219 protein-coding genes, 2 tRNA genes and 2 pseudogenes (1 of these 223 only partly in view) are annotated in these 224,511 nt (G+C 66.9%); 100 read left to right on the top strand and 123 right to left on the bottom strand.

The features are described from left to right. Positions 1-535, bottom strand: the start of a protein-coding gene (gene nadA, locus ASF31_RS01095; protein ID WP_055753331.1) for a quinolinate synthase NadA. Its footprint begins 545 nt before the window's first position; 535 of the gene's 1,080 nt are visible here — the first part of the coding sequence; the start codon lies at positions 533-535; its stop codon lies beyond the left edge, outside the window. A 202-nt stretch (positions 536-737) separates the two neighbouring features. On the opposite strand from nadA, the gene ilvA reads away from it, so the two are divergent. Together ilvA and ASF31_RS01085 are read left to right on the top strand one after the other, a co-directional pair. Then, the gene (ilvA, locus tag ASF31_RS01090) at positions 738-2,252 is read left to right on the top strand and encodes a threonine ammonia-lyase, biosynthetic (protein WP_055752921.1); all 1,515 of its coding nucleotides are present in this window, start codon (positions 738-740) and stop codon (positions 2,250-2,252) included. Positions 2,253-2,321: 69 nt separating this feature from the next. Next, a complete protein-coding gene (locus ASF31_RS01085; protein ID WP_055752920.1) occupies positions 2,322-4,529 on the top strand; it encodes a methyl-accepting chemotaxis protein in 2,208 nt (735 codons plus the stop codon). 40 nt (positions 4,530-4,569) lie between these two features. Here the strand turns inward: ASF31_RS01085 and ASF31_RS01080 are convergent, their stop codons facing one another. Further along, positions 4,570-4,968 carry a host attachment protein gene (locus ASF31_RS01080; RefSeq protein WP_017504716.1) on the bottom strand — a complete coding sequence of 133 codons (399 nt, stop codon included), beginning with the start codon at positions 4,966-4,968 and terminating at the stop codon, positions 4,570-4,572. 109 nt (positions 4,969-5,077) lie between these two features. On the opposite strand from ASF31_RS01080, the gene ASF31_RS01075 reads away from it, so the two are divergent. Next, a complete protein-coding gene (locus ASF31_RS01075; RefSeq protein WP_055752919.1) occupies positions 5,078-5,788 on the top strand; it encodes a LamG-like jellyroll fold domain-containing protein in 711 nt (236 codons plus the stop codon). Here ASF31_RS01075 and ASF31_RS01070 read toward each other — a convergent pair. From ASF31_RS01070 to ASF31_RS01045, 6 genes are all read right to left on the bottom strand, one after another. Then, positions 5,785-6,312, bottom strand: a complete 528-nt coding sequence (locus ASF31_RS01070; protein ID WP_055752918.1) for a methylated-DNA--[protein]-cysteine S-methyltransferase — start codon at positions 6,310-6,312, stop codon at positions 5,785-5,787. The two genes, ASF31_RS01075 and ASF31_RS01070, sit on opposite strands and share 4 nt — an antisense overlap. Further along, a complete protein-coding gene (locus tag ASF31_RS01065) occupies positions 6,296-7,387 on the bottom strand; it encodes a bifunctional transcriptional activator/DNA repair enzyme AdaA (RefSeq protein WP_055752917.1) in 1,092 nt (363 codons plus the stop codon). The genes ASF31_RS01070 and ASF31_RS01065 overlap by 17 nt, the downstream gene beginning before the upstream one ends. A gap of 58 nt (positions 7,388-7,445) precedes the next feature. Continuing rightward, positions 7,446-7,655 (bottom strand): helix-turn-helix transcriptional regulator, encoded by a 210-nt coding sequence (locus ASF31_RS01060; RefSeq protein WP_017504712.1) that lies wholly within the window; start codon positions 7,653-7,655, stop codon positions 7,446-7,448. Then, positions 7,648-8,349: a hypothetical protein gene (locus ASF31_RS01055; protein ID WP_055752916.1), complete on the bottom strand. Its 702-nt coding sequence runs from the start codon at positions 8,347-8,349 to the stop codon at positions 7,648-7,650. Before ASF31_RS01055 ends, ASF31_RS01060 begins: the two co-directional genes overlap by 8 nt. Before the next feature lie 72 nt (positions 8,350-8,421). Beyond that, a complete protein-coding gene (locus ASF31_RS01050; protein ID WP_055752915.1) occupies positions 8,422-9,534 on the bottom strand; it encodes a hypothetical protein in 1,113 nt (370 codons plus the stop codon). A 26-nt stretch (positions 9,535-9,560) separates the two neighbouring features. Next, the gene (locus tag ASF31_RS01045) at positions 9,561-9,893 is read right to left on the bottom strand and encodes a PadR family transcriptional regulator (RefSeq protein WP_200918547.1); all 333 of its coding nucleotides are present in this window, start codon (positions 9,891-9,893) and stop codon (positions 9,561-9,563) included. A 224-nt stretch (positions 9,894-10,117) separates the two neighbouring features. On the opposite strand from ASF31_RS01045, the gene ASF31_RS01040 reads away from it, so the two are divergent. After that, on the top strand, positions 10,118-13,420 hold the full coding sequence (locus tag ASF31_RS01040) for a class I SAM-dependent DNA methyltransferase (RefSeq protein ID WP_369814626.1): 3,303 nt from the start codon (positions 10,118-10,120) through the stop codon (positions 13,418-13,420). 189 nt (positions 13,421-13,609) lie between these two features. Beyond that, positions 13,610-15,838, top strand: coding sequence for an excinuclease ABC subunit UvrB (uvrB, locus tag ASF31_RS01035; RefSeq protein ID WP_235551233.1), 2,229 nt, complete (start codon positions 13,610-13,612; stop codon positions 15,836-15,838). Positions 15,839-15,894: 56 nt separating this feature from the next. On the opposite strand, the gene ASF31_RS01030 is transcribed toward uvrB, so the two are convergent. Beyond that, positions 15,895-17,817: a hypothetical protein gene (locus tag ASF31_RS01030; RefSeq protein ID WP_055752912.1), complete on the bottom strand. Its 1,923-nt coding sequence runs from the start codon at positions 17,815-17,817 to the stop codon at positions 15,895-15,897. Positions 17,818-17,933: 116 nt separating this feature from the next. Then, positions 17,934-18,686, bottom strand: coding sequence for a hypothetical protein (locus ASF31_RS01025; protein WP_055752911.1), 753 nt, complete (start codon positions 18,684-18,686; stop codon positions 17,934-17,936). A 324-nt stretch (positions 18,687-19,010) separates the two neighbouring features. On the opposite strand from ASF31_RS01025, the gene ASF31_RS01020 reads away from it, so the two are divergent. Both ASF31_RS01020 and ASF31_RS01015 read left to right on the top strand, forming a co-directional pair. Next, on the top strand, positions 19,011-19,430 hold the full coding sequence (locus ASF31_RS01020; RefSeq protein ID WP_055752910.1) for a hypothetical protein: 420 nt from the start codon (positions 19,011-19,013) through the stop codon (positions 19,428-19,430). Positions 19,431-19,703: 273 nt separating this feature from the next. Continuing rightward, the gene (locus ASF31_RS01015; protein WP_369814621.1) at positions 19,704-21,200 is read left to right on the top strand and encodes a DEAD/DEAH box helicase; all 1,497 of its coding nucleotides are present in this window, start codon (positions 19,704-19,706) and stop codon (positions 21,198-21,200) included. Between the two features lie 95 nt (positions 21,201-21,295). On the opposite strand, the gene ASF31_RS01010 is transcribed toward ASF31_RS01015, so the two are convergent. Beyond that, the gene (locus ASF31_RS01010; protein ID WP_055753330.1) at positions 21,296-22,645 is read right to left on the bottom strand and encodes an OmpP1/FadL family transporter; all 1,350 of its coding nucleotides are present in this window, start codon (positions 22,643-22,645) and stop codon (positions 21,296-21,298) included. A gap of 162 nt (positions 22,646-22,807) precedes the next feature. Next, entirely contained in the window at positions 22,808-23,575 is a 768-nt protein-coding gene (locus ASF31_RS01005) for a molybdopterin-binding protein (RefSeq protein ID WP_055752908.1), read from the bottom strand. Between the two features lie 97 nt (positions 23,576-23,672). Between ASF31_RS01005 and map the strand changes: the two genes are divergently transcribed. The 7 genes from map (at position 23,673) to ASF31_RS00970 (ending at position 27,894) form a co-directional block, all read left to right on the top strand. Then, complete coding sequence (gene map / locus ASF31_RS01000; RefSeq protein ID WP_017504701.1) at positions 23,673-24,491, top strand: type I methionyl aminopeptidase; 819 nt, start codon at positions 23,673-23,675, stop codon at positions 24,489-24,491. A gap of 52 nt (positions 24,492-24,543) precedes the next feature. Continuing rightward, complete coding sequence (gene radC, locus ASF31_RS00995) at positions 24,544-25,281, top strand: DNA repair protein RadC (protein WP_055752907.1); 738 nt, start codon at positions 24,544-24,546, stop codon at positions 25,279-25,281. After that, positions 25,278-25,802, top strand: a complete 525-nt coding sequence (locus ASF31_RS00990) for a GNAT family N-acetyltransferase (RefSeq protein WP_082464943.1) — start codon at positions 25,278-25,280, stop codon at positions 25,800-25,802. Before radC ends, ASF31_RS00990 begins: the two co-directional genes overlap by 4 nt. A gap of 56 nt (positions 25,803-25,858) precedes the next feature. Continuing rightward, entirely contained in the window at positions 25,859-26,101 is a 243-nt protein-coding gene (locus ASF31_RS00985; protein WP_055752906.1) for a BolA family protein, read from the top strand. A gap of 5 nt (positions 26,102-26,106) precedes the next feature. Beyond that, on the top strand, positions 26,107-27,009 hold the full coding sequence (locus tag ASF31_RS00980) for an aldo/keto reductase (protein ID WP_055752905.1): 903 nt from the start codon (positions 26,107-26,109) through the stop codon (positions 27,007-27,009). A gap of 91 nt (positions 27,010-27,100) precedes the next feature. Beyond that, positions 27,101-27,454 (top strand): Grx4 family monothiol glutaredoxin, encoded by a 354-nt coding sequence (grxD, locus tag ASF31_RS00975; protein ID WP_017504696.1) that lies wholly within the window; start codon positions 27,101-27,103, stop codon positions 27,452-27,454. Continuing rightward, complete coding sequence (locus tag ASF31_RS00970) at positions 27,454-27,894, top strand: thioesterase family protein (protein WP_055752904.1); 441 nt, start codon at positions 27,454-27,456, stop codon at positions 27,892-27,894. The genes grxD and ASF31_RS00970 overlap by 1 nt, the downstream gene beginning before the upstream one ends. On the opposite strand, the gene ASF31_RS00965 is transcribed toward ASF31_RS00970, so the two are convergent. After that, positions 27,878-28,288: a hypothetical protein gene (locus tag ASF31_RS00965; protein WP_055752903.1), complete on the bottom strand. Its 411-nt coding sequence runs from the start codon at positions 28,286-28,288 to the stop codon at positions 27,878-27,880. The genes ASF31_RS00970 and ASF31_RS00965 overlap by 17 nt on opposite strands. Before the next feature lie 282 nt (positions 28,289-28,570). Here ASF31_RS00965 and ASF31_RS00960 point away from each other — a divergent pair, with 282 nt between their 5' ends. Further along, complete coding sequence (locus tag ASF31_RS00960; RefSeq protein ID WP_055752902.1) at positions 28,571-29,677, top strand: NADH:flavin oxidoreductase/NADH oxidase; 1,107 nt, start codon at positions 28,571-28,573, stop codon at positions 29,675-29,677. 7 nt (positions 29,678-29,684) lie between these two features. On the opposite strand, the gene ASF31_RS00955 is transcribed toward ASF31_RS00960, so the two are convergent. The 3 genes from ASF31_RS00955 to rpsD all read right to left on the bottom strand — a co-directional run bounded on the left by ASF31_RS00955 (position 29,685) and on the right by rpsD (position 33,304). Beyond that, positions 29,685-32,036: a bifunctional diguanylate cyclase/phosphodiesterase gene (locus ASF31_RS00955; RefSeq protein WP_055752901.1), complete on the bottom strand. Its 2,352-nt coding sequence runs from the start codon at positions 32,034-32,036 to the stop codon at positions 29,685-29,687. 95 nt (positions 32,037-32,131) lie between these two features. Continuing rightward, on the bottom strand, positions 32,132-32,512 hold the full coding sequence (locus tag ASF31_RS00950; RefSeq protein WP_082464942.1) for a hypothetical protein: 381 nt from the start codon (positions 32,510-32,512) through the stop codon (positions 32,132-32,134). 174 nt (positions 32,513-32,686) lie between these two features. Beyond that, the gene (gene rpsD / locus ASF31_RS00945; RefSeq protein WP_055752900.1) at positions 32,687-33,304 is read right to left on the bottom strand and encodes a 30S ribosomal protein S4; all 618 of its coding nucleotides are present in this window, start codon (positions 33,302-33,304) and stop codon (positions 32,687-32,689) included. Positions 33,305-33,554: 250 nt separating this feature from the next. Between rpsD and ASF31_RS00940 the strand changes: the two genes are divergently transcribed. After that, complete coding sequence (locus ASF31_RS00940) at positions 33,555-33,776, top strand: hypothetical protein (protein WP_055752899.1); 222 nt, start codon at positions 33,555-33,557, stop codon at positions 33,774-33,776. 43 nt (positions 33,777-33,819) lie between these two features. On the opposite strand, the gene ASF31_RS00935 is transcribed toward ASF31_RS00940, so the two are convergent. From ASF31_RS00935 to fghA, 5 genes are all read right to left on the bottom strand, one after another. Beyond that, the gene (locus ASF31_RS00935; RefSeq protein ID WP_055752898.1) at positions 33,820-34,758 is read right to left on the bottom strand and encodes an MBL fold metallo-hydrolase; all 939 of its coding nucleotides are present in this window, start codon (positions 34,756-34,758) and stop codon (positions 33,820-33,822) included. Positions 34,759-34,852: 94 nt separating this feature from the next. Beyond that, positions 34,853-35,464 (bottom strand): superoxide dismutase, encoded by a 612-nt coding sequence (locus tag ASF31_RS00930; protein WP_017504687.1) that lies wholly within the window; start codon positions 35,462-35,464, stop codon positions 34,853-34,855. Positions 35,465-35,571: 107 nt separating this feature from the next. Continuing rightward, a complete protein-coding gene (locus tag ASF31_RS00925; protein WP_039244260.1) occupies positions 35,572-35,796 on the bottom strand; it encodes a hypothetical protein in 225 nt (74 codons plus the stop codon). Positions 35,797-35,811: 15 nt separating this feature from the next. Next, complete coding sequence (locus ASF31_RS00920) at positions 35,812-36,771, bottom strand: DUF4350 domain-containing protein (RefSeq protein ID WP_055752897.1); 960 nt, start codon at positions 36,769-36,771, stop codon at positions 35,812-35,814. A gap of 7 nt (positions 36,772-36,778) precedes the next feature. After that, positions 36,779-37,618 carry an S-formylglutathione hydrolase gene (gene fghA / locus ASF31_RS00915; RefSeq protein ID WP_055752896.1) on the bottom strand — a complete coding sequence of 280 codons (840 nt, stop codon included), beginning with the start codon at positions 37,616-37,618 and terminating at the stop codon, positions 36,779-36,781. 86 nt (positions 37,619-37,704) lie between these two features. On the opposite strand from fghA, the gene ASF31_RS00910 reads away from it, so the two are divergent. Further along, on the top strand, positions 37,705-38,391 hold the full coding sequence (locus ASF31_RS00910) for a glutathione S-transferase family protein (protein WP_055752895.1): 687 nt from the start codon (positions 37,705-37,707) through the stop codon (positions 38,389-38,391). A gap of 5 nt (positions 38,392-38,396) precedes the next feature. Here ASF31_RS00910 and ASF31_RS00905 read toward each other — a convergent pair whose 3' ends face one another. Both ASF31_RS00905 and ASF31_RS00900 read right to left on the bottom strand, forming a co-directional pair. After that, complete coding sequence (locus ASF31_RS00905; protein ID WP_055752894.1) at positions 38,397-38,780, bottom strand: VOC family protein; 384 nt, start codon at positions 38,778-38,780, stop codon at positions 38,397-38,399. 61 nt (positions 38,781-38,841) lie between these two features. Continuing rightward, complete coding sequence (locus ASF31_RS00900; protein ID WP_055752893.1) at positions 38,842-39,948, bottom strand: S-(hydroxymethyl)glutathione dehydrogenase/class III alcohol dehydrogenase; 1,107 nt, start codon at positions 39,946-39,948, stop codon at positions 38,842-38,844. Between the two features lie 63 nt (positions 39,949-40,011). Here ASF31_RS00900 and ASF31_RS00895 point away from each other — a divergent pair, with 63 nt between their 5' ends. Further along, positions 40,012-40,722 (top strand): NAD-dependent deacylase, encoded by a 711-nt coding sequence (locus ASF31_RS00895; RefSeq protein ID WP_055752892.1) that lies wholly within the window; start codon positions 40,012-40,014, stop codon positions 40,720-40,722. A 61-nt stretch (positions 40,723-40,783) separates the two neighbouring features. Here ASF31_RS00895 and ASF31_RS00890 read toward each other — a convergent pair whose 3' ends face one another. Continuing rightward, positions 40,784-41,335 (bottom strand): OmpA family protein, encoded by a 552-nt coding sequence (locus ASF31_RS00890; protein WP_039244254.1) that lies wholly within the window; start codon positions 41,333-41,335, stop codon positions 40,784-40,786. A gap of 376 nt (positions 41,336-41,711) precedes the next feature. Here ASF31_RS00890 and ASF31_RS00885 point away from each other — a divergent pair, with 376 nt between their 5' ends. After that, positions 41,712-42,548 (top strand): hypothetical protein, encoded by an 837-nt coding sequence (locus ASF31_RS00885; RefSeq protein WP_156355812.1) that lies wholly within the window; start codon positions 41,712-41,714, stop codon positions 42,546-42,548. A 199-nt stretch (positions 42,549-42,747) separates the two neighbouring features. On the opposite strand, the gene ASF31_RS00880 is transcribed toward ASF31_RS00885, so the two are convergent. The 4 genes from ASF31_RS00880 to ASF31_RS00865 form a co-directional block, all read right to left on the bottom strand. Then, on the bottom strand, positions 42,748-43,071 hold the full coding sequence (locus ASF31_RS00880; RefSeq protein ID WP_055752890.1) for a YnfA family protein: 324 nt from the start codon (positions 43,069-43,071) through the stop codon (positions 42,748-42,750). Next, positions 43,068-43,859, bottom strand: a complete 792-nt coding sequence (locus tag ASF31_RS00875; RefSeq protein ID WP_055752889.1) for an RNA methyltransferase — start codon at positions 43,857-43,859, stop codon at positions 43,068-43,070. Before ASF31_RS00875 ends, ASF31_RS00880 begins: the two co-directional genes overlap by 4 nt. A gap of 224 nt (positions 43,860-44,083) precedes the next feature. Continuing rightward, complete coding sequence (locus ASF31_RS00870) at positions 44,084-45,103, bottom strand: hypothetical protein (protein WP_055752888.1); 1,020 nt, start codon at positions 45,101-45,103, stop codon at positions 44,084-44,086. Between the two features lie 65 nt (positions 45,104-45,168). Beyond that, positions 45,169-47,022 carry a monovalent cation:proton antiporter-2 (CPA2) family protein gene (locus ASF31_RS00865; RefSeq protein ID WP_055752887.1) on the bottom strand — a complete coding sequence of 618 codons (1,854 nt, stop codon included), beginning with the start codon at positions 47,020-47,022 and terminating at the stop codon, positions 45,169-45,171. A 165-nt stretch (positions 47,023-47,187) separates the two neighbouring features. On the opposite strand from ASF31_RS00865, the gene ASF31_RS00860 reads away from it, so the two are divergent. From ASF31_RS00860 to ASF31_RS00845, 4 genes are all read left to right on the top strand, one after another. Continuing rightward, positions 47,188-49,026 carry a VWA domain-containing protein gene (locus tag ASF31_RS00860; protein WP_055752886.1) on the top strand — a complete coding sequence of 613 codons (1,839 nt, stop codon included), beginning with the start codon at positions 47,188-47,190 and terminating at the stop codon, positions 49,024-49,026. Positions 49,027-49,087: 61 nt separating this feature from the next. Further along, positions 49,088-49,495 carry a CBS domain-containing protein gene (locus ASF31_RS00855; RefSeq protein ID WP_055752885.1) on the top strand — a complete coding sequence of 136 codons (408 nt, stop codon included), beginning with the start codon at positions 49,088-49,090 and terminating at the stop codon, positions 49,493-49,495. A gap of 77 nt (positions 49,496-49,572) precedes the next feature. After that, complete coding sequence (locus ASF31_RS00850) at positions 49,573-50,142, top strand: hypothetical protein (protein ID WP_055752884.1); 570 nt, start codon at positions 49,573-49,575, stop codon at positions 50,140-50,142. A gap of 90 nt (positions 50,143-50,232) precedes the next feature. Beyond that, positions 50,233-52,617, top strand: a complete 2,385-nt coding sequence (locus ASF31_RS00845) for an ATP-binding protein (protein WP_055753327.1) — start codon at positions 50,233-50,235, stop codon at positions 52,615-52,617. A gap of 34 nt (positions 52,618-52,651) precedes the next feature. Here the strand turns inward: ASF31_RS00845 and ASF31_RS14355 are convergent, their stop codons facing one another. The 6 genes from ASF31_RS14355 to ASF31_RS00815 form a co-directional block, all read right to left on the bottom strand. Continuing rightward, positions 52,652-54,217 (bottom strand): hypothetical protein, encoded by a 1,566-nt coding sequence (locus ASF31_RS14355; RefSeq protein ID WP_235551232.1) that lies wholly within the window; start codon positions 54,215-54,217, stop codon positions 52,652-52,654. 204 nt (positions 54,218-54,421) lie between these two features. After that, on the bottom strand, positions 54,422-55,606 hold the full coding sequence (locus ASF31_RS00835; protein ID WP_055752882.1) for an acetyl-CoA C-acyltransferase: 1,185 nt from the start codon (positions 55,604-55,606) through the stop codon (positions 54,422-54,424). Between the two features lie 46 nt (positions 55,607-55,652). Next, a complete protein-coding gene (locus ASF31_RS14175; protein ID WP_082464940.1) occupies positions 55,653-56,624 on the bottom strand; it encodes a flavin reductase family protein in 972 nt (323 codons plus the stop codon). Positions 56,625-56,705: 81 nt separating this feature from the next. Then, positions 56,706-57,332, bottom strand: coding sequence for a DUF1190 domain-containing protein (locus ASF31_RS00825; protein ID WP_200918518.1), 627 nt, complete (start codon positions 57,330-57,332; stop codon positions 56,706-56,708). A gap of 5 nt (positions 57,333-57,337) precedes the next feature. Next, the gene (locus ASF31_RS00820; protein WP_055752880.1) at positions 57,338-57,751 is read right to left on the bottom strand and encodes a DUF350 domain-containing protein; all 414 of its coding nucleotides are present in this window, start codon (positions 57,749-57,751) and stop codon (positions 57,338-57,340) included. A 26-nt stretch (positions 57,752-57,777) separates the two neighbouring features. Continuing rightward, the gene (locus ASF31_RS00815; RefSeq protein WP_055752879.1) at positions 57,778-58,425 is read right to left on the bottom strand and encodes a YjfK family protein; all 648 of its coding nucleotides are present in this window, start codon (positions 58,423-58,425) and stop codon (positions 57,778-57,780) included. A gap of 138 nt (positions 58,426-58,563) precedes the next feature. Between ASF31_RS00815 and ASF31_RS00810 the strand changes: the two genes are divergently transcribed. The 13 genes from ASF31_RS00810 to ASF31_RS00750 all read left to right on the top strand — a co-directional run bounded on the left by ASF31_RS00810 (position 58,564) and on the right by ASF31_RS00750 (position 74,935). Then, positions 58,564-59,244, top strand: a complete 681-nt coding sequence (locus tag ASF31_RS00810; RefSeq protein ID WP_055752878.1) for a DUF2170 family protein — start codon at positions 58,564-58,566, stop codon at positions 59,242-59,244. 16 nt (positions 59,245-59,260) lie between these two features. After that, positions 59,261-60,001: a PspA/IM30 family protein gene (locus tag ASF31_RS00805; protein WP_055752877.1), complete on the top strand. Its 741-nt coding sequence runs from the start codon at positions 59,261-59,263 to the stop codon at positions 59,999-60,001. A 3-nt stretch (positions 60,002-60,004) separates the two neighbouring features. Continuing rightward, positions 60,005-61,171, top strand: a complete 1,167-nt coding sequence (locus ASF31_RS00800; protein WP_055752876.1) for a glutathionylspermidine synthase family protein — start codon at positions 60,005-60,007, stop codon at positions 61,169-61,171. 71 nt (positions 61,172-61,242) lie between these two features. After that, positions 61,243-62,121, top strand: coding sequence for a hypothetical protein (locus ASF31_RS00795; protein WP_055752875.1), 879 nt, complete (start codon positions 61,243-61,245; stop codon positions 62,119-62,121). 282 nt (positions 62,122-62,403) lie between these two features. Beyond that, positions 62,404-64,032 (top strand): family 43 glycosylhydrolase, encoded by a 1,629-nt coding sequence (locus ASF31_RS00790; RefSeq protein WP_055752874.1) that lies wholly within the window; start codon positions 62,404-62,406, stop codon positions 64,030-64,032. A gap of 183 nt (positions 64,033-64,215) precedes the next feature. Continuing rightward, positions 64,216-67,638 carry a TonB-dependent receptor domain-containing protein gene (locus tag ASF31_RS00785; protein WP_055752873.1) on the top strand — a complete coding sequence of 1,141 codons (3,423 nt, stop codon included), beginning with the start codon at positions 64,216-64,218 and terminating at the stop codon, positions 67,636-67,638. A 103-nt stretch (positions 67,639-67,741) separates the two neighbouring features. Next, positions 67,742-68,821, top strand: coding sequence for a pectate lyase (gene pelA, locus ASF31_RS00780; RefSeq protein ID WP_055752872.1), 1,080 nt, complete (start codon positions 67,742-67,744; stop codon positions 68,819-68,821). A gap of 115 nt (positions 68,822-68,936) precedes the next feature. Then, entirely contained in the window at positions 68,937-69,569 is a 633-nt protein-coding gene (locus ASF31_RS00775) for a DUF4129 domain-containing protein (protein ID WP_055752871.1), read from the top strand. Next, the gene (locus tag ASF31_RS00770; protein ID WP_055752870.1) at positions 69,566-70,792 is read left to right on the top strand and encodes a DUF4350 domain-containing protein; all 1,227 of its coding nucleotides are present in this window, start codon (positions 69,566-69,568) and stop codon (positions 70,790-70,792) included. The genes ASF31_RS00775 and ASF31_RS00770 overlap by 4 nt, the downstream gene beginning before the upstream one ends. Continuing rightward, positions 70,779-71,735, top strand: coding sequence for a MoxR family ATPase (locus tag ASF31_RS00765; protein WP_055752869.1), 957 nt, complete (start codon positions 70,779-70,781; stop codon positions 71,733-71,735). Before ASF31_RS00770 ends, ASF31_RS00765 begins: the two co-directional genes overlap by 14 nt. Next, a complete protein-coding gene (locus ASF31_RS00760) occupies positions 71,732-73,048 on the top strand; it encodes a DUF58 domain-containing protein (protein WP_055752868.1) in 1,317 nt (438 codons plus the stop codon). The genes ASF31_RS00765 and ASF31_RS00760 overlap by 4 nt, the downstream gene beginning before the upstream one ends. Continuing rightward, positions 73,045-74,067: a stage II sporulation protein M gene (locus tag ASF31_RS00755; RefSeq protein ID WP_055752867.1), complete on the top strand. Its 1,023-nt coding sequence runs from the start codon at positions 73,045-73,047 to the stop codon at positions 74,065-74,067. Before ASF31_RS00760 ends, ASF31_RS00755 begins: the two co-directional genes overlap by 4 nt. Further along, on the top strand, positions 74,057-74,935 hold the full coding sequence (locus ASF31_RS00750; RefSeq protein WP_055752866.1) for an RDD family protein: 879 nt from the start codon (positions 74,057-74,059) through the stop codon (positions 74,933-74,935). Before ASF31_RS00755 ends, ASF31_RS00750 begins: the two co-directional genes overlap by 11 nt. Before the next feature lie 12 nt (positions 74,936-74,947). On the opposite strand, the gene ASF31_RS00745 is transcribed toward ASF31_RS00750, so the two are convergent. Continuing rightward, positions 74,948-75,724, bottom strand: a complete 777-nt coding sequence (locus tag ASF31_RS00745; protein ID WP_156355809.1) for a hypothetical protein — start codon at positions 75,722-75,724, stop codon at positions 74,948-74,950. A 361-nt stretch (positions 75,725-76,085) separates the two neighbouring features. On the opposite strand from ASF31_RS00745, the gene ASF31_RS00740 reads away from it, so the two are divergent. The 6 genes from ASF31_RS00740 to ASF31_RS00715 all read left to right on the top strand — a co-directional run bounded on the left by ASF31_RS00740 (position 76,086) and on the right by ASF31_RS00715 (position 83,519). Continuing rightward, positions 76,086-76,427, top strand: a complete 342-nt coding sequence (locus tag ASF31_RS00740; RefSeq protein ID WP_055752864.1) for a hypothetical protein — start codon at positions 76,086-76,088, stop codon at positions 76,425-76,427. A 105-nt stretch (positions 76,428-76,532) separates the two neighbouring features. Beyond that, positions 76,533-77,684, top strand: coding sequence for an efflux RND transporter periplasmic adaptor subunit (locus tag ASF31_RS00735; protein ID WP_235551207.1), 1,152 nt, complete (start codon positions 76,533-76,535; stop codon positions 77,682-77,684). A 2-nt stretch (positions 77,685-77,686) separates the two neighbouring features. Next, positions 77,687-80,860: an efflux RND transporter permease subunit gene (locus ASF31_RS00730; protein WP_055752863.1), complete on the top strand. Its 3,174-nt coding sequence runs from the start codon at positions 77,687-77,689 to the stop codon at positions 80,858-80,860. 152 nt (positions 80,861-81,012) lie between these two features. Continuing rightward, positions 81,013-82,044 carry a tRNA dihydrouridine(20/20a) synthase DusA gene (gene dusA / locus ASF31_RS00725; protein WP_156355808.1) on the top strand — a complete coding sequence of 344 codons (1,032 nt, stop codon included), beginning with the start codon at positions 81,013-81,015 and terminating at the stop codon, positions 82,042-82,044. 62 nt (positions 82,045-82,106) lie between these two features. Beyond that, positions 82,107-82,775 (top strand): hypothetical protein, encoded by a 669-nt coding sequence (locus ASF31_RS00720; protein WP_055752861.1) that lies wholly within the window; start codon positions 82,107-82,109, stop codon positions 82,773-82,775. 237 nt (positions 82,776-83,012) lie between these two features. After that, complete coding sequence (locus ASF31_RS00715) at positions 83,013-83,519, top strand: 3D domain-containing protein (protein WP_235551205.1); 507 nt, start codon at positions 83,013-83,015, stop codon at positions 83,517-83,519. 74 nt (positions 83,520-83,593) lie between these two features. On the opposite strand, the gene ASF31_RS00710 is transcribed toward ASF31_RS00715, so the two are convergent. The 3 genes from ASF31_RS00710 to ASF31_RS00700 form a co-directional block, all read right to left on the bottom strand. Beyond that, positions 83,594-84,484: a hypothetical protein gene (locus ASF31_RS00710; RefSeq protein WP_055752859.1), complete on the bottom strand. Its 891-nt coding sequence runs from the start codon at positions 84,482-84,484 to the stop codon at positions 83,594-83,596. A gap of 82 nt (positions 84,485-84,566) precedes the next feature. Continuing rightward, positions 84,567-84,890, bottom strand: a complete 324-nt coding sequence (locus ASF31_RS00705) for an Mpo1-like protein (protein WP_026108600.1) — start codon at positions 84,888-84,890, stop codon at positions 84,567-84,569. 46 nt (positions 84,891-84,936) lie between these two features. Then, the gene (locus ASF31_RS00700) at positions 84,937-86,835 is read right to left on the bottom strand and encodes a DEAD/DEAH box helicase (RefSeq protein ID WP_055752858.1); all 1,899 of its coding nucleotides are present in this window, start codon (positions 86,833-86,835) and stop codon (positions 84,937-84,939) included. Between the two features lie 206 nt (positions 86,836-87,041). Between ASF31_RS00700 and ASF31_RS00695 the strand changes: the two genes are divergently transcribed. Next, positions 87,042-87,266 (top strand): flagellar basal body rod C-terminal domain-containing protein, encoded by a 225-nt coding sequence (locus ASF31_RS00695; protein ID WP_055752857.1) that lies wholly within the window; start codon positions 87,042-87,044, stop codon positions 87,264-87,266. Positions 87,267-87,270: 4 nt separating this feature from the next. Here the strand turns inward: ASF31_RS00695 and ASF31_RS00690 are convergent, their stop codons facing one another. Then, positions 87,271-87,954, bottom strand: coding sequence for a helix-turn-helix domain-containing protein (locus ASF31_RS00690; RefSeq protein ID WP_055752856.1), 684 nt, complete (start codon positions 87,952-87,954; stop codon positions 87,271-87,273). 58 nt (positions 87,955-88,012) lie between these two features. Between ASF31_RS00690 and ASF31_RS00685 the strand changes: the two genes are divergently transcribed. From ASF31_RS00685 to ASF31_RS00665, 5 genes are all read left to right on the top strand, one after another. After that, entirely contained in the window at positions 88,013-88,456 is a 444-nt protein-coding gene (locus ASF31_RS00685) for a VOC family protein (RefSeq protein ID WP_055752855.1), read from the top strand. Beyond that, a complete protein-coding gene (locus ASF31_RS00680; RefSeq protein ID WP_055752854.1) occupies positions 88,456-88,917 on the top strand; it encodes an SRPBCC family protein in 462 nt (153 codons plus the stop codon). The genes ASF31_RS00685 and ASF31_RS00680 overlap by 1 nt, the downstream gene beginning before the upstream one ends. Then, on the top strand, positions 88,914-89,396 hold the full coding sequence (locus tag ASF31_RS00675) for a VOC family protein (protein WP_055752853.1): 483 nt from the start codon (positions 88,914-88,916) through the stop codon (positions 89,394-89,396). The genes ASF31_RS00680 and ASF31_RS00675 overlap by 4 nt, the downstream gene beginning before the upstream one ends. A gap of 22 nt (positions 89,397-89,418) precedes the next feature. Beyond that, positions 89,419-89,772, top strand: coding sequence for a DUF1428 domain-containing protein (locus ASF31_RS00670; protein WP_055752852.1), 354 nt, complete (start codon positions 89,419-89,421; stop codon positions 89,770-89,772). Between the two features lie 67 nt (positions 89,773-89,839). After that, positions 89,840-90,706: a Ku protein gene (locus ASF31_RS00665; protein ID WP_055752851.1), complete on the top strand. Its 867-nt coding sequence runs from the start codon at positions 89,840-89,842 to the stop codon at positions 90,704-90,706. Here ASF31_RS00665 and ligD read toward each other — a convergent pair. The 5 genes from ligD to dnaG form a co-directional block, all read right to left on the bottom strand. Next, entirely contained in the window at positions 90,703-93,264 is a 2,562-nt protein-coding gene (gene ligD / locus ASF31_RS00660; protein ID WP_055752850.1) for a DNA ligase D, read from the bottom strand. The genes ASF31_RS00665 and ligD overlap by 4 nt on opposite strands. 34 nt (positions 93,265-93,298) lie before the next feature. After that, positions 93,299-94,042 (bottom strand): extensin family protein, encoded by a 744-nt coding sequence (locus ASF31_RS00655; protein ID WP_055752849.1) that lies wholly within the window; start codon positions 94,040-94,042, stop codon positions 93,299-93,301. 56 nt (positions 94,043-94,098) lie between these two features. Then, positions 94,099-94,278 carry a DUF2256 domain-containing protein gene (locus ASF31_RS00650; RefSeq protein WP_055752848.1) on the bottom strand — a complete coding sequence of 60 codons (180 nt, stop codon included), beginning with the start codon at positions 94,276-94,278 and terminating at the stop codon, positions 94,099-94,101. A gap of 50 nt (positions 94,279-94,328) precedes the next feature. Further along, the gene (gene rpoD / locus ASF31_RS00645) at positions 94,329-96,275 is read right to left on the bottom strand and encodes an RNA polymerase sigma factor RpoD (RefSeq protein ID WP_055752847.1); all 1,947 of its coding nucleotides are present in this window, start codon (positions 96,273-96,275) and stop codon (positions 94,329-94,331) included. Positions 96,276-96,349: 74 nt separating this feature from the next. Then, positions 96,350-98,209, bottom strand: a complete 1,860-nt coding sequence (dnaG, locus tag ASF31_RS00640) for a DNA primase (RefSeq protein ID WP_055752846.1) — start codon at positions 98,207-98,209, stop codon at positions 96,350-96,352. Positions 98,210-98,319: 110 nt separating this feature from the next. Here dnaG and ASF31_RS14675 point away from each other — a divergent pair, with 110 nt between their 5' ends. Both ASF31_RS14675 and ASF31_RS14670 read left to right on the top strand, forming a co-directional pair. Then, positions 98,320-98,973: a hypothetical protein gene (locus tag ASF31_RS14675; RefSeq protein ID WP_055752845.1), complete on the top strand. Its 654-nt coding sequence runs from the start codon at positions 98,320-98,322 to the stop codon at positions 98,971-98,973. Continuing rightward, positions 98,868-99,245 (top strand): winged helix-turn-helix domain-containing protein, encoded by a 378-nt coding sequence (locus tag ASF31_RS14670; RefSeq protein ID WP_369814625.1) that lies wholly within the window; start codon positions 98,868-98,870, stop codon positions 99,243-99,245. Before ASF31_RS14675 ends, ASF31_RS14670 begins: the two co-directional genes overlap by 106 nt. A 222-nt stretch (positions 99,246-99,467) precedes the next feature. On the opposite strand, the gene ASF31_RS00625 is transcribed toward ASF31_RS14670, so the two are convergent. After that, complete coding sequence (locus ASF31_RS00625; protein WP_055752843.1) at positions 99,468-100,304, bottom strand: LD-carboxypeptidase; 837 nt, start codon at positions 100,302-100,304, stop codon at positions 99,468-99,470. A 69-nt stretch (positions 100,305-100,373) separates the two neighbouring features. Here ASF31_RS00625 and murC point away from each other — a divergent pair, with 69 nt between their 5' ends. After that, positions 100,374-101,771: a UDP-N-acetylmuramate--L-alanine ligase gene (gene murC, locus ASF31_RS00620; protein ID WP_055752842.1), complete on the top strand. Its 1,398-nt coding sequence runs from the start codon at positions 100,374-100,376 to the stop codon at positions 101,769-101,771. Positions 101,772-101,790: 19 nt separating this feature from the next. Here the strand turns inward: murC and ASF31_RS00615 are convergent, their stop codons facing one another. From ASF31_RS00615 to ASF31_RS00560, 12 genes are all read right to left on the bottom strand, one after another. Further along, on the bottom strand, positions 101,791-103,155 hold the full coding sequence (locus tag ASF31_RS00615; RefSeq protein ID WP_055752841.1) for a sulfite reductase subunit alpha: 1,365 nt from the start codon (positions 103,153-103,155) through the stop codon (positions 101,791-101,793). After that, entirely contained in the window at positions 103,152-104,258 is a 1,107-nt protein-coding gene (locus ASF31_RS00610; protein WP_082464939.1) for an FAD:protein FMN transferase, read from the bottom strand. The genes ASF31_RS00615 and ASF31_RS00610 overlap by 4 nt, the downstream gene beginning before the upstream one ends. A 10-nt stretch (positions 104,259-104,268) precedes the next feature. Further along, entirely contained in the window at positions 104,269-105,069 is an 801-nt protein-coding gene (locus ASF31_RS00605) for a DUF4198 domain-containing protein (protein ID WP_055753323.1), read from the bottom strand. Positions 105,070-105,080: 11 nt separating this feature from the next. After that, entirely contained in the window at positions 105,081-105,593 is a 513-nt protein-coding gene (locus ASF31_RS00600) for a DUF2271 domain-containing protein (protein WP_055752840.1), read from the bottom strand. Between the two features lie 11 nt (positions 105,594-105,604). Next, on the bottom strand, positions 105,605-106,282 hold the full coding sequence (locus tag ASF31_RS00595) for a PepSY-associated TM helix domain-containing protein (protein ID WP_082464937.1): 678 nt from the start codon (positions 106,280-106,282) through the stop codon (positions 105,605-105,607). Between the two features lie 67 nt (positions 106,283-106,349). Next, a complete protein-coding gene (locus ASF31_RS00590; protein ID WP_055752839.1) occupies positions 106,350-107,036 on the bottom strand; it encodes a Fe2+-dependent dioxygenase in 687 nt (228 codons plus the stop codon). A 75-nt stretch (positions 107,037-107,111) separates the two neighbouring features. Next, positions 107,112-109,472: a TonB-dependent siderophore receptor gene (locus tag ASF31_RS00585; RefSeq protein ID WP_055752838.1), complete on the bottom strand. Its 2,361-nt coding sequence runs from the start codon at positions 109,470-109,472 to the stop codon at positions 107,112-107,114. 95 nt (positions 109,473-109,567) lie between these two features. Beyond that, positions 109,568-110,353: a hypothetical protein gene (locus ASF31_RS00580; RefSeq protein ID WP_055752837.1), complete on the bottom strand. Its 786-nt coding sequence runs from the start codon at positions 110,351-110,353 to the stop codon at positions 109,568-109,570. Between the two features lie 61 nt (positions 110,354-110,414). Further along, on the bottom strand, positions 110,415-111,257 hold the full coding sequence (locus ASF31_RS00575) for a transglutaminase family protein (RefSeq protein WP_055752836.1): 843 nt from the start codon (positions 111,255-111,257) through the stop codon (positions 110,415-110,417). A gap of 2 nt (positions 111,258-111,259) precedes the next feature. After that, entirely contained in the window at positions 111,260-112,198 is a 939-nt protein-coding gene (locus ASF31_RS00570) for an alpha-E domain-containing protein (RefSeq protein WP_039244207.1), read from the bottom strand. Beyond that, complete coding sequence (locus ASF31_RS00565) at positions 112,198-113,619, bottom strand: circularly permuted type 2 ATP-grasp protein (RefSeq protein WP_055752835.1); 1,422 nt, start codon at positions 113,617-113,619, stop codon at positions 112,198-112,200. The genes ASF31_RS00570 and ASF31_RS00565 overlap by 1 nt, the downstream gene beginning before the upstream one ends. Positions 113,620-113,846: 227 nt before the next feature. Then, positions 113,847-115,055 carry an NAD(P)/FAD-dependent oxidoreductase gene (locus tag ASF31_RS00560; RefSeq protein WP_055752834.1) on the bottom strand — a complete coding sequence of 403 codons (1,209 nt, stop codon included), beginning with the start codon at positions 115,053-115,055 and terminating at the stop codon, positions 113,847-113,849. A gap of 150 nt (positions 115,056-115,205) precedes the next feature. On the opposite strand from ASF31_RS00560, the gene ASF31_RS00555 reads away from it, so the two are divergent. The 13 genes from ASF31_RS00555 to ASF31_RS00495 all read left to right on the top strand — a co-directional run bounded on the left by ASF31_RS00555 (position 115,206) and on the right by ASF31_RS00495 (position 127,343). Continuing rightward, positions 115,206-115,496, top strand: a complete 291-nt coding sequence (locus tag ASF31_RS00555; RefSeq protein WP_017504407.1) for a YerC/YecD family TrpR-related protein — start codon at positions 115,206-115,208, stop codon at positions 115,494-115,496. A gap of 10 nt (positions 115,497-115,506) precedes the next feature. Further along, on the top strand, positions 115,507-116,388 hold the full coding sequence (gene hisG, locus ASF31_RS00550) for an ATP phosphoribosyltransferase (RefSeq protein WP_055752833.1): 882 nt from the start codon (positions 115,507-115,509) through the stop codon (positions 116,386-116,388). Further along, entirely contained in the window at positions 116,388-117,695 is a 1,308-nt protein-coding gene (gene hisD, locus ASF31_RS00545) for a histidinol dehydrogenase (protein ID WP_055752832.1), read from the top strand. Before hisG ends, hisD begins: the two co-directional genes overlap by 1 nt. Continuing rightward, a complete protein-coding gene (hisB, locus tag ASF31_RS00540) occupies positions 117,692-119,116 on the top strand; it encodes an imidazoleglycerol-phosphate dehydratase HisB (RefSeq protein WP_055752831.1) in 1,425 nt (474 codons plus the stop codon). The genes hisD and hisB overlap by 4 nt, the downstream gene beginning before the upstream one ends. After that, complete coding sequence (gene hisH, locus ASF31_RS00535; RefSeq protein WP_055752830.1) at positions 119,113-119,715, top strand: imidazole glycerol phosphate synthase subunit HisH; 603 nt, start codon at positions 119,113-119,115, stop codon at positions 119,713-119,715. The genes hisB and hisH overlap by 4 nt, the downstream gene beginning before the upstream one ends. Beyond that, positions 119,709-120,446, top strand: coding sequence for a 1-(5-phosphoribosyl)-5-[(5-phosphoribosylamino)methylideneamino]imidazole-4-carboxamide isomerase (gene hisA / locus ASF31_RS00530; RefSeq protein ID WP_055752829.1), 738 nt, complete (start codon positions 119,709-119,711; stop codon positions 120,444-120,446). The genes hisH and hisA overlap by 7 nt, the downstream gene beginning before the upstream one ends. Continuing rightward, complete coding sequence (hisF, locus tag ASF31_RS00525) at positions 120,443-121,210, top strand: imidazole glycerol phosphate synthase subunit HisF (protein WP_055752828.1); 768 nt, start codon at positions 120,443-120,445, stop codon at positions 121,208-121,210. Before hisA ends, hisF begins: the two co-directional genes overlap by 4 nt. Next, complete coding sequence (gene hisIE / locus ASF31_RS00520; RefSeq protein WP_055752827.1) at positions 121,207-121,830, top strand: bifunctional phosphoribosyl-AMP cyclohydrolase/phosphoribosyl-ATP diphosphatase HisIE; 624 nt, start codon at positions 121,207-121,209, stop codon at positions 121,828-121,830. Before hisF ends, hisIE begins: the two co-directional genes overlap by 4 nt. A 48-nt stretch (positions 121,831-121,878) precedes the next feature. Continuing rightward, positions 121,879-123,351, top strand: coding sequence for a glucose-6-phosphate dehydrogenase (zwf, locus tag ASF31_RS00515; RefSeq protein ID WP_055752826.1), 1,473 nt, complete (start codon positions 121,879-121,881; stop codon positions 123,349-123,351). Then, a complete protein-coding gene (gene pgl, locus ASF31_RS00510; RefSeq protein ID WP_055752825.1) occupies positions 123,344-124,054 on the top strand; it encodes a 6-phosphogluconolactonase in 711 nt (236 codons plus the stop codon). The genes zwf and pgl overlap by 8 nt, the downstream gene beginning before the upstream one ends. A gap of 1 nt (position 124,055) precedes the next feature. Further along, entirely contained in the window at positions 124,056-125,945 is a 1,890-nt protein-coding gene (gene edd / locus ASF31_RS00505; protein WP_055752824.1) for a phosphogluconate dehydratase, read from the top strand. 30 nt (positions 125,946-125,975) lie between these two features. Then, entirely contained in the window at positions 125,976-126,947 is a 972-nt protein-coding gene (glk, locus tag ASF31_RS00500; RefSeq protein WP_055752823.1) for a glucokinase, read from the top strand. Positions 126,948-127,037: 90 nt separating this feature from the next. Beyond that, positions 127,038-127,343, top strand: a complete 306-nt coding sequence (locus ASF31_RS00495) for a hypothetical protein (RefSeq protein ID WP_055752822.1) — start codon at positions 127,038-127,040, stop codon at positions 127,341-127,343. A gap of 80 nt (positions 127,344-127,423) precedes the next feature. On the opposite strand, the gene ASF31_RS00490 is transcribed toward ASF31_RS00495, so the two are convergent. Together ASF31_RS00490 and hmgA are read right to left on the bottom strand one after the other, a co-directional pair. Beyond that, positions 127,424-127,786 carry a hypothetical protein gene (locus ASF31_RS00490; protein ID WP_055752821.1) on the bottom strand — a complete coding sequence of 121 codons (363 nt, stop codon included), beginning with the start codon at positions 127,784-127,786 and terminating at the stop codon, positions 127,424-127,426. Beyond that, complete coding sequence (hmgA, locus tag ASF31_RS00485; protein ID WP_174086548.1) at positions 127,783-129,078, bottom strand: homogentisate 1,2-dioxygenase; 1,296 nt, start codon at positions 129,076-129,078, stop codon at positions 127,783-127,785. The genes ASF31_RS00490 and hmgA overlap by 4 nt, the downstream gene beginning before the upstream one ends. Before the next feature lie 114 nt (positions 129,079-129,192). On the opposite strand from hmgA, the gene ASF31_RS00480 reads away from it, so the two are divergent. Beyond that, complete coding sequence (locus tag ASF31_RS00480; RefSeq protein WP_045811869.1) at positions 129,193-129,696, top strand: hypothetical protein; 504 nt, start codon at positions 129,193-129,195, stop codon at positions 129,694-129,696. On the opposite strand, the gene ASF31_RS00475 is transcribed toward ASF31_RS00480, so the two are convergent. After that, on the bottom strand, positions 129,693-129,950 hold the full coding sequence (locus tag ASF31_RS00475) for an Lrp/AsnC ligand binding domain-containing protein (RefSeq protein ID WP_039244189.1): 258 nt from the start codon (positions 129,948-129,950) through the stop codon (positions 129,693-129,695). The genes ASF31_RS00480 and ASF31_RS00475 overlap by 4 nt on opposite strands. On the opposite strand from ASF31_RS00475, the gene ASF31_RS00470 reads away from it, so the two are divergent. Continuing rightward, the gene (locus ASF31_RS00470) at positions 129,925-130,803 is read left to right on the top strand and encodes an alpha/beta hydrolase (protein ID WP_235551204.1); all 879 of its coding nucleotides are present in this window, start codon (positions 129,925-129,927) and stop codon (positions 130,801-130,803) included. The genes ASF31_RS00475 and ASF31_RS00470 overlap by 26 nt on opposite strands. 101 nt (positions 130,804-130,904) lie before the next feature. On the opposite strand, the gene ASF31_RS00465 is transcribed toward ASF31_RS00470, so the two are convergent. Next, on the bottom strand, positions 130,905-131,261 hold the full coding sequence (locus ASF31_RS00465; RefSeq protein ID WP_055752819.1) for a hypothetical protein: 357 nt from the start codon (positions 131,259-131,261) through the stop codon (positions 130,905-130,907). Positions 131,262-131,409: 148 nt separating this feature from the next. Here ASF31_RS00465 and ASF31_RS00460 point away from each other — a divergent pair, with 148 nt between their 5' ends. Then, positions 131,410-132,090 (top strand): bifunctional 4-hydroxy-2-oxoglutarate aldolase/2-dehydro-3-deoxy-phosphogluconate aldolase, encoded by a 681-nt coding sequence (locus tag ASF31_RS00460; RefSeq protein ID WP_055752818.1) that lies wholly within the window; start codon positions 131,410-131,412, stop codon positions 132,088-132,090. 14 nt (positions 132,091-132,104) lie between these two features. On the opposite strand, the gene ASF31_RS00455 is transcribed toward ASF31_RS00460, so the two are convergent. The 13 genes from ASF31_RS00455 to ASF31_RS00395 form a co-directional block, all read right to left on the bottom strand. Further along, positions 132,105-132,617 carry a periplasmic heavy metal sensor gene (locus ASF31_RS00455; RefSeq protein ID WP_055752817.1) on the bottom strand — a complete coding sequence of 171 codons (513 nt, stop codon included), beginning with the start codon at positions 132,615-132,617 and terminating at the stop codon, positions 132,105-132,107. Next, a complete protein-coding gene (locus tag ASF31_RS00450; RefSeq protein ID WP_055752816.1) occupies positions 132,614-133,015 on the bottom strand; it encodes a hypothetical protein in 402 nt (133 codons plus the stop codon). Before ASF31_RS00450 ends, ASF31_RS00455 begins: the two co-directional genes overlap by 4 nt. Further along, positions 133,012-133,584 carry an RNA polymerase sigma factor gene (locus ASF31_RS00445; protein WP_055752815.1) on the bottom strand — a complete coding sequence of 191 codons (573 nt, stop codon included), beginning with the start codon at positions 133,582-133,584 and terminating at the stop codon, positions 133,012-133,014. The genes ASF31_RS00450 and ASF31_RS00445 overlap by 4 nt, the downstream gene beginning before the upstream one ends. 65 nt (positions 133,585-133,649) lie before the next feature. Beyond that, positions 133,650-134,282 (bottom strand): EF-hand domain-containing protein, encoded by a 633-nt coding sequence (locus tag ASF31_RS00440; protein ID WP_200918517.1) that lies wholly within the window; start codon positions 134,280-134,282, stop codon positions 133,650-133,652. A 47-nt stretch (positions 134,283-134,329) separates the two neighbouring features. Beyond that, on the bottom strand, positions 134,330-137,254 hold the full coding sequence (locus tag ASF31_RS00435; RefSeq protein WP_055752813.1) for a bifunctional [glutamine synthetase] adenylyltransferase/[glutamine synthetase]-adenylyl-L-tyrosine phosphorylase: 2,925 nt from the start codon (positions 137,252-137,254) through the stop codon (positions 134,330-134,332). Positions 137,255-137,258: 4 nt separating this feature from the next. Beyond that, positions 137,259-138,686 (bottom strand): ATP-binding protein, encoded by a 1,428-nt coding sequence (locus ASF31_RS00430; RefSeq protein ID WP_055752812.1) that lies wholly within the window; start codon positions 138,684-138,686, stop codon positions 137,259-137,261. A gap of 140 nt (positions 138,687-138,826) precedes the next feature. Further along, on the bottom strand, positions 138,827-139,498 hold the full coding sequence (locus tag ASF31_RS00425; protein ID WP_017504381.1) for a response regulator transcription factor: 672 nt from the start codon (positions 139,496-139,498) through the stop codon (positions 138,827-138,829). Between the two features lie 85 nt (positions 139,499-139,583). After that, on the bottom strand, positions 139,584-141,119 hold the full coding sequence (locus ASF31_RS00420; protein WP_055752811.1) for a Do family serine endopeptidase: 1,536 nt from the start codon (positions 141,117-141,119) through the stop codon (positions 139,584-139,586). 108 nt (positions 141,120-141,227) lie between these two features. Next, positions 141,228-141,734: a cytochrome c-type biogenesis protein gene (locus tag ASF31_RS00415; protein WP_055752810.1), complete on the bottom strand. Its 507-nt coding sequence runs from the start codon at positions 141,732-141,734 to the stop codon at positions 141,228-141,230. Further along, the gene (locus ASF31_RS00410) at positions 141,731-143,719 is read right to left on the bottom strand and encodes a heme lyase CcmF/NrfE family subunit (protein WP_055752809.1); all 1,989 of its coding nucleotides are present in this window, start codon (positions 143,717-143,719) and stop codon (positions 141,731-141,733) included. The genes ASF31_RS00415 and ASF31_RS00410 overlap by 4 nt, the downstream gene beginning before the upstream one ends. Next, positions 143,716-144,222 carry a cytochrome c maturation protein CcmE gene (gene ccmE, locus ASF31_RS00405; protein ID WP_055752808.1) on the bottom strand — a complete coding sequence of 169 codons (507 nt, stop codon included), beginning with the start codon at positions 144,220-144,222 and terminating at the stop codon, positions 143,716-143,718. Before ccmE ends, ASF31_RS00410 begins: the two co-directional genes overlap by 4 nt. A gap of 70 nt (positions 144,223-144,292) precedes the next feature. Further along, complete coding sequence (gene ccmI, locus ASF31_RS00400; RefSeq protein ID WP_055752807.1) at positions 144,293-145,111, bottom strand: c-type cytochrome biogenesis protein CcmI; 819 nt, start codon at positions 145,109-145,111, stop codon at positions 144,293-144,295. Positions 145,112-145,155: 44 nt separating this feature from the next. Beyond that, positions 145,156-146,511, bottom strand: coding sequence for a hypothetical protein (locus tag ASF31_RS00395; RefSeq protein ID WP_055752806.1), 1,356 nt, complete (start codon positions 146,509-146,511; stop codon positions 145,156-145,158). 164 nt (positions 146,512-146,675) lie between these two features. Here ASF31_RS00395 and ASF31_RS00390 point away from each other — a divergent pair, with 164 nt between their 5' ends. Genes ASF31_RS00390 through ASF31_RS00370 form a run of 5 tightly spaced genes read left to right on the top strand, consistent with a single transcriptional unit; the run spans position 146,676 to position 151,314 of the window. Then, the gene (locus ASF31_RS00390; RefSeq protein WP_055752805.1) at positions 146,676-147,608 is read left to right on the top strand and encodes an ABC transporter ATP-binding protein; all 933 of its coding nucleotides are present in this window, start codon (positions 146,676-146,678) and stop codon (positions 147,606-147,608) included. Further along, positions 147,605-148,372, top strand: coding sequence for an ABC transporter permease (locus ASF31_RS00385; RefSeq protein ID WP_055752804.1), 768 nt, complete (start codon positions 147,605-147,607; stop codon positions 148,370-148,372). The genes ASF31_RS00390 and ASF31_RS00385 overlap by 4 nt, the downstream gene beginning before the upstream one ends. Positions 148,373-148,414: 42 nt before the next feature. Beyond that, positions 148,415-149,476: a hypothetical protein gene (locus ASF31_RS00380; protein ID WP_055752803.1), complete on the top strand. Its 1,062-nt coding sequence runs from the start codon at positions 148,415-148,417 to the stop codon at positions 149,474-149,476. Between the two features lie 60 nt (positions 149,477-149,536). Further along, positions 149,537-150,967 carry a metalloprotease TldD gene (tldD, locus tag ASF31_RS00375; RefSeq protein WP_055752802.1) on the top strand — a complete coding sequence of 477 codons (1,431 nt, stop codon included), beginning with the start codon at positions 149,537-149,539 and terminating at the stop codon, positions 150,965-150,967. A 59-nt stretch (positions 150,968-151,026) separates the two neighbouring features. After that, entirely contained in the window at positions 151,027-151,314 is a 288-nt protein-coding gene (locus tag ASF31_RS00370; RefSeq protein ID WP_045809440.1) for a hypothetical protein, read from the top strand. Positions 151,315-151,317: 3 nt separating this feature from the next. On the opposite strand, the gene ASF31_RS00365 is transcribed toward ASF31_RS00370, so the two are convergent. Continuing rightward, the gene (locus ASF31_RS00365) at positions 151,318-152,229 is read right to left on the bottom strand and encodes a TraB/GumN family protein (RefSeq protein WP_055752801.1); all 912 of its coding nucleotides are present in this window, start codon (positions 152,227-152,229) and stop codon (positions 151,318-151,320) included. Between the two features lie 187 nt (positions 152,230-152,416). Between ASF31_RS00365 and ASF31_RS00360 the strand changes: the two genes are divergently transcribed. Beyond that, on the top strand, positions 152,417-154,486 hold the full coding sequence (locus tag ASF31_RS00360; protein ID WP_055752800.1) for a TonB-dependent siderophore receptor: 2,070 nt from the start codon (positions 152,417-152,419) through the stop codon (positions 154,484-154,486). Between the two features lie 70 nt (positions 154,487-154,556). Here ASF31_RS00360 and ASF31_RS00355 read toward each other — a convergent pair whose 3' ends face one another. After that, positions 154,557-156,491, bottom strand: coding sequence for a peptide MFS transporter (locus ASF31_RS00355; protein WP_055752799.1), 1,935 nt, complete (start codon positions 156,489-156,491; stop codon positions 154,557-154,559). Between the two features lie 282 nt (positions 156,492-156,773). On the opposite strand from ASF31_RS00355, the gene ASF31_RS00350 reads away from it, so the two are divergent. Beyond that, positions 156,774-157,925 carry a hypothetical protein gene (locus ASF31_RS00350; RefSeq protein ID WP_055752798.1) on the top strand — a complete coding sequence of 384 codons (1,152 nt, stop codon included), beginning with the start codon at positions 156,774-156,776 and terminating at the stop codon, positions 157,923-157,925. Here the strand turns inward: ASF31_RS00350 and mscL are convergent, their stop codons facing one another. The 6 genes from mscL to aroA form a co-directional block, all read right to left on the bottom strand. Continuing rightward, the gene (gene mscL / locus ASF31_RS00345; RefSeq protein ID WP_055752797.1) at positions 157,926-158,348 is read right to left on the bottom strand and encodes a large-conductance mechanosensitive channel protein MscL; all 423 of its coding nucleotides are present in this window, start codon (positions 158,346-158,348) and stop codon (positions 157,926-157,928) included. Positions 158,349-158,370: 22 nt separating this feature from the next. Continuing rightward, positions 158,371-158,661, bottom strand: coding sequence for an integration host factor subunit beta (locus ASF31_RS00340; RefSeq protein ID WP_039244165.1), 291 nt, complete (start codon positions 158,659-158,661; stop codon positions 158,371-158,373). A 270-nt stretch (positions 158,662-158,931) separates the two neighbouring features. Beyond that, positions 158,932-160,635 (bottom strand): 30S ribosomal protein S1, encoded by a 1,704-nt coding sequence (rpsA, locus tag ASF31_RS00335; protein WP_055752796.1) that lies wholly within the window; start codon positions 160,633-160,635, stop codon positions 158,932-158,934. Between the two features lie 198 nt (positions 160,636-160,833). Next, positions 160,834-161,478, bottom strand: a complete 645-nt coding sequence (gene cmk, locus ASF31_RS00330; RefSeq protein WP_055752795.1) for a (d)CMP kinase — start codon at positions 161,476-161,478, stop codon at positions 160,834-160,836. 186 nt (positions 161,479-161,664) lie between these two features. Next, complete coding sequence (locus ASF31_RS00325) at positions 161,665-161,934, bottom strand: hypothetical protein (protein ID WP_055752794.1); 270 nt, start codon at positions 161,932-161,934, stop codon at positions 161,665-161,667. After that, positions 161,931-163,253, bottom strand: a complete 1,323-nt coding sequence (aroA, locus tag ASF31_RS00320) for a 3-phosphoshikimate 1-carboxyvinyltransferase (RefSeq protein ID WP_369814624.1) — start codon at positions 163,251-163,253, stop codon at positions 161,931-161,933. The genes ASF31_RS00325 and aroA overlap by 4 nt, the downstream gene beginning before the upstream one ends. Before the next feature lie 122 nt (positions 163,254-163,375). Between aroA and ASF31_RS00315 the strand changes: the two genes are divergently transcribed. Continuing rightward, positions 163,376-163,837, top strand: coding sequence for a TIGR02300 family protein (locus ASF31_RS00315; protein WP_055752793.1), 462 nt, complete (start codon positions 163,376-163,378; stop codon positions 163,835-163,837). A gap of 290 nt (positions 163,838-164,127) precedes the next feature. Next, positions 164,128-164,203: transfer RNA gene (locus ASF31_RS00310), tRNA-Ala, on the top strand. A 165-nt stretch (positions 164,204-164,368) separates the two neighbouring features. Here the strand turns inward: ASF31_RS00310 and ASF31_RS00305 are convergent. Continuing rightward, positions 164,369-164,692: a hypothetical protein gene (locus ASF31_RS00305; RefSeq protein WP_055752792.1), complete on the bottom strand. Its 324-nt coding sequence runs from the start codon at positions 164,690-164,692 to the stop codon at positions 164,369-164,371. Positions 164,693-164,772: 80 nt separating this feature from the next. Further along, positions 164,773-165,849: a ribosome small subunit-dependent GTPase A gene (gene rsgA, locus ASF31_RS00300; RefSeq protein WP_055752791.1), complete on the bottom strand. Its 1,077-nt coding sequence runs from the start codon at positions 165,847-165,849 to the stop codon at positions 164,773-164,775. Positions 165,850-166,026: 177 nt separating this feature from the next. On the opposite strand from rsgA, the gene ASF31_RS00295 reads away from it, so the two are divergent. Next, positions 166,027-166,278 (top strand): DUF2171 domain-containing protein, encoded by a 252-nt coding sequence (locus ASF31_RS00295; protein WP_055752790.1) that lies wholly within the window; start codon positions 166,027-166,029, stop codon positions 166,276-166,278. Between the two features lie 18 nt (positions 166,279-166,296). Here ASF31_RS00295 and ASF31_RS00290 read toward each other — a convergent pair whose 3' ends face one another. Further along, the gene (locus tag ASF31_RS00290) at positions 166,297-166,950 is read right to left on the bottom strand and encodes a DUF1345 domain-containing protein (RefSeq protein ID WP_055753319.1); all 654 of its coding nucleotides are present in this window, start codon (positions 166,948-166,950) and stop codon (positions 166,297-166,299) included. A 148-nt stretch (positions 166,951-167,098) separates the two neighbouring features. Here ASF31_RS00290 and ASF31_RS14350 point away from each other — a divergent pair, with 148 nt between their 5' ends. Together ASF31_RS14350 and ASF31_RS00285 are read left to right on the top strand one after the other, a co-directional pair. Beyond that, positions 167,099-167,242, top strand: coding sequence for a hypothetical protein (locus ASF31_RS14350; RefSeq protein WP_153925618.1), 144 nt, complete (start codon positions 167,099-167,101; stop codon positions 167,240-167,242). Positions 167,243-167,431: 189 nt separating this feature from the next. Further along, the gene (locus ASF31_RS00285) at positions 167,432-168,094 is read left to right on the top strand and encodes a DNA polymerase III subunit epsilon (protein ID WP_235551203.1); all 663 of its coding nucleotides are present in this window, start codon (positions 167,432-167,434) and stop codon (positions 168,092-168,094) included. 53 nt (positions 168,095-168,147) lie between these two features. On the opposite strand, the gene ASF31_RS00280 is transcribed toward ASF31_RS00285, so the two are convergent. Both ASF31_RS00280 and cpdR read right to left on the bottom strand, forming a co-directional pair. Next, a tRNA-Val gene (locus ASF31_RS00280) sits at positions 168,148-168,222 on the bottom strand. Between the two features lie 136 nt (positions 168,223-168,358). After that, on the bottom strand, positions 168,359-168,715 hold the full coding sequence (gene cpdR, locus ASF31_RS00275) for a cell cycle two-component system response regulator CpdR (RefSeq protein ID WP_017506825.1): 357 nt from the start codon (positions 168,713-168,715) through the stop codon (positions 168,359-168,361). 112 nt (positions 168,716-168,827) lie between these two features. On the opposite strand from cpdR, the gene ASF31_RS00270 reads away from it, so the two are divergent. Together ASF31_RS00270 and ASF31_RS00265 are read left to right on the top strand one after the other, a co-directional pair. Then, positions 168,828-169,652 (top strand): N-formylglutamate amidohydrolase, encoded by an 825-nt coding sequence (locus tag ASF31_RS00270; protein WP_055752788.1) that lies wholly within the window; start codon positions 168,828-168,830, stop codon positions 169,650-169,652. Between the two features lie 367 nt (positions 169,653-170,019). Beyond that, entirely contained in the window at positions 170,020-170,625 is a 606-nt protein-coding gene (locus ASF31_RS00265) for a DUF6624 domain-containing protein (protein ID WP_055752787.1), read from the top strand. Positions 170,626-170,629: 4 nt separating this feature from the next. On the opposite strand, the gene ASF31_RS00260 is transcribed toward ASF31_RS00265, so the two are convergent. Together ASF31_RS00260 and ASF31_RS00255 are read right to left on the bottom strand one after the other, a co-directional pair. Further along, positions 170,630-173,113, bottom strand: coding sequence for a prolyl oligopeptidase family serine peptidase (locus ASF31_RS00260; RefSeq protein ID WP_055752786.1), 2,484 nt, complete (start codon positions 173,111-173,113; stop codon positions 170,630-170,632). 100 nt (positions 173,114-173,213) lie between these two features. After that, positions 173,214-174,473 carry a hypothetical protein gene (locus ASF31_RS00255; protein WP_055753318.1) on the bottom strand — a complete coding sequence of 420 codons (1,260 nt, stop codon included), beginning with the start codon at positions 174,471-174,473 and terminating at the stop codon, positions 173,214-173,216. Between the two features lie 204 nt (positions 174,474-174,677). Between ASF31_RS00255 and ASF31_RS14665 the strand changes: the two are divergent. Beyond that, a pseudogene (locus ASF31_RS14665) lies at positions 174,678-174,818 on the top strand (hypothetical protein); the annotation flags it as partial. Positions 174,819-175,259: 441 nt separating this feature from the next. Beyond that, a complete protein-coding gene (locus tag ASF31_RS14660) occupies positions 175,260-175,589 on the top strand; it encodes a hypothetical protein (RefSeq protein ID WP_235551239.1) in 330 nt (109 codons plus the stop codon). Here ASF31_RS14660 and ASF31_RS00245 read toward each other — a convergent pair. Next, positions 175,583-176,431 carry a ribokinase gene (locus ASF31_RS00245; protein WP_055752784.1) on the bottom strand — a complete coding sequence of 283 codons (849 nt, stop codon included), beginning with the start codon at positions 176,429-176,431 and terminating at the stop codon, positions 175,583-175,585. The two genes, ASF31_RS14660 and ASF31_RS00245, sit on opposite strands and share 7 nt — an antisense overlap. Continuing rightward, entirely contained in the window at positions 176,428-177,381 is a 954-nt protein-coding gene (locus tag ASF31_RS00240) for a nucleoside hydrolase (RefSeq protein WP_055752783.1), read from the bottom strand. The genes ASF31_RS00245 and ASF31_RS00240 overlap by 4 nt, the downstream gene beginning before the upstream one ends. A gap of 127 nt (positions 177,382-177,508) precedes the next feature. Here ASF31_RS00240 and ASF31_RS00235 point away from each other — a divergent pair, with 127 nt between their 5' ends. Further along, positions 177,509-178,540 (top strand): UbiA family prenyltransferase, encoded by a 1,032-nt coding sequence (locus ASF31_RS00235; protein ID WP_055752782.1) that lies wholly within the window; start codon positions 177,509-177,511, stop codon positions 178,538-178,540. Positions 178,541-178,563: 23 nt separating this feature from the next. Further along, a complete protein-coding gene (locus ASF31_RS00230) occupies positions 178,564-179,400 on the top strand; it encodes a DUF3298 and DUF4163 domain-containing protein (RefSeq protein WP_055753317.1) in 837 nt (278 codons plus the stop codon). Between the two features lie 39 nt (positions 179,401-179,439). Here ASF31_RS00230 and ASF31_RS00225 read toward each other — a convergent pair whose 3' ends face one another. The 3 genes from ASF31_RS00225 to ASF31_RS00215 are packed head-to-tail and all read right to left on the bottom strand — an operon-like array spanning position 179,440 to position 181,028. After that, positions 179,440-180,387 carry an alpha/beta fold hydrolase gene (locus ASF31_RS00225; RefSeq protein WP_055752781.1) on the bottom strand — a complete coding sequence of 316 codons (948 nt, stop codon included), beginning with the start codon at positions 180,385-180,387 and terminating at the stop codon, positions 179,440-179,442. A gap of 36 nt (positions 180,388-180,423) precedes the next feature. After that, complete coding sequence (locus tag ASF31_RS00220) at positions 180,424-180,624, bottom strand: helix-turn-helix transcriptional regulator (RefSeq protein WP_039244155.1); 201 nt, start codon at positions 180,622-180,624, stop codon at positions 180,424-180,426. After that, positions 180,621-181,028, bottom strand: a complete 408-nt coding sequence (locus ASF31_RS00215) for a hypothetical protein (RefSeq protein ID WP_055752780.1) — start codon at positions 181,026-181,028, stop codon at positions 180,621-180,623. The genes ASF31_RS00220 and ASF31_RS00215 overlap by 4 nt, the downstream gene beginning before the upstream one ends. Before the next feature lie 127 nt (positions 181,029-181,155). On the opposite strand from ASF31_RS00215, the gene ASF31_RS00210 reads away from it, so the two are divergent. Next, positions 181,156-182,130, top strand: a complete 975-nt coding sequence (locus tag ASF31_RS00210) for a fatty acid desaturase family protein (RefSeq protein WP_055752779.1) — start codon at positions 181,156-181,158, stop codon at positions 182,128-182,130. After that, positions 182,127-182,777: a methyltransferase gene (locus ASF31_RS00205; protein ID WP_055752778.1), complete on the top strand. Its 651-nt coding sequence runs from the start codon at positions 182,127-182,129 to the stop codon at positions 182,775-182,777. Before ASF31_RS00210 ends, ASF31_RS00205 begins: the two co-directional genes overlap by 4 nt. Here ASF31_RS00205 and ASF31_RS00200 read toward each other — a convergent pair. Beyond that, the gene (locus ASF31_RS00200) at positions 182,774-183,340 is read right to left on the bottom strand and encodes a type 1 glutamine amidotransferase domain-containing protein (RefSeq protein ID WP_055752777.1); all 567 of its coding nucleotides are present in this window, start codon (positions 183,338-183,340) and stop codon (positions 182,774-182,776) included. The two genes, ASF31_RS00205 and ASF31_RS00200, sit on opposite strands and share 4 nt — an antisense overlap. Before the next feature lie 106 nt (positions 183,341-183,446). Between ASF31_RS00200 and ASF31_RS00195 the strand changes: the two genes are divergently transcribed. From ASF31_RS00195 to pgm, 3 genes are all read left to right on the top strand, one after another. Then, the gene (locus tag ASF31_RS00195; protein WP_055752776.1) at positions 183,447-183,836 is read left to right on the top strand and encodes a hypothetical protein; all 390 of its coding nucleotides are present in this window, start codon (positions 183,447-183,449) and stop codon (positions 183,834-183,836) included. A gap of 78 nt (positions 183,837-183,914) precedes the next feature. Further along, positions 183,915-184,763, top strand: coding sequence for a neutral zinc metallopeptidase (locus ASF31_RS00190; protein ID WP_055752775.1), 849 nt, complete (start codon positions 183,915-183,917; stop codon positions 184,761-184,763). Between the two features lie 36 nt (positions 184,764-184,799). Then, complete coding sequence (gene pgm / locus ASF31_RS00185; RefSeq protein WP_055752774.1) at positions 184,800-186,437, top strand: phosphoglucomutase (alpha-D-glucose-1,6-bisphosphate-dependent); 1,638 nt, start codon at positions 184,800-184,802, stop codon at positions 186,435-186,437. A 13-nt stretch (positions 186,438-186,450) separates the two neighbouring features. Here the strand turns inward: pgm and ASF31_RS00180 are convergent, their stop codons facing one another. Both ASF31_RS00180 and ASF31_RS00175 read right to left on the bottom strand, forming a co-directional pair. Continuing rightward, positions 186,451-187,116 carry a DsbA family oxidoreductase gene (locus ASF31_RS00180; protein WP_055752773.1) on the bottom strand — a complete coding sequence of 222 codons (666 nt, stop codon included), beginning with the start codon at positions 187,114-187,116 and terminating at the stop codon, positions 186,451-186,453. 66 nt (positions 187,117-187,182) lie between these two features. Then, complete coding sequence (locus tag ASF31_RS00175) at positions 187,183-188,040, bottom strand: DUF1206 domain-containing protein (protein WP_055752772.1); 858 nt, start codon at positions 188,038-188,040, stop codon at positions 187,183-187,185. A 128-nt stretch (positions 188,041-188,168) separates the two neighbouring features. Here ASF31_RS00175 and ASF31_RS00170 point away from each other — a divergent pair, with 128 nt between their 5' ends. Both ASF31_RS00170 and ASF31_RS00165 read left to right on the top strand, forming a co-directional pair. Further along, on the top strand, positions 188,169-188,351 hold the full coding sequence (locus ASF31_RS00170; RefSeq protein WP_055752771.1) for a hypothetical protein: 183 nt from the start codon (positions 188,169-188,171) through the stop codon (positions 188,349-188,351). A gap of 137 nt (positions 188,352-188,488) precedes the next feature. Next, positions 188,489-189,175, top strand: a complete 687-nt coding sequence (locus tag ASF31_RS00165) for a Crp/Fnr family transcriptional regulator (RefSeq protein ID WP_162233925.1) — start codon at positions 188,489-188,491, stop codon at positions 189,173-189,175. Here ASF31_RS00165 and ASF31_RS00160 read toward each other — a convergent pair. From ASF31_RS00160 to ASF31_RS00150, 3 genes are read right to left on the bottom strand one after another with little or no spacing between them, the layout of a single operon-like run. Continuing rightward, on the bottom strand, positions 189,172-190,629 hold the full coding sequence (locus ASF31_RS00160) for a sensor histidine kinase (protein ID WP_082464935.1): 1,458 nt from the start codon (positions 190,627-190,629) through the stop codon (positions 189,172-189,174). The two genes, ASF31_RS00165 and ASF31_RS00160, sit on opposite strands and share 4 nt — an antisense overlap. Beyond that, the gene (locus ASF31_RS00155) at positions 190,626-191,306 is read right to left on the bottom strand and encodes a response regulator transcription factor (protein WP_017505887.1); all 681 of its coding nucleotides are present in this window, start codon (positions 191,304-191,306) and stop codon (positions 190,626-190,628) included. Before ASF31_RS00155 ends, ASF31_RS00160 begins: the two co-directional genes overlap by 4 nt. Next, positions 191,306-191,641, bottom strand: coding sequence for a hypothetical protein (locus ASF31_RS00150; RefSeq protein WP_055752769.1), 336 nt, complete (start codon positions 191,639-191,641; stop codon positions 191,306-191,308). Before ASF31_RS00150 ends, ASF31_RS00155 begins: the two co-directional genes overlap by 1 nt. A 228-nt stretch (positions 191,642-191,869) precedes the next feature. Here ASF31_RS00150 and ASF31_RS00145 point away from each other — a divergent pair, with 228 nt between their 5' ends. The 3 genes from ASF31_RS00145 to ASF31_RS00135 all read left to right on the top strand — a co-directional run bounded on the left by ASF31_RS00145 (position 191,870) and on the right by ASF31_RS00135 (position 194,575). Then, positions 191,870-192,232, top strand: a complete 363-nt coding sequence (locus tag ASF31_RS00145) for a hypothetical protein (protein WP_055752768.1) — start codon at positions 191,870-191,872, stop codon at positions 192,230-192,232. 136 nt (positions 192,233-192,368) lie between these two features. Then, positions 192,369-194,009: a serine hydrolase gene (locus ASF31_RS00140; protein ID WP_055752767.1), complete on the top strand. Its 1,641-nt coding sequence runs from the start codon at positions 192,369-192,371 to the stop codon at positions 194,007-194,009. Between the two features lie 89 nt (positions 194,010-194,098). Further along, on the top strand, positions 194,099-194,575 hold the full coding sequence (locus ASF31_RS00135; protein ID WP_055752766.1) for a hypothetical protein: 477 nt from the start codon (positions 194,099-194,101) through the stop codon (positions 194,573-194,575). On the opposite strand, the gene ASF31_RS00130 is transcribed toward ASF31_RS00135, so the two are convergent. From ASF31_RS00130 to ASF31_RS00115, 4 genes are all read right to left on the bottom strand, one after another. After that, positions 194,572-195,324, bottom strand: a complete 753-nt coding sequence (locus ASF31_RS00130; protein ID WP_200918515.1) for a DUF4893 domain-containing protein — start codon at positions 195,322-195,324, stop codon at positions 194,572-194,574. The genes ASF31_RS00135 and ASF31_RS00130 overlap by 4 nt on opposite strands. Before the next feature lie 60 nt (positions 195,325-195,384). Then, the gene (locus ASF31_RS00125) at positions 195,385-196,059 is read right to left on the bottom strand and encodes a DUF4893 domain-containing protein (protein ID WP_055752764.1); all 675 of its coding nucleotides are present in this window, start codon (positions 196,057-196,059) and stop codon (positions 195,385-195,387) included. A 39-nt stretch (positions 196,060-196,098) separates the two neighbouring features. Continuing rightward, a complete protein-coding gene (locus ASF31_RS00120) occupies positions 196,099-197,397 on the bottom strand; it encodes a hybrid sensor histidine kinase/response regulator (protein ID WP_055752763.1) in 1,299 nt (432 codons plus the stop codon). Positions 197,398-197,468: 71 nt separating this feature from the next. Further along, positions 197,469-198,488, bottom strand: a complete 1,020-nt coding sequence (locus tag ASF31_RS00115; protein ID WP_055752762.1) for a DUF4167 domain-containing protein — start codon at positions 198,486-198,488, stop codon at positions 197,469-197,471. 353 nt (positions 198,489-198,841) lie between these two features. On the opposite strand from ASF31_RS00115, the gene ASF31_RS00110 reads away from it, so the two are divergent. Both ASF31_RS00110 and ASF31_RS00105 read left to right on the top strand, forming a co-directional pair. Then, a complete protein-coding gene (locus tag ASF31_RS00110) occupies positions 198,842-200,071 on the top strand; it encodes an NAD-dependent epimerase/dehydratase family protein (protein ID WP_055752761.1) in 1,230 nt (409 codons plus the stop codon). Between the two features lie 8 nt (positions 200,072-200,079). Then, positions 200,080-200,973, top strand: a complete 894-nt coding sequence (locus ASF31_RS00105) for an NAD(P)-dependent oxidoreductase (RefSeq protein WP_055752760.1) — start codon at positions 200,080-200,082, stop codon at positions 200,971-200,973. Between the two features lie 58 nt (positions 200,974-201,031). Here ASF31_RS00105 and ASF31_RS00100 read toward each other — a convergent pair whose 3' ends face one another. The 7 genes from ASF31_RS00100 to ASF31_RS00070 all read right to left on the bottom strand — a co-directional run bounded on the left by ASF31_RS00100 (position 201,032) and on the right by ASF31_RS00070 (position 208,617). Beyond that, positions 201,032-201,643, bottom strand: a complete 612-nt coding sequence (locus tag ASF31_RS00100) for a DUF1134 domain-containing protein (protein WP_017506335.1) — start codon at positions 201,641-201,643, stop codon at positions 201,032-201,034. A gap of 124 nt (positions 201,644-201,767) precedes the next feature. Next, complete coding sequence (locus tag ASF31_RS00095; protein ID WP_055752759.1) at positions 201,768-203,108, bottom strand: APC family permease; 1,341 nt, start codon at positions 203,106-203,108, stop codon at positions 201,768-201,770. 44 nt (positions 203,109-203,152) lie between these two features. Next, a complete protein-coding gene (gene pheT, locus ASF31_RS00090) occupies positions 203,153-205,576 on the bottom strand; it encodes a phenylalanine--tRNA ligase subunit beta (protein WP_055752758.1) in 2,424 nt (807 codons plus the stop codon). After that, entirely contained in the window at positions 205,573-205,968 is a 396-nt protein-coding gene (locus ASF31_RS00085) for a hypothetical protein (RefSeq protein WP_055752757.1), read from the bottom strand. The genes pheT and ASF31_RS00085 overlap by 4 nt, the downstream gene beginning before the upstream one ends. Then, a complete protein-coding gene (locus ASF31_RS00080) occupies positions 205,965-206,378 on the bottom strand; it encodes a hypothetical protein (RefSeq protein ID WP_055752756.1) in 414 nt (137 codons plus the stop codon). Before ASF31_RS00080 ends, ASF31_RS00085 begins: the two co-directional genes overlap by 4 nt. A 12-nt stretch (positions 206,379-206,390) precedes the next feature. Then, entirely contained in the window at positions 206,391-207,467 is a 1,077-nt protein-coding gene (pheS, locus tag ASF31_RS00075) for a phenylalanine--tRNA ligase subunit alpha (RefSeq protein ID WP_055752755.1), read from the bottom strand. Between the two features lie 175 nt (positions 207,468-207,642). Continuing rightward, positions 207,643-208,617, bottom strand: coding sequence for a polysaccharide deacetylase family protein (locus tag ASF31_RS00070; RefSeq protein ID WP_055752754.1), 975 nt, complete (start codon positions 208,615-208,617; stop codon positions 207,643-207,645). 168 nt (positions 208,618-208,785) lie between these two features. Between ASF31_RS00070 and ASF31_RS00065 the strand changes: the two genes are divergently transcribed. Then, on the top strand, positions 208,786-210,381 hold the full coding sequence (locus tag ASF31_RS00065; protein ID WP_055752753.1) for an ATP-binding protein: 1,596 nt from the start codon (positions 208,786-208,788) through the stop codon (positions 210,379-210,381). Positions 210,382-210,472: 91 nt separating this feature from the next. On the opposite strand, the gene rplT is transcribed toward ASF31_RS00065, so the two are convergent. The 6 genes from rplT to ASF31_RS00035 form a co-directional block, all read right to left on the bottom strand. Next, positions 210,473-210,826, bottom strand: a complete 354-nt coding sequence (rplT, locus tag ASF31_RS00060; RefSeq protein ID WP_017506327.1) for a 50S ribosomal protein L20 — start codon at positions 210,824-210,826, stop codon at positions 210,473-210,475. A gap of 55 nt (positions 210,827-210,881) precedes the next feature. Next, positions 210,882-211,079, bottom strand: a complete 198-nt coding sequence (gene rpmI, locus ASF31_RS00055; protein ID WP_003166435.1) for a 50S ribosomal protein L35 — start codon at positions 211,077-211,079, stop codon at positions 210,882-210,884. A 162-nt stretch (positions 211,080-211,241) separates the two neighbouring features. Further along, a complete protein-coding gene (locus tag ASF31_RS00050) occupies positions 211,242-212,528 on the bottom strand; it encodes an MFS transporter (protein WP_055752752.1) in 1,287 nt (428 codons plus the stop codon). Positions 212,529-212,555: 27 nt separating this feature from the next. After that, positions 212,556-214,538 carry a S9 family peptidase gene (locus ASF31_RS00045; RefSeq protein ID WP_200918514.1) on the bottom strand — a complete coding sequence of 661 codons (1,983 nt, stop codon included), beginning with the start codon at positions 214,536-214,538 and terminating at the stop codon, positions 212,556-212,558. 123 nt (positions 214,539-214,661) lie between these two features. Next, on the bottom strand, positions 214,662-215,183 hold the full coding sequence (gene infC / locus ASF31_RS00040; protein ID WP_055752751.1) for a translation initiation factor IF-3: 522 nt from the start codon (positions 215,181-215,183) through the stop codon (positions 214,662-214,664). A gap of 125 nt (positions 215,184-215,308) precedes the next feature. Further along, positions 215,309-216,271: a glycosyltransferase family 9 protein gene (locus tag ASF31_RS00035; RefSeq protein ID WP_055752750.1), complete on the bottom strand. Its 963-nt coding sequence runs from the start codon at positions 216,269-216,271 to the stop codon at positions 215,309-215,311. A gap of 71 nt (positions 216,272-216,342) precedes the next feature. Here ASF31_RS00035 and ASF31_RS00030 point away from each other — a divergent pair, with 71 nt between their 5' ends. Continuing rightward, positions 216,343-217,083 (top strand): alpha/beta fold hydrolase, encoded by a 741-nt coding sequence (locus ASF31_RS00030; RefSeq protein ID WP_055752749.1) that lies wholly within the window; start codon positions 216,343-216,345, stop codon positions 217,081-217,083. Position 217,084: 1 nt separating this feature from the next. On the opposite strand, the gene aguB is transcribed toward ASF31_RS00030, so the two are convergent. The 4 genes from aguB to ASF31_RS00010 form a co-directional block, all read right to left on the bottom strand. Further along, complete coding sequence (aguB, locus tag ASF31_RS00025) at positions 217,085-217,948, bottom strand: N-carbamoylputrescine amidase (RefSeq protein ID WP_055752748.1); 864 nt, start codon at positions 217,946-217,948, stop codon at positions 217,085-217,087. Further along, a complete protein-coding gene (locus ASF31_RS00020; RefSeq protein ID WP_082464933.1) occupies positions 217,945-218,964 on the bottom strand; it encodes an agmatine deiminase family protein in 1,020 nt (339 codons plus the stop codon). The genes aguB and ASF31_RS00020 overlap by 4 nt, the downstream gene beginning before the upstream one ends. 132 nt (positions 218,965-219,096) lie before the next feature. Further along, positions 219,097-221,688: a TonB-dependent receptor gene (locus tag ASF31_RS00015; RefSeq protein ID WP_055752747.1), complete on the bottom strand. Its 2,592-nt coding sequence runs from the start codon at positions 221,686-221,688 to the stop codon at positions 219,097-219,099. 170 nt (positions 221,689-221,858) lie between these two features. Further along, the gene (locus tag ASF31_RS00010; RefSeq protein WP_082464932.1) at positions 221,859-222,947 is read right to left on the bottom strand and encodes a capsular biosynthesis protein; all 1,089 of its coding nucleotides are present in this window, start codon (positions 222,945-222,947) and stop codon (positions 221,859-221,861) included. Between the two features lie 146 nt (positions 222,948-223,093). Here ASF31_RS00010 and ASF31_RS14655 point away from each other — a divergent pair, with 146 nt between their 5' ends. Then, the gene (locus tag ASF31_RS14655; protein ID WP_156355807.1) at positions 223,094-223,366 is read left to right on the top strand and encodes a hypothetical protein; all 273 of its coding nucleotides are present in this window, start codon (positions 223,094-223,096) and stop codon (positions 223,364-223,366) included. 141 nt (positions 223,367-223,507) lie between these two features. Here ASF31_RS14655 and ASF31_RS14895 read toward each other — a convergent pair whose 3' ends face one another. Together ASF31_RS14895 and ASF31_RS14890 are read right to left on the bottom strand one after the other, a co-directional pair. Beyond that, positions 223,508-223,639, bottom strand: coding sequence for a hypothetical protein (locus tag ASF31_RS14895; protein WP_369814623.1), 132 nt, complete (start codon positions 223,637-223,639; stop codon positions 223,508-223,510). Between the two features lie 251 nt (positions 223,640-223,890). Then, positions 223,891-224,436: pseudogene (locus tag ASF31_RS14890) on the bottom strand (outer membrane protein); the annotation flags it as partial. Positions 224,437-224,511 lie beyond the last annotated feature (75 nt).

The following is a 224,511-nucleotide window of genomic DNA, read 5'->3' as shown; positions in this document are numbered from 1 at the left end:
CCACGCCCCATTCCTTCGCCGCCCACTCCACCACCTGAACAGCGTTGGCGGACGTGCAGCAGATGTCGGTCTCGGCCTTCACATCGGCGGTGGTGTTCACATAGGTCACGACCGGCAGACCGGGGTAGCGCTGCTTGATCAGCCGCACATCCGCCCCGGTGATCGATGAAGCCAGCGAGCACCCGGCGCGCAGGTCGGGGATAAGCACGGTCTTCTCGGGCGACAGGATCTTGGACGTCTCGGCCATGAAGTGGACGCCCGCCTGGACGATCACCTTGGCGTCCGACCGCGCGGCCTCCTTGGCCAGGCCCAGGCTGTCGCCGACATAGTCGCCGACCCCGTGGAAGATCTCGGGCGTCATATAGTTGTGGGCCAGGATTACGGCGTCGCGCTCGCGCTTCAGCCGGTTGATCTCGCTGATCAGGCGCGCCTGTTCGGGCCACTCCAAAGGCGTGACGTGGTCCTTGACCTTGGCCCACACCCCGGCGGTTTCCCGCGCCAGCTCTTTCGTCAGACCAAAGGCGCCGTCAGCCATGATCATCTCCATACCCTTATGCTCACATTTAGCATAAGCAGGCGCAATGTAGGCCTATGCGGGCGCTGTGCAAGAGGAAATGCATGCCGCCTCCTATCCGCCACCGAAGACAAAGATTTGCAAAAACCGTTCCCATTTCGGCGAATATCGCCTAGACGGCAGCCCACTTCTTTGCTTCCAAGCGCCTATCCGCAGCATTTCCATGCAGGACACCATCCGCCGCATCCTCACCGCCCGCGTCTATGACGTGGCGGAGGAAACGCCCCTCGACCCGCTGCGCCGCCTGTCGGCCCGGCTCGACCGGCCCGTCCTGCTGAAGCGCGAGGACTTGCAGCCGGTCTTTTCGTTCAAGATCCGCGGCGCCTACAACAAGATCGTCGGCCTGTCGGAGGACGAACTGTCCAGGGGCGTCATCTGCGCCTCGGCCGGCAATCACGCGCAAGGGGTGGCTCTGGCGGCCGCACGTCGCGACATTCCCGCCACCATCGTCATGCCCACCACCACCCCCGGCATAAAGGTCGCGGCCGTCCGCGCTTTGGGCGGCGAGGTGGTCCTGCACGGCGACAGTTTCGACGAGGCCTATGCCCACGCCCGCCACCTGGAAAGCCAGACCGGCGCGGCGTTCATCCATCCCTTCGACGACCCCGATGTCATCGCGGGCCAGGGCACGGTGGGCCTCGAGATCGCCCGTCAGCACGCCGACCCGATCGAAGCCATCTTCGTGCCCATCGGCGGCGGGGGCCTGGCCGCCGGGGTCGCCGCCATCGTCAAATTCCTACGACCCGAGACCCGGATCATCGGCGTCGAGCCGGTGGATGCCCCGACGATGAAGTCCGCCATCGACGCCGGCGAGGTGGTGACCCTGAACGAGGTCGGCCTGTTCGCCGACGGCGTCGCCGTGCGTCGAGCCGGGACCGAGACCTTTCGGCTGTGCAAGGATCTGCTGGACGAGATCGTGTTGGTGGACACCGACGCCATCTGCGCCGCGATCAAGGACATCTTCGACGACAGCCGCGCCATCGCCGAGCCCTCGGGCGCCGTGGCATTGGCGGGGCTGAAGGCTTGGGCCGCCGCCCACCCCGGAAGCGGCAGTCTGATCGCCATCAACTCGGGCGCCAATCTGAACTTCGACCGGTTGCGCCACGTCGCCGAACGGGCCGAGATCGGAGAGGGCGCCGAGGCGCTGCTGGCCGTGGCGATGAAGGACGACCGCGACGACTACCGTCGATTCCTGGACAGTCTGGACGGTCGTTCGGTCACCGAGTTCAACTATCGCTGGTCCGGCGACGGGCAGGCGCAAATCTTCGTCGGCGTGGCCCTGCGAAACGGTCCGCACGAGCGCGACGACCTGATCGCGGCCCTGCGTTCGGGCGGCTACGCCGTCGAGGACATGAGCGACAATGAGACCGCCAAGCTGCATGTCCGCTACATGGTCGGCGGCCGCACTGTCGGCCTGCTCCACGAACGCATCCTGCGCTTCCAGTTCCCCGAACGCCCCGGCGCCTTCCTGCGGTTCCTGAACAGCCTCCAGCCCGCCTGGGCCCTGACGCTGTTTCACTATCGCAACCACGGCGACGACGTCGGCCGGGTGCTGGCGGGCATCAGCGTACCGCCCCGGGAACAGGGCCAACTGACCGCCGCCCTGGCCGATCTGGGCTACCCTTACGTCGATGAGACCGCCAATCCGGCGTGCCGGCTGTTTCTGGACGGCGCATGACTACGTAGCGCCGCCTTAACGGGGTGTTTGGGGAACGGGGCGCATAAGCGCGGGCCTACGGAGCCCGTCATGTCTGCGTTCAATCGCCTGTCCATCGCCCTGAAGCTCGCCGTCGTGGCGGGGCTCGCCATCGGCGCCTTGATGATCGTCGCGGCCATCGGCGTGACGGCCTATTCCGGCGCGATCGTCCGCGACATGGCGGGCCGGTACGCCGAAAGCGCTGCGCAAGAGGCCTCGCAAGAAATCCGCAACGAGATCGTCTCGGCGGGCACGGGCGCCAAAACCCTGGCGGCAACCCTGGGCGCCGCACGACAGACGGGCCTGACCGACCGCGCCGCTTATATGGCCCTGGTCAAGCCGAACGCCGAAGCGACCGATCAGGTCATGGGCGCCTGGTTCATGGCCGCCCCTGACGCCGTCGGCGCCGACGCCGCCCACATTGGTGATGCGGCGACCAGTTCGAACGTCAACGGACGACTTTCAGTCTATTGGGTGCGCCGCGACGGCCAGATTTCCCTGGAACCTGAGGCAGACGGCTCGGACTTCGAACAGGCCTATTACACCGAGCCGATGGCCAGCGGCGCGCCGGTCGTGGTCGAACCGTACGAAGAGAACATTGGCGGCGGCAAGGTCGCGATGACCTCGGTCGCCTATCCGGTGCACGCCAACGGCCGCATCATCGGCGTCGCGGGCCTGGATATCACCTTGGCCAACCTGTCGCAGCGTCTGGCGGCGATGAAACCGCTGGGCACAGGCCGCGTGACCTTGGTGTCGAACAAGGGCGTCTGGGTCGCCCATCCGGACGCCGCAGTGCGAGGTCAAGCCTATGCGGACGCTGGCGCGGACATCGTGCGCAACGTCATCGCCAAACGCCAAGCCCAGGCGGTCGAGGGCGTCAGCGTGAACGGCGAGCCGGTTCGACGTCTGGTCCAGCCCGTGATCCTGCCCGGCCAAAAGGCGACCTGGGCCGTCGTGCTGGACATCCCCGTCAAGACGATCGAGGGCCCGGCGCGGCAGTTGGCCTTGATGCTTCTGGTCGGCGGCGTTCTGATCATCGCCGCCATCATCGTCGCCCTTCTGATCACCAGTGACCGTCTGATCCGACGCCCACTGGCGCGTCTGACGGCCGATGTGCAGACCATGAGCGATGGACGCTATGACATCCCCGTGGCCGGCGCGGACAAGGCCGACGAACTGGGCCAGATTGCGCGGGCGCTCGAAGGGTTCAGGATCGAGCTTGCGGACGGTCTGACCCGTCGCGACCAGCAACAGCGCGAACGTGCGGCCGCCGAGACAGATCGTCGCCGGCACGCCGAAGAGACCGAGCTTTTCGCCGCCTCGCAAACCCGCGCCGTCGAGACTTTGGGCGAAGGTCTGTCGCGCCTCGCCGCCGGCGAACTGGCTTGGCGGATGCCGGAGGCGGGCTTCACCGCCGACACGCGTCGCATCCCGGAAGATTACAACGCCGCCCTGCATCAACTGCACACGACGATGACTGGCATCTGGACCACGGCCCAGTCGATGCGCGGCGGATGTCAGGACATCGCAGCCGCCGCCGACAGCCTGTCGCGCCGCACCGAGCAGCAGGCCGCCGGTCTGGAGCAGACCGCCGCCGCGCTGGACGAGCTGACGCAGACGGTGCGCAGCAGCGCCGAAAACGCCGAGCGCGCCCGAGACATCACTCAGGCCGCTCAGGCGGCGGCCGATAAGGGCGAGGCCGTCGTGCAGGACGCAATCGGCGCCATGTCGCAGATCGAGCAATCCTCGACCCAGATCAACCGGATCGTCGGCGTCATCGACGAGATCGCCTTCCAGACCAGCCTGCTGGCCCTGAACGCCGGCGTCGAGGCCGCCCGGGCCGGGGAAGCCGGACGCGGTTTCGCCGTCGTCGCATCCGAGGTGCGGGGCCTGGCCGAACGGTCAGCCAGCGCCGCAAAAGAGATCAAGGCGCTGATCGCCCTGTCGCAAAGCAATGTGCAGCGCGGATCCGACCAGGTGTCGTTGACGCGCGATAGCCTCAGCGCCATCGCTGTCCAAGTGGCGGAGGCTAACGCCCTGGTTCGCTCCATCGCCGCCGCGACGCGCGAACAGTCGGTCGGCATCGGCGAGATCAATATGGCGATCAATCAGATGGACCAGTTCACGCAGCAGAACGCCGCCATGGTCGAGGAATCCACAGCCGCCAGCCACGCCCTGACGAACGAGGCCGGCGAACTGGAGGGTCTGATCAGCCGCTTCGACCTGGGTCAGGCGGCGCAGTCGAGACGCGCCGCCTGATCAAGCGACGGGCGCCACATTAGAGCCCGTCTGACAATCTTCACGCCTTGTCGATGGCGGCGGCGATCTGATCGCTGGAATGGCCGGTCAGATCCTTGGCGATCTCGCCGACCAGCTTGGCTTGAAGGTCCTTGTGCCAATGCTTGCGCAGTTCGCCGAGCGTCTTGGGCGCTGCGATCACGAGCAGTTCGTCGATCTTATTGGTGACCGACCATTTGTTCAGCACCTCGGCGACGCCCATGGCGAAACCGTCCTCGGCCTGGGTGTCATTGTCGGGGTTGGCTTCATTGGATCGGCGGCCGGCCGAACCCGAAACCCGATCCGCGATGGCCGGGGTTTCCAGCGGCGTCAGCTTGATGTCCGAAGCGTTCGTATTCTTGAACAGGGCCAGCTTCTCGCCATCGACCACCGCCACCAGCGCGCCATTGGAAAGTTTCATCGTCGATACTCCAGTCTGTAGGGATCGAGACAACGAACCGGGACGCAGGCCGTTGCCTCGCGCCGCCGATCCCATAGTGTCGCGCGACAAAACCGCCGGGAGATGAACCATGCCTGACGTCCTGCCGCTGGACCGCCGCCGCCTGATGGCCCTGGGCGCATCGGGCGCCGCGGCTGCGATCCTGCCGGGGTGCGCGACCATGACGGCTGCGTCGCCGCGCCAGTCGATTTGGACCTTCGATCGCCTCACCGACATCGGGGGGATCGAAACCCGCGTCGAGGGCGCGCCGAGCCTGATCGACAGTCCGTTTGGCCGAGCGGTTCAGTTCGACGGCGTGGACGACGCCCTGTTCATCAATCAGCATCCGCTGGCCGGGGCCGAAACCTTCACCTTCGAGGCCCTGTTCCGACCCGACGGCGGCGCCTTCGAACAGCGCTGGTTTCATCTCGCCGAAGAGGCGCCGGTCGATCAGCCGCCGTCGCAGACGCGCTTCCTGTTCGAGATCCGCGTGGTTCAGGACCGTTGGTACCTGGACGCCTTCACGCGCGGCCCCGGTTACAACCACACCCTGATCTTTCCCGAGCGGCTCCATCCGTGCGGACAGTGGTTCCACGTCGCGCAAACCTTCGACGGCGTCCTGTACCGGGCCTATGTCGACGGCGTTCTGCAGGGCGAACACCCGGTGCCGTTCACGCCGCAAGGGCCAGGCCGCGCCTCGGTCGGCTGCCGCATCAACCGCGTGAACTACTTCAAGGGCGCGGTGCGTCAGGCCCGCTTCACCCACGCCGCCCTGCCGCCCGAACGGTTCACGCGGGGCTAAAGCAGCCGGCCGCCCGCTTCATGCGCCAACAGCCAGCGTTTGCGCTCAAGCCCGCCAGCATAGCCGGTCAACGTTCCATTCGCTCCGATCACGCGGTGGCAGGGCACGATGACGCCGACCGGATTGGCGCCGTTGGCCAGGCCTACGGCGCGGACGGCCTTTGGCGCGCCGATGGCCGCAGCGAGCTGACCATAGGTGCGGATCTCGCCGGTCGGGATGTCGCGCAAGGCCTTCCACACTGCGCGTTGGAAATCCGTGCCGCCGGTGCGGACCGCAATGGCGTCGAAGGCGGTAAGTTCGCCGCCGAACCAGGCCTCGACCGCCCGACGGACCGGCTCCGGAGCGCGGCCTTCGGTCAGCACGACCTCACCGTAGTGTCGGCGCAACAACAGGCGCAGACGGGCTTCGTAGTCGTGGAAGTCCAAGGCCCGCACCGCGCCGTCGGCGTCGGTGACGACCAGCATCTCGCCTACAGGGGACGGTATGCGATCCAGGGTCAGATGCATGTCAGGCTGCTTGATCATCTCGCCGCTCCTCGCTCAGGGCCCAGTAGAGTGCGCCATAGGCCCGCCACGGCCGCCACCGCTCGGCGCGCGCCAGCAGCGCGGCGTCCGTCGTCGCCAGCCGGTCGCTGGGTGCATCCTCGCCAGTGTCAATCCAATCGCCCGCAAGTCTCAACCCCGGCCCGGCCGTGATTGCGGCGCGCAGAACGGGGTCGGCCGACAGGTCGCGCGTGATCGCCTCGGGGTCGGCGGCGAGGTCGAACACGCGTCGCACCCGCGCCAGCACGCCCGGCAAGGCTTTCAGATTGTCGATCCCCGCCTCGACCGCCGCCTTGCCCGGCTGAGCGGGGCGCACCGTCACCGCACCGTCCGTGCCATCCACGTCGGGGCGCAGCCGCCGGGTCCAGGCGCCGTTGACCACTGCTTCGCCCGCGACGCCGCGAGTCGCCAAGGTCGTCATCATGGCGTCCCAGTCATAGGGCGGGCGATAGGACAGACCGATCTTGATCACCCCGCCCGCTTCGGCCTCGACCTTGCGGTGCCGCAGCTCGGACGGCGCGCGGCCGTACAGGGCCTGAAACGTCTCGTTGAAGCGTCGCACGCTGCCGAAGCCGGAAGCCATCGCCACCTCGGCCATCGACAGGTCGGTCTCGTGGATCAGCTGTTTGGCCAGGAGGACGCGCCGTGTCTGGGCCACGCTGACCGGGGCGGCGCCCAGATGCTGGCGGAACAGGCGGCGCAGCTGCCGCTCCCCCATGCCCAGACGTGTCGCCAGGGCCTCCGCATTTCCGGTATCCAGCGCCCCCGCCTCGATCAGGGCCAAGGCGCGGCTGACAGTGTTCGACGTGCCGCGCCAGGCGCCCATTTCCGGCGCCGTCTCGGGCCTGCACCGCAGACAGGCCCGCAAGCCCGCCGCCTCGGCCGCTGCGGCGCTGGGGTGAAAGGCCACATTCTCGCGCTTCGGCGTCCGCGCCGGGCAGACGGGCCGACAGTAGATGCCCGTCGAGGTCACGCCGGTGAAGAAACGCCCGTCGAAACGGGCGTCCCGCGCCACGACGGCGCGCCAGCAGGCCTTCTGATCCAACAGCTGATCCATGCCCGCAGGATGCGCCGCCCGCCCGACGATGTCTCGCGGTTTTCGGACATGTATCGGATCAGTCTCTCAGGAAGAACAAGGCCTCCACCGTCGTGTCCAGGGCCCGCGCCAGTTCCAGGGCCAGCACGGTCGAGGGCACGAAGACGCCGTTCTCGACCGTGTTGATGGTCTTGCGCGAGACGCTGGCCTTGTCGGCCAGCCCCTGCTGCGTCAGGCCTGCGGCGGTGCGCGCCTCCTTCAGCCGCGAGCCGAGCCTGGGATCACCCATCGCGACCGGCCTCGCGATCCAGCCAGGCGAACCGCAGGCCCGCCGACGCCCCGCCCAGCGCCAGGACATAGGGCAGAGCCAGCACGCCATAGTCCGCGCGCCACAGGCCCAGACCCAGCGCTACGGTCACCCCGCCCATCAGCACGACGAAGGCCAGGATCATTGATCGCGCCCGTAGAACCTGCGTCAGCTCGTCTTCCATCAAGCGGCGGTTCTTCTGCGCGTTCCAATCCCAGCCCATGACGAGCACAGGGATCAGCCAGCCGTACAGTACCGGCAGCAAGATCTGCACATAGGCGCCGAGGTTGTGGTCGCCGCCCAGGACCCTCTGCATGGCGAGATGCGCCTGAGCCATGAACAGCAGCAGCACCAACGGATAGAGGACCAGCTGTTGCGTGCGCCCCCGCTGCAGCTTTTCGCGGCGGGCGCCGTCACGGCTTTCCGCCACATCGATCGGCTGACCGGGGCGGCCGCACCAGGCCATCATGGCGCCGATGAGCATCAGCCCGAAGCCGAAGCCGGCCGCCACGCCCGCCGTCGTCGCCTGGTCGCCTTCTGTTCCATGCATGAGCGCGAAACCCGCTCCGCCAGCCATGGCGGCGGCGCCGATGACGAGCATGGCGACGCCGCCCCACCAGTATCGACGCCGGCTCGATTGCACCCGCAGAACCGCAGCGTTTTCGTCCTTGTTCACGACTTCCTCCTGAAGTAACCTTGAGGTGACATATCACCTATAGGTTACACGCCGTCAAGAGGGAATGTCGCCTTATCGACCGACGACCAGTCGCGCCGCCGCGCGGATGACCCGCACCACCTCTGCGGCGAAGGCCCAGACGACCACGACCATCAGGATCGTCGCCACCCCGCCGACATCGTCGCCGGAGCGGCCGATGAGAACCCGAATCCGATCCACGAAATCGGTGACGCTGCCGACCCAGATCAGCGGCGACAGCGCCGACCAGAACCAGACCCACAGCAGGCCCCAGGCGGCGGCGATCCCGAAAGCCAGGTCGCCCAGCGCCGTGACCCGCACATTGCCGCCCGACGCCGCTCGCATCAGATCGAAGCCGATACGGCAGGCGGCGAACAGGGCGACCGGCCAATAGGCGACCCGCACCATGTCGGCCAGAATGCGCCCGTAATCGACGCCGTCGACGACACCGGCCAGTTCCTCCGGCCGGATCGGCGCCACCTGCAACAGGCCCGTCCACCACAACAGCACCACGGTCCAGCCGATGGCGCTGGCCACCGCACGCGCCACGGGCGACATCTCGGCGCTCTTGCGCACGGCGCGGCCCGACTTGGCCTGACCCGCATTCCGGCCCGACCAGTCGCCGTTCGCCAGCTTCTGTCCCCACTGTTCAGCGTCGAAATCGCCACCCAGCTCGAACAGGCCCAGATCCTTGACGCGCCATTTGGCGATGAAGTCCGGCTTCTTAGACTGACGCTCCAGCACGAAGCCGACGGCGGTGAGCAGGCCGACAACCGTGATCGCACCGCTGATCAGACTGGCGATCCCCTGCCCGATCGCCTGGCCCACATAGACGTCGCCGACCAGAACCCGCACCGCCAGGCCGATCAGGGTGACGGCCGCCATGACCGTCAGCCCGACCTTCAGCCCGAACATCCACCACGGATAAAGCTCAGGCCCGATCAGCGCCTGCGGTCCTGGGCGATAACGCGCCGCTACGCTCAGCGGGTGACCGACTTCGCGCAGCAGGCCCTCGACCTCGTCGTCGGTGGGCGCCCGGCCCAGATGCGCCTCCAGCGCCTCCAGACGCCCCATGATCTCGTCGCGCAACTCGGCGACGATGTCGTCGCGGTTGTCCTTCCGCAGCTGAGCCGCCACGGCCTTCAGATAACGTTCGACCAGGTCCATGCCGGTCTCTCCCTCTTTCCCGATGTTCACAGCATCTTCTCCAGCGAGGCCGACAGGCCGCGCCATTCCACGGCGAGCCGTTCCAGCATCGCCTCCCCCCGCGGCGACAGGCGGTAGAACCGCTTCTTGCGCCGCTCCTCCTCGCGCCATTCGCTGTCCAGCAGCCCCTGGCTCTCCAGCCGGCGCAGTAGCGGATAGAGGGTGCTCTCCTCCATCTCGACCCCAACCTCGCCCAGGGCGACCCGCAGCGAATAGCCGTATTGCTCGCGCCTGAGACTGGCCAGTACGGCGAGGATCAACGACCCTCGCCGCAGCTCCAGCCGCAGACTCTCGAACAGCAACGCCTCGTCGTTCTCGATCACTCGCCACCTCCGTTACGTCACATAGTGTGTGATACACAGTGTATGCGGCATACTGTGTGAGAGAGTCAAGCTAATACAACTTCACCCACCGACTTGCAGTTTCTATTTATGCGTGTGTTCTGTATTTTCGCTCGCGCGGAGGATGCATGCACCTGGAAGAGTTCATCGCTTTTTGGGCGAACAGCGAAGGCGGCGCAGAGCGCTCAAACACTGCGCCGTAAATCCTCGGCCTGCTGCAAGCCCTTGACCTCCCCCCACCCGATCCGGCAGGCGCCACGACGCTGCACAACGATTACGTGTTTGAACGCGCAGTCCGCCCGAGCTTTGAAATGGGCCATCCGAAACGCATCGATCTTTATAAACGCGGCTGCTTCGTGCTGGAGGCCAAACAATCACGCCTGTCCGAAACATCCAAACTGCTGCCGTTCGGAGATGCGCCCGCCTTGACCCCGCTGGCGTATGGGCCAGGCTGGGACACACTGATCCGCAATGCCCGCGCCCAAGCCTTCGCCTATGTGTCCATGTTGCCGGCCGATCATGTCGCGCCGCCTTTCGTCATCATCTGTGACCTGGCGCATTCCTTCGAGATTTGGTCCGACTTTTCGGGCACCGGCCGAGGTTATGCGCCCTTTCCCGACCGGCTGCGCCATCGCTTCACCCACGCCGATCTCGCCAAGCCTGAAATCCAGGCCCGGCTGCGCGCGATCTGGACGGACCCGCACAGTCTGGACCCCGCGCGGATTTCGGCGGCGGTCACCCGCGAGATCGCCGACGAACTGAGCATTATCTCGCGTCGGCTGGAGCGCCAGGGGGTGTCCGCTCAAGATGCAGCCCATTTCCTGATGCGATGCATCTTCACAATCTTCGCCGCCGACGTCGATCTGATCCCCAAGCCGAAGCTGATCGAACTGCTGGAAGATTGCGTCCGGTCCCCGGCGCGGTTCGCACCGATGATGGAAGACATGTGGGTCCGCTTCGACAAGAAGAACCGGTCGGAGCGCTTCTATTCGGGCTTCGGCGACTACCTGCCCCATATTAATGGCAACCTCTTCGCGGACTGGCGCGCCTTTCCGCTCGGAGCGCCGGAAATCCGCCGGCTGATCCTGGCCGCGTCCAAAAGCTGGAGAGACGTGGAACCCGCCATCTTCGGCAGTCTGCTCGAACACGCACTGGAGCCCATCGAACGGCGCAGACTGGGCGCGCACTACACGCCCCGCCGCTTCGTCGAACATATGGTCGAACTGACGCTGATGGAAGTCTTGCGCGCGGATTGGTCAAAGGTTCAGCAAAGCGTCGAAATGGCCTGCGACGAAGGCGACCTGAGTGGCGCCGTCCGATTGTTGAAGAGCTTTCATTCAAGCCTGTGCAAAACGCGCGTGCTGGATCCGGCCTGCGGCACCGGCAACTTCCTTTATGTCGCGCTGGAACAGATGAAGAAGTTGGAGGGCGAGGTTCTTCAGACGCTGCTGGACCTGGGCCAATCGGATACGTTGGGCTTGGATACGGTGGACCCACGTCAGTTCCTGGGCCTGGAGTTGAACCCGCGCGCAGCCGCAATCGCCGATGTCGTCCTGTGGATCGGCTTCTTGCAACAGCATTATCGCAACCACACCGGCCACCCCTCCGAACCCATTTTGAGGGCGCACGGCAATATCCGCTGCATAGACGCAGCGCTCGACTGGGACGGCGCGCCGGATGTGGTGACAGGCTATCGCGACGGGGTGGCGGTTCAGTTGTGGCCGAACCCAAGACCGGCCACATGGCCGCAGGCGGAGTTCATCCTCGGCAACCCGCCCTTCATCGGCGGCAAGGATCTGCGCTCGAGACTGGATCCGGGCTATGCGGAAGCTTTGTGGGCGGCGCATCCGCGCATGAACGAGAGCGCGGATCTGGTGATGTACTGGTGGGATCAGGCCGCAGACATCCTGACGCGACCTGGAACCATGCTGCGTCGCTTCGGCTTCGTGACGACCAATTCGATCACCCAGGTGTTCCAACGCCGCACTATAGAACGTTGGCTTGATGGTCCTCGGCCGATCAGCCTGATCCAGGCCGTGCCCGATCATCCTTGGACCAAGGCCAGTAGAGATAGCGCCGCCGTCCGCATCGCCATGACGGTGGTCCAGGCCGGTCGCCACGACGGAAGGGTGCTCACACGCGTGTCGGAATCGGCGCTCGACACCGACGAGCCCGTCATCGAACTGACTGCCAGTTATGGCCGCATCAACTCCGATCTGACCGTCGGCGCCGACGTCACCAAGGCCCTGGCGCTCAAGGCGTCAGCCGGTATCTGCTCGCCGGGCGTCAAACTGCACGGCGCCGGCTTCATCATCAGTCACGATCAGGCGCATCGCCTGGGCCTGGGCAAGAGGCCGGGAATTGAACGCCACATACGGCCGTATCGCAACGGGCGCGACCTGACCGGCAAGTCCCGCAACGCCCGGGTGCTGGATTTCTTCGGCCTTACGGCCGACGACCTTCGCCTGCGCTTTCCCGAAGCCTACCAGCATCTGGCGGAAACGGTTCGCGAAGATCGTCGAACTCAGATGGAGAAATCGCCGACGACGGATTCGCGGGCCTACTGCGAAAAATGGTGGCTTTTCGGCAAGCCGCGGCCCGACCAACGTGACGCTCTAGCCAATCTTCCACGCTATATCGCCACGGTCGAAACGGCCAAGCACCGGATTTTCCAATTTTTGGACGCCGATATCCTGGCGGACAACATGCTCGTCTGCATCGCGGACAAAGATGCGGCGACCTTGGCTGTTCTGTCGAGTTCGGCCCATTTGGCTTGGTGCGCTGCAAGCGGCGGCGTCCTTGAGGACCGCCCGCGCTACACCAAGTCTCGCTGTTTCGACCCCTTCCCCTTTCCGCTGATGGATGACGCCATACGCAGTCGGTTGAGGGCGGCAGGCGAAGCGCTCGATGGTCACCGACGCGCCGTCTTGGCCGACAACCCAGACCTGACCCTGACGGCACTCTACAACTGCCTTGAGCAGGTCAAAGGCGGAGCGCCGCTAGACGCCAAGGCTAAGGCGATCAAGCAGTGCGGCCTCGTCATTATCCTGCGCGACCTGCACGACGCCATCGATCGATTGACGGCCCGCGCCTATGGATGGCCCGAGGGACTTTCGGCCGAGGCGGTGGTTGTGCGTTTGGTCGCCCTGAACCAAGCCCGCGCTCAAGAGGAAGCGACCGGTCGGATCCATTGGCTGCGACCGGATTATCAACAGCGGCAGGCCGGCGCGGCTGCGCCCCAGAATCGCAGCCTGATCTTGATCGACAGCGCCCCCGCACTTGCAGCCAAGCGTCCCGCCTTTCCCACGGATCGCTACGCCCAGCCCCTGGCGGTGCAGGCTCTGTTGCGCGCCGATGGCCCGATCGCGCCGCCCGAACTGGCGCGACGCTTCAGCGGCGGCGTTCGACTGGAACCGCGGATTAGCCGGGTGTTGGCCACCCTTCACCGCTATGGCCACGCCGAACGGCTGCCGGACGGTCGGTGGGCGGCGGCGCGGGCCGCCTGACGGCAACCGTCCGCCCACCGGCGCGCTATGGCGAGAGACATCCTCACGCACTAAGTTCTGTTCATGAACCGTTCTTCGACGCCGAAGCCCGCCGCCGCCAAGCCGGCCAAGCCCGTTCACGTGCCCAACCCGGGGGTGCAGGAAGCGTCGGCCGCCTTTATCCGCGACACGGGCCAGAAGGGTGGCAAGATGCCTATGTTCGCCCCCATCGCCGGGCCGCGCCTGACGCCGGAGGAGCCGGTCGCCGCGCCCGCCGACTGGGTGCCGCACCGCCCCTCGCACGAGGGCAAAAAGAAAGGGGGCCGCTTCCGGCTGGAGACCAAATACACCCCCGCCGGCGACCAACCCGCCGCCATCGCCGAACTGGTGGCCCAGGCCCAGGCCGGGGACCGCGACCAGGTGCTGCTGGGCGTCACCGGCTCGGGCAAGACCTTCACCATGGCCAAGGTGATCGAGGAAACCCAGCGCCCTGCCCTGATCCTGGCCCCGAACAAGACGCTGGCGGCCCAGCTCTATTCCGAGTTCAAGTCATTTTTCCCGGACAACGCCGTCGAATACTTCGTAAGTTACTACGACTACTACCAGCCGGAGGCTTATGTTCCTCGGACTGACACCTACATTGAAAAGGACTCGTCGATCAATGAGCAGATCGACCGGATGCGACACTCTGCAACGCGGGCTATACTAGAACGCGAAGACGTCATTGTTGTGGCGTCGGTGTCCTGCATCTACGGCATCGGGTCGGTTGAGACCTATACGGCGATGACGTTCACGCTGAAGGTGGGGGATCAGATCGACGAGGCGAAGCTGCGGGCCGATCTGATCGCGTTGCAGTACAAGCGCAACGACCTGAACTTCGACCGGGGCATGTTCAGGAAGCGCGGGGACGTGATCGAGATCTTCCCCGTCCACCTTGAGGACCGCGCCTGGCGCATCAGCCTGTTCGGGGACGAGCTGGAGGCGATCCAGGAGTTCGATCCGCTGACCGGCAAGAAGACCGCCGACCTGACCGAGATCACCGTCTACGCCGCCAGCCACTATGTGACGCCGCGCCCGACGCTGAACCAGGCGACCAGCGGCATCAAGGCCGAGCTGAAGGAGACGCTGGACTGGATGATCGAGAACGGCAAGCTGCTGGAGGCCCAGCGGCTTGAACAACGCACCCGTTTCGACCTGGAGATGATGGAGGCCACCGGCAGCTGCGCCGGCATCGAGAACTATAGCCGCTGGCTGACCGGCCGCGCCCCCGGCGAGCCCCCACCCACCTTCTTCGAATACATCCCCGACAACGCCCTGCTGTTCGTGGACGAGAGCCACGTCACCATCGGCCAGATCAACGGCATGTTCCGCGGCGACTACCGCCGCAAATCCACCCTCGCCGAATACGGCTTCCGCCTGCCCTCCTGCATCGACAACCGCCCGCTGAAGTTCGAGGAATGGGAGGCCATGCGCCCCCAGACGGTCCACGTCAGCGCCACACCCGGCCCGTGGGAGATGGAACAGGCGGGCGGCGTCTTCGTCGAACAGGTCATCCGCCCCACCGGCCTGATCGACCCGCCGGTCGAGATCCGCCCGGTCAGCGGCAAGACCCGCAACCAGGTCGACGACGTCATCGACGAGGTCAAGGCGACGACGGCCAAGGGCTACCGCAGCCTGGTCACCACCCTGACCAAGAAGATGGCCGAGGACCTGACCGAATATATGCACGAACAGGGGGTGCGCGTCCGCTACATGCACTCCGACGTGGACACGCTGGAGCGGATCGAGATCCTGCGCGACCTGCGTCTGGGCACGTTCGACTGTCTGATCGGCATCAACCTGCTGCGCGAGGGGCTGGACATCCCCGAGTGCGGCCTGGTCGCCATCCTGGACGCGGACAAGGAGGGCTTCCTGCGCTCCGAGACCTCATTGATCCAGACCATCGGCCGCGCCGCGCGCAACGTGGACGGCCGCGTCATCCTGTACGCCGACCGCATGACCGGCAGTATGGAGCGCGCCATCGCCGAGACCGACCGCCGCCGCGAACGCCAGGTCGCCTACAACACCGAACACGGCATCACGCCCGAGAGCGTCAAGCGCGACATCAAGGAGATCATGGCCAGCCCCTATGAGTCGCGCGAGATGGACCGGATCACCCGGCCGGGCGTGGCCGAGGCCTCCAAACCCTTCGTCGGCACCAACTTCCAGGCCGCCCTGCGCGACCTGGAAGGCCGCATGCGCGAGGCCGCCTCCAACCTGGAGTTCGAGGAAGCCGGCCGCCTGCGCGACGAGATCAAGCGCATGAAGCTGATGGACCTGGAATTCGCCAACGAAGCCCTGACCGGCGCGGGGGAAGAGGTCGACAAGTCCGCGCCCAAGCGGTGGCGGGCCGACGCGGCGGCGGAAGCGCAGGAGCGGTTCAGGAAGGGGCGGCTGTAGGGCAGCATAAGAAGTGCCGCCACAAGATCAAAAGTTAGCTAGAGGGCAAAGGGAAACTAGCCCACCGCTTGTTCAATCTCTGCTGACAGCTCATCCCACTGGCTGAACACCGTCATGCATATCAGTCGATATATGAACCAACACGCGTACACGGCATCTACTGAGTAAGCTGCCGCCGAACCGACCTTTCCATGAGCCACATCGTGCCTTAACGCGGGCCCGCCCTCGAAGAGAAATATGTGATCAACCTCATTTATCACATCTTCTCCAAAAATACTGACCACTTTGTCTCTATATTTTTCCATGATCACAGACAGCGTTGGGTCCTTTTGCACCAAATCACTTTCGATCTTGGATGGATCATTCCCAGTTACTTTAAGAACATGCCGAAAGCAGTTTTCGAGCTGTGGAACCAACAAATAAGTCGCGCTCATGAAGTCGCCCTGCATAAAGCGCGCGAAACCCAACGTCATAATGGCCCGATGTCCGGGCGGCACAAGCCAACTCCGCCTGACTATGGCCTCGAAATGACGTTGGGATAGTGGATGGTGGGAGCCAATGTACCGCCGGGCAGGCTCGATTTTTCCTTGAACCACCAAACTTCGGTGCAGGCTCTCGTTTCCAGCAATCTTGCTCTTGATCCATTCATCGCCGGGATCACCGTGCAGTTCAGGCGTGGGGGTGTACGATACGACACGTCCTTCGGCATCCAATCTTGAGCCTCCAAACATGGAGGAAAGAGGAAAGTCTCTCAAATGCTGGAGAGCTTCCGACCGGAGTTCTTCCACAGTCCTTGATCGACTTAGATCCCCAAACTGACCGAGAACTTGGGAGAGCGTCAATCCTTCAACTTGGTGAAGCGTATAATCCACCAACTCGGTTATGTCGGTCTTGTGGGAGACGGGAACCATCTCTTCCAGCGCTTTAGGCTGTAGCTCTCTAAGACGTTTTTCGAGCTCCGTTATGCGTTCCCTTGATCCGCGAATGCGTCTGAACTCCGCGATCGCATTCATTAAAACGTGCGCGGCCAGCATCCCCGACCCCGTAGCGGTTTCAGCTTCTCGAACGCTCTCCTCGGCAGCAAGTCGGCGCGCTTCGTTGGCCTCGACTTTACGCTCGGCTTCGTCGTGTGCCTCTGCGATCATGAAATACAGGTTCCGCATCTCATCGGAACTTGCGTCGGCTTGACGGACCTTAAGAGCCACCTCAAGCCGCGTGACGACGTCTGCTGGCTCCAGCACGCCATAGTTGAAGGCGAGCTTCACAGCGCGAAGGAATGACCCGCTCGCCTTTTCCACACCGATCTGATCTTCAGTAGCATCGACCAATCGAAGTGCAGCCGCTGCGATTGCAGGGGACAGAGGGTCCCTTCGCTTCTTCGTCGCCGCCGCGATTTGAAGTCCGCGAGCCAGATTCTGATTCGCTTCAAACATCCTAGAATGCAGCAGATCAAACCTTGGCTTTGCTTCATTCTGGACAAGCAAATCCATCATCTCGATGTACCCACTGATGGCCAATTCGGCCGCAGCGAGCTTTCGAGTGTTCAACCAAACGATGTCGGCAAGGCGGGTCCGAAGCGCCAAGTTTGTCACTCTTGGAAGAATCTCCAAAAATGCTTCGCTTTGTGCGCCAGCATAATCCTCTGGGATGGCGGTTCGACTTCCATCCGAGAGAACCATCATTGGCCCATATGCCCCGCCACGCTCCTCCGGTTTGAAATGCAAATCGCAGATGCTGGACAGCGCGAAATACACGCGCCGCTCCTGCTCGCTCTTTGAATCAGTGGCGTCGGACAGCCGCGCGCGAAACCGAGTTGCTAGATGGTGGCATTCGACCATGCCTAGGTCAGAGATCACATCTTCAAATGGGACCGCAGCCAAATCGTCCTTAGTCACGTCGCCGGGTCGCGGCGGACGCTCGTCCTCTACGGCTGAGCCTTTAACCCCAAGAGCTTCGTTGCCTGTTTCATTCATGAGCATCAACCTAGAGGTGTGGGAAGATTTGTCTATGCCCGAGCATGCCATCCTTTACCGTACCTAACTCTATGTTTATTCATGACTTTCTTGTTCCTGCCGCAAACAGGAAAGATCAGACCTCACAACTCATCCAGCGTCTTCTCCCACTCCTCCATCGTCACGATCCCGCGCCATGTGCCCAGGTAGAGGTCGATCCCTTTGGAGATGCGGCGGTCCTGTTCGCGCTCGATGACGGGGTCGAGGCCGGCTTCGCGCAGTTGAGTCTCCAGGGAGGCGATGCGGCGGTCCAGCTGGACGCGGCGGGCCAGTTGAGCCTCGCTCCATTCATCGTTGGCGCGGTCCAGCTTCTCCTTGGCTTTCCAATACTGGCCGCGCAGCTCCCAGTCGCTATTGTCGCTGGTGTTCATGGCGAAGCGGCGCTGGGCCTCCGCCTGATTGGTCAGGATGTCGAAAACCAGTTGCAGGGGCGCGGTCTTGAGCGTGAGGCGGGAGGCGCGGCCGGGGCCGTCGCGGTCGGCCAGTTTGCGATAGGTCTCGGCCAAAGCCGCCAGGGCGCGGGCCTGGGCGAAGTCCTGGGCGTGGAGGGCGCGGCCCGAGGCCTGGGCGGCGGCGCGGGCCAGGGCGGAGGGATCGTGTGGATCGTCAGGCGAGAGGTCGGCGGCGTCCTGAAGCGACAGGGGATTGGGCGCGGGCGGCGGCGTCTCGGTGCGCGGGTGGCGCGACCAGCCCTCCTTGGTGGCGCGGGCGCGCAGGGCGGCCTCGGTGACGTCGTGGCGGGCGGCGACGGTTTTGGCGTCGAGGCCGGAGAGATAGTCCTGTCGGACCTGGGTCCAGACCTCGGGCGGTTTGATCTTGTATCGGCGTTTTTCCATGCGGACAGTATGGGTCGGTCTCTACCTCAGGCCGGAAGACGGGCGATTTTCGAGGCTAGAGACCTGATTTTCCACATCTCGACATGTCAGGTAGGGCGCGCCAGCCATCCTAAATGGGTGCGTGGTCTGGCTTGCGTCCGATGATGACGCAGGGGCGTGCGACGACCCTTTCCCCATGAGCAAGGGCATACATCGCAAGATCCGGCCGGACGCCGTCTGGGCCGAGGTTCGCAAGGCGTGGGAGGACGGCGAGACCGCGCGCTCGGTCGCCGCACGCTATGACGTGGGGGTGCACGCCCTGTGGAAGCGGCGCGAGGCGGAGGGGTGGAAACGGCCCGATCCGGCGCAGGCCGGCCGATCGAGCCGGCGGAAGGCTGGGACCGTCATATCCAGGCGCGGCGCGACGCCTTTTGCGCCCAGCTAGAGGATGCGCGGGCGCTGGCGGAATGTCTGGCGGCGGCGATGCGGGACGAGCGGCTGACCAGCGCGCCGCACTGGCATATTCCGTGGCTGTATCACTGGCGGGCGACGCATCTGGGGCCGGAGGCGACCGCGCGGGACCGGGCGCGGGCGGTCGAGACGGGACAGCCGTGGGCGGAGCGGTTCTGGGACGAGGACGGCAGGCTGAAGCCGCTGGCCTGGCTGGATCTGGAGATGGCGCGGCTGCATCCCGAGGACTGGCGCGCGGCCATCGGCCTGCCTGACGGACTGCCCGAGGCGGCGACGCGATACGCGCCCGGATAGGGCCGGCAGTTGACTTATCGGCGATAAGCGCCCATTTGCGCGGCGTCGCACAATCGCGATCTCCGGCGTCTCCAGCGCGTGTGGGTCCCCTTCGGACCTGTCTGTAGAAGCCGCCGGCCCCTCATATCCATTCGCTGCCCGGACACGCGGGGCGGCGCCCGATCCACCCCGCAGGCCTCCTCCCCGAGGCCCCGTCGGGACTGGCGGTGCGCGGCCCGACGGCGTCATGCCATGGCTGATAGCGCCCTGCCGCTACGCGAAAGATAGACTGCTGTGAGCACCACATTCGAATCCATGGGCCTGAACAAGGCCCTGCTGCAGGCCCTGGCCTCGACCGGCTACACCACGCCGACCCCGATCCAGGAAAAGGCCATCCCCGACGTCATGGCCGGCAAGGACCTGTTGGGCATCGCCCAGACCGGCACCGGCAAGACCGCCGCCTTCGCCCTGCCGATCCTGCATCGCCTGGCCGAAAACCGCATCGCCCCCAAGCCCCGCACGACCCGCGTGCTGGTCCTGAGCCCCACGCGTGAACTGGCGACCCAGATCGGGGACAGCTTCAAGGCCTACGGCGCGCACCTGGGCTTCCGGGTCGCGGTGATCTTCGGCGGCGTGAAATACGGCGGTCAGGAGCGGGCCCTGCAACAGGGTCTGGACATCCTGGTCGCCGCGCCCGGCCGCCTGCTGGACCACATCCAGCAGAAGAACCTGGACCTGTCCTCGACCGAGATCTTCGTGCTGGACGAGGCCGACCAGATGCTGGACCTGGGCTTCATCAAGCCGATCCGCCAGATCGTCTCCAAGATCCCGGCCAAGCGCCAGAACCTGTTCTTCTCGGCGACCATGCCGTCGGAGATCGGCAAGCTGGCGGGCGAACTGCTGAAGGATCCGGTCAAGGTCCAGGTCACGCCGCAGTCGACCACGGTGCAGCGCATCAGCCAGTCGGTCGTCTATATCGAACAGGGCCGTAAGCGCGCCCTGCTGACCGAGATGTTCAGCGATCCCGAATACACGCGCTGCCTGGTCTTCACCAAGACCAAGCACGGCGCCGACAAGGTCGCGGCCTATCTGGAAGCCGGCGGCGTCGAGGCCGGGGCCATCCACGGCAACAAGAGCCAGCCCCAGCGTGAACGCACCCTGGAAGCCTTCAAGAAGGGCAAGCTGCGCGTCCTGGTCGCCACCGACATCGCCGCGCGCGGCATCGACGTGGACGGCGTCTCGCACGTCGTGAACTTCGAACTGCCGCACGTGCCGGAAAGCTACGTCCACCGCATCGGCCGCACGGCGCGGGCGGGCAAGGACGGCACCGCCGTCAGCTTCGTCGCCGGCGACGAGATGAAGCTGCTGCGCGACATCGAGAAGGTCACGCGCCAGAAGATCCCGGCCATCGACCGTCGTAACGACAAGGCCCTGGGCCAGCTGGACGCCACCATCATGGCCACCGGCGTCGGCAAGAAGGCGACCATGCCGGAACGCGAAGGCGGCGAGCGCAACGAGGGCGGCCAGGGACGGGGCGGTCGCGGCCGTCGCGCGCCACACCGCGAGGGCGTGCGTCCGGAAGGCGGCGGCCAGCCGCACCGCCAGCGTCGCAACCGCCCGGGCGAAACCCCGGCGGCCCCGCGTCCCGAGCGCGCCTACAACCCCCTGGCCGGCGAGCGCGTCCCGTCGATCAACGACAACGTCAAACCGGCGGAAGGCGAAATGAAGCGCCGCCCCCGTCGCCGTCCGTCCAACGGCGGCAAGGGCTACGGCGGCGCCGCCAAGGGCTGATCCAGATCCTCCCCCGCTGCGCGGGGGAGGAATAAAAAAACGGCGGCTCCTTTGCGGGAGCCGCCGTTCTCATGTCAGCCGGGGCTGAGCGGAACTCAGAAGTTCCAGGTCGCGCCCAGCGAGAAGCCGACGCCCGAGCCTTGCGCTTCGCCGCGCAGGTTCGAGATGACCAGGCCGTTGCCATAGACGTCGCGGGTGTCGTTGATCGTCGCGGTGTCGATGTCGATGTAGGTCACGGCGCCGTCGAAGGTCATCGAACCGATCGTCTTGGACAGACCGGCGGCGTAGAGCCAGCGGTCGCCGTCCGGGATACGGGCGGTGCGGTGATCGTCCGGCGTCGGGGTCGGGTCGTAACCCAAGCCGGCGCGGAAGGTCATCGACGGATCGATCTTGTAGTCGAAGCCGATCGCGCCGGTGGTGACGTCGTCATAGTCCTGAACGATGGTCGAGCCGCCGCCGGTGTAGGCGACGCGGATGGCGTCGAACTCGCTCCAGCCGATCTGGTTGACCTGGGCGTTCAGGGTCAGGCGATCGTTGACGGCGTAGCGGGCCGAGACGGTGGCGTACCAAGGCGTGGTGAAGGAGGCGCCGCCATCGGTCGAGACGTTGGCGCCGGCCAGGACGCCGGTCAGGCCCGAGATGTTTACCGAACCTTCCAGCTCGTGTTCGATCTTGGAGCGGTAAGACAGACCCAGGTCCAGCTTGCCGAAGTGCATCTGGGCGCCGGCGTTCCATCCGTAATCCCAGCCGTCGCCTTCCAGTTGGTTGCGGCCATCGGTCGACGGCGAGACGACATAGGCGGGCGACAGGACGGCCGGGATCGGCGCGTTCGGCAGGGCCGACGACAGGGTCGCCTTAGCGTATTGGGCGTCGAAACCGGCGCCGATGTCCAGCCAGTCGGTGACCGTCATGGCGGCGACCAGGCTGACGTTGGCCGAGCGCAGTTCCGACGTCAGGGCATCGTAACGCGCGAAGTCGGTCGGCTCATATTTGGTGGTGAAGTTGTAGGGCGCCTGGACGGCCAGACCGACGTTGAAGCGGTCGCCGATCGGCATGGAGACGGCGAAGTTCGGCACGATGCCGCTTTCGACCACGTCGTGGACGTGCGGGTCGCCGTTGACGGGAGCCGAGCGGCTGACGATGCCGACGCCCGGAACCGGAACGTTGTAGGTCAGGCTCGAACCGGTGTTGTCGACGTCGGAGTCCAGGATCAGGCCGTGGGCGCCGAGGTAGACTTCGCGCTGGGTTCCGGCGATGGCGGCGGGATTCCACCACAGCGACTGGACGCCCTTGTCGGCGCCGACGCCGGCGTTGGCGCGACCCTGGCCGCGGGTCGATTGTTCCTGGACATAGAAGGAGCCCGCCATGGCCGGGGCGGCGACGCCGGCCAGCAGGGCGGTCGTCAGGGCGATCCCGCCCACGCGGGCGAAGTTCCTGGAGGTCATTTCATACACCTAAGTAAGCGCCGGCCGCATTACGCGCGGTCGATCAGGGGAGGAGCCCTCTCAGCGTTCGCGGCGCGAAAGCGTTGCGGGCAAGGCCCCCATCGGACCGGAAACAGGCGAAACCGTGGCGCCTGAGCCGCACACGATCACGGCTTTGCGAGGTTACGCAGCGGCAACATCGATGCCCAGATTACGCAGTTCTGCGATCAAATCATGCGCCGCCGCACGGACCTGATCGGCGTTGCGGCCACGAATAACCAGATGGGTTCCGATCTCGCCGACGCTGCCATGGCCGAACGGATAGCTGCCGAAGGACAGGTCGCGACGCTGGTTGGCCGCCGCCCGCAGCACATCGGCCACCGCCCCCTCGCCCACGCCGCTGACCTTCAAGGTCTGGGCATGAACGATCGCGCCGGTGCGCAGGCGCGGGGCCACATCCTCCAGCATCGCCTGCATGATCTTGGGCACGCCGGCCATGACGAAGACATTGCCGATCTGGAAGCCGGGCGCGTCCGTGACCGGATTGGCGATCAGAACGCCGCCTTCGGGGATGCGCGCCATGCGACGACGCGCGGCGTTAAAATCGTCGCCATAGCGGCGCGACAGGATCGCCAGCGCGTCCGGATGTTCAGGCAGGGCCACGCCGAAGGCGGCCGCCACGGCGTCGGCGGTGATGTCGTCATGGGTCGGACCGATGCCGCCGGTGGTGAAGACATAGTCCCAGCGTGAGCGGAGGGCGTCCAGCGCCTCGACGATCCGGCCGTGATCGTCGCTGACGGCCCGCGCCTCCATCAGGTCGATCCCCAACGCCGCCAGAAACCGGGCGATGGTGTTGGTGTTGGTGTCCTGGGTTCGGCCCGACAGGATTTCGTCGCCGATGACCAAGACGGCGGCGGTCGGGCCGGAACGGTCGGTGTCAGCGTCGGTCATGCGGGAATCCGGGGGCAGGCTTGAGGTTTCATGCTATAACGCCCATCTGCGGCGAACGGATTGCGCCGTATCCCGCCTTTTGCAGACCGATCGCCCCATGTACGAAACGCCCGAACTCGAAACCGACGTCCTGGTCCGCTCCAGCGCCATCCGCATCCATGAGGCGGAAGACTTCGAGGGCATGCGCAAGGCCGGCCGTCTGGTCGCCGAGGCGCTGGACATGATCGCGGCGCATGTGAAGCCGGGCGTCCTGACCAGCACGATCGACGATCTGGTGCGCGAGTTCACCCTGGACAACGGCGGCCTGCCCGCCTGCCTGGGCTACAAGGGTTACGAGAAGACCGTCTGCACCTCGATCAACCACGTCGTTTGCCACGGCATTCCCGGCGACCGGGTGCTGAAGGACGGCGACATCGTCAACATCGACCACACCGTCATCGTCGACGGCTGGCACGGCGATTCCAGCCGCATGTATGCGGTGGGCGAGATCAATGCGCGGGCCAAGAAGCTGATCGACGTGACCTATCAGTCGCTGGATCTGGGCCTGGAACAGGTCAAGCCGGGCAATACGTTCGGCGACATCGGCTATGCGATCCAGAAGTTCGTCGAGGCCCAGCGCATGAGCGTGGTGCGCGACTTCTGCGGCCACGGCATCGGCCGCGTCTTCCACGACAGCCCCAATGTCCTTCACTACGGCCGTCGTGGCGAGGGCGCGGTGCTGAAACCCGGCATGTTCTTCACCGTCGAGCCGATGGTGAACCTGGGCAAACCGCACGTGAAGGTGCTGTCCGACGGCTGGACCGCCGTGACGCGCGACAAGTCCCTTTCGGCCCAGTGCGAGCACACCATCGGGGTGACGGAAGACGGACTGGAAATCTTTACGGCGTCGCCGGCGGGTTTGTTCCGACCGAACTGAACCCTTGATCCCTAGTCGCAATACGCACAGGTTGCGTTGAGCGGGAGGGATCATGCTCGACGACAAGGCGTCCGAAGTCGGCGACAAGCCCAAGCCGCGCCACAGCGGTCATCGCGACCGGCTGCGTGAGCGGGCGGCGAAGGGGGGCCTGGGCGCCCTGCCCGACTATGAGTTGCTGGAGCTGCTGTTGTTTCGCAGCGTGCCGTACAAGGACACCAAGCCGCTGGCCAAGGATCTGGTAGCGCGGTTCGGAGGCTTGGAGGGGATCGGGGCGGCCAGCCATGAGGCGATCGAGGATCAGGTGGCGCGGTCGATGGGATACGCCGTCGGCAAGCCGACGCGGGCGGTGGCGCTGGACCTTCAGCTGATCTTCGACGTGACGCGGCGGATCGCGAAGGAGCCGACGGCGAAACGGCCGGTGATCTCGTCGTGGACGGCGCTCCTGGCCTATGTCCGCGTCGCCTTGCAGCACGAGCCGCGCGAGCAGTTCCGGGTGCTGTATCTGGACAAGAAGAACCAGCTGATTCTGGACGAGGTGCAGAACCGCGGCACGGTCGATCATGCGCCCGTCTATCCGCGCGAGGTCGTGCGGCGCGCGCTGGAGCTGTCGGCCAGCGCCCTGATCTTGGTGCACAATCATCCGTCGGGCGATCCCACCCCCAGCCGCGCCGACATCGAGATCACGAAACAGGTTGTGCAGGCCGGCCGCGCCCTTAACGTCGAGGTTCACGACCATCTGGTCGTCGGCCGCGACGGGGTGGCCAGCTTCAAGCAACTGGGCCTGATGTGAACGACAGAATTCTGACGACCGAGCGACTGGTGATGAGCCCCGTCTCGACCGACGATTTCGACGATCTGCTGACGCTGTGGTCCGATGAAGATTTCACGCGCCACATCATGGGCCGGGCGCTGGGGCGAGAAGAGGTCTGGTTCCGGCTGCTGCGCGATCTCGGCCATTGGGCGGCGATGGGCCATGGCAACTGGACGATCCGGCTGCGGGACGACGGCGCCTATCTGGGCAGCGTCGGGGTGTTCGACTATCGCCGCGAGATGGAGCCGCCGTTCGATGCGCCAGAGCTGGGCTGGGGCGTGGCGCCGGAGTTTCAGGGACGGGGCTATGCGGCCGAGGCCCTGACGGCGGCGCTGGCCTGGACCGACCGGAGGCTGGAGGGGCGAACCGTCTGCATGATCTCGCCCGAGAACCTGGCCTCGCTGAAGCTGGCGGCGCGGGTCGGTTATCGCCCCTATGCGCGCGCGATCTACAAGGATCATGCGGTACAGTTGTTCGAACGGCAGCGCCGCACGCCGTAGGTCGGCATTAAGGATTAGCGGGCAAACTGGCGTCCAACGAAGTGTGAGTGCCCGTCATGCCCATGTCCGTGGAAACGCTGCGCCAGCATCTGGTCGAAGCCTTCGCCGACGCCGAGATCGAGATCGAGGATCTGGCGGGCGACGGCGACCACTATCGCGCGCGGATCGTGTCGAGCGCCTTCGCCGGCCTGCCGCGCGTGCGTCAGCACCAGATGGTCTATGCCGCGCTGAAGGGCCAGATGGGCGGCGAACTGCACGCCCTGGCGCTTGAGACCTCCGCGCCGGCCAAGGAGGGCTGAAGGCCATGCGCTATCGCCCCTTCGGCGTCTCCGGCGCCGCCATCTCCAACCTGACGCTGAGTTTCGGCGCCGACGTGCTGAAGCGCGGGCGCGAGGCCGGGCTGGACCTGCTGTATTCGGCGCTGGAGGCCGGGGTGAACAGCTATCGGCTGGAGACCGCCGACCCGGTGGCGGCCGAGGTGCTGGGCGAGGCCCTGTCGCATGTGGATCGCAAGCTCGTCTACGTCAGCCTGACGCTGGGCGCCGGCGACGGCCGCGACCAGCAGCGCGACTTTTCGGCCCAGGGGATGACGGCGGCCATTGATCGGGTGCTGCACTTCTCGGGCCTGGGGTGGATCGACGTGGCGGTGCTGCACGAGCCGGGCGAGACCGAACTGGCGCAATCGTCTCTCAGCGCGCTGAAGGCCATGCGCACCACCGGACGGATCAAGCTTTTGGGCATCGCCGGCGGCGGCGACGTGATGGACGCCTATGTGTCGACAGGGGCGTTCGACGCCCTGCTGACGCCATTCGACATCAACGCCGACTGGAAGATCCGAAACCGCATCCGCTCGGCGCGCGAGCAGGACATGGCGGTCTTCGCCTATGACTTCTACGCCGACCGGCGCGCGCGGGCGCCCGATGCGCCGATCTTCAAAAAGGGTCTGTTCGGCTTCGGCAAGGACAAGCGTCCCGTCGATACGCCCAAGAAGGACGCCTTCGGCTTCCTGTACCGCACCCAGAACTGGACGGCCGAGGCGATCTGCCTGTCCTACGTGCTGACCGACCCGTCGGTATCCAGCGTGATCGTCAATCCGACCGACACCGATCGGCTGGCGACACTGGCCGCCGCGCCCGAGCGGGACATGCCGCCGGGCCTGGCCGCGCAGATCGAGATGGCGCGCGTCGTGGCCAATCAGGCGGCCTGACCGTACTTCCCGGCTGTGCAGAACGTCGCGGACGCCTTGACCGCGCCCGTTTGGCTCCCTAGCTGACGGGCTTCACGAAAGGCCCGTATCCGTGACCGACACCGCCCAAGCCGCCGATCCCGTCCACGCCTTCATCGGCGAAACCGTCGCCCAGAACGACGTGGTTTTGTTCATGAAGGGCACGCCGGACCAGCCGCGCTGCGGCTTCTCGTCCCTCGCGGTGCAGATCCTGGACCATGTCGGCGCCGGCTTCGTGGGCGTGGACGTGCTGCAGGACGAAGCCCTGCGCGAAGGCATCAAGAGCTTCACCGACTGGCCCACCATTCCGCAGCTCTATGTGAAGGGCGAGTTCGTGGGCGGATCGGACATCATCCGCGAGATGTTCCAAGCCGGCGAACTTCAGGCCCTTATGGTCGAGAAGGGCGTGCCGCTCGGCGAGGCCTGATGGCCAGGAAGACCCTCACGCCGCGCGAGGACCGCGAGGTCTTCGTCGTGCCGCTGGACGTGCGGCCCGAGCACATCGACGCCAACGGCCACGTCAACAACGTCGTCTATGTCGGCTGGCTGCAGGATGCGGGCACGGCCCACTGGAACGCGCGCTTTGACGAGGCGACGCGGTCGAAATGGTCGTGGGTCGCGACCCGGCACGAGATCGACTATCTGCGCGGCATCGAGCCCCGCGCAGAGGGCGTGGTCGCCCGCACTTGGGTCGGCGATCCGCAGGGACCGCGCTTCACCCGCTATGTACGGATCGAGGACGCCCAGGGCCGCGTCTGCGCCCAGGGCGTCACCGAATGGGTGCTGGTGGACGCTGCGACCCTGAGACCGCAGCGCATTCCGCCAGACATGCTGGTCGTGTTCGAGACGCCTACTTCAGCGCATTGAGTATGCGGGCGGGCGTGCCGGGCTCCAGGCCCAGGTCGGCATAGGTCCAGCGCAGCTCGACGCCGTCCGGGACCAGGGCCTTGCACAGGTCCTGTTTGGTGCGGCGAAGCGTGATCTCGGCCGGCGAGCCGTCCGACACCGACACCTCGAAATCCGACGCCTGGGTGCAGCCGTTGGAATCGACGCGCGCGACCAAGGCGCCGTCGGCGAACCGGGCTTCGCGGATGGCCTCGGCCGGCGGGGCGTCGTCGCGGCGTAGGTTCACCGAGACATTCTCGCCCGCGTCGCTGTCATAGATGACGCAGGCCGACAGCAGCGGCGCGACCAGGGCCGCGACCGCCAGACCCTTGATCATCTGGCCCTTTATCATCGGGCCCTTGACCAGGCTGCGCATCACTGGCCCGAGGCCGGCGCGGTGATGACGCGCGTGGTCGGCTTTTCGGTCGAGACGATGATGCAGCCCGACAGCAGCGGGGCGGCGATGGCGGTGGCGAGAGCGAGACGAAGCATTGGTGTGTTCCCCAGTTGAAGCTTGACCCTTTTGTGCCGCGCGGGCCGGGCGCGCACACGTGAATAATCGGAAAGCTGGGTGAACAATCGGAAAGGATCGGGGTTGAACGTGACCGCAACCGCCATAGCTACAGTCCCCCCTCTCCTGCCCCACGGATCGTCCTTCATGAGCCAGCTGTTCTCGCCCCGCGCCGTCGGCCCCCTGACGCTGAAGAACCGCGTCGCCATCGCGCCGATGTGCCAGTATTCGGCCATCGACGGCGTGCCTCAGCCCTGGCACGTGCAGCATCTGGGACGACTGGCGATCTCCGGCGCTGGACTGGTCATCGTCGAGGCGACGGGGGTCGAGGCGGCGGGACGGATCACGCCGGACGACACCGGCCTGTGGAACGACGCCCAGGAAGAGGCCTTCGCCCGGATCATCCGCGACATCCGCACCTACAGCGACACCCCGATCGGCATCCAACTGGCCCACGCCGGACGCAAGGCTTCGACCAGCGCGCCGTGGAAAGGTGGCGGCGCCCTGACGGCCGAAGACGGCGCGTGGGAAACCTTCAGCGCCTCGGCCGAACCGTTCAAGGATGACTGGCACACGCCGACCGCCATGACCCCGGCCGACATGGACCGCGTGGTCGCCGCCTTCGAGGACGCGGCGAGGCGGGCGGACCGGGCCGGGTTCGATCTGGTCGAACTGCACGCCGCCCACGGCTATCTGCTGACCCAGTTCCTGTCGCCGGTGTCCAACCACCGCACCGACGAGTTCGGCGGATCGTACGAGAACCGGGCGCGATTCCCGCTGCGGGTCGCCCAGGCCCTGCGCGACGCCTGGCCCCGGACCAAGGCGCTTGGCGTACGCTTCAACGGCTCGGACTGGGTCGAGGGCGGCATCGCCCTGGACGAGGTGACGGCCCTTGGTCAGGCGCTGCACGACATGGGCTACGACTATCTGCACCTGACGTCGGGCGGGAACGTCGCGCAGGCGCAAATCCCGGGCGGTGAGCCGGGCTATCAGCTGCGGTTCGCCCAGGCCGTGAAGGCGGCGACGCCTCAGGCCAATGTCATGGCCGTCGGCATGATCTTCGATCCGCAGCAGGCCGAGGACATCGTGGCGTCCGGTCAGGCGGACTTCATAGCCATTGCACGCGCGGCGCTGGACGACCCGCACTGGGCGCACCATGCAGCCGTAGCCCTGGGCGAGGACGAAGGCCTGCCGGTCCAGTATCGCGGCGCCGGCAAGGGCGTTTGGCCGGCATACGGCAAGGCCGACGTTTAAGGCCTGATCAGGCGGCCTTTTCCATCGACGGATCGACGGCCCATAGAACGCGTGCAGCGGCTTGAACCTCTGCATCGGCCGTCTTTTGCGGGCGGCCGAGCAGATAGCCCTGGACCTCGTCGCAGCCCTGGTCGCGCAGGAAGGCCAGCTGCTCCAGCGTCTCGACGCCCTCGGCCAGGACGGGGATATGCAGGCTCTCGCCCAGGGCCAGGACGGCGCGAATGATGGCGGCCGATTGAGGTCCGCCGTCCAGTTCGGACATGAAGGAGCGATCCAGCTTGATCTTGTCGAACGGGAAGGCGCGCAGGGTCGACAGCGACGAATAGCCGGTGCCGAAGTCGTCCATGGCGATCGAGACGCCCAGCAGCTTCAGCTGGCGCAGGACGTGGGTCGTGCGCTCCATGTCGGTGATCATGGCCGTCTCGGTGATCTCCAGCTCCAGCCGCGACGGCGACAGGCCGGTCTCGACCAAGACCTGATGCACCAGGCGCGGCAGGTCGATGTGGCCCAGTTGGACCGGCGACAGGTTGACGGCGATTTTGTGCGGTTCGGTCCAGCTGGCGGCCTCGGCGCAGGCGGTGCGCAGCACCCATTCGCCGATCGGCAGAATCAGGCCGTTCTCTTCGGCCAGAGGGATGAAGTCGGCCGGCGAGATGAATGTCCCATCCGGCTGGATCCAGCGCAGCAGGACCTCGTAACCCGTGATGTCGCCGGTATCGACGGCGGCCTGAAGCTGCCAGTTCAGGCTGAACTGGCCCTGATCCAGGGCCTCGCGCATCTGTTGGGCCATGCGACGTCGATTGCGGACCGCCTCGTCCATCTCCTCCTCGTAGAAGCAGACGTCGGTCCCTAGCGAGGCCTTGGCCCGGTACATGGCCAGGTCTGCGTCATTGATCAGGGCGGACGGGTCGTGGGCGTCGTCAGGCCAGATCGCGATGCCGGTGCTGAGACCGCAGGCGACCTCGGCATGGTCGAGCACGACCGGGGCGGTGACGGCGTCGCGCAGGCGCGCGACCAGATCCAGGGCGTCGTCCTTGTGCTGGATCGGCACGACGGCGACGAACTCGTCCCCGCCCAGGCGGGCGATGAACTCGTCGTGGCGCAGGCAGGCGCGCATCCGTTCGGCGATCTGGATCAGCAGCTGGTCGCCGGCGGCATGGCCGTGAACGTCGTTCACCTCCTTGAACCGGTCCAGATCCATGGCCAGCAGGGCCACCTTGTTCGGAACGGTCAGGTCGGCGGTCTGGCGCGTCAGCCATTCCAGGAAGGACGAGCGGTTGGGCAGGCCGGTCAGGCCGTCGTTGCGCGCCAGATGGGCGATGCGACGCTCCTGCGCCTGACGCATGCGCAGATCGCGCACGGCGTAGATCATGACGTGATCCATACCGCAGTCGCGGCGCACGGCGATCTCGACGGGGATGTCCGCCCCGCCTTCGGCGACCAGTTTGGACTGGCTCAGGCCGTTTACTGTCAGATCGGCAACGCCGGCGATCCAGCGCGACAGCGGCTCGCCGACCAAGGCCTGATGCTGGACGCCCGCCAGATCCGCGAAGGCGGCGTTGGCGGCCAGGATGACGCCGTCCTGTTCGACCACCATGCCATCGACGCTGCCCTCGATCAGGTGATCCAGGCGCGCCTTGGCCTGCAGACGGGACTGGACGTCCAGGGCGTGGCTGGCGACGCCGGTGCCCAGCATCATCAATCCGACGGCGGAGACGGCGAAGGCCAAGACCAGATTGGTGGATCCGACAGCGCCCATATCGACCAGCGCGCCGACCGGCACGATCGTCATGGCGGCCATGCCGGTGAAGTGCAGGGCCACGATGCCCAGGACCATCAGCACGACCGGGACGACCTTGCCGGACTGCCGGGCGCGATTGAACGCCAGGGCGCCCAAGACGACCGCCCCCGCAACTGAAGCGGCGACATAGGGGGCCGACCAGTGGATGACGGCGTCGGTCGCAAAGGCCGCCATGCCGGTATAGTGCATGGCCACCACGGTCAGGCCGAACAGCACGCCGCCGATCTCGGCCGAGGCCGGCATCCGGCGCGAGGCCACCCAGAGCGCCAGCGCGCTGCCGGCGATGGCGACGCCCAGGGACAGGCCGGTCAGCACGGGGCCATAGCTGATGGTGACGCCGGGCTCATAGGCGATCATCGCCACGAAATGGGTGCACCAGATCGTCGCCCCGGTCGCCACCGCGCCCATGAAGGCCCAGGCCAGACGCGTGCCCTTTTCGGCGGCGCGCAGGCGGCGATACAGGCGGAAGGTGATGATCGAACCGATCAGGCACAGGCCGGCGGCCAACGCGACGAGCCAAAGATTGTGGTCGTCGGTCAGGCAGGTGAAGAAGCGCATGAAGCTACAGACCTTGGGGGGACGGTCTGTCGTCGTAACGGACGTTGCTTAATCAGACGCGCTCGAACAGGCTTAACGAAACGCTACAGCCGTTTTCAGGAGCGAGGCATCTGATAGGGGTTGTTGACGCTGACGGGCGAGCCGGGCGTCAGGCCCAGTTCCTCGAACGACCACTTCAGCTCGACGCCCTGGACCAAGTCCTGCTTGCACTTGTCCTCGTCGATGCGGCGCAGGGTGATGACGGCGCTGCCGCCCTGCAGGCTGACGATCGGGATCAGGTCTTCCTTGGCCGTGCAGCCGTTCGAACTGACCCAGAAGACGGCCTGGTCCTTGGTGAAAGCGGCGGCGTGGATCGGCTCCAGCGCGCCGGGCATGCCCGCGGTGGAGACGGTGGGCTCGCCGCGGCTGGCGCAGGCGGCCAGGCCCGCCGATGCGGCGGCGATCAAAGCCAAGCGTTTCATGATGGAGTCGCGCAACTGACGACCTCCCCTGCCTCAAAGCCTGAACCGGCCGAGAATGCGCCTGTTCGCCCTTGGAGGGAACAGGATAAAAAACGAAAGGCCCCGGACGAATCCGAGGCCCTCCAAACTCAAATCCAGAAGCGGCTCAAGTAGGCCGAAGGCCGATAGCCGCTCTGAAGAAAACTCCGCTTACGAAGCGTAGTATTCGACGACCAGGTTCGGTTCCATCTTCACGGCGTACGGCACGTCCGACAGTTCCGGCACGCGGACGTAGCGAACCGAGAACGAGCGGTCCGACAGTTCCAGGTAATCCGGCACGTCGCGTTCCGACGACTGCTGGGCTTCGAGCACCAGAGCCATGTTGCGCGACTTTTCCTTCACGGTGACGACGTCTTCCGGCTTCACGCGGTAGGAGGCGATGTCGACCTTCTTGCCGTTGACCAGGACGTGGCCGTGGCTGACGAACTGGCGGGCGGCCCAGACGGTCGGGACGAATTTGGCGCGGTAGACGATGGCGTCCAGGCGCGATTCCAGCAGACCGATCAGGTTTTCCGAGGTGTTGCCCTTGCGACGGGCGGCCTCGTCATAGGTCTTGGCGAACTGCTTCTCGGTGATGTTGCCGTAGTAGCCCTTCAGCTTCTGCTTGGCCTTCAGTTGCAGACCGAAGTCCGAAACCTTGGACTTGCGACGCTGGCCGTGCTGGCCGGGACCGTAAGAACGCTTGTTGACCGGCGACTTGGCGCGGCCCCACAGGTTCTCACCCATGGCCCGGTCGATCTTGTACTTGGCGCTGTGGCGCTTGGACATTCTATTCTCTTTTCGACGATACGGCCCGGCATCCCCTGGATTGGGAATGCGATCTCAACGGCGGTCCACGCATCTTCCGTCATTCATCCCGGCCCCGCCGAAGCGGACCCGTGGAAGGCGGCGCTTATGGCCAGCGAGGGCGGCGGAGTCAAGCACAGCGGGCCGTTAAGCACGATGGAATGGAACGATCGCGTCGCCGCACCCTTCCTTCGATGCAACCAATCCACGCATGAGGACAAGGAGGAGTGGAATGCAGCCTGAACCCAAAAGCTTTCAGACCGGCCTGTCCGACGAGGCCATGCAGACGCTGAAGACGCAGCTGGTCGACCTGGTCGAGCCTTTGAGCGACCACCAACTGCTCGATCTCGCCGACGGCATCCACGAGATGCTGCGACAGCGCCGAATGGTTCGCCAGCACCATGCCGAGCGCATGAACGAACGCACCCGGCATGGCGTGGATCTTCGCATCTAGTCCGTCGCAGCCTAATCCTTTGCGGCCCTAATCCTTTGCGGCCCTAATCCTTTGCGGATTGGGCCTCGGAGATGAACATGGCGCGGCCCTCGCGGGTCGCGACCTTGCCCAGGCCCGGGAATGGGAAGTGATAGGCGTAGATGTGGGCGCCGGAGTTGCGCAGCGCCGTCACCTCGTCCAGCCGCGCCTTCAGGCCTGCCGCTTGATCGTCGTCATAGCCGACCTTCCAGTCCGGATGTTCGACCGACAGGATCCAATGATGCATCAGGTCGCCGGTGTAGAGCAGCTGGTTCTGGCCGTCGGCGATCAGATAGGCGACGTGGCCCGGCGTATGGCCGGCCGTGTCCTGGGACTGGACGCCCGGCGCGACCTCGCCGCCCGGCTCGAAGGCCTGGACCTTGGGGGTGATGATCCGCACCAGATCGGCCAGTTCGGGATTGGCGCGGACAGACGCCCATTCCGCCTGCGACATGCGGATCGCCGCATTGGGGAAGGCCAGTCCGCCGTTGCGGATCAGGCCGCCGACGTGGTCCGGGTGGCCGTGCGAGATCAGCGCGTCGGTGATCGAGCTCGGGTCGACACCCGCCTTTTGCAGGCTGTCCATCAACTGGCCCTTGCCCTCGCCCAGGCCCGTGTCGAACAGCATCGTGCGGGCGCCGTTCCTGACCAGAAGCGGATGGATTTCCAGCATGATCGGATCAGCCGGCTGTCCGGCGGCGGTCAGCGGCGCGGCGACCGCCGGCGGCGTCAGGCCGACGCCGAAGGTCTGGTTGTCGTTCTTGACCGGGTTCTCGCCGTCGAACAGGGCGATGGCGTCCAGCGCGCCGATCTTGAAGCGATAGACCGGCTTCTCGGCTGGGGCCGCGACGGTCTGGGTGGGGTTGGGCGGCGCGGGATCGCCGGGCTTCTGCGCGTTCTCTTGAGGGTTACAGGCCGCCAGCATCAGGACCGCCAAAGCAGCCCCCGTCATCATCATCCGCATCGCTTCGATCTCCGTTTGCGATGACGCAATCGAAAACGCCCGCCGGAGGTTCCGGCGGGCGTCGTCATCTCTCGATCTCTGGGCTGGACCGGCCTTATTTGGCGGCGGCGTAGAGTTCGTTGACCTTGTTCCAGTTCACCACCGTCCAGAACGACTTCAGATAGTCGGCGCGGCGGTTCTGGTATTTCAGATAGTAGGCGTGCTCCCACACATCGGCGCCCAGGATGACCTCGCCGCGCTCGTCCACGACGTCCATCAGCGGATTGTCCTGGTTCGGGGTCGAGGTGATCTTCAGCTTGCCGTTCTGCACGATCAGCCAAGCCCAGCCCGAACCGAACTGCGCGGCGCCGGCGGCGTTGAAGTCTTCCTTGAACTTGTCCATGCCGCCCAGATCGGCGTCGATGGCGGCCTTCAGCTCGGCCGAGGGCTCACCCGCCTGATCGGCCGGGGCCAGCAGTTCCCAGAACAGGCTGTGGTTCCAGTGACCGCCGCCGTTGTTGCGCACGGCCTTGGGCGCGGTGGAGATGCTGGTGAAGATTTCCTCCAGCGACTTGCCCTTCAGGTTTTCGTCGGCGTCGACGGCCTTGTTCAGGTTGTCGACATAGGTCTGGTGGTGCTTGTCGTGGTGGAAGGTCATCGTCTCCTTGTCGATGGCCGGCTCCAGCGCGTCATAGGCGTAGGGCAGCGGGGGCAGGGTGAAGGCCATGGGAGGTTCCTCTCGCGACAAGTTTCCGATGCGCCTCATCTAGGCGCCCGTTCATGAAACCCAAGCGACAGAGCCTGGATTTGTTCCGACTTATCGACCCGTAACGGTCAAGCTGGCAAGTTCGCCTTCAGGCAATCGCGAACAGCGCGCTTCACATCGCCCGGCGCATTGGGCTCGTCCACGCCCTCGGCCGCAAAGACGGCGCGCACGGCGGCGTCCAGCCCCTTGGGCAGCGCCTCGATCACCCGCTTCTGCCCCTTGGCGTGCAGGCAATAGCCCACCTCGCGGCACAGGGCGGAAAACATGGGTTCGTAGGGATCAGAAGCGCTCATGTCGGCCCTGTAGCATCAGGGGAGCAGACGCGACAGCCAGTGCATAAGGTTCAGGACGAACTGTTGATCGTCATGACCGGCCGTATTCAGCCCCATGCGAACAGGCTCGCTATCCGCCTGGTCAGGAAAGCGCACGATCTGGGCCGTGAGCATCCCCGCCTCTCCCAGCACGACCGCCCGCCCCGCGCCAAGGCGCAAAGCCAGACCTTGGGCGGATAAGGCGGGCCGCGACAGCTCGGCAAGGACGACGGCTGGATCTTGGCCAGTCCGAAGCCGCGTTCGGATCGTTTGCAAGGCTCCGAGATCAGGAGCCTCTCGCGCATCTGCGCTCATTGCAAGCAACACGGTTGCGTCGGCCGGCCCCGACAGCGACTGCCCGGTGAAGCTCTTGACGACCGTCAAGCGCTCGCTTTGGTCGCGGCCTTCGATGATCGGATGATCCGCGAGCGCCGGGCGCGGAAAGAGCAGATTGGCCGTAACGTCGCCGCCCACGGGCTGGAAGGCGTAACCCGTGCCCATCGCCACCCCGAACTTGGCAGCCAGGGCTTCGGCGGCGGAACCATGGGGCGCGTGATCGGCGGCCAGAAGCAACGCACCGCCCTGCTCCACCCATCGGCGGATCGCCTCGATCTCGTCGTCGTCGAAAGCCGAGGCGCGCGAGCCGTCCGCCGGTCGCGCCGGATTGGCGATGACCAACACCACCACGCCATCAAGCGCGCCGGGCGCATCGAGACGCCCCCGACTGGCTTCGATCCGATATCCATCAGCCCGCATCAACGCGGCGAAGGCGGCATAACGACCTTCGATCGTCTGCTCGCTGCCGTGGCCCTGATCGACAAGCACGACAGGCCCATCCGTCACATAGGCGGGCGACGCCACCTTTGGTCGCCAATCCAGATCGCCGACCTGCTCCTGTGCCAAGGCTGGGCCCGCCAGCAGCAGCACTGCGACAGCGATCCAAACCCGGCGTCCCATTTGGCGCCTAGACTTTCAAACGTTCGGCGTGAAAGGCGACGTGGTCGGCGATGAAGCTGGCCATGAAGAAGTAGGAGTGGTCGTAGCCCGGCTGCATCCGCAGGGTGATCTTCTGGCCGGCGGCGTCGGCGGCGGCTTGGAGCAGCTCGGGCTTCAGCTGCTCGGCCAGGAAGCTGTCGGCGTCGCCTTGGTCGATCAGGATGTCGTCATAGACGCCGCGCGCCGCGCCGGCGGTGATCAGCTTGGCGGCGTCGTAGCGGTCCCACGTCGCACGGTCGTCGCCCAGATAGGCGGTGAAGGCCTTTTCGCCCCAGGCGCATCGTGTGGGCGAGCAGATCGGCGCGAAGGCGGAGACCGAACGAAACAGGTCGGGGTGGTTCAGCGCCAGCGTCAGGGCGCCGTGGCCGCCCATCGAATGGCCGCTGATCGAGCGGACGCCCGTGGTCGCAAACTCGGCGTCGATCAGGGCGATCAGTTCCTCGGTGACATAGGTCTCCATGCGGAAATGCGGCGCCCAGGGCGCCTGCGTCGCATCCAGATAGAAGCCCGCGCCCTGGCCCAGGTCATAGGCGGGATCGTCGGCGACGCCCTCTCCGCGCGGGCTGGTGTCGGGCGCCACGATGATGACGCCGTGTTCGGCGGCGGCCTGGTAGGCCCCCGCCTTGGTGGTGAAATTATCCTCGGTGCAGGTCAGGCCCGACAGCCAGATCAGCACCGGGAAAGGCCCCTCGCCCGCCGGCGTGAAGACCGACAGCGTCATCGGCGTGCCGGTCGCTGTGCTGTCGTGCTTCAGATAGCGCAGGGTTCCGCCGTGGACGGCGTGGGTCTTGATGGTCTGCAAGGTCATGACATCTGGCTAGTGCAACCTGCCGATGTCCGCAATGCGCGAAGCTCGTGATAGGGTCGGCGCGCGACCGACCATGAGGACAGCCGATGATCACCGTCACCGCCTTCAAATGGGTTCCGCCCTTCGCCGCCGGACAAGTTCGGGATCACCGCGTGCGATGGATCCTGAACGAGGCGGGCTGGGCCTACGAAATTCGGTTGCTGGATGCAGTCGACCAGAAGTCGGCGGAACACCGCGCGCTTCAACCCTTTGGTCAGGTGCCGACGCTGGAAGAAGACGGCCGCCCGCCGATGTTCGAAAGCGGTGCCATCGTCTGGGACATCGCTGAACGGGCGGGAGTGTTAATCCCACCCGATCCGGTGAAGCGAGCGCAGGTTCTGACCTGGTATTTCGCCGCCTTGAACAGTGTCGAAGGCGCGCTGAACAATGTCGCCGAGGCTGAGTTCTTCCTGCCTGACGAAGCGGCCAAGGCGGTGCGGCGGGCGCAGGTTCTGCCTTTCGCCGAAAAGCGATTGTCCGCGCTTCAACTCGCGCTGGGCGACCGGCGGTGGCTGGTCGGCGAAACGTTCACGGTCGCCGACCTGATGATGAGTTCGGTGCTGAAAATCGCCGCGTCTCTGGACCTGCTCAAAGCCTATCCGGCGCTACAGGCCTATTTCGACCGCTGCCTGAACCGCCCGGCCTATCGGAAGGCCGTCGCGGACCAGTGTGCGACCATCGCCGCCCATGGTCCGCGCGACATGCGATACCGCGAGGCCCAAGCCGCCGGCTGACGCCTTCAGCCCTGCCTGTGCATGGCGCAGATCTTGTTGCCGGACGGATCGCGCAGATAGGCCAGGATCATGGGGCCGAAGGGGCCCTTGCGTTCGCCGGGCGGGTCCTCGATGGCGCGACCGCCGGCCGCGACGCCCGCGTCATGGAAGGCCTGGACCATCTCGGCCGTCTTGGCGTGAAAGCCGATGGTGCCGCCGTTGGCGTGGCAGGCCGGCTCGCCGTCGATCGGCGCGCCGATCGCAAAGGCGCCCATGCGGGTGCGCCACCAGTAGCGCCCCTTGGGATCCGGCCCTTGGCCCGGCTCGATGCCCAGGGCGCCAAGCGCGGCGTCGTAGAACCGGCGCGACGCCTCGATGTCGTTGGCGCCGACGGTGACGTGGGTGAACATGGTCAGACCTCCCTCTCTCGGTCCGTTTTCTTAAACAACGAACCTGGCGACGCGCAAGGCGTCAGAACACCACGACCGAGCGGATGCTCTTGCCCTCGTGCATTAGGTCGAAGGCCTTGTTGATGTCGTCCAGGGCGAAGGTGTGGGTAATCATCGGGTCGATCTCGATCTTGCCGTCCATGTACCAGTCGACGATCTTGGGCGTGTCGGTGCGGCCGCGCGCACCGCCGAAGGCCGATCCGCGCCAGACGCGACCGGTGACCAGCTGGAACGGGCGGGTGGCGATCTCCTTGCCGGATTCGGCGACGCCGATGACGACGCTCTCGCCCCAGCCGCGGTGGCAGGCCTCAAGCGCCTGGCGCATGACGACGGTGTTGCCGGTGCAGTCGAAGGTGTAGTCCGCGCCGCCGTCGGTCAGCTGGACCAGATGGGCCACGACGTCGGAAACCTCCTTCGGATTGACGAAATGGGTCATGCCGAAGCGACGGCCCCATTCTTCCTTGTCGCCGTTGATATCCACGCCGACGATCATGTCGGCCCCGACCATCTTCAACCCCTGGATGACGTTCAGGCCGATGCCGCCCAGGCCGAAGACGACGCAGTTGGCGCCGGGCTCGACCTTGGCCGTGTTGACCACGGCGCCGACGCCGGTGGTCACGCCGCAACCGACGTAGCAGGCCTTGTCGAAGGGCGCGTCCTTGCGGATCTTGGCCACCGCGATCTCGGGCAGGACGGTGTAGTTCGAGAAGGTCGAGCAGCCCATATAGTGGGCGATCGCCTGACCCTTATAGCTGAAGCGGCTGGTGCCGTCGGGCATGACGCCCTTGCCCTGGGTGCCGCGAATGGCGGTGCACAGGTTGGTCTTGCGCGACAGGCACGACTTACACTGGCGGCATTCCGGCGTGTACAGCGGGATGACGTGATCGCCGACCGCGACCGAGGTCACGCCCGGCCCCACCTCGACCACCACGCCCGCGCCCTCGTGGCCCAGGATCGAGGGGAAGACGCCCTCGGAGTCCAGCCCGTCCAGCGTATAGGCGTCGGTGTGGCAGATGCCGGTGGCCTTGATCTCGATCAGCACCTCGCCCGCGCGGGGCCCCTCCAGATCGACCTCGACGATCTCCAACGGACGTTTGGCCTCGAAGGCGACGGCGGCGCGGGTTTTCATGGCGGAGGCTCCTGAACGATTCCCTCCTCTTCTAGGGCAGGCGCAGGATGGTATGAAGCCGTCATGTCACACACAAACCTCGTCGTCCTGACCGGGGCCGGGATATCGGCCGAGAGCGGCGTGCCGACCTTTCGGGCGTCGGACGGGCTGTGGTGCGGGCATCGGGTCGAGGATGTGGCGACGCCCGAAGGCTATGCGGTCGATCCGGCGCTGGTGCAGGACTTCTATAATCAGCGGCGGCGACAGTTGGCCGAGGTGCGGCCCAATGCGGCGCACCGGGCGCTGGCGGACTTGGCGACACGGTGGGAAGGCGACTTCCTGCTTGTGACGCAGAACGTCGATGATCTGCACGACCGGGCGCATGAAGAGACGCCGCCAGCCGCCGGGTTTGAGTTGATCCATATGCACGGCGAACTGCTAAAAGGCCGCTGCACCCGGTCGGGCGTGGTGATGGACTGGGCCGGGGACATGGCGGCGGACGAAGCCTCGCCGCATCATCCCGAAGGCGTCATGCGGCCGCACATCGTCTGGTTCGGGGAGATGCCGCTTCAGATGGAGCGGATCGAGCGGGCGCTGGAGGCCTGCGACCTGTTCGTGTCCATCGGCACGTCGGGCGCGGTCTATCCGGCAGCGGGGTTCGTGCAGGCGGCGCGGTATGCCGGAGCGCGGACGGTGGAGATCAATCTGGAGCCCACGTCGGGGGCGCGCCTGTTCGACGAAGGCGTTTACGGGCCGGCGACGCAGGCCGTGCCGGCCTTCTTCAGCACGCTGTAGAAACGAAAACGGCGGCCGCTGCGAAGGCGGCCGCCGTTCCGGCGTTTGAGGTCGAGGCGGCTTAGGCCAGGACGACGATGGTTACGCGGCGGTTCTGCGAACGGCCCTCGGGCGTGTCGTTCGAGGCCACCGGCTGTTCCTGGCCATAGGAGATGGTGGCCATGCGGTTCAGGGCGACGCCCTGGCGGTTCAGGAAGCGACGCACGGCCTCGGCGCGTTGCTCGCCCAGCTGGTCGTTATGCTCGGGCGTGCCGGTCGAGTCGGTGTAGCCCTGGATTTCCAGATAGACGTTCTTGTTCTCGCCCTGCAGACGCTGGGCGAACTGGGCCAGGCGCTGCTCGGCCTCGGGCGACAGGGCCGCCGCGTCGGTGGGGAATTTCACGGAATCGTCCGACAGCACGACCTGATAGAGGAACTTGCCCTCGGCCAGTTTGTGCGCGTCGTTGGCGCGTTGCAGGGCCTGGCCTGCGGTGCCTTCGACGGTGGTCACGCGGTTGTCGACGACTTCGACCTGATCACGCACGAAACGATGGCTGGCGCAGCCGCTGGCCGCAAAGCCGAGGGCGATGAGGGCGCCGCCGACGACCGCCGTCCTGAGTTTCGATCTGCTCAAGTTCTGTCTCCTTCTTGCCGGGAGCGCCACACCCAGTTCATGCGCAAGATGAAAATGGCGTATGAGACAAGGCGGAGTAATGACGCGCTTTGGGCGGCATCATGTCAGCTTGACTATAAGAAAACGGAATATTCGCGTTATTCTTGCACGAGGATGGAACCATCGCTCCAGTGAAGACGTTGCGCCGCCGACGGCTGATGCCGGAGGGCGGACACGCTCATCTATCGCCGCCCTGCGCCGTCGCGCGGTTGTAGTCACGACGACGCCACTTTCCTGACGCGACCGAATGTTTTCAACGGGGCCTGTCGGTTTTTTACAGGCGTTTTGTCCCGATGACCATGCGGCGGCGTGTTCAACTCCCATCACGGATCGGCGATTGAGCGCGGCGCGCACACGGCGCTGGGTGCTGGCGGCGACGCCGATCCTGGCCGCGCATCTGGGGCTGGCGCTGCTGATGCACGGCCAGGCGGAGCCGATCGTCGAGGTGCCGCAGACGCCGCCGATGATGGTCGAACTGGTCGAGCCGCCCCCGCGGCCTCCGCCGCCGCCCGCGCGCGTGATCGCGCCCGATCTCTCGCCAAAGCCCGACGCGCCGGCCGCCGCCGCCCAGGCGGCTGCGCCGCCCAAGCCCGCGCCCCAGCGGCGACCGTCGGCCGTGGCGGCGGCGCGACCGCGATTGGTGGTGAGCAAACGCCCGCCCGACGTCGAACCCCTGCCTGCCGCGCCCGCCCCGCCGGGTCCGCCCCTGCCCCTGCTGGGCGCGACCCAGATCGCCGGCGCCATGACGGTCGGCGCAGGTCCGGGCGGCGGCGGCGGAACGGGCGTCGGCGGCTCGGGCGGCTCGGGCGGGACTGGCGCCGGTTCAGGCTCGGGCGGAGGATCGTGCGACATGGTGCGCTGGGTTCAGGACGCGGTGCGCGACGACCAGGCCGTGCGCCGCGCCGTCATCGCCGCGTCCCAGGACATGGATGCGAACGGACGCGCCATCCTGGTCTGGAACGGCGACTGGCTGCAAAGCCGCAACCAGGCGGGCAAGGGTCTGGCGGGCGTGCGCCAGGCCATCGCCCTGGAAGTCGCCTTCGCCCCGGCCGAGTGCAAGAGCCAGCGCATGACGGGCCTGGCCGTGCTGAAGCTGGAAGACCGCCCCGGCGGCGCGCAGCTCGCGTTGGGCAAGGGCAGCTGGCGCTGGTCGGACCTGCTGGGCGCGGGCTGACGCGCCATCGTCGATTCAGACGGTCGCATCGGAAAAACACCGTCTAATTCGTCTGATCTCGGCCTCCCCGACCGTGCGATGCATCCGCTGCGGGCGAACCGAGACAGGATCGCACGGCCTGAGGGCGCGGGCAGGAAGATGACGCTGACGCGAGACAAAAGTTTGAAATGTCTGCGATTGTGTCTCTCAGTTCAGCTGGCTAGGCCCTCGGGCCGAATAGAATGAGCCCGGCGCCGACCAGGCAGACAAGGCCGCCCAGGATGTCCCAGCGATCCGGCGGGGTCTTCTCGACCAGCGCCATCCAGATCAGGGAGGCGCAGATATAGACGCCGCCGTAGGCCGCGAAGGCGCGGCCCGCCGCGTCGCTGGGGACCAGGGTCAGGAGCCAGGCGAAGGCGATCAGGCAGGCGACGCCGGGCGCCAGCCACAGGGGTGAACGATCCAGCTTCAGCCAGGCCCAGAAAGCGAAACAGCCGCCGATCTCCGCCAGGGCCGCCAGCGGATAGATCAGCCAGGCTTTCACTTGGGCATGTCCGTCTTGGCCTTCGCCGCGCGTTCGGCCGCCAGCTTGGCCAGCACGCGGCCGCGGCCGCGCGACAGGGCGTGGATGGCGCCGCGCATGGTGGCGACCTCTTGTTCGGAGAAGGCGGCGCGGCCCAGCATGACGCGCAGGTTCTGGCTCATCGAGCGCTTCTTCTCGGGCGGATAGAAGAAGCCGCCGTTTTCCAGCTCTTCCTCCAGATGCTCGTACATGCCGACCAGCAGGTCGTTCGACGCCGGCGGTTCGCTGTCGCGAAAGCGCGGCGGCGGGGCATCCAGGATCAGCGTGCGCCATTCATAGGCGTTGATCGCCACGGCCTGAGCCAAGTTCAGCGAGTGGTGCTTCGGGTCGATCGGAATGGTGACGATGCCGGCGCACAGGGCGATGTCGGTCGTCTCCAGCCCGGCGCGCTCGCCGCCGAACAAGAGGCCCGTCTTCAGGCCGGAGGCGGTGTCGTCATAGAGGACGCGACTGGCCTCGCGCGGCGTGCGCACGGGCTGGCGCGTCTCGCGCGGGCGGGCGGTGGTGGCGAAGACGGTGTTCAGGTCGGCGATGGCCTCGGCGACACTGTCGAACACCCGCACCCCGTCCAAGACCCAGTCGGCGCCCGAGGCCGTGGCCCAGGCCCGCTCCTGGGGCCAGCCGTCGCGGGGGCTGACCAGGCGCAGGTCCGACAGGCCGAAGTTGGCCATCACCCGCGCCACGGCGCCGATGTTCTCGGCCATCTGCGACTTGTCGAGGATGACGGCGGGAGGAGGAAGGTCGGACATGGGCGCTGCTTAACGCCTCAGCCCACGCGCGGAAAGCACCCCCTCTTCTTTCGTCATCCTCCGGCAAGTCGCTTGCGGCGCAGACCGGGGGACCCAGCGGCGCCGAAGGCGATGCGTCCGACGCACGATGCATGAGATCGAGCCCGCGACAGGTTCGCGCTTACGCGCGCCGCTAGGTCTCCCGATCTCGCTACGCTCGTCGGAGGATGACGAAAGTAGGGGCCTTAGTCCTCGCCCACCATGGCGATCCAGGGGTCGGCGGTTCCGGCCTCGACCTCGGCGACCTTGACGGCGGGCCAGCCGATGGAGGCGCTGCCCGAGGCGGTCCAGGCGGAGACGATGAAGTCGCGCAGTTCACCGGCGCCCGCCGCCAGACGTTCGTTGACGAAGGCCGCGCCGCGCGGATCGGCGTCACGGAAGCCGCCGGCCTTTTCCAGACGATAGAATGGGATCACCGTGCCCAGGGTCGTGGTCAGATAGGAGACCGTGCGCGCCTTGACGTCGAAACCGTCCAGTTTGGCGGCGGGCATGGCGGCCTCCACGGCATCCAGTCGGGCGACGCGGTTGGTGAACTCGCCCTCGAACACGGCGTGGGTCTGGCGCGAGTTGGTGAAGCCTTCCGGGTTCGGGAAGTCGCCCCAGCCGTTGTAGTGAATGCTGGTGTGATGGGGTTGCGAACCGTCGCCGACGTAGTGGCCCATGACGCCGATGTCGCGCAGGATCAGGGCCTCGCGGCGGATGCGGTCGGCGCGATACCAGGCCTGACGCTCCATATTGGTCTCGCGCTGCTCGGCGGCGTTCAGCACGCGCCAATAGGCGAAGTCGCGGCCCAGCTGCTGCCAGGCGTCCATCATGGCGTAGGGCAGATAGCCGGCGTCGTTGACGTCCAGACCGGCCTTGGTCAGGGCGGCGTCATATTCGGACTTAAGGCGCGGCAGATCGTTGAGGCTCATGCCGCGCTGGTCGTAGACGCGACCCTGGTCGTCCAGATCGACGAAGTGGGCGGTGTCGCGCTCGCGGTCGTGCGGCTGGCCGGCGCCCTTCCAGCGGTCGGGCTCGCGCGCCAGTTCGCCCACGTCTGCGATGGCGGCGGGGGTGCGCAGGAAGGCCGGAAGTTCGTCCGGCAGGGCCCGCATCGCCGCCACGCCGATCAGGCGGTGGCCGGTGTTGCCCCAGGCCGTGACGGTGACGGCCGGCGCGGCGACCGCAATGAGGGCCAGGGCGGCGATGGCGAGACGTTTCATGAGGCGACCTCGGAAAGACGGGAAGGCCTCGCTCTAGCGCATCGTCACGCCCGCCTCCACCCGCCTCAGACGTCGGCCGTTTCGCGGGGCGACGGCGGCCCCTGTTCGTCCTCGTTCAGCAGACGGCCTTCGCGGCGCGGCTTGATGTAGGGGGCGGGCTGGGGCGTCGGCATATTGCCGCGCATCAGCTGGCGGCCGGCCTTGAGCCCGCCGGTCAGCTGCAGGTCCAGCCGGGCCTCGTCGCGACGGCGCACGTCGCCGATGGTCTCGGCCGCCTCATGCTCGTCCAGCCCCAGTTCGACCAGCGCGCGCTCGCCGAACTTGAGCGCCGACTCAAAGGTCTCTCGGATCTGATAGTCCACCCCGGCCTGGATCAGGCGCATCGAATGCCCTCGGTCGAAGGCGCGGGCCATGATCCGGGTGGTCGGGAACTCCGACTTGACCAGTTCGACGATGCGGTCGGCAGCCTCGGGCTTATCGACGCAGACCAGGACCATCTCGGCCTCCTCCGCGCCTGACGCGCGCAGGGTGTGCAGCTGGGTGCCGTCGCCGTAATAGACCTTGAACCCGAACTGGGAGGCGGCCTGGATCATCTCCACGTCGTTCTCGATGATCGACACATCGACGTCGCGGGCCAGCAGGGGTTGGGACACGACCTGGGCGAAACGGCCGAAGCCGATGATCAGCACCTGGCCGCGCAGGTCCTTAGCGAAATCCACGCCCTCGGCGCTTTCGGCGTCCTGGACCGGCTTGGGCGACAGACGCGCGATCAGCAGCGAGGTCAGGGGCGTCAGGGCCATCGACAGGATGACCACCGCCGACATCATCGCCCCGATGCGGGCGTCGAACAGGCCGGCGGCGACGGCGGCGCCGTACAGGACGAAGGCGAACTCGCCGCCTTGCGCGAACAGGCCGGCGCGCTCGACCGCCTCGTGGTGGGTGGCCTTGAACAGGCGCGCGACGGCATAGATGCCCACGCCCTTGACCAGCATGAAGGCGACGACCCCGCCCAGCACCAGACGCCAGTCGGCGACGACCACCGACACGTCCAGCGACATGCCGACGCTGAGGAAGAACAGGCCCAGCAGGATGGCGCGGAACGGCTCGACGTCCGCCTCCAGCTGATGGCGGAAGGTGGACTCCGACAGCAGGACCCCGGCCAGGAAGGCGCCCATGGCCATGGACAGGCCGCCCAGCGACATGGCCCAGGCGGCGCCGACCACGACCAGCAGTGCGGCGGCCGTCATCACCTCGCGCCCGCCGTATTGGGCCAGCAGGCGGAAGACCGGATTGACCAGATATTTGCCGGCCAGCAGCACCCCGCCGACCGCCGCGACCGCGAAGCCGACGGTCTGCCACAGGGGCGGCGCCTGTTCGTTGGCCACGCCCAGCACCGAGGCCAGGACGGCGACGATGGCCAGGAGCGGCACGATGGCCAGGTCTTCGAGCAGCAGGATGGAGACCGCGCGCTGGCCCGGCCCGCCCGCGATTTCGCCACGCTCTTCCAGCATCTGCATGATGACGGCGGTGGACGACAGGACAAAGCCCATGGCGCCGACGAAGGCGACAGGTGCTGAGAAGCCCGCCAGCATGGCCGTCAGGGTCAGGATCAGGCCGCAGAACAGCACCTGGGCCGCGCCGAGGCCGAAGATTTCCTTGCGCAGTCCCCACAGACGTTTGGGCCGCATCTCCAGCCCGATGATGAACAGGAAGATGACCACGCCGAACTCGGCGACGTGCAGGATGGTCTCGGGCTCGCGGAACAGCTTCAGACCGAAGGGACCGATGGCGAGGCCCGCCGCCAGATAGCCCAGCACCGATCCCAGGCCGATGCGTTTGAACACCGGCACGGCGAGCACGCCCGCGGCCAGCAGAGCGGCCGCCGCGCCCAGATCCAGTCCCGTCGTCGCCTCAGCCATCGCATTCCCCCAAGCTTGGCCTCTATTGTGGAGGTCCTGATCGGCGATTGCGAGAGGACACGAAAGACACGCTGAAAGATCGTCGTGCGTCGAGCGGGTTCTGTCGCCACAGTTTCGCCCCAGGACGACCCGCGACTGGCGTCAAGACAACAACCGGAGGAAGCCATGCCACGCATCATCAGGATGGCGGCGCTGTCCGTTCTGAGCCTGTCGTTCGCTGCGCCGCCGGTCGCCGTGCCGAGCGTCGCCCTGGCCAAGCCGCTGGATGGCGAACCGACGCCGGCGGCGTGCCGGCCTCTCGGTTTTGAGCTGGGATCGCCTCAGCCAGTCGCCGCACCGCCGGCGCCGCGCACCGGTCCGCCGACCCCGCCGGTGAGGATCACGCCGACACGCAAGGAGGATCGCGTCCCCTACGGCGCGCCACCGCCTCCGCCTCCGCCTCCGCCGCCTCCATCGCCCGCCCCCGCGCCGTCATCGATGGCGCCGCAAGATATTGTCGTCACAGGCTCCCGGATCACGCGATCACCAGGCGCCCCGACGTCGCCCGGCATGATGACGCCGCCCCCTGCCGACACCGAACGCTATCCGGATGCGACGCCCAATCCAGTGAAGCGGACCAGCGATCAGCCGGTCTCAACCTTCTCCATCGACGTGGACACGGCGTCCTATTCGAACGTGAAGCGCTTCATCGACGAGGGTCGTGCGCCGCCCAAGGATGCGGTGCGGGTGGAGGAGCTGATCAACGCCTTCGACTATGATTATGCCCGGCCGACCAGCCAGACCCGGCCCTTCGCCATCACGACGGCGGTCGCGGCCTCGCCCTGGGCTGACGGGCGTCAAATCGTGCACATCGGCCTGCAAGGTTACGAACTGCCGGCGGGCGAGCAGCGGCCGCTCAACCTGACCTTCCTGGTCGATGTCTCCGGCTCGATGGGCAGCCCCGACAAGCTGGATCTGGCCAAGAAGGCGATGAACCTGGCCATCGACCGGCTGAGGCCGCAGGACACCTTGGCCGTCACCTATTACGCGGAAGGCGCCGGCACGACCTTGCAGCCCACCAAGGGCGACGAGAAGCTGAAGATGCGCTGCGCCGTCGCCAGCCTGAAGGCTTCGGGCGGCACGGCCGGGGCGACCGGCATGACCAATGCCTATGACCAGGCCCAGGCGAACTTCGCCCGCGACAAGGTCAACCGCATCCTGATGTTCACCGACGGCGACTTCAACGTCGGCGTGACCGACGACAAGCGGCTGGAGGACTATGTCGCCGAAAAGCGCGGGACCGGCATCTATCTGTCGGTCTATGGCTTCGGGCGCGGCAACTATCAGGATGCGCGGATGCAGACCATCGCCCAGGCGGGCAATGGGGTTGCGGCCTATGTCGGGGACCTGAGTGATGCGCGCCGGCTGTTCGGGCCGGCCTTCGACAAGGGCGCCTTCCCCATCGCCGACGACGTCAAGATCCAGGTCGAGTTCAATCCCGCGCGCGTCGCCGAATGGCGGCTGATCGGCTATGAGACCCGGCTGTTGAACGAGGAAGACTTCAACAACGACCAAGTCGATGCGGGCGAGGTCGGATCCGGCGCCAGCGTCACGGCCCTGTATGAGATCACCCCCGTCGGCGGCCATACGCAGATCCCCGATCGGCGCTATCCCGATAACCGTATCGGGGTCGGCGGCGGCGATCCGAACGGCGAGATCGGCTTTATCCAGGTGCGCTACAAACAGCCGGGCCAGAGCCGCTCGGACCTGATCCAGCAGCCGCTGACCAACCGCGCGGGCGGGCCGGTCAGCGCCCAGCCGCCCGAGGCCACGCGCTGGGCCATCGCGGTCGCCGGGTTCGGTCAGAAGCTGCGGGGCGATCCATGGATGACGGCCGACTATGGCTGGGACCGGATCATCGATCAGGCGCAAGGGGCCAGGGGCCAAGACCCCTATGGCGACCGGGCAGAGTTCGTCCAGCTGGTGCGGGCGGCCCACGGCCTTCCTCCGATGCGGACGCCCTGACCGGAACCGCCACGCTCGCGGCGGGTTTTTGAGCGCAACGCTTCAACCAAGGAAACTCGCCATGAAGATCCGCGACGTGATGACCAAAGACGTGCATCTGGCCCGGCCCGCCGACACCATCCAGGACGTGGCCAGCCGCATGGCCAAGGGCGGCTTCGGCTTTGTGCCCGTGGCGGACGGCGATCAGCTGATCGGCACCATCACCGACCGCGACATCGTGGTGCGCGCCCTGGCGACGGGCGCCGCCTCGAGCGCCTCGGTGGTGGAGTTCATCACCCGCGATCCGCAGACGGTGCTGGACACCGACGACCTGAAGGTCGTGCTGGACCTGATGGGCGCCAAGCAGATCCGCCGCGCCCCGGTCGTGGACAAGCATGGCCGCGTGGTCGGCGTCGTGTCGCTGGGCGACCTGTCGACCCGCGTGAAAGAGAAGTACGCCGGCGAGACGCTGGAAAGCATCTCGCGTTAAGACCTGCGTAACCGCGCCCCGACACCGGGCGTCAAGGATCGTCGTTCATGCTGTTCCTTCGAATATCGGAGGGTGGCATGGCGCGCGCGCAGTTCCAGAAGGGTCAGAAGGTCTGGGTCGAGTGCGTCGGCGCCTGGGCCTTTATCGAACAGGTCCAGCCCGTCTGGGCCAAGGGGTTCGAAGAGCCCGTGCGCGTCACCTATGACGTCGGTCTGGGGCGCGAGTTCACCGCCAACGAACTGTTGCTGGCGACCGATGATCCGGCCTCGGACCAGGGCTTGGGCGAGTGGCGGCTGCTGCGCGCGCGCAACAAGTGGCAGCTGCCCGAGGATTGCCTCCATCACCCCCACCCCGGCACCTATCCGGTCGTCGTCACCGATCGGGCGGACTGGGGCGGTTGGCGCGTGCCGGGCGCCGAATACGACCGTGATCCGCAGCAAATCGAGTTTCAGGCCCGCCTGATCGCCGCCGCGCCCCAACTGATGCGCCTGGCCCAGGATCTGGTGGATCTGGTCGCCGAGACGCCGGACGATGCGCCGCCGGCCGTCCTGACCCTGGCCCGACAGGCGCGCGATGTGCTGCATGGGGTGACGCGGGTGCTGGAGCCCGCGCCCGACCGCCTGCTGTCGCCGGTCGCCGCCGCTTAAAAACCCGTTAAAAGCGCGCGCCGAGCCTCGACACGAATCCGCGACGCAGCCTAGATTCCCGCAACGAAATGTTTGTCGGAGGATCGGGGCTTGCGGGACGAGGAGCGGCGGGAAAATCGGTCGGGGCGTCGCGCCTCCGACCGCGCCGCCGGCGCGCCCGCCTGGTTGCGGATCGCCGTCCTGGTCCTGGCGCTGATCGCGGCCGCCTATGCCTTGATGGCGTCGCGCGAGTTCAGCCGGCCGACCCGCGAAATCAGCCGCCTGGAAGCTGAAAATCTGAAGCTGAACGCCGAACTGGTCGCCAGCCAGACCGCGGTGCTGATCCAGTCGGCCGATGCGGGCCTGGCCGCGGGCCGCTCCGCCATAGCCGCCAACCGCGCGCCCATAGAGGTCGTCGAAGCCGCGCAGGCCGCCGCGCCCAAGGTCGCCTTCACCCTGGTCGGTCCCGGCGAGACCGTGCAGGCCGCCAAGGGCGAAGGGTCGGTCGTCGTCGGCCAGGCCAATGCCGACGGTCTGAGGCTGGAGGCGCGGATCGCGCCGGTCCTGCCGAAAGGCGGCGAGACGCGGATCGTGTCGGCGGGCGGCGTGGTGCTGGCTTCCGCACGCGCCGCCGAGATCGGCCAACCCATCCGCACCCTGATCGGCATCGATGCCTCGGCCTTGGTCGACCAGGCCGAACCGCGCGCCCTGACGCTGGGGGGCCAGGCCGGCCTCGCTTCGGCCGCTCAGGCCCGCGCGGGTGGTCCGTACGCGGTCGCGATCTCGGAAGGGACGACCGCCTCCTTCTTCGACGACGCCTGGGTGGTGCTCGCGCCGCTGCTGCTGGGGGTCGGGGTCGTGGTCCTGTTCGCCCTCTATGGCCTGCGCCAGACGCGCCAGCACCGCGAACGGGTGGCCACCGAAAAGCGGTTCCGCATCGCCGTCGAAGCCGCGCGGTGCGGGGTGTGGGAGTGGGATCTGGCCAAGGGCGAGGTGTCGCTGTCAGACTATATGGCCGCCCTGCTGGGCTTCTCGCGCGGCGGTGTGACCGACGCCGAGGATGTGATCGGCCGCGTCCATCCGCGCTTTCAGGAAGATTTCCGCCACGCCCTGCGCCAGGCGGCGGCCTACGGCGCCTTTGAGATCACCTTCCCGGTGGCGGGACCGGACGGGCGGGCGCGGTGGATCGACGCGCGGGGCCAGGCGCGCGGCGAGCGCGGCGACATGGGCTTTTCCGCCATCCTGGGCGTGGCGCTGGACATCACCGAGGCCCGCCGCGCCCGCGCCGCCGCCCAGGCCGCCGAAAGCCGGCTGCGCGACGGGGTGGAGAGCATCTCCGAGGCCTTTGTCCTGTTCGATCGTCAGGGCCGGCTGATCCTGTGGAACCAGGCGTTCGAGGACGCCTTCAACTTCGATCACGGCGTGGTGCGGCGCGGCGCCATGAAGGACGAGCTGAACCGGATCGCCGGCTTGGCCATCAAGGCCGAGCATCGTCCGGCCAGCGGTCGTGCGGGCCTGCGCGAAGTCGAGCTGAACGACGGGCGCTGGCTGCAACTGTCCGAGCGGTTCACCTCCGAAGGCGGCTCGGTCGTCACCGCCGCCGACATCACCGCGATCAAACGCCAGGAGGCCGAGCGCCGCCGCGCCGCCGACGATCTGCGGGCCACCGTCGACCAGCTGGAATCCAGCCAGGAAAAGCTGTCGCTGCTGGCGCGCAAATACGAGGTCGCCATGACCCGGGCCGAGGCCGCCAACCAGGCCAAGTCCGAGTTCCTGGCCAATATGAGCCACGAGCTGCGCACACCGTTGAACGCCATCAACGGCTTCTCCGAGATCATGGCCAGCGAGCTGTTCGGGCCGCTGAACGAGAAATACAAGGGATACGCCGGCGACATCCTGAAGTCGGGCCAGCACCTGCTCAGCCTGATCAATGACGTCTTGGACATGGCCAAGATCGAGGCCGGCAAGATGACCCTGCACTATGAGCCGGTGTCCTTGCGCGAGGTGTGCGAGGACGCGGTGCGGCTGATGCGCGGCAAGGTGCAGGAAGCAGGCCTGAAGATCGCGGTCGAGGCCGGCGACCTGCCCGACATCGAGGCCGATCAACGCGGCGTCAAACAGGTGATGCTGAACCTGATTTCCAACGCCGTGAAGTTCACGCCCGAGGGCGGCTCCATCGTCGTGTCGCTGAAACCCTTCGTGGGCGCCGAGGGCGAGGACCGCGTCCGCGTCGCCTGCGCCGACACCGGCATCGGCATCGCGCCCGAAGACCTGGTGCGCCTGGCCCGCCCGTTCGAACAGGTCGAGGGCCAGCATTCCAAGACCACCCAGGGCACCGGCCTGGGCCTGGCCCTGACCAAGTCCCTGATCGAGATGCACGGCGGCCAGCTGAGCATGGAAAGCCAGCCGGGCGTCGGCACGGTCGTCAGCTTCGACCTGCCGGTCAAACGCCCCGACCAGACGGTGCAGCCGATCCGCGCGGCGTTCGCGGCTTAGCAGGGCCTCGCCATCAAGACCGACCGCTGACCCTCTACCAAACCCAATCGGGCGGGGCGATCAGGTGCAGCGAAGCGGCCAATCCGAGGTCAATGATCGGTAGGGTTGGAGACGGAGCATCGGCAAGAGCGAATGCAGCAGGCGTGCTTTCCATCGGGCTAGCGGCGGACGCCGGTTGAGGGTAGCAGACGATCCGCGTCAGATCGATCGTGCGGTCATCGAACCTCAGGATTTCGATCCCCGACAGGGTATCGTAGCCGTCCAGACCGCTGACCACATACTCGCCTTCAGGCGTCATCATGATCTTGTAGTCCGACGCGGCGCCGGAAAAGACGGCCTCATCCCAGCCGGCTCCGCCATCGAGACGATCGTTACCGTTTCCGCCGATCAGGATGTCGTTCCCGTCCATCCCCATAAGAAAATCCTTGCCGTCATGCCCCAGCAGACGATCGCTCGCCCTCGAGCCTGTCAGCACATCGGCGCTTGCCGAGCCTTCCAGAATGTTTGGAACGGCTGTCAACCTAGCCTGGAAGACATCATAAAAATTGATCGAGTCGCCGACATAACGCGCATAGGTCACCACGACATCGCCGTTCGCCAGGACAAGCAGGCCCGGCGGCTCTCCCGGCGTCTGACCACTACGCACCGTTACCGTATTTCCGTTTCGCGTGCCGTCCTCGAAGAACGAGGCTAAAGCGATGACGCCCCGGCCAGAAGCAAACTGGTCCCAGGCGACGGTGAAACCGCCGTCGGGCGTTGCCACGACGGAGTGCGAAAGCGATGAGCCTGTCGTATTCTGCTGTACAAGGAAGGGTTCGCCGAACACTTGTCCAGAGGCGGTCATAATCTGTCCGTGTAGACCATCGGCTTGACCCCAGACCAAGACGAACTTGCCGTCGGTCAAGCGAACGATCTCGGTCGTTGTCAGCCCAACGGGCTGCGTCAGATGCAGCGTTTCCCCAACCCGAGCGCCGAAGTTGTCATAGGTTTGCACGGCAATGGTCGTGACGCCGGCGTTTGTGGCGCGCCATACGGCGATGAAACCCGCATCGGCTGTCGCGACATTTGACTGACCAGCAAACTGGTCCCGGTCCATGATCCATGCCGGACCGCGAGGCTGACCCGATGCATCATAAAGGCGCGCCGAGACGTCGGTGAACGGATACTCGCTCGACTGGGTCCAAGTCACGACAAAGCCGCCATCAGGCATGGCCGCGATCTGATGTGTAGAGCCGCCCGGGCTGACCTGTGTTTCACCGCCGGTCCGAGCGCCTGACGCATCGAAGGTTTGGGTAAAGAGCCCCCGGCTTCCGGCGACGCCAGGAATGGTGTCATCCCACACGACGGCGAAACCGCCAGATTCGAGGACGGCGACCTGCGGATTGCGTTGCGAATATACGGTGGTGGTATTCACAAGAATCGGACCGCCTATGCGGACGCCGGCCTCGTCATACCGCTGCAAATAGACGCCATATCCTCTGTCTTCGACCCCAGACCCGGACCAAACCGTGACGTAGCCGCCGCCGGGTAAAGCCCTGCTGTGGGTCTCGGACTGGCGACCTTCGGTATAGTCGTGGACGGGAACTTCGGGCGTAAGCACCAAGGGCATTGGATAAGGATTCCAGCGACAGTCCTTTTTTGAACTACAGGGATGAGGCGTCCCGCACAATCGGACCGGTTGTGTCCCACGCTAGGCGACACGGTCAGTTGCCATGCCGCCACAAGATCCAAAACAGACCTACAGAGCGCCCACCGTCTGTGCCGACACTTCCAATGTTCAATCCGCGAAGGAATGTGTAGTTGCTTAGACCAACTCCACGCCCATCGCCGTGGCTTCGCCGCCGCCGATGCAGAGGGCGGCCATGCCGCGGGTTTTGCCGTGGGCTTTCAGGGCGGACAGCAGGGTGGTCAGGACGCGTGCTCCTGAAGCCCCAAGCGGGTGGCCCAGGGCGCAGGCGCCGCCGTTGACGTTGATCTTGTTGTGGGGAATGCCGAGTTCCTGCATGGCGATCATCGGCACGATGGCGAAGGCCTCGTTGACCTCCCAAAGATCGACGTCGTCGGCGCTCCAGCCCGCCTTCTTCAGCGCCTTTTGCAGGGCGAAGACGGGGGCGGTGGTGAACAGGTGCGGCTCATGGGCGTGGGCGGCCTGGCTGACGACGCGGGCGACCGGCGTCAGGCCCAGGGCCTGGGCCGTCGACTGGCGCATCATGACCAGGGCGGCGGCGCCGTCCGAGATCGAGGCGGCCGAGGCGGCGGTGATGGTGCCGTCCTTGCCGAAGGCGGGCTTCAGATTGGGAATCTTGGAGGGGTCGGACTTGGTCGGCTGTTCATCGCGGTCGACGGTGACGGGACCCTTGCGGGTCTTGACCTCGACCGAGGCGATCTCGGCGTCGAAGGCGCCTGATTCCTGGGCGCGCTTGGCCCGGCCGGCGCTTTCGATGGCGTAGGCGTCCTGCTGTTCGCGGGTGAACTGATAGTCCTTGGCCGTGTCCTCGGCGAACTGGCCCATCAGCTTGCCGGGGGTGTAGGCGTCCTCCAGCCCGTCCAGATACATGCTGTCGGAAATGACGTCGTGGCCGATGCGCGCGCCGCCCCGGTGCTTTTGCATCAGATACGGGGCGTTGGTCATGGACTCCATGCCGCCCGCCACGATCACGTCGGCCGAACCGGCGGCCAGCGCATCGTGCGCCATCATCGCCGCCTGCATGCCCGAGCCGCACATCTTGTTGATGGTGGTCGCCTCGGTCGAGACGGGCAGGCCTGCGCCCATGCCCGCCTGACGCGCCGGCGCCTGGCCCAGGCCCGCAGGCAGGACGCAGCCCATGATGATCTGCTCGACCTTCTGCGGATCAAGGCCGGCGCGGTCCAGCGCCGCCTTGACCGCGACGGCGCCCAGGTCAGTGGACTTGGCGTCGGACAGCGCGCCCTGGAAACCGCCCATCGGGGTGCGGGCGTAGGAGACGATGACGACGGGATCGGCGGACATGGTGCGGCTTCCTCTATTTCGGGCGAGAGATAGCGATCCCGGCCGGTCAGGAAAAGTGCAGCCGCCGATACTTGCCCCGGAAATACAGCAGCGGATCGCGACGCGGCTCGAACCGGGCGCGCTTGACCCGGCCGATAATGACCAGGTGATCGCCGGCCTCGACGATCTGTTCGGTTCCGCATTCGAAACTGGCCAGGGCGCCCGACAGGATGGGCGCGCCGGTGTCCCAGGTCTCCCACGCGACGTCCTGGAAGCGGTCGGCCTGGGACCGGGCGAAGACGCCGGAGGTCGGCTGCTGGCCGATATGCAGGACGTTGATGGCGAAATGTTCGGCCTGGCGGAAGCGGTCGACATTGGTGGACGAGCGGGCCAGGCAGAACAGGATCAGCGGCGGGTCCAGCGACACCGAGGAGAAGGAGTTGGCGGTCAGGCCGACAGGCTGTCCGGCCTCGTCCAGGGTCGTGACCACCGTGACCCCGGTGGCGAAACAGCCCAGGGCGTCGCGGAGGGTGCGGGGATCGGAGCCGGCCTGATAATGCAGGGCGTCGCGCGGGGCGTGGCGTTCGAGGAAGCCCAGAAGGGCGGCGTTCTCGGCCTCGACCGCGTCCGGCGCCTCGGCGCGCGCGATCGTCTGGATCGGAACGCCGGCCAACTGTGTCGCAAGCTCGGGCGAGACAGCCCCCTGCCGTTCGGCGACGACAACCAGACAGCTGGCCAGGGCCGCTCCGGTGACGGCGAGCGCAGGCGCGACCGCGTCCAGAGCCGTGTCGGAACAGACGATGGCCGGGCGAGAGGGGAGTTCGGTCAGCAGTCGACGCAGGGCGGCGGAGCTGTCATCCGCCTCGTCGAAGTGGGCGGTCAGCATGACGTTGCGGCCGGCCTCGACCAGCGCGCGCACCGACCGGCGCCAGTCGCCGGACAGACGCTCGGGCGCGCCGATCAGCAGGACGATGGGATCCTCGGGGTCGCCCCAGCTTTCGACGTCCAGGCCTCCGTTCGGGGGCGGCGATGCGGTCATGAGGCGAGGCGGTCCGGTCTGTCGTGAAGCGTGAGAGCGATCCCTATTAGGGGAAGACCGGCGCCCGGCGCCAGAACTGTATCAGCCGCCGTAGCCCCGGCCGCCGCCGCCGAAGCCGCCGCGCGAGACGACGGTGGTGCGGCTCTGCACCCGCGTCGGGGCCTGACGAGCGACGTCACCATGCTCGCGCGCGTTGGTCAGGGTCTTGCCGGTGCGATAGTCGCGGTAGGCGTAGCCGCCGCCATAGCCGTTCGACAGCCGCCCCTCGCGGTCGCGGTACAGCGGTCCGCCGCCGCGATAGCCGCCGCCGTTCAGCATCTGGCCGACGATGAAGCCGGTCAGCAGCGGGGTGAAGAAGGAGCCGCCGTTGTTGTTCGGCTGGCATTGCGACGGTCCCCACTGACCCTCGCACTCCTCGCGCGTGGCGTAGCGCGGCGCGGTCTTGGCGGCCTCTTGCTGAGCCTTGGTCAGGGCGGCGTCGCATTCGTTGTCAGGAATGTCGTTGGCGGCCTTGCACTCGTCCAACGACTGATAGGCCAGGGTCGGCTCGGGCTCGGGCGCCGGCACGCGCTGGGGCGAACCGCAGGCGGCCAGCGAGAAGCTGGCGGTCGCCATCAGGCTGCTGACGTGCAGGACGCGCGAGCGCTTCAGCCGGCGCATGGTGTCGGTTTTGGCCAGGTTTTGGGGCAGGTCCTTGGGATCGGTCATGGCGGTCACGACGTCATGCAGGCGGCGTTGAGCAGGCCGACGCAGATGGAGATGGAGGCCAGATAGACGGCCGCGGCGATCTCGCCCGCCTCGATGCGGACGACCAGATTGCGGAAGGCCATTCGGCTGATGGCGACGAAGGCGACGATCTGGATCACGCCGGCCAGAAGGGCCCAGGCTGCGAACTCCATCAGGCTGACGGTGTGCGACAGGGCCGAGGCCAGAGGCAGGACATAGCCGATCAGGGCGCCCCCGAGAGCAATGGCGGCGGCCGTGTTCCCCTCACGGATCAGCGTATGTTCGTGATACGGCGTGACCCACTGGTAGATCAGTTTGAAGGCCAGGGTGAAGGCACCCGCCATGGCGAAGGCGATCAGGAAGGCGATCGCCCCCTGCTGAAAAATGAACCAGTCGAACATAGGTCTTGCCCCCTCGGATTGCGCGCTCAGGCGCGGAACTCGGCCATTTCCAGCGGAATGCCGATCATGATTTCGTGCGTCGTGTCGCCGCCCTCGGGCTGCTGCTCAAGCGCCAGCATCAGCTCGCGCCCGCCGCCCAGCTCGCGCGCATACAGCATGCAGGTCTGGAAGATCTTGGCATAGGGCGTGGTCGCGGCGCGGTCGTCCCAGATCGTCTCCCACAGGGTGACGGGCGGCTGGATGGCGTCGCTCTCGGCGAACCAGAAGCGGGGATAGTCGGGCAGTTCTTCGGCCGCGCCGTGAAAGACCGGCGCCGACAGGCGGTCGCGCCAGATGCGGCGTTCACGCTCGCCCGGCGGGTAGGCCGAGGTCCAGGGCACAAACAGGCTGAAGTCGTAGGATTCCAGCCCGGCCTCGTCATCGCTCATGGCCTGAAGCATGACGTGATCGTCGGTGTAGAAGCGATGGACGAACTGACCGCTGTCCAGGCTGACCAGCCCCTGCGCCGAGATGTCCAGCACATCGCGATCCAGGGTGAAATGGGTCTCGTCGCCCACCCGGCGCCAGGCCAGCGGGTCCAGCGACACGGTGCGGCCGACGGTGATGTTGCGCACGGTCGCCAGCCGATTGGCGGGCGCAGCCTTCTCCGACGATCCGAAAAGCTTCTTGAACATGGGCGACTATCTAGGCCCGATGCGCGCCGACGGCGAGCGAACAGAGGCAATGCGACCGAATGAGGCGGTTCATGGCGCGACATTCCGTCCGATCTTGCGTCAAGTCAAGCGTTCATGTTACGCGTTTCATGTAACGATATGCCGAACGACTCATCGCCCCCTTCCGCCGCCAACGACCGCATCCGTGCGTGGCGACAGGCGCGTCGTGAGGCGGGCCTGGTCAAGCTGGAGCTTTGGGTGCCGGCCGCCGCTCGCGACGACGTCAAGGCGGCCGTGCGCGCCATCGTCACCGACTCAACACGCGGGCCGCAGCTTGCGGGGCGCCCGCGCCGCCCCACTTCCGATTCCATCACCCCTGGAGACGACCATCAAATGGACGCCGTGATCGAGACCCCCTGGACTGTGCCTGCCATCAAGGCGGCGCTGGACGGCTCAACCCTGCTGCGTGACGGCGAAATGACCCTGCGAGTGGTCGAGGGCGCCGAGCCGGTGCTGCTGGCGACCATGCACGAATACGGCGACCTGCCGGTCTATCTGAGCGTCGGCGGCGCCCAGATCGTCTGCTCGGTCCTGCTGTGGCCCGTCGCCGAGCAAAAGGATCGCCACGCCTTCAACGAGTTTCTGCTGAAGGCCCAGCGCGTGGTGCCCCTGTCCAACTTCGCCATCACCAATGTCGGTGGCGAAGACGTGTATGAGCTGATGGGCGAACTCTCTTGCAAGACGACGCTTCAGACCATCCTGATCGAACTGCGCACCCTGGCCGAGAATGCGATCGACGCCACCGAACTGCGTGAAACCTTCGGCGCCGACGCCGCCTGATCCCGGAAGACCGACCATGTCCATGCTCAGAAAACTGTCCGCCCTGTTCCGCGGCTCGGCCCACGATGCGGCCCAGGGCGTCGTCGACGCCAATGCACTGAAGATCCTCGATCAGGAAATCCGCGACGCCGACAACGCCCAGGGCAAGGCCCGCGATGACCTGGCCGGCCTGGTGGCGCGCCGCCGCATGGCCGAAAACGAACTTGCATCGTTCAGGGACCAGATCGCCAAATACGAAAGCTCGGCCCGCACCGCCCTGGGTCAGGGCAAGACCGATCTGGCGCGCGAAGTCGCCGGCCGCATCGCCGAGCTGGAGGTCGAGATCACCAGCCGCGGTCCGCTGATCGAGGACATGAAGACGGCCGAGACGCGCCTGCGCACGGCCATCGCCTCGACCGACCAGAAGATCGAGACGCTTCGTCGCGAGATCGACATCGTCAAGGTCAACGATTCCGTCCAGAAGGCCCAGACGTCGGTCGCCCTGAACTCGGCCGGCGCCCAGTCGCGCATCGGCTCGGCGGCGGACAGTCTGCAACGCATCAAACAGCGCCAGGCGATCCAGGAAGAGAAGCTGAACGCCAGCCAGGCGCTGGAGGATCGTCGCACCGGCGCGGATCTGGACGCCAAGCTGCGCGAGGCCGGCATCCTGCCCGGTCACTCCTCGGCCGACGACGTCCTGGCCCGCCTGAGCCAGCCGGAGGTGACCGTGGTCACGCCGCGCATCGGCCAATCGACCCCCGACAAAGACCCGGCCTGATCCATGGAGCGTCTGCGCTTCGATCCCCGCACCGACTGGGACGCCAAGGCTGAGGAACTCGGCTTCACCTGGCGCCACACCGACGGCAGGCCCTATTGGGACGAGACGGCGGCCTATGCCTTTTCGTTGGCCGAGATCGAGGATGGGATCGAGGCGCCGACCGAGGAACTGCACGGCCTGTGCCTGGATCTGGTCAACGAGGCCGTCCAGTCCGAGCGGCTGATGGAACAGCTCGATATCCCGGAGGCCATGCGGGACTATGTGGCCGACAGCTGGAAGCGGGGCGACCCGTCCCTCTACGGCCGGTTCGACTTCGCCTATGACGGCACGGGGCCGGCCAAGCTGTATGAATACAACGCCGACACCCCGACCAGCATCTATGAGACGGCGGTGTTTCAGTGGCTGTGGCTGGAGGATCAGATCAAGGCCGGCGCCCTGCCCGCCGATGCGGATCAGTTCAACAGCCTGCACGAAAAGCTGGTCGACCGCTTCCGCGCCATCTTTCCGAACGGCGGCTTCGTGCATTTCGCCTCGGACGCCGATTTCGTCGAGGATCGTCAGACGGTGCGCTTCCTGGAAGACCTGGCCCAGCAGGCCGGGTTGGAGCCCCAGTTCGTCGCCATCGACCAGATCGGGCTGAACGCCGACGGCCGGTTCGTGGACCACGAGAACTGGATCATCCAGGCGATGTTCAAGCTCTATCCGTGGGAGCAGATGCTGCGCGACGACTACGCCGCGCCCCTGCCGACGGCGGACGTGACCGTGCTGGAGCCGGCGTGGAAGAGCATCCTGTCCAACAAGGCCATCCTGCCGCTGTTGTGGGAGCGGCATGCGGGCCACCCCAACCTGCTGGAAAGCTATTTCGAGGGTGATCCGGCCGAGGCGGCGCTGGGCTCGTCCTATGTGCGCAAGCCGTTGTTCTCGCGCGAGGGCGACAATGTCGAACTGATCGACCAGGGCGTCAGCGCCGCAGAGGTGGTGGACGGCGGCTATGGCGAGGGGCGCTATATCCGCCAGGCGCTGTGCGATCCGCCCCTGTTCGACGGCAATCATGTGATCGTCGGGTCGTGGGTGGTGGGAACCGAACCGGCGGGCATCAGCCTGCGCGAGGACACGGGCCGCATCACCAGGAACACCTCGCGCTTCGTGCCGCACTTCATCCGCGACTGAGGCGCAGGCAGGCAACCAAGCCAGACGACCATCGTTTTGTCGGCTGACATCAACCGACAAGAAGCCTCCCCATGCGCAACGTCCGCCTCGCCCTGATCGCCACTACCGCCCTGACCCTCGCGGGCGGCGCGGCAGTCGCCCAGACGCAATATCCTTCGACGACCCAGGATCGGCTGGGTGCAGTCGTGGGCGCCCTGTTCGGCGATCGTCTGGGCCTGTCGGCCATGGATCAGGCCTGGCTGCGCGGCGGCCGTCCGTTGCGTGACGGCCAGAGCCAGTTCTCGACCCGCGTGGACGCCAGCGTGCGCGCCGGCGGCGTCTCCGCCTCGGCGGCCACGCGCCTGCGCGCCGACTATTCGGCGCTGGTCGATCTGGAGAACCGATACGCCGTCGGCGGCATCTCGGCCCAGGAACGCGCGGATCTGAACGCCCGCTACACCGCCCTGACCCAGACGCTCGAAGCCGGCGCCTCGGGCTATGCCGACATGGACACTGTCGCCCAGGGCCGTGCGGAGTTCGACACCCGCGTCAACGCCGCCGTGACCGCGCGCCGCATCACCCGCACCGAGGCGACGCGCCTGAAATCCGACTATCAGGCCCTGATCCAACTGGAGAGCCGCTACAGCGCTGACGGCTCCATCAGCGCGAGCGAGCGCGCCGATCTGGACGCGCGTCTGGACGCCCTGGACCTGCGGGTCGGCGACGGCCCGGCCGGACAGACGCCGTCCGCCAACCTGCCCGCCCGCACCCGTCTCGCGAACCTGGAAACCGCCCTGACCGCCGCCGAACGCTCGGGCGCCGTCAGCCGCACCGAGGCCGCCGACATCCGCGTCGAGGCCGGCGACCTCGCACGCCTGGACGCCGCCTATAGCCGCACCAGCCCCTCGTCCGACGACACGGCCTACATGAGCCGCCGCATCGGCGAACTGGAACTGCGCGCGCGTCGCTAAGCCGAACACAAGGACATCCCGCGCGATCCGGCGCGGGATGTCCTTAAGCGTCAAGCGTCCGACGAACCTCCAATTGCCGTGAGCGTTGCCACGGCCTCTTCAAAGGCGTCGCTTCGAAACCCTCTAGTCAGAACGACCTTTCCATGTCTATCTAGTGAAAATGTCTACCGGTGTCATAGCCGGAAGCCGTCATCAGAGCGGCAGACAGAGGAGACACGTCAGGTCGGAGCGCGGCGGATTTCAACCGGCGTTTTCCAGCCTTGATTGGAGGGAGGACGCGCCATGAAAACCATCGACCGTCGCGCCGCCTTGACCGGCCTGTTGGGCGGTGTCGCCGCCTCTGCCCTGCCGGTGCGTTCAGCCTTCGCCCAGACCAACGAGCAGGCTGCGCCGCTCGGTCGGGAATGGGCGTCGATGAAATGGCGTCGCGGCATCGAGGGCCAGCGGATGGCCGATCTGGGCAACGGCACCTTCCTCAATCCCATCATGTCGGGCGACCACCCCGATCCGTCGATCCTAAAGGACGGCGCCGACTACTATATGACCTTCTCGTCGTTCGAGTCGGTGCCGGGCATCCACATCTGGCATTCGCGCGACCTGGTGAATTGGCAGCCGGTGGTCGCGGCCTTGACGACGAACATCGGCTCGGTCTGGGCGCCGGAACTGATCAAGCACGACGGCAGGTTCTACTGCTACATCCCCGCGCGGTTCCCGGAATACCGCTCCAACTACGTCATCTGGGCGGACAAGATCGAAGGCCCGTGGAGCGAACCCATCGACCTGAAGATCCCGGCCAACATCGACCCCGGCCACGTCGTCGGCGAGGACGGCAAACGCTATCTGTTCCTGAACGGCGGCGACCGGGTGAAACTGACCGACGATGGCTTGGCGACCGACGGCCCGGTCGAACGGGGCGTCTACAAGGCCTGGCGTTATCCCGAAGACTGGATCGTCGAAGGCTTCGCCCAGGAAGGGCCGAAGCTGCTGAGGCGCGGCGACTATTTCTACATGATCACCGCCATCGGCGGCACGGCCGGCCCGCCCACCGGCCACATGGTCATCGCCGCGCGGTCCAAGTCGATCAACGGCCCGTGGGAAGACTGTCCGCACAATCCCATCGTCCGCACCGCTTCGGGCGCCGAGAAATGGTGGTCGCGCGGCCACGCCACCCTGGTCGAGGGCCCGACCGACGGCGACTGGTGGATGGTCTATCACGGCTATGAGAACGCCTATTGGAGCCTGGGCCGCCAGACCCTGCTGGACCCCATCGAATGGACCGACGACGGCTGGTTCCGCGCGAAGGGCGGCGACCTGTCCCAGCCCATCGCCAAGCCCCGGGGCGGCGAGGCCGTGCCGCACGGCATGGCCCTGTCGGACGATTTCTCGACCGACAAGTTCGGCATCCAGTGGAGCTTCTACGACCCGCAGCCGAACGAGAAGGATCGCCTGCGTCGCGAGAACGGCGTGCTGCACATGAAGGCCAAGGGCAAGGCGCCGGTCGACTGTTCGCCCCTGACCTTCGTCCAGGGCGAACAGGCCTATCAGATCGAATGCGAGGTCGAGATCGACCCCGGTGCGGTGGCGGGCCTGATCCTGTTCTACGACCGCGCCCTGTATGCAGGCCTGGGTTTCGACGCGACCCGCTATGTCACCCACCAGTACGGCATCGAGCGCGGGCGTCCGGCCAATCCGCACGGCCGGCGCATGTTCATCCGCCTGACCAACGCCTATCAGAACGTCTATTTCGACACCTCGAGCGACGGCGTGACCTGGCAGCGGTTTGACCGGGGCATGGAGGTCTCGGGCTATAATCAAAATGTTCGCGGCGGCTTCATGATGTTGCGGCCCGGCATCTACGCGGCCGGCGACGGCGAGGCGCGGTTCAAGAACTTCACGTTCAAGGCGCTGTGATGCGCCTCGAATGTTTGGGTATGGCGAAACACGGTTTTTCGTTTTATGACACCGGTGACATTGATGCTTAGGGCGCGTCGATCTCATCACGAGATTTTGGAGTTCCTCGGCGTTCGAGGGACAGGGGACTGTCGGCATCCGGCCCGCAAAGAGGTCTGGAGCACGACGAAACGGAGGAAGCGGATGAGAACTCAACCCACGGGATATTTGCGCGCGGCGGCCTCGCCGGTCGCGCTCGTCATGGGGGCCATGCTGTTCGCCGCCCCGGTTCAGGCCCAGGTCCAGCCGCAGGAGACTCCCAGCGAAGACGCCACCGAAGTGGGCGAGATTGTCGTCACCGGCATCCGCGCCTCGCTGGCCAGCGCCCTGACCGAAAAGCGCCGGTCCAACACCATCGTCGACGTCATCAACGCCGAGGACATCGCCGACTTCCCGGACGCCAATCTGGCGGAGTCGCTGCAGCGGATCCCGGGCGTGTCGATCGACCGCGAGAACGGCGAAGGCAATTCGATCTCGGTGCGCGGCCTCGGCGGCGACTTCACCCGCGTGCGTTTGAACGGGCTGGAGACCCTGTCCACCTCGGGCGCCAGCAACGCCGACGGCGCCCTGCGTCGCGACCGGGGCTTCCAGTTCAACACCTTCGCGTCCGAGCTGTTCAACTCGCTGAAGGTTCAGAAGTCCGCCGACGCCCAGACGGACGAGGGTTCGCTGGGCGCCACGGTCGATCTGATCTCGGGACGTCCGTTCGACTTCAAGGAACGCCGCCTGGCCCTGACGCTTCAGGACGCCTATTACGAGAACGGCGGCACTCACAATCCGCGCCTCGCCTTGCTGGCGTCCGATCGCTGGACCAGCAAGATCGGGGAGTTCGGGCTTCTGGGCTCGGTCGCCTATAACGAGCGCACGCAGGCCATCGACAGCTACTCGCGTCAGGTCGGCTCATTCGACTACACCTATCGCGGCGCGACCTTCAATAACGTGGGGACCAACGCTGCAGGCGATCACCAGGGCTTCGCCCTGCCCATCGGCACCAATCCGGCGACCGCCCTGCCCCGCGTCACCAATCCGGAGGCGCGCAATCTGCTGATCGGCTCGAACCCGGCCGCCTACAATCTGATCAACGGCGGCGCGACGCGCGGCTCGCTGGTGCGCATTCCGGCTCTGGCGACGCTGAACCACCGCGACGTGGAGCAGGACCGGCTGGGGGTGACCCTGTCGGGTCAGTGGCGTCCGACCGAGCGGACCACGATCAACTTCGACAATCTGTATTCGAAGATGACGCAGATTTCGACCAACTATCAGATCGGCCCGGTGGGCCTGAACCGCAACAACACCAACGGCAACCGCACCACCACGGCGTTCAGCTATCAGACCTATCCGACGACCAGCGCGACCAACAACTCCTACGCCAACCGTCGCGCCGCCTACGCCAACTGCGCCACCCAGGCCGCGACCGAGTTCCGCGACGCGATCGACTGCGGCCAGTCGCTGTATGGCTCCACCCCGATCTTCACCACGGCGCCCGGCGCGACCAACCAGAATCTGGCCGCCGGAACGGGCAGCTTCAATCCCAACAACCTGGACGTCTACGACTACTACAACCAGCCGGGATCGGTCGGTTACGTCGCGCACCCCCAGTATCTGGCCATGCGGGGCGCGTTCATAGGCCGGCCGTCGGTGCGGTTGATCGATGCGGGGTTGAGCGAGACGGGCGCCAACGCCAACTATCTGGTGCTGGGCAATGTCGATTTCCGCTCGGCGGTCGATCAGGGCGGCTACACCACCGAATTCCGTCAGAACTCGATCAACATCGAGCACGAGTTCAGCGACACCTTCCGCATGTCGCTGCTGGTCGGCGATTCCAAGTCGACCAATGAGAACACCGGCCTGCTGGTCGACTTCATCCGGCTCGATTCGGGCCAGGGCGTCGCGGGCAATGACTACTTCGTCTATGACGACCGCGAAGGCGGCGATATGCCGATCATGAAGTTCGGCTTCGACGTGGCCAATCCGAACAGCTGGGACTTCGTGAAGGGCTATTCAGCCATTCGCAACTACCGGACCATCACCGAGAACGGCTACCGTACCGCCAAGGCCGACTTCGTCTGGGATCTGAACGACGACTTCACGTTCAAGTTCGGCATCGGCAAGCGCAAGTTCGACTTCTACTACACCCGCTACGAGCGGCTGATCAGCGACACGATGAACCCGTCGCTGCTGGAGGGCGTGCGCTCCGGACTGGCGGCCGCCACGACCGTCGGCCAGATGGGACAGCTGGTCAGCTGGGGCGACGGGCTGAACGTGCCCGAAGGCACGCCGACCAGCTTCTTCGCGCCCAATCTGGAAGCCTTCAAGAACCGCTTCGGCTTCGACTGCGACTGTATCAACGCCTGGGGCGACTGGCGTCTGTCGGACCTGCGCAACGGCGGGGTCAACACCTTCTGGGTCGATGAGGACAGCCTGTCCTACTATGGCCAGATGGACTTCCGCGTGCCGCTGTTCATGGGCGAACTGCGCGGCAACGCCGGACTGCGTCGCGCCGAGACCAAGATCGATTCCCGCGGACGCTCGCCCAGCGGCCGTCCGGTCGAGAACGACAACCAGTACAACGACACCCTGCCGTCGATGAACCTGGTGTGGGAGCTGAACGACAAGCTGATGCTGCGTTTTGCGGCGGCCAAGGTCATGGCCCGCCCGCAGATGACGGCTCTGCAGCCCGGCGTCACGGCCTTCACCGTTCCGGTCGGCATCGGCGCGGACCCGGCCCAGTTCGACGGATCCAATGCGGCAATCACCCTGGGCAACACCAAGCTGAAGCCGTTCCGGGCGTCCAACCTGGACTTCAACGTCGAATGGTATTTCGCCCGCGACGCCATCCTGTCGGTCGCGGTGTTCCACAAGGAGATCGAAAGCTTCCCGCAGGTGGTGCTGCGCGAAGGCAAGCTGAGCGAGATCTTCGACGCCGAACAGATCGCCAATCTGCGCGCCGCCTATGACGGCCTGACCGATGTCGCCTCCGACAGCCGCCGGGCCTACATCGACCAGGACCTGCCCTTCCAGGTGCGTCAGTACAATGATGCGCCGGGCGGCAAGCTGGACGGGTTCGAGATCGCCTATCAGCAGAACTTCACCTTCCTGCCCGCGCCGTTCGACGGCTTCGGTATCCAGGCCAACTACACCCAGATCGAATCCGAGCTGGAATACATCCTGGACCCGGCCCGCAACCTGACCGGCACGGCGCCCTTCTTGGGGGCCTCGCCCAAGTCGTTCAACGCCACGATCTTCTATGAGGTCGAGAAGTGGAGCGCGCGTGTCTCGTCGGCCTATCGCGCCGCCTATCAGACGACCTATCCGCTGGCGTCGGGCGGGTGCGATCCGGGCGTGTGCGACTCGCCGCTGATAAACGACTTCATCGGCTCGGAAGAGACGCTGAACGTGGACGCGTCCTTCACCTACAAGCTGACGGACAACGTCACCTTCACCGCCGAAGCGCTGAACCTCACCAATCAGACCGACACCCGCTGGGCCTATCAGGCCGATCCGGTGGTCAACAACTATGGCTCGACCGGCCGCCAGTACTTCGTCGGCGCGCGGTTCGTGTTCTGATGACGACAATCAACAGCTGACTTCTCCCGGGACGCTGTCCCTTTAAGGGGACGCCGCGAAACATCGGCGTCCCCTTCTTCTTGCCGACCCCGAAAGGCTCTCGATGAAGCATACGGCCCTCATCCTCGGCGTCCTGGCGATCGCGGCCGGCGTCACGTCAGCGCCGGCGTCAGCGCAAGAAACCGTCGCCGCCTCGCCCGCCGCCGCCTGGAACAGCGCCGCCCTGCGCCGTCCGGCCGACTGGTATGGATCGGCCGAAGCGTATCGACTGGCCGCGATCATAATTCAGCATCAATCGGCCGAAGGCGGTTGGCCCAAGAACACCGACCTGTTCGCCCCGCCCCGCCCCGATGCGGACGCCGCGCTGACCAACACGATCGACAATGGCGGCACGACCCAGCCGCTGGCCTTTCTGGCGCGGACGATCACGTCCGGGGACGCCGAAAGCCGCGCCGCCTTCGACCGGGGTCTCGACTATCTGCTGGCGGCGCAACAGCCGAACGGCGGCTGGGCCCAGTTCTATCCGCTGCGCGGCGGCTATCACGACCAGATCACCTATAACGACGACGCCATGGTCCATGTGCTCGAGCTGTTGCGCGATGTGGGCGATGGCGCGGCGCCCTATGGCTTCGTCGACGAAGCGCGGCGCGAGCGGGCGCGTCAGGCCGTGGCGCGCGGGGTCGAGACCCTGCTGAAGACCCAGGTGCGGCGCGACGGCGTCCTGACCGGCTGGTGCGCCCAACACGACGCCCGGACCCTGGCCCCCGCCTGGGCGCGCCGGTTCGAGCCCCCGTCGCTGTCGGGCCAGGAAAGCGTCGGCATCGTGCGCTTCCTGATGCGCCTGCCCGACCCCAGCCTCGAGGTCGTCGCCGCCGTGGACGGCGCCGTCGCCTGGCTGGAGAGCGCCGCGCTTGCCGACACCACCGAGGTCTTCGTCACCGACGCCCAAGGCCGCCGCGACCGCATCCTCGCCCCAAAGCCCGGCACGCGCATCTGGGCCCGATTCTACGATCTGGAAGACGGCCGCCCCATCTACATCGGGCGCGACTCCATCATCCGGCGCGACCTGATGCAGATCGAGCACGAACGCCGCAACGGCTATCGCTACGTCGGCGAATGGCCCGAAACCCTGCTTACCCGCGACTATCCGGCCTGGCAGGCGAAGCTGCACGACCGCGCCTGATTTCACTCTGGTCGGATGAGAAAAATAGCAAGGGACGTATCAGACAGGCGCCTGTGGTTGACTCGATCTGACGGGGCGGTATGGCTTGGCTGTTGGGTAGGGGTGCGTTTTCGAAATGCAGGATCGGGCTTCGCCCACAGATGAAGCCCTGGCCACGGCACATGCTCGCCTGCTGAAGGATGGTTCGCTCCAGTTCGATCGGGTCGGTTTCGAGCGCCCCGACATCAAGCCGCCCGGCTGGTTGCACTGGATCGGCGACGCGCTTCATTTCATCGCGCCTGTTTTGAAATGGGTCTTCTGGATCGGTTTGCTGATAGTCGCCGGCTTGATCCTGTACGCCATCGTGAGGGAAGTCCTTCGGATGCGCGCCCCGCCGGCGAAACCGAAGAAACCCAGGATCGTAGCGGAGGCGCAGTGGCGTCCGGAGGCGCAGGCCGCGCGCGATCTGCTGGCCGACGCCGACGCCTTGGCCGCACGCGGCCTGTATGCCGACGCCGCCCACCTGCTTCTGTTGCGCAGCGTTCAGGACATCGAACAGCGCCAGCCGCGCGCCGTTCGGATTTCCCTGACCACCCGCGAGATCGCCCGATTGAAGGCCCTGCCGGACGCCGCGCGACCCGCTTTCGACCTGATCGGCCGGATGGTGGAGCGCAGCCTGTTCGGCGGAGCACCCGTCGGCGCTCAGGATTTCGCCGACTGCCGGCAGGCCTATGAGGCCTTCGCCCTGCCCGAGGGCTGGCGCGCATGAGCCGGTCCGAAGGCGCGGCAAGCGGCGGGTTCTCGCCGGTCACCATGATCGTGTTGCTGCTGGTGGGCGTGGTTGCGCTGGCGGGGCTCGGCGTCCTGTCGGCCTATGCGCCGGAACTCAAATCCGGCAACGACGGCGGCGGCCATGCCCTGTCGCGGTCGTCCACCGGTTTCGGCGGTCTGCCGACCCTTCTGCGTGGCCTGGGTGTGCCGGTTGTGATGAACCGGGGGACGCTTTCCGAAACGTCGGACGAAAGCCTGCTGATCCTAACGCCGTCGATCCAGACCAAACCCGAACAGATCGACGACATCGAGCATTACGGCGCGACGTTGATCGTCCTGCCCAAATGGACCTCCATACCGGATGCCGACCATGCCGGCTGGGTGAAGACTGTGGGCGTGCAACCGACCCAGAGCGTGGTGGCGTCTCTGCCGAAAGATTTGCGCAGCGGCCTGAAACTGACCGAGCGCAAAGGCGGCGCGACCGTCGCCTTGCGCCGTCCCGATGGCGCGTCGTTCGGACGGCCGGTCCGGATCGAGGCGCTGCGCACCCTGGAGGGCCCCGACTGGATCCCGGTCGTCGTCGACGATCAGGGCCGCGCCGTCCTGGCGATGCATCGAGAACTGCGCACCTATGTCCTGGCCGATCCCGACCTGATCGACACGGCTGGGCTGAAGACCCTTGATGGCGCGAAGACCGCCGTCGCCCTGATCGACATCGTGCGCGCCGATGAGGCGCCCGTGATGTTCGACCTGACGCTCCACGGCTTCCAGCGCACCCGCAACATGTTGCGGCTGATGCTGGAACCGCCGCTGTTGGGCATGACCCTGGTGCTGGTCGCGCTCGCCGTCTTCGCCGGTTTCCAGGCCGCCGTTCGCTTCGGCCCGGCGCGCGAGAGGAGCCGTGTCATCGCGCTTGGCAAGCGGGGCCTGGCGGACAACACCGCCGGTCTCGTTCGCCTGGCGCGGCGCGAACACCGGATGGCCGCGCCCTACGCCCTTCTGGTGCGCGCCACAGTCGCCCGCGCCATCGGGCCGCCGCGCAATCTGGACGAGGGGGCGCTGGACGCCTTCCTCGACCGTGTCGGCCGAACCACCGGCGCGACCGAAACCTACACCGCCCTGGCTGAACAGGCCCGGGCCGCCAAGTCGCCGGCCGACCTGATGCGGGTCGCCGGCGCCCTTCATCGCTGGAACCAGGAGCTGACCCGTGGACGTCAATGAGGTGAAGACGATCGCCGAGCGCATCCGCGCCGAGATCGCCAAGGCCGTGGTCGGTCAGGAAGAGGCCGTCGATATGCTGCTGACGACCCTGTTCGCCGGCGGCCATGTTCTGCTGGAAGGTCCGCCCGGCACGGCCAAAACCCTGCTGGCCCAGACGTTCGCGCGCACGGTTGGTCTCGACTACGGCCGCATTCAGTTCACGCCCGACCTGATGCCCGGCGACATCATCGGATCGAACCTGTTCAACTTCCAGACGTCCAGCTTCACCCTGACGCGCGGGCCGATCTTCTGCGAACTGCTGCTGGCGGACGAGATCAACCGCACCCCGCCCAAGACCCAGGCCGCCCTGCTGGAAGCCATGCAGGAGCGTCACATCACAATCGACGGCGAGGCCCACGCCCTTAGCCGACGGTTCACCGTCGTCGCCACCCAGAACCCCATAGAGCAGCAGGGCACCTACCCCCTGCCCGAGGCCCAACTGGATCGTTTCCTGTTCAAACAGGTGCTCGACTATCCCAGCCTGGAGCAGGAGCGCGCCATCGTCGCCGCCCACGGTTCGCGCACCGGCCTGATGGACCCGATCGCGCTGGGGGTCGAGGTCGTCGCCGACGCGGCCGTCATCGATGCGGCAGTGAACACGGTCGCGGACGTGCGCCTGACGGACGAGGTGATCGGCTACATCACCGGCCTGGTGCGGGCGACACGGACATCCGCCGATGTGGAGACCGGCGCGTCCCCGCGTGCGGGGGCCATGCTGGCGGTCGCGGCGCGGGCGCGGGCGGCGCTGGACGGCCGCGACTACGTCATTCCCGACGATGTGAAGGCCCTGGCCATCCCAGCCCTGCGTCACCGCCTTGTCTTGTCGCCTGCGGCCGAGATCGAGGGACGGCGCGTCGAACAGGTGCTGGCCGGCCTGGTGGATCAGGTGGCGGCGCCCCGGTGATCTACCCCACCCGACGCGCGGTGACGGCGATGGCGGCGGGCGTTCCCGTCGCCCTGCTGGCCGGCGTCCTGACGCCTGCGGGCTGGCTGGCCGGGCCGGTCTGGATCGCAGGAGTCCTGCTGCTCGTCGCCTTCGACGCGTTGCGCGGCGGCTCGCGCTCCCGGCTGGAACTGGACCAGCCTCGGCCGGTGCGCGCGGCCGTCGGGCGGTCCGACCGGGCCGAACTCACAGTGCGTTTCGACGCCGGAGGCCCGGCCCCGAAGACCGTCGAGGCCGCCCTGTCCGGCGACGCCCGGCTGGGGCTGGACGAGGCGTCGCGCCGTGCGACGGTGTCGGATCGCGCCGCTGTCCTGGCCTTTCCCTTCACGCCCAACCGGCGGGGCGCAGCCGACCTGAAGGCCTTGTGGGTCCGCTGGCATGGACCGATGGGCCTGGCCTGGAAGCAGAAAACCTTCGCCCTCGATTTGGCGGCGCCGGTCCTGACCGACCTGCAATGGGTCCGCGATCAGGCCGTTCGCCTGTTCGCCCGCGACGCCCTGTTCGGCGCCAAGACCCAGCTGGAGATCGGCGAGGGCTCGGAGTTTCAGGCCCTGCGCGACTTTCAGGCCGGGATGGATCGCCGGTCCATCGACTGGAAACAGTCGGCCCGCCACGCGGCCCTGCTGGCCAAGGAGTTTCGCACCGAGCGAAACCACAATGTCATCATGGCGCTGGACTGCGGGCGGGCGGCCAGCGAACCGGTCGGCGGAATGCCGCGCATCGACCGCTTTATTCATGCGGCGCTGCTGCTGTCCTACGCCTGCCTGAGATCGGGCGACCGGACGGGCGTCTTCGCCTTCGATTCCCAGCCGCGCGTGGCCACCGGCGCCGTGGGTGGTCTGGACGCGTTTCGCACCCTTCAGGCCGTCGTCGGCCGCATCGACTATTCGACGCACGAGACCAACTATACCTTGGCCCTGGCGACCCTGTCGGGCCGGCTCCAGCGCCGCTCGCTGATCGTCGTCTTCACCGACTTCACCGACACCACGGCCGCCGAGCTTATGATCGAGTCGCTGGGGCGGCTGCTGCGCCGTCATCTGGTCCTGTTCGTCGTCCTGCGCGACGATGAGCTGGAAGGCCTGACCGCCGTCGAACCCCAGGCCCCCGAGGATGTCTCTCGCGCCGTCGTCGCCGGAACCCTGCTGCGTGAACGCGAGACGGTGATCGGACGGTTGCGGCGCATGGGGGCGCATATCGTCGATGCCCCAGCCGATCGCGTCGGGATCGAGGTCGTCAACGCCTATCTGGACCTGAAACGGAGGGATCTGCTGTGACCGACGTGCCTCCCTCCGGGCTGCTGAAGAGCCAGCGCTTCCGCCAGGCGCGCGAGGACGACTGGCGCCGCCTGGAGCGGCTGATGGACAAGGCCGAGAAGGGCTCCGCGTCCAAACTGACCGACGCCGAGATCCTGGCGGTTCCGGTCCTGTATCGTTCGACCCTGTCGGCCCTGTCGGTGGCGCGCGAGACCTCGCTGGACCAGGGGCTGATCGAGTATCTGGAGACCCTGTCGGCGCGGGCCTATTTCTTCGTCTATGGCTCGCGGGCGACGATTCAGGATCGGCTGGTCGCCTTCTTCCGCACCGACTGGCCCGCCGCCGTGCGCGGACTGTGGCGCGAGACCCTTGTGTCGGCGGCCCTGATGCTGCTGGGCGCCTTGGTCGGCGCCTGGCTGGTGATGCACGAGCCGGAATGGTTCTACGCTTTCGTTCCGGCAGATCTCAGCGGCGGGCGCGATCCCGCCGCCTCAGCCGAGACCCTGCGCGCCACCCTGGACGGCGCGGACGGGGCGCAAGGCCTGTCGGCCTTCGCCGCCTATCTGTTCACCCACAACGCCCAGGTCGCCCTGCTGGCCTTTGCGCTCGGGTTCGCCCTGTGCCTGCCGACGGGCCTGCTGATCCTCTACAATGGCGCGACCCTGGGGGCCTTTTTCGCCCTGTTCGCCAGTCGGGGGCTGGGGTTCGAGCTGGGCGGCTGGCTGCTGATCCACGGCGTGACCGAACTGTTCGCCGTCATCCTGGCGGGTGCGGCAGGCCTGCGGATCGGCTGGGCCGTCGCCTTCCCCGGTCAAAGACGACGGCTGGACGCGGCCGTGGAGGCCGGGCGCACTGCGGGCATCGCCATGGGCGGCGTGGTGGTGATGCTGATGTTCGCGGGGCTGCTGGAAGGGTTCGGCCGCCAGCTGATCGTCGACACCGGCTTGCGTTACGCGGTCGCGGCGGCGACCGCCCTGATCTGGGGTCTGTATTTCTATGCGCCCCGCCCCGCCGTCGCGGAGTCCATTCATGTCCGCTAATCACATCGCGCCCCGCACCGAGCGCGCCTTCGTCACGCCCGAGGGCGTGGACCTGCGGTTGAACATCGGCGATGCGGGTCAGAGGGCCGGCGCCTTTCTGCTCGACGCGGCCGTCATCATCGGCGTGCTGATCGTCTTCACCATCGCCTCGGCCTTCGCCTTCGGCGCCAGCGCCAGCGTCGCCGGCGTGACGGGGGCCGAAATGGTCGCTGTCATCTGGCTGATCGTCTTCTTCCTGCTGCGGAACTTCTATTTCACGGCCTTCGAGCTGTCGGCGGCGGCCGCCACGCCGGGCAAGCGGATCATGGGACTGCGCGTCGCCTCGCGCGACGGCGGACGGCTGAAGGCCGAGGCCGTCTTCGCCCGCAACGCCATGCGCGAACTGGAGGTTTTCCTGCCCCTGTCCATCCTGGTCGCCCGCAGCCAGGAGGGCGGCGTCGACGGCTGGATGTATCTGCTGGCCTTCGTCTGGGCGGCGATCTTCGTCTTCTTCCCCCTGTTCAACAAGGATCGGCTGCGCATCGGCGACCTGATCGGGGGCACCTGGGTCGTGCGCGCGCCGCGTCGCAAGCTGATCCGCGACATGGCCGAAGACGGGGCGACGCGGATGGCCGCCTACGCCTTCACCCCGGCGCAGCTCGACGCCTATGGCGCCAAGGAACTGCATGTTCTGGAGACCCTGCTTCGACAGGGCGACCGCAAGACCTTTCGAGACGTCGCCGACCGCATCGCCAAAAAGATCGGCTGGACGCGTGGCCCGTACGATACGGATCGGGACTTCCTCAGCGCCTATTATGCCGCCCTGCGTGGCCGTCTGGAGCAGAAGCTGCTTATGGGTGTCAGACGCCGCGACAAGCACGACGTCTGACGGATCGCGCGATCAATCGAAGATCGAGGCCAGTTCCTCAGAGCCGACGCCTTCCTTAGCTGAGCGCAACTCGTGATAAAGCGCCGCCACGCCGGCCGATGCGACGACCCCGGACAAGATGTTGACGATGGGCTCGGTGATCAGATTGACAGCCAAGTTGGGCGTGCCCCCGGTCAGGGTTCCCCCGGTCGCCAGACTAAGACCGCCGATCGCCGCGCCGATGATCCACGACAGAATCACATAGATCACAAGCAGGCCGAAAACCTGCCAGCGATAGCCCTTGGTCAGTTCGCGGCTGCGCTGCAGGCTGGCGAACACGCCGCGCTTTTCGACCACCACGGACGGAGCGCCGACCGACCACATGACCGACAAGATGATGCCCGGCACGATCAACAACAGAAAGCCCAGCATCATCCCGATGGAGGCGACGATCGCCAGGCCCAACAGCGGCAGGAAGTTCTGAACCCCGACGTTGAAGGCGTCGCCAAACGCGGTCGTTTTGCCGTTGAAGCCGTTCACGGCCGCCTTCACCACCATGCCCTGCAAAAGATACAGGCCGACGAAGTTCAACACCACGCCTACCATCATCATCAAGACGCCCGGTCCGAAATCTTCGTTCAACATCGCGCTTTGGCCAAAGGCCGACAGAATGCTGGGCGCGCCGACCAGAAGCGCCGCCGCGCCGAAGAAGACGGCGGCGTTCTGCTTGATCGCGCCGAAGGTCCGCTGGATCACACGACCAAGGTCGAACACCCCGCTGCCTGCGCCGCCAGTGATCGCGGGGGTCACCCTCGGTGGCCGCATGGCGATGATCTGCTGTGCGCGTCCTTCGGTCTCGGCGATGAAATCGACTCGCTGACTGCGCTCGACAACTGAAGGCGGCTGAACGTCCTCCTTCGTGAACGAATAGCGCTCGCCGTCGTCGCCGAGGATCAAACCGAATCCGGTCGCCTCGTCGAACGTTTGAACCTCACCCCGCAAACCTGCCTCCCCTGCTGATGCGTCGCACGGTTGTAGAAGCTGCACCGCAGCCTCGCCAGTGCATTACAGAGGTGAGCCCGCGCGTCGAACCTCAAGCCATCGCTTGTCCGAGGAAGCCGACCATCTGTAGCGAGGACTTTTCTGGACGAGGGTGTTAGGAAGGCCGCGGATGACCAAAGCGCTGCGGGAAATGGTGCGTCGACTTGGCTTCGTCAGTGCTCTGCTGCTGACGGTCGCCTTCGCCATGCCTGCGTTTGAAAGCCATGCCTGCGCGGCAGAAGGCTCAGGCGGCGTCCAGGTGGTCGAGACGGTCGGCGGCGCTGATGGTCAATGTCCTGACTGCGGCCCGGCGTGCGCCAACGGCTGCTGTCATGCGCCCCATTCCGCCATGTCCAGCGACCTGGCGACGCCGCGTTTCATCGCAGTCTTCGGCCAGCCTCAGGCGTGGAGCGACAGCGTCGCTTGCCCGCTCGGGCGGCCTGACGGTCCCGAGCGCCCACCGAGAGCCTGATCCTCGGCCGGACCTGGCGTCCGGCCCTTCCTGAGCCCTGCGCGTGGCGAAGACGTCGCGCGTCCTGAACTCTGGGCCCGGCCGTGCGCCAGGCGAGGATCGATCATGATTTCGAAGACATACTGGCTGATGACCGGCGCCGCCGTGGTCATCGCATTAGGCGCGGGCTTTGGCGCCGCCCGCATTCTGGACCGACCGCCAACCGAAGCCGAACACGCCGAGGCGGGCGACGCCGAAGACGAAGCTGGCGAAGCGGCCTTCGTCGCCCTGACGCCGCAGGAGGCGGCTCAAGCCGGGGTGTCGGTCGTCGCCGTGCAGCGCGGCGGCGGCGCCGAGCTGAAGCTGCCGGGCCGCGTCGCCTTTGCGCCCGGCGCCGAGGCTGCGGTGGATGCGCCGTTGGGCGGCGCCGTGGTGCGCGTCCACGTCGGTCTGGGCGATCGCGTGGCGGCCGGTTCGCCGCTAATCACCGTGCGCAGTCCGGACGGCGCCGCCTCAAGGGCGGACGCCGACGCGGCGGGCGCGACGGTCCAGGCCGCGCGCGCCGCCGAACGGCGCGATCGCACCCTGTTCGAACAGGGCTGGGTGTCACAGGCGCGCTTGGACGTCACCGCCGCCGAGACCCGCCGTGCGGAGGCGCAACACCGCGCCGCCCGCGCTCGTGTCGGCGCATTCGGCGGGCCCGGAGCGGACGGTCTGACGGTGGTGCGCAGCCCCATCGCGGGCGTCGTCACTCGTCTGAGCGCGTCGCCGGGTCAGGTGCTGCACGAAGAGGCCTTGCAGGTCGCCGCCGTCGCCGATCCCGGCCGTGTCGAACTGGTGTTCGAGGCGCCACCCGCCGCCGCTGCGATTCTGAAGGTCGGCGACAGGCTGGAAAGCACGGTCGCCGGATCGCGCGTCATGTCCGGCGTCGTCGTCGCCATCGCCCCGGCCAATGCGAACGGGGTCGTCGTGGTTCGCGCGCGGCCCGCTGGCGAGACGCCCCCGGCGGGATCGGTCGTCTCCGCCCGCGTTTCGGCCGGCGCGGGCTCAGGAACGCCTGTCGTGCCGATCGACGCGGTCCAGACCATAGAGGGCGCGCCGTCCGTCTTCGTTCAAGAGGACGGCGGGTTCCGTGCGCGCCCGGTCGTAACCGGACGAACCTCGGACGGTCGGATCGAGATCGTGTCCGGCTTGACCGGGACCGAGCGTATCGCCGGCGTCGGCACCTTCCTGCTCAAGGCCGAACTGGCCAAGGGCGAAGCCGAGCACGGACATTGATCATGCTGAACCGGATCATCGACGCCTCCGTGCGTTTCCGCTGGCTGGTCGTGGGACTGGCCGTCGTCCTGGCCATCCTGGGCGGGCGCGAACTGCTGCATCTGCCCATCGACGCCGTGCCCGACATCACCAATCGCCAGGTGCAGATCACGACGGTGGCGCCGGCGCTGGGCCCTGAGGAGGTCGAACGCCAGGTCACCTTCCCGCTGGAGACGGCGCTGGCGGGGCTGCCGGGCCTGACCGAGACCCGCTCCCTGTCGCGCCATGGCTTCTCGCAGATCACCGCCGTCTTCACTGATGCGACCGACATCTATTTCGCCCGCAATCTGGTCAATGAACGACTGCAGGCCGCGCGCGAAGATTTGCCAGGGGGGCTTTCTCCCTCGATGGGTCCGGTCGTGACCGGCCTGGGCGAAGTCTATATCTGGACGCTGGAACTGACCGGCCCTGCGGCGCGGACCGGGGCGGTCTATGTCACGCCCGAGGGCGAACGCCTCGTCACTGACCAGGAGAAGGCCACCTATCTGCGCACGGTTCAGGACTGGCTCGTCGCGCCCCAGCTGAAGACCGTGCCCGGCGTCGCCGGCGTCGCCGGCGTCGATGTGCTGGGCGGCTATGTGAAGGAATATGCGGTCCACCCCGACCCCAGCCGACTGGCCGCCTATGGCGTCGGACTGGTGCAACTGGTCGAGGCGTTGGAGCACGCCAACCGCATCGCTGGGGCCGGATACGTCAACCGTGCGGGCGAGGCCTATATCGTACGCGCCGACGCTCGGCTGAAGAACCTGAACGACCTCGCCCAGACGCCGATCCTGAACCGGGGCGGCCAGGTGATCCGAGTGTCCGACGTGGCCACGGTCGAGATCGGCCGCGCGCCCCGTTTGGGATCCGCCAGCGCCGACGGCCGCGAGACGGTGGTCGGCACGGCCCTGATGCTTCAGGGGGAGAACTCGCGAGAGGTGGCGCACCGCGTCGGCGAACGGCTGAAGGCCATTGCGCCCAGCCTGCCGCCCGGCGTGGTCCTCAAGCCCGAACTGGACCGTACCGAACTGGTCGAGGCGACCATCCGCACGGTGGAGCACAATCTGTTGCTCGGCGCCCTGCTGGTCGTCGCCGTGCTGTTCTTCGCCCTGGGCAACGTTCGGGCGGCGATCATCACCGCCCTGGTGATTCCGCTGAGCTTCCTGTTCGCCGCCTCGGCGATGAACCGTTTCGGGATCAGCGCCAATCTGCTCAGCCTGGGCGCGCTGGATTTCGGCCTGATCGTCGACGGCGCCGTGGTGGTGATCGAGAACACCCTGCGCCGTTTGGGCCTGAAGCAGGCGGAGACCGGGCGGCCGCTGACGACCGCCGAAAGGCTGTCGGTCGCCGCCGCCTCGGCGCGCGAAATGGCCCGGCCGGCGGCCTTCGGCCAGGCGATTATCCTGCTGGTCTATGCGCCCTTGCTGATGTTCGAAGGGGTGGAAGGCAAGATGTTCGGCCCGATGGCCGCCACCGTCATGCTGGCGCTCGCCGCCGCCTTCATCCTCAGCTTCACCTTCGTGCCCGCCATGGCCGCCCTGTTGGTGCGCGAGCCCAGGGCGGATCATGAGGAGACGCGGCTGACCCGCGCGGCCAAGGCGCATTACCAGCCGCTTCTTGCACACGCCATCGCCCGACCACGGCGCGTCCTGGCCGGCGCGGGTGTCGCCTTGCTGGCCGGCGTCCTCGCCTTCCTGACATTGGGGCGCGAGTTCGTGCCGCAACTGGATGAGGGCGATGTGCTGGTCCAGGCGCTGCGCGTGCCCTCGACCTCGCTGGAACAGAGCCAGGCGATGCAGTTTCAGGTCGAGCGCGCGCTGAAGGCCATGCCCCAGGTCGATCGGGTCTTCACCCGCACCGGCACAGCAGAAGTCGCATCTGACCCCATGCCGCCATCGATCTCGGACACCTTCGTTATCCTGAAAGATCGCAAAGACTGGCCCGATCCGCGACTGCCGAAAGTCGATCTGGTGGCGGATATGGAGACGCGGCTCTCCACCCTGCTGGGCAACAATTACGAGTTCACCCAGCCCATCGAGATGCGGTTCAACGAACTGATCGCGGGTGTGCGTTCGGACGTGGCGGTCATGGTCTATGGCGATGATTTCGCCGCCATGGAGCGCACGGCCCAGCAGGTCGCGGGCGTCCTGAACGGCATCCAGGGCGCGGCGGACGTACGGGTCGAGCAGGTTTCGGGCCAGCCGACCATCACCGCCAGCGTGGATCGCACGGTGGCGGCGGCGCAAGGGATCCATGCCTCCGACGCTGCGGACGCCCTGGCCATCGCCTTCGCCGGTCGCTCGGCCGGTCAGGTCAACGAGGGCGACCGACGCTTCGATGTGGTGGTGCGGCTGGACGACGCCCTGCGCGCCGATCCAGCCGTTATGGAGCAGTTGCCGGTCATGCCCGAGAACGCCCAGTCCGGGGCGCCGACCGTGCCCCTGTCCTCGGTCGCTCGCTTCGACGTCGGCGAAGGACCGAACCAGATCAGCCGCGCCGACGGCAAGCGCCGCATGATCGTCCAGGCCAATGTCCGCGGACGCGACCTGGGCGGCTTCGTCGCGGAGGCGCAAGCCAAGGTCGCCGAACAGGTCCAGTCGCCCCCATCCGGCTGGATCGACTGGGGCGGTCAGTTCGAGAACCTGCAACGCGCGTCGGCCCGTCTGGCGCTGATCGTGCCGATCGTCTTCCTGACCATCGGCCTGCTGCTCGTGCTGGCGCTGCGATCATGGAAGGACGCGGCCCTGGTGTTCGCGGGCGTGCCGCTGGCCCTGGTGGGCGGCGCCTTGGCGCTGGCGCTGCGCGGGATGCCGCTGTCGATCAGCGCGGCCGTCGGCTTCATCGCCGTCTCAGGCGTGGCGACGCTGAACGGCCTGGTGCTGATGCAGGCCATCCGCCAACGCCTGACCGAGGGCGACCCGCCGGCCAAGGCGGCGCTCCACGGCGCCGTCAGCCGCCTGCGCGCCGTCCTGACCACGGCCTTGGTCGCCGTCCTCGGCTTCGTGCCCATGGCCTTCGCCTCAGGCGCCGGCGCCGAGGTGCAAAAGCCCCTGGCCACGGTCGTCATCGGCGGCCTGACCACCGCAACGGTCCTGACCTTGATCGTCCTGCCGGTGCTCGCGGCATGGCGGAAAGCCGGTGCGGTTCCAGACTGACCAACGCCGATTGGACAAGGCCTGCGTGACGCCAATCGATCCCAAGGCTCACGAGGGCTGCGAATTATCGCGTTCGAAGACGGTCTCGCCTATATAGCGCCTCTTCCTGATCGAGCGCCCACGTCATCCGCCACTGTTTGATGCCTTCCACAATGTCGATAAATCAAGCGCGCACGCTGTCCATCGCCCCGATGATGGACTGGACCGATCGGCATTGCCGGGCGTTCCACAGGGCGTTGACGAGCAAGGCGCTGCTTTACACCGAGATGGTGACGGCGCCGGCGGTGTTGCACGGGGATCGCGAGCGGCTGCTGGGGTTCGATGCGCTGGAGCATCCGGTGGCCCTGCAGCTGGGCGGGTCGGATCCGGCGCAGTTGGCCGAGGCCGCCAAGGTCGGCGAGGCGTTCGGCTATGACGAGATCAATCTCAACGTCGGCTGCCCGTCGGACCGGGTGCAGTCGGGTCGGTTCGGCGCCTGTCTGATGCGCGAGCCGGAGTTGGTGGCCGACTGCATGGCGGCGATCAAGGGGGCTGTCAGCGTGCCCGCAACCGTCAAATGCCGCATCGGCGTGGACGATCAGGATCCAGCCGTCAGCCTGTTCGCCACGGTGGACTCCTGCGCCGCCGTCGGGATCGAGGTCTTCGTCGTCCATGCGCGCAAGGCCTGGCTGAAGGGTCTGTCGCCCAAGGAGAACCGCGACGTGCCGCCGCTGGACTATGATCTGGTGCGCCGGCTGAAGCGCGAGCGGCCGCATCTGAACATCTCGATCAATGGCGGCATCGCTTCTATGGACGCCGCCGAGGCGCATCTGGCCGAGGTCGACGGCGTGAAGCTGGACGGGGTCATGCTGGGTCGCGCCGCCTATCACGAACCGGCCATTCTGGGGCAGGCGGATCGTCGCCTGTATGGCGAGCCGGTTGAGGACACCGACGCCTTCGCCGCGCTGGAGCGCTATCGGCCTTATATGGCCGCGCGTCTGGATGAGGGCGTCGCCCTGCCTGCGATGGCGCGGCATATGCTGGGCCTGATGCACGGCCGGCCGGGCGCGCGGGCGTTCCGTCGCATTCTGACGGTCGAGGCGATCAAGCCCGGCGCCGGGCTGGAGGTGCTGGACCGCGCGGCGGAGGCTGTGCGCGATGCCGAGGCGAGGCGCGACACGGCGCCCGGCGACTGGGCGGCGTAACCCAATCTTCAGAGCCGGCTGGCAAGGTTAAGAGAACCCTGCCTTTTTCGGACCTGCGCGCCATGAAGACCCTGCTGATCGCCGCCGTCATCGCGACCGCCCTGCCCGCCACATCGGCCCTGGCGCAGGCTGACGGCCGGTTCGCCGTCGGCGCCCAGGTAGGCACGCCGGGCGCCGGCCTTCAGGCCCAGTTCGCGCTCAGCCCGGTCGTGGTGCTGCGCGGCGGCTATGACGTGCTGAAATGGGATCGGGACCAGACCTATAAGGGCATCGATTACGACGCCAAGATCGACTTCAAGTCGCCGGGCGCCTTTGTGGACCTGCATCCGTTCCGCAACGGCTTTCTGATCTCGGGCGGGGCCTATTTCGGCGATCGCAAGGTCGATCTGGATGCGACGCCCACCGGAAACGTCAATGTCGGCGGCGCGACCTTCACCCCGGCCCAGGTCGGGACATTGACCGGCCGCATCGACCTGGAGAGCACCGCGCCCTTCGTCGGCCTGGGGTATGACAACACCTTTACGCGCGGCGGAAGGCTCGGCTTCCGCATTCTGGCCGGCGCGGCCTTTGGCGATGCGCCGCAAGTGAACCTGGACGCCCGCGGCGGGACCTTGTCGAACGATCCCACCTTCCGCTCTCGTCTGGATCAGGAAGAGCGTGAGATTCAGGCCGAGGCCGATGATTACAAGGTGCTGCCGGTGCTTCAGGCGGGCCTCAACTTCAAGTTCTGAAGCCCGAGGGCGTCGTCCCCAAGCGCTAAGGCTGGGGATAAATTGATTATACAAAACAGGGCGTTAACCTAGAAACAAATCGTAACAGACAGCGCCAGGGCGGGTTTCGCCACTTTTCCGCCACAGGTTAACGCGACAAGGCCAGCGCCGGCGGCGTTGGGAGCCGGTGTCTCCTGAGCGAAACTCATGATCGGCGCCTCCGCTGCTATCGCCATGCTTTGGGCTGCCGTATCGTCTGTGACGAGCGGGCCTGTCCCCTACAATGACGTCGTAGCGGCGGATCAAGTCAGGACTGAAACCCCTGCCGCCATCGTCGGTTCCGATGAAGTCGAGACCGCCCTGAACGCCGAACAGGCCGAGCTGATGGCCTCCGATCCGGACTGGCGCGCGTCGGCGCGCCTCTATCACGCAGGCGGCGGCGGCGCGACGGGCAACGATTCGCTGGGTTGCCGTCCGATCGCCATGCGCACCGTCGCGGTCGATCCCCGTGTGATCCCGCGCCGCACCAAGCTCTTCATCCGCGAAACGGTCGGCATGCGGCTGGCCGACGGTTCGATCCACGACGGCTACTGGTACGCCTCCGACACCGGCGGCGCGATCAAGGGCCAGAAAATCGACCTCTATACCGGCAACGGTCGCGGCTCGATGAACCAGGCGCAGCGCCTGAACATGCGCACCCTGACCATCGTGGACGCCGGCGATTTCGACGGTTGCCCCCCGGCCTGGACCACCGCTTCCAACTGATCCGGCCGATCATGAAAAACGCCGGCTGACCGCGAAGGTCAGCCGGCGTTTTCGTGTTTGAAGCCTTGCGCCAATCAGTCCAGTTCGGACACTTCCAGCGTCGACTGCACCATCGAGCCGTTATAGGTGCCGACCCAGATGTCGTAGCGGCCGCTCTGCGGATTGGTGATCGTCACCTTCGGATCGACGCCGCCCGCGCCGTCGTCGTCGCAATAGAAGCGGCCGTTAGGCGTATTGATCAGCAGGGTTGTGTCCTCGTCTGCGCGGACGCGGAAGGTCAGATCGGCGTCGCCCGGCTCGAAGAATATCTGGATGTCCGGGGCTGAACTGACCGAACCTTCGCAGCCCGACTTGGCGGCCGAGGCGGGCGACGAACCGCCCGCCAGGATCGACTTGGTCCAGGGGTCGGGGGTGAAGCCGCCGCGCAGGTTGGCCGTGCCGTAGTTGGGCTCTAGGTCGATATTGGGCGCCGCGCCCGCCGTCGTGTCCGTGCCGCCCAGTTCGCTGATCTGCAGCGTCGACTGGACCATATTGTCGTTATAGGTGCCCAGCCAGATGTCGTAACGGCCGCTCTCGGGATTGGAGATGGTCACCATCGGGTCCAGGTCGCCGCCGCTGTCGTCGTCGCAGTACCAGCGGCCGCCGGGGCTGTTGACCAGCAGCGTGGTGTCCTCGCTGGCGACCGCCTTGATGGTCAGGTCCAGATCGCCGGCTTCGAAGTTCAGTTGCAGATCGGGCGCAGCGCTAACCTTGCCCTCACAGCCCGATTGGGCGGCCGAGGCGGCGATCGAACCGCCCGCCAGGATGGACTTGGTCCAGGGATCGGGCGTGAAGCCGGTCTCCAGCCGCACCGAACCGTAGTTGGGGTCCAGGGTGAAGTCGGGCTTGGCTCCGCTCTTCTGGGCCAGGCTGACGCCAGGGGCGAGCAGCACGGACGCAGCGGCGATGACGGCGATGGATTTCATGATGCTCCCTCCAGCAGCGGCGCAACGCCGCAGGGGGAGACTATTCCGTTTCGGCGAACCGTGCAGCTTGAAATGCGGTCCTTCAGAAGCGGCGCTTGCCCGTCACCGTCTCGAAGAACAGGCGAAAATCGCCCATCAGGCTCCACAGCGGATATTTGAACGTCGCGGGCCGGTTCTTTTCGAAGAAGAAATGCCCGACCCAGGCGAAGCCGTAGCCCAGCAGCGGCATGGCCAGCAGCCACCAAGCGTTCCGCGTCGCCACGAAGGCGACGAAGGCCGAGATCACCAGAAAGGTGCCGACGACGTGGATGCGCCGACACGTCCGGTTGGAATGCTCATGGATATAATAGGGATAGAAGGCCTCGAACGAGGCGTAACGGCCCTCGGGTGCGGACGGCGTGCTCATGGGCGGAGGGTGCGCCTCCGCCCACGATCAGGCAAGTGGTCGCAGATCAGCCCTTCGGCTTGCCCTTGAAGCCGTCCTTCTTGAAGCCCGGCTTGGCCTTGAAGGGCTTCTTGGCATAGGGCTTGTCGCCCGAGGCGTTCGAGCGCGGGTTGGCGCCGCCATCAGCCTTCGGCGCCCAGGGCTTCTTCTTGAACGGCGGGCGGGCGTCGCCCTCTCCGCCATCGGCGCGCTTGTAGGGGGTCTTCTTGAAGGGGCGGTCGCCATCCTCGCGCGGCTTGCCGGCGAAGCGGCTGGCCTTCATCGAGCCGGGCGTCGGGGCTTCCGACGGCGTGATCTTCACCTCGTCCTTGGAGGCGGCGACGGCTTGGCGGAAAGCCTTCTCGTGGGTTTTGGCGACCTCGAACCGCGTCTCTTCGGGGAAGGTGCGGATGGCGCCGATTTGAGGCTTGGAAATGCCGCCGATGCGGCAGATCAGCGGGATCAGCCATTTGGGGTCGGCGTTCTTGTTGCGGCCCACGTCCAGACGGAACCAGACCACATCATCGGCGCCCAGGCGGTCGCCTGGCCATGGCTGGGCCGCCGTGCCGTCTTCGTTGCGCACGGTGCGTTCGCGCTTGGCAGGACCGCGGTCCGAACCCGGATCGGACAGTTCTTCCGGCGCCGGTTGTTCCTTGCGCAGCAGGCGCACCAGGGCGGCGGCGATCTCGTCGGGCGTGCGCTCGGCGATCATCCGCTTTGCGACGACCATGTCCTCGTCGGAGACGTCGGCCTCGAAGAACTCGGGCGACAGCAGACGGCCTTCATCGGCCTTGCGGATTTCATCGAAGGTCGGGGCGCCGGTCCAGACGGCGTCGACGCCGGCCTCGTCCATCAACCGCTCGGCCTTGCGACGGCGCGAGTGTGGGACCAGCATGACCGAGATGCCCTTCTTGCCCGCCCGGCCCGTCCGGCCCGAACGGTGCAGCAGGCCGGCGCGGTTCATCGGCAGTTCGGCGTGAATGACCAGACCCAGGTCCGGCAGGTCCAGACCACGCGCGGCGACGTCGGTGGCGACGCAGACGCGGGCGCGGCCGTCACGCAGGGACTGCAGCGCGTCGGTGCGCTCGCGCTGACCCATTTCGCCCGACAGGCTGACGGTCGAGAAGCCGCGTTCCAGCAGGGACGATTGCAGGTGACGCACGCTGTCGCGGGTCGAGCAGAAGACCATGGCGCGCGGCGCCTCGAACCAGCGCAGGGTGTTGACGACCGCGTGCTCGATCTCGTTGGGCGCGATGCGGTAGGCGCGGTATTCGATGTCGGCGTGCTGGCGCGTCTTGTCGGTCGCGTCGATGCGGACCGCGTCCTTCTGATAGCGTTTGGCCAGCGTCGCGATCTCGCGCGCGATGGTCGCCGAGAACAGCAGGGTGCGGCGTTCGGCCGGCGCCTGATCCAGGATGTGCTCCAGGTCTTCGCGGAAGCCCATGTCCAGCATCTCGTCGGCCTCATCGAGGACGGCGACCTTCAGCTCGGACAGGTCCAGATTGCCCCGGTCGATGTGGTCCTTCAGCCGGCCGGGCGTGCCGACGACGATGTGGACGCCAAAGCTGAGGGCGCGGGCTTCACGGCGCGCATCCATGCCGCCGACGCAGGTGGCGATCTTGGCGCCGGAGTCGGCGTACAGCCATTGCAGCTCGGCCGCGACCTGCATGGCCAGTTCCCGCGTGGGCGCGATGGCCAGGCAGAGCGGCGCGCCGCCGGGGCCGAAGATCGGCTTGTCGCCCAGCAGGGTCGGCGCAGCGGCCAAACCAAAAGCCACGGTCTTGCCCGAACCCGTCTGGGCCGAGACCAGTAGGTCGCGATCCGCATGCTCCGCCTCCAGCACGGCGGCCTGAACCGGAGTGGGTTCGGCATAGCCCTTGTTGATCAGGGCGCGGTCGAGCGCGGGATGGACGGCGGGAAAGGGCATAGGAAACCTGGGACAACGGACAAGAGCGGTCGCCGAAACGACCGCGCCCGGCCGAGGTCAGACCTCAGGCCGGGCGAATGATGGCGCTCTATACATCAATAAGGGCGCAAGCGGGGCGGAAAACGCCGTTCACCCTGTTCCTTCAGGCGACGTTGACCTGAAAGACGCAGTCTGGCGATCGAACCCACCGCGTCCGGAGCTTCGCCATGCAAGCCCAATCCCTTTCGAGTTTGGCCATCGCCGCCGCCGGAATGACGACCGCGCAGAACCGGTTCGACAACAGCGCGCGTCGCACCGCCGCCGCGCCGCTGGACAATCTCGCCGAGGAAACCGTGGGCCGGATCCAGGCCAAGACCGCCTTCAACGCCAACGCCGCCGTTCTGCGCACCGCGGACGACATGACCGGCACGCTGCTGGACATGCTGGCCTGAAGCTTCAGACCGGCGCCTTCTCAGGCAGGTTAAAGAGGCCCGCGAAGCGGTCGAACACGGCCCGGTCGCCGGTCAGGGTCATCAGGTCGTCAGCCTCAAAGGCGGCGGGCGGGACCTTGCCGTAGACACAGGCGGCGACCAGCGGCGGTTGGGTCGTCAGGACGACATCGGCGGCGTCCGTGGGGCCGCGGCGGGTCATGATCGTCCCCTTCTCGATCTGAACGACGAAAGGCTCGTCGCCGAAGACGAAGCCGACGGTCATCGCCGCGTCCCCGGCCAGGGCCGGATCGAACATGGTCTCGAACGACTGCATGATCGACACCGCGCTGATCGGCAGAGTCGGGTCGTGGCGAGGCGAGCGCGCCGCCCAGCCGCCCAGCACCATGAAGACCGGCTTAATCTCGTATCCCCAGGGCGTCAGCTCATAGACCTGCACCGACGCAGGCGGCGGCAGTTTGCGGCGGGTCACGATGCCCGAGGCCTCCAGCCCCTCCAGACGCTGGGTCAGCACGTTCGCGGAAATGCCGTGCAGATCCTTTCGCAGATCGCCGAACCGGCGCGGACCCATCATCAGTTCGCGGATTACCAGCAGAGCCCAGCGCTCGCCGATCAGGTCCAGTCCGTGCGCTGCGCCGCAGGCGTCGTGATATCGGCGACCGGCCTTATTAGTTATCTTTTCTAACTTCATAGTTGACTGTTGTAAGCATCGGAGTCAGGTTTCGCAAATAACAAGGAGAGGAAACGCCGTGGCCCAGCTGATTTTCATCAACCTGCCGGTCGCCGACCTGCCCCGATCGATCGCCTTCTACGAAGCCGTCGGCGCGACCAAAAACCCGATGTTCAGCGACGACACGGCCGCCTGTATGGTGGTGTCGGACGTGATCCATGTCATGCTGCTGACCCATGACAAATGGCGCACCTTCACCGACCGGGCGATCCCCGACGCCCATGCCTCGGCGCAGATGTCGCTGTGCATTTCTTTCGACAGCCGAGAGGCTGTGGACTCGGTGGTCGAACGCGCGGGTGCAGCGGGCGGCCTTATGGATCCAAACCCGATTCAGGATCATGGCTTCATGTATGGGCGCGGCTATGCCGACCCGGACGGTCATATTTGGGAACCGATGTGGATGGACCCGGCCGCCGTCGCCGCCGGTCCCGAAGCCTTCGCCGCCAACGCCATGGTGTCGTGATGGGTGACGGTCGCGAACTGAGCATCAGCCGTCTGATCAAGGCCTCGCCGGAGACGGTGTGGAAGATCTACACCGAGCGCACCGGCGAGTGGTTCTGCCCTCGCCCGTGGACCACGCCGGTCGTGGATTGGGACCTGCGCGTCGGCGGGCGGGCCAATGTGGAAATGGCCTCGCCCGAGGGCGAGCGGCATCCCTATTCCGGCGTGTTTTTGGAGGTGGTGCATGGCCGCAAACTGGTCTCCACCGGCGCCTTTACAGAGGGCTGGGTTCCGCAGGCCGGCGACATGAACTTCGTGCGGATCGACACCTTCGAGCCCGAGGCCGGCGGAACCCGCTACACCGCCACCGCTCGGCATTGGGACGAAAAAGCCGCCGAAACCCACAAGGCCATGGGCTTCGAACAGGGCTGGGGCGCCGTCGCCGATCAACTGGCGGCGCTGGCTGAAAGAGACGCGACATGAGCGACAAGATCATTCCGTGCCTGTGGTTCGACGGCGACGCCGAGGCTGCGATCGCCTTTTATGTCAGCCTCCTGCCCGACAGCCGCATCACCGCCGTCAACCGCTCGCCGGTCGATACGCCCTCCCGCGCTGAAGGCACGGTCCTGACGGTGCAGTTCGTGCTGGCGGGTCGTCAGTATCTGGCGCTCAATGGTGGACCGAACTTTCGCTTCACCGAAGCCGTCTCCTTCATGGTGATGACCGAGGATCAGGCCGAGACGGACCGGCTGTGGGACGCCCTGCTCGCCGACGGCGGCAGCGAGAACGCCTGCGGCTGGTTGAAGGACCGCTGGGGTCTGTCGTGGCAGATCACGCCTCGTCGCCTGATGGAATTGACCACCGATCGGAACCCCGCGCGCGCCAGGGCCGCCATGCAGGCCATGATGGGTATGATCAAGATCGACATAGCGGCGCTGGACCGCGCCGTCGCCGACGTTTGAATCCAGAAAGAGGAGACGACCGATGACCTATGTGACCGGCTTCCTGACCCCCGTGAAAACCGAGGACAAGGCGCGCTACGTCAAGTCCGCCGAGGCCTCCTGGCCCCTGTTTCAGAAATACGGCGCCCTGTCGCAGGTCGAGACCTGGGGCGAGGACGTGCCGGACGGCAAGCTGACCAGCTTTCCCATGGCGGTGAAGCTGGAAGAGGGCGAGGTCGTCGTCTTCTCCTGGGTCACCTGGCCCGACCGCGCCACCGCCGACGCCTGTTTCGGCAAGATGCAGGACGACCCCGACTTTGCGAACATGGACATGCCCTTCGACGGCAAGCGCATGATGTGGGGCGGTTTCAGCGTCGCCTTCGAAGGCAAGGCCTGAGTCCGGCGGCGGCCCTGTTCGAACGCAAATCGCCCTGACGCATTGTCAGGGATCGAGGAGAATCGACATGGCCGCCCGCCCCACCTGGCAAGGACATCTGAAGCTGTCGCTGGTCACCTGTCCCGTGGCCCTCTACACGGCGACGACCAGCACGAACGACGTGCGGTTTCACCTGATCAATCCCGACACCAACAATCGCATCCGCATGGTGCCGACCGATCCGGACGCCGGGCCGGTCGAGCGCAGCGATCTGGTGCGCGGCTATGAGGTGTCCAAGGACGAATACGTGCTGTTCGACGACGCCGACTTCGACAAGGTGAAGCTGGAAAGCACCAAGACCATCTCGATCGACAAGTTCGTAGATGAGGACGACATCGACCGACTGTATTGGGACGATCCCTTCTTCGTGGTTCCCGAGAAAGGCGCGGGCGTCGAGGCCTTCGCCGTCATCCGCGACGCCATGAAGAAACAGGGCAAGGTGGCGCTGGGTCAGTTGGTCCTGCGCGGCAAGGAGCGTCAGCTGGCGCTGGAAGTCCGGGGCAAGGGGCTGATCGCCTATACCCTGCGAGCCCATGACGAGGTGCGCGATTCCGACGAATACTTCGACGACATTCCGACGGTGAAGGCCGATCCCGACATGGTCGAGATCGCCGCGCGCATCATCGGGCAGAAGGAGGCGGACTTCGACCCGACCGACTTCAAAGACGGCTACGACGACGCCTTGCGCGCGATGATCAAGGCCAAGTCAAAGGGCGGCACGGGCGTGGTCGATGTCGCCGAACCCGACGACACCAATGTCATCGACCTGATGGCCGCATTGCGGAACAGCCTGAAAGGGTCGGCGACGGGGACGAAGAAGCCAGCCGCAAAGAAGGCCCCGGCAAAGAAGGCGACGCCCAGGAAGGCTGCGGCAAAGAAGAAGACAGCGGCCTAGACGCCCATCTTTTTCAGCGCCGATTTCAAACTGACCGCTGAGGCGCGGAAATCGGCCCAGGGATCGGGCTTCTTCAGCAAGACTGCATAGGTCCAAAGGTTGAATGCGGCGGGATCCAGCCCGGCCTTCACCTGCCCCCACGACAGCGGGAAGGCAATCCCGGCGCCCGGCCGTGCGCGCGGCGACCAGGGTGCGACCGCCGTCGCCATTCGCCCGTTGCGCAGATAGTCGATGAAGATTTTTCCGCCCCGCGCCTTCTTGGCCAGGGTCGTGGTGAACCGGTCCGGCGCCTCGGCGCGGATGGCCTCGGCCACCGCCTTGGCGAAGGCCTTGTTCTGATCCCAGGTCACACGCGAGCGGGCGTCGGTCTTGATCGGCGCGACGACGTGCAGCCCCTTGCCCCCGGTCGTCTTGACGAAGGCGGCCAGACCCAGCGCCTCGATCTTCGCTTTCACGACCTTGGACGCGGCGATGACGTCGGCGAAGTCCAGCCCCTCGTCCGGATCCAGGTCGAAGGTGATCTGGTCAGGGATTTCCGGCTGGCCGGGCGCACAGCCCCAGGGGTGCAGTTCCAGCCCGCCTGACTGGGCGATGGCGACCAGGCCGCCCGCATCGACGGCGGCCACATAGGGCGTGCGCGCCTTGACGTCGATCAGCTTCAGCCGCGGGTTCGACCCCGCCATGGCGTGGCGTTGGAAGAAGGTCTCGCCGCCGATTCCCTCGGGCGCCCGGATGATCGAGGTCGGCCGGTCCGCCACATGGGGCAGGATCCGCTCAGCCGCCGCCTCGTAGTAGCGCGCCAGATCGGCCTTGGTGATCGCCGGCCGGTCGCCGACGGCGGGCCACAACACCTTATCGGGGCTGGAGAGGGTCACGCCCGCCACGACCACCTTGCCGGGCTTTCCGGCTGGTCGCACCGTCGTCGTGGTCTTCTTCGCGTCGCCCATGTCCGTGGGCGGTTGCGGCGCCTGGGTGACCTCGGCGGCCGTCTTGTCCTCGCGCAGCCCCTTGAACGCCGCCTGCCGCAGCGAGCCGGATTCAGTGTATCCGCCATGCTCTACCTCGGCGACCAGCACCGGCTTGACCCAGTGGATGTCCTTGGCCGCCTTGGGCGCGCCCGCCCCGGCGAAGGGAGATTTCTCCGCCGCCACGCCCTTCAGCGCCGGAACAAGCGTCTTCGTCACCGCCTCGCCATAGCCGGTCCCCACCCGGCCCAGATAGCGAAGGCCGCCCTTTTCCCTGACCCCGACCAGCAGAGAGCGGAACCGCGTGCCGCCCTCGGACGACCAGCCGCCGATCACCACTTCGTCGCGCCCCCGGCATTTGGACTTCAGCCAGGTCGATGACCGCCCGGCATGATAGGGGGCGTCCAGTTTCTTGGAGATCACGCCTTCCAGATCCATCCGGCAGGCGCTCTCCAGCACCGCCTGGCCGGTCGAGGCGAAATGCTCGACGTAACGCAGCCGCGCCCCGGCCGTTTTGCCGATCCGGTCCACATAGGCCTGCAGCCGCGCCTTGCGATGCGACAGCGGCAGTTTACGCAGATCCTCCGCCCCCTCGAACAATAGATCGAAGGCGAAATACACCAGGCCTTCCGTCTTCTCGTCCGAGATGGCCGCCTGCAACGCCCCGAAGTCCGGCATGTGATCGTCGTCCAGCGCGCACAGCTCGCCGTCCATCACGGCGTCGGGCCAGGTCGCCGCGTCCGCCGCCAGATCCGAAAACTTGTCGCTCCAGTCCAGACCCTTGCGGGTCCTCAGGACCGCCCGCCCCCCGCCCACGCCGATCTGGATGCGATAGCCGTCGAACTTGATCTCGTGCGCCCAGCCCGTCCCGCCCGGTGGATGGTCGGTCACCTTGCACAGCTGGATCGGCACGAAGGCCGGCGGCTTCTTGGCCTTCGCCGCCGCTTTCGAGGGCTTGGGCTTGGCCGGACCTTTACGCCCCGTCGGCTTGGACGCCGTCCACTCCTTCGTCCCATCCGCGATCTCGGCCAGCGACCGGCCCGTCGTCACCGAGGCGTCGATTTCGGCGAGCGCATCGCCCTCCCCCGCCACGGCGAAGTCGTCCTTCTCCTTCAGCAGCAGCCAGTTGTTGCGTTTGGAGGGTTTGCCCCGATCGCTCTTCAGCCGGATCAGCGCCCATTTGCCCTTCAGCCGTTCGCCGTGAAGGATCATCTTGATCTGACCCTTGGCCCAGGCCGCCTCCAGGTCCGGCTCCTGCGGCTCCCAAGTGCCGACATCCCACATCTGCACCGTGCCGGCGCCGTAGTTGCCGTCGGGGATCGTGCCCTCAAACGACCCGTAATCCAGTGGGTGATCCTCGACCTCGACCGCCAGCCGCTTGACCGCCGTGTCGCGCGACGGCGCCTTGGTCACGGCCCAGGACTTCAGCACCCCGTCCGCCTCGATACGGAAATCATAGTGCAGACGCGTCGCCGCGTGGCGCTGGATCAGATAGCGGAAGCCGCCCTTCGCGCGCTTGCCCTTCGCGCCCTTCGGCTCGGGCGTTTCGCCGAACCGGCGCTTGGCCTGATAGGTCTTCAGTTCACCGCGCATAGGGGCGTAATCCGCCCCGCGCCAAAGCGTTGCCTCAGCGACAGAAGCGCGTGTCGGTCGCCTCCAGGTGCAGGTGGTCGTAGTGGACGGCGTTGTAATCGGGGCTGAGCGTCGTGCCGAAGATGCGGCAGGCGTCGTCGCGGATACGCTTGAGGAAGCGCGCTTCGGGCGTGTCGCCGTTCCAGTCCTTCGTCACCGTGATCCGCCGCCCGTCCCTCAGCCGCACCCCGGCGAAGTCCAGCGCCGCCGCCTGGGAATGGGCGCTGATGCGGTTCGAGCCCACGCCGTTGTTCACATTGCGACAGGCGTAGGCCCCCATGTGATCGATCTGCACGACGTCTGAGCCCAGGATCTCGCGCGCCGCCGGCTCCAGCGACTGACGACGCCAGATGCTCAGCGCCAGCGCGGTCTGGCAGGTCATCTCCACATCGCCCGGCGCCATGCGCGCTACGGTGCCCAAGTCGGCGCCCAACACGCCGCCCTTGCTCAGTCCGCAGGTCGCCGTGTTCTGGCGATACGGCACAGGGCTGAACCGCACGCGCGCGGCGTTCAACTCAGCCAGACAACGGCCCAGATCGCCGCCTTCGCGCACGACCAGGGCTTGGGTCCCGCCGTCGATCATCCGGTCCACCAGCCCCCCGACCAGCGGCGCCTCGGTGCGCGACGGATAGGGCGATGGGGGCCGCAACGGCTCGGGCGGCCGCCGTACGCAGCCGCTGAGGATCAGCAGGACGCCGAGGCCGATGAGAACGGGAGAGATACGCGACACGGAAGGCATGGTCGCGACGCTTAGCTGATTCCCTACGCCGCCGTGGTCACGAGGCGGAGAGCCGTCTATCGGCGCTCTTCGGACGCGCCTTTGGCCCGGCACCGATCCGAACAGAACCGCACCTGATCCCAATCCCGCGCCCATTTCTTGCGCCAGGCGAACGGCAGGCCGCAGGCGGCGCAGAACTTTTGCGGCAGGTCGGACTTGGCCGGCGCCGTGCCGAGATTGACGTGCTTTCGGGCCATGTCGCCTGCCAAGAAAAAAGGGCGGCCCGTCAGAGCCGCCCTTGATCGTATCAGCTGTCCAGGAAGGACCGCAGTTTGCGCGACCGCGACGGATGCTTCAGCTTGCGCAGGGCCTTGGCCTCGATCTGACGGATGCGTTCGCGGGTCACCGAGAACTGCTGTCCGACTTCTTCCAGCGTGTGGTCGGTGTTCATGCCGATGCCGAAGCGCATCCGGAGCACCCGCTCTTCACGCGGCGTCAGCGACGCCAGAACGCGGGTGGTGGTCTCGCGCAAGTTCGACTGGATGGCGGCGTCGATCGGCAGGACGGCGTTCTTGTCCTCGATGAAGTCGCCCAGGTGGCTGTCTTCCTCGTCCCCGATCGGGGTTTCCAGCGAGATCGGCTCCTTGGCGATCTTCAGGACCTTGCGCACCTTCTCCAGCGGCATGGCCAGCTTTTCGGCCAGCTCTTCCGGGGTCGGCTCGCGGCCGATCTCATGCAGCATCTGGCGGCTGGTGCGGACGATCTTGTTGATCGTCTCGATCATATGCACCGGGATGCGGATGGTGCGCGCCTGGTCGGCGATCGAGCGGGTGATCGCCTGACGGATCCACCAGGTGGCGTAGGTCGAGAACTTGTAGCCGCGGCGGTACTCGAACTTGTCGACCGCCTTCATCAGGCCGATGTTGCCCTCCTGGATCAGGTCCAGGAACTGCAGGCCGCGGTTGGTGTATTTCTTGGCGATTGAGATCACGAGGCGCAGGTTGGCCTCGACCATTTCCTTCTTGGCTTGCCGCGCTTCGCGTTCGCCCTTCTGCACCGTCTGGACGATGCGGCGATAGTCGTCGATCGGCAGACCGGCTTCCAGCGCCACGGCGGCGACGTCGGAGCGGATGGTCGCGATCTGGCTGGCTTCGTTCTCGCTGAACTTGGTCCAGCGCACGCCCTGATCCTTGATCCGGTCGGTCCAGGTGGGATCGAGTTCCGAGCCGAAATAGGCCTTGAGGAACTCGGGGCGCGAAATGCCGTAGCTGTCGGCCAGACGCAGCAGGCGACCTTCCAGACCGATCAGGCGCTTGTTGATCGCATAGAGCTGCTCGACCAGCGCCTCGATGCGGTTGTTGTTCAGCTTCATCGTCTTCAGACGGTCCGAGATGGACGTCGTCAGCGCCTGATAGGCCTTTTCATCCTTGGCGCTCAGCACCTCGCCCTTCAGGCGGGTCTGAACCAGCTTGTCCTGCAGGGCGCGGAAGGCGCCGAAGTCTGCAGCGATGGCGTTCAGGACGTCCATAACCCCGTCGCGCAGCTCGGCTTCCAGCGCCGAGATCGACATGCCGCCGCCATCGTCGAAGTCATCGTCATCGTCGTCGTCGGATTCAGGCTTGTCCTCGGCGGCCGGCTTTTCCTCGGCCTCTTCTTCCTCTTCGCCTTCGGGCTGGGCGGCGCCCGGCAGGGACGAGGGGTTCAGCACGCCATAGGTGGCGTCCAGGTCGATGACCTCACGCAGCAGGATGCGGTTGTTTTCCAGCTCGTCGCGCCAGACCATGATGGCCTCGAAGGTCAAGGCGCTTTCGCACAGACCCGAGATCATGGCGTCGCGGCCGGCCTCGATCCGCTTGGCGATGGCGATTTCGCCCTCGCGGCTCAGCAGTTCGACCGAACCCATCTCGCGCAGGTACATGCGCACGGGGTCGTCGGTGCGGTCATAGGCCGACTTGGCAGGCGTTTCGGCCACGGCGGTGCCGGCCGCAGCGGCGACGTCGGTGGACTGCTGCTCCTGCGCGTCCTCCTCGGCCTCCACGACGTTGACGCCCATTTCGGACAGCATCGCCAAGGTGTCTTCAATAGCGTCGGGCGTGACTTCTTCGGACGGGAGGACCTTGTTCAGCTCCTCCATCGTCACATAGCCGCGCGCCTTGGCTTGCTTGATGAACTTCTTGACGCCGGCGTCCGTCAGATCGAGCAGGGGCCCATCGGTCGAAACCTCGGTGTCCTGCGTCTCGGTCTGTGCGTTCATAGTCAGTCTGTCTCCAGCCGAGAGGGTGATCAGTCCGCCTCGGCGAAAAATACAATGCTTGGCGTGCCGTAAGGTTACGTGCCCGCGCTGTCTTCCCAAATCGTCCCGGCTTTGATCGCACGGCGAAGCGCATCCCGCTCGGCCTTCAGCCGGCGGAACGCCTCATCCTGCCCAGGCACATCACGTGCATGGGCCAAGGCGTCCTCCAACGCGGCGACCCGCGTCGAAGCGTCGAACGCCTGCGACCATCGGACCCTTGCCTCGGCGAGGGGCGCATTTGCGGCCAGGAATGGCGCGCCGGACTTTGCCGCCGCCTTCTCGACCTCGCGCACTAAGGCATCATGACCCGATTGCGCCAGATGGCGTCGCAGGGCGGCGGAGTCAAGGCTATGTCCCGACAGACGCAGGCGAACCAGCTCCTGCGCCAGTCCATCCAGCCCCTTGTCGCCGAATCCGTGGGCGGCGATCTCTTCCAGATGGTCGTCCATCCGTTCGGGGTCGTCGATGGCGCCGTGGGCCAGGGCGGCCGGCACCGGCTCGATGGCGCGAAACAGCGACTGCATCGCCTGGGCGCCCTCGGCCGTCTGACCCAGTTTGGGCGGCGGGCCGAAACCGCGTTTGCCCTGCCCCGGCGTCCAAGGCGCGCGTTGAGGGCTGCGGGGAAACAGGGCGTCGAAACGGTCGAACAGGTCGCGGCGGTATTGCTCCGCCAAATCCTTGTCCTGGATGGCCGAGGCGGTGTTCCTCAGCCGCGCCTTGAAGCCGGCCTTGCGCTCCGGCGTGTCCAGCGGCTCCAGATCCTGTTCGCGGCGGAACAGCACCTCGGCGAACCCATGAGTTTCGGCCAGGGCCTGACGCAGCGCGGGCGCGCCCTTGTCGCGCAGAATGTCGTCGGGATCCTGCCCGGCCCCCAGCAGGGCAAATCGGAAGGAGCGCCCCGGCTTCAGCAGCGGCAGCGAACGTTCGATGGCGCGATAGGCGGCGCGCAGTCCGGCCGCATCACCATCGAAGCACAGGATCGGCTCGTGCGACACGCGCCACAGCCGTTCCATCTGCTCCTCGGTCAGAGCCGTGCCCATCGGCGCCACGGCCGGCAGGCCCGCGCGCTGGCAGGCGATGACGTCCATATAGCCCTCGACCACGATGATGGCCTGGTCATTCTTGGATTCCGCGCCCAGTATCCGCCGCGCCTCAGGCAGGCCATACAGGGTCGCGCCCTTGTGAAACAGCGGGCTTTCCGGGCCATTCAGATATTTGGCGCGGTCGTCGGGGTTCATGGCCCGGCCGCCGAAGCTGACGATCCGGCCGCGCGCATCCAGGATCGGGAACATCAGCCGGTCGCGGAACCGGTCATAGGGCTGGCCGCCGCTTTCGGGCGAGATCAGCAGCCCGGCCTCGACCAGTTCGGCGGGTTTGGCGCCGCGCTGAACCAGCGCCTGCTTCAGCCCCTCGCGGTCGTTAGGCGCATAGCCCAGACCGAACCGCTCCCACTGATCCTCGGGCAGGCCGCGCTTGTCCAGATATTCGCGCGCCGCCTTGCCCGGCGTGCGGCGCAGGTTTGCGGCGAACCATTTCTGGGCCAGGTCCATCCAGTCCGACAGACCCGCCCGCTTCTGCTCGCGCTCGGCCTCCTTGGGGTCTTCGGCGGGAAGCTGCATCCCCGCCTCGCCGGCCAGGCGCTGCACCGCCTCGACGAAACTCAGCCGCTCGGTTTCCTGCAGGAAGGAGATGATGTCGCCATGCTTGCCGGACGAGAAGTCGTGGAAGAAGCCCTTGTCGTCATTGACGAAGAAGGACGGCGACTTCTCCTTCGAGAATGGCGACAGGCCGACATATTCGCGGCCCTGACGTTTCAGCTTCACCGTCCGCCCGATCACGTCGGACGGCCGAAGGCGGGCCTTCAGTTCATCGATGAATCTCTCGTCGAAACGCACCCGCGATCCTTAAGCCCTGCGGCCCCCACAAGCGAATCGAATGAGCGCAAAACCCTCATTGACTTGACAAGTTTATATTTTAAAGTAGTCATATCGCAGGAGAGCCAAGAATGACCGATTCTTCTTCATCAAGGGACGAAGCCGACCTAGCCTACCTCAAACGATTGGCGGTAGCGGGACGCGGGCAGCCCGCCCCTTTCCTGCTCTTGATCGCCGTGTTCGGGGGCGCCTATGGCTTTGCACTGTTGGCCATCCTGATGGCCTTCGTGATCGAAGGATTCCCGCAACCCGGAACACCCGTGACAGGACCGATCTCTAATCTCGTGGGAACGTGGGGAATTATAGGATCGCACCTGATCTTTTTCGCCACCGTCGCGTGGACGATCTGGAGAACCTTGGGTCCAAACCGAGTCCGCCTTAGCCGATCCGCTACAGCGACATGGTCCGGCAGCTTCATCGCGCTGGTCGCCACCTTTGTCGTTTTCCACCTGGTTACGCGAAACGAAGCCGCGCCGGATGCGACGAAGATTGCCCAGGTCATCTGGCCGGTCGTGTTGATCCTATGGGGCGCAGCATGGTGGACCACCGCCATCGCCAGCGACCGGAGGTGGCTCATCGCCGTTGCGATCGGAAGTTTTGGCGCAGCCGCTGCCTTGGCGTGGGTCGGCACAGCGTCTTTGGCCGCCTTGGTTGTCATGTGCGCCAGTCTGATACTTCTGGCCTTCGCTCCTGCGATGATCCTGATGCGCGAGACGCGCAGGTGACGGCCGAGCCCAGCGTCGATCCCGCCTTTTCCCATCGATTAAGAACAGGGGTGATGGCCTATCTCTCGACCGCCGAAGCCGCCGACTTCACCGAGCTCGCCCTCGCCTTGGCCGCCCCGAACAACAGCCTGTCCAGTCACCTGACCCGACTGGAAACCGCCGGCTATATTGAACTGCGACGGGGTTTTCTGGGCCGCAAGCCTCGCACCCGCGTCGTCCTGACCGTCACTGGACGGGCGGCATGGGAAAGATATCTGGGCGCGTTGGGCTAAAGGACGATCAGGCGGCTCGTCCGGCCATCCCCCGATATCCGAACGAACCGCCGCATCGCAGAAGGCGCAAACCGCAGCGTCCCCCAACGCCTTGGCTAACGAAGTCCTAACGCCTCGCGGACCGGCATCTGAGGTCAGGACCAGCGTTCTGTCGAGAGGCGTGCGGGCTTGCCCTATCGAATAGAGGCGAGACTGTGTCCTTTTCGTCGCGCGTCGTTCGCCTTAAGGGCGACCAAAGGGTACGACCTTGTTGGCGGCGTCATGCCCGATATCGGCGCTTCCTAGAAAGGGTATGCCCGAACGCAGACACCAGTACCGAACGATTTCCTCCGGAGTCTGACCGAAATCGGGATCGTTTGGCGTGACGTCCGAGACCCGCCCCAGGCGAATTCCGGCCACGCGACGGATGCTGGCCTGGCTGGTCAAGTGAAACATCATCCGGTCGATCCGGTAGGCGGCCTCGGAAACCTCCTCCAGCATCAGGACGTGCCCGGACAGATCCGGCTCCAGCGGCGTGCCGGTCAGTTCGTTCAGGATGGTCAGGTTGAAGGCGACGGCCGGGCGCGGATCGGTCGCCAGCGACGGCTCGATCCAGTCGGTCCGCCCGGTGGTCAGCCAGGACAGGGCGCCCTTCGCCGTCTCGTCGTCGCGCACCGAGTCCGAGGCCATCGGCCCGTGCGCCAGATGCTGGAAACCCGCCTTGTACATCCCGGCCAGCAGGCTGCCGGCGTCGGAATACCCCATGTAGCGCTTCTTGCCGGCGACGGCGTCCAGGCGCGGGATCACCGCATCGGCGATGCGACAGGAGCCGTATCCGCCGCGCGCGAACCAGATGGCGTCGATGCGGGGGTCGTTGGCGAACTCCACGAAGGCGTCGGCGCGCGCCCGGTCGTCGCCGGCGAAATGGCCGTGTTTCAGGAAGCAGGCGGCGTGGAACACCACCGCCACGTCGCGGTCGGGATGGTTGTGCGCCATCCAGGCCTCGACCGCCTCGGCGCGCTCTTTCGAGAAGCGCGAACTGGCGCAGACGACGCCGATCTTGAAGCTGTTGGTGTTCACGTCCGTCTTCTTCGTCGTTTTTGCGATCCCCTACTGGCGGACCGGCCCGATCCCCTGTTCTAAGGGGGCATGAACCAAGACGCCTCCTATTTCTTCTGCGGCATCGGCGGGTCGGGCATGCTGCCTCTGGCCATGATCGTCCAGGCGCGCGGCGCCGTGATCGAAGGCTCGGACCGGGCGCTGGACCAAGGCCGCACGCCCGAGAAGTTCGACTGGCTGCGCGCCCACGGCGTGATCCTGCACCCGCAGGACGGATCGGGCGTGACCCGCCCGGGTCAGACCGTCATCGCCACCGGCGCCATCGAGGAGACGGTGCCCGACATCGGGGCGGCCAGGCGAGCGGGCGCAACCATCAAGACCCGGCCCGAGTTGCTCAGCGAACTCTTTAACGCCGCCCCGACCTCGGTCGGGGTTGCGGGCACCAGCGGCAAGTCCACTATCACCGGCATGATCGCCTGGATCCTGCATCAGACGGGCCGCGAGCCGACCGTCATGAACGGGGCGGTGATGAAGAACTTCGCCGACGCCGACCATCCGTTCGCCAGCGCCCTGATCGGCGGGCCAGACCTGTTCGTGTCGGAGGTGGACGAAAGCGACGGCTCGATCGCCCGCTACGATCCGACGGTGGCGGTGGTGTCCAACATCTCGCTGGACCACAAGTCGATGGAGGAGTTGCGCGACCTGTTCGGGGGCTTCACCGCGCGGGCGACGACGGCCGTGCTGAACCTGGACAATCCCGAGACGGCCGCCCTGGCCCAGACCTTGCCGGCGGGCAAGGCGATCACCTTCGGCCTGGGCGAAGAGAAGGCCGACCTGTCCGCCCATGATCTTCAGCCGCTGCCGACGGGCATGAGGTTCCGGCTGATCGAGGGCTGGAGCGAACACGACGTGGTCCTGAACGTGCCCGGCGCCCACAATGTCGCCAACGCCCTGGCCGCGCTGGGCGCGACCCGGGCGCTGGGCGTGCCGACGGCCGAGGCGGTCAAGGCGCTGGAGACCTTTGCCGGCATCCGTCGCCGGATGGAGGTGGTCGGGACGGCCGGCGACATCACCGTCATCGACGACTTCGCCCATAACCCGGACAAGATCGCGGCCACGCTGAAGACTCTGCACGCCTTCGACGGCCGGCTGCTGATCCTGTTTCAGCCGCATGGGTTCGGGCCGCTGAAGCTGATGAAGTCGGAGTTTATCGACGGTTTCGCCGGCCTGATGCGCGAGGACGACGTGCTGCTGATGCCCGAGCCGGTCTATTACGGCGGCACCACGGACCGCAGCGTGGGATCGGAAGACATCGCCTCCGGCGTCCGCGCTGCCGGCCGTCAGGCCGAGGCGCTGGCGACGCGCGCCGACTGCGGCGACCGGATCGTCGAGATCGCCAAGCCGGGCGACCGGATCATCGTCATGGGCGCGCGCGACGACACCCTGTCGACCTTCGCGGCGGAACTGTTGGGGCGACTGAGCCAGTAGCACCGATCAAAGACTGGGTTCAGTACACGTCGCGGCGGTAGCGGCCGTCTTCCAGCAGGGTCAGCACAACGTCCGCGCCCAGGGCGCTTTCCAGCGCGGCATGCACGCCTTGCGACATGCCTTCCAGACTGCCGCAGACATAGATCGCCGCGCCGCGCGCGACCCAGGTACGCAGTTCGTCGGCTGAAGCCGCGACCAGGTCCTGCACATATCGGCCGTCGCCCGCATCGCGCGAGAAGCTCCGGTCCAGCCGCCGCAGCACGCCCGACGCAAGCCAGGCCCGCAACTCCGCATCGAAGAAAGCGTCATGCGCCTGGGTGCGTTCCCCGAACAGCAGCCAGGCTCCTCCCGCGTCGGTGCGCGACTTCAAATGCGCGCGCAAACCGGCGATGCCTGTTCCGTTGCCGATCAGGATCATCGGCGTTTCGTCCGCCGGGCCGTGGAAGCTGCGGTTGGTGCGCAGGCGCATCCCGATCTGATCGCCGAGCGCCAGAGCCTGCGTCAGCCAGCCTGACGCTAGGCCCGGGGTGCCGTCGGGATGGCGCATCAGGCGGATCAGGAACTCGACCCGGCCGTCAGACGGCAGGGAGGCGATGGAATATTCGCGCGAACCCGGCGTGACGCCATCACGCTCAGGCAGGCCGACCTCGGCGATGTCGCCCGCAGACCAGTAGGGCGTCGCGCCCACGGGTTCGAACGCCAGATGATAGGCCTCGCCGCCGGGACTGCCCGGATTGACCAGGGTGCGTTCGACCAGCCGCCAGGGGTCGTAGGCGGGCGGGGTCCAGTCGGGGGCCGTCACGCTGCCGGTGATCTGGTTCAGTTGGTGCTGCCAGTGGCGGATGGCGCCGGCCTCGCCGTTGTCGACCTCGACCATGTCGAAGAGGGGTTCGGCGCCCGCGCGTCTTACCCAGCCGTCCACCGCATGGCCGAAGCCGCAGAACTGATCATAGCTGCGATCGCCCAGCGCCAGCAGGCCGAAGCGCAACCCCGATAGATCCGTCGCCTCGCCCATGACCTTGCGCACGAACCCAGCCGCGCTGTCGGGCGGATCGCCCTCGCCCGTCGTGGACACGATCAGCAGCGCGCGGTCCGTCGACTTCAGCGTCTGCACATCCAGATCGCCGAAGGACAGCACCCGCGCGCCCACGCCGCCATCGCCCAGAGACCGCGCCGTCATCCACGCAAGCTCCTCGGCGAAGCCCGTCTGGCTGGCGAAGGCGATCAGCACCGGCCGTCCCTCGCCTGCGCCCGCCAGAGCATCAGACCGCGCGCGGGCCGCCGCCTTGGCTTTGCGTTCGCGCCAGACAATGATGGCGATCAGGGCCAGCCAAAGCGCCAAGGCCCCGACCGCCCACAGCCAGCGCTGCGGATCGGCTGTCACCCCGGACGATCTCCGTCGTCGTCGAGCAGGGCGGCGAAGGCCGGCGACATCCGCTCGACCGGACCGCGCTCGGTGCGTTCGACGAAATGGGCCATCAGGCCGACGGCCTCGGCGTAGTCCGGTCCGTCGAACGGTCCCATGACGGTCAGGGCCGTGGCGTAGGCGTCGGCCATCATGGCCGAGGCGTGCAGGACGGTGACCGAACTCAGATTGTTGCTGACCGGCCGACCGGTCGATCCGTCGATGGTGTGGGGATAAAGGCGCCCCTCATGGCGGAACGCGCGGCGATAGTCGCCGCTGGTCGCCACGGCGAGATCGAACAGGGCCGCCACAGTGTGGGGCGCGGGCGAACCCTCGACCCGCTCGATCTCGACCCACCACGGCTGGGCGTCCGGCTTGACGCCGCGCCCCTTCAGCTCGCCGCCGATCTCGATCAGGTGCGAGGTGGCGCCCATGGCCATCAGGCGGTCGGACACGCGGTCCACCGCATGACCCTTGGCGATACCGGAGAAGTCCAGCCTCATCCCGCCCATCTGCATCACCGCGCGCGCATCGCCGTTCAGCCGCAGCTTCTGCCATCCCGACACGGCCGCAGCCGCAGCGATCTCATCTTCGGCCGGGACGGGCAACAAGGCCGAACGTGGTCCGGGCGGGCCGAAGCCCCACAGATCGACCAAGGCGCCCAGGGTCGGATCGACCGCGCCGTTGGTCTCGTCACCCAGGGTCATCGCCGCATCCAGCAGATCCCAGAACGGCTGGGACACCGCCCAGACGCCGGCGGGCGCGGTATTGAAGCGGCTGATTTCGCTGGACGGCTCCCACGGGCTGAACAGACTGACGACGGTCGCCAGTTCCTCTTCGATCGCCGCTCGGATCTCGGCTTCGCCCACGCCTGGCGGGGCGATAACGCGCGCGCTCCAGGTCGTGCCCATGGTCTGGCCGCCCAGCGAACGGATCAGATCGCTGGGCGGACGAGGCGGCGCGCCTTCGATCGCCGGCACGAGGACGCGGTTGTCAGCGCGGTCGCCCAGAGGACCAGCGTCGCCGATGTTGACCGTGGGCGGGGCGGCGCGTGAACCGCGCGAGGGGGGAATGTCGGACATGGCCCTTCGCTTAGGGCAGGACTTCCATCGCCGCCACATAGCTGGCGTTGGAACCCAGCGTTTCACCCTGGCCTTCGGTGCGGACCGAGGCGTTCAGCCAATACATGCCCGCTTCTGGCCAGGTGATGGTGAAGGCGCCCTCGGCGTTGGTCTTGAGCGTCGATTCTTCGGGGTTGTCGCGATAGCGCACGCCGCCGCGCGCCACGGTGACGTCGATGTCAGCCGCCGGCTGGCCGTTGTTCACCAGTTTGAAGGTGGCGGGTTCGCCCACGACCAGGTCGTTCGGGTGGGTGACGGGAACCAATTCAAGCCCCTCGCCGGTCGTCTTGAACACGGTGTCGGTGGGGTTGTTCAGGGTGACGAAGGTCTCGATGCGGCTGGCGGTGCGGGTCGCCTGAACATTGGTCGCGCCCTCGGGCAGGCCCGCCGGGTAGTCCGAGGCCGCGCCGCGCCAGCGCTTCTGTTCGCCGTTCAGGGTGTAGCTGGCCATCACACCGTTCATGACGTTGGCGATCTTGTAGGTGCCGTTCTGCGTCAGATGGGCGTCGAAGGTGGAGCGATACTGACCCTGCATGGCATGCTCGGGCTGAACCGCCGAACCGTCCGGCGCCGTGATGGTGAGGCCGGTCATCCGCATGGCGGCGTGGTCGGGATCGAACACCTTGTTGGACATGCCGGCGTCGAATCCGACCCAGGCGTCCGTGCCCGACAGGGTCGTGGCGGTGGGCGCCAGCCAGGCGCGGTGGGCCTGGGCGGCCATGGGGGCGGCCAGCGCTGCGGCGAGCGTCAGCAGGGCGATCGTCTTCTTCATGGTCATGATCCTTAGCGAGAGACGGCGACGCGCACGGCGCCCAGTTCGGTGGAGCCGGTTCCGGCGCCGGTGTTGGCCGCGCCCCAGCGGAAGGGTACGCGCACGACTTCGCGTCCGCCCAGTTCGCGGGCTGCCTCGACGACGATGTTGTACTGGCCGGGCTGAAGGTTGCGCAGGCGTGCGGCGGGCACGGTGACGGTCTGGCGGCCCGGCGCGCGCGTGGCGCCGGATACGCCGTCGGCCGGCAGGCTCATGGCCCGGCCGCCCTTGCGCCACCAGGTGCGCAAATCCTTCAGCCAGTCCTTGCCGTCGCCCTCGTTATTCCGGGTCTGCTGATACCAGACGGCCAGGGTGCGTTCGGCCGACTGGTCCGGCTTTTCGATCCACACCGCGACATAGGGGCGATGATACGAGGCGGTGTTCAGACGCGGAATCTCGACCGACACCGTCAGGTCGGCGGCCATGGCGGGCGCAGCGGCGGCCGCGAGGCCGACGGTGGTGATGACGACGGGAAGAAGGCGCATCGAAAAACTCGTCAGTGAATGAAGATCAGGGCGATGACGACAGGGATCAGCAGGCCCAGCGCCGCCAGCGGCCAGGTCGAGGGCCGACCCTTGGCGTGCAGGAACATCAGGCCCAGGCCCGTGACGGCGAAGATGACGCAGGCCGCCGCGAAGACGTCGATGAACCAGAACCAGACCACCCCGGCGTTGCGGCCCTTGTGCAGGTCGTTGAGGTAGGCGATCCAGCCGCGCGTCGTCTTCTCGTGCAGGGTCTCGCCGGTCGAACGGTCGATGGTGACCCAGCCGTCGCCGCCAGGCATGGCCAGGGCGACATAGACTTCTTCCGCCGTCGTCTCGGTCGGCTTGCCGGCGATCTCGACCTTGAGCGCCTCGGACGCCCACCGCGCGACAGCGTCGGGGACAGGATCGGTCGTCTCCTGCGGGAAGCTCGCCAGCCGCTGCAACAGGGGCGTCGGCAAGGTCGCGGTCTGTTCTACCGTCACCGGATCGCCGGGGATCGAGGCCGCATGGTTCAGGGTGATGCCGGTGACCGCGAACAGGATCATGCCAACCAGGCTGACCGCCGCCGAAATCCAGTGCCAGCTATGCAGTTGTTTCAGCCAGAACGACCGTGCGCCGTTCAGCGCCGCCTTAGGTTTGGGGCCCTTGGCTGCGGTTTCGGCCTGACGCTGTGTCGCGAATTCGGTCACGAGCTCGCTGTGCCATTGTTGCGAACGGGTTGCAATAGCATTTAGCGACGTCGCGACGCCTCGGGCGTCAGACCTCGGTCCAGCGCCGCAGAAGATTGTGATAGACGCCGGTCAGTTCGATCACCGCCTGATCCTTCGGCCCCTTCTCGGACGCCACGCGCTGGGTGGCGATGTCGAGGCGGAACAGGATCTCACGATCGGCGTCGTCGCGGACCAAGCTCTGCATCCACATGAAGGACGACACCCGCGCCCCGCGCGTCACCGGCGTGACGCGGTGCAGGCTCTTGGACGGATAGAGGACCAGATCGCCAGCCGGCAGCTTGATCGCCTGCGACCCGTACATCTCCTCGATGATCAGTTCGCCACCATCGTAGTCCTCGGGCTCGGACAGAAAAAGGGTCGCCGACAGGTCGCTGCGAATGCGAATCGCCCCGCCGGTGCGGGACTGGCGGATGGCGTTGTCGACGTGCAGGCCGAACTCACCCCCGCCTTCGTAGCGGTTGAACAAGGGCGGAAAGATCGTGTGCGGCAGGGCCGCCGCCACAAACATCGGATTGGCGTTCAGCGCCTGGACGACAAGGGCGGAGACCTCCTTCGCCACGTCCGAATCCTCGGGCAGTTGAAGGTTTTTCTTCGCCGTCGCCGATTGATGGCCCGAGGTGGCGTTGCCGTCCGCCCATGGCCCGGCGTCCAGTCGCGCGCGCAAAGCCTTGACCTCGGCCTTGGAGAAGACTTCCGGAATCTGCAGCAGCACGGGCGTTCTCGCTGAAAGACGAAACGGCCCCGCGGGGGATTGCGGGGCCGTCAGACTAGGCCGGGGAAGCGGCCTTTAGAAGCGCAGGTTCAGGGCCAGGATGGCCTGGCGACCTGCGGCCACGTCGGCGTGGTGAATACCGTTGGTGCGCATGATGTATTCCTCGTCCGTCGCATTCTTGACGTTTAGCTGAAGCGTCGCGCGATCCGTCAGATCATAGGCGGCGAAGGCGTCCACGCGGGTCCATTCGGGCGCATAGATGCGGTTGTTCCCGCCGCCCGCGCCGCCTTGGTTCCCGCCCAGAGATTTGGACGTGTAGTAGACGCCGCCGCCGACCGTCAGCCGGGGCAAGACGCGATAGGTGGTGAACAGGCTGGCGCTGTGCTTGGGTGTATTGGCCAGCGGCAGGCCTTGCAGCGGATTGGCGCTGGCGACCGGCGGCGTGCCCGACACGACAACGGCCGCCTTGGTCAGTTCGGAGTCCATGTAGGTATAGCCGCCGAACACGGTCCATTTCGGCGTGATGCTGCCCGACACGCCCAGTTCAAAGCCGTTGACCTCAACCTCGCCTTCCTGACGGAAGATGTTGGGCTCGACCAGGATCAGGGCGTTCTTGCGGGTCAGGTGGAAGGCGGCCGCCGACAGGGCGAGACGGTCGTTCAAGACATTGGCCTTGGCGCCGACCTCGAAGCTTTCGGTGTCTTCCGGATCCAGAACGGTGTTGGCGACGCCATCGACCGTGCCCGTACCGCCCGAGGCGTTCTGGTCGCCCGCCGAAATGGTCGGCGGCGTCGAAGAGGTCGACCAGGACACATAGACGCTGCTGTTCTGCGTCGGCTTGAACACCAAACCGACCTGATAGTTGGTGAACTCCCAGGTCTGCTCCGGAACGGCCGTGTAGCCCGTCGTGGTCCAGACGCCGGCCGACTGGGTCGCGGTCGCATTCACGCTCTTGACCGAATACTGGTCCCAGCGAACGCCCAGGTTCAGGATCAGTCGCTCGCTCAGGGTGATGCTGTCGTTGGCGTAGACGCCGATGGCTTCGGTCGTGTTCGAGCTGGTCGGGCCGCGATTGATCACGCCGGTCCAGGCGTCTTCGGGATTGGGATTATAGACCGGTGTGCAGTCTCCCGCACCCAGCGCCCCGGCCGCGGTCGGATACGACCCGGTGACGGTCGTCAGACCGGTCGGACAGGCCGAGCCCGAGGTGGTGTAGGTCGAATAGGAGGCGTTCTTGTTGTGCTCGCGCGACAGCTCCACGCCGACGTCATAGCTGTGCTTGATCGACCCGGTGGCGAACTGCCCGAAGACATCCGTCACATTGGCCAGTGTGGTGACCGGGTTCCAGCGGGTCTTGGTGCCCCGCTTCATCCAATAAGTCCCGTCCGCCGCGCGTCCGACATAGCCGCCGTCGCCGGGGTTGGTGACGATGTAGTCATTCAGCGTCTGCGAATAGCGGCTGACGTTGCGGATCGTGGCGAAATCGCTGAATCGATGCTCGGCCTTGAAGGTGAACGCATCGACCTCATTGGTCAGGTAGTCGCGCGCCTTCAGCCCATAGAAGCTGTCATAGGGCACATCCAGAACGCCGCTGTCGGTCGTGCGTGACTGAATCTTGGTGAACAACGGAATGCCGTAGTCGGGCATCTGGTCGCTCGTCAGGTGGTAGTAGCTGAAGACCATCGACGACGGCGTGCCCAGACCGGCGCCCAGGCTGATGGCCGCACCCCATTTATCGTAGTCCACGGCGTCGCGACCGGGGACGTCGCCCTGGGCGCCCATCAGGTTGATGCGCAGAGCGGCGGTCTCGCCCAGCGGCAGGTTCGCGTCGACCGTGCCGCGCAGATAGCCGTCGGTGCCCGCGCCCGCGCTGACATTGGTGAAGGCGTTCAGCTTGGGCGATTTGGAGGCCAGGTTGATACTGCCGCCGCCCGAACCGCGTCCCGAATAGACGGCGTCCGGCCCCTTGATGACCTCGACCTGCTCCAGGTTGAAGACCTCGCGCTGCTGGCCGCCCGTGTCGCGGATGCCGTCCACGAAGATGTTGTTGCCCGACGACTGACCCCGGATGAAGGGACGATCGGCCAAGGGCTGACCGCCCTCGCCTGCCCCGAAAGTGATGCCGGGGGAGTTGGACAGCAGGTCCTGCAAGGACGAGGCCGAGGTCTGTTCGATGATGGCCTGGGGGATGACCGTCACGGCGCGCGGGGTATCCACCAGGGGCGCGACGAACTCGGGGCTGACAGGAGCCGGCTTCTTGAACTGACCGTTGACGTCGATCGTGCCCAGATTGGCGGGCTGGGACTGGTCGGCCGTGACGACCACGCCGTCCTCGGCGGTCACGTCAGCGGCGATGGCGGGGGCAGCGACCAGCATGCCGGCGGCGCTGGAGGCGAACAGAAGCGAGCGGAGCGCGGCGGCGCGGGATTCGGACATAGTCTTGCGACCTTTTGGTCTGATTTTGCGATGCGCTCGCAATAACCAGCTCCACAGGAAGGCACAAGACAATTGCGAACAAATCGCAATCTTAATTAGCCGACAGCGCTGATGCTCCTCTGAGGCGCCGACGTGTCGATATCGAGCCAGGTCGGATCAGGCATGGCGCGGTGGGCGGCGGCCAGGGCTTCGGACCAACGCCGGCCCAGGTCGCGGAAATAGGGATCATCCGCCTCGATGCGACGCGCCGTGCCCGTCAGCTGGTCGCGCGGCATGACGATCAGGTCCAGCGGCGGGCCGACGGCGATGTTCGAGCGGATGGTCGAATCGAACGAGATCAGTCCCAGCTTCACCGCCTCGGACAGGGAGGTGGAGCTGTGCAGGGCGCGATCCAGAATGGGCTTCCCGTATTTCAGCTCGCCGATCTGCAGATAGGGCGTATCGGGCCCGCACTCGATGAAGTTGCCCTGCCCGTAGATCAGATACAGCCCCATCTTGCCGCCGGCGATCTGACCGCCCAGCAGCATGGAGGCGGTGACGTTCAACCCGTCTGCGGTCGGCGTCGGCGGGGTATTGATGCTGGCGCGCACGCTGGCCATAGCGTGACCCAGAAGCTGGGCGGCGCGGAACAGGGTCGGGGCGGTCTGGAGCGTTTCAAGCTCGGTGGAGTCCGGCAGTTTGACCCCGGCTGCGACCATGGCCAGCGCCGTCTGGGTGACCGACAGATTGCCCGCCGTCGCGACCGCCAGGATCCGCTCGCCCGGCGACTTGTAGATGTGCAGTTTGCGATAGGACGAGATGTTGTCCACGCCCGCATTGGTGCGCGTGTCGGCGATCATCGCCAACCCGTCGTCCACCAGCATGCCTACGCAATAGGTCACTTCGCTCTATTCGCTCCCCGCGTTGCGAATCCCCAGACGCTAACAGATTCGCGCGTCATGCCTATCGGGGCCATCCACTGGATTGCAGTTGTTGCTGGCTCTGTTGCACCGGCCGCACATTCAGGGCGACGGTCAGTTGCTCCTGGCCGCCGCCATAGCTCGTGCCCCGGATCGGGGTGGCGCCGCGCGCGTCCAGGCCGACCGCGACCCGAACATAGTGTTCGGTGGGGCAGATGCCGTTAGCCGGATCGAACCCGACCCAGCCTAGATTCTCGACCCAGGCCTCGGCCCAGGCGTGGGCGGCGTCCTGATCGTGGCGTCCGTCCTGACGGCTGAGGTGGCCCGAGACATAGCGAGCCGGCACGCCCAGCAGGCGCGCGGCCGAGATGAAGATCTGCGAATGGTCCTGACAGACGCCGCGCTTCTGGGCGAACGCTTCGGCGGCGGTGTGGGAGGCGGAGGTCGAGCCGACCTCGAACGCCACCGTATCCTTCAGCGCGCCCATCAACTGATGCATCCGGCCCAGCGTCGCGCCCTCAGGAATAGAGCGGGCGAAATCGACGATACCGGCGTCGGCCTTGGTCATCGGGGTGTCGCGCAGATAGACGATGGGCGACAGGCGTTCGGCCTGCCCTTTCACGACGCCGCCCGTCTCTACGGTCGAGACTTCGCCGGTGACGCGGATGGTCAGGGCGTCGGTCGGCCGCTCGGTGTAGAGGCTGTGAACGATGTTGCCGAACGCGTCCTCGCTGCGCCGCAGCCGGGCGTCCACATCGGTTTCGATCCGCCAGTCGCGGACCTGCTGGCTCTCACACGACTTGGGCGTCAGGCGCAGCATCTGGATGATGAACCGCGCGGGCCGGGCGTAGGCGTAGCGGGTGGAGTGATCGATCCGGATCCGCATGGTCAGACCAGATACTGTTCGTGGACGGCCGCGGCCAAGGCGTTGTTCTCGTTCAGGAAGCCCTGAATGTATTCGTGCAGGCCGGACTGGAAGATGTCCTCGATCTTGGCCTCGTTGAATTGGCTGAGGCGGTTGGAGGCCAGCCGTTGCGCGGGGCCGCGCCGACCGTAGTCGGTCGCCAGCTTCTCCAGATAGCTGACGATCATGCCCTGACATGAGGCCAGCGAGCGCGGCATCTGGCGGTTCAGCACCAGCAGGTCCGCCACCAGCCAAGGCCGCACGCTTTCGCGGTAAACCCAGCGATAGGCGGTCAATGCCGAAACCTCGCGCAGAAGGGTCGTCCACTGGAAGTAGTCCAGTTGCCCCCCCACCCGCTCGCCGGGCGGCAGCAGCAGATGATATTTTACGTCCAGCAGGCGCGCGGTGTTGTCGGCCCGCTCGATCGCCATGCCCAATCGCAGGAACCAGTAGGCGTCGTTCCTGAGCATGGTCCGCGACGAGGCGCCTTCGACCGCCAGGGACGTCGATTTCACGAAGTCGAGGAAGTTGGTGAAGTCGTCGCGCTTGGTCGGTTCGCCCAGTTCGTTCAGACCGTTCCAAGCGCCGTTGATCGCCTCCCACAGTTCGATGGTCAGGGCGGTGCGCACCGAGCGCGCATTGGTCCGCGCCTTGGTGATGCAGGCCTTGATCGAGGTCGGATTGTCGAAGCCGAAGGCCAGATATTCCCGCACGGACTTTTCCGACACGGTGCGTCCGGTCGCGTCGAAGCCGGCCTTGACCCCCGACGAGGCGATGGCCCCGGCCCAGGCGGTCACCGCGGCCTGATCCTTGGCCGGCAGGGCGGCGAGACGGATCGCAGCCTCCAGAATGCGGGCGAGGAAGTCCGCCCGCTCCATGTAGCGGCCGGTCCAGTAGAGGCTGTCTGCAGTGCGTGAAAGCATCAGTTGTCCAGCACCCAGGTGTCCTTGGTTCCGCCGCCCTGGCTGGAGTTCACTACCAGCGACCCTTCCTTCAACGCCACCCGCGTCAAACCGCCGGGCGCGACGCGCACGCCGGCCGGGCTGGACAGGACGAAGGGCCTGAGGTCGACGTGGCGGGGCGACAGGGCGCCGCCGTTCAGCGTCGGAGCCGTCGACAGGCTCAGCGTCGGCTGGGCGATGAAGTCGTCGGGATCGGCAATCAGCTTGGCGCGGAAATCCTCGATCTCGGCCTTGGTCGAGGTCGGCCCGACCAGCATGCCGTAACCGCCCGATCCGCCGACTTCCTTGACCACCAGTTCCGGCAGCTTATCCAGCACTTCCTTCAGGGCGTCCGGCTCGCGACAGCGCCAGGTCGGCACGTTCTGCAGGATCGCGTCCTCGCCCGTGAAGAAGCGGATGATCTCGGGCATGTAGGTATAGACGGCCTTGTCGTCGGCTACGCCCGTCCCCACCGCATTGGCCAGGGTCACCCGCCCGGCGAAATAGGCCGACATCAGCCCCGGCACCCCAATGGTGGAGTTGGGCATGAAGGTCAGGGGATCGAGGAAGTCGTCATCGATGCGGCGATAGATGACATCGACGCGCTTGGGCCCCTCGGTCGTGCGCATGAAGACCGTGTCGTCATTGACGAACAGGTCCGTGCCCTGAACCAGCTCGACGCCCAGCTTGTCGGCCAGGAAGCTGTGCTCATAGTAGGCCGAGTTGAAGGGGCCGGGCGTCAGCACGACGATGGTCGGATCCGCCCCCGCCCCTGCCGGCGCCGAGGCCTGCAACGAGCGCAGCAGCATGTCGGTGTAGATCTCGACGGGACGCACGGCGTGTTCCGCGAACAGGTCGGGGAACAGCCGCATCATCATCTCGCGGTTCTCCAGCATATAGGAGACGCCCGACGGCGTGCGGCAGTTGTCTTCGAGAACATAGAAGCCGTCCTCACCGGTGCGCACTAGATCGACGCCCGAGATATGGCACCAGACGTCGCCCGGCGGACGACGCCCCTGCATCTCCGGCCGATAGTGCGGATTGGTCAGGATCAGATCGGCCGGGACAATGCCCGCCTTGATGCAGTCCTGCGGCCCATAGATGTCTTTGAGGAAGGCGTTGATGGCGGTGACCCGCTGCCTCAGCCCCTTTTCCAGACCGCCCCACTCGTCCGCGCCGATGATGCGCGGCACGACGTCGAAGGGGATCAGCCGTTCGTTGGATTCCTCGTCGCCATAGACGGCGAAGGTCACGCCCATGCGGCGGAAGAACAGCTCCGCCTGGCGCGAGCGCGCCTGCAGCAGATCGGCCGGCGCGTTTTCCAGCCACGCCGCCAGCGTCTTGTAGCTGTCGCGGATCGCACCCGATCCGCCGCCGTTCATTTCGTCGAAAGCTCTCGTCATCCGCCCCCGCCGCGTTGAAGTCGCAGCTTGAACGGTCACGAACGTAAAGCGCAACAGTTTTGTTGCACTGCGGCGACGTTGTCTCCTCCCCGTGGAGCGGGGAGGTGGCGCGGCGCACCTTGCGCCGTGACGGAGGGGTTCTTCACCGCATCACTTGCGCCTGTGAGACTTCAAGAACCCCTCCACCGCTGCGCGGTCCCCCTCCCCACAAGTGGGGAGGAGACAAATTAGTCCGCCGCCACCGCCTTCATCGACACCGCCGGATCGGCCAGCTTGTCCACGTCCACAGGCGTCGCCTTGGCGATCAACTGCTTGCCGGCCATGAACTCGGGCGGAGCGTTGACGGCCTCGACGCAGACGATGCGGTCGCCGTTCAGATGGAAGACGGCAAAGCCCGACGCCGTCGGGTCGCCGCGCACCACCTGTCGGTCGGCGTCGAACGGCAGGCCGGCGATCTGAAGCTTGACGTCATACTGATCCGACCAAAACCACGGCACTTCCGGCGTCGGTCCGGCCCGTCCGACGATGGCTGCGGCCGCCTGCTTGGCCTGCTCTAGGGCGTTGGGCACGCTTTCCAACCGGTGATGCACGCCGCCGTGGACCGGAATGGGTCGTCGCGTCATGTCGCCGATGGCGAAGATCGCCGGGTCGCTGGTGCGCGCCTCAGCGTCCACCACCACGCCGTCGTCGCAGGTCAGGCCGGCCGATCGCGCCAAGGCGTCGCAAGCCAATGCGCCGACCCCCACCAACACCGCATCCGCCGACACCACCGATCCGTCGGCCAGGGTCACGCCGTCGCGGGCCACGGCGACCACCTCCGCGTTCGTCAGGATTTCGACGCCGTGCGCCCGGTGCTGCGCCGTGAAGAAGGCCGACAGGGTCTCGGACGCCACCCGCGCCAGCACGCGGGGCGCGCGCTCAATCACCACCGCCTCGGCGCCCAAGGCCCGCGCCGACGCCGCCGCCTCCAGCCCCACATATCCGCCGCCGACGACAGCCAGACGCTTGCCGGGCCCGAGAACCGCCTTCAGTCGCTCGGCGTCCTTCATCGTGCGCAGTTCCAGCAGATCGGAATGATCCCCGCCCGGAACCGGCAGCTTGCGCGCCATCGAACCGGTCGCCAGCACAAGGATGTCGTAGGTCTCGGACGACCCGTCATCAAAGACGACCGTTTTCGCGTCAGGATCCACCGCCACGGCGACCATCGAGGCCCGGAAGTCGATGTTCTGCTCGGCATAGAAACTCAGCGGCCGCAGCAGCAGCGCCTCCAGATCCGCCTCGCCCTTCAGCCAGGCCTTGGACAGCGGCGGCCGCTGATACGGCGGCGCACCCTCCTCGCCCGCCAGCACAATGGGGCCTTCATGCCCATACTGCCGCAGGAAGGCCGCGACGGAGCCGCCCGCGTGCCCGGCGCCGATGATGAGAACCTTGGTCATGGGCGGACAGATAGAGCGGTGCGCGGGCGGGTGTAAGTCGTGATTGGTGAATCGTGAGCCGTGAATGACGTCTGCCCTTTCAATCACAAGTCACGCGTCACGTCTCACCACCTCTTGACCGTTCCACCGTTACAGCATAGTGGAACGCGCATGACGACCCCGCCCGCCCGTGACGACCTGCATGACGCCTTGCTGTCGATGCAGACGCGCGCCGAGATCGACGCCTTTCTGGCCGATCTTTGCACGCCTGCGGAACTGCGCGCCTTCTCCGAGCGCTGGCAGGTCGCGCGCCTGCTCGACGCCGGCGGCAAATCCTATCGCGAGATCGCCGCAGAGGCCCATGCCAGCCCCACCACCGTCGTTCGCGTCGCCCGCTATCTGAAAGACATGCCGCATCAGGGCTATCGCCTCGCCCTGGACCGCCTGAAGAACAAGAACTGAGTATCCGAATATGAGCACCGTGCAGGGCCGGCTTCGCATCGCCGTCCAGAAATCTGGCCGTCTGGCCGACCGCAGCCTCGACCTGATCCGCGACGCGGGCCTGAAATGGGTCAAGGGTCACAACGACCTGCTGTACCGGGTCGAGAACTATCCGATCGACCTGCTGCGCGTCCGCGACGACGACATTCCCACCTTCGTGGCGGACGGCGTCTGCGACCTGGGCATCGTCGGCGAGAACGTGCTGGAGGAGGGCCGCAACGGCGGGCCCAACGCCTCGATCGTCATGCCGCTGGGCTTCGGTCGCTGCACGCTCAAGATCGCCACGCCTCCGACGCTTGCCTATGACGGTCCAGCCTCGCTGGACGGGCTGCGCATCGCCACCTCCTATCCTAAAATCCTGCGCCGCTTCCTCGACGAACGCGGGGTCAAGGCCGACATCGTGGTGATGCGCGGGGCCGTCGAGGTCGCGCCCCGGCTGAAACTGGCCGCCGCCATCTGCGACCTGGTCTCGACCGGCGCGACGCTGGAGGCCAACGGCCTGGGGGCCAAGGATACGGTTCTGGAAAGCCAGGCCGTGCTGATCCAGTCGCCCGTGGCGCCCGAGCCCGCCTTGCAGCAGCTGTTGGACAGCGTCATCGAGCGGATGGCGGGCGTCGTGTCCTCGCAAGGCGCCAAATACGTCATGCTGAACGCCCCGCGCTCGGCCCTGGACGAGATCACCGCCATCCTGCCCGGCGCCGGCTCGCCCACCGTCATGCCCTTGATGGGTCGCGACGATGCGGTCGCCGTCCACGCCGTCTGTCAGGAGGCCGTCTTCTGGGAGACGCTTGAGAAGCTGAAGGCCGCCGGCGCCTCGGCCATTCTGGTCCTGCCGATCGAGAAGATGATGTGATGAAACGCATCGACTGGTCTTCCCTCGACGCCGCCGGCAAGACGGCCGCCCTCGCCCGCCCGGCACAACGCACCGCCGGCGACGTGACCGAGGTCGTGCGCACCATCCTGGACGACGTGCGCCAGCGCGGCGGCGCGGCCGTAACCGACTGGTGCCTGAAGCTGGACAAGGCGCCGCCCCGTCGCATCGCCATCACGCCCGAGGCCGTCGCCGAGGCGCGCAACGCCCTGCCGCCCGGCGACGTGCGCGCCCTGCGCATGGCGGCCGACAATGTGCGCGTCTTCCACCAGGCGACCCGGCCCGAGGACACTCCCTTTATCGAGACGACGCCCGGCGTGCGGTCCAAACTGGCCTGGCGTCCCATCGCCTCGGCCGGCCTCTACATTCCCGGCGGCACCGCGCCGCTGTTTTCGTCGCTGCTGATGCTTGCCATTCCGGCCGGCGTCGCGGGCGTGGGCCAGCGCGTCGCTGTCACGCCGCCGAACAAGGACGGCGGCATCCACCCCGCCATGATCCTGGCCGCCGCAGAGGCGGAGCTGGACGCCATCTGGTTGATGGGCGGGGCCCAAGCCATCGCCGCCCTGACCTTCGGCGTCGAGATGGAGGACGCGGTCATTCCGGCCTGTGACAAGCTGTTCGGACCCGGCAACGCCTATGTGGCCGAGGCCAAGAAGCAGGCGAGCGCCCTGCCAGGCGGTCCCGCCGTCGACATGCCGGCCGGCCCGTCGGAGTTGATGGTCATCGTCGATCGCGACGCCGCGCCCGAGATCGCCGCCGCCGACCTGCTCAGCCAAGCCGAGCACGATGCGGATGCGCAGGTTCTGCTGGTCTCCACCAGCCGCGCCACCATCGACTACATCCTGAGCGAGGTGGAGGTGCAGGTCGCGACCCTGCCGCGCGAAGCCATCGCCCGCGCCTCGCTGAACGAAGCCCGCGCCATCCTGGTCCGCGACCTCGACGCCGCCGCAGAAGTCGCCAACCTCTATGGCCCCGAACACCTGGCGATCCAGATCGACGATCCCGAGCCGCTGGTCGATTCGGTCAAGGCCGCCGGGGCCGTCTTCGTCGGCCGGTTCGCCGCCGAGACCCTGGGCGACTACGCCGCCGGTCCCAGCCACGTCCTGCCGACCGACGGGGGCGCCCGCACCCTGGGCGGCGTCACCACCGCCAGCTTCATGACCACCATGTCGGTCCAGCTGGTGACCGAGGCCGGCGCCCGTCAGCTTGCGCCCATCGCCGCCCGTCTGGCCCGGATGGAGGGACTGGAAGCCCACGCCCGCGCCGCCGACCTGAGGGCCGAAGGATGACCCTGCCCGCTCCCTATCCGCCGCTGGTTTCCGGCGGCGAAGGTCTGGATCGCTATCCCGACGACACCTCCGCCCTCGCCGCACGCATGGCCGCCGTCTATGGCGTCCCTGCCGAACAGGTGCTGCCGGTGCGCGGCCTGACCCACGGGTTGGAACTGGCCTGGCGCCTCGCCGCTCGCGACGGGGGATCGGTCGAGGCCCCGAAGGCCGAGCCCTACGACAGCCTGGCCGCCATCTATCCGAACAAGGGCGAACCTGCCGTCGTCGTGATCCGAGCGCTTGGCTCGCCTGAGGCCGTCGGCGAAATGGCCGCCCGCGTCTCCCCCGCGCTGCTGATGGTGGACGAGGGGCTGATTGAGTTCTCCGACAGCGTCTCGGCCGTGACCGTCGTCGCCGATCAGCCGAACCTGATCGTGCTGCGCAGCCTGTCCCTGGCCTATGGCTTGGCCGGCGCCCGCGTGGGCGCCGCCATCGCCCAGGCCCCGACACTGGCTCGCCTCGCCTCGGTTCTGGAGCCGTACGCCCTGCCCGAACCGCTGGTTCGGCTGGCGATGCAGGCGCTCGATCCGTCGCGGATGATCGAGACCGCCGAGCGGATCGCCTCGGTCCGGCGCGAGCGCGAACGGGTCGTGCGCGAGCTGGGTCGCCAGATGCCGGTCGAACCGGGCGTTGGTCCCATCATCATGGCGCGCCCCGAAGAGCCTGCCGCCGCCCTGGCCGGTCTGAAGTCTTATGGCGTCGAGGCCGATCTGTCCGGCGAGCGTCTGCGACTGCCCATCTCGATCAAGTCCGAGGTCAACGACCGGCTGCTCGCCGCCTTCGGCCTGACGCCGGCCAAGCGCCGGCCCGCCCGCGTTGGTCAGGCCGTGCGCGACACCAAGGAAACCCGCATCGTCTGCGCCGTCGATCTGGATGCGCCCGGCCCGGTGAAAATCGAGACCGGCGTCGGCTTCTTCGATCACATGTTGGAGCAGATCGCGGCCCACGGCGGCTTCTCCCTGCGTCTGCAATGCGAAGGCGACCTGCACACCGATCCGCACCACACGATCGAGGACAGCGCCATCGCCCTGGGGCAGGCGTTGAAACAGGCGTTGGGCGAGCGCAAGGGCATCGCCCGCTACGGCTTCGTCCTGCCGATGGACGAGGCGAATGCGACTGTCTCGATCGATCTTTCCGGCCGCCCGTATCCGCTGTTCGAGGGCACCTTCGAGACGCCCTTCATCGGCGACTACCGCACCGACCTGACCGCCCACGTCTTCCGGTCGCTGGCCGAGGCCATGGGCGCGGCTGTCCACATCAAGGTCACGGGCCAGGACGACCATCACAAGACCGAAGCCGTCTACAAGGCTTTCGGCCGCGCCCTGCGCCAGGCCATCCGCGTCGAGGGCGACGCCGTGCCGTCCACCAAAGGTGTGCTGTGACCGAGGTCGCCGTCATCGCCTACGGCGCCGGCAATGTCGCCTCGGTCCAGTTCGCGCTGGAGCGGCTGGGCGCGGCCGTTCGCCTGACCGACGATCCCGCCGTCATCGCCGAGGCCGAACGGGTGATCCTGCCTGGCGTAGGCGCGGCCGGATACGCCATGAAGCGCCTGTCGGACTTGGGTCTGATCGCGCCGATCCGCGCCTTCCCGCGCCCCCTGCTGGGTGTCTGCCTGGGTCAGCAACTGCTGTTCGGATCGAGCGACGAGGGCGACGGCGTCGATCTGCTGGGTCTCATTCCCGGCGCGGTGACCCGGCTGAAGCCTGAGGGCGATCTGCCGGTGCCGCACATGGGCTGGAGCCGGTTGACGCGCGACCGCGACGACGCCTTGCTGGAGGGCGTCGCCGACGGCGCCTATGCCTATTTCGTCCACGGCTTCGTCTGTCCCGACGGACCGGCGACCTTGGCGCGCGCCGACTATGGCGGCGTCGTTCCGGCTGTGGTTCGATCCGCCAACCGCTGGGGCTGCCAGTTCCACCCCGAACGCTCGGCTGAGGCCGGGGCGACCATCCTCAAGAACTTCCTGGGCCTGTCATGCTGATCTACCCCGCCATCGACCTGAAGGACGGCGTCTGCGTGCGCCTGATGCACGGCGACTTCGCCCAAGTGACGCATTATGACCATCAACCGGCTGCCCGCCTGACAACCTTTGCGGCCGAGGGCGCGGAGTGGATCCACATCGTCGACCTAGACGGAGCCGAGGCGGGCGAGGCGCGTCAGCACGCCCTGATCGGCGAACTGACCCAGGCCATCGACGTCAAGGTGCAGTCGGGCGGCGGCGTGCGCAGCGCCGACGATCTGAAAAAGCTACTGGACGCCGGCGTGTCGCGCGTCGTCGTAGGCTCCTTGGCGGTGACCCAACCTGAGGCGGTGGCCAACTGGCTGGAAACCTTCGGCGTCGAGCGCATCACCCTGGCCCTGGATGTCAAGATCGAGAACGGCGTGCCGGTGCCTGCACTGAAGGGTTGGACCCAGTCCTCGGGCATGACGCTTTGGGAGGCGCTGGATCGGTATCCCAAGGGGACGGCCAAACACCTGCTGGTGACCGATGTCGGTCGTGACGGCGCTCTGACCGGGCCGAACCTGGACCTGCTGGCCGAGATCCGCAGCCGTCGGCCGGATCTGGTGTTGCAGGCCTCGGGCGGCGTTTCCTCGCTGGACGACATCGCTGCGGTCAAGGCGCTGGGCTGTCACGGCGCCATCGTCGGACGCGCGCTCTACGAGAACTGCTTCAGCCTGCCCGAGGCGATCGCGGCGGCCAAACGCTCGTGACGGCGCGGCGGATCATTCCCTGCCTGGACGTGAAGGACGGCCGGGTGGTCAAGGGCGTCAAGTTCGTCGGTCATACCGACATGGGCGACGCGGCCGAGCTGGCCGCCCGCTATCGCGACGCAGGCGCCGACGAACTGGTCTTCTACGACATCACCGCCAGTCCCGAAGGGCGGACGCTGGACTATGGCTGGATCAAGGACATCGCCCGACTGCTGGACATTCCGTTCTGCGTCGCCGGCGGCATTCGCAGCGTGGATCAGGCGGCGCGCTGTCTGGACCACGGAGCGGACAAGGTCTCGATCAACTCCCCGGCTCTGGAACGGCCCGAACTGATCGCCGACATGGCGGCGCGGCTGGGCAGCCAGTGCGTCGTCGTCGGCGTCGACAGCCGGTTTGAGGACGGCGACTGGGTGGTCCACAAATATACCGGCGACCCCGATGCACGCCGTCATGCCGGCAAACGCACGCTGGACTGGCTGGACGAGGCGCAGAGCCTGGGCGCCGGAGAGATCGTGCTGAACTGCATCGATCAGGACGGCGTTCGGCGCGGCTATGACATCGAGCAACTGTCCGCCGCGCGGGCACGTCTGACCATTCCCCTGATCGCCTCGGGCGGCGCCGGCGCGCCCGATCATTTCAAGGCTGTGTTCGAGCAGGCCGACGTCTCCGGCGCCCTGGCCGCCAGCGTCTTCCACACCGGCGCCATCGCCATTCCGGACCTGAAACAATACCTGGCCGACGAAGGCCTGGAGATGAGACTGTGATCGACCCGAACACCATCGACTTCGCCAAGGGCGCCGGCCTGGTCCCCGTCGTGGTGCAGGACGCCGCCACGCTGCAGGTCCTGACCCTGGCCTATATGGATCGCGCTGCGCTGGACGAGACGATCGCATCCGGCGAGGCCACCTTCTTCTCGCGCTCGCGCAGGGGGCGGTGGAGGAAGGGCGAGACCTCGGGCGACCGGCTTCACGTCGTCTCTATCACGGCCGACTGCGACGCCGACGCCATCGTGTTGGGCGTCAGGCCGGTCGGAAACGCCTGCCACCTGAACCGGACGAGCTGTTTCGGAGAGGCTGACGCGCCGGGCTTGGGTCGGATCGCCCGGCTGGAGCGAACCATCGCCGAACGGGCCGCCGCCGATCCGTCCGAAAGCTGGACTGCTCGACTGATCGCACAGGGGCCCAAACGCATCGCCCAGAAGGTTGGTGAGGAGGGCGTGGAGACCGCTCTGGCCGGCGTCGCCGGCCCGGACGAGGAACTCGCCAGCGAGGCTGCGGATTTGATCTACCACCTGCTCGTTCTTCTCCATGCCCGTAACATGGTGTTTCAGGACGTGCTGGACGTGTTGGCCTCGCGAGCGGAAGCGGCCAAAGACAGCGGCTAGACCGTAAAGGCGTGCGTCCCGACAAATGGGATCATCGAGGGACAAGACATGGCGGCTCTCATTCTGTTTGGCGGCGGCGGCGATCTGGCGATGCGCATGCTTCTGCCGTCGCTCTATTTCCTCGAACACGACGGCCTGCTGCCTGAAGGGCTGAAGATCATCGGCGCCGCGCGTTCCGAAGAAAGCGCCGACGACTATATCGCCAAGGTGCACGAGGCGGTGAAGGCGCGCGCCGAGGCGGACAAGGTCTGGGACGAAGCCAGCTGGTCGCGGATGAAGGCCCGCCTGGACTATCTGGCGGTCGACGCCACCTCGCCCGAAAGCCTGAAGCCGCTGAAGGACAAGGTCGGCGACGGCGAGGTCACCTCCTTCCTGGCCGTCTCCCCCTCGCTCTATGCCCGCATCGTCACGGCGATGAAGGCGGCGGGTCTGGCGGAAAAGAACTGCCGCATCGTGCTGGAAAAGCCGGTTGGGCGCGACCTGAAGTCCTTCCTCGAAATCGACGACGCCGTGGCCCACGCCTTCAGCGAGAATCAGGTGTTCCGCATCGACCACTACCTGGGCAAGGAGACGGTGCAGAACCTGATCGCCCTGCGGTTCGGCAACACGATCTTCGAGCCGCTCTGGAACAACCTGTCCATCGACCACGTGCAGATCACGATCGGCGAGACGGTGGGGGTCGGCGATCGCTGGCCCTACTATGATGAATACGGCGCCCTGCGCGACATGCTGCAGAACCACATGCTGCAGTTGCTTTGCCTGGTGGCGATGGAGCCGCCCAGCGACCTGGACCCCGACTCGGTGCGCAACGAGAAGGTCAAGGTGCTGAGGTCCCTAAGGCCCGTCACGGTGGACGAGGTCGAGCGCGTGACCGTGCGGGGTCAGTATGTGGCGGGCGTCTCGGAGGGCAAGCCGGCCAAGGGCTATGACGAGGAGCGCGGTCAGCCGTCGGACACCGAAACCTTCGTCGCCGTTCGGGCCGATATCGACAACTGGCGCTGGGCGGGCGTGCCCTTCTTCATGCGGACCGGAAAGCGCCTGCCCGAGAAGCGCACCGAGATCGTTATCCAGTTCAAGCCGGTGCCCCACTCGATCTTCGATCGCGACGACCGTGGCGAGGTTCAGGCCAACCGCATGATCATCGAGTTGCAGCCCGAGGAAGACATCTCGCTGACGGTGATGAACAAGCGGCCAGGCCTGGATCAGCGTATGCAATTGCAGCCGATCAAGATGAGCCTGTCGTGGGGTGTGCCGAATTCGGGGGACGGCAAGTCCGCCGCCCCGCCGCGCCGCCGCATCGCCTATGAGCGTCTGCTGCTGGACGCGATGGCGGGCGACTCGACCCTGTTCGTGCGACGCGACGAGGCCGAGCAGGCCTGGAAATGGGTGGACGAGGTTTCCGAGGCCTGGGCCGAATCCGGTCTGAAGCCCGACGACTACGTCGCCGGAACCTGGGGTCCCGACAGCGCCGACATGCTGATGGCCCGCACCGGCCGCGACTGGAATACGACCGATGTCTGAGACCCCCGAAACCTTCGCCTCCGTCGAGACCTGGGCCGAAGCCATCTCGGCGCGTCTGGCCGAAACTCTTGGCGCGGCCGTCCGCGACCATGGGCAGGCCCTGTTCGCCGGTCCCGGCGGTTCGACGCCTGCGCCCGTCTACCGCCGCCTGGCGGCGACCGATCTGGACTGGTCCAAAATCGCCGTGACCCTGGTGGACGAGCGTTATGTGCCCGAGACCTCGCCGGAATCGAACGCCCGGCTCATTCGCGACGTGCTTCTTCAGGACAAGGCGGCGACGGCGCGCTTCATCCCGCTCTATACGCCCGAGGTCACCGTGGACCGGGCGGCCATCGTGGCGGCCAAGGCCCTGGCCGATGCCGGCGGGCGGTTCGATGCGGTGCTGCTGGGCATGGGCGAGGATGGCCATATCTGCTCCATGTTCCCCGAAAGCCCGACGCTGAAGACACTGCTGACCCCTAGGCTGAAGCCCACGGTGCTGGGCGTGCCGCATGGGCGCGACGGCATGGCGCCGACGCTCGAACGGCTGTCGATCAACCTGCCCTATCTGATGTCTGCGGGCCGGGTGATCTTGGGTCTGAAAGGCGCCGCCAAGCGTCGCGTCTTCGAAGAACAGGCTCAGGGCGATCCGAAGATCCAACCCATCGCCGCCTTGATCGCCGCCGGCGTTCCCCTTGAAGTTCTGTGGACGGAGGAAGGCTGAAATGGCGCTTCATCCCACCGTGGCGGTCGTCACCGCCCGCATCGTCGAAAAAAGCCGCGAGACCCGCGCCGACTACATCCGTCGCATGGACGCCGCGCGCGACAGCGGCGCCGGACGCGCCAAGCTGAGCTGCGCCAACTGGGCCCACGCCTTCGCGGGCCAGACGATCGCCGATAAGCTGACGGCGATGGACGGGTCCAAGCCCAACCTCGGCATCGTCACCGCCTATAACGACATGCTGTCGGCCCACCAGCCGTTCGAGCGCTTCCCCGACGTGGTGCGCAAGGCCGTGCGCGAGGTCGGCGCCACGGCCCAGGTCGCCGGCGGCACCCCCGCCATGTGCGATGGCGTCACGCAGGGTCGTCCCGGCATGGAGCTGTCGCTGTTCAGCCGCGACCTGATCGCCATGTCGGCGGGCATCGCCCTGACCCACGACGCCTTCGACGCCGGTCTGATGCTGGGCGTGTGCGACAAGATCGTTCCGGGCCTGTTCATGGGCGCCCTGGCCTTCGGCCACCTGCCCGTCGTCTTCGCACCCGCAGGCCCGATGCCATCGGGCATTCCGAACGCGGAAAAGGCCCGGGTCCGGGCCGAATATGCGCAGAACAAGGTCGATCGTCAGACCCTGCTGGAAAGTGAGATCGGCAGCTATCACTCGCCCGGCACCTGCACCTTCTACGGCACCGCCAACTCCAATCAGATGATGATGGAGCTGGGCGGACTGCACATGCCCTCCACCGCCTTCGTCCATCCCGACACCGGCTTGCGCGACGCCCTGACGGCGGCGGCGGCGAAACGGGCGGTCGAACTGGCCCGCAGCGGCGAGTGCCGCATGGCCGACGTCATCGACGAGAAGTCCATCGTCAACATGATCGTGGCCCTGCTGGCCACCGGCGGCTCGACCAATCACGCCATCCACCTGGTCGCCATGGCGCGGTCGGCGGGGGTTCTGATCGACTGGACCGACATGGACGAGCTGTCGTCGGTCACGCCGCTGTTGGCGCGGGTCTATCCCAACGGCTCGGCGGATGTGAACGCCTTCCAGGCCGCCGGCGGCGTCGCCTTCATCGCGCGTGAGCTGGCGATGGCGGGCAATATCCACACCGACGTCACGACCATCATGGGTCAGGGCATCCAGGCCTATTTCCAGGAACCGTCGATGGTGGACGGCGAGCTGGTCTGGCGCGATGGGGTCCAGGAAAGTCTCGATCTCGATATCCTGCGCCCGGCCTCGAATCCCTTCGACAAGGAGGGGGGCCTGCGTCTGGTTCAGGGCGACCTGGGCCGCGCAGTCATCAAGATTTCCGCCGTCAAACCCGAGAACCGCATCGTCGAGGCGCCCGCGGCCGTGTTCGAAACCCAGGAAGACGCACTGCAAGCCTTCCGCGACGGCAAGCTGTTCCGCGATGTGGTCATCGTCCTGCGCTTCCAGGGGCCCAAGGCGAACGGCATGCCGGAACTGCACAGCCTGTCGCCGGCCCTGTCGGTCATTCAGGACAAGGGGTTCAAGGTCGCCTTCGTCACCGACGGCCGCATGTCGGGCGCCAGCGGCAAGACGCCCGCCGCCATCCACGTCAGCCCGGAGGCCTTGGCCGGCGGTCCGCTGGCCCATGTTCAGGACGGCGACATCATCCGCCTGGACGCCGAAGCTGGCGTTCTGACCACCGTCGGCGTTCCCGACCGGACCGCCCGTCCGCTGGCCGCCCGGTCCGCCGCCAACGCCGAGGGTTCGTCCTGGGGCTATGGCCGTGAACTGTTCGGCGCCTTCCGCCATGTGGTCACGACGGCCGAACAGGGGGCGACGGTCTGTTTCGCCCTGCCGACCGGTTCGCGCGGCAACGACGACACCCCGCCCAATCCCAACTTCGTCGATCGGACTGTGGACGCCTGATCCACCGAACCGAGCGCAGGAAACGCCCCAATGAATGACAAGACCCTTCTCGTCGGCGATGTCGGCGGCACGAACGCCCGCTTCGCCGTGGCCCGAATGGTGGACGGCAAGCCCGTGCTGGACCATCACGAGAGCTTTCCGGCCGAGACCTATCCAACCTTCCTGGAAGGCGTCGCCGCCTTCATCGACGGCTGCGAGGTCAAGCCGACGGGCGGCGTGATCGCCGTCGCCGGCCCGGTCACGGACGGCGCCATCGACCTGACCAACTCGCCCTGGCAGGTGTCGGAGGCGGAGCTTCAGACCCTGGGCCTGAAGCCGGTCAAGCTGATCAACGACTTCGAGGCTCTGGCCTGGGGCGCGCCCATCGTGCCGGAAGATCAGTTGGAGAGCCTGGGCGGTCCGGTCGACGGCGATCCGCACTGCACCGTCGCGGTGCTCGGCCCCGGCACCGGCTTCGGGGTCTCGGCCCTGGTGCGCGATGCGGCCGGCAAGGAAATGGCCATGCCGTCCGAGGGCGGGCACGCCTGCTTCCCCCCCGGCGATCCGGTCGAGGACGAAATCCTGCGCATCCTGCGTCGCCGCTATGACCGGGTGTCGATCGAGCGCCTGATCTGTGGGCCGGGCCTGCTGAACATGCACCGTGCCCTGGCCGAGATCGACGGACGCGAGACCCACATCGACGATCCCGCTCAGATCACTGCAACGGCCCTGGCCGATCCGAACAGCCCGTGCGGCGCGACCCTGGCCCGCTTCTGCGCCATCTTGGGCGCGGTCGCCGGCGACATCGCCCTGACCACCGGCGCGCGCGGCGGCGTCTATATCGCCGGCGGCATCGTTCCGCGCATCCTGCCCTTCATCAAGGCCAGCCCTTTCCGCCAGCGGTTCGAGCGAAAGGGCCGGTTCAAGGAGTATATGCAGGACATTCCGACCAAGGTGATCATGCACAAACACGCCGCCCTGCTGGGCGCTGCGCGGGTCGCCTTCGCCCAGTCGGAGGCCTGATGCGACGGGCGATCACGAAAATCTCACGGCGGCGTGAACCGAACCGTCACCGTAGCGTTTGAGAGTTTCCACCTAGGAGAGGAACCTCAAATGAAAAAGTTCGCCATCGCCGCCGCTTCGGTCTTCATGCTGGCCGGCGTCGCCGCCTGCGGTGAAAGCGCCGCCGACAAGGCCGCTGAAAAGCAAGCCGACGCCATCGAAGCGACGGGTGAAGCCCGCGCCGACCAGCTGGAATCGCAAGCCGCGACCGCTCCGACCGCCGCTCAGGCTGACGCCCTGAACGCCCAGGCCGACCAGGTCGAGAAGAACGCCGACCGCAAGGCCGACATGGTCGAGCAGCAAGCCGGCAACGCTGATGGCGGCGCTACGACGGCTAACACGCCTTCGACCCACTAAGGTCTGGCGACCCACTAAATCCGTTTACGGATGGAGCAGCCCCCGTCGCTCGCGACGGGGGCTTTTTCACGCCTGCGACCTCAGTCGATGCACAGGGTCGGGCCGGCCTTGCCGTCCTCGACCGTCGTATTGCAGCCGAAACGGTCGCTGGTCGCCTGGCAGACGCCGGTCGCCGCCGTCCCCGGAGCCACGCCGCTGTTGCCCTCGATGCGGCAGTCGCCCTGGCACTGATCGCCGTCGGTGCAGCGCTTGCCGGCGTCGGCATAGTTGATGACGCACTGCCAGGATTGCATCCGCCCGACCTGTTTCATCGTGCCGCCGCGCGTGGCGCAGGACGCGGCGTCGGCGCTCTGCATCGGCGCATCCGACGCCGCTCCCGTGGTCTGGGGCGAGCAGGCGGCAGCCAGAAGCGCGACGGCGGCGATGAGGGAAATGCGGATCATGAAATCTGTCCTTTGGTGAAGCCTGACCACACGTCGTCGTAGTCGAGCTGCATCTGCGGTGATTCCGACGCCCATTTCGTGACGCGGATCGGCATGCGCGTCTCGAACATGAAGGCCAGGGTGTTTTCGATCTTGTGCGGCTTCAACTCGGCCTTGATCGCGCCGTCATAGCTGGCCTGATCCGGGCCGTGGCCGCTCATGCGGTTGTGCAGCGATGCGCCGCCTGGCGCGAAGCCGCCGGCCTTGGCGTCGTAGGCGCCGGTCACCAGACCCATGAACTCGCTCATCACGTTGCGGTGGAACCACGGCGGGCGGAAGGTGTCCTCGGCCACCATCCAGCGCGGCGGGAAGATGACGAAGTCGATGTTGGCGGTCCCCAGCGTCTCGGACGGACTGGTCAGGACGGTGAAGATCGACGGATCGGGGTGGTCGTAGCTGACGGTGTTGATCGTGTTGAACCGCGCCGTGTCATAGCGGCAGGGGGCCAGATTGCCGTGCCAGGCGACGACGTCCAGCGGGCTGTGATCGAAGGTCGTGGCCCACAGGCGGCCGCCGTATTTCTGGACGCATTCGGTCGGGCGATCCACGTCCTCATAGGCCGCGACCGGCGTTTCGAAGTCGCGCGGATTGGCCAGGCCGTTCGAGCCGATGGGTCCGAGATCCGGCAGGCGGAACGGGCTGCCGTAGTTCTCGCAGACATAGCCGCGCACGTCCCCCTCGACCTCCACGCGGAAACGTACGCCGCGCGGGATCAGGACGATGTGACCCGGCTGGGCCTCGATGACGCCGAACTCGGTGACGAAGCGATGGTCGCCTTCTTGAGGCACGATCAGCAGTTCGCCGTCGGCGTCATAGAAGACGCGGTCGGTCATCGATCGGTTGGCGACATACAGGTGAATACCCGCCCCGGCCCCGCCGTCCGGCTCGCCGTTGCCGCCATAGGTCGTCAGCCCCTCGACCCAGTCGGTCGCAGCCTGCGGCATCGGCAGCGGGTCCCATCGCATCCGGTTGGGATTGGGCGGCGTCTCGTCGAACGGACCGGAGCGGACCCGCCCCTGATCGAAGGGGGTGTACGGCCCATGCTGGGCCGACGGACGCAGACGATAGAGCCAGCTGCGCCGGTTCTCGGCGCGCGGCGCGGTGAAGGCGGTGCCGGACAGCTGTTCGGCATACAGGCCCATCGGCGTCTTCTGCGGCGAGTTTCGGCCCACCGGCAGGGCACCGGGCGCGGCCTCGGTCGCGAAATGATTGCCGAAACCGGTCATGTAGGCGGGCGCGTTGGATCGCGTCATGTCGTGTCTCCCTATGCCCCTCGTTTAGCCGTCCCCGGCGCCAGCGTCACCCTTTGCCCGTCAGGCAACAGCTTGGCGGTTGGCGCGTTGCTGTGGCCTCGCGGAGGGATTTCCATGACCTATCTGACCCGGGCGGTGTTCGCCTTCGCCAGCCTGCTGCTGTTGCTGGCGGCCATGGCCCTGATCGGGTTCGGGGTGAAGGATGCGCTGCACGGCATCGGCTCGCCCGACAAGTCCGGCGCCGACGCGGTTCTGGACGTGCTGGGCTATGTCATCGTCGCCATCGCCGTCTTCGACGTGGCCAAATACATCTTCGAGGACGAGGTGCGGCGCGGCAACGAAAAGCGCAGCGCCGCCGAGGCCCGGCGCAGCCTGACCAAGTTCCTGTCGACCATCGTCATCGCCCTGTTCCTCGAAGCGCTGGTCGTGGTGTTCAAGACGGCGCGCGAGGACGTGGCGCAGCTGCTTTATCCCACCGCCCTGCTGATCGCCTCGGTGCTGGTGCTGGTGGGCCTGGGCGTCTTCCAGCGCCTGTCGGCCACGGTCGAGGAAAAGGTCGGCGACGACGACGAGGCCGAGGACCGCAAGGACAAGGTCAGGCGAAAGGCCGCGCCCTAGCCTTTGCTCGGCAGGAAGGGCGAGAAGGTGATGACGGTGAATGTGTCGCGCACGTGCGGCCGCGTCTGGACCTGTTTCGTCACGAAGGTGCCGATGTCGGCGTCGCGCGGCAGGTTGAACTTGGCCAGCAGGTCGTGCTGACCCGAGGTGGAATAGACCTCCGAGACGTTCTCGACATTGTCCACGATGTCGGCCGCCACGTCGTTGGCGTAGCCCAGCTCGCATTTGATGAAGACGAAGATGGCGGTCATCATGGCGGATCAGTCCTCTGGTTCGAGGGCGCTTCTAGCGGACGAAGACGTGACGGGTAAGCCGCAAGACACAGACGCCGTGCTGGAGGCGCAATACAACAACCGCGCCCTGGTGCCCGACCATCCCGCCGTGATGGCGCGCTGGAAGACGGGATCGGAGACCGCCCGCGCCGCCCATCCGCACCAAGTCGTGAAATACGGCCCAGGCGAGCGCGAGCGGATCGACTGGTTCGACGCCGGGGACGGGGCGCCCGTCGTGGTCTTCCTGCACGGCGGATATTGGCAAGCGCTGGATGCGAGCTGGTTCAGCTTCGTGGCTTCCCCCCTGCTGGCCCACGGCGTCAGCGTCGCCATCCCGACCTATGACCTGGCGCCCAGCGTGCGGCTGGGCCGGATCGTCGATCAGATGCGAGCGGCGGTCGATCTGATCCGCGACAGCACCGGCGCCGCGCCTGTCATCAGCGGCCATTCGGCGGGCGGGCATATGGCGGCCTGCCTGCTGGCGGACAGGCGGGCCTCGGCGGCGGTCGCCATCTCGGGCGTGTTCGATCTGGAGCCGCTGATCCCCACGTCGCTCAACGTCGCCCTGGATCTGAATACGGCCGAGGCCCAGGCCCTGTCGCCGATCCGCTGGCCGGCGCCGGTCGGCGCGGTTCTGGACTGCATCGTTGGCGGGGCGGAAAGCGAGGCCTTCGTGGATCAAAGCCGCGACATGGCCGCACGCTGGGGCGACGCCGAGGCCGAGACGCGGTTCGAGGCCCTGCCCGACCTGAACCATTTCACGGTTCTGGATCCGCTCTTCGAAAACGAGAGCGCCCTGGTCCGGCGGCTGGCCGACCTGGCCCATCGACGCTGAGCGACAATCAGACCCGGCGGCGAAAAATAGAGTCTAATTCGTCTAATTCGTATGAAATGCCATGTTTCCCTCCCTGACAGATGGGCTTGAGCGGCGAGGCTTCAAGAGGGGCGGTCGGCGCGCCAGATGAAGACGAAGTTGCGGTGTTCAGCCCAGGTCTGACCCTCGACATGGTCGCCCGCAAGGCAGGCCGCCGTGTGATAGGGGCCTGCGCCGTCGGTCGTTCGGAACGAGACGCACAGCCGGCCGTGCTGGCGCTTCCATCGGCCCGCCTCGATCCGGCTGTTGTAGAAGTCGCCCGTCACGACGCCGTCGGGCTGGAGCGTCAGGTTCATGGGCTGGCGATAGGGCTGGGCCGGATCGGTCGCCAGATCGACGGACCAGGCGCCGTCCATGTCGGCGGCGGGCGGCGGATCCTGGACGGTCAGAAGGGCGACGATGGCGAGGGCTGCGAACATCCCGCTGCTCCAAGAGGGGAATGAGCGAACGACGGTCCGCCTTTCGCCACACGCCGTCAAGAGAACGCCCGCGCTAACGCGGTTTGACTTGACCTTGCGTTCGCGACAGCGGAGGTCGGACGCGAACCTATCGCAGAGGAACCCGTCCATGGCCCATGATCGCGTCAGCGTGCTTCAGGCGCTTCAGACCCAGGGCGTGTGCCCGGTTTTCTATCATCCCGACGCCGAGGTCAGCCTGAACGTCATCCGCGCCTGCGCGCGCGGCGGGGCGCCGGTGGTCGAGTTCACCAATCGCGGCGACTTCGCCTGCGACCTGTTCGGCGAGATCAATCGCGAACTGATCAAGACGGACCCGAATGTCGTGCTGGGCATCGGTTCGGTCGTCGATGCGGGGACGGCCTCGCTTTATTTGAACCGGGGCGCGCGGTTCGTGGTCAGCCCCTGCCTAATCCCCGACGTGGCCAAGGTCTGCAACCGCCGCATGGTCGCCTATTTCCCTGGTTGCGGGTCGGTGACCGACATCGGCGAGGCGCACGAACTGGGCTGCGACATCGTCAAACTCTTCCCCGGCTCGTCGGTCGGCGGCCCGGACTTCGTCAAGGCGGTCAAGGGCCCGATGCCCTGGGTCAAGATCATGCCCACCGGCGGCGTCGATCCGGACGAGGCGTCGATCGCCAAATGGTTCGGCGCGGGCATCGTCGCGGCGGGTATGGGCTCCAAACTGGTGACCGATGACGCCGTGAAGTCGGGCGACTGGGCCGCCATCGAGGCGTCGGTGCGTTCGGCGGTGAACGCCGTCGCCGCGTTCCGCGCGTCCAAGAAGGGCTGAGCGCCCAAGCGCCGTCAGCGGGGCGCGCGGTCGTCCGGCTGACGGTGATCCGGCCCGTGGGCCGCGGCGCGACGGGCATTGCCCTTACGCTGAAGGATCGGGGCCAGGGCCTTACGCTCCTCGGGCGTCAGCGTCGCCAGCACGGCGACCGCGCCGTTTTCCAGACGTGTGCGGCCCCGCATCTCGGCGGCTCTGGACTGTTCCAGCAAGCTTTCGACCCGGGCCGCGTCCAGGGTCGGTTGACCGGCGACGTCGATGGCCTCTCGCCGGGCGGCGCGGGCCGCTTCGAAATCAGGACGCGCCGCCAGGGCCGATTCTCGCAGCGCGGTGCGCACGCGCTGGCGTACGGCCGGATCCAGATCGGCCAGCACCTCGGCCAGCGGTCCCTCGCGGCCCGGACGGCGTTGGTCCTCAATCCGGCGTTCGATCCGGTCGCGATTGACGACATAGGTGACGCCGCCCGCCACGGCGAACAGGTTCAGGGCCACCGAAACGGCCAAGGCGATCTTCAGGCTCTTGGACGTCATCCCAGCAGTTCCGTGTCATCCACGCCCGTCAGCGAGGATTGATAAAGCACCGCATCGGCGCGCGCGTCGGCGGTCAGATGGGTGGTCAGGCCCACGCCGGCGACCACGCCCGCACAGGCCGCGGCGGCCCAACCGGCGCCGAGGTACCAGATCGCCTTGCCCAGACGGCTTTTCGCCCGGGGCGCAGCCGCAAGGATGCGCGCGGTCAGGCCGGCGGACGGGACATGTTTGGGCGCGGCGTCGAGCAGAGCGTCCAGCGCGGCCGCCTCGTCCAACACCGCCTTCAGCGACGGATCGACGGCGATCAAGCTTTCGGCGAAGGCGCGCTCGGACGCGGGCCACCGACGCAGATCGGCGCCATAGGCGTCCGCCAGTTCGTGCAACCGTTCCGCCTTCATCGTCCGTCTCCTCTAATCGACCCCGGACCGATGTCCGAAAGGGCCAGACGCAATGCGCGACGACCGCGCGACAACAAACTCTCCAGCGCCTCGACGCTGATCTCCATCAGGGCCGCCGCATCGATATTCGACAGCTCCTGATAATGGCACAGGACGATGGCCTCGCGCTGTCGGTCCGGCAGCCGTTTCAGGGCCGCCGTGACCCGTACGCCCGTCTCGGCCGCCAGCAGACCGCGATCCGGCGCCGGGCCTTCGTCGGGACGATCCGGCGGCGTGTCGGTCGGGATTTCGCGCCGACGCCTCAGCCGGTCGTAACAGAGGTTCAGCGCGACCCGGTGCAGCCAGGTGTCGAACCTGGCCTTGCCGGGCGTCCACTTCGGCGCCTGACGCCAAGCCTTGAGCATCGTCTCCTGGGCCACGTCTTCGGCCTCGACCGCATCGCCCAGCATGCGCTGGGCCAGCGACAGGATGCGCGGCAGCTTGCGCGAGACGAGCGTCTGCGCCGCCGCCGGGTCGCCCTGCCCCACGCGCCGCACCAGATCCTCGTCGGGGTCGACGATCGCGACCAAACCTGCCTCTTCCGCTGCTGACGAAAGGGACCGGTGCGTTCACGACGGCCGACCCCGACACCGTCTTACTCCGAAGCCGGGACGGGGGAAGCAGGTTGTTGCGCCTGGCGGGCCGCGCGGCGTTCCTGACGTTGCTCACGCTGAGCGGACATGACCGCCCGGCGCTCGTCGGAGGAGATCACGCCGTCACGATCCGCGTCCATCTTGTCGAACCGCTCGCCGAGCTTGGCGGAGGCTTCGGCGATCACCACCGGCCCGCGTTCGCGTCCTTGTCCGCGCATGGCGTGATGCGCGCCGCCGCGACGGCCCTCACGATGACCGGCGCGTTCAGCGCGCGGACCGCGATCCGGGCGTGCGGCATGGCCGGCGTCGAACTCGGCCCGGCTGATGGAGCCGTCGCCGTTCGCGTCCAGCTTGGCGAAGCGGTCGCCCGTGCGTTCGGCGCGACGGGCCTGCATGGCGGCGGCGCGCTCTTCGGGGCTGACCACGCCGTCGCGGTTCGTATCGAGCGCGGTCAGACGCGCGATGCGCGCATCGACGAACTCGGCGCGGGTGATCTGGCGGTTCGGATCCGCGCGCGAATGATGCGGTGCGGGAGCGCCGGCGACGGGGGCCGGCGGAACCTGTGCGGTCGCGGCGCCGGCGGCGGCGGCGGCCAGAGCGATGACGCCCAAACCGGTCAGAAAGGTGTTTCTCATCTCGATCATCTCCACGGGCGCGTTTGGCGCCCTTTGACATTGCCCTGTCAGGAGATTGAACGCGGCGTTGCGGATTCTCCGTCGCGGCCTGCTGGAACCGCCCGCTCGAAGGCCTTTCGCGCCCGCGCGCGCAGGTCGGTCAGCTCGATCTTCAGCGTGTCGAAGTCCGGCGCGCCGGCGGCCTCGGCCAGGCGCAGCTGGAAGACGCCGGGCTCGCCCTCCGGATCGACCCGCCCCTCGAAGGCGGCGGCCAGAAGATGGGCCAGCCGCTGCTGCACGCGCCAGGCCTCGGCCAGGACCGGGTCGTCGTGCAGGGCCTCAAGCGTCGACAGGGTCAACGGCTCGCCGATGGCGGCCGCCTGAAGCTGGCGGAATTGGGCGGCGAACTCGGCGTCCACCTGTCCGCCCGGCGACAGCTTCAAGTCCCAGAAGCCGTGCGGGCGACGCTGACGATCCATCAGGCTACGCATCTTTCGGATGTCGGCGGCGATATCGACGCCGGGACGCGGGCGACGCAGGGCGGACTCGATGGCGGCGGACACCTGTGCGCCGAACTTGGGATCGCTGGCCCAGACCACGCGGGCGCGGGTCAGAACCATGAACTCCCAGGTCTCCGCCTCCTTGGCGTAATAGGCGTCAAACGCCTTCAGCCGCACCGACACCGGCCCCTTGGAGCCGGTGGGGCGCAGGCGCATGTCCACCTCATACAGGCCGCCTTCCGCCGTATGCGCCGACAGGGCCGCGATCAGCCGCTGGGTGAAGCGGGCGTAGAAGACGTCGGCGGTCCAACCCTTGATCTCGGACGTCGCCTCGGGCGGCGCCTCGTACAGGGTCATCAGATCGAGGTCCGATCCGGCCGTCATCTCGCGCGAACCGGCCTTGCCCAAGGCGACCACCGCCACCGCGCCGGGGAAGGCGCCGCCCAGCCGTTCGGTCTCGGCCAGCGCCGCCGGCGACAGGGTGCGCATGGCGGCGTCGGCCAGGGCGGCGTAGGCGCGGCCCGCCGCCTCGGCCCCCGCCCGGCCGGTCAGGGCGTGGATGCCGATGCGGAACATCTGCTCGCGATGCAGGCGCCGCACGGCGTTCATGGCCCCCTCGAAATCTTCCGTCTCGCCGGCCTCGCGCAGCATCTGTTCGGTCAGGCCGGTCTCTTCGGACAGATCGACCAGGAAGCGGGCGTCCAGCACCCCGTCCAGCGCCGCCGGCTGCCGGCCCAGGGTGCGCGCCAGACGCGGCGCGAAGGCCATGACGCCCAGCACCATTTCGAACAGTTTGGGCTGGTTCAGGAACAGGGCCTGGACCTGCACGCCCGCCGCCAGCCCGGAGAAGAAGACGGCGAAACGCCGGAACGCCTCGTCCGGCGCGCCGGATCGGGCCAGGGCCTCCAGCAGGCGCGGCGCCAGGCGGGTGAACAGTTCGCGGCCCCGCGCCGTGCGCGTCGCGGGGATGCGGCCGTGGTGCCAGCTGCGGATCGTATCAGCGACCGACGGCGCCTCGGAAAAGCCCATGCGACGCAGGGTTTCCAAAGTCTCGGGATCGTTCTCGACCCCGGTGAAGACCAGGCTGCCGTAGCTGGAGTCCAGATCTTCGCCGCCCTCGAACAGTTCGCCATAGCGGGCGTTGACCCGCGCCAGCAGGGCCTCGACCTGGGCGTCGAAGGCCGCCAGATCATCCGAACCTGCCAGGGCGGCGACGGCGGCGCGACGCTCGGCGTCCTCGGGCAGGCGATGGGTCTGCTCGTCGTCGAGCATCTGCACGCGGTGCTCCAGCCCGCGCAGCTCGACATAGGCGGCGGACAGTTCCTCGCAGACCGCCTGGGGCACATGGCGCGCGTCGGCCAGAGCCTTCAACGCCTCCAGCGTGCGCTGTTTGCGTAAAACCGGATCGCGGCCGCCCAGGATCAGCTGCTGGGTCTGGGCGTAGAACTCGATCTCGCGGATGCCGCCGCGACCCAGCTTCAGATTGGCTCCTGCGGCCTGCAGCCCCTCGCCCGTCTTGTGGACGTGGATCTGTTTCTTGATCGACTGGATGTCCAGCACGGCGGCGTAGTCCAGGCTGCGGCGCCAGATGAAGGGGATCATGGCCTTCAGGAACCGGCCCGCCGCGCGCATGTCGCCCAGCACCGGCCGCGCCTTGATGAAGGCCGCCCGCTCCCAGTTCTGACCCACGCTCTCATAATAGGCCAGGGCCATCGGCCCGGCGACGACCGGCGGGGTCGAGGATGGGTCGGGCCGCAGCCGCAGATCGACGCGGAAAACATAGCCGTCGCCCGTTCGCTCGGTCAGCAGGGTGGCGATCCCCTTGCCGACGCGATTGGCGAAGTCCTGCATTTCCTCGCCTTCGCGCAGGGCCAGGCCCATCAGGCGCGGCTCGAAGAAGAGGGAGATGTCGATGTCGGACGAATAGTTCAGCTCATTGGCGCCATGTTTGCCCATGGCCAGGCCGAACAGGCCCGGAATGGGGCCGCGCGGATCGCCGGGCGGCGAGATCAACCGGCCGCACGCCCTCTGTTCGGCGGCGACCGCGCGCAGCGCGGCGCGGCATGAGGCATCGGCGAACCGGGACAGGGCGTCGGTGACCTGCTCCAGATCCCACACCCCGCCGAGGTCGGCCAGAGCGGTCAGCAGGTGCAGGTTGGCCTTCAGCACGCGCAGCGGGGCGCGCACCGCGTCCGGCTCGGCGTCCAGCGCGTCCGTGTCGCGGATGATCCGCTCCAGCGCCTCGGTCGGATCGGCGTGCAACAGGCTTCGCAGATGGGCGGGCCGGCGGCGCATCAGACCGGCGAGATAGGGCGACGCGCCGGCGACAGGCGCCAGAGAGGGCCAAGCGGCGTCCAGAGCATCGCGCCAGCCGTCGGCGTCGGCGGCTTGGATCAGGGTTTCGTGCAGGCGGTCGGCGGCGGCGATGTTTGTGACCGGACCGGCGGGCGTGAGGCCGTAGGCCAGCGGGATCGAGGTTTCTGGATGGGCCATCACATCATCCGCTCATCCCGATCGAGGCCGGCGGCAGCACTAGCGCCACCCGCAACCCCGGTCCGAAGTCGCCGTAGGCGCCGGGGCCTTCGTCCAGCACAACCCTTCCGCCGTGGGCCTCCGCCACCGCCGTCACCAACGAAAGCCCCAGGCCCGATCCGGGTTCGGTGCGGCTGTTGTCCAGGCGCACGAACCGCTGGACCACCCGCTCTCGGTCCTCTTCCGGCACGCCCGGTCCGGTGTCGGTGACGGAATATTCGATCTCGCCCGACGAGCGCCGTCGCGCGCGCAGCTTCACCGCCCCGCCGGCCGGGGTGTATTTGATGGCGTTGTCTATCAGATTGGCCAGGGCCTGGGCCAGGAAGGGCTGGTTGCCCTCGATCATCAGGCCGCGCTCGACTTCAGAAGAAAAGTCGATGTCCTTGTCCTCGGCCGCCGGCTCGTAAAGCTCGGCCATGTCGGCGGCCAGATCGGCGGCGTCCATCACCTTTGGATCCGGCGCCCCGCCCGCCTGCAGCCGCGCGATGGCCAGGACGGTGTTGAACGTCTTCAGCAGATGGTCGGCCTCATCCAGGGCGATGCCCAGGGCGTCGACCCCGTCGATCTTGCCGGCTTCGGCATCGATCAAGGCCACCTCCAGCTTGGCCCGCATCCGCGTCAGAGGCGAGCGCAGGTCGTGGGCGATGGCGTCGCCGGCGTGGCGGATGGAAGACATGGACGCCTCCAGCCGATCCAGCATGGTGTTCAGCCCCTGGCCCAGCTCATCCAGTTCGTCGCCGGTGTGGCGCACGGGCGCACGGACCTTGAGGTCGCCGTCCTGCACCGACTGAACGACCCGGTTCAGCCCGGCCATGGCGTTTTCGACCCGCCGGCTGATGTAGAGACCGCCCGCAAGGCCCAGCAGCATGACCAGGGCCATGGCGCCCCACAGGGCCTGGGTCAGACGCGCCAGATAGGCTTCGATGTCGCCGATGTCCTGACCGACGAACAAATGTTCGCCGCCGGCCAGGGTGGTGATCACCCCGATGGAGCGACGGCGCTGGACCTTGCCCTGGGCGTCCGTGTCAGTCAGGCGGAAGGTCTCCCAGTCGCTGGCGCCGGCCGGCAGGCTGAGGTCGATGTCGATCGGGGATTCGGTGATGTTGCCGGTGATCGTCTTTCCGGCCTTGTCGGTCAGCAGATACAGATACGGCCCGCCCCGGATCGAGCGTTCGACCAAGGCCTGGTTCAGGGCGTCGATGCCGCGCGTGCGGTGGATCGCTGTCAGGGCGCCCAGCTCGATCTCCACATCCGCCTTGGCCCTGCCTTGAGCCTCGGAGGCCGAGGCGAAATAGACATAGGCCAGGATCGCCCCCGCCGCCGCCACGAACAGCGCCAGGAACAGCAGCGTCAGCCGGAAAGGCGTGCGGCGAAGGAGGGAGGGAAGGCGCACCCTAAAATCCTCTCCCGTTCACGGGGGAGGGGGACCATGAAGTGGTGGAGGGGGCGGCTTCAGCGCCGGTGTCTGGGGTCGCCCCCTCCACCGCCGTGCCGGCGGTCCCCCTCCCCCGCATTGCGGGGGAGGATCTCAAGTCACGCCTCCAACCGATACCCCGCCCCGCGCACGGTCTGCAGCATGGCGCGGTCGAAGCCCTTGTCGATCTTGGAGCGCAGGCGGCTGATGTGGACGTCGATGACATTGGTCTGGGGGTCGAAATGGTATTCCCAGACCTTTTCCAGCAGCATGGTGCGCGTCACCGACTGGCCGGCGTGGCGCATCAGGAACTCGAGCAGCTGGAACTCGCGCGGCTGAAGATCGATCTCGGTCGTTCCGCGATGCACGGTACGGCCGATCAGGTTCATTTCTAGGTCGCCGACCTTGAGCACGGTCTGCACCCCGCCAGTCTCGCGACGACGCGCCAAGGCCTCGACCCGCGCGATCAGTTCGGCGAAGGCGTAGGGTTTGACCAGATAGTCGTCGGCGCCGGCCTTCAGGCCGGTGACGCGGTCCTCGACCTCGCCCAGGGCCGACAGGAACAGGACCGGCGTCTGATCGCCGCCCTTGCGCACCGTCTCGACCATGCCGACGCCGTCCAGGCGCGGCATCATCCGGTCAACCACATAGACGTCGTAGCCGCCCTTTTGCGACTCCAGCAGCCCGAAGGCGCCATCCACGGCGTGGGTCACCTCATGTCCCGCTTCGGACAGGCCCCGCACCATGGCGGTCGCCGCCTCGGCGTCATCCTCGACCACCAAAATCCGCATCGAAACCCCTCCCGGAATCAAAATCGCCGCCGATGGTAGCGCATCGGCGGCGATAGGGTGAGTTAAGGCTTGGTCAGAATGCCGATCAGTTGCGCGGCAACTCCAGCACGACCGAAATCGCGCCGCCTCTTTGGCTACGAACCATGAGCAACACACCCGGGCGACCCGCAGCACGGGCTGCCGCAATGGCGCGCTCCAAATCGGCAGGCGACGTGACCACCTGATTGTTGGCGCGCTGAATGATCGACCCGACGGGAATGCCCAACTGAGCGGCCTTCGAACCAGGCACAGTTTCGGTCACGACGACGCCCTGCACATCATCCGCGAGACCGAAACGTTGACGCGCCGCTGCATTCAATGGCGACACCTTCATCCCTTCGACCGTCGCTCCTGACGAAGATCCTGGGACAGGAGCTTCGTCATTTCCGCCGGACGATGCAGCTAATTCTTCTTCAGAAGGTCGCTTCGCCGCGCGGATATTGATCTCCTGGCGACGCCCGTCACGGATGACGGTGAAGCGTACGCTCTGTCCTGCTTCGGTAGCGGCGACCATGCGACGCAACTCGGTCGAACCATCAATGTCGCGACCGTTGACCTGCACCACAACATCACCGACCTGGACACCCGCCTTCTGTGCAGGACCATCAGGCGTAACCTCTCCGACGTAGGCGCCTTTGGTGTTGGCTGGAAGCGCCAGCGCCTCGACGGCCCCTTTTGGAATGTCCTGAATCGCCACGCCGACGTAGCCGCGCTCTATTGACTGGCCCTGCATCAGGCGCGTGGTGACGTTTTTCGCTGTCTCCGCCGGAATGGCGAAGCCGATGCCGACCGAGCCGCCCGTGGGCGAATAGATGGCCGAGTTCACGCCGATGACGCGGCCGTGGATGTCGAAGGTCGGACCGCCCGAGTTGCCCCGGTTGATGGCGGCGTCGATCTGGATGTAGTCGTTGTAGCCCGACGGATCGATGTCGCGGGCCTTGGCCGAGACGATGCCCGCCGTGGCGGTGCCGCCCAGGCCGAAGGGGTTGCCGATGGCGATGACCCAGTCGCCCACCCGCGGCTCGGCCGTTTCTTCGAAGCTGACGTATTTGAAGTCGTTGCCCTCGACCTTGATCACCGCCAAGTCGGTGCCGGGATCGCGGCCGATCAGGCGGGCCGGCAGCTCGCGACCGTCCGACATCTTGACCTTGATCTCGGTCGCGTCGGCGACGACGTGGTTGTTGGTGACGATGAAGCCGTCCTGCGAGATGAAGAAGCCCGAACCGGCGCCTTGGGTCGTCTGCGGTTCGTCATTGCCCTGACCGCCACGACCTTGCGGCGGCACGAACTGGAACGGCAGGCCGGGGATCTGGAAGGCGCCGCCCTGGGGCTGGTCCACCTTGACCGTCACGTCGATCTGAACGACGGCGGGCGAGACCTGGTCGAAGATGGTCGCGAAGCTGCTCGGCGCGCCCGGCGGAGGCGTGAAGGCGTCGCCGTTGGCCGGGACCGGGGTGATCCGGTTCACCGCCTGCGGTTCCGCGTGCGCGCCGGGCCAGTTGATGACGCCGCCGGCGGTCGCCGCCGCCGCCAGGGTCAGGCCGGCCGCGGCCCCGAGAATGAACTCCTTGCGCTTCAGCATCGTGGTCCTTGCGATCCTCTTGTCCAGCGCCAGACGGGCGCCGGTTTCGCGATTGATATAGGCCGAACCGGCTTTGCGCCAATCCCGACCGCCGATCGTTGATCTCGACTAGCGCCCGTCGTGAGGCGAGGTTGCGTCAGGATCGCGGCGAAGCTTCTCATTTCGTAGAACTTCGTCCAGCCGGCGTTCTTCTTCGGGCGTCAGGGGGACGGCCTCGGTTGGACGACGGCGTACGCGAAGGGCCAGAACGGCGACGGCCAGCAGCACCAAGGCGAACGGGCCGAACCACAGCAGCCAGGTCCCCGCTCGAACCGGCGGGGTGAACAGCACATAGTCGCCGAAGCGCCGCACCAGATCGTCGCGCACGGCCTGATCCGACGCGCCGGCCGCGATCTCCTCGCGGATCAGGCGGCGCATGTCGCCAGCGACGCCGGCCGGGCTGTCGGCTATGGCCTCGTGCTGGCAGACGACGCAGCGCACATCCTTGAACAGGGCCTGGGCGCGGGCCTCCTGGGTCGCATCGGCCAGAGGACGGTCGGGTGCGGCGGGCGGTTCGGCCGCCGTCAGCATCAGCGCCAACACCGGCGCGGCCAGCAGGACCAGCAAGCGCCTCATGCGGTCTTGCGCCGGCGCGCGCCGATCCCGACCCTGAGACGACGATCCAGCAGCGACAACACCCCGCCCAGCGCCATGATCATCGGCCCCAGGAAGATCAGTCGCGCCCAGGGGTTCCAGTACAGACGCACGACCCAGGCCGGCTGTTCGGGACTGCCCGCGCGTTCGCCGATCACGACATAGACGTCGTCCAGGCCACGGAAATCGAGGCCGACCTCGGTGGTGGTCTGGCCGCCGGCGGGGAAGAAGCGGCGCTCGGCCGTCACGGTGCTGGCGCGGCCTAGATCGTTCGTGGCGCGCACGGTCAGTCGGCCCTGCTCGGCCAGATAGTTCGGTCCCTCGACGACGCGGACGTCGTCCAGGGTCACCGTCCAGGGGCCGGCGGCAACGCTCTGGCCCAGTGAGACGGCGCGGGCGGCCTCGGCCTTGAAACCGGTCTCGACCACCGCCCCCAGGATGAAGACGCCCAGCCCCAAATGCGCCAGGGTCATGCCCCAGGCGCCCAGCGGCAGCCCCTTCAGTCGGCGCACCGTCTCGGCCATCGAGGCGCGGAACAGGCGGGCGCGCTCGGCGACTTCCGACAGCGATCCCAGGATCAGCCACAGGCCCAGGCCGATGCCGGCGGCGGCGAAGGCCTTCCTGGGCTCCCACAGGGCGAAGGCCGCCAGGGCGCCGACGATCGCCAGACCCGCCGCGACCGCCAGACGCTGCATCGCGCCGGGCAGGTCGCCCCGCTTCCAGGCCAGCAGCGGGCCGGCCGGCAGGATCAGGAAGGCGACCATCATCAGCGGGGTAAAGGTGGCGGCGAAATAGGGCGGGCCGACCGAGATGGTCGCGCCGGACGCCGCTTCCAAAATCAGCGGGTAGAGAGTGCCCAGCAATACGGTCGCGGCAGCCGCCGTCAGGAACAGATTGTTCAGCACGAGCGCGCCCTCGCGGCTGACGGGGGCGAACAGGCCGCCGCCCTTCAGCTGCGGCGCGCGCCAAGCGAACAGGGCGAAGGCGGCGCCGGCCGTGATCCCGAGGATGGCCAGCAGCATCAGCCCGCGCTGGGGATCGACGGCGAAGGCATGGACGGATGTCAGCACGCCCGACCGCACCAGAAAGGCGCCCAGCATCGAGAAGGTGAAGGCCAAAAGGGCCAGGAACACAGTCCAGCCCGCCAGCGCGCCGCGCCGCTCGGTCACAACTGCGCTGTGCAACAGGGCCGCGCCCGCAAGCCAGGGCATGAAGGAGGCGTTCTCGACCGGGTCCCAAAACCACCAACCGCCCCAGCCCAGCTCATAATAGGCCCAGAACGACCCCAGGGTGATGCCGACGGTCAGGAAGGCCCAGCTGGCCAACGCCCAGGGTCGGACCCAGCGCCCCCAGGCAGGCCAGAAGGCGGTCTGCGCCCGCCCCTCAATCAACGCTGCGACGGCCAGCGAAAAGCAGACCGAAAACCCGACGTAGCCGGCGTAGAGCAGCGGTGGATGCACGGCCAAGGCCGGATCCTGCAACAAGGGGTTCAGCGATGCGCCCTGGAACGGCGCAGGGTCAAGGCGGGTGAAGGGGCTGGAGGTGAAGACGGCGAAGGCCAGGAACAGCGACCCCAGCGCGCCCTGCACCGCCACGGCCGAGGCCTTCAGCCCGAACGGCAGGCCGCGCGCCCGCGCCAGCGCCCCGCCGAAGACGGTCAGCACCAGACACCACAGCAGAAGCGAGCCTTCGTGGCTGCCCCAGGCGCCGGCGACCTTGTAGAGCATCGGCTTGTCGGTGTGGCTGTTGGCCGCGACGTTGGAGACCGAAAAGTCGGAGACGACGAAGGCGTAGATCAGGGCTGCGAAACTGAGCGCGACCGCCGCGGCCGCTGCCAATGCCGCGCCCTGGGCGGCCCCGGCCAGGACCGGGCTACGCCGCGCGCGCCCAGCCGCCGAAAGCCCCGTCTGCAGGATCGACAGCGCCAGCGCCAGCGCCAGGGCGAAGGCCCCAAGCTCGGCGATCATAAGCGCGTCGGTGCGCTATCGGCCTGCGGCCTGCTTGAGCGCGTTTCGGAGCCGTCCGGCCGCCACTCGCCCTTTTCCTTCAGACGGTCGGCGACCTCGCGCGGCATATAGTTCTCGTCGTGCTTGGCCAGGACCTGGCTGGCGTGGAAGGTGCGGTCGGCGCCGAAGGCCCCTTGCGCCACGATCCCCTGCCCTTCGCGGAACAGGTCGGGCAGGTCGCCGTGATAGACGACGCGGGTCGTGGCGGCGTTGTCGGTGACGACGAAGGCAACCACGCCATCGCCGGTCTTTTGCACGCTGCCGGCCTCGACCAGACCACCCAGGCGGATGTTGCGGCCCTCCGGCGCCTTGTCGGCGGTGGCCTCGGACGGCGAATAGAAGAAGCTTACGCTGTCCTGCATCGCCCACAGCGACAGGCCGACCGCCAAGGCCAGGATCGGCGCCACGGCGGCGACGACCCACAGGCGGCGACGCGCCTTGGGCGATTTAGGCAGCCAACTCATGCGAGGGACCTTCCGGATTCCAGGGACGGACCGGCGGCATATACCGCCGTCGTCGCGCAGGACCAACGCGTCATTGCGCGCCGCCCTTCGGCAGTCGGCGTTCCAGATCCAGACGGCGCGGATCGGCCGGGTCGAGCGCGGCGATCAGGGGCGTCCACAGGGTGCGGGCCTCGACGGCGTCGCCGCGCCGCAACGCCGCTTCGCCCAGGAAGAAGCGCGCGCCGAGTTGGTCGGAGTCCAGTTTCAAAGCCTCGCGGAAGGCGGCCTCGGCGTCGCCGCCGATCTGGTTGTCGTTGGCGACGACCAGGCTTTCGCCCAACCGCGCCCAGGCCTGGGCGTCACGGGGGTCCAGAGCGATCAGACGGCGAAAGGCGGAGGCGGCGCCCAGCGGATCGCCGGCGGCGAAGCGGGCCGCGCCCAGCATGGCCAGCGCCTGCCGATCCTTTGGCCGTTCCTGAACGACCCGCGCGGTCACCGCCGCCAGTTGCGCCGGCTCCAGCCGATCCAGATTGGCGGCCCAATCGTCGACACGCCGCTCATAGGTCTGATCCGGCAGGCCGGGCGAGCCGGTGAAAACATAGAGGCCGAGAGCGGCCGCGACCGTCACGCCGATCCCGCCCAGCACCCAGAACCGATCTCGGGCGCCGGCCACCGGGGTCGTGGTCGCCGAAACGGCGAGAAGCCGCCGCCCCGCCTCGGCGCGCGCGCCCACGTAGGCCGCATCGTCCAGCAGGCCGCGCGCCTTCAGCCGATCCAGTTCCTCGATCTCGCGCGAGCCGGCCCGGGTTTCGGCTCCGGCCGCCGGATCGGCGCCGCGTCGCGCGCCGGTCAGCACCAGCAGGGCGGCCAGGGCCGCCGCCAGTCCCGTCATTGTCCAGAAGACGATCATCCTCGCCGTCTAACCCATCCGCGAACGTCGGGCGAGGCGTCGTTTCAGCCCAGCCGCGCCATTTCCGCCGAGGCTGCGCGTCGCCTGACCGCGCGCGCCGCCTCCAGCGCCTCGATCACCGTCAGAAACCGCGCCGCGACCCCGATCAGACGCAGCACGTGGTCCGGATTTTCGGCCTCGCCGTCCGACAGACTGTTCAGCGCCTCGTCGGACCAGGTGGAGAGGTAGTCGGTCAGATCCGCCTTCAGTCCCGAGCGATCGGCTTCGCAGCCGAAGGTGACGGCCGCGCCGCGCAGGGCCGCCACCGCCGCCAGCAGGGCAGCCGCCGCCTCGATCGGTTCGCCCTCGGCCGGCGCCTCCAGCCAGGGCGACATACGCGTCATGCGTCCGGTGATGACCTGACGCTTCATCGGCAGGGCGGCGTGGACGGCGCTGGAGGCGGACTTCATCAGACCCGAAAGCTGGCCCGACACCTGGACCCGCGCCATCCGCGCCGCCTTGCCCCAGCTGGAATCGGGCCGCACCTGCAGGCTGAGGTCCATCTCGGCCAGCACGCCCGCGCACCAGTTCACGTCGTCCACCACGCCCAGCATCGCCGTCTCGCCCAATGACGAACGGACCACGGCGGCGATCTTTTGCACCCGCGCCTGAACGGAGGTCAGCAGCCGCTCGACGAAGACGCCCATCTCGGAATGGCTGAGGGTGATTTCACGGTCGGCGAGCCGGCTGGTCCGCGTCACGACCCGCAGCATCCGCTCGGCGTCCGCCACATGGGCGAACAGGATGTCGATCATGCGCCGCCCGCCGTCCGGCGACATCGCCAGACAGTCCTGGATCAGCAGCCTCAGCCCCGCGAGTTGATTGTCGTCGGGACGTTCCAGCCAGACCGGCAGGCGCGGCAGGGCGCTGCGGGCCAGAGGCGTCAGGTCGAAACAGCCGGCCAATTCGACCGGGGTGGATGGAGGCTGGTCGTCGGCGGGGCGCTGAAACTCCGGCCAGACGTCGCGCGGCCGGTCGCGCAGCACGGCGGCCGCCTTTGCGCACAGCCGATCGGCGGCCAGGGTCCATTCGCCGTCCACGGCCACAGCCCTGTCCAGCAGCGGCACGAAGTCCTCCTCGCCCTGCACCGCCTGGCGCCACACCCGTTTTAAGACCTGAGCCGGAAAGACCAGGGCGGGCACGCCGTCGGCGCGCGGCTGGAACAGTGGCAGCAGGGGCGCAAACGCCGTGCCGCGACGGGCGCGATCGCGCGCCTCTGTGGCGACGATGTTCGCCAGTTCGGCCGCCTTGTCGCCCTTCAGCGCCGCCACGGCTGCGCCCAGCATCCCCAGCGATGCGTCGGGACAGGCCTCGACGATCGCCGTCAGAGCGGCGTGGTGGGCGGCGGACAGGGACGGCACGAAAGCTCCTGCCAAAACTCAACTCAGGCCGGCACCGTGCGACAATCGGGTTAACAACGACTTGGCGTCTATTGAGCGCCACCGCCACTTGAGTCAGGCGTCAGGCACGCCATATTGCCGCCACACCCGGCCCGCGCCGCCGCGCGCGCCGGAAAGGAAAGCCCATGCCCGTAATCGAGATCGACGGCCTGACCAAGACCTACAAGTCGGGGCATCAGGCGCTGAAGCGCATCGACCTGACGATCAACAAGGGCGAGATTTTCGCCCTGCTGGGACCGAACGGCGCGGGCAAGACCACGCTGATCTCCATCGTCTGCGGCATCGTCACGCCCACGACCGGGACCGTGGTCGCCGACGGCCATGACATCCAATCCGATTTCCGCGCCGCCCGCACCAAGATCGGTCTGGTGCCGCAGGAGCTGACCACCGACGCCTTCGAGACCGTGCTGGCCACCGTCACCTTCAGTCGGGGCCTGTTCGGCAAGGCGCCGAACCCCGCCTTCATCGAGGGCGTGCTGAAGGACCTTTCGCTGTGGGACAAGCGTGACGCCAAGATCATGACCCTGTCGGGCGGGATGAAGCGGCGGGTGATGATCGCCAAGGCCCTGAGCCACGAACCTGACATCCTTTTCCTGGACGAGCCGACCGCCGGAGTCGATGTCGAGCTGCGCCGCGACATGTGGGCCATGGTCAGAAAGCTGCGCGAGCGCGGCGTCACCATCATCCTGACGACCCACTACATCGAGGAGGCCGAGGAAATGGCCGACCGGGTGGGCGTGATCCTGAAGGGCGAACTGATCCTAGTCGAGGAAAAGTCGGCTCTGATGAAGAAGCTGGGCAAGAAGACCCTGACGCTGAACCTGATCGAGCCGTTGGCGGCCCTGCCCGCCGACCTGTCCGACTGGGACCTGACGCTAAAGAACGAGGGCGGCGAACTGGAGTACAGTTTCGACGCCAACGCCGATGACACAGGCGTGCCGTCGCTGATCCGCCGGCTTGAGGCGCTGAACATCGGCTTCAAGGACTTGAACACCCGCCAGAGCTCGCTGGAAGACATCTTCGTCAGCCTGGTCCACCAGAACGGAGCAGCGGCATGACCTTCAACGGATACGGCGTCTGGGCCATCTATCGCTTCGAGATGGCGCGGGCGCTGCGCACCCTATGGCAGAGCGTGGTCACCCCGGTGATCACCACGGCCCTGTATTTCGTCGTCTTCGGCGGCGCGATCGGCAGCCGGATGCAGCAAGTGGACGGCGTGCCGTACGGCGCCTTCATCGTGCCAGGCCTGATCATGCTCAGCCTGTTCACACAGTCGATCTTCAACGCCTCATTCGGCATCTACTTCCCCAAGTTCACGGGAACGATCTACGAAATCCTGTCGGCGCCGGTGTCGTCGCTGGAGATCGTGCTGGCCTATGTCGGCGCGGCGGCGACCAAGTCGGCGGTGCTGGGGCTAATCATTCTGGCGACGGCGGCCTTCTTCGTGCCGCTGCAGATCCTGCATCCGGTCTGGATGATGGCCTTCTTAATCCTGATTTCGGTGACCTTCAGCCTGTTCGGCTTCATTATCGGGGTCTGGGCCAATGGGTTCGAGCAGCTTCAAATGATCCCGATGCTGGTCGTGACGCCCCTGACCTTCCTGGGCGGCGCCTTCTATTCCATCGACATGCTGCCGGACGGTTGGCGCACAGTGACCCTGTTCAACCCTGTGGTCTATCTGATCTCGGGCTTCCGCTGGGCCTTCTATGGTCAGGGGGATGTGGCGATCGGCGTCAGCGTCGCCGCCACCCTGGCCTTCTTCGCCGTCTGCCTGGGCATCGTCATGTGGATGTTCAAGACCGGCTACCGGCTCAAGAACTGATCCGTCACGAAACGGGCCAGATCGCCAGCGATTGAGAAGAACATGTCCGACGACCAGAAGACCCCGCCCCAGCCCTTCGCCCGCAAGCCGGTGACCTGGGGCCGTATGCCCGCGACGACCTTCCACGTCGGGCCGGTGCCGGTCGCGCCCAATCCGCTGGACCGCATTCCCAATCCGCCGCCCCGCAAGCCCACGCCGCAACAGCAGCAGGCCTCGATCCACACCCAGAGCCTGGCCTCCGGAATCGCGCCGGCCAAGGGTCAGACGACGCCCGCCAATCCCGCGCCGCGTCCCGCGCCCCGTCCGCAGGGGGCAAGCATCCTGGGCGGTTCGCTGATCCCAACGGCGCGCCCGGCCCAAGCCCAGCCTCAACCCCAGGCTCCAACGCCGCCGCAGCCCAGGCCGCAGCCGGCGCCGGCCGCTCAACCCGATCTGACCGTGCGGCCCCTTCCCGCGCCCGAGACGACGCCCGCCCCTGCGCCGAAGCCGGTCGCGGCCGAACCCGTCGCCGCCGCGCCAGCGGTCGCGGCCAGACCCGCTGTTTCGCCTGCGGCTGCGCCGATCACGCCCAGCTTCGCCCGTGCGCCCGCCAAGAGCTCGCGCCTGCCGCTCTATGTCGGAGTCGGGGTCGTCGCCCTGCTGGTCGCCGGAGGCGGCCTGTGGCTTGCGATGCGTCCGGCCTCGACCCCGCCGGCGTCCACGCCCGCCATGGCCGCCGATGCGCCTCTGATCGCCCCGCCAGCCGATACGATTCCTGCCGACGCCGCACCCGTCGTCGCGACCGAACAGCCGGCACCCGCCGCGACGACCACACCGGCGCCGCCCGCCACGGCGGCTTCCGCGCCGGCAACGACGACGACGCCGCGCGCGACGACGGCCGCGCCCCGCACGCAGACCCAGCCCCAGGCGCCGGCCGCAACGACGCAACCGACGACGCGTGCGCCGACGACGGCCACCCCGGCGCCGTCCACGCCGGCTCCGACCGTCACGACCGAGCCGCTGGTGATCGTGCCGACGGCCCCGACGCCCGCCCCGACCGCTGCACGTCCGTCGAGCAGCGATCCCGACGGTCCGGTGGTGACGCGGCCCCAGCCGCTGGACTGATCGGCGGTTTCGCGCGGCTGGGCAGGTGACGAAGCGGCCTTCAGCCCCTACCTACAGGCCATGACCGTTCACGCCTCCCCGCCGCCCATCCTCGACGCCGCCGGCGTCGATACTGATGAAGCCCTGTCGATCCTGAAGACGGCCCTGGCCGGCGCCGACGACGGCGAACTGTTCCTGGAGCGGTCCGAGAGCGAGAGCCTAGTGTTCGACGACGGTCGGCTGAAGTCCGCCGCCTATGACGCGACCGAGGGCTTCGGCCTCAGGGTCGTGGCGGGCGAGACCGCCGGGTACGCCCACGCCAACGAAATCTCGGCCGCCGCTCTGCGTCGCGCCGCCGACAGCGCCGCCCTTGCCAAACAAGGGCATGAGGCCCGGGTCGCCGAAGGCCCCCGCGCCACCAATCAGAAACTGTATGGCGAGGTCGATCCCCTCGCCTCGCCCGCCTTCTCCGACAAGATCGCCCTGCTGGCCGAGATCGACGCCTGGGCGCGCGCCCGTGATCCGCGCGTGGTTCAGGTGTCCGCCTCCCTGATCGGTGAACGTCGCGCCATCGAAATCCTGCGCGCCGACGAACGGGCGGTGCGCGATGTTCGCCCCCTTGTTCGGCTGAACGTCTCCGTAACCGTCGAACAGAACGGCAAGCGCGAGAGCGCCTCGTCCGGCGCCGGCGGCCGGGCCGGGTTCGAAGCCTGGGTCGCGCCCGAACGCTGGCAGGCCCAGGTGGACGAGGCCCTGCGTCAGGCCCTGGTCAATCTGGACGCCGTCGATTGCCCGGCGGGCGAGATGGACGTGGTTCTGGGCGCCGGCTGGCCCGGCGTCCTGCTCCACGAGGCCATCGGCCACGGCTTCGAAGGCGACTTCCACAGGAAGGGCTCGTCCGTCTTCAACGGCATGATGGGCCAGCGGGTCGCCGCCCCCGGCGTCACTGTGGTCGATGACGGCTCGATCGCCGGGCGTCGCGGCTCCCTGTCGGTCGATGACGAGGGCACCCCCACCTCGCGCACCGTCCTGATCGAGGACGGGATCATGGTCGGGTTGATGCACGACCGGCTGTCGGCGCGTCAGCTGGGCGTGGCCGCCACCGGCAACGGCCGTCGCCAGTCCTTCGCCCATATGCCGATGCCGCGCATGACCAACACCTTCATGGAGGGCGGCAAGGACTCCAGGGCCGACATGATCGCCAATACGAAGCGCGGCCTCTACGCCGCCAACTTCTCGGGCGGCCAGGTGGACATCACCAACGGCAAGTTCGTCTTCCAGTGCAACGAGGCCTATCTGATCGAGGACGGGGTGATCACCGCACCCGTCCGCGGCGCGACCCTGATCGGCGACGGCGCGACGGCCCTGACCAAGATCCAGATGGTCGGCGACGACTTCGCCTTCGACCCCGGCGTGGGCGTCTGCGGCAAGGCCGGACAGGGCGTGCCCGTCGGCATCGGCCAGCCCAGCCTCAAGATCGGCGGCCTGACGGTCGGCGGCACCGCCGTCTAAGCGAGCGGAACCGTATCGTCACGAAGCGTGTTTCCCCGCCACACTGGAGAGGAAACACCATGCCTACTGAACGCGAAGTCCAACATCCCGATGGCCGGGTTGAACGCATCACTGAAACCAGCGCGGCGCCCACCACGGTCGTCGAGCGTCGCGGCAGCGGCATGGGCGCCATCGTCGCCCTGATCGTCGGCCTGCTGGCCGTGCTGGTGATCGGCTACTTCCTGATGAACATGAACCGCAGCGACGCGGTTAAGGACAACGCCATCGCCGGCGCAGCCGAGAGCGTTGGCAATGCCGCCGACAACATCGGCGAAGCCGCCCGCGACGCCGTTCCGGAACGCAAGTAAGCTTTAGCTCGCCGATTGAGCGGGGGCGGAGGGGCGCCATTCGGGACCGATCGGTTCCAGCCCCTCCGCCTCCAGCCGATCCAATACGCCGTTCGGCTCGGCCAATAGCCGCAAGGGCGCAATAGCGACGGTGACTCCGTCCTCGGCCAGCGCCTTGTCCACCGCCGTGTTCCATATTCGACGCAGATCGTCCGCCTGGGCCATCACCGACCAGTAGGAACAGGCCGTGGCCGCCTTTTCCAAGGGCGAGTCCAACACGGCCGGAATCCGGCGCAGACGCCAGTTTTCCGCACGTTGCGCGCCCGCCTCGACCCCGGCCTCGGCCGCCGTCGCCGCAGCGTCGATGCAGTCGAGATAACGTTCGGGCGGCGTCGTCAGAACCTTTTCGATCAGCTCGTCACCCCTGAAGATGCCGACGGGTTCAGCCGGCGTGCGATTGGCGCGCGTCGCCTGACGGACCAGGCCTGACACCGGACGCCCTCCGCTATTGTAACCGCCCAGTTCCATCAGATCGCCCGACAGGACCAGCATGCTGTCGCGGGTCGGGCCTTCGCCTGTCAGGCTTTCGACCCGGGCTTCAAGGTCAGGTGACAGATAGTCGGCGCTGGTGCGCCCATTCGGCAAACGGGTCAGCGTCCGAAACCGCCAGATCAGCCGGCCCACATCGGCCAGCGAGGCCCGCCCCTCGACGGGAAACAGAACGCGGTCCGCACGATCAACCGCCGAGATGAGAGCGTCGGTGCGCCACTCCATCTTTCTGGGCAAACCGTCGATCGATCCGACCAGGATCAGGACGCTGTCGCCGCGCCGCACCTCCCACATCGGCGCCTCGATCCGGCGGGCAGTGACGACGATATCCTCGACGGCGTCCGAAGGCGCGTCCTGCGCGATGGCAGGCGCGGTCGTCAGGGCCATCACTGCAAGTAAAAGCACTAGAGAAGATGAGCGTCTGATCATTACATCGCTGTAAACTTTATTACAGTCACTGGTGTAATGAAATCGCTGTAATGATGTCGTCGATTTAATCCACCTTGCGGCCTTGTAACTGGAGATGAACGCGCCGGATCGGCACACCTCTCGCCAACACCCGAGGGGAAGACCAATGACAAAGACCCTGCTGCTGGCCAGCACCGCCCTGCTTTTCACCGCCGGCGCCGCATTCGCTGGCGACAAGCCGCAAGTCGCCGAGGCCCCGGTGCCGACCGGCCCGACCAACCAGGCGCCCCTGGCCGACGCCAGCCAGCGCGGCGTGCTGGTCTTCACGCCGGACTTCTTCGCCGCCCAGCGCCCCAATACGGCGCTCGACATGGTCAACCGGGTCCCCGGCTTCTCCATCGACAACGGATCGGGCGCGCGCGGTTTCGAAGGGGCGGTCGGCAATGTGCTGATCAACAACAACCGTCCCGCCTCAAAGAACGACTCGGGTTCGAACGTCCTGGGCCGGACCCTGGCCAATCAGGTCGAGCGCATCGAACTGATCCGGGGCGGTGCGCCGGGCATCGACATGCAGGGCTATTCCGTCGTCGTGAACGTCATCCTGAAGACGACCGACAGCCGCCAGTCGATCCTGACCTGGAACGCCATGCTGTTCGAAGGCGGCCATGACATCTACGGCGGCTCCTATCAGTTCACGCAGAACAAGGGCGACCGCAGCTGGGGCGTGACTCTGTCGGACGGCATGGGGTCCAGCGATTCCAACGGCGTCGGTCGGTCGGTCCGTCGCAACGCCGCCGGCGATGTCATCCGCGACGAGCGGTACGAGAACGACGGCTGGGGCGGTGGTCAGGGCATCCGCGGCAACTACACCGGCCCGCTGTTCGGCGGAAAGCTGGAAGGCACGGCTCGCTATGGTCTGAACGACTATCAGAATTGGACCGAGCTTTCGTCGCCAACCTCCCTGCGCCGCAGCGACTATGCCGAAGACGGCGATTCCGGCGAGCTGGGCCTGACCTGGACCCGCACCCTGAACCCGCGCTGGACCCTGGAGACGCGTCTGATCCACGAATTCTCCAGCTTCGACAGCGTCTCGGGCAGCAATGAGACCCTGAACGGGACCACGGCGCCAGAGCAGCAGTTCAAGTCCAACGGCGACTCGTCGGAATCCATCCTGCGCGCTCTGGTGCGTCACGAACGCTCGCCCGCCCTAACGATCGAGGCCGGCGCCGAGATCGCCTACAATATGCTGGACGTGAACCAGGCCTTCACCATCGGCGGCGTCGGCGTGCCCCTGCCCAGCGCCTCGGTCAAGGTCGAGGAGACGCGCGGCGAGGCCTTCAGCAAGGCGACCTGGCGGATCAATCCGAAACTGACGCTGGAAGGCGGCGTGCGCCTTGAGGCCTCCACCATCAGCCAGTCGGGCGATGCGGACCAGGAAAAGAGCTTCTTCTTCGCCAAGCCGCGCCTGCTGGCGACCTGGACGCCGATGGCCGACAACCAGCTGCGTTTCCGCTTCGAGCGCGAACTGGGTCAGCTGGACTTCGGCGACTTCGCCGCCTCGGCCGAACTGGACGACGGGACGGTGTTCGGCGGTAACGTCGATCTGGAGCCGGAACAGCGCTGGATTTCCGAGCTGTCCTATGAGCGCCGCTTCTGGGGCGAGGGCGTGGTCTCGATCGGCTATCGCCACGACCGCATCATCGACGTGATCGACCGCCTGCCCTTGCCCGGCGGCCTGTCGGCGACCGGCAACATCGGCGACGGAACGCTGGATCAGCTGTCGCTGAACGTGGTCGTGCCGCTGGACAAGGTCGGGATTTCCGGTGCCCGCTTCACCTTCAGGAACGACTGGAACAAGACCAGCGTCAACGACCCGACCACGGGCGAGGACCGCCGCATCTCGGGCGTGCGCCCCAGCCAGGCCAATGTCGGCTTCCAGCAGGACATCACCTCGTGGAAGACCCAGTGGGGGATCAACTGGCTGCCGCGTCTGGGCCAGGCGACCTACGATCCGGACCAGACCTTCGCCTGGCGCGGCGCGGACTATCTGGAGGCCTTCGTCGAATACAAGCCCAGCCCGACCCTGTCGCTGCGCGCCCAGCTGAACCTGTGGGACGACTTCACCCAGCAGCGCACGGTCTACGCCACACGCAATCCGCGCACCGTGGCCTTCGTCGAGGACCGCTCCATCGACCCGCGCACCTTCGTCTCGTTGCGGGTCCGCAAGACCTTCTGAGGTCGCGCTTCACGCAGCAAAAAGCCCCGGCGGATCGCTCCGCCGGGGCTTTTCCTTGATCAGGCGTCGATCAGTGGCTGGGCGTCGAGGCCGCAGGACGGGCGACGTTGCCGTCTTCCTGACCGCGATCATTCAGCGCAGGGCCAGGGTGGTTGTCCCCGTCATTGGCGCCGTGCGACCAGCCCTTGATGAAGTGGCTGATGACAATGAAGGCCACGCCGATACCCATGCCCCACAGGCCCAGCAGCTTGAACACTTCAAGCGAGGTCTGCAGCGCAAGGCCCGGGTTCAGCACCTGGCCGCCGACCGTCTCCGTACCCGCCAGGCCGGCGATCCAGCCGCCGACATATTGGGCGATGGAGCTGGCCAGGAACCAGACGGCCATCATGAAGCTGACCACCTTGGCGACGGACAGTTTGGTGATTTCCGACAGGCCCACCGGCGACAGGAAGAGCTCGCCGGTCGTGTGGAACAGGTAGAGCAGCCCCAGCAGGAGCAGCGGCATCTGGAAGGCCGAGTTGGCCATGCCGGCGCCCCACACCACGATCATGAAGCCCAGTCCGACCTGGAGAAGGCCGAGGCCGAACTTCAGCGTGGGGTTGGGGTCCAGGTTGCGCTTGCCCAGGAAGGACCAGAGCGCGGCCATGATCGGTGCGAAGATCAGGATGAAGCCCGCATTGAACGACTGGGTCTGGGCCGCCGTGATGGTGGCGTCGATCCAGGGACCCGACGTGCTGAGACCGGCGGCGGCGATCTGGGCCGGGGTGCCGACGGTGACGCCCAGAAGCTGGAACGCCTGTGGGGTGATGCTGAGATCGACGTTACGGTCCGCAAACAGGTTCAGCGAGGTGCCGGCCTGTTCGAACAGGGTGAAGAAGACGACCGACCCGAAGATCAGCACCAGGGCCAGCATCATCCGCTCGCGCTGCGCCTTGTTCTCGCAAACCTTGACGATGACGTAGAGGATGAACAGCAGCGACGCGACGGTGGCGGCGCCCAAGACCCAGCCCACCAGGGCGTTGCGCTGAACCATGAACCAGACGACGCCGACGCCCAGGATGCTGAGCAGGTAGATCGACCATTCGCGGTTGATCGGACCCAGCATGGGTTTGCTCAGATTGGCTTCGGCCGGAGGCTCGCCCTTGCCTTGCAGCAGGGGTTTGCCCAGTACGAAGACCACCCAACCCAGCGCCATGCCGACGCCGGCCAAGCCAAAGCCTGCCCACCAGCCGACGGTCTGACCCAAGAGGCCACACAGCACCGCCGCCCAGAAGGCGCCGAGGTTGATGCCGTAGTAGTAGAGGGTGAAGCCGGAATCCCGCCGCGGGTCGCCCTGCGGATAGAGCTGTCCGACGATGGTCGAGATGTTGGGCTTCAGGAAGCCGACGCCCATGATAATGAAGGACACCGCCAGATAGAAGACGTTCACGCCAGCGAGATCGCGGGTCGCGTCGATCTTGTATTCGCCTGTCGGCAGAACGGCCGGCAGGGGCGAGGCGGCCGGCAGGTTCTCGATCGCCAGGCCGTTCTCGGCCGCCTCGAAGGCGTATTTCTGGCCGTTGACGACGATCGACACTTCACGCGCCGCGCCGCGGCCTTCAGCGTCGATCTGATAGGTCTGACCGGCATAGGTCAGGGTTTCGGTCGCGGGACGGCCCTCGAAAGCCATCATGCCGTGACCGGCGACCAGCAGCAGGGCGCCGAAGGCGACGGCCTTGCGCGTGCCGATGAAGCGGTCGGCCATGATGCCGCCCAGCAGGGGCAGCAGATAGACAAGCGAGGTGTAGGAGCCGTAGGTCGACCCCGCCATGGCGTCGTCGAACAGGAAGTGTTGCGTCAGGAAGAAGATCAGGATGCCGCGCATGCCGTAGTAGGAGAAACGCTCCCACATCTCGGCGAAGAACAGGATGATCAGTCCGCGCGGATGGTGTTTGAGGATCTGCATCAGCACCGGCACGCCTGTGGCGAAGGTGATGATCAGTCCAAGGGCGACGACGATGTTCATGCGCGCGTCCCCCTAATCGTCTTCACGCGTCGTGTAAGTCGCGCCTTCCCCAAATCCGTCCTCAACGGCTCACTCCCAACTGCCGCGCCGCTTATCGGGCGCGCGAAAGGCGCATACCCAGCACAGCGGACGAATCCGAACAAGTGTTAAGGCTGTCACGGGGACGTCTGAGCGAGCGGCGAAGATTGAAGAATACAACCTTGAGTGACACCATATGGCGCGCTTCCTGCTACCCTGCTCCGGCAGAAACGCTTGCGGTTTCATAATGGGAAGGCGCGCCAGATGTCTGTCAGACCGATCGCCGCTCCAGACCATGAGGCGCTGAACAGGCTGCATCGTCAGGTCGGCTGGCCCGAGCGGTCGCCGGCCGGATGGCGCTGGCTCGAGGCCAATCCGGCGCGTTTGGCGCTGTGCGCGCCCGCCGGTTGGGTCGTGGCCGACGAGGGTGACAACGCCGTCGCCATGCTAGGCAACTTCATCCAGCGGTTTCGTCACGGCGCTAAGGACCACTTCGGCGCCACCGGGTTTTCGATCATCGTGCCGCCCAGCCAGAAGGGCGCCAGCCGGCCTCTGATCCGCACATTCTTGAACCAGCAAGGGCTGTTCGCCCGCTACACCTTCAACGCCAATGCGCGCTCGGCGCCGCTGTATGGCCTGTTCGACATGAAGCCCTGGCCGGCCGAAAGTCATGGATTGAAGCTGTCGTGGATCACCAATCGTCTGGCCTGCGCGCAGGGCCGCAGTCTGCGCCTGTTGTTGGGCCGCACATCCGCCGAGACCGCCGCGCGGCTGGGCGAGCGGCTGATGAACGGACGCGTGTTTCGCCAGACGCCGCTGAGCCTGCCGGCGGGGGTGACGATGTTGCGCGATCTGTCGGACGCCTCGCCCTATGCCGATTTCTGGCGTCGGTTGTCGCAAGAAGGTCATCTGCTCGCGGACCGCAGCCCGGAAATCCTGCGCTGGCGGTTGGCGGACCCTGACCTGACCCTGCCGCCGGTCATGCTGGCCTGCGTCAAGGACAGCCGCATCGTCGGGATGGCCATGGCGCAGATGACCAAGACCAGCCTGATCGAGCCGCCCTATCTGGATATTCTCGATCTGATCGCGCTGGAGACGGCGCCCGAGGCGATCCCGCTTCTGACCCAGGCTCTGATCGACAACGCCCGCGCACTGGGGGCCGCCAAGGTGCGGCTGCAGATGGTGACACCGCGTCTGTTGGCGCAGTTGGGCGATCTGGCGAAGACGGCGCGGAGCGAAGGCGGCTGGGGACACTGCCACGCCATCATCGACGATCCTGCGCTGGCGGTCGCCTGGGCGCCGACACCGTTCGACGGCGACTACGGCATCTGCTCGCGCACGCCGCCGATGCCCAAAACCTTGGCTGCCGCCGCAGTCACGCGCCCCACCTTGGGCGGGCGCGTGTCCAAGGCCTGATCAGGCGTTGGGGCGGGCTTTCAGCTCGTCGCGGATCTCGGCCAGCAGCGCTTCGGTCGCCGTCGGCGCGGCGGGCGCCGGATCGGGCTTGGCAGCTTCCTGACGACGCAGGGCGTTGATGCCCTTGACCACAAGGAAGACGACCCAGGCGACGATCAGAAACTGGATCACGGTGTTCAGGAAGGCGCCGTATTGGATCGCCACCTTCTCGACGGCCTCGGTCGCCGGGTTTTCGGCGCGCAGCACCCATTCCAGCTTGGAGAAGTCGATGCCGCCGGTCAGCAGACCAATGGGCGGCATCACCACCTGATCCACCAGGCTCTTGACGATGCCGTTGAAGGCCGCGCCGATGATGACGCCGACCGCCAGGTCCACGACATTGCCCTTGACCGCGAACTCACGAAACTCCGACAGCAGGCTCATGGGATGTCCCTAGATAGTTGGATCAGGCGTCGCCCGAGGCGTTCAGCCGCTCGCGCAGCTCCTTGCCGCTCTTGAAGAAGGGGACGGCCTTGGCCGGCACCTCGACGGTTTCGCCGGTGCGCGGATTGCGACCCGCACGCGCCGGGCGCGACCGCACCGACAGGGCGCCGAAACCGCGCAACTCGACCCGGCCGCCTTCGGACAGGGCCGAGGTCATGGTGTTGAGGATCACATTGACCAGCCGCTCGACCTCGGCGTGGGTCAGGTGGGTGTTTTCGGCTGCAAGCTTCTCGATCAGTTCGGACTTGATCATCTGCGCCCCGCGAGCTCGGAATGACGGGCCGTTTCGCCCGTCGTCATCCAGAACGGACACCCTAACCTCCGACCGGCTCGCGAAAAAGCCCTTATCCGACAACGATGCGCATCATTCGCAGGAATTGTGTTCGGTCCCGCACACATCAGTGTGCCAGACAGAGAAAAGGGCGGCGGGATCGCGCCCGCCGCCCTTCATTCTTTTGTCGCTACCGCGAAGCGCGCGGCGCTTCGCTGCTTGAGCGAGACGCCGCGCGCTTCTGCAGACCGCTTAGTCCTTGGTGCCGGCGTTCTTCAGCGCGGCGCCCAGGATGTCGCCCAGCGAAGCGCCCGAATCGGACGATCCGAACTGTTCGATAGCCTCGGCCTCGTCCTTCATTTCCAGCGCCTTGATCGACACCGAGACGCGGCGCGAGGCCTTGTCCACGGCGGTGATCATGGCGTCGACGCGGTCGCCCACGGCGAAGCGTTCCGGACGTTGCTCGTTGCGGTCGCGCGACAGGTCCGACTTGCGAACGAAGGCCGTGACCGGCGCGTCGTCTTCACCGAACTTGACCTCGATGCCGCCCGACTCGATCGCCGTCACGGTGACGGTGATCTGCTGGCCGCGACGATAGGTGTCGCCCTCGCCGATCGGATCGCCGCCCAGCTGCTTGATGCCCAGCGAGACGCGTTCCTTCTCGACGTCGACGTCCAGGACCTTGGCCTTGACCATCTCGCCCTTGCGGTAGCGTTGGATGGCCTCTTCACCCGACACCGACCAGTCGAGGTCGGACAGGTGCACCATGCCGTCGATGTCGTTGTCCAGACCGATGAACAGGCCGAACTCGGTGGCGTTCTTGACTTCGCCCTCGACGGTCGAACCGATCGGGTTGTTGGCGACGAAGGCGTCCCACGGATTGTCCTGAGCCTGCTTCAGGCCCAGCGAGATGCGGCGCTTGGAGGCGTCGACATCCAGAACCACGACGTCGACTTCCTGCGAGGTCGAGACGATCTTGCCGGGGTGGACGTTCTTCTTGGTCCAGGACATTTCCGAGACGTGCACCAGGCCCTCGACACCGGCTTCCAGCTCCACGAAGGCGCCGTAGTCGGTGATGTTGGTGATGCGACCCGTGTACTTGGCGCCGACCGGATACTTGGCTTCCACGCCGTCCCAGGGGTCCGACTGCAGTTGCTTCATGCCCAGCGAGATACGCTGGGTATCCGGGTTGATCTTGACGATCTGGACCTTGACGGTGTCGCCGACGGCCAGAACCTGGCTCGGGTGCGAAACGCGCTTCCACGACATGTCGGTGACGTGCAGCAGGCCGTCGATGCCGCCCAGGTCGACGAACGCGCCGTAGTCGGTGATGTTCTTGACGACGCCTTCGCGGACTTCACCCTCGGCCAGCTGACCGACCAGTTCCGTGCGCTGTTCGGCGCGGGCTTCTTCCAGGATGGCGCGACGCGACACGACGATGTTGCCGCGCGGACGGTCCATCTTCAGGATGGCGAAGGGCTGTTCCTTGCCCATCAGCGGGCCGACGTCGCGGACCGGACGGATGTCGACTTGCGAACCGGGCAGGAAGGCCGAGGCGCCGCCCAGGTCGACGGTGAAGCCGCCCTTGACACGACCGACGATGGCGCCGTTGACCGGCTGGCCTTCGGCGAACACGACTTCCAGACGGGTCCAGGCTTCTTCGCGACGGGCCTTGTCGCGGCTGATGACGGCTTCGCCCAGGGCGTTCTCGACGCGCTCCAGGTAAACCTCGACGTTGTCGCCGACCTTGGGCAGGGCGCCGTCGTCGCCTTGGCCGAATTCGCGCATGGCGATGCGGCCTTCGGTCTTCAGACCAACGTCGATGATGACGATGTCTTTTTCGATGCCGACGACGCGGCCGTGCACGACCTGGCCTTCGCCGAAGTCGCGACCCGACAGTTGTTCGTCGAGCAGCGCCGAGAAGTCGTCGCGCGTGGGGTTGAGAGTATCAGACATGAAGCTCTGGTATTTCCAGTGGGGCTGTGGCGCGTGACCGAAGGACGATCCGCGCGAGGTGGACCCCTGACGCAGCGAAAGGCGGCGCGCGGGGCGATGGGAAAAGATGGAATCAGGTCGTCGGGATGCGAGACCGTTCAGAACGATCAAAACGCCCGCGGAGGCCGAGGGTGGGAGCGTTGGATTTGCGATGGCAGGTCAGAGACCGTGTTTCGCGCGCGCCGCCTCGACGATACGGCGGGCCGCATCGAAGGCGGCCTCTATACCCATATCGGTCGTGTCCAGCAAGACCGCGTCGGCGGCCTGCACCATCGGCGCCGCGCCCCGCCCGGCGTCGCGCTCGTCGCGGCGTTGGATGTCGGCCAGCATGGCGTCAAAAACGATATCCGATCCGCGCGCCGTAAGCTGCTTCCAGCGGCGCGTGGCCCGCACCTCGGGCGTCGCTGTGACGAACAGTTTGGCCTGAGCGTTTGGCGCGATGACCGTACCGATGTCGCGTCCGTCGAGAACGGCGCCGCCCGCCTGGGCCGCGAAAGCCTGCTGCAGTTCCAGCAGAGCCGCGCGAACGCCGGCGAAGCTGGCGACACGGCTGGCGGCCTCGCCCGCCTCGCCTGTCGTCAGGCGCGGATCGTCCGACAGACCCGCCGCATCCAGCCCCCGCGCCGCCTGCGTCGCCGCGGCCTCGTCATCCAGCGACCCGCCGTCCGCCAGCACCTTTGCGCCCACGGCCCGGTACAGCAGCCCCGTATCCAGATGCGGCAGGCCATAGGTCTGGGCCAGACGCGCGGCGATGGTCCCCTTGCCAGAGGCGGCCGGTCCGTCGACGGCGATGATCAGGGTCAAGCAGGTCTCCGCAGCGCGTGGCGCATTTCAATCTCGATCCCAAACGCACGGGAGGCCGAACCTGATAGCGAGGATCGCCCGACCAATCCAGCCGAAGCCCTCAGTCCCGGCGTCCGACCAAATCACGAATTGCAAGGGGCGCCATCGTCAGGATCGGCTTGATCCAGCCCGACAGCCCCGGCCGGTTCACGACCATGCCTTCCAACGCGCCAGAACCACGACCGCGAAGGCTGCCAGACCTAGCCACACCAGACAGGCGACACCGTTCAGCACCACGCTCGAATAGAAGAAGGCGTCGCCCTCGGCCCTCAGATGCACGGCGCCATGTTTGCCCGAGACCTGGCCTGTCGTCACCCCTTGCCAGACGATCCAGGCCGTCCAGCCGGCTCCGCCCAGACAGGTCAAAAGACCGAGGACCGCGATGCCTCGACCGAGGACGCCGCGCGCGGGCTTCACGCGATCCGCCCGCCCAGCCCGTTCATCATCTCGACGAAGCCGGGGAAGCTGGTGGCGATCATCCCAGGCTCGTCGACCGAGACCGGCTGTTCGGCGGCCAGGCCCAGGACCAGATGGCTCATGGCGATGCGGTGGTCGTGGGCGGTGTGGACCAGGCCGCCGCCGCGCACCGACTCGCCCTGGCCGGCGCCGGTGACGATGAAGCCTTCCGGCTCCTCCTCGACCTGAATGCCGCAGGCGCGCAGCCCCTCGACCATCAGCGAAATCCGGTCGCTTTCCTTGACCCGCATTTCACCCACGCCGCGCATGACGGTGACGCCGTCCGCAAAGGCCGCCGTCGCCGCCAGGATCGGATATTCGTCGATCATCGAGGCGGCGCGATCCTCGGGCACGACCACGCCCTTCAGGGACGAGTGACGGGCGGTGATGTCGCCGACCTCTTCGCCCCCGGCCTCACGCCGGTTGGTGATGGTCAGGTCGGCGCCCATCTCGATCCAGGTGTCGAACAGGCCGGTGCGAAGCGGGTTCAGCATCACGCCCTCGACCGTGACCTCAGACCCCGGCACGATCAGACCGGCCGCCAGGGGAAACGCCGCCGAGGACGGATCGCCCGGCACGGCGACGAAGGTCCCGGTCAGGGCCTGTCCGCCCTTCAGCGTCACCTTCCAGCCCTCGCCCCTCTCCTCGACGCCCACCTCGGCGCCGAAGGCCCGCAGCATCCGCTCGGTGTGGTCGCGGCTCTTTTCCGGCTCGACCACGGAGGTGACGCCCTCGGCGTTCAGACCCGCCAGCAGGATGGCCGACTTCACCTGGGCCGAGGCCACCGTCTGCACATAGTCGATGGCCTTCAGCGCGCCGCCGGTCAGGGCCACAGGAAGCCGATCCTCGGCCGCCTGCCAGTCGAACGCCGCACCCATGTCCGCCAGGGGTCCCGTGACCCGCTTCATCGGCCGCTTTCTCAGCGAGCCGTCGCCATCGAAGGTCGCCGTTAGCGGATAGCCGGCCGCCGCGCCCATCAGCAGGCGCACCCCGGTCCCGGCGTTGCCGCAGTCGATCATCGAAGCCGGCGTCTTAAAGCCCCCCGCCCCGTCGATCCGCCATCTGCCGTCGCCGGTCCGCTCGACCTTGGCGCCGAAGGCTTCGACCGCGCGGGCGGTGGCCAGGACGTCGTCGCCTTCCAGGAGACCCTCGACCTCAGTCACGCCCGACGCCATTCCGCCCAGGATCATCGACCGGTGCGACATCGACTTGTCGCCCGGTGCGCGGACCTTTCCGGTCAGGGCGGATGCGCGGCGCGAAGTCAGTTGGGACGGCATGATCACCCGCTTCAGGCTGTATTGTGCGAAGGGCCGCGCGGGCGGCGCGAAAGACAGCTTTTGACAGCGGGTCAAAGGGGTGGCAAGGGACCGCCCCGAATTCAACCCGTTGAAAGCATCCAAACGTGGCCAATCCCGAACTGGGCGCCAAACAGGTCTGCCCCAACTGCCAGGCGAAGTTTTACGACCTGAACCGTCGCCCTGCACACTGCCCCAAATGCGGAACCGACTTCGATCCCGAAGAGGCGATGAAGCTGCGCAGCCGCCGCGCCCGTCCCGGCTATCCGTCCGACGATGAGGACACGGAAGATCAGGTCAAGGACAAGAAGGTCGACGGCGACGAGGACGAGGAAGACGACGTCAAGACGCCGGAAATCGACGAGGAAGGCCACGAGCCGATCCTGACCCCGGACGACGAGGACGAAGACTCCCCGGCTGACGCCTCGGAAGAAGCCGGCATGGGCTCGACCGACGGCGACGACGATCTGCTGGCCGACGACGATGACGACTCCGTGCCGTTCATCGAGGACGAAGACGACGACTCGATCGACGACGAGATCGCCAAGCCGTCGCGCGACGACGACTAAATTCTTGGGCCTATCGCGCTTCGCGCGACTTGAAGCCCGACTTGCTGCGGGCTTATCGCGATCTGGCTCAGATTCTTGTTGCACCCGCCGCATTTCCCGTTAGGGAGACGCGGCGGGACAGCAGGCCTTTCACACCTTTCGGTTTGAAAAACCTGCGTATTTTCACCCTTGGGAACGCGGTGAAAATAAATCTCGAAACGGGCTTGATCACAGAAAAAGCCTGACCTAGTTTCCGCCGCCTCGCCGGGGGCCATCGCAAGATGAACCGGGCGATCCAGACCGACAGGTCCGGGGCTTTAGCTCAGTTGGTAGAGCGCTTGCATGGCATGCAAGAGGTCAGCGGTTCGACTCCGCTAAGCTCCACCATCGTCACCTCCGAGCACCGCAAGGTGTTCGGAGGGACGGCCATCCTCCCTCACATTTTCGATCCGCAGAAGTCGCCATTCGGCGCGCGACTAGGCGCGCGTTTCTCGTTCGATGACAGATGCGGCAGGTGGCTCGATCCGAACCTCCCGCCGCGATAGCCGCCGATCAGTTCTCGACTTCGGTCGACCCTTGCCGGAACTCTTCGGCCGGCACGAAGGCCGAGCCTTCTTCATCCAGCACCCAGACGCCGATCAGGGCGGGGTGGTCCGGGGTGACGTCTTCGTCCAGCAGGTCGCCCTCGTAGACGCCGACATTGCTGTAATCGAAATCCAGCAGCAGCTGATCGGCCATGTCGATCATTTCGTCGGCCATGCGCCGTGCATAGCCCACCGCCTCGTTGGCGTCGGAAAAGTCGTCGGTCAGAGTGTTGACCTCTGCGGCCTCGCTGCCCTGAACGGCGCTGGTGGTGACGATGGTGAATGCGGACATGGTGATCTTTCTTGAGTCTAAGGACCTCACCTAGCCCGTTTGGCCCCGCAACACGTCGAAATTCGGTTGCGCCATCGACGCTATCGATCGGCCCCGCCCCGATCGTTGCGCTTCGTCGCGCGATAGACCTTCTGCAAGCCGCCCAGCCGCCGGCGTTCCGCAGCCTTGGCGATCCGTTCCGCCTTGTCCCCTGCGGCCGCCAGTTCCGACTTCAGCTTCTGGAAATGCGCCCAGCGCGGTCCCTCCAGCGTGCCGTCCGCCAGGGCCGCCTGGACAGCGCACCCCGGCTCGCTCACATGGCCGCAGTTGGTGAAGCGGCACTCCTGCATCAGGTGTTCGATATCGTCGAAGACCGCTTCCACACCCTCTTCGGCGTCGATCAGGCCCACTTCGCGGATGCCGGGCGTGTCGATGATGAGACCGCCGCCGGGCAGCGGGAGCAGCTGGCGGTGGCTGGTGGTATGCCGTCCCTGGTCGTCGGATGCGCGGATCGCCTGGGTCGCCATCCGATCCTCGTTCAGGAAGGCGTTGACCAGGGTGGACTTGCCGACACCCGACGAGCCGATCAGGACACAGGTCTCGCCCGGCTTCACCTGAAGACGCAGCGCCTCCAGACCGACGCCTTCGCGCGCCGAGACGGTCAGGACCAGGGTCTGCGCCTCCAGCGCCGCCACCTGAGCGGCCTCGGCTTGGGGGTCGGCGCTGAGATCTGACTTCGTCAGAACAAGAACAGGCCGCGCTCCGCTGTCCATCGCGGCAGCCAGGAAACGCTGTATCCGGCGCGGATTCAGATCCGCATTCATCGAGGTGACGACGAAGGCCACGTCGATATTGGCCGCCAGGATCTGGGTTCGACGCACGCTGTCGGCCGCCCGTCTCACGAAGGCCGTATGGCGAGGCAGGACGGCGTGGATGGTGGCGGCGCCGTCCTGAGGGTTCGGCGCCAGCGCCACCCAGTCGCCCACCGCAGGGGGCCCAGTCTCCTGGGCTTCGTGCCGCAGTCGGCCGGACGCCTTGGCCTGAAGCTCGCCCGCATCCGTGACGACCAGATAGCCGTTGCGATGCTGGAGGATGACGCGGCCCGGCGTGTGACCGGCATGGGCATGCGGCGCAAACGCCGTCGCCCAGACCTCGGACCATCCATACTGTTCAATCAAGTCAACGGCATCCCTGTCGCTCGCGCTCCTCAGCCGGCTTGTGCTGAACACTGTCCCAAAGCCTTGCCAGTCGGCGGGGCCGCGAACAAGCATGCTCGCCGTCCCAGCGCCTCGGGAACGAAATGTCGATCGGCGGCGCTCCGCTATCGAGACGATGTTCAGCGAGGAAAGACAGCGATGAGCGAGATCAAGGAAGGCATGGAAGTCATCGGAGCCGACGGCGTGCACGTCGGCGTCGTGGACCGGGTCGAGAGCGACCGGATCAAGCTGACGCGCCGCGAGAACACCAGCGCCCACGCCGATCATCACCACTATATCGAGAACGGCTTCGTGGCCGGCGTCGAGGGCGACAAGGTGCGCCTGTCGGCCAACGCCGATGTCGCCGTCACGCTTGAAGAAGAGGAATCCGGTCGCCCAGTCGATCTCTGACCGAACGGCTACGCGTGCCTAAAGCAGCGTGGCGGCCAGATTGACCGTCAGCGCCAGGATAACGGCGTTGAAGAACCAGGCGATCAGGCTGTGAAACGTCGCTAGGCCGCGCAGCTTGCGGCTGGAGATCTGCACATCGGCCGTCTGGTTCGCCACGCCGATGATCAGGGCGAAGTGCAGAAAATCCCAGTAGTCCGCGTCTTCCTCGCCCGGAAAGATCAGCCCGCCCTGATCGCCCTTGCCGTCGTCACGGGGGGCATAGAATCCGTGGGCGTAATGCAGGGCGAAGATGATGTGCACGTACAGCCACGACACGCCGACGGTGCACACTGAAAAGACCGCCTGCCCGACGGTCGGCTTGCCGTCGCTGGCCACCATGGCGAGGACGAGGACCACGACGCTGGCCACGGCCGCCGCCATGCTGAGCGGCAGGACCATAACGCCCGCCTGATCCAGTTCCGCCGCGCGACGCCGCATCGCCTCCTGAGAACACGCGCGGAAGATCCGCACAAAGGTGGCAACGAGAAAGGTCGCCACGCCCGCGTCCCAGCCGGCCGCCAGTCGCATCGGCCAGCCGAGGCTGGCCGGCGCCAGCGCCGCGACGGCCGCCATGACCAGCAGCCCGAGCCATAGCGACAAATGCAGACGGAACAGGCGCGCGACAGATCCCATGCCTGCGAGATTGCGCATTCCTGGCCGCACGTCCAGCGACCACGCGGCCTGCGGAGAGGCGGCGACCAAAAGTCTTGTCGTCTCATTGAGGGACACGTCTGTCGGCGACGTCATAGAAGTGTCGCTTATCGTTTCGGGGGAAACGCGAATGCTGGTGTCGATCGTGATCGGCGAGGCTCTCTATCTGGCGCATCGCTGTCGGCGGGCCTTGATCGCCTCGCCCGTGGTGCTGGTCGGTCTGTGGGCCGTGATGACCGTCATGCCGCACGGGTCGGTGCACTTGCCGAACTGACGACGCGCCGTCGGCGGTCTTTCCAGGCGCCGGACCGAATCTGGCGTCCCAGGCGTTGTCAGGTGTGAAAGCCACGCCGAGGACGCCCTGACCGACTTCACGCCATCACCCCAACGCATCCGCGTCATCGACCTGGAGACGGCCGGATCCGGCCCTCAGGACGTCTGCGAGATCGGCTGGCAGGACGTGGTGCGTGACGGGGCCGGCCCATGGCGTCTGGATGCGACGCGCGGTGCCCGTTTCGTAAATCCCGGTCGGCCGATTTCGCCCGACACCATGGCGATCCACCACATTCTGGACGAGTGGGTTCAAGACGCCCGCTATTGGAAGGCCGTCGCCCCGCCCATCCTTCGTCCCGAGGCGGGCGTGATCGCCCTGGCGGCTCACCGCGCCAGCTTCGAGCAGCGGTATTGCACCCCTGCCCTGTCAGGCGGCGCAAAGTGGATCTGCACCTGGAAATGCGCCCTGCGGCTGTGGCCCGACCTGCCGCGCTTCTCCAACCAGATGCTGCGCTATCTGCGCCGGCCCGAGGGATTGGTGCACGAGTTGGGCCTGCCGGCGCATCGCGCCCTGCCCGACGCCTATGTTACCGCCCACCATCTGCGCGACATGCTGAACCAAACGACCGTCGAGCAGCTTCTGGCCTGGAGCCGCGAACCGGGACTGCTGCCTCGCGTGCCCGCCGGCCCTGAACGCGGCAAGGCGTGGAGCGCGGTGGATGCCGACCGGCTTCAGGTCATGGCGTCGGGACGCGACATCGACATCGCCTTCACCGCCGCGACCGAGCTTCGCCGCCGCGGCCTGACGACGGACACGGCCGTCCGGACGTCGGATCAGGGACGGCTGCTCTAGCGCGCGAACGCCAGCCAGGGGCTGATGGCGACTGATCTGAAAAGAAAAGGAAATGGTGGACGCGACAGGGATTGAACCTGTGACCCCCTCGATGTCAACGAGGTGCTCTCCCGCTGAGCTACGCATCCGCCGTAGGGCTCCGAAAAACGTCTTCGGAGCGGGAAGAGCGGTCGTATAGCGGCGAGGCCGGTCGGCATCAAGCCGATTTAACGGCAAGAATGCGATTTCTCGCCAAACGCCGCTCGGCCCAGTCGCAGCGAAGGTTCAGGCGGCGACCATCCGCTCGACCTCATTGACCAGATCACGCAGGTGGACGGGTTTTGACAACACCTTGGCGTCCGGCGTGGCCTGGGCGGCGGTCAGGGCCACGGCGGCGAAGCCGGTGATAAACATGATGCGCAGGCCGGGTTGGCGGGCGGCGGCGACGCGGGCGACCTCGATCCCGTCGGCGCCCGGCATGACGATGTCGGTCAGCAGCAGGTCGTAGGGACCGTGTTCCAACGCGTCGATCGCGTCGTCGCCGTTCTCGCAGTCGATGACCTGGTGGCCTGCCCGCTCCAGCGCGCGCGTCAGAAATCCGCGCAACGAACCGTCGTCTTCGGCCAGGAGAATACGCGCCATTCGAGAAACACCCTTGAAACAGACCGCAAACCTAGAGCCGGAACGGTAAACCGCCGATGAAATTCGCCGATCAGCCGACTTCCTTCCACAGCGAAACGCGCTAAGCGGGAGCATGACCGACGGCGGCGACAGCTTTTCGATCACCGCCCCGGCGGCGGACGCGCCCGCGACGGCGCTGGTGTTCGCCTCGCCCCACTCCGGCGACCTGTATCCCGACGACATGGGCGCCGCGCCGGGCCTGTCGCGCGCCAGCCTGAAGAGCGCCGAGGACGCCTTGGTCGGGAGTTTGGTCGCAGAGGGACCGCGCAGGGGGGCCGCGCTGATCGAAGGCCGGATCGGCCGGGCCTATGTCGATCTGAACCGCGATCCGTCCGAGCTGGACCCGGCCCTGATCGCGGATCTGGAGGGGCCGGTCGGGGCCAAGACGGCCGCCGGTTATGGCGTGATTCCCCGATTGGCCGGCGACGGCACGCCGCTCTATGCGCGCCGGCTGACTCTGGCGGAGGCCACGCACCGCATCGCCGGGGTCCACGCCCCCTATCACCAGGCGCTGGAAGAACGGATGCAGGCGACGCGCGCGAGGCACGGACGCGCCGTGCTGATCGACTGGCATTCGATGCCGGCGCGCGCCGTCGGGGCCGAGGTCGTGCTGGGCGATCGTTACGGCTCGGCCTGCAGTGCGCGGCTCAGCCGGCGTTTGCGTGAGTTGTTCGAGGGCTTGGGCTGGCGCGTGGCGCAGAACCATCCCTACGCCGGCGGCTGGTCCACCCAGCGCTGGGGACGGCCGGACGAGGGCTACGAGGCCATCCAGATCGAGCTGAGCCGCAAACTGTATTTTGATGAGACGACGCTGGCCCCTAACGCAACCTACGCCAAGACGCAAAAGGCGCTGTCCCGCGTGATCGCCACCTTGTGCGCAGATGCGTGGTCGGCCTGACTGATCGCTGATCAGATCAAAAAAAAGCCGCACCCGAGGGTGCGGCATTAAAAGTCTATAGGGAGGAAACGCCCAGGAAGGGCAAGACGCCCGGAGGCGTCAGAGGTCAACTTAGGTTGCGATGCACAATGGGTCAAGACCCATGCGCGCCTGCACGGTCACGCCTTGTTACGCAAATATGGCCATCCATGCGTGAAAGTGAGGTGGATTCGCCTCGATACGGCGATGCGGCATCTCGCAAGTGCGAGATGTTTGGAAGTGCGCAGGCTGGATAACGCCCTAAGCTGACGACGCCGTAATCTGCATGCCCGCAATTGGCCGCAAAGCGGATCGCCAATATCCGCTCAAGCTTCAGCGGAGATCTCCCATGCGCCCGTCTCGCCTGTCCTGCGCCGCCGCGGTTTCGGCCGTCGCCCTGGCCTTTGCCGTTCCGGTCTTGGCTCAGGACGCCCCGCCTCCAAACAACGCGGAAATGGCCGCCATCTTCGCCGCCGACCAGGCCGTACGGCAGACCCTGACGCCGGACTTTTTCAAAGACCGCGCCCGCGTCACGGAAATGCTCGCCGCCGACGCCGAACGCCGCGTCCAGACCCGCGCCCTGCTGGACGCCGGCGCGCTCCAGACCGGCGAGGACTACCGGGCCGCCGCCTTCGTCTTCCAGCACGGCTCCACGCCCGAGGATTATCTGCTGGCCCATAGCCTGGCCGTCGCCGCCGTGGCCAAGGGCTCGCCCGAAGGCGCATGGATCGCCGCCGCGACGCTGGATCGCTATCTGCAGATGACCGAAAAGCCGCAGATCTACGGCACCCAGACCCGCAAGATCCGCGACGCCCCGGCCACACTCGATCCCTACGACCGCGCCCTGATCCCCGACAGCCTGCGCGCCGTCTTCGGCGTCCCGCCCCAGTCGGAGCAGGACGCGCGTCTCGCGGCCGTCAACGCCGCGGCGGAGGCCGCGGCGTCCAAGCCCTGATCGCTCAGTTCGCGGCCGGCTTCGGCGGGGCGTTCTTCACATACTGGTCCAGCCAGCGGGTCATCTCCCACAGGGTGTGGCCCACCGATTCCCGCGCGCGGTATCCATGCGCCTCCAGCGGCAGGGTGACGTAACGCGCCGTCGCCCCCAGCCCCTTCAACGCCGCATAGAAGCGCTCGGACTGCACCGGGAAGGTGCCCGAGTTGTCGTCCGCCTCACCGTGGATCAGCAGGATCGGCTCGTTAAGCTTGTTCGCATAGGTGAAGGGCGACATCTCGGTATAGACCTCGGTCGCCTCCCAGTAGTTGCGCTGCTCGGACTGGAAGCCGAACGGCGTCAGGGTGCGGTTATAGGCCCCCGACCGCGCGATCCCGGTCCGGAACAGATCGCTGTGCGCCAAGAGGTTCGCCGTCATGAAGGCCCCGTAGCTGTGCCCGCCGACGGCGATCCGGTCGCGGTCCGCCACGCCCATGCCGACCACGGCGTCGACCGCGGCCTTCGCATCAGCGACCAGCTGCTCGACATAGGTGTCGTTCGGCTCGGCCCCATCCTTGCCGATGATGGGCATGGAGGGGTTGTCGAAGATCGCATAGCCCTGGGTCAGCAGGAACAGATGGCTGGACCCGCCCGGCCGCACGAAGCGGTTCTGCACGTCCACCGTCTGGCCCGCCACCGCCGCATCGGTGAACTCGGCGGGATAGGCCCACATCAGCATCGGCAGCGGCCCGTCGCGGTCCTTGTCGTAACCGGCCGGCAGATACAGCGTCCCCGACAGCTTGACCCCGTCGGCCCGCTCATAGGTCACCAGTTGCCGCGTCGCCTCGGCCAGCTGCGGCGCCGGATCGGGGAAGTTGGTCAGCCGCGTCGTCTGGCCCGTAGTCAGATCGCGGATCTGCAGGTTGGGCGGATCCAGCCGCGTCTCGCGCTGCGTCACCACCCGCTTGCCGTCCGCATCCAGGAAGCCGACCACGGCCTCGTAGTCCGTATTGGCCGAGGTCCACAGCCGTTCGCTGCGTCCCGTCGCCGGGTCCATGGCGGCAAGGAACGGGAACTCGCCCTGCGGCGTGGCCCCGGCGCCCGACATCAGGATGCGCCCCTGCGGATCGAAGCGGATCACCGAACGGCCCTGCGCATTCGGCTGGGTCACCGGCTGGCCCGGATTGTCATAGCGCGCCTGATAGTTCCGCTCCAGCAGCACCCGGCCCTCGCCAGGGTTCGACGGATCGACCACTAAGCGCGTTTCGTGCCGGGTGTTGAACCAGCGGCTATTGACGATGGCCAGGTCGTCCCGGCCCCAGACGACGCCGCCATACCGTTCCTTCAGGTCGATCAGTTTGACGGGCTCGCTCGTGAACGGCGCGGCCTGCATGAAGACCCGGTCCCGGAACTCGGCTTGCTTGCGGATGTCGCCGCCGTCCAGCGCCTCGACCCAGGTCAGGGTCGCCGGCGCATCGGCCCGCCATTCGACCGCGCGCGGCCCGGGCGCCACGGCGTCGAAGGCGGTCGGCACATCGTCCCTCAGCGGCAGGTCGGCGACCGTGCGCACCACGCGGCCGTTCAGATCCGTCACCACGATCTCGGTCGGGAACAGGTCGTCCGGCACCGCATAGGAATAGGGCCGCTTGGCGATCTCATGCAGGATGTATTTGCCGTCCGGCGACACTGCGGCGTCCAGATAGACCGCCGGCGCCCCGATCGTCCGTGCACGGCCGTTCAGTGGAACCAGCGTCAGCTGGCTGGTGAAATAATGGTCGAAAAGGGCCTCGTCGCCGGGGTTCGACAACAGGTCCTGATAGGTCCGCACCGGCGCGACCCGCCCGGCCGTCTCCTCGATGTTGGGCCCCGTCGGCGCCGCCGTCACGTCCGGCGCCGGACCGCGTCCCGCCGGCACCGCCTCGACCAGCAGGCCCGAACTGTCGGGCAGCCACTCATACCCCGTCCCGCCGGTCATATTGACCACCGGATCGGTCAGCTTCCTCGCCCGCGCCGAGGCCACGTCCACCACCCACAGCTCCAGCCCCGTCGGCCGGTCCAGCACGAAGGCCAGCGACTTGGCGTCCGGCGAGAACCGCGGCGCCGTGAACCGCGCGCCGCTGGGCAGGGCCACGACGCGAGGCTGCCCCCCATCCACCGCCTGCAGGCTCAGACCCGTCAGCCACGCCACCCGGCTTTCGGCCGCGCCATTGTTCCTCGGATTGATCCGCGTCCCCGCCAGCCGCAGCATCGGCTCGGCCAGGGCCTTGATGCTGGGCAGGTTGGACCGATCCATCAGCACCAGCGTCCGCCGATCCGGGCTCAGCATCGACGACGGCGTCGGCTTGGCGTCTAGGATGTCCGCGATCGGCGCCGGCGGCTGCTGATAGACCATCGGTCCCGCAGCCGGCCCCGCGTTCTGCCCCCCCGCGTTTTGGGCTAACGCCCCACCCGCCACGCCGCTCAGCAGCACCGCCGCCAGAACCAACCCAACCCCACGTCCACGCATCATCATAGTCTGAAGTCCCCACAAATCCCGAACCCCAGACGTAACCCCGCCCGCACACCGGCGCCAACCCGTTTTGGGTCAGGCAGTCATTAGGTCGCTGGCGGGATCAAACGACGATTTCCCCGAACGCCGGTTCGATCCCGCGCGTCGTCTCCAACCGCAGAACATAGGCGCCGGGCCTGAGCATCATGGTCCCCCGCGCCTGGCCCGCCTCCAGCAGAAAGTGATCTGCCGGGATAACCATGCCTTCCTGGATATGCAGCGCTTGCAATAAGGCCTGACCTTCAAAAGCTGGGATCGAGACTTCGACCGCCTTTCGCAGGGGGTCAGCCGCCAGCCAGCCCGGCCTTCCAGCCACGCGATCCAGTCTCGGATGAAAGACGCTCAGGTCTACTCGACCTTCGAAATCGCTGTTGGCGAAGGCGATCCCGTTGCGCGACACAACGATAGGCGCGGTCGGCTGGAAGCGCTTCAAGACAGCGGCGACATGCGGCGCGTCCGCTTGCGGCCGCGTTGCAGGCCAGTTCCACGACTGCTCGATGGTAAGGGGATCGATGCCGGTCAGCGCCTTCAGCCGGGCGGCGAACCACAGGCCGCCGCGCCCTTCAAGCTCCATGGCATGACTGTAGCCGCACAAGACGAAGATCCGCGCATCCGGTCGGCCCTTCAGCACCGCCTCGACCAGATTGTCGGCCTGCGCCGCTTCTCGCGCTGCTATCTGCTCATCACCTGACGCCGTCGCCGGCGGCCTTTGGTCCCACCGCCATTCGTAGTCCGCGAAAGTGTAACCGAGCGCCGCCGCCTCCCTCACGGCCTCCGCATAAACCGGATCGGCGATGTAGTATCCGAAACCGGAATGCAACGGATCTCCCCGCCTGTATCTGCGTATGCTAGGGGCCGCCTCTTGCTGAGGCTGGAGGAAGGTCTCGGCGGCGAAGGTGTCGAAACCCAGCGGTCTCAACGCCCGCATGATTCGCGTCGCAAAACCGCGATGGCCCGATATGTTGTGAGCCTCGTTGAGTATGACGATCTGCCTAACTCTCGCGGCTTCGACGATGGCGGACAGCGCATCGCGGCTCTCGGCGTCCGACAGGTCTGGCAACTCGGCGTCGGCCGGCCGATCCTCTTCATCGACGCCGATCGCCGTCGCCTCATCGCCAAGGAAGGCGGCATACTGCGCCAGAAAGCCTCCGGCCGCCGGACGGCCTGCAGCCGCCTGCGCCTTCAGCTCGAGATACTGCGGCAGATACCGCCCTTCGACCATGAACTGCTGCTCGGCGCTCAATGGCGTCTGCGACCCTGCGGGTCGCGAAGTCAGCGCAGCCGTTGCAACGGCCGCCAGCGCTAGTCCTCGTCGTGTCAGCATCCGCCCCTCCATCCGCCGCAAATCACAGGTTGTGCTTGGCGGAAGTATGGCGAGCTGTCGCTGCATCGAACGTTTGCGTGTGAACGGCGCCTCTTTCGGCCTTGTCGCGCATCGACCCGATTTCGACTGCCACAAGAAAATCGTAGCGGCCTGCAGCGTCTTCGCAGTTTCCGCTCCAGACGCCTTTGCCCAGGAACGACAGGCATGTCCGTTCGGCGCCATTTCATGTCTCCAAATCTCGATCGTCTCACCGCCCAGGAACAGGACCTGCCGCGCCTTCTGGCTCAGGGTCACACCGCCAAGACCATCGCCAATCTGACGGGCCTGTCGGTCAATAGCGTCAACGAAAGGCTCCGATCGGCACGGCGCAAAACCGGCGCGGTCAGCAGCCGCGAACTGGCGCGCCGTCTCGCCGATCACGCTCCACAGCCGCCACAAGAAATTAGGCCCAAACTATTCGGTGTTGGCCGCCAGACTCCCTGGCGCCACTGGTCGGGCTCGGATCGAGCAGCGACCGGCAAGGTCAGTTTGTGGAAAACAGCGATGGCGTTCGGAGTAATCTTTGCGGCCGCATTGGCGGGCCTCGTCACCACCAGGTTTGAATATCCGGCTGTCTCATCCTCTGGAGCCACATCACCGCTAGGGCCGGCCGCGCATAGCTCTGGAGGGGAGGAATGGAGAGGATTCTTTAGCCCCAACGTTCCGGCCGTCGCCTTCCTGGTTCCCAATCCGTCCAAACCGTACAGTGCGACCCCGCAGGTCATGCTAGTCTGCGAAAGGCTATCCATGACCGCCATCGTGCGGGGATTTTCACCCCGCGATGCATGGCCCCAACCTGAAATGGACCTGCGGGTCGGCGACGTGGTGGTCAGAACAGGCTCGCCCCGGGTGAAAGGCGAGGCTGACGATCCCGCCCTTGAATACGCATTTTCGATCGCAGACGAGATTCTGGAGCCCTTGGCACAGGGCGCACCCATCGCCTTCACCTTTGGTGGCCAGACCATTTCAGCGCCGACAGTTTCCGAACCCTGGCGCAGCCGTTTCGTGAAGGCGTGCGGTGATCTGGTGCATCCCGGCATGCGCCGACGCGGCGCCGTCAGCGCCCGCGTCTATTGAGCGTTGAGCAGAGCCTCGACCTGATCGCGCTCCGGCGCTGAGGGCTGCGCGCCCGGGCGGGTCGCGGCGAAGGCTCCGGCGGCGCAGGCGAAGCGCAGCGCCTCGGCCGGGTCCATGCCTTCCAGCAAAGCCACCGTGATGGCGGCGACGAAGGCGTCGCCCGCGCCCGTCGCATCGACCGCCTCGACGGCCGGCGGGGTCGCCCAGGCCATTTCGACGCCGCGCTGATACATGGCCGCGCCCCGGGCGCCCTTGGTCACCACCACCCGTCCCCCGCCCCGGTGCAGGCCGTCGCCATAGAAGGCCGCCTCGGTCTCGTTGACGACGATCAGGTCGGCGCGGCGCAGCAGCAGTTCCGACACCGGCGCGGCGGGCGCCAGATTGGCGCAGACGAAGCCCGTCGCCCGGCCCACCGCCGCCTCCACCGTCTCGATCGGCAGCTCCAGCTGCACGATCAGCGCGCCCTCAATCCGCTGCGGCAGCTGTTCAGGGGTGACCATGTGGTTGGCGCCGGCCGCGACCACGATCTGGTTCTCGCCGGTTGGATCGACGGCGATCAGGGCGACGCCCGTCGGGGCCGCCACATCCACCTCCACTCCCGCCAGATCGACGCCCAGATCCTCCATCAGGGCCAGGGCCTCGCCGGCCATGGCGTCATTGCCGACCCGCCCGATCAGGCTGGCCTCGGCTCCCAGTTTCTCGGCCGCCAGCGCCTGATTGGCGCCCTTGCCGCCGGGATGCCGCGCCAGGGTCGCCCCGGTCACCGTCTCGCCCGGCGCCGGCAGTTGGGGCGCGGTGGCGACCAGATCCAGATTGATCGAGCCGACGACGGTGATCCTCATGCGGCGGCCTCCAGCGCCTGAGCCTTCAGCTTGGCGACGATCAGATCGAACACCCCTTGCGCATCCGCCGAGACCGCCCAGCGATGCCGCGCCGTCGCCGGATCGATCCGGAACTCGACCGCCGTATGCCCGCGCGTCAGGTCCGAACCCGTCTCCACCTCGATCCGGCAGGGCTTCGTCTCGAACAGGTCGGGCTTGATCAGCCAGGCGATAGGACACGGGTCATGCAACGGGGCTGCGTCCCATCCCACGATCTCGCGCTCCACCCGCTGCGAGAACCGCAGCGTTGACGCCGCGGCCCGCGCGGCCTCGCTTTCGATGGCTTCTATCGCCACGATCCGGGCCTCGGTCGCGCGCACCTGATGGGTCGCGTCCAGGCCGAAGGCGACCACCTGACATCCCGATCCGAACACCACCGCCGCCGCATCCGGATCGGCCCAGATGTTGAACTCGGCCGATGCTGTGACATTGCCGCCTTCCGACCGCGCCCCGCCCATAACGACCACTGGCCCCAGCCGTTCGGCCAGCCGCCGATCACGCCGCATCGCCAGCGCCAGATTGGTCATCGGCCCCAGGACGGCGATGGCGACCGAGCCTTCAGGCCGGCTCATCACCAGATCGACGATGGCGTTGGCGGCCGGCCCGTCGCCGACGATCCCTGTCGGTTCGAACGGCTCCAGATCGCCCAGACCCTCGACGCCGTGAAACTCGCCCGCGCCCGCCGGCGGCCGTTTCAGCGGCCGCTCGGCCCCGCCGAACACCGGCACCTCCTCGCGCCCGGCGATCTGGCGGATCATGCGCGCATTGCGCTGAGTTTTGGCGCCGGGGACATTGCCACCGACCGTGGTGACGGCCAGCAACTCCAGCTCGGGCGCGGCGAAGGCCAGAAACAGCGCCACGGCGTCGTCCACGCCGGGGTCGCAATCGATGATCAGGGACTGAATAGACACCCTCGTCGTTTGAAGGCCTGAACGCCGGTGAGCAAGCCCGTTTCGGTGGTGCATACTGAGCAGATTGAGGGAAACGCGGTTGAATCCACGCCTTCACCCCTTGTCCCCTTCGCGCTAAGTCAGCCGCATGACTTTCGCTCCCCTCCCCGACGCCGGCGCCAACTGGGTCGATCGGCATGCGCCGGAGGGGCTGAAGCCGTGGTTGAAGCTGGGGCGGTTCGACCGGCCCATCGGCATCTGGCTGCTGCTGCTGCCTGGGTGGCAGGGGATCACGCTGGCCTTGGCGCAGTATCGGCAAAGCCCCGGCTTTTATGATCTGTGGCTGTTCGTCGGTTTTGCCATCGGCGCCTGTCTGATGCGAGCGGCGGGGTGCGCCTTCAACGACATCGTCGATCGGGATTTCGACGCCCAGGTCGCCCGCACCGCCCAGAGACCCATTCCGTCCGGCCGCATCTCGGTCAAACAGGCCTGGGCGTTCGTCGTCGCGTGCAGCCTGATCAGCCTTTTGGTCCTGCTCACCTTGCCGACCGTCGCCATCGGGCTGGGCGTTGGGTCGCTGGGCCTGGTCGCGGCCTATCCGTTTATGAAGCGGATCACCTGGTGGCCCCAGGCCTGGCTGGGCCTGACCTTCAACTGGGGCGCCCTGATGGGGTTCGCCGCCGCCCTGCCCTTGGCGGCGGCCGCCTTGCTGCTGCCCGCCGATCTCGCCGGAGAGTTCCGGCCCTTTCTGTGGTCCCCGGCCAGCGAAAGCGGCCATGCGATCGCCCTGACGTGGCAGGCCTATCTTCCCGCCATCCTGCTGTGGATTGGCGGCGTCTTCTGGACCCTGGGCTACGACACCATCTACGCTCTGCAAGACATCGAGGACGACGCCATGATCGGCGTGAAGTCCTCGGCCCGCCGACTGGCCTCGGCCGTGCGGCCCGGTGTGGCGATCTTCTATGGCCTGACCGTGATCCTGGCCGCCATGACCGGCCTCGCCGCCGGGCTTGGGCCGCTCTTCTGGATCGGCCTGATCGCCTACGCCGCCCATCTGGCGCGTCAGGTCATGCGGCTCGACCGCAACGACGGCGCGCTGGCGCTGAAACTGTTCAAGTCCAATCGCGAGGCCGGCCTGATCCTGCTGGCCGCTATCGCCCTTGGCTCAATCTCCCTGTGATCCCCCCGATGATGGAGTTTCCCATGTCGCGCACCGCCCGCATCCTGCTGTTGTCCGCCGCCGTCGCCGCCACGCTTTCCGCATCTCTGGCCGCCTGCCAGCGCAAGGAAGACAAGGCCCAGGCGCCGGCCGCACAGGCCCCGGCCGCTGCGCCGGCCATGTCGAACACTCCCGTCGGCTATGACAGCAAGACCCCCTATGCCGCCGTCAAACTGACCCTGCCCCAGGCGATCAAGACCACGCCCGCCCTGCACGCCGCCCTCTATGCCGACACGGTGCGCGATCTGAAGCAGTTCGAGGAAGGCGCCCAGGCCGATCTCAGCGAGGCCGGCGGCGGCCCGAACCCCTATGAAAAGACCATCGCCTTCGCGCCCGGCGCCGAGACTGGCAAACTGGTCAGCCTGGCCCGCACCGATTTCGAGTTCACCGGCGGCGCCCATCCCAACACCAGTTTCGACGCCGTGATCTGGGACAAGACGACCAACAAGCGGCTGGGCTTCGCCGACCTGTTCCGGCCGGGCGCCGACCTGTCGGTCCTCGACAAGGCCCTGTGCGCCGCCACCAACGCCGCCAAACAGGCCCGCTCGCCGGGTTCGGAGGCCGCGACGCTGGACGGCAAGATGTGGACCTGCCCCAAGGCCGTCTCGACCCCGTTTGTGCTGACGCCGGGCACGACGCCAGGCAAGGCGGGCGGCGTGACCTTCCTGATGGGGCCCTATCAGATCGGCCCCTATTCGGACGGCCCCTACTGGATCGCCCTGCCGCAGAGCGCGTTGCGCGCCCTGCTCAATCCGGCCTACGCCGACCAGTTCGACGGCGCCCCGGTCAAGGCCGGCGACGTGACGCCGAAGAACGGCTGAACCAATCCTCCCCCGTTTGCGGGGGAGGATCTCCAAGGCTCACTTCGCCAGAAACGCGTCGACCAGCTCGGCGAACCGCTCGGGCTGGTCCGCCATGATGAAATGCCGCGCGCCATCAACGCGGATCAGGGTCACGCCGGGCAAGGCCGCATACTCTCGCGTCCACATCGCATCGGCCACCGCCGCCGGCGCCCCGCCGTCGGCATCGGTGGCGTAAAGCGCCGTCACCGGCGTCGTCATGGTCGCCAGCCCCGGCCGCGCATCGGTGGTCATGACATCTTTCATCGCCGAGGCCATCGCGTGACGGTCGGTCGCCAACGACCAGGCCACGACGCGCGTCTGTTCCGACGGGGTTCGCGACAGGGCCTGCGCCGTCGCCGCCTGCTGGGTGCGGAAGCTCGCCGTGTCCGCCGACAGAATCATGTTGGCCGCCTGATCCGCGAAAGGCTTTGCGCTCTCTGCCGTCGCGGTTGGCCCGAACATGGCGCTGTAGAAGGGCAGCGAGTCGACCGTCATCACCCGCCCGACCATATCCGGCTGCTGCTGCGCCAGCAAAAGTCCGCTCAGACCGCCCATCGAATGGCCGATCACCGCCGGCCGATCCAGCCGCGCCTGACGGATATAGCGCGCCAGTTCATCCACCTCGGGCTGGATGAAGGCGCCGTCGCCGTGCGTCCAGGGTTCGCCGGCGAAACCCGCCAACTGCACCAGATGTACTCTGTGCGACGCCTTCAGCCGATCCGCTGTCGCTCGCCACACTTCACGCGAAGACGCCAGTCCGGGGATCAGGATGACGTCGGGGCCTTGGCCCACCACCTCGACCGACAGCCGGTCGGAGACGAAGGGCGTGGCGGAGGAAGCCACAGGTGGCGCGGTCTGGGCGCGAGCATGATCGCTGGCCACGGCGCAGGCGATCACAACGCCCAGGATGATGGCAAGGCGCGACGGGGCGAAGACGCCCCGGCAAGGGCGAATGACGTTCGACATCACAGTCTCCAATTGTAAGGTTATTCTGACTTTTGGTCAGCCCGCGTGCGGGTTTTCAAAGATCTCTTCGACCGGCCGCTCGAATACGGCGGCGATCCGATAGGCGAGGTCCAGCGACGGATCGTGCCGCTCCGTCTCCAGGGCGATCACCGCCTGACGCGAGACCCCCAGCGCCTGACCCATCTGTTCCTGGGTCCAGCCGCGCTCGACGCGTAGAAGCTTCAGACGGTTCTTCATCGGCTGCTCCGGATGAAGGGCGAAACGACCCCATAAAGCGCCCAGAATACCGGCACGATCAGCCAGGTCTGCATATGCGGCGCGCCGGCGAAACTCTCGCCAAAGCCCCAGAAGGTGGCGACGGCCATGGCCAACCCTGCGGCGACGATGAACTGTTTGGCCGTCACGCCGCGCACGAACTCGTCGCTTTCGCGCATCAGCGCCAGGGTCGCCCAAATCTGCCCGATGACCGGGGCCGACACCGCCGCCGCCAGGACCCAGGCCGCCGGTTTCCCCATCAAATCGTCGAACGCGTCTGTCGTCATCATGGCGATGCAGATCGCGACATAGGGCACGGAGAAGGCCATCGTGCGGACGATGTAGCGTCGATGCGCAGGCGTTCCGGTCTTCCAGGCGGTAAACATGTCGGCTCTCCTTGTGTAAGGACAACCTGACACCGACCCGATGTCATGTCAACCTGACTTTTTGTCAGGCGCGCCCAACATTCTTGCGTTGCTTTTCCAGACGCGCGTCTGGGGCTAGACTCGTCTCATGTCCGCCGCCCCGCGCATCGCCCCGTCGGCCCTGTTCACGCCTCAGGAATGGGCGCCGTATCAGATACGCTCGGCCTGGGTCGGCCCGCTGCTCGTGGCCCACTGCTGGGCCGTGATCGCGCTGGCTGTGATTACGGGCGTCCTGATCCCCTGGCTGATCCCGCTGTGCATAATGATCGTCGGCACGCGTCAGCTGGGTCTGGCCATTCTGATGCACGAAGCGGCGCATGGCGGCCTGTCGAAGTCGAAACGCCTGAACGATTTTCTCGGCCATTGGCTATGCGCCGTGCCGATCGGCGCCAGCCTGAAGGCCTATCGTCCCTATCACCTGACGCATCACCGCTTCGCCCAGCAGGCCGAGGATCCCGATCTGATGCTGTCGGCGCCGTTTCCCATCAGCCCGGCCTCGCTGCGCCGCAAGCTGATCCGCGACCTGACGGGCCAGACCTTCTTCAAGCAGCGGGTCCTGCTGCCGCTAGCCCAAGCGCACGCGCGCTCAAGCAGCCCAAGGGGCGATAGCACAAAAGGAATGAGCGACAGCGCCCATGATTACGAGTCGATCGTGACGGGCCGATCCGTCCTGCCCTTCCTCGCCTTCAACGCGGTCCTGCTGGCGGGCTTCATCGCCGCCGGCGTCTGGTGGGCCTTTTTCGTGTTGTGGCTGCTGCCGATGGCGACGTGGTTTCCGATGGTGACGCGCCTGCGAAACATCGCCGAACACGCCTGCGTCGAGGGTTCGTCGGCCGATCCCTTTCGCGCCGCTCGCACCACCAAGGCCAGCCTGTGGGAACGCGCCTTCATCGCGCCCTACTGGGTCAACTTCCACGCCGAGCACCACCTGTTCATGCATGTGCCCTGCTGGAAGCTGCCGCGCCTGCACCGCGCCATTCGTGCGAAGCCGCAAGCTGAGGCGATGGAGGTCGCACCCGGCTATGCCAGCGTGTTGAAGGCTGTTACGCGCCAGCCGGAATGACCGTCCTCGATCCCGCCGCCTTCATCCGTGACAACACCCGGCTTCAGCCCGTGCCGCACGCGCCCGAGATTTTTTTGTGGCTGGCCGACGAGATCACGCCGATCTGGCGGCTGACGGAAAAAGAGCTCGGCGAAATGGGCGTGCCGCCGCCCTTCTGGGCCTTTGCCTGGGCCGGCGGTCAGGCTCTGAGCCGGTATCTGCTGGATCATCCGCATGAGGTCGTCGGCAAGCGCGTGCTGGACTTCGCCGCCGGTTCGGGTCTGGTCGGCGTGGCGGCGATGAAGGCGGGGGCGACCCATGTCCTGTGCGTCGACATCGATCCCTTCTGCCAAGCCGCCGTCGCCGCCAACGCCGCGGCGAACGGCGTGACGCTGGACTTCACCCAGACCAATCTGCTGGACGCCGACCCGCCGGATGTGGACGTCATCTGCGCGGGCGACATCTGCTACGAGCGCCCGATGACCGACGCCGTTCTGGCCTGGCTGGCCCAGGCCCGCGCCAGAGGCACGCGTGTCCTGATCGGCGATCCGGGACGCACATATTTCCCGCGCACGGGCCTGGATTTTCTGGTCGAATACCGCGTCCCGACCTCGCGCGAACTGGAGGACCAGGAAATCAAGCGGTCCTCCGTCTGGGCGATGCCTTAAGCTGCAGCCTGACCTTCGTGGCGGCCTTCGGCGAACTCCTCGATCATCTTGGCGTTGAAGGCGGGAATGTCGTCGGGGCAGCGGCTGGTCACCAGGCCCTGATCCACCACCACCGCCTCATTGACCACATTGGCCCCGGCGTTCTTCAGGTCCGTGCGCAGGCTTTCGAACGACGTCATCGTGCGCCCCTCGACCACGCCTGCCTCGATCAGCAGCCAGGGCGCGTGACAGATGGCGGCGACCGGCTTGCCGGCGTCGAAGAAGGCCCGAACGAACTTCACCGCGTCCTCGTCCGCCCGCAGCAGGTCCGGGTTCGCCACCCCGCCCGGCAACAGCAGGGCGGAATAGGCCGAGGCGTCCACCGCCGCCACCGCCTTGTCGGCCGTGACCTTGTCGCCCGGCGTCAGATGGTCGAAGCCCTGGAACTCTCCGGCCTTTAGCGACACGATCTCGACCACCGCGCCCGCATCCTTCAGCGCCTTCATCGGTTCATTCAGTTCGACCAGCTCGACGCCATCGGTCGCCAAGATGGCGACGGTCTTGCCGGAAAGGGATTGGGCCATGAGGAATGCTCCGTTCGTAAAGGGGGTTCGGCGCGATGAACCCACGGCGGCTCAAAGGGTTGCGGCTCCGCTTGGCGGCGATGGCGCGCGTCCCCACATCGTGTCCATGCGATCGCTCCTGACCCTGACCGCCCTGTTGGCCGCTGCCGCCACACCGGCGTTGGCCCAGACCTATCCGCAGGCCGGCCGCCCATATGGCGCCTATCCGGGCGGCGTCCCCGCCGCGATCGCCGACCAGCACCGCTACGAGAACGACCGTCTGCGTTCTCAAGCGCAGTCGAACGCGGACCAAGCGCGTCAACAGCAGATCGAAACCCAGCTTCGCCTGCGCGCCATCGAAGGCGCACGCGAACCGACCGTCGCCCAGCCCTTGCCGCCCCGCCCGCTCTACAGCCCCGAGCAGGAGCGGGCCCTGCGCCAGTCCGCCGCCGAACGCCGCCAGCAGACGGCCCAGGGCATGAGCCAGATCGACAACTGGCTGGCCCGTTCGCGATGAAGCGTCCAAACTGACGCATCCCTTCCGTTGCACCCGCGTTCCTGCCTAGCTTAACCAGGATGGGGCGGAGGATAGGGCATGCGCTGGCAGGGTGGACGGACAGGCGGCGGCGTCGAGGATCGACGGGGTCTCGGCGGCGGAGCCATCGCTGGCGGCGGCTTGGGCGTCGGCGTTCTGGCCATTATCGGCTATCTGGTCTTCGGCATCGATCCTTCGACCACGACTCAGCTCGCCAGCCAGTTCGGCGGCGTCGGCGCCGAACAGCAGGGTCAAGTCGGCACGCCGAAAGATCAGGCCGGCCGCTTCGTCGATGTCATCGGCGCCAACATCGATGATGTCTGGTCGCAGAAGCTTGAGGGCTATCAGCGGCCCAATGTCGTCATCTACGAACAGGGCACGCCCACCGGCTGCGGTTATGGTCAGTCGGCCATGGGCCCCTTCTATTGCCCGACCGACAAGACGGTCTATCTGGACCTCGGCTTCTGGCAGGAGATGGAGAACAAGCTCGGGGCTTCCGGCGCCGACTTCGCCCGCGCCTATGTCATCGCCCACGAGTTCGGCCATCACGTCCAGACCCTGACCGGCACCTCCGATCAGGTTCGCCAGGCCCAGCAGCGCGCCTCGGGTCAGGCCGAAGCCAATCAGTATTCCGTCGCGCTGGAGCTTCAAGCCGACTGCTACGCCGGCGTCTGGGCCCGGAACGCCTCAGCCGTTTCGAACGGTCAGGTCGCACTTGAGCCCGGCGACATCGAGGAGGGCATGAAGACCGCCCAGGCCATCGGCGACGACACCCTGCAACGGCGCAGCGGGGGTCGCATCTCGCCCGAGAGCTTCACCCACGGCTCCTCGGCGCAACGGGTCGAATGGCTACAACGCGGCTATCAGTCGGGCGACCCGGCGTCCTGCGACACCTTCAGCGGCGCCTGATCGCCGCGCCCCCTCAGAACGATTGATTGACTGACGATGCACGACCGCGCCGGCACGACCGCACGCCCCGAAGACCTGATCGATCTCGACGCCCTGCTCGGCGCCTATGAGACGACCCGGCCCGACATGGGCGATCCGCAGCAGCGGGTTGTGTTCGGCACCTCGGGCCACCGCGGCTCCAGCTTGGACGGCGCCTTCAACCAGGCCCACATCCTCGCCATCGCCCAGGCGATCGCCGAATACCGCGCAGCCCAGGGCGTCGACGGCCCGCTGTTTCTTGGTCGCGACACACACGGCCTGTCTGAGCCCGCCTTCCGCACGACGCTCGAGGTGCTGATCGCCAACGGGGTCGAGGTGCTGATCGACGCCCGCGACGGCTTCACCCCTACGCCAGCCGTTTCGCACGCCATCCTGACCCACAACCGCACGAATAGCCGGCAGGCGGACGGCGTCCTGATCACGCCTTCGCACAATCCGCCCCGCGACGGCGGCATCAAATACAATCCCCCCTCCGGTGGCCCGGCCGGGGGCGAGGCCACGTCCGCCATCGCCGCCCGCGCCAACCAGCTGATCGAAGGCGGCCTGACCGAGGTCCGTCGCGTCCCCTTCGCCCAAGCGCATGCGGCGGCGGGCCGGTTCGACTACGTGTCCGCATATATCGACGACCTGCCCAACGTGCTGGACCTGGACGCCATCCGCAACGCCGGCGTCCGTATCGGCGCCGATCCGCTAGGCGGCGCGGCCGTTGCCTATTGGGGTGAGATCGCTGAGCGCCACCGACTGAACCTGACAGTCGTCAATGACGCCGTCGATCCGCGTTGGGCCTTCATGCCGCTGGACGCCGACGGCAAGATCCGCATGGACTGCTCCTCGCCCAGCGCGATGGCCGGTCTGATCGGCATGATGAAGGGCGGCTCGGCCTATGACGTCGCCTTCGGCAACGACGCCGACGCGGATCGCCACGGCATTGTCACGCCCGACGCGGGCCTGATGAACCCCAACCATTTCCTGGCCGCCGCCATCGCCTATCTGTTCGCCAACCGAGCCGGCTGGGGCGCGGACGTCGCGGTGGGCAAGACCCTGGTCTCGTCGTCGATGATCGACCGCGTCGTCGCCGGCCTGGGCCGCCGCCTGCTGGAAGTCCCCGTCGGCTTCAAGCATTTCGTGCCCGGCCTGCTGGACGGAACCGTCGGCTTCGGCGGCGAGGAATCGGCCGGCGCCTCCTTCCTGCGCCACGACGGCACGGTCTGGACCACCGACAAGGACGGTCTGCTGCTGTGCCTGCTGGCCGCCGAGATCAAGGCCCGCACCGGCCAGAGCGCCAGCCAGCTCTACGCCGGCCTGACCGACCAGTACGGCGCCCCCGCCTACGCGCGCGTCGACGCCCCGGCCAATCGGTCGGAAAAGGCCCGTCTTTCCGCGCTCAGCCCTCCGGACGTGTCCGCGACCACCCTGGCTGGTCAGCCGATCACCGACATCCTGACGAAAGCCCCCGGCAACGGCGAGGCCATCGGCGGGCTGAAGGTCGTCACCGCCGACGCCTGGTTCGCCGCCCGCCCCTCGGGCACCGAGGACGTCTACAAGATCTACGCCGAATCCTTCCTCGGCCCCGACCATCTGGCGACCGTTCAGGCCGAGGCCAGGGCCGTTGTATCGACGGCTCTGGCGGGCTGATCGCCGACGACGCCTAAACCTCCGACGCGATCTTGCGCAGGGCCTCTTCGAACACCGAGGCCGGCTGGCCGCCCGAGATCAGATATTTGCCCTCGACCACCACGGCCGGGACCGAGGTGATGCCGCGTGCGCGCCACAGGTCTTCGGCCTGGCGCACGGCCTGAGCGTAGCGGCCCGAGGCCAGAACCTCGCCCGCCTCGGCCCGGTCCAGCCCGGCCTTTTCGGCGGCAACGGTCAAAACCCCGGCGTCGGTCAGGTTGCGGTTCTCGGTGAAGTGGGCGGTGAACAGCGCCTGCTTCAGAGCCTTCTGCCTGTCCGGCGCCGTCTCGTGCGCCCAGTGCAGCAGCCGGTGGGCGTCGAAGGTGTTCCAGATGCGGCTGTCGTCGGTCATGCGCATGTCGAAGCCCACCTCGCCTGCCCGCTCGCGGATCATGGCGCGATTGGCGGCGGACTGCTCAGGGCTCGCGCCGTATTTGCGGCCGATGTGTTCGACGATGTTCTCGCCCTCGGGCGCGATCTGAGGGTTCAGCTCGAACGGCTGAAAGGCGATGTCGGCGGCGATCCCCTCGACCTTCAGGGCGTCAAGGGCCGTGTCCAGCCCGCCCAACCCCACCACGCACCACGGGCAGACGACGTCGGAGACGAAGTCGATCTTCAAGGTCTTGAGCGGAGCGTTCATGGCGCGGCCTTCTGGAACAGCGTGTGTTGCATAAAGATATGGCGACGCCGCGCCGCGCGACAAGTCTCAGCCCAGGCTCAAATCCCGGGGCGGACGTATCCGGCGCCAGCGCGCCTCCACGAAGGCGAAGGCGCCAAAGGCCATCAGCCCCGCCGCCGTCAGCCCCAGGATCCACGATCCGCCCGGCTGGGCCTCTAGCGCATCCAGCGCCGCCGCCGTCGTCGTCACCTCGCCCGAGCGCGCATGCAGGCCCGCCAGAACCACGAACACGCCCAAGGGCAGATAGGCGAAACCTCGCGCCGCATAACCCGTCCGCGCCAGCGCCGTAGCCGTGCCGCAGAAGGCCTTGGGGCAGGCCAGGGCGTCGTCGAAGTCGTCGCGGACGGCCCTGACGATATTGCCGACGCCGACGCCCAGCACCACCAGCCCGGCCCCGATCAGCAGCACCTCGCCAAACGGCATCCCCAGCAGCATGGCCGCCTTCTCCTGGTTCTCGGCCACGCTCTCGGCCTGGGCCGCCGAGGCGTTTGTCGCCTCGCCGAACTCGTCCAGATATTCGAACACCCCCGACGCCAGCACGCCGTAGAACAGGCCGCTGACCGCCTGGCCCGCCCGCGTCGTCCAGCCCTTCAGGTCCGTCCCTTCATGGTCCGCATCGAACACCGCCTGCAACACCCGCCAGCCGACGAAGGCCAACAGGCCCAGGCCCAGCAACACCAGCCAGACCTTGCCGAACGGCTGCTCGGCTAGCCAACCCGCCGCCCCGCTAGTCCCCACCGCATCGCCGATCCGATCCGTCGCCGCCAGCAGCGTCAGCGCTCCCGCCGACAGGTAAACGAAGCCTCGCGCCCCATAGCCGACCCGCGCCGCCCATTCGATCAGGGTTGCCAGCGGCGGCAGGCGAAGGGTCTTGGCGGCGTTCATGATGTCTCCCACTTCAGGCCGCCCTAACGCCCCGGCCGAGGCAAAGGCTCCGCTTGTCACTGTGTCGACATCCGACAGACGCCGGCGGGCGTATGCCGCTACGGTTCGCATCGTTGGGAGCCGTTCGATTGAACATCTACGAGTTTCACTTCTTCGACGAGGCGGATCGCCGTCCGCTGCTCGACTTCTTCGACGGCGCCGACGACGCCGCGGCGCTGGAAGCTGCGCGGTCGCAGCTGGCGCGCCATGCCTCCTGCGCAGGTGTCGAAGTGCTGGAAGCCGGGCGTGTGGTCGGCCGCGTCACCCGCTGAGCCTCGGCCGCGCTCTGCCCGATCGCGTACACAACGCGGTAAAGACACGACTTTTCCCCAGAAAGCCGCGTGACATATAGCAACGCTGTGTCGAGTTTCGACAGACGCCGCGCTCAGATCGCCTTATGCGCGAACTCATGAACCGCCTTTCGCCTGGCAACCGATTGATCCAAGGGCTGAACCCCGACGATCGCGACGCTCTCCTCGCCATCGCCACGCCGGTGGAATTCGCGCTGGGCCATGTGTTCAGCGAGCCTGACGACGCTATCGAACATCTGCATTTCATCGACAGCGGCTTCTGCTCCTCGGTCGCGGTGCTGGAGGACGGCCGCACCGTAGAGACTGTCATGATCGGGCGCGAAGGCGTGCTGGGCGTCGTCGCCTCGGTCGTGCCGCACCATGCCCACACCCGCAGCGTGGCCCAGGTCGCCGGGACGGCGCGCCGGGTGGACGCCGCCAAGTTCCGCGCCCTGTCGGCTCAACGGCCGGGCGTTCGTGACGCCGTCGCCGAATACATGGCCCGACTTCAGGGCGAGTTGGAGCAGTCGGCCGCTTGCAACGCTCTGCACCACGCCGGGCAGCGGTTCGCCAAATGGCTGCTGCGCTGCCATGACCGGGTCGAGGGCGACACCCTGAACCTGACGCAGGAGTATCTCGCCTCCATGCTGGGCTCACAGCGGACCACGGTGAACGAGGCGGCGCAGGGGCTTCAGAAGGCGGGAGCCATCGCCTATTCGCGCGGCCGGATCACGGTGCTGGATCGCGCCGCCTTGGAACGGGCGGCCTGCGAATGCTACCGCCGGGGCGACGACCGGCAGCCCTAATCGACCTGGGCGGCCGGCAGTTCGAGCACCGCCTTCAACCCACCCATGTCGCTGTCCGACAGCATGAGCCGCCCTCCATAGGCGCGCGTCAGGTCGTCCACGATCGACAGGCCCAGGCCCGACCCTGGCGCGCTCTCGTCCAGCCGCGCGCCGCGCTGCATGACGGTGTCGCGCTGATCGGCCGGCAGGCCCGCGCCGTCGTCCTCGACCACCAGGATCATCTGGCCCAGGCCGCTGCCGCCCGCGGAGACGCGCACCCGACGCCTGGAGAACTTGGCGGCGTTTTCGATCAGATTGCCCAGGATTTCCTGCAAATCCTGACGCTCGCCCAGGAAGGACAGGCTGTCGGGCGCGCGCCAGTCGATCTCGACGTTCTTGTCTCGGAACACCTGTTCGATCATCACCGCCAGCTCGTCCAGCACCTCGGCGACGGGCGTCGTCTCGCCCAGACCGTGGGCGGCGCGGGCGGCGGCGCGGGCGCGGCGCAGGTGGTGATCGACCTGGCCCTGCATGATCTTGGTCTGGCGCCGCACCAGTTCGGGCAGATCGCCCTCGCTCGTCCCCGCCTCGGCCAGCATGACGGAGATCGGCGTCTTCAGCGCATGGGCCAGGTTGCCGACGTGGGTGCGCTGTCGATCCACGACCTCCTGATTGTGATCCAGCAGGCGGTTCACCTGCTCGGCCAGCGGCTGGATTTCCTGAGGATAGGAGCGGCCGATCCGGGCGGACTTGCCCTTGCGCACATCCGCGATTTCGTTGCGCAGGTCGAACAGGGGACGCAGGCCGATGCGAACCTGGATGAAGACCGCCGACACCAGTCCCAGCCCTAGGATCAGGAAGGCGATCCAGGTTACGCCCGCGAACTGGCGCGTGTCCGCGTCGACGTCGGAGCGATCCAGCGCGGCGATGAAGATGACCGGATGTTCGTGCCGGGGAATGGACTTCATGCTGGCGGCGACGCGCAGCGGTTCGCGCGTCTCGGCGTCGTCCTTGGGCCCGGTGGTGTTGAAGGTGATGACGTCGCCGAAGGCCGCATCCAATCGCGCAGGCAGGTCGGCGGGAAGGGCCAGATCATAGCGCCACAGCGAGGTCGAACGCGCCAGGCTGACCAACTGACCATTGGGGCGAACCTCCATGATCTGCCAGTATTTGCCCGACAGCAGCCGCAGAGTTCTGGCGTCCTGGATCTGCGGAATGGCCTCGCCTTGCGGCGTGCGACTGGCGCCGACCACGATCTCGTCGATCGTCTCGTTCAGCATGGCTCCCAGACGCCGCAGCGCGGATTCCTGAAACGCCTGGGTCAGCACCAGCGCTGAAATGACCAGAGCGACCACGATCCAGGCCGAGGCCAGCCAGATCAGCCGGCGCGTCAGGGAGCGACCGGGGCGACCGAACCAGCGGCCCCAGTCGTGGAGCGCGTCGGCGTTGGGTTTCGAAGCCGTCGCCTCGGTCACGCCGGGTCGGATTCGCCCGCCAGCGGCGTCAGCCGATAGCCGAGGCCGCGCACGGTCTCGATCCGGTCCGATCCGACCTTCTTGCGCACCCGGCCGATGAAGACCTCGATGGTGTTGGAATCCCGGTCGAAGTCCTGATCATACAGATGTTCGACCAGTTCGGTGCGGCTGATGACCCGACCCTGATGCATCATCATATAGTGCAACAGCCGGTATTCCAGCGAGGTCAGGCGCAGGGGCTCGCCATTGACGCTGGCCCGCGCCGCGCGGGGATCCAGCCGCAAGCCGCCGCACGACAGGGTCGCAGAGGCGATGCCCGCCGAGCGGCGCAGCAGCGCCCGCAGACGCGCCAGCAGTTCTTCGGTGTGGAAGGGCTTGGTCAGATAGTCGTCGGCGCCGGCGTCGAAGCCCGCCACCTTGTCCGACCAGGCGCCGCGCGCCGTCAGGATCAAAACCGGCGTCGTCTTGCCCTCTCGCCGCCAGCGCTCCAGCACCGACACGCCGTCGATCTTGGGCAGGCCCAGATCAAGGACGATGACGTCATAAGGCTCGTTCTCACCCAGATAATGGGCTTCCTCGCCGTCCGGCGCATGGTCCACGGCATAGCCCGCGTCGCCCAGCGCCGCCTTAAGCTGACGCGACAGATCCGCGTCGTCCTCGACCAGAAGCACGCGCATCAGTTCGGCCTGCGACGTTGATTGTTGTTTTCGGGACGCGCCTGTCCGGTCTGGCCGTCGACCACGACCTCACGCACGCGTCCGTCGCGTTCGACCAGGACGGAATAGTTGCCGTCGCGGCGCGGTTGGGTGTCGATGGGGCGACCGCCGCCGGCCTCGCCGCCACGACGACGGGCCTCGTCGGGACTGACGCGCGGACCACGGTCCTGCGAGCGCTGGTCCTGATCGCGCGACTGGGCCTGCGCCGACGTCGTCATGACGGGCGCAAAGGCCAGACCGAGAGCCAGGGCCAGGGCCGGAGGGGCGATCAGGAGAGGGGCGGGTTTACGAAACATGGCGACCGATCTAGTCCCGATCATCTGAACGGGCGCTGAATACGTCGTATAGTTTAAAGCGAACGCTGCTCCAAACCGGAGACCAAATCAGAAGACGGCGGTGTGACGTCTTTTTCATCCAGATGAACCGAACCTGATCGATCCTGTTCAGAACCGGCTCAGTCGCCGGGTGCTCAAATCGCCTCATCGCTGGTCACCCCGACCGGCAGAACATTTGAGGAGATCGCCATGCGCAAGCTCATCGTCCCCGCCATCGCCCTGGCCGCCGCCTCGGTCGCCGCGCCGTCCTTCGCCCAATCCTACCACCGCCCGGCCCCGCCCCATCACGCCAGCTATGGCTCGTGGCAGTCGATCAACGCCCGCCAGGCCAACCTGGATCGCCGCATCGATCAGGGCGTCCGCAACGGCCAGCTGAGCCGCCGCGAAGCCACCCGTTTGCGCGGAGAATTCAACGGCCTGCTGCGTCTGGAGGCCAACTACCGCCGCGGCGGCCTGACCGCCTGGGAACGCCAGGACCTGGACCGTCGCTTCGACCGCCTGTCGGCCCAGATCCGCTACGAACGCCGCGATTACGACAACCGTCGCGGCTGATCTTTCCAGCCGTTCGAGGATGGGCGCAGCCGGAAGGCTGCGCCCTTTTTCGCGTCCGCACTGACAGTCCGTCAGACGGCCTTGGCCCGGGGCGATCGGGGCGTTAGCGTGTCTGATCGTTTGCCGGAGCCTGCCCATGTCCCTTCGTCTGTCGCGCCGCACCCTGTTCGCTTCCGGAGGCGCGGCGGCGCTGGCGGCGGGGCCAGTGTTCGCCCAGAACACGCCGGCGAACGATGATGCGTCGCTGGCGGCGGCGGTGGACGCCTATGTGGCCAAGTGCATGGCGGCCTGGCCGGATCAGCCGGCGCTGGGCGTCGCAGTGGTCAAGGACGGGGCGACCGTTCTGGCGCGCGGTTATGGCGTCAAGGTTCAGGGCAAGCCGGCGCGGGCCGATGAGCACACCTTGTTCGCCATCGCCTCCAACACCAAGAACGTCACCGCCGCCGCCCTGGCCATCCTGGTCGACGAGGGCAAGGTGAAGTGGGACGAGCCGGTTCGGACCTATCTGCCCGGCTTCACCCTGTCCGATCCCTATATCGGCGAACACGTCACGGTGCGCGATACGCTGAGCCACAGGGCCGGGTTCGGCCTGGGCGCCGGCGACCTGCTGTTCTGGCCCAACTCGGACCGGACCCGAGCGGAAGTGCTGGCCCAGGCCGCCTTCGTGCCGATCGAGGACGGATTCCGGGCGCGCTATCACTACTGCAACCTGATGTTCGTGGTCGCGGGCGCGGTGCTGGAGGCCGTGTCGGGCCTGAGCTGGGAGGCCTTCATTCAGACGCGTATCCTGGACAAGGTTGGGATGACCGAGACCGTGCCGCTGGCGCGTCTGGCGGATGCGTCCAAGTCCGCCCTGCCCCACGGCCGGGTTGGGCCGCCGCTGCGCTATCAGGGGGCGATGACGCCGATCGCCAAGTCCATCGTCGAGGTGTGGAACTGGGACTCCGCTGCAGCGGCGGGGGGCATCTGCACCACCCCGACCGATTGGGCCAAATGGATCGCCGTGCGGCTGAACGACGGCAAGCTGGCGGACGGGACGCGGCTGTATTCCGAAGATGCGGCGCGCGAGATGTATCGCCCCAACATCATCGTCGGCTCGTCGGCCGGACCGACGGCGGAACTGCCCAACCGCTCCATCGCCTCGACCTACGCCATGGGGCTGCAGGTTCAGGACTATCGCGGCGAGCGGATCGCCAGCCACGGCGGCGGCTCGCCCGGCGGCATTTCCGCCACGGTGCTGATCCCGGGCCGCAAGACCGGCTTCAGCGTCTTCTCCAACGCCGAAGAAAGCTTCCTGCTGCGCGCCTTGCGGTCCGGCATCACCGACATCTGCATGGGCAAGGTCGACGTCGACTGGATCACGGACTCCAAGAAGCTGGAGGCCGAGGGCAATGCGAAATCCATCGCCGCCGCAGCCGAAATCGACGCCAAACAGGCGGCCGGCGCGCGTCCGTCCATGCCGCTGGAATCCTACGCCGGCACCTGGCGCGATCCGTGGTACGGCGACATCGTCATTGCGCCCAAGACCGAGGGCCGCGGTCGCAATCGCAAGAGCGGCCTGTGGCTGAGCTTCACCCACACGCCCGCGCTGCAAGGCTGGCTGGAGCCGTATGACGGCGAGACCTTCCGCACCCGTTTCCCGGACAAGCGCGAGGAGGACGCCTTCGTCACCTTTTCGATCCTGACGGCCAAACCGGCGACGGCGACGGTGAAGGGGGTCAGCCCCGACATCGACTTCAGCTACGACTATCAGGACCTGAGACTGACGCGCGTGTGACCTGGGACGACCCTGTGACCCAGGGTCGCAAACCGGAACGGCCCTGGCGTCCTGACGCTGTCTCCCCATCAATCGAAAGGGAGACCGTCATGTCCAAGACCCCAAACCCGCGCGCGCTGGATCGCGACGAGGCGGATATGGTCGAACAGACGAAGGCGTTGGCCGAGCGTTCGCCGGCGGAACTGCGCGACCTGATCGGGCGGCTGCGCGGGCGGCGTGACCGGGTGCAGCGTCAGATCCGAGGACGCGTTCGTGCGGGAGAGAGCGGTCCGGATGCCGGCGCGCGCGAGAAGAAGGCGCTGCTGACCGAGGCCATCGCCCGCGTCGCCGATGAGATGGACCTGCGTAAATCCGGCCCTAAATCCGGCGGGGCGTCCGCGACGGCGACCGACAATCTGCGCGATGCCGTCCGTCGCAAGGCCGAAAGCCCGACCTGGACCGGGCCGGACGATCGCACCGCCGATCTGGGACCCAGCGAAACGCCGAACACCAAGATCGCCCCGTCAGGCGCGCTTCACGCCGAGGGCATGCGCGCCGCGATCGCCCGCTCGACCGGCGCGCGCTAGCCGGTGATCTCAAGCAGCTCCAGCTTGGCTTCCTGCTTGGGCCACGGCAGGACCAGGCGCCAGCGGTTCTGCCCTATGCGTTCGATGACGCCGACCTGATCGCGTTCGGCCTTGTCGCCATAGGCGGGGAAGGTCTTCTCGTCGGCGCCCCCCGATCCACCTAGGGCCTGGGCGCCGACATAGACGGCGCGGCGGTCGGTGTCGGGATAGATCAGGCCGCGCGTGCGCTGCGATCCCGTCGTCTTGGTCAGGACTAGGTCGCCGCCGGGCGTCAGCTCGACCGAACAGGCGAACCAGGGATATTCGACATAGGCCAATCCCTGGCCCTCCACACGGCGGCCCATCTTGATGGTGCGGCAGCGATAGGTTCCGGGGCCGGGTTGGATGCGGCCCGTCTGGGCGGCGTTTGGGTCGGCGAGCGGCCCCAGAGCCTCCACCTGACGCGAGAAGCCGCCGTCCTCGGCCTCGGCGCGGGCCATGCGCCAGGCCTGATCCAGCCGGCCAAGCAGGCTGGCGTCGGCGGCCTTGACGACCTGACGCCAGGAGTCGGTTCCGCCCTGCATCCCCTCGTCGGGAGCGGCTGCGGACTGCGGCGTCGCCGTCGCCTCAGATGCGGCCTGGGCCGGCACGCCGGGCGCGGGCGTCGTGACGGCGGGCGTGGCCTCGGTCGGGGCGGGACTGTTGTCGCCACAGGCCGCCAGGGCCGTCGTGGTCATCAGGGCCAGAACGGCCAGAGGGGTGCGGCGCATCAGCGTCTCCATCGGTTGCCCTGACCGAACGTGACAGGGCGCCCGAGGTTCAGCCTAACCTTAGCCGCGCGGCGCCGGGACCAGCTCGATCAGGTCCAGATTGGATTCGGTGTTGGGCCACGGCAGGACCAGGCGCCAGCGCGCCTCGCCGATGCGTTGCAAGATGGCGACCAGATCGCGGTCGGGGTTGCGGCCATAGGTGTTGGCGGCCGGCTCCTGCGCCAGGGCCAGCGAGCCGAGCATCACCATATGGCGGTCGTCTTCGGGAAAGAGCAGGCCGGAGGGGCGCTGCGAGCCGGTAAGCTTGGAGAACTTCAGGCCTTTCGGCGTCTGTTCGATGCGGCAGGCGAACCATCCGTAGACGACATAGCCCAGACCGTCCTCACCGCCTTGGGTGCCCAGTTTGACGGTGCGGCAGCGATAGTCGCCGGGCGGCGGGGAGACGCCGGGCCGGGCGGCCTTGGGGTCGATCAGATCGCCCAGGCTGTTCAGGTCGCCGGAGCCGCGCTGACGCTTGGCCTGTTGCAGGGCCAGGGTCCAGGCGGCGTCGACGCGGCGGTAACGGTCCCGGTCGCCGGCCGTGATGACGCCGCGCCAGTCCATCAGCGCGCCCGATGCGCCGGACGGCGGCGGGGGTGGCGGCGGCGGGGTCGAGGCGCAGGCGGCGACGGCGCACAGGACGGCCAGCGGCGCCAGGCGACGCGCGAGCGAGCGGAACGAGACGAAACGGGACATCGACGCTTCCCTTGGGGCGACCAGGCGAACTTAAGCCTCTTAGGCCCTCTCGCGACCGTCGGCGTCAACCTCCGGGCCGCCCAGCGCCGTATTCAGCGCAGCCGGCAGGGCCGCCAGATCCAGCGGCTTGGCCAGCCAAGCGTCGAAGCCGGCCGCGCGGCCGCGCGCCCGGTCCGGCGCCGATACGGCCGCCGTCAGCGCCAGGACCGGCACGTGACGCGTCAGGGGATCGACGTCCAGTCGCGCCTTGACCTCATAGCCGTCCATGTCCGGCAGGCCGATGTCGAGCAGGATGACGTCGGGTCTGAGCGCACGCGCCAGATCCAGCCCCTCCGGTCCCGTCGTCGCGGCGTGCAGCGTCAGGCCCAGTCCGCTCGCCGCCTGGCGCATCAGGGCGATGTTGGCGGGATTGTCCTCGATATAGAGCACCACCGCCTGACGCGATGACGCCAGACCCGGCGCGTGGGCTGCCGGCAAACTCAGCGAAAAGATCGTGCCCGCACCGGGGTCGCGCGCCATGGTCAGGGCGCCGCCCATCCGCTCGGTCAGCCGCTGGACCGAGGCGACGCCAAGGGCGGTGCCGCCTCTGGCGTCGCGACCATCCAACGGGCGGAAAGGTCGGTCGTCGCCCGCACCGACGGGGATCATGCCGGCGTCATGGATGGCGATGACGATCCGGTCCTCAGCGCGCGACATCTCCATGCGCACCGTGCCTCCGCCGGGCGAATGGCGCAGGGCGTTCTCGACCAAGCGGCGCAGGATGCGGCGGATCTGGCCCGGATCGGCCATGACGCACAGGCCGTGGGCGGGCGGCGGACAGGCCAGCGTCACCCCCGCCTCTCGCGCCTGCGCCTCCAGCCCATCGCAGACCTGGCGCAGCGCCAGACGCAGATCGACGCGGTGCAGCGAAGGCGAACCGCCGCCGTCACCGCCGGTCATGAAGGCTTCGGTTTCCTCAATCAGGGCCAGCAAGACACCGGCCGCGGACTCGATCTGACGTACGGACTGTGCCTGGCGCGCGGTCAGGGGATCGGCCTGGTCGTCGGCGCGCAGCAACTGGGCGAAGCCCATGATCGTGGTCAGGGGACTACGCAGTTCGCGCCCGAGGGCCTGCATGATCTCGCCCCGCGTCCGAAGCTCGGCGGTCAGACGGTCGACCTCGCCCTCGGTCGTCGTCAGGGCGCGGCGCAGGCCTTGGGTCTGCTGGGCGATGCGGGCTTCGAGCCGGGCGTTCTCACGACGCAGGCGCTCGGCGACCCCGTGCGCCTGACGCCAGAGCCAGATCCCCGCGCAGGTTCCCGCCAGCGCCAGGGACAAGACAAGCAAGACGAAATCCATGACGCCCCTCCGACGCGCCATATTGACGCGCTAAAGTTGCATTCAGGTAAACGTGCCCGCTTGGGTTGTTATCAGTCTTCGCTGGCTGCGGCCGCTTCGGGCTTGCGACGCGGCGCACGGCGACGCGGGGCCGCCTCGCCTTCGGCTTGCTCGGCCGGGGCCGACGACACCGGCGCGCGGGTCAAAAAGCCCGGCAGGGCGGTCGGGGCGTCGCCCTCGTCCGCAGCGACAGCGGCGGCGGCGCGGCGCGGTCGGCGTGCAGGCCGTTCATCGGCGGTCGGCGCCTCGACGCTCGGGGCTTCACCGACAGGCGCATTGACGGGCGTCTCGGCGACGGGCGCTTCGCTGACGGCTTCGGCGCGGTCGGCCTCGGCGTAGGAAGGGGCGGCGCCCTCAGCGCCGTCTTGGGCGCCGTCCTGATTGTCGAAGCGGCGATTGCGTTCCTCGCGGCGACGCTCCCAGCGTTCGCGGCGGCTTTCGCGACGACCGCCGCCCTCGCCCTCGGCGCGGACCTCGTCGCCCTCGCGCGGCTCGCGGAGTTCGCGCGGCTGCTGGCTGTCGCGGTTCTGGTCACGGTCACGATCACGGTTCTGATCGCGATCGCGGTCGCGGTTGTCACGGTCCCGGTCGCGATTGTAGTCGCGGTCGCGGTTCTGATCACGGTTCTGGTTCTGCTCGGCGCGCTCTGCAGCCTCCGCGGCCTGACGGTCGGCGGCCTGCTGGGCGGCGACGAAGGCGGCGGCCTGAGCGCCGGATTCGTCCTCGAAGTCGATGTCGAAGCCCTGGTTGGACTGTTCGCGCGCGGCGATGTCCGAGAAGGACCGCTGCGGCTGGAGCGCGCGCAGGACGCGGTAGTAGTGTTCGGCGTGCTGCTGATAGTTTTCGGCCAGCACGCGGTCGCCGCTGGAGGCCGCATCGCGGGCCAGCTGCTGATAGCGCTCATACACCGTCTGGGCGTTGCCCCGGACCTTGATGTTCTCGGGGCCTTGCGAATCCCACGAACGATTCGGATTGGCGTTGTTGGCGTTATTGGCGCCCGCCTTGTTCCGATTGCGTCCGCGCTGACGCTTCATGCCCTTGAAATCTCTCATTCGCGCTACCGTGTGCAGGGGCGGACCAAAGCCTGAAGGCCGGTTCCGTCCGTTTCGTGGTTCCGTCTCGCTCGGGGCCGATCCCCGATTGTCGAACTGTCGGAATGCCTTGTCGCCCGCATGGTGCGCCGGTCCTTTCGGGACCGACCGTCATGGCCGGCTCAAGCCGCGAACAGCCGGGTATGCGCCCGTAAAGCTGCGATTGAGTGGGAGACGGCAGAGACTTAACCCGAGTGGGCGGCCTTTCCAAGCGATATTCGTCAATGCGTCGCACCGAACCCTGCACAGCGCCGCTTTGCCAAGCCCGCCGGCTGGGCTAGGCATGACCTTTGAGACGACGACGAGGCTATCCCATGCGCGTGCTGGTTCTGGGCGGCGACGGTTTTTGCGGCTGGCCCACGGCCCTGCATCTGTCGGCCGAAGGGTGGGACGTGACCATCGTCGACAACCTGAGCCGTCGCAACATCGACAACGAGCTGGAGGTCCAGTCCCTGACGCCGATCCGCACGATGGGCGAGCGGATCAAGGCGTGGAAAGACGTGTCCGGCCGCGACATCGGCTTCGTCAACATGACCGTGGGCAAGGAGTTCGACCGCCTGGTCGCCCTGATCCGCGACTACGCGCCCGACAGCGTGGTGCATTTCGCCGAGCAGCGGGCCGCCCCCTATTCGATGAAGTCGGCGCGGCACAAGCTGTACACCGTCGACAACAACATCAACGCCACCAACCATCTGCTGGCCGCCATCGTCGAAAGCGGCCTGGACGTCCACCTGGCGCACCTGGGGACGATGGGGGTCTATGGCTACGGCACCGCAGGCCTGCGCATCCCCGAGGGCTATCTGAAGGTGACGGTGGATACCGACAACGGCCCCGCCGAGCAGGAAATCCTGTTCCCGCCCAATCCGGGCAGCATCTATCACATGACCAAGACGCAGGACGCCCTGCTGTTCCAGTTCTATGCCCGCAATGACAATCTGCGCATCACCGACCTGCACCAGGGCATCGTCTGGGGCACCCAGACCGAACAGACCAAACAGGACGAACGACTGATCAACCGCTTCGATTATGACGGCGATTACGGCACGGTGCTGAACCGCTTTCTGATGCAGGCGGCGGTGGGCTATCCGCTGACCGTGCATGGGTCGGGCGGCCAGACGCGGGCCTTCATCCATATTCAGGACACGGTGCGCTGCGTCGAACTGGCGCTAAAGAACCCGCCCAAGCGCGGCGAGCGGGTCAAGATCCTCAACCAGATGACCGAGAGCCGGCGCGTGCGCGACCTGGCGGCCATGATCGCCGACAAGACCGGCGCCGAGATCCATAACGTCGCCAACCCGCGCCAGGAGGCCGACGAGAACGACCTGGTCGTCGCCAACGACCAGTTCCGGGATCTAGGGTTGAAGCCGATCACCCTGGCGCAGGGTCTGATGGACGAGGTTACGGACATCGCCCGCCGCTATGCCGACCGGGCCGATCTGGGTCGGGTGCCGTGCGTCTCCGCCTGGAACCAACGCCGGGCGGAGGCGCTGGAAAATGAGGCGCGACCGGCAGCCGACGCGCCTTCCCAAGTTCTGACGGCCTGAGTTTCGTAATGCCTATCGCCTCCCCTCCCCTCGATCTACTGGTCTTCGGCGGCGGCTATCTGGGGCGGGCGACGGCGCTGGAAGCCATACGGCGCGGCGGGCGGGCGACCGCCACCTCCCGCGACCCCGAGCGGCGCCGCGCCCTGGCGGCCGAGGGGATCGTCGCCATCGATCCAACGGATACCACCGCGCTGAAGACGGCGCTGGAGGCGGCGACGGCGATCCTGATCACCGCCGCGCCGGACGCCCAAGGCTGTCCCGGTCTGCGGGCCCTGGGGCCTCTTGCGGGCGACGCGTGGCCCGACTGGATCGGTTATGTCTCCTCGACCTCCGTCTATGGCGACCGGGCCGGCGGATGGGTGTTCGAGGACGGGCCGTTGAACGCCGCCAATCTGGAGGGCGCACGCCGCGTCCGCGCCGAGCGCGATTGGCTGGACGGGGCGCAAGGGATGGGGCTGACGGTCCAGATCTTCCGCCTGCCCGGTTTCTACGGGCCGGGGCGCAGCGTGGTCGAGCGGCTGAAGGAAGGCACGGCGAAGCTGGTCAGAAAGCCCGGCCAGGTCTTCAACCGCATCCATGTAGATGACATCGTCTCGGGCCTGTTCGCGTCGATGGCGCAGCCGCGACCGGGCGCCGCCTACAATCTGACTGACGACGAACCGTCGCCCGCCGATGTGGTGATGGAATGGGCGGCGGATCGGATGGGGCTGCCCCGCCCGCCCCAGGTGGACTGGACCGACGACAGCGTCAGCGAGGCGATGCGTCGCTTCTATCTGGATTCCAAGCGCGTCTCGAACGCCCTCGCCAAGGCCGAGCTGGGCTGGCGGCCCGCCTATCCCAGCTGGCGCGAAGGGCTGGCGACGCTGATGGACGCACCGCCGCCGCTCCGATTGGTGAGCTGATCCCGCGAAACGGCCACGCGCTCAAGCCGCGAGCGACCGCGTCGCGAGCCCAGCGCGCTTAGAAGGGCAGCAGATTGCGCTGGCGGCTATAGCTCATGGTGCCGACGTTGGCGCCCAGGCGCAGGCCGACGCCGGTGCGGATCGGGGCCAGGACGATGCCGTCTGCGCGCTGATAGTTCACGCCCAGGCCCGCGACCAGATAGGCCGAGCCCTCGATGCCGGGATAGCGGCGATAGATCATGTCGGGGTGGTACAGGCCATAGACCAGGGTGAAGACGCGGCTGGCGTTGCCGCCCCAGTCCCAACCCACCGACGCGCCCTGCCAGAACACTTCCTGAGAGGCCGACAAGTCCTTCATGTGCAGGGCGCCGCGGCCGTAGCGGGCGCCGACAACGACGGCGCCGGAGCCTTCCTCGCCCGCGATATAGGCGGTCGGGCGGTCGCCCTGGTCGGCGAAGACGCGCTCGATCGCGCCGCCCACGACCTCAGCCGCGATGCCCAGCTCGCGCGAGCCGGCCGAGACCAGTTCATCGAAGCTGTAGGCCTGGGCCGTCTGGTCCGAGCGGATTGGATAGTTGGGATCGCGCGGCGGCGCCGAGGCGCAGGCGCCCAGCGACGAGGCGCCGGCGGCGGTGGCGAGGCCCGAAAGGATCAGTTGGCGGCGATGCATGGAGGGCGCTCCGAAAGGCGACGAGAGGACGGCCGGCTGGCGCGCCGGTCTTGGCCTCACCGTCCCCGACCTTTGCGGCAGCCTTGCGGCTTCAAGGTTAACGGGGTCTTACCGGGCGCGCCGATCAGGCCGCAGCGCGCTTTCGCCGGACCAGCAGCCAAGCCAGCCCGATCAGGACCGCCAGCATTCCAAAGGCCTTTCCAGCCGTCAAAGGATCCTCGACCACGAAGATCACGAACAGGGTCGTATTGATCGCCAGGGCGATGATCGCCGGCAGGGGATAGAGCGGCATCTTCCACGGCCGGTCCAGATTGGGCTCGCGCACCCTCAGGACGATGACGGCCGCATTCACCAGAACGCTCATCAGCGCCAGCAGCGACGTCGAGAAGGTCAGCAGGGTCTCATAGACCCCGATGGTGGCCAGCAGCCCGCCGGCCAGCACGGTCGCGATCAGGGCCAGACGCGGCGTGCCGTTGGCGGCGACCCGGGTCAGGGCCGAGATCTGATACTCGCGCGCCATGGCGAACAGGACGCGCGGGAACACCATGACCATCGCATTGATGATCGTCACCAGCGACACCAGCGAAATGGCCGTGACGATGGGACCGGCGACATCGCCGAACACCCGACCGGCCGCATCTGCCGCGACGAGGTTCGAGCCGGCCATCTCGGCCGGCGTCAGGACGTTCAGATAGGCCAGGTTGGCCAGCACATAGATCACCGTCACCACAGCGATGCCCGAGAAGGTGGCCCGCGCGATCGTCCGGCCCGGATCGACGACCTCTTCGCAGAAATAGGAGGCGCTGTTCCAGCCGTAATAGGTGCCGGAAATAGCCCGCAGGGCCATGACGATGCCGCCGAAGGTCAGGGCCGCCGCCGTCGCCGGCGCGATCTCGGTCGCCACGGGCGCGCCGCGCGGCGCCAGGAAAAGGCCGATGATCAGCACGGTGAACAGGGCCGCCTTGACCGCGCTGCCGACCTCCTGCGACCGACCGCCGACCCTGGTGCCCAGCCATTGCACGCTGCCCACCACGACCACGATCAACAGGGCGAGGACGCCGATGGGCACGCTGGTCGCGACGCCCAACCGGTGCAGATATTCGCCGAAGACCACGGCGATGAAGGCGATGCCGCCCATATTGCCCAGCCAGTCGCAGACGCCGACGGCGAGGCCGGTCAACGACCCGAAGGCGCGCCGGGCGAAGATATAGGGGCCGCCCGTCTTGCGGATCGAGGCGGCCAGTTCGACCGTCGACATGGCGTCGATCCAGGCGACCAGACCGGCGACGCACCACAGGGCGATTATGATCGTGGGGTTCTGAACCCCCTCGGCGACCACGCCGGGGGTGCGCAATATACCCTGACCGATGACGCCGCCGACCACGACGGCGACGCCGAACGTCACGCCCAGGACGCGCAGCAGATGGCCGCGATCCGGTTGGGCCGCCTCAGGTTCCGTCGTCATCGCCTATGTCCCCCGCGCCGCCCGAAAGATGGCGCTGCGCTCCCTCAAGCCCGCAGCTTGCCGCCCTGCTTTTCGACCGCTCCGACGACCTTGGCGGTCAAGGCCTCGATCTCGGCTTCGGTCAGCGTGGCTTCGCGCGGCTGGATCACGACCTCGAGGGCGACGGACTTGAAGCCCTCGTCCACGCCCTTGCCGCGATAGACGTCGAAGACGCGCACGTCGGCGATCAGGGCCTTGTCGGCGCCCGTTGCGGCCCGGACCAGATCGCCCACCGGCTTGGCGTCCTCGACCACGAAGGCGAAGTCGCGCGTCAGCGGCATGAGGGCCGACAGGTCCGCCGATCCGCGAGCCTTGCCCGACTTCCCACGCGGCTCGGGCACATTGTCCAGCACGACCTCGAAGGCCAGCATGGGGCCGTCGACGTCCAGCGCCTTCAACACGCGCGGATGCAGTTCGCCGAACTCGACCATCACATTCTTGGGCCCCAGTTGCAGCCGGGCCGAACGGCCGGGGTGCCACCAGTCGCGGTTCTGACCCTGGACCAGTTGCAACGAGGCGACCGGGGCGCCGATTTCTTCCAGCAGGGTGGTCAGGTCGCCCTTGAGCGCGAACAGACCGTCTTCGCCGGCGCCGGCCCAGTGACGGGCGGCGTGCGGGGCGACCAGACCGGCGATGACCGTGCGCTGATCCGCCGGACCGTCGCCCAGGTAGATAGGGCCGATCTCGAACATGGCGGCGTCGGCGAAACCGCGCGCGGCGTTCCGCGCCGCCGCCTGGACCAGGTTCGGCAGGGCCGACGGCCGCATGCAGTCCAGATCGGCCGCGATCGGGTTCTCGAGCACCAGCCGATCATCCCCGCCGCCGAACAGGGCCGCCGTCGATTGCTTGGTGAAGGACCAGGTGACGGCCTCCGCGTATCCCAGGGCGACCAGGGCCCGGCGCGCGGTGCGGACGCGTGCCTGGCGGGGGCTCAGCACCCCGCCGGCGGGACGGGTGGCCTCGGGCAGGGGCGTGTCGGGCAGGCTGTCGAAGCCCTCGATCCGCGCGACCTCCTCCACCAGATCGGCCGGACCTTCGACGTCGCGGCGCCAAGACGGCGGGGTGACGAGCCAGGGCTCGGACTGACCGGTCGGCGCGGCCTGAACCAGGAAGCCGAGCTGGCCCAGGATGGTCCCGATCCGGTCGTCGTCCAGATCCATGCCGCTGAGGCGCTTCACATAGGCGGGGTCGAAGGCGAAGGGAGCCGGGCTCGCCGGCGGTTCGCCGACGAAGACGATTTCCGACGGCTCGCCGCCGCACAGGTCCAGGATCAGGCGCGTCGCCAGTTCCAGTCCCGGCGTGACCGAGACCGGATCGACGCCGCGCGCGAACCGGTACTGGGCGTCGGAATGGATGCCCAGCGCACGGCCGGTCTGGGCGATGACCAGCGGGTCGAACCAGGCGCTTTCCAGGAAGACGTCCGTGGTGGTCTCGTCGCAGCCGGTCGATTCCCCGCCCATGACGCCGCCCAGGCCGATGGGGCGCTCGCCCCCGGCGTCGGCGATGACGCAGTCGGCTGCGGATGCGGCGTAGGTCTTGCTGTCCAGGGCGATCAGATGTTCGTGCTCGCCGGTCGCGGCCGAAACCTGCCCCGCCCGCACCACGATCTCGGTCCCCGACAGCTTGGCGACGTCATAGACGTGCAGCGGCCGGGCGCGGTCATAGGCGATCAGGTTGGTTACATCGACCAGACGGTTGATCGAGCGCAGGCCGATGGCCGTCAGACGCTTCTGCAGCCAGGCCGGCGACGGGCCGTTTTTGACGCCGCGAATGACGCGACCGGCGAAGACGGGGCACATCTCGGGCGCCTCCAGCCGCACGCTTATCGGCGAGGCGAAGGCCCCGCGCACCACGGCGATGTCGAAATGCTTCAGCTTGCCGACGCTGGTGGCGGCTAGATCGCGGGCGATGCCGGCGACGCCGAGCCAGTCAGGCCGGTTCGGCGTGACCTCGAAATCGATGACCGGCTCGGCGCCGAACAGGCCGGCGACCGGCGTGCCGACGGGGATTTCCGGCGGCAGTTCCTGAATGCCATCGCTCTCGTCCGACAGCTCGAGCTCGGAGGCCGAGCACAGCATGCCGTTCGACACCACGCCGCGCACCGGCTTCTCGACCAGGGTTACGCCCAGGCCCGGCACATAGGCGCCGATGGGGGCGTAGATCGTGGTCAGGCCCGCCCGCGCGTTCGGCGCGCCACAGACGATCTCCTTCATCCCATCGACCGTCTCGACCTGGCAGACCTGCAACCGGTCGGCGTTGGGATGCCGCTCGGCCGAAATAATCTTGGCCACGGTGAAGGGCGCCAGTTTGGCGGCGGGGTCGAGCACCTCCTCGACCTCCAGCCCGGCCAGGGTCATGGCCTCGGCGATCTGCTGAACATCCGCCTCGGTTTCGAGGTGGTCCTTCAGCCAGGACAGGGTGAACTTCATGCCGCCGGTCCCGCCACCGTCGGAACGGCCGCCAGCTGTTCCAAAACCGCCGCCGAGCCAGTGTACCCCACGTTATAGAACTCACACCCCACGAAGGTGCAGTTGTGCATTGGGACAGTCCCCAGCGCCTTATCGCCCATGGGCTGAAGCAGCAGGTTTTTCATTCCGCCCCGCGAGTCGCCGAAGTTGGTCTCATCGAAGGTCGTGCCAGGACCGATCAGGACGATTGCGGGGCCCTGGAGCCGGCATCCGGTGAAGGTTCGCCCGACGATAGCGCCCTGCTGCTGATGCGCGGTGTACAGGTCGTACAGGTTGATATCGACATCGACGAAATCCACCTGCGTCAGAGACTTGGCGACGCTCATGGGACGGTTGATCGGAAGCCGGCTCATGCTTGGTTCTCCCGTGCGCTGAGGAGGTCAGCCTCGATCTGCTCAAGCAGATCTGGGGCGCCGGTGAAGCCGACCTGTACGAAGCGGCAGCGGACAAAGCGGCAGTTGGACATGCCCACGACACCCGCAATCATATCGCCCATCGGCTGAAGCAGCAGCGTGCGCGGATTGGACGCCACGCCCATGTTGCAGCTGTCGAACGTCGTGCCGTTCATGACGGCCATGACCGCCGGTCCTTCGATCAGACAGTTCGTGAAGGTCTTGTCCTCGATGAACGTCTTGCCGGCGTTCATGTGGTGAACAGCCAACGACGGCAGCCACACCGCCTCCTTTTCAAAGGTCGTGCGGGCCACCAGATCTCGGCCGAACTTTTCTTCGGCCGACATCGGCGTTTCAGTTTGATCGGTCATCTTGAAACTCGTTCAGCTCAGGCCCGAGGCCGGGTTGGGGGCGGCGAAGGCCGAGAAGCCGTAGTGCGACAGCCAGCGGGTGTCGGCGTCGAACATGGGGCGCAGGTCCGGCACGCCGTATTTCAGCATGGCCAGCCGATCCACCCCCATGCCGAAGGCGAAGCCCTGATACTCGTCCGGGTCGATGCCGCAGTTCTTCAGCACATTGGGATGCACCATCCCGCAGCCCAGGATCTCCAGCCAATCGTCGCCGGTGTTGAAGACCAGTTTCCCGCCCGAACGGTCGCAGCGGATGTCCATCTCGGCCGAAGGTTCGGTGAAGGGGAAGTGGTGCGGACGGAACCGCGCCTGGACCGCGTCCAGCTCGAAGAAGCGGGCGATGAAGGTCTGAAGCGTCGTCTTCAGGTGACCCATGTGGATGTCGCGGTCGATCACCAGGCCTTCGATCTGGTGGAACATCGGCGTGTGGGTGGCGTCCGAATCCTTGCGGAAGGTGCGGCCCGGGGCGACGATGCGGATCGGCGGCTTCTGGCTCATCATGGTGCGGACCTGCACCGGGCTGGTGTGGGTGCGCAGGACCTTCCGCTCGCCCGTCTCGGGGTCCGGCTTCAGGAAGAAGGTGTCATGCATTTCCCGCGCCGGGTGTTTGGGCGGGAAGTTCAGGGCGGTGAAGTTGTGGAAGTCGTCCTCGATGTCCGGACCTTCGGCCACGGCGAAGCCCATCTCGGCGAACAGGGCGATCATCTCGTCCATCACCTGCATGGTCGGATGGACCCCGCCCTTCCTGCGCGGACGCGCCGGCAGGGTCAGGTCGATGCGTTCCGACAGCAGCCGGGCGTCCAGCTCGGCGGCTTCCAGCGCGGTCTTCTTCGCGGCGATGGCGGCGGCGACGCGGTCGCGCAGGCCGTTGATCATCGGCCCCTGTTCACGGCGTTCGTCGGGGCTCATGGCGCCCATGCCCTTCAGCAGGCCGGAGACGGAGCCGGACTTGCCCAGGGCGGCGACGCGCACCTCTTCCAGGGCGGCGACGGTTTCCGCGCCGCCGATGGCGTTGATCAGGTCGAGTTCGAGTGTGGCGAGATCGGTCATTTGCCCCGTGCCTTAGAGCATGATCGGTTCGGACGGAACCGCCTCGCGGTTCCGACAGGAGCGTGAATCATGCTCACGGGGAAAATAAAGGCCTGATTCACGGCATCAGCGAAATCGCGAAGCGATTTCCCCTCAGCCGATCAGGCCTGACGGGTGGAAGCCGTTTCGTCACCCTTCAAGGGGCGGATGCGATGGCCTGAAGGTCCGACGCTGGCGCCTTGTTGGCCGCAACGATCCAGGCGGGCGGTTCCGGCTCCCAGCGGATGGGACGGCCGTCGGTCTGCATCCAGCGGCGCAGCCACGAGATTCCGTTGGCGCGGACATAGGTGTCAGGGTGCTGATAGATCGGATCGGCCAGCGCCTCTTCCAGCGGCACGAAGCGATAGCCGCGCGCCAGATACAGGGCGTGGATCTGCGAATACCAGGTCTGGTTCAGGCTGTTGGCGTGCAGCAGCAGCACCTGCGCCGGTTCACGCCCGCCCGCCACCTCGGCGCTGTAGGGTTCGAAGAAGTCCAGCACCGTCGCCATATGCGCCACATAGGCCTGACCGATGCGCTGCATCAGCGCCTGATCGCCGATCTGCTCGGCCTTGCGATAGACGTCGGCGAACATCCAGTCGTTGTTGTCGAGGGTCACAGGCGCGATCGTATAGCCGCGCTGGGCCAGGCCGGCGGCGATGGCGTCGTGCTTTTCCTGCGTCTCGCCGGTGAACAGATAGGGGTGGCGGAACCAACGCAGGGTCTGGCCGCGCGCCTCAAGCGCCTGCCGAACGATCGGCGCCCCGGCGTCCACATCGGCCAGATAGGCCTCAACCGTCGTCGAGTGGATGTTCAGATGGGTGTTGGTGTGGTTGCCCAGGTCCAGACCAGCGTCCAGCCAGACGTTCAGCACGCGCGGCAGGATCGTGGCGCGCTCGGCCTCGCACACCTTGCCCGCGTTGACGAAGGCCACGCCGTGCGTGTCCAGCGGCTTCAGCATGGCGACGAAATCCTGGGTGATCGTCATCAGGCGCGCCGGATCGCACAGGGTCGCCGTATCCGTCTGGAACGGCAGGTCGTCGAAGGTCACGGCGACGCGTCGATCCTGCGCGGCGGCGGGAGTGATCAGGGCGAGGGCGGCAGCCAGGCCGCAGATCAGGGTGCGCATCATGCGGCGAGGCTATCGAAGTCGCGTGCGCGAGGGAATATCGCGCGCAATACGGACTTTCCATCCGCCCACGGATCGACTGTCGAAAACCCGCCGCGAAAGGTTCATGAACGGCAAAGCTGGCGTTAAATATCACCGTCTAATCAGGCCTCCGGACTTGCGAGGACCTTGATGCCGCTGATCGGTGATTTCGTCGACTTGATCGCGCCTGTGGCCCCGTCCACGCCGGGCGCCGATGTGTTCGAACGGTTCCAGACCGAGCCTAACACCCTGGCACTGGCTGTCGTCGATGGCGATGGCCGCCCCCTCGGCATCATCGAACGCAACGCCTTCACCCTGAGGATGGCGGCCGAGTTCGGACGCGCCCTCTATGCCCGAAAGCCCGCAGAAAGCCTGATGGATCGTAATGCGCCGGTGGCGGAGGCGGCGACCAGCGCCGAGGCCTTCTTCCAGGCTTACGGGGCCGCCGAACTGGGCGCCTTGCTGACGGGCTTCATCGTGGTGGCGGACGGCCGCTACGTCGGCGTCGGCACGGCGCTACAGGTGGTTCAGGCGGGCGCGGCCCTGCACCGCCAGCGGGCCGAGGAAATGAGCGCCCTGGCCCGCGACCTGGCCATCGCCGAGGCCGAGGCCGTCGCCTCCAGCCGCGCCAAGTCCGAGTTCCTGGCGGTGATGAGCCACGAGATCCGCACGCCCCTGAACGGCGTGCTGGGCGTCGCGGCCCTGATGGACAAGAAGCTGGAGCAGGAAGAACTGCGTCCCTACGTCCGCACCGTGATCGATTCGGGCCAGAGCCTGCTGCGGCTGCTGACCGACGCGCTGGACATGTCACGCGCCTCGGCCGGCATGCTGACGCTGGAGGAGGAGCCGCTGGACCTGTCGGCCGTCGCCTTCGACATCGACGCCCTGTGGCGCGCGCGGGCCGAGGAAAAGGCCCTGGCCCTGACCATCCGCACCGATCTGGCCGTTCCTTGCGTTCAGGCAGACGGGATGCGGTTGAAGCAGTTGCTCAACAATCTGATCGGCAATGCGCTGAAGTTCACCCTGACGGGCGAGGTCGTCGCCCTGATCGAAAGCCACGCCGACGGCGAGGTGATCTTCACCGTCGACGACAGCGGACCCGGCGTGCCCGAGGCGGCGGCCGCGACCATCTTTGATCCCTTCAACACCGGAAAGGCCGGGCGCGAGGGGGCGGGCGCGGGCCTGGGCCTGGCCATCTGCCGACAGATCGCCGAACGGATGGGCGGCGCGATCTCGCTGGGCGCCTCGCCCCAGGGCGGCGCGCGCTTTCAGGTGCGCCTGCCGCTGCGTGTCGCGACCGAGAGCGCGGCGCCCGCCCCCGCCATGGCCGAGCCGACGCCGCACGACACCCTGCATGTGCTGGTGGTGGACGACAACGCCACCAACCGCTTCGTCGCCGGCAAGCTGTTGGAGATGTTCGGCTGCACCTGCGAGATGGCCGAGAACGGGCGCGAGGCGGTAGACGCCGTCAGCGCGCGTCCGTTCGACCTGGCCCTGATGGACATCAAGATGCCGGTGATGGACGGCGTCGCCGCGACGCGGGCCATCCGCGCCCTACCCGGCCCGGCCGGCGCCCTACCGATCCTGGCCCTGACGGCGAACGCCGATGAGCGCGACGAGCTGGACTATATCGCCGCAGGCATGAACGGGGTGGCGCAAAAGCCCATCCAGCCCGACGCCCTTCTGAACGCCATCCGCATGGTGCTGGCGCAGAGCCAGGCATCGCATGTCCCCAAGGCGGCCTGAAACGAACAACGCCCGCCCCGGAAACCGGAGCGGGCGTCGTTCTTGTTGCGCTACACTCGCGACGCGGTCGCTCGCGGCTTGAGCACAGCTCTTACGCCAGGGCGGCGCGGACCTTGTCGGCGACAGCCTTGAAGCCGGTTGCGTCAGCGGCGATCGCGGCCAGAACCTTGCGGTCCAGTTCGATGCCGGCCTTGTTCAGGCCGTTGATGAACTGGCTGTAGGTGAAGCCTTCCAGACGGGCGGCGGCGTTGATGCGCTGGATCCACAGGGCGCGGAAGTTGCGCTTCTTGGCGCGACGGTCGCGATAGGCGTATTGCCCGGCGCGATCGACGGCGGCCTTGGCCGTACGGATGGTATTCTTGCGGCGGCCGGAGAAGCCCTTGGCCTGCTCCAGAACCTTCTTGTGCTTGGCGTGCGAGGTTACGCCACGTTTAACGCGAGCCATGTCGCTATTCCTTCAAATTCTTTGGGATTGAGATCAGTCGTACAGCGCGCGCCGATCAGGCGTACGGCATGTAGGATTTGATCTTCTTGGCGTCGGCGTCGGCCATGACCGAGGTGCCGCGGTTCTGGCGGATGTATTTCGAGTTGTGGCTGATCAAGCGGTGACGCTTGCCCGCAACGCCGGCCTTAACCTTGCCAGTGGCCGTGAATTTGAAGCGCTTCTTGGCGCCCGACTTCGTCTTCAGTTTCGGCATTTCAGTCTCCTTTTTGAGGGCCGACCGCTCTTCGAGCTGCTTGAGCCCGTCTTGCGGTGTTTCCTCAGAGTTTAAGAACCGCCCAGGCATGCCTGTTCGCCTGGCGGTTCGGTACGCGAAGGCGCGGCTTCTACGTGAAGAGCGCCGCCATTGCAAGACGAGTCAGGCCGGGGCTTTGACGCCGCCCTCTCCGCTGCGAATGACGCGTCCGGCGTTGATCGCCATCAGGGCCGCCGGGATGGTCAGCAGCGCCCCGATCACGAAGGGCCAGTCATGCCCCAGCCCCGAGAACAGCGCGCCCGCGATCATCGGCCCGAAGATGCGCGCCACCGAGCTTGAAGCCATGTTCAGACCCAGCATGGCCCCCTGCCGATCAGGCGGCGAGGCGCGGCTGATCATGGCCGAGATGTTGGGCATGGCCAGCGACATGCCGCACGCGCCGATCGCCATCACGATCGGAATGATCCAGCCCTGGACGACCGGGATCGTCAGGGCGCCCAGCTCGAGCCGCGTCGCAGGGAACCACGCGACCGGCGCCAGCACCTGCAACACCAGCGAAGTTCCAAACAGCAGCATGCCGGTGGCCAGCACGCGCGATTCGCCGAACCGTCGCGCCAGCCGCCCGGCGAAGAAACCTTGGTTCAGCGTGGAGACGATGCCCACGATCATGAAGCTGAGCCCCACTTCGCGCGCGCCCCATTGATAGCGGCTCTCGGACCACAGGCCGAACACGCTCTCCATCGCCGAAAACCCGGCCATATAGATCAGGGTCACGACCAGCACGCGCGACACCACCGCATTGTCGCGCGCATCCTTCAGCCCCGCCAGGAAGGCCGGACGCGGCGCGGCAGGATCGGCCTTGGCCCGGCTTTCGCGCAGGAAGACGACCACGCCGACCGCCGCAACCGCCGCCAGCGCCGCCGCCAGGAAGATCGGCAGCTGATAGCCCAGCCGTCCCAGCTGCGGCTGCGTCAGCAATCCACCCAAGCCCGGTCCGACGATGAAGCCCAGGCCGAACGCCGCGCCGATCAGACCCATCCGCCCGGCCCGCTGCTCGGGCGGGGTCACATCGGCCACATAACCCTGGACCGTCGAGATATTGCCTGCGCCCAGGCCGGTGAACAGCCTGACCGCGATCGCCAGCCAGATGTTGGGCACGAAGGCCAGCATCAGATAGCCCAGCGCATTGGCGATCAGCGTCATCAACAGCACGGGCTTTCGCCCGATCCGATCCGACAGCCGCCCCCAGAACGGCTCGGCGAAGAACTGGCCCAGCGAATAGGCCGAGAACATCAGCGTGATCTGCCACGCCTCGGCCTTCAGGCTCTGGGCGAAGAACGGCAGCAACGGCACCACCAGCCCAAACCCGACCAGATTGATAAACACCGTCGCAAACAACACAGCCAGCGCCGGTGTCTTGAGCTTGGGCGTCGTCGGGTTCGCGGTCATGTCGCAGCTTTAGCGCGACACCTTGCCTCAATCGACCGGATTGTTGGCCTCAAGGAACCGCACCGTCTCACGCAGCATCTGCTGACGCGTGTCGGCGCGCGACAGCCAGTGGTCCTCGCCGGCCAGTTCGATCAGTTCGACCGGCTTGCCTGCCCGCTTCATCGCCTCGGCCATGACGCGGCTCTGCTCGATCGCCACCACCGTGTCGTCGCGGCCATGGATAAGCAGCAACGGTTTGTCGACCGTATCGGCCAGATAGGCCGGCGATAGGGCGTCCAGCGCCCGGTCGTTCAGGCGCGCCGCGCCCATGAACCGGTTCCAGTAGCGAACGGTCTGGCTCTCGCGCCGTCCTTCCTGACGCGCCTCCCAGTTGACCATGCGGCGCAGGTCGGACACGCCGGCGACGGCGACGCCACAGCGATAGACCCCCTTGTCCAGCGTCAAACCAGCCATGGCGGCATAGCCGCCGTAGCTTGCGCCGACGATGCACACGCGTTCGGGATTGACGATGCCCTGCTCTGTCAGGAAACGCACGCCGTCTGACAGGTCGGTCTGCATCTTGCGACCCCATTCGCCATAGCCCGCCTCCATAAAGGCCCGCGTATAGCCGTCCGACCCACGGAAGTTCGCCTGCAGCACCGCATAACCGCGCGACGCCAGCGCCTGGGCCCACCAATCAAATCCCATCACGTCGCGCGACGCGGGGCCGCCATGTGCCAGCACGATCAGCGGCAGCTTCTCCGGCGTTGCGACGCCAGGCGGCAGGGTCAGATAGCCCGGAATGTCCAGCCCATCTGCGGCGGCATAGCGAATGTGCCGCACAGCGCCGACCTTCTCGGGCGGAATGTCTGGGTAGGCGAAGGCCAGAGCGTCAGCCGTGCGTCTGTCGAAATCAACGAGTTGATAGAGGCCGGATTCGCCTGAGTTGGTGAACACCAAAATCCGCTTCTGATCTGCGTTCCAGGACACCAACTGCGGCGCCTTCTCGCCAAAGGCCCGCGTGATGGAACGCCATCGGCTGGCGGAGGCGGGCTCGATGAACTCGTAACGCACGCCATCGTCTTCGGTGCGTGACCCGCCGATCAGGAGGCGGGTCTGAGGATGACGCAAAAGGTTGTCGGGATGATGCTCGAATGGCAGTTCGGTCCAGACACCCGTGTCCACATCGACCTCGAACAGATTGTTGGCCGTTTCGCTCTCCGGATCGGCGGCGGCGAGATCAGGCCGATCCGCAGCGACAAGAATCGTACGCGGCGTTCGCCCCATGCCGAGCAACGCCGGAGGATCGAGTGGAGCGTTCACTGACCAAGCATCGCGCAAGCGACGGCCGTTCGGCAGCATCAAGGTCCAGCGACCGCTACGCTCGACATAGGTCGACATGGCGATAACGGCGCCCTCGGCGTCCAACACATAGTCTTCGGTGTCCCAGTCCATAGGCGCGACGGACCGCCCCCGGCCCGAGGTCAGGTCGATCCGGAAGAGATCGACTTGGCCGCTATAAAGATTGACCGCACGCGCGAACAGCGCAGGCCCTTGGGCGGTGTCGCGGATCTGGGCGCCGCCATAGAGAACCGGAAGAACATCGTCCGTGCGGTCCAGAACACGCGCCAGCTTCTGGGTCTTAAGGTCCAGTATCACGCCGAAATAGAGCTCGGACCGCGGGATGCCTAAAAGATGCAGCGCACGCGTCTGGGAGCTGATGATCAGCACCTTGTCTTCGCCGATCCAGCGCAGATCGCGGACCTTCGCCTGACCGATGGTCGAGGCGAATAGATGCTCGCCCGTGTCGATATTTGTGACCGCGATGGCGCGCTCTTCACCGGTCACGACGATGCGGGCGATAAGCGTTCCGCTGGGCGAAAGCTCCATCAATTCCACGGCCGGAGAAGCGGCGTACACATCGATGGGGGGAGGTGCGTTCTGTGCGAGGGCCGCCGAAACCAAGCCGCCCATCAGGGCGGCGACACTCACCACGGCCAGGATCAACCCCGACAGACCAGACTTCAGCATGAACGCCCCCACTCAAGGCAAGGCTCAACCAGAAGACGCAGATTTACGCAAGCGGCAGATGCGCAAAAACAAAACGCCCCGGTCGTGGGACCGGGGCGTTTCGTATTCAGCGATGGATCGCGATCAGCGCGGGGCCAGGATCATGATCATCTGGCGGCCTTCCATCTTGGGCGAGAACTCGACCTTGGCGACTTCGTCGAAGTCGGCCTGAACCTTGTTCAGCAGCTTCATGCCCAGTTCGGGGTGGGCCATTTCGCGACCGCGGAAGCGCAGGGTGACCTTGACCTTGTCGCCTTCCTCAAAGAAGCGGTGCATGGCCTTGGCCTTCACCTCATAGTCGTGGGTGTCGATGTTGGGACGGAGCTTGATCTCCTTCAGCTCGACGACCTTCTGGCGCTTGCGCTGCTCGGCCTTCTTCTTCTGTTCCTGGAAACGGTGCTTGCCATAATCGAGGATCTTGGCCACCGGCGGCTCGGAGGTGGAGACGATCTCGACCAGGTCCATCCCGGCTTCCTCGGCGGCTTCCAGAGCAGCAGAGGTGGGCATGACGCCCTGTTTTTCGCCGTTCTGGTCGATGAGCAGAACGCGAGGGGCGCGGATATCCTGGTTCATACGCGGCCCGTCTTTCACGGGTGGCGCTTGCATGGGACGGCGAATGGGCGTCGTTTCCTTGTGTGGTCAGAGAAGGCGTATGTCGTGATGAGCGAATGCACGCGGCGATCGCCACGTTCCCCTCAAGGCCGGCAATATGCGCCGCGAGCCCCGATTTTTCAAGGGTTCGCAGGCGTTTCGACGATGTAGGCGTCATGCAGCGCCAGCACCGCGTCGAAGACGTGATCCACCGTCAGGTCCTCGATCGGCGCGAACTGGCCGCGCGTCTCGTTGGACGCCGCCGTGCGCGTCTTGGGCCCCCACGGCCCATAAAGCCACCACTCGGTCGGACCGAACAGACCCAGGGTCGGCCGGCCCAGCGCCGCCGACACGTGCATCAGACCCGAATCGTTGCCGACGAACAGATCGGCCCGATCGATGGCGGCGGCCGAGGCCAGGATGTCGCCCTTGCCGACGAAATCGATGCCGCGCAGCCCCGCCGCCTCCAAAGCCGGGGTCGCCGGGGGCCGGTCACCCGGCCCGCCCACCGGCATGAAGCGCCAGCCGTTGAAGCGCGGCTCGGCTTTCAGCTTCTCGACCAGCGCGCCCCAACGATCGGCAGGCCAGCTCTTGCCCGGCTGATGCGCGATGGGGGCCAGGGCGATTATCGGCCCCGGACCCGCGCCGCCCGCCAGCTGCGGATCGATGACGGCGGCGGCCTCGGCCCGCGCCTGATCGTCCAGGAAGATTTCGGGATCCAGCGGCGTCGGCGAACCCATCAGGCGCGACACCATCTCGACCTTGCGCAGGCCCGTCTCCCACGCGCGGTTATAGACGATGCGCCGCTTCGCCGGGATCAGATAGCTGAGCGCCGAACCCCGGATGTCGATGACCAGGTCCCAGCGCGTGCCGACGACCTGTTTCCACAGATCGAGCCAGTGGCCGGAGAGCTTCTTCTTGTCCAGCACGATGGTGCGCACCACGCCGGGCGCATTGCGGAAGAAGGGCGCGGGCGGCCGACCGCACGCGACGGTGATCTCGGCCCCCGGGACCTGACGCGCGATCTCGCGGATCACGCCGGACGAGATGACGCAGTCGCCGATGCGGTTGGAGGTGACGAACAGGACCTGGGGTGCGGACATGGGTCTGTGTTTCGCCATCGCGCGTCGCGGTCAAGGGTGACGACGGCGGAAAGTCGGGGCAGAACGGCGCCATGACCGACATCCAGCACCTGTGCCGCCCCGACGGCGAAACCCTGGCTTTCAAACGCGTCGTCGGCGGCGGCCCGACCGTGATCTGGGTGGGCGGCTTTCGTTCGGACATGGAGGGGACCAAGGCCCTGGCCCTGGACGTCGCCGCGCGCGAACGCGGCTGGAACTTCGTCCGCTACGACCATTTCGCCCATGGCCAGTCCTCCGGCGACTGGAGAAAAGCCACCATCGGCCGCTGGCGCGAGGACGCTGTCGCCCTGATCGACAGCCTGTCCGGCCCGGTCATTCCGGTGGGCTCCTCGATGGGCGGCTGGGTTTCGCTGCTGGCGACTCTGGCGCGGCCGGATCAAATCAAGGGCTTGGTTCTGGTCAATCCGGCCCAGGACTTCACCGAACGGCTGATGTGGCCCGGCCTGGCGGACCACGAGCGTCAGGCCATCCTGCGCGAGGGCGAAACCCTGATCGTCGAGGAGGGTCTGGGCGAATATGTCCTGACGCGGCGCATGTTCGAGGAGGCGCGCGACTGGCTGCTGCTGGACGGCGTGATCGACATCGCTGCGCCGGTTCATGTCCTGCAAGGCCGCGCCGACGACGTCGTGCCGTGGAGCCATCAGGTCGAACTGGTCGAACGGCTGACCGGCGGCGACGTGCGCCTGGACCTGATCGAGGGCGGCGATCACCGGCTTTCGACGCCGGCGGACCTCGACCGACTGGTCGCTGCGGTCGAGGCGATGCGGGGCTAGGTCAGCCCTTACCCGTCAGCGCCCCATACAGGTCCGTCCGCCGATCGCGGAAGAAGCCCCAGGCCGCGCGATATTTGTCCAGCTCGTCCAGATCGAAGCGGTGCACCAGCACCCCCTCCTCCTCGGCGCCCAGTTGCTCGACCAGTTCGCCCTGCTGATCGGCGATAAAGGAATGGCCGTAGAAGGTCTGGCCGACCTCGGTCACGCGCTCATGACCGATCCGGTTGGCGCCGACGACCGGCACGGCATTCGACACCGCGTGTCCCTGCATGGCCCGCCGCCACGGCTCGGCCGTGTGCAGGGTCGCATCATGCGGCTCGGTGCCGATGGCGGTCGGGTACATCAGGACATCGGCGCCCTTCAGCATCATCGCCCGCGCCGCTTCCGGGAACCACTGGTCCCAGCAGATGCCGACCCCGACCTTGCCGAAGCGAGTCTTCCAGACCTTGAAACCCGTATCGCCCGGCCGGAAATAGTATTTCTCCTGATAGCCGGGGCCGTCGGGGATATGGCTTTTGCGATAGATCCCCAGCGCCTCGCCGTCCGCGTCCAGCATGACGAGCGAGTTGTAATACTGCGGCCCGTCCTTCTCGAAGATCGAGACCGGAATGGCCACGCCCAACTCCTTGGCCACCGGCGCCATGGCCGTGACGCACGGATGCTCGCGCCACTCATAAGCCTGGCTGAACCAGTGCTCCTCTTGCGAGACGCAGAAATACGGCCCCTGGAACAGTTCCGACGGCAGGATGACCTGCGCGCCCTGCCCCGCCGCCTCGCGCACGAGGGCGATGGTCTTGTCGATGTTCGCCTGCATATCCTCGCCGTACGAGGTCTGGATGCCGGCGACGGTGATGGTGCGGGTCATGCGGGCTCCTGCTGGGAGATGCAGTGGAACGAGCCGCCGCCCGTCAGGATGGCGTTTGACGGCAGCGGGATGATCTCGCGATCGGGGAAGGCGTCTTTCAACGCCTGACAGGCCATGTCGGCCGCACGCGCATCGCCATAGGTGGGAACGATCACCGCGCCATTGGCGATCAGGAAGTTCATGTGGCTGGCCGGGATCGGGCGTTCGTCCTCGTCCAGCACCAGGCCCGGCGACGGGATGCGCACGACCTTCAGCCGGCGACCCACCGCATCGGTCACGGCGGCCAGATCGCGCGCCGTCGCGTCATAGACGTCGGCGTTGACATCGTTCGTCCCCCAGGCGACCGGGCAGGCGACGACGCCCGGCGCGACGAACCGCGCCAGATTATCGACGTGCCCATCAGTGTGGTCGTTCAACAAACCGTCGCCCAGCCACACCACCACCTTGGCGCCGACAGCCTTCTCCAGCGCCGCCGCCGCGACGGATTCATCCTGGTTCCAGGCCGGATTGCGGTTCGGGTTCAGCAGGCATTGGCGCGTGGTCAGGACGGTCCCCTCCCCGTCGTGATCCAGCGACCCGCCCTCCATGACGAAGTCGTTCCAGGTCAGATCCACGCCCGCATGTTGGCCGATCTGGCCGGCGACCAAGTCGTCGCCCGGCATGTCGTATTTCCCGCCCCAGCCGTTGAACCTGAACGCGGCGGCCGTTTTGGATCCCGCGCCAAAGATCGGCCCGGTGTCGCGTAGCCAGACGTCGCCGAATTCGCCGGGCACGACCTCGACATTCGCCACGCCCGCAAAGCGCGCCTGGGCGTCCGCCAGAACCTCGGCCTTGCCGACCATCAGCTTGACCTGCTCGCGACCCGGTCCGGCCAAGGCCCGCACCAAACCCTCGACCTCGTCCTGCGCCTGTTCCAGCGCTTCGAACCAGTATTCCGCATGGCTGGGCCAACCCACCCACATGGCGCGGTGCGGCGCCCATTCTGAGGGGATGGCGGCAGCAGTCGGATCGGTCATGCGGGCGTCCTCAAGAAGGGCCGAACTCGGAGCCGCGCCATATGGCCCCAAGCGCCCCCGACTTCAACGTCAGCCACGAAAAAGGGCGGCCCGCGAACGGACCGCCCTTCGTCGCTTCAGTCTGGCTGAGCCTTAGAACTTCAAGCCAACCGTCATTTGGACGGTGCGCGGCGCGCCCAGCGAGAAGGTGCGCGGCTGGCCGGCGCGCGTGACACCGCCGCCCACCGCCACCGGCAAGGCGTTGTTGCCGGTCGAGATGTTGCCCAGGTAGTCTTCGTCGAACAGGTTGGTCACGTTCAGCTGAACATAGGCGCCGCGGATCGAGATGTTCTGCAGGTCGTAGCGAACGTCCATGTCGGCGACGACGTAGGACGGCGAGGTTTCGTCGTTCACGTCCGTCGAGAAACGCTCGCCGACATATTTGGCCTGCAGACCGACGTGGAAGGCGTCGGTCGGATCCCAGTCGACGCGCGCCGAATAGGTCCATTCCGGCGTCTCGACCAGCTTCTTGCCCTTGGTCGGCAGGAAGGTGGTCGCCGACAGGGCCAGATCGTCCTGCAGTTCGCTGTCGTTCCACGACGCCGAGGTGTTGAACGTCCATTGGTCGTTCAACACGTAACCCAGTTGGGCGTCGACACCCTGCTGCTTCACCTGACCGACGTTGCGGTCGATGCTGATGCCGAAGGTCGGCGAGTTGATGTCGTTGTCGAACGACGACACGATCCGGTCGTTGTACTCGATGTACCAGGCCGCGATCGAACCGATGATGCGTTCGTTGCGGAAGCGATAGCCCAGATCGTAGGACTTGGTGGTCTCCGGGACCACGGTGGTGAAGTCCAGGGCGTTCGTCGTGGTATTGCGAACCGGCTGATACAGGTTGTCGGTACGCGGCACCGAAATGCCTTCGGCATAGCTGGCATAGACGCTGTGGCCTTCGCCGAAGCGATAGACGATGCCGGCGTTGGGCAGAACGTCATCGTATTTGATCGTTTGCGAATACGGCGGGATGTAGGCCTGCGTGCCGGTCGAGGCGAAGTTGACATTGCCGTTGGCCAGGGTCGCCGAAGGCGTCTCGGTGGTGCAGCGCACGGTCGAGGTGCCGTTCAGCGAGTAGCAGTACTGGTTCAGCTGGCGCTCGAAGAAGGGCGCGCGAACGCCGATGTTCACGGTCACAGCCTTGTCCAGGAAGTCCCCGACGTATTCGACGGCGATCTGGTTCAGCTGGGCGATCGAGAAACGATCGCGGCCGCGCAGGAAGGAACCGTCGCGACCGACGATGCGCGCGTCCTTGTCGCCCCAGCGCTCTTGGCCGCCGAAGACATTGCCCGGCTCGCTGTCGATGCCCGTGCGGGTCCATTCGGCGGTCTGGCGGTGACGGCCGTAGTCCAGCGTGTAGGCGGCGCGCAGGCGCTGCGAATCCGTGATGTTCCAGATCAGCGAGCTGGTCAGGCCGTAGCGGTGGGTATTGGTGTTGTTCGGCGTGTACAGGCCGACGTTGTCGCAGCTGTCGCCGTCGCCGTTCAGATCGACGCCGGTGCCGTTGAAGGCCGCAGTGGCGCACTGAGCGTTGGTGATGGCCGACAGGCCCGTCGCGCTGTTGTTGTTGGTGCGGTTCTGATCCAGGCGGTCGTCGCGCTCGTTGACCAGGGTGTAACCGCCGCCATTGGCGATGGTGTACTGGAACGAGGGGTCGATGGTCAGGCGGATGCTGTCCGTCAGGCCGTAGCTGAACTGGCCGCGGATATTGCCGGTGTTGGACGGGTTGATCCGGATGCCGTAATAGTTGGAGCAGCTTCCGGTCGCGGTCGTGCCGTCGCTCAGGAAGCGGGTCGAGGCGGAGTTTTCGTCCTGCACCGTGCCGGCGACAGCCGCAGGACGGACGCAGGCGAGGTCGTTTTCAAGGAACGAGTTGGCGTCGAACTGGGCGCGCGTGATCTGGTTGTTATACTGGCTGTTGCGGTTGATGTTCCAGTGCGCAGCCAGGCTGGCGAAGTTGCCTTCGCCCAGATCCTGATAAATCTTGCCGTTGAACTGGGCTTTCTCCAGTTCGCCGGGGCCCTTGAATTTGTCGTACTTCGTGTAGGAGGCGGTCGCGTAGGCGGTGGTGCCCCACGGTCCGAACTCGCCGGAGTCGACGCGAGCGAACATGCGCTTGTAGTTGAACTCCCCGATCGAGGTGTTGATCTGCAGACCGCGCACGTCCAGCGGCGTCGCCGAACGATAAGCGATGGTGCCGCCGGTCGCCGAAGCGGTGGGGCTGTCCACGTCGGTCGCGCCAAGGTTCACCGAGGCACGCTCGATGATTTCGGGATCGAGCTGCTGGTTGGTGTAGGCGGCGTAGTTGCCGGTGTCGTTCAGCGGCATGCCGTCGAAGGTGATCGAGACGCGGTTGCCGTCGAACCCGCGCAGACGAATGTTGCCACCCGAGTTGCCGTAGGGATCGGAGTTCACGAAGTTCAGGCCGGGAACCAGGTTCAGGCTCTGTAGGATGGTCTGGCCCGAGGCCTGGGTGCCAATGAACTCCTGGTTGATGCTGGAGCGGCTCTTGGACGAGGTTTCGGCCGTGACGCCCGCGATAGCGCGCGGAGCCCGCGTGCCGGTGACGACCACTTCCTGCACTTCGGTCGCTTCCGTGCCGGTCGATTGGGCGGAGGCGGCGCCGGCGAAGGCCAGCGAGCCGGCAAGAGCGGTGGTCGCCCAGATCAGGCTTTTGCGAGTAATCATTACATCTATCCCCAGATGGACGGCGCGAATGGCTCTGGCGTCAGGCGTCCATCGCCTGTCGCAATCCAGCCCCCTCTAGGGCGCATGTTGAAACCTTGGGCGACAGTTATGTAACAGCAATATGACAGCGCAGGAGGGTGGTCTGGGCGCCACACCCTGCAGTGACTGGCTTAGGCTGATGCGCGCTCGAAAATGTCCGCGATCCCGTTTGCCGTCGGAACGATGGCGTGCGGTTCATGATAGTTGCCGTTCACCTGGCTTTGCGCAATCACATGGGCGCGGAAGCGTGTGAACAGCGCGCCGTCCGGCGCTTCCGGTGCGCTCCAGAATTCATCCAGCGGCTTTTGGTCGGTCAAACCCTCGAAATCGAAGAAGGCGTCGCCCAGAACCTTGACAGGCGTGTGGAACCCGAGCGCCGACAAGGCGGCGCTGGAGTTGTTGACGACCATGCCCATTGATGCTCGGCAAAGCGAGGCCAGATTGCCGCCGTCGATGAAATCGACACGCCCCGCCACACCATGCTCTCGGGCAAGCCGCATTGTGACGACGCGAAGATTGACGAGGCCTGGATCCAGCGGATGGTTCTTGACCACCAGCCGCGTCTTCGGCGGCGCCTTGGCGGCGAAACTGGCTATGACGGCGGTCAGGAAAGCGCGATTGTCGCCATAGCGAGAGTAACGCAGCAATTGGGCGTCACCTTCGCGTTGCAGGCAGGCGATGAAGAAATCGCCCTTGGCCCTGATGATGTCGGCATCGCAATTCTCAGGCCGGCGGAACGCCAGACTGACGTAGCGTCGAATATGGCCCAGGCACTGTTTGAGCGGGGAGAACACGTAGGGCGCAGTGTAGTTTGGGAAGAATGCTTTCCCCGCGACCTGCACCGTATGATAGGCACTGATGTTGGCGACATGGTGCGGCAGGATTTTTCCGACTGCGACAGGCTCGAGCAGCTTCGGCGCCGGCTCGGGATATGCGTCTCGGAAGCGTGGCAGCGCGCTGGAGCCGTTCACGCCATTCCGCTCGACTGTGACCCAATCAGGACGAAAATAGCCGTTTTCCAAGACCCAGACACGAGCGTTCAGGCTTTCGCCGGCCGCAAGAACCGCACGATTGTAAGCGCCGGCCTCGCCAAAGACGATGACGTCGGTGAAATCGGCGACGATTCGCGCCAGACCATCGGTCCAGGATTTCGCCGTCCCCTTGAATACCAAGCCGCCCGGTCGGCGCCAGTTCATCGCATCCCCGGCATTGAAGATCATGCGATTGACGACTGCGCCGCGCGATTCGAGTACCGAGGCCAGTGCGGCTCCGAACGATCCAAAGGGGGCGGAAACGATAAGAAAACGCCGGCCCGACAGGCCATGTCGACCGCCTTGTCGTGTCGCGGGAAAGGCAGAGGTAACCGTTGGTCGGGGAAGTGCCGCTGCACGCAGCCGCCGAGGTACGCTGGGCCGAACGTCATCTGCCCTTAAACGATAACGACGACGACGCCGCGCCGACAGAGTTCGAGAAGACGACCGCACGTCCACCATCACGCGCACCGGTGCAATGGCGGAACAGAAACCGCTTCGGCGTGGCCGCTGCAACCGAAGAGTTTGTCGACAAAGGGCATCGTCGCCCTTTTGTCGCGACCACCTTTTTCGATCAATCGAAAATGCTCAAAGTTCAGGGATTTTGAAACGTGGCGCTTTGAACGTTGGTTTTTAGCACCAAAGCCGCCGCCGCCCCGGAGGCGACGACGGCTCAATGTCTTTGAAACGACGACTTCCATGCTTCGCAGGTCGCTGGTTGGGTGATCCCAACCAGCTCCTGGAAAGTCTTAGAAGTTGATGTCGATGGTCGCGCGGCGGTTGAGCGGTTCGCGCACACCGTCGGCGGTCGGCTTGGCCAGGTTGGTCTCGCCCTTGCCGTCGAGGGCGATGACGCCGCCGTTGACGCCCGAGGCGACCAGCGCGTCCGCGACGGTGCGCGAACGACGGTTGGACAGGCCCAGGTTATAGGCACACCGTCGGCGGTCGGCTTGGCCAGGTTGGTCTCGCCCTTGCCGTCGAGGGCGATGACGCCGCCGTTGACGCCCGAGGCGACCAGCGCGTCCGCGACGGTGCGCGAACGACGGTTGGACAGRCCCAGGTTATAGGCGGCCGAACCCGAGGTGTCGGTGTAGCCGACGATCAGGACGCGCGTCGGACGACCCGACTTGGCGTAGTTGGCGGCCTGCGTCACCACCGAACGGGCTTCCGCGGTCAGGTCCGAGCGATCCCAGTCGAAGTAGACCACGAACTGGCGAGCGACCGGGGTCTGAGCGACCGGCGGCGGCGGGGGCGGCGGCGGCGGGGGCGGCGGGGGCGGAGGCGGCGGGGGAGGCGGCGGCGGCGGTGCGTCTTCCGCACCGAAGCTGTAGCGCAGACCCAGGGTCACGGTGTGCGACTGGTCGTAGTCGCCGTCCCATTCGCCGAACTGCGTGGCGCCCACGCCCGTACCGGCCGTCGTCGAGGCGAAGTTGGCGTCGCCCGTCAGATAGCGGTAGGTCAGGTCGATGTTGGCGCGGTCGCTGATGGCCCAGGCCAGACCAGCGATCGCCTGAGCGGCGAACTTGGTCGAGGTGTCGTCGACGGCGAAGGTGGCGGCACGGTTRGCGCGCAGSGCGCCGATCGTGTTGGTGTCGACGCGGTTCACACCGGCGCCGAGGCCGACGAACGGACGAACGCCCCAGTATTCGAAGCCGAAGTCATAGATGACATTGGCCATCAGGGTGGCGGATTCGATGTCGCCTTCGGGCGAGAAGCAGCCGCCCGTCGCCGGGGTCAGGTTGCACAGGCCTTG

It is taken from the genome of Brevundimonas sp. Leaf280 (assembly GCF_001422455.1).
Classification (GTDB): domain Bacteria; phylum Pseudomonadota; class Alphaproteobacteria; order Caulobacterales; family Caulobacteraceae; genus Brevundimonas.
This window is presented reverse-complemented; position numbering and strand designations above follow the sequence as displayed.

Bases quoted from the DNA above. Each gene is read 5' to 3' on its own strand.
- ASF31_RS00050 (WP_055752752.1), bottom strand. From the start codon at position 212,528: ATGACCGCGAACCCGACGACGCCCAAGCTCAAGACACCGGCGCTGGCT.
- ilvA (WP_055752921.1), top strand. From the start codon at position 738: ATGCAGGACACCATCCGCCGCATCCTCACCGCCCGCGTCTATGACGTG.
- ASF31_RS00480 (WP_045811869.1), top strand. From the start codon at position 129,193: ATGACCTATCTGACCCGGGCGGTGTTCGCCTTCGCCAGCCTGCTGCTG.
- ASF31_RS00135 (WP_055752766.1), top strand. From the start codon at position 194,099: ATGTCCAAGACCCCAAACCCGCGCGCGCTGGATCGCGACGAGGCGGAT.
- ASF31_RS00150 (WP_055752769.1), bottom strand. From the start codon at position 191,641: ATGTTTCGTAAACCCGCCCCTCTCCTGATCGCCCCTCCGGCCCTGGCC.
- ASF31_RS00720 (WP_055752861.1), top strand. From the start codon at position 82,107: ATGAAGACCCTGCTGATCGCCGCCGTCATCGCGACCGCCCTGCCCGCC.
- tldD (WP_055752802.1), top strand. From the start codon at position 149,537: ATGACCGTTCACGCCTCCCCGCCGCCCATCCTCGACGCCGCCGGCGTC.
- ASF31_RS00770 (WP_055752870.1), top strand. From the start codon at position 69,566: ATGAGCCGGTCCGAAGGCGCGGCAAGCGGCGGGTTCTCGCCGGTCACC.
- uvrB (WP_235551233.1), top strand. From the start codon at position 13,610: ATGCCTATGTTCGCCCCCATCGCCGGGCCGCGCCTGACGCCGGAGGAG.
- ASF31_RS00785 (WP_055752873.1), top strand. From the start codon at position 64,216: ATGAGAACTCAACCCACGGGATATTTGCGCGCGGCGGCCTCGCCGGTC.
- ASF31_RS00705 (WP_026108600.1), bottom strand. From the start codon at position 84,890: ATGAGCACGCCGTCCGCACCCGAGGGCCGTTACGCCTCGTTCGAGGCC.
- glk (WP_055752823.1), top strand. From the start codon at position 125,976: ATGAATGACAAGACCCTTCTCGTCGGCGATGTCGGCGGCACGAACGCC.
- ASF31_RS00130 (WP_200918515.1), bottom strand. From the start codon at position 195,324: ATGCGCCGCACCCCTCTGGCCGTTCTGGCCCTGATGACCACGACGGCC.
- ASF31_RS00265 (WP_055752787.1), top strand. From the start codon at position 170,020: ATGCGCCCGTCTCGCCTGTCCTGCGCCGCCGCGGTTTCGGCCGTCGCC.
- ASF31_RS00070 (WP_055752754.1), bottom strand. From the start codon at position 208,617: ATGATGCGCACCCTGATCTGCGGCCTGGCTGCCGCCCTCGCCCTGATC.
- ASF31_RS01025 (WP_055752911.1), bottom strand. From the start codon at position 18,686: ATGGAAAAACGCCGATACAAGATCAAACCGCCCGAGGTCTGGACCCAG.
- ASF31_RS00370 (WP_045809440.1), top strand. From the start codon at position 151,027: ATGCCTACTGAACGCGAAGTCCAACATCCCGATGGCCGGGTTGAACGC.
- rpsA (WP_055752796.1), bottom strand. From the start codon at position 160,635: ATGTCTGATACTCTCAACCCCACGCGCGACGACTTCTCGGCGCTGCTC.
- ASF31_RS00155 (WP_017505887.1), bottom strand. From the start codon at position 191,306: ATGCGCGTGCTTCTGGTCGAGGACGACGCGGATCTGTCGCGTCAGCTT.
- ASF31_RS00675 (WP_055752853.1), top strand. From the start codon at position 88,914: ATGAGCGACAAGATCATTCCGTGCCTGTGGTTCGACGGCGACGCCGAG.
- pheT (WP_055752758.1), bottom strand. From the start codon at position 205,576: ATGAAGTTCACCCTGTCCTGGCTGAAGGACCACCTCGAAACCGAGGCG.
- ASF31_RS00650 (WP_055752848.1), bottom strand. From the start codon at position 94,278: ATGGCCCGAAAGCACGTCAATCTCGGCACGGCGCCGGCCAAGTCCGAC.
- ASF31_RS01005 (WP_055752908.1), bottom strand. From the start codon at position 23,575: ATGACCGACGCTGACACCGACCGTTCCGGCCCGACCGCCGCCGTCTTG.
- ASF31_RS14660 (WP_235551239.1), top strand. From the start codon at position 175,260: ATGACCGCCATCGTGCGGGGATTTTCACCCCGCGATGCATGGCCCCAA.
- ASF31_RS00570 (WP_039244207.1), bottom strand. From the start codon at position 112,198: ATGCTTTCACGCACTGCAGACAGCCTCTACTGGACCGGCCGCTACATG.
- ASF31_RS00900 (WP_055752893.1), bottom strand. From the start codon at position 39,948: ATGAAAACCCGCGCCGCCGTCGCCTTCGAGGCCAAACGTCCGTTGGAG.
- ASF31_RS00365 (WP_055752801.1), bottom strand. From the start codon at position 152,229: ATGGCCCTGACGACCGCGCCTGCCATCGCGCAGGACGCGCCTTCGGAC.
- ASF31_RS00475 (WP_039244189.1), bottom strand. From the start codon at position 129,950: ATGATGACCGCCATCTTCGTCTTCATCAAATGCGAGCTGGGCTACGCC.
- ASF31_RS00120 (WP_055752763.1), bottom strand. From the start codon at position 197,397: ATGGATTTCGTCTTGCTTGTCTTGTCCCTGGCGCTGGCGGGAACCTGC.
- ASF31_RS00340 (WP_039244165.1), bottom strand. From the start codon at position 158,661: ATGATCAAGTCCGAACTGATCGAGAAGCTTGCAGCCGAAAACACCCAC.
- ASF31_RS00195 (WP_055752776.1), top strand. From the start codon at position 183,447: ATGCGATCGCTCCTGACCCTGACCGCCCTGTTGGCCGCTGCCGCCACA.
- ASF31_RS00955 (WP_055752901.1), bottom strand. From the start codon at position 32,036: ATGCGCTTCTTCACCTGCCTGACCGACGACCACAATCTTTGGCTCGTC.
- infC (WP_055752751.1), bottom strand. From the start codon at position 215,183: ATGCAAGCGCCACCCGTGAAAGACGGGCCGCGTATGAACCAGGATATC.
- ASF31_RS00935 (WP_055752898.1), bottom strand. From the start codon at position 34,758: ATGCGGATGATGATGACGGGGGCTGCTTTGGCGGTCCTGATGCTGGCG.
- ASF31_RS14675 (WP_055752845.1), top strand. From the start codon at position 98,320: ATGACCGATTCTTCTTCATCAAGGGACGAAGCCGACCTAGCCTACCTC.
- ASF31_RS00940 (WP_055752899.1), top strand. From the start codon at position 33,555: ATGCAGCCTGAACCCAAAAGCTTTCAGACCGGCCTGTCCGACGAGGCC.
- ASF31_RS00100 (WP_017506335.1), bottom strand. From the start codon at position 201,643: ATGCATCGCCGCCAACTGATCCTTTCGGGCCTCGCCACCGCCGCCGGC.
- ASF31_RS00965 (WP_055752903.1), bottom strand. From the start codon at position 28,288: ATGCGCAGCCTGGTCAAGGGCCCGATGATAAAGGGCCAGATGATCAAG.
- ASF31_RS00270 (WP_055752788.1), top strand. From the start codon at position 168,828: ATGACCGACGGCGGCGACAGCTTTTCGATCACCGCCCCGGCGGCGGAC.
- fghA (WP_055752896.1), bottom strand. From the start codon at position 37,618: ATGACCTTGCAGACCATCAAGACCCACGCCGTCCACGGCGGAACCCTG.
- ASF31_RS00730 (WP_055752863.1), top strand. From the start codon at position 77,687: ATGCTGAACCGGATCATCGACGCCTCCGTGCGTTTCCGCTGGCTGGTC.
- ASF31_RS00305 (WP_055752792.1), bottom strand. From the start codon at position 164,692: ATGTCCGCATTCACCATCGTCACCACCAGCGCCGTTCAGGGCAGCGAG.
- radC (WP_055752907.1), top strand. From the start codon at position 24,544: ATGCTCGACGACAAGGCGTCCGAAGTCGGCGACAAGCCCAAGCCGCGC.
- ASF31_RS00820 (WP_055752880.1), bottom strand. From the start codon at position 57,751: ATGTTCGACTGGTTCATTTTTCAGCAGGGGGCGATCGCCTTCCTGATC.
- ASF31_RS01075 (WP_055752919.1), top strand. From the start codon at position 5,078: ATGCCTGACGTCCTGCCGCTGGACCGCCGCCGCCTGATGGCCCTGGGC.
- ASF31_RS00140 (WP_055752767.1), top strand. From the start codon at position 192,369: ATGTCCCTTCGTCTGTCGCGCCGCACCCTGTTCGCTTCCGGAGGCGCG.
- ASF31_RS00610 (WP_082464939.1), bottom strand. From the start codon at position 104,258: ATGTCCGACATTCCCCCCTCGCGCGGTTCACGCGCCGCCCCGCCCACG.
- hmgA (WP_174086548.1), bottom strand. From the start codon at position 129,078: ATGACGCGATCCAACGCGCCCGCCTACATGACCGGTTTCGGCAATCAT.
- ASF31_RS00740 (WP_055752864.1), top strand. From the start codon at position 76,086: ATGACCAAAGCGCTGCGGGAAATGGTGCGTCGACTTGGCTTCGTCAGT.
- ASF31_RS00695 (WP_055752857.1), top strand. From the start codon at position 87,042: ATGCAAGCCCAATCCCTTTCGAGTTTGGCCATCGCCGCCGCCGGAATG.
- mscL (WP_055752797.1), bottom strand. From the start codon at position 158,348: ATGAGCCTGCTGTCGGAGTTTCGTGAGTTCGCGGTCAAGGGCAATGTC.
- ASF31_RS00110 (WP_055752761.1), top strand. From the start codon at position 198,842: ATGCGCGTGCTGGTTCTGGGCGGCGACGGTTTTTGCGGCTGGCCCACG.
- ASF31_RS01085 (WP_055752920.1), top strand. From the start codon at position 2,322: ATGTCTGCGTTCAATCGCCTGTCCATCGCCCTGAAGCTCGCCGTCGTG.
- murC (WP_055752842.1), top strand. From the start codon at position 100,374: ATGAACCAAGACGCCTCCTATTTCTTCTGCGGCATCGGCGGGTCGGGC.
- ASF31_RS00700 (WP_055752858.1), bottom strand. From the start codon at position 86,835: ATGCCCTTTCCCGCCGTCCATCCCGCGCTCGACCGCGCCCTGATCAAC.
- ASF31_RS00465 (WP_055752819.1), bottom strand. From the start codon at position 131,261: ATGTTCGCAGCCCTCGCCATCGTCGCCCTTCTGACCGTCCAGGATCCG.
- ASF31_RS00455 (WP_055752817.1), bottom strand. From the start codon at position 132,617: ATGACGTCCAAGAGCCTGAAGATCGCCTTGGCCGTTTCGGTGGCCCTG.
- ASF31_RS00930 (WP_017504687.1), bottom strand. From the start codon at position 35,464: ATGGCCTTCACCCTGCCCCCGCTGCCCTACGCCTATGACGCGCTGGAG.
- ASF31_RS00855 (WP_055752885.1), top strand. From the start codon at position 49,088: ATGAAGATCCGCGACGTGATGACCAAAGACGTGCATCTGGCCCGGCCC.
- ASF31_RS00895 (WP_055752892.1), top strand. From the start codon at position 40,012: ATGTCACACACAAACCTCGTCGTCCTGACCGGGGCCGGGATATCGGCC.
- ASF31_RS00670 (WP_055752852.1), top strand. From the start codon at position 89,419: ATGACCTATGTGACCGGCTTCCTGACCCCCGTGAAAACCGAGGACAAG.
- ASF31_RS00690 (WP_055752856.1), bottom strand. From the start codon at position 87,954: ATGAAGTTAGAAAAGATAACTAATAAGGCCGGTCGCCGATATCACGAC.
- ASF31_RS00215 (WP_055752780.1), bottom strand. From the start codon at position 181,028: ATGTTTACCGCCTGGAAGACCGGAACGCCTGCGCATCGACGCTACATC.
- ASF31_RS00095 (WP_055752759.1), bottom strand. From the start codon at position 203,108: ATGACGACGGAACCTGAGGCGGCCCAACCGGATCGCGGCCATCTGCTG.
- ASF31_RS00105 (WP_055752760.1), top strand. From the start codon at position 200,080: ATGCCTATCGCCTCCCCTCCCCTCGATCTACTGGTCTTCGGCGGCGGC.
- ASF31_RS00860 (WP_055752886.1), top strand. From the start codon at position 47,188: ATGCCACGCATCATCAGGATGGCGGCGCTGTCCGTTCTGAGCCTGTCG.
- dusA (WP_156355808.1), top strand. From the start codon at position 81,013: ATGTCGATAAATCAAGCGCGCACGCTGTCCATCGCCCCGATGATGGAC.
- ASF31_RS01065 (WP_055752917.1), bottom strand. From the start codon at position 7,387: ATGGATCAGCTGTTGGATCAGAAGGCCTGCTGGCGCGCCGTCGTGGCG.
- rpoD (WP_055752847.1), bottom strand. From the start codon at position 96,275: ATGAACGCACAGACCGAGACGCAGGACACCGAGGTTTCGACCGATGGG.
- pheS (WP_055752755.1), bottom strand. From the start codon at position 207,467: ATGACCGATCTCGCCACACTCGAACTCGACCTGATCAACGCCATCGGC.
- ASF31_RS00220 (WP_039244155.1), bottom strand. From the start codon at position 180,624: ATGAAGAACCGTCTGAAGCTTCTACGCGTCGAGCGCGGCTGGACCCAG.
- ASF31_RS00775 (WP_055752871.1), top strand. From the start codon at position 68,937: ATGCAGGATCGGGCTTCGCCCACAGATGAAGCCCTGGCCACGGCACAT.
- ASF31_RS00045 (WP_200918514.1), bottom strand. From the start codon at position 214,538: ATGCTGAAGTCTGGTCTGTCGGGGTTGATCCTGGCCGTGGTGAGTGTC.
- pgm (WP_055752774.1), top strand. From the start codon at position 184,800: ATGCACGACCGCGCCGGCACGACCGCACGCCCCGAAGACCTGATCGAT.
- ASF31_RS00925 (WP_039244260.1), bottom strand. From the start codon at position 35,796: ATGAGCGCTTCTGATCCCTACGAACCCATGTTTTCCGCCCTGTGCCGC.
- ASF31_RS00795 (WP_055752875.1), top strand. From the start codon at position 61,243: ATGCGCAACGTCCGCCTCGCCCTGATCGCCACTACCGCCCTGACCCTC.
- ASF31_RS00875 (WP_055752889.1), bottom strand. From the start codon at position 43,859: ATGTCCGACCTTCCTCCTCCCGCCGTCATCCTCGACAAGTCGCAGATG.
- ASF31_RS00810 (WP_055752878.1), top strand. From the start codon at position 58,564: ATGCCGAACGACTCATCGCCCCCTTCCGCCGCCAACGACCGCATCCGT.
- map (WP_017504701.1), top strand. From the start codon at position 23,673: ATGTACGAAACGCCCGAACTCGAAACCGACGTCCTGGTCCGCTCCAGC.
- ASF31_RS00600 (WP_055752840.1), bottom strand. From the start codon at position 105,593: ATGCGCCTTCTTCCCGTCGTCATCACCACCGTCGGCCTCGCGGCCGCC.
- ASF31_RS00440 (WP_200918517.1), bottom strand. From the start codon at position 134,282: ATGAGAAACACCTTTCTGACCGGTTTGGGCGTCATCGCTCTGGCCGCC.
- ASF31_RS00665 (WP_055752851.1), top strand. From the start codon at position 89,840: ATGGCCGCCCGCCCCACCTGGCAAGGACATCTGAAGCTGTCGCTGGTC.
- ASF31_RS00290 (WP_055753319.1), bottom strand. From the start codon at position 166,950: ATGGGATCTGTCGCGCGCCTGTTCCGTCTGCATTTGTCGCTATGGCTC.
- ccmE (WP_055752808.1), bottom strand. From the start codon at position 144,222: ATGAGTTGGCTGCCTAAATCGCCCAAGGCGCGTCGCCGCCTGTGGGTC.
- ASF31_RS01080 (WP_017504716.1), bottom strand. From the start codon at position 4,968: ATGAAACTTTCCAATGGCGCGCTGGTGGCGGTGGTCGATGGCGAGAAG.
- ASF31_RS00115 (WP_055752762.1), bottom strand. From the start codon at position 198,488: ATGAGAGATTTCAAGGGCATGAAGCGTCAGCGCGGACGCAATCGGAAC.
- ASF31_RS00065 (WP_055752753.1), top strand. From the start codon at position 208,786: ATGCCGCTGATCGGTGATTTCGTCGACTTGATCGCGCCTGTGGCCCCG.
- hisG (WP_055752833.1), top strand. From the start codon at position 115,507: ATGAGCACCGTGCAGGGCCGGCTTCGCATCGCCGTCCAGAAATCTGGC.
- ASF31_RS01050 (WP_055752915.1), bottom strand. From the start codon at position 9,534: ATGGACCTGGTCGAACGTTATCTGAAGGCCGTGGCGGCTCAGCTGCGG.
- ASF31_RS00495 (WP_055752822.1), top strand. From the start codon at position 127,038: ATGAAAAAGTTCGCCATCGCCGCCGCTTCGGTCTTCATGCTGGCCGGC.
- cpdR (WP_017506825.1), bottom strand. From the start codon at position 168,715: ATGGCGCGTATTCTCCTGGCCGAAGACGACGGTTCGTTGCGCGGATTT.
- ASF31_RS00560 (WP_055752834.1), bottom strand. From the start codon at position 115,055: ATGACCAAGGTTCTCATCATCGGCGCCGGGCACGCGGGCGGCTCCGTC.
- zwf (WP_055752826.1), top strand. From the start codon at position 121,879: ATGGCGGCTCTCATTCTGTTTGGCGGCGGCGGCGATCTGGCGATGCGC.
- ASF31_RS00865 (WP_055752887.1), bottom strand. From the start codon at position 47,022: ATGGCTGAGGCGACGACGGGACTGGATCTGGGCGCGGCGGCCGCTCTG.
- rpmI (WP_003166435.1), bottom strand. From the start codon at position 211,079: ATGCCGAAACTGAAGACGAAGTCGGGCGCCAAGAAGCGCTTCAAATTC.
- ASF31_RS00205 (WP_055752778.1), top strand. From the start codon at position 182,127: ATGACCGTCCTCGATCCCGCCGCCTTCATCCGTGACAACACCCGGCTT.
- ASF31_RS00210 (WP_055752779.1), top strand. From the start codon at position 181,156: ATGTCCGCCGCCCCGCGCATCGCCCCGTCGGCCCTGTTCACGCCTCAG.
- ASF31_RS00190 (WP_055752775.1), top strand. From the start codon at position 183,915: ATGCGCTGGCAGGGTGGACGGACAGGCGGCGGCGTCGAGGATCGACGG.
- ASF31_RS14175 (WP_082464940.1), bottom strand. From the start codon at position 56,624: ATGACCGCATCGCCGCCCCCGAACGGAGGCCTGGACGTCGAAAGCTGG.
- ASF31_RS00260 (WP_055752786.1), bottom strand. From the start codon at position 173,113: ATGATGATGCGTGGACGTGGGGTTGGGTTGGTTCTGGCGGCGGTGCTG.
- ASF31_RS00435 (WP_055752813.1), bottom strand. From the start codon at position 137,254: ATGGCCCATCCAGAAACCTCGATCCCGCTGGCCTACGGCCTCACGCCC.
- ASF31_RS00800 (WP_055752876.1), top strand. From the start codon at position 60,005: ATGGAGCGTCTGCGCTTCGATCCCCGCACCGACTGGGACGCCAAGGCT.
- ASF31_RS00350 (WP_055752798.1), top strand. From the start codon at position 156,774: ATGTCTGTCAGACCGATCGCCGCTCCAGACCATGAGGCGCTGAACAGG.
- ccmI (WP_055752807.1), bottom strand. From the start codon at position 145,111: ATGATCGTCTTCTGGACAATGACGGGACTGGCGGCGGCCCTGGCCGCC.
- ASF31_RS00360 (WP_055752800.1), top strand. From the start codon at position 152,417: ATGACAAAGACCCTGCTGCTGGCCAGCACCGCCCTGCTTTTCACCGCC.
- ligD (WP_055752850.1), bottom strand. From the start codon at position 93,264: ATGCGCGGTGAACTGAAGACCTATCAGGCCAAGCGCCGGTTCGGCGAA.
- ASF31_RS00835 (WP_055752882.1), bottom strand. From the start codon at position 55,606: ATGTCCGCCGATCCCGTCGTCATCGTCTCCTACGCCCGCACCCCGATG.
- ASF31_RS00850 (WP_055752884.1), top strand. From the start codon at position 49,573: ATGGCGCGCGCGCAGTTCCAGAAGGGTCAGAAGGTCTGGGTCGAGTGC.
- ASF31_RS01030 (WP_055752912.1), bottom strand. From the start codon at position 17,817: ATGCTCATGAATGAAACAGGCAACGAAGCTCTTGGGGTTAAAGGCTCA.
- ASF31_RS00750 (WP_055752866.1), top strand. From the start codon at position 74,057: ATGTCCGCTAATCACATCGCGCCCCGCACCGAGCGCGCCTTCGTCACG.
- ASF31_RS00825 (WP_200918518.1), bottom strand. From the start codon at position 57,332: ATGACCGATCCCAAGGACCTGCCCCAAAACCTGGCCAAAACCGACACC.
- ASF31_RS00355 (WP_055752799.1), bottom strand. From the start codon at position 156,491: ATGAACATCGTCGTCGCCCTTGGACTGATCATCACCTTCGCCACAGGC.
- ASF31_RS00960 (WP_055752902.1), top strand. From the start codon at position 28,571: ATGAGCCAGCTGTTCTCGCCCCGCGCCGTCGGCCCCCTGACGCTGAAG.
- ASF31_RS00420 (WP_055752811.1), bottom strand. From the start codon at position 141,119: ATGCTGAAGCGCAAGGAGTTCATTCTCGGGGCCGCGGCCGGCCTGACC.
- ASF31_RS00460 (WP_055752818.1), top strand. From the start codon at position 131,410: ATGGCCCATGATCGCGTCAGCGTGCTTCAGGCGCTTCAGACCCAGGGC.
- ASF31_RS00815 (WP_055752879.1), bottom strand. From the start codon at position 58,425: ATGTTCAAGAAGCTTTTCGGATCGTCGGAGAAGGCTGCGCCCGCCAAT.
- edd (WP_055752824.1), top strand. From the start codon at position 124,056: ATGGCGCTTCATCCCACCGTGGCGGTCGTCACCGCCCGCATCGTCGAA.
- ASF31_RS00255 (WP_055753318.1), bottom strand. From the start codon at position 174,473: ATGCTGACACGACGAGGACTAGCGCTGGCGGCCGTTGCAACGGCTGCG.
- ASF31_RS00605 (WP_055753323.1), bottom strand. From the start codon at position 105,069: ATGAAGAAGACGATCGCCCTGCTGACGCTCGCCGCAGCGCTGGCCGCC.
- aguB (WP_055752748.1), bottom strand. From the start codon at position 217,948: ATGACCCGCACCATCACCGTCGCCGGCATCCAGACCTCGTACGGCGAG.
- ASF31_RS00080 (WP_055752756.1), bottom strand. From the start codon at position 206,378: ATGACCGATCAAACTGAAACGCCGATGTCGGCCGAAGAAAAGTTCGGC.
- ASF31_RS00295 (WP_055752790.1), top strand. From the start codon at position 166,027: ATGAGCGAGATCAAGGAAGGCATGGAAGTCATCGGAGCCGACGGCGTG.
- ASF31_RS01070 (WP_055752918.1), bottom strand. From the start codon at position 6,312: ATGATCAAGCAGCCTGACATGCATCTGACCCTGGATCGCATACCGTCC.
- ASF31_RS00165 (WP_162233925.1), top strand. From the start codon at position 188,489: ATGAACCGCCTTTCGCCTGGCAACCGATTGATCCAAGGGCTGAACCCC.
- ASF31_RS00425 (WP_017504381.1), bottom strand. From the start codon at position 139,498: ATGCGGATTTTGGTGGTCGAGGATGACGCCGAGGCGGCGACCGCCATG.
- ASF31_RS00585 (WP_055752838.1), bottom strand. From the start codon at position 109,472: ATGTCCGAATCCCGCGCCGCCGCGCTCCGCTCGCTTCTGTTCGCCTCC.
- ASF31_RS00970 (WP_055752904.1), top strand. From the start codon at position 27,454: ATGGCCAGGAAGACCCTCACGCCGCGCGAGGACCGCGAGGTCTTCGTC.
- ASF31_RS00230 (WP_055753317.1), top strand. From the start codon at position 178,564: ATGTCGCGCACCGCCCGCATCCTGCTGTTGTCCGCCGCCGTCGCCGCC.
- ASF31_RS00235 (WP_055752782.1), top strand. From the start codon at position 177,509: ATGACTTTCGCTCCCCTCCCCGACGCCGGCGCCAACTGGGTCGATCGG.
- ASF31_RS00125 (WP_055752764.1), bottom strand. From the start codon at position 196,059: ATGTCCCGTTTCGTCTCGTTCCGCTCGCTCGCGCGTCGCCTGGCGCCG.
- ASF31_RS00245 (WP_055752784.1), bottom strand. From the start codon at position 176,431: ATGAGGATCACCGTCGTCGGCTCGATCAATCTGGATCTGGTCGCCACC.
- ASF31_RS01010 (WP_055753330.1), bottom strand. From the start codon at position 22,645: ATGACCTCCAGGAACTTCGCCCGCGTGGGCGGGATCGCCCTGACGACC.
- ASF31_RS00735 (WP_235551207.1), top strand. From the start codon at position 76,533: ATGATTTCGAAGACATACTGGCTGATGACCGGCGCCGCCGTGGTCATC.
- ASF31_RS00145 (WP_055752768.1), top strand. From the start codon at position 191,870: ATGCGCAAGCTCATCGTCCCCGCCATCGCCCTGGCCGCCGCCTCGGTC.
- ASF31_RS00200 (WP_055752777.1), bottom strand. From the start codon at position 183,340: ATGGCCCAATCCCTTTCCGGCAAGACCGTCGCCATCTTGGCGACCGAT.
- ASF31_RS14350 (WP_153925618.1), top strand. From the start codon at position 167,099: ATGCTGGTGTCGATCGTGATCGGCGAGGCTCTCTATCTGGCGCATCGC.
- ASF31_RS00910 (WP_055752895.1), top strand. From the start codon at position 37,705: ATGATCACCGTCACCGCCTTCAAATGGGTTCCGCCCTTCGCCGCCGGA.
- ASF31_RS00470 (WP_235551204.1), top strand. From the start codon at position 129,925: ATGAAGACGAAGATGGCGGTCATCATGGCGGATCAGTCCTCTGGTTCG.
- pgl (WP_055752825.1), top strand. From the start codon at position 123,344: ATGTCTGAGACCCCCGAAACCTTCGCCTCCGTCGAGACCTGGGCCGAA.
- ASF31_RS00085 (WP_055752757.1), bottom strand. From the start codon at position 205,968: ATGAGCCGGCTTCCGATCAACCGTCCCATGAGCGTCGCCAAGTCTCTG.
- ASF31_RS00385 (WP_055752804.1), top strand. From the start codon at position 147,605: ATGACCTTCAACGGATACGGCGTCTGGGCCATCTATCGCTTCGAGATG.
- ASF31_RS01060 (WP_017504712.1), bottom strand. From the start codon at position 7,655: ATGGGTGATCCCAGGCTCGGCTCGCGGCTGAAGGAGGCGCGCACCGCC.
- ASF31_RS00790 (WP_055752874.1), top strand. From the start codon at position 62,404: ATGAAAACCATCGACCGTCGCGCCGCCTTGACCGGCCTGTTGGGCGGT.
- ASF31_RS00680 (WP_055752854.1), top strand. From the start codon at position 88,456: ATGGGTGACGGTCGCGAACTGAGCATCAGCCGTCTGATCAAGGCCTCG.
- hisA (WP_055752829.1), top strand. From the start codon at position 119,709: ATGCTGATCTACCCCGCCATCGACCTGAAGGACGGCGTCTGCGTGCGC.
- ASF31_RS00410 (WP_055752809.1), bottom strand. From the start codon at position 143,719: ATGATCGCCGAGCTTGGGGCCTTCGCCCTGGCGCTGGCGCTGGCGCTG.
- ASF31_RS00905 (WP_055752894.1), bottom strand. From the start codon at position 38,780: ATGTTCACCCACGTCACCGTCGGCGCCAACGACATCGAGGCGTCGCGC.
- pelA (WP_055752872.1), top strand. From the start codon at position 67,742: ATGAAGCATACGGCCCTCATCCTCGGCGTCCTGGCGATCGCGGCCGGC.
- ASF31_RS00015 (WP_055752747.1), bottom strand. From the start codon at position 221,688: ATGATTACTCGCAAAAGCCTGATCTGGGCGACCACCGCTCTTGCCGGC.
- ASF31_RS00380 (WP_055752803.1), top strand. From the start codon at position 148,415: ATGTCCGACGACCAGAAGACCCCGCCCCAGCCCTTCGCCCGCAAGCCG.
- ASF31_RS00010 (WP_082464932.1), bottom strand. From the start codon at position 222,947: ATGATCTTCAATGCCGGGGATGCGATGAACTGGCGCCGACCGGGCGGC.
- ASF31_RS00030 (WP_055752749.1), top strand. From the start codon at position 216,343: ATGACCGACATCCAGCACCTGTGCCGCCCCGACGGCGAAACCCTGGCT.
- ASF31_RS00920 (WP_055752897.1), bottom strand. From the start codon at position 36,771: ATGGGACGCCGGGTTTGGATCGCTGTCGCAGTGCTGCTGCTGGCGGGC.
- ASF31_RS00225 (WP_055752781.1), bottom strand. From the start codon at position 180,387: ATGTCGAACGTCATTCGCCCTTGCCGGGGCGTCTTCGCCCCGTCGCGC.
- ASF31_RS00575 (WP_055752836.1), bottom strand. From the start codon at position 111,257: ATGCGGATCCGGATCGATCACTCCACCCGCTACGCCTACGCCCGGCCC.
- ASF31_RS00870 (WP_055752888.1), bottom strand. From the start codon at position 45,103: ATGAAACGTCTCGCCATCGCCGCCCTGGCCCTCATTGCGGTCGCCGCG.
- ASF31_RS00175 (WP_055752772.1), bottom strand. From the start codon at position 188,040: ATGAACGCCGCCAAGACCCTTCGCCTGCCGCCGCTGGCAACCCTGATC.
- ASF31_RS00980 (WP_055752905.1), top strand. From the start codon at position 26,107: ATGCGCTATCGCCCCTTCGGCGTCTCCGGCGCCGCCATCTCCAACCTG.
- ASF31_RS00020 (WP_082464933.1), bottom strand. From the start codon at position 218,964: ATGACCGATCCGACTGCTGCCGCCATCCCCTCAGAATGGGCGCCGCAC.
- ASF31_RS00450 (WP_055752816.1), bottom strand. From the start codon at position 133,015: ATGAAGGCGGAACGGTTGCACGAACTGGCGGACGCCTATGGCGCCGAT.
- ASF31_RS00390 (WP_055752805.1), top strand. From the start codon at position 146,676: ATGCCCGTAATCGAGATCGACGGCCTGACCAAGACCTACAAGTCGGGG.
- ASF31_RS00565 (WP_055752835.1), bottom strand. From the start codon at position 113,619: ATGACGAGAGCTTTCGACGAAATGAACGGCGGCGGATCGGGTGCGATC.
- ASF31_RS00035 (WP_055752750.1), bottom strand. From the start codon at position 216,271: ATGTCCGCACCCCAGGTCCTGTTCGTCACCTCCAACCGCATCGGCGAC.
- ASF31_RS00490 (WP_055752821.1), bottom strand. From the start codon at position 127,786: ATGATCCGCATTTCCCTCATCGCCGCCGTCGCGCTTCTGGCTGCCGCC.
- ASF31_RS00805 (WP_055752877.1), top strand. From the start codon at position 59,261: ATGTCCATGCTCAGAAAACTGTCCGCCCTGTTCCGCGGCTCGGCCCAC.
- rpsD (WP_055752900.1), bottom strand. From the start codon at position 33,304: ATGTCCAAGCGCCACAGCGCCAAGTACAAGATCGACCGGGCCATGGGT.
- ASF31_RS00710 (WP_055752859.1), bottom strand. From the start codon at position 84,484: ATGAAATCCATCGCCGTCATCGCCGCTGCGTCCGTGCTGCTCGCCCCT.
- hisB (WP_055752831.1), top strand. From the start codon at position 117,692: ATGACCCTGCCCGCTCCCTATCCGCCGCTGGTTTCCGGCGGCGAAGGT.
- ASF31_RS00655 (WP_055752849.1), bottom strand. From the start codon at position 94,042: ATGCCTTCCGTGTCGCGTATCTCTCCCGTTCTCATCGGCCTCGGCGTC.
- ASF31_RS00985 (WP_055752906.1), top strand. From the start codon at position 25,859: ATGCCCATGTCCGTGGAAACGCTGCGCCAGCATCTGGTCGAAGCCTTC.
- ASF31_RS00180 (WP_055752773.1), bottom strand. From the start codon at position 187,116: ATGAACGCTCCGCTCAAGACCTTGAAGATCGACTTCGTCTCCGACGTC.
- rplT (WP_017506327.1), bottom strand. From the start codon at position 210,826: ATGGCTCGCGTTAAACGTGGCGTAACCTCGCACGCCAAGCACAAGAAG.
- ASF31_RS00415 (WP_055752810.1), bottom strand. From the start codon at position 141,734: ATGAGGCGCTTGCTGGTCCTGCTGGCCGCGCCGGTGTTGGCGCTGATG.
- ASF31_RS00555 (WP_017504407.1), top strand. From the start codon at position 115,206: ATGACGACCCCGCCCGCCCGTGACGACCTGCATGACGCCTTGCTGTCG.
- hisD (WP_055752832.1), top strand. From the start codon at position 116,388: ATGAAACGCATCGACTGGTCTTCCCTCGACGCCGCCGGCAAGACGGCC.